The organism is Serratia sp. JKS296 (genome assembly GCF_900215445.1).
Taxonomy (GTDB): domain Bacteria; phylum Pseudomonadota; class Gammaproteobacteria; order Enterobacterales; family Enterobacteriaceae; genus Serratia; species Serratia marcescens.
The window spans coordinates 1,363,266-1,591,656 of record NZ_OCMX01000001.1; the positions used below are offsets into that span (position 1 = coordinate 1,363,266).

Here is a 228,391-nt window from a genome sequence, read left to right on the forward strand (position 1 = left end):
CGCCTGCATCGCGATCGCCTGCCCGGTGACGGAAGACTGGGTCGCGATGACCAACCACAGCTGGGCGTTCTCGATCAAAGAAATGAAGGCCAACCTGGGGTTGAGTCATCTGGAAGTGATCAACGATTTCACCGCCGTCTCGATGGCGATCCCGATGCTCTCGCCGGACGACGTGCTGCAGTTTGGCGGCGGCGATGCGCAGCCGGGCAAACCGATCGCGGTGTACGGCGCCGGCACCGGGCTGGGTGTTGCCCACCTGGTGCAGGTCGATCGCCGCTGGGTCAGCCTGCCGGGCGAGGGCGGCCATGTCGATTTCGCGCCGAACAGCGAAGAAGAAGACATTATTCTGGAGGTGCTGCGCGGTGAAGTGGGGCACGTTTCCGCCGAGCGCGTGCTGTCCGGGCCGGGCCTGGTCAACCTGTATCGCGCCATCGTCAAGGCGGACAACCGCCTGCCGGAGAAACTGGCGCCGAAGGACATTACCGAGCGGGCGCTGGCCGACAGCTGCATCGACTGCCGCCGTGCGCTGTCGCTGTTTTGCGTGATCATGGGGCGCTTCGGCGGCAACCTGGCGCTGAATCTGGGCACCTTTGGCGGCGTGTACATCGCCGGCGGCATCGTGCCGCGCTTTATGGAATTCTTCAAGGCCTCGGGCTTCCGCGCCGCCTTCGAAGACAAAGGGCGTTTCCGTGACTATGTGCGCGACATTCCGGTGTTCATGATAACCCATGGTCAACCGGGCCTGTTGGGGGCCGGCGCGCATCTGCGCCAGACGCTGGGCATGCGGCTGTAAGCCGCGCGGCTGGGCAATAAAAAAGGGGCGCACCCGCAGGTTGCGCCCCTTGTCGTTTTCGCGGGGTATCAGGCTTTGGCCAGCTCCGCCGCCTGTGCGGTTTCTTCGCTTTCCATTTCCACCGCCTTCGGCGCTTTGATGAACAGCGTAATCAGCAAAGAAGCGGCGGACAGGACGCCAATCACCATGAAGGTGGCGTGGAAGCCGCCGAAGTATTTGGCGACGAACGAACCGGCCAGCGCGCCCAGGCCGAAGCCCTGGTAGATGATGCCGTAGTTTTTGCTGTGGTTTTTCAGGCCGAAGAAGTCGCCGACAATCGCCGGGAACACGGTGATGTTGCCGCCGAAGCAGAAGGCCACCGCGCCGACGCAGATGAAGAACAGCGTGTGGTTCAGGGTCATGAAGCTCAGGGCGACAATCGCCAGCACGGTAACCAGCATGGTGAAGCTGATGACGCGCATGCGGCCCACTTTATCGGACAGCGTACCCAGGATGATGCGGCCGGCGGTGTTGAAGATGGCGACGGCGGACACGGTGTTGGCGGCGGTAGCCAAGTCCATCCCGGCCAGCTGAACGCCCATGTCTTTCACGATGCCAATCAGGTACAGACCGCTCATGCAGGCAGCGAAGAAGATGGTGAACAGCAGGTAGGCTTCTTTGGTGGCCAGCATCTGGCGCACGCTGAAGTCGTTGCCCAGACCATTGGCGCCTTGCTGTGCGGCGTTGGCCGCCAGCACCGGCTCTTTCAGCAACAGGGAACCGACGACGATCAGGCCCATCACGATGGCACCCCAGTAGAAGAAGGCGCCGGAAACGCCGACGTCAGCGATCAGGGCGGCGTTGACGTATTTGAACAGCAGGCTGCCGCTGCCGAAGGCGCCGACGGAGATGCCGGAAATCAGGCCTTTGTTGGCGGGGAACCACTTAATCAGGTTGGACAGGGTGGAGATGTAGGCGATACCGACCGCAAAGCCCACCACCACGCCGGCCAGCAGGTAAATCATGTCGAGCGAGCTGACGTGGGCGCTGGCGATGAGACCCAGGCCGACCAGAATGCCGGAACACAGCGTCAGATTGCGGATGCCGAAGCGTTCTTGCAGCTTGCCGGCGAACAGCGTGGCGAAGGCCAGGAAGAAGCTGGTGATGGAGAAGGTGGTGGCGACGTCCGCCAGCCCCCAGTGGAACTTGTCGACCAGCGGCTGGTTGAACAGGCTCCAGGTGTAGATGGTGCCCAGACCCATCTGACAGATGATGGTGCCGAGAACGATTAAGCTGCGATTTGCCGGTTTGGTGTTCATGGCCGGTCTCCTTCCTGTGTGTGCGTTGCCGGGCGTGAGCCGTTGGCTGAAATTTGCGGGGTGAATCTGTGTTCCCGCGGTATGGGCTTATTATATGGCCGGCGCCCCCGGCGGGCGGCGGATAGGGAATGAGTTGCACGATGGAAGGAATGAAATGCATTTTATACGGCGTGAGTTGCCGTTTTTGCGCCGAAAAGCGCGTGAAATGCCGGGGGTGACACGTGATCTACATCAAAGATATCAACGATTTATTGTTAATCACCGGTGAACGATTGTGGTGAAATTGTGAAGGATGCGTCTGCAAGGCGTAAATCGGCATTGCGCCTATAGAGCGGCGGCGAGCGCGGGACTATGTTATCTGCGATCGGACGAGGTCCGCTCTGCAGGAGTCCATGAAATGAAAAAAACGCTGTTGTTACTGGCCGCGCTGCTGGCGCTGCCGCTGGCGAGCCAGGCCGACGTGTCCATCGGCGTGAACGTGCCGGGCCTGTCGTTGCATATCGGCGATCGCGATCATCGCGGCCACTACTGGGACGGCTATCGCTGGCGCGATCCGCGTTGGTGGGCCGATCATCACCGGTATGAACGCCCGCGCGGGTACTATTACGGCCCGCCGCCACGGGTGATTTACTACGGGCCGCCGCGGCGCGACTGGCGAGATCGGCCGCATTACCGCATGCCGCCACCGCCGCCGCCCGGCTATTACTACCGTCCGGGCCCGCGCTGGTAAGCGCTTACAGGCGCATCAGCTTGCGAAACTCTTTCACCTTGCTGCGGCTGACCGGCACTTCAAACTCAAGATCGCTCAGCCGCAGAATGTAGGTATTGTTGAACCAGGGCACGATCTCGCGGATCTTGGCCAGGTTAACGCAGTAAGAGCGGTGGCAGCGGAAGAAATGTTCTTCCGGCAGCCGGCCGTAAAACTCGGTGAGGTTCATCGGCATCACGAACTCCTCCCGGCGAGTGTAGACCCGCGTCACCTTTTCATCGGCGGCGGCGTAATAGATGTCGTTGATGTCGGTAACGATGATCCGCTCGTCTTTGATCAGGTTGATGCTATGGCTGCCGCGGCTCGGCGCGCTGGTCGGTTCCGCCGCGCCGGCGGGGCGATGATGCAGCGCCTCCAGCTTTTGCAGCATGGTGACGATGCGCGCCTCGTGATAGGGCTTGAGGATATAGTCGAACGCTTCGATCTCGAACGCTTCCACCGCGTGCTCTTTATAGGCGGTGATGAACACGATAGACGGGCGATGCGCGAATTTGCTGATGTTTTGCGCCAGCAACACGCCGTCCAGCGACGGGATGTTGATGTCGAGGAAAATGGCGTCGACCTGGTGGGTCTGCAGGTATTTGAGGACGTCGAGGCCATCCTCGAAGGTGGCGACGATATCGATATTGCTGTGTTTCTTGATCAGGTAGCTGAGTTCTTCCTGCGCGAGGAATTCGTCTTCCACGATGATGGCTTTCATGAGGCCTCCCCGATCGGCGGCGCGCTCGATTCCTGATGCAGCTTGCCGCCGTTTTTGCTGATGTAGAACGCGATTTCGGTGCCCGGCTCCAGGCGGCGGATATGCAGCCCTTCACCGTACAGCAGCGACACGCGGTGGTGTACGTTGAGCAGGCCGATATTGTGGCCCGGCATCTCGTTGCGCGCCACCCGATCGATGGTTTCCTGATTGATGCCGTGGCCGGTATCCTTCACCGATATTTTCACCCGGTCGCCCTGATCTTTCACCGCGATCACGACTACCCCTTTGCCCTTGCAGGGCTGGATGCCGTGCACGATGGCGTTCTCCACCAGCGGCTGGATCAGCAGGCTCGGAATGCGCACCGAGACGTCGTCGTCGATGTCGTAAATCACCGTCAGCTTGGCGCCGAAGCGCGCCTGTTCGATGGCGATGTAATCCTGGATCTGATGCAGTTCCTTGCGGATATCGATCAGTTCGTCGTTCAGCTCCAGGTTGTAGCGCAGGTAGCGCGACAGGTTGATGATCAGCTGGCGCGCGGTGTCCGGATTCAGGCGGATGGAGGAAGAGATGGCGTTCAGCGCGTTGAACAGGAAGTGCGGGTTAATCTTGCTCTGCAGCGCGCGCATTTCGGCTTTATCCGCCATCTGGCGCAGATGCTCGATGCGCGAAACCTCCATCTGCGTGGAGATGATCTGCGACAGCCCGACCGCCATCACCTTCAGCGTGTTGGTGATCTGGTGAGCGTGGCAGTAGTAAATTTTCAGCGCGCCGGTCACTTCGCCCTTTTCCCACAACGGCACCACCAGCTGCGAATGGATCTGCGGCGCGGCCGGGTTTTCCAGGTTGTTTTTGATGATGATTTTGCCGTGGCGAATGCTTTCGCGGGTAACGCGGCTCAGCCCTTCGCGGCCGATCGGGTAGGCTTCGCGCCCCACGCCGACGTAAGCCAGCACCTGATGGGTATCAGTGATCGCCACCGCGTCGGCGCGGATGTCCTGGCGGATGATATCGCAAATGGTGGCCAGCGATTCGCTGTTGATGTTGCGAAAATAGGGCAGCGTCTTGTGGGCGATATCCAGCGCCAGCTTGGCCTGGCGCGCGGCGATCACCTCTTTTTCATCTTCGACGCTCTGCACCAGCAGCACGATCAGGCCGATGCACACCGTGCCGAGGATCATCGGCAGCGCGATCTGCGACACGATGTCGAGCCCAAGCTCGGTCGGCTTGGCCCACAGCACGATCAGCAGCATGGTGAGGGATTCGCACAGCATGCCGCCGACGATGCCGGCGCGCCAGCGCTGCTCTTTTCTCACCTTGAGGTTGATGTAGCCGGCGCTGATGCCGGCGATGATGCTGGTGATGAGGCAGGGCACCGAGGTGATGCCGCCGATGTCGATCAGATAGCGGTGCACCCCGGCGATGATGCCGGTGACGATCCCCACCCAGGGGCCGAACAGGATGCCGCCGGCCATGATGGCGATGACGCGCACGTTGACCAGCGATCCCTCAACGTTGATGCCGGAGTAGGTGCTGAACAGCGCGAACAGCGCGAAGATCGCCGTGACGATGCCGAGCTCAAGCGGCGTATGGTCTTCTTTTTGCAGCAGTTGGCGGAACAGCCGGGTGCGGGTCAGGAAAAACAGACAGATCAACATCAGCGCGGCGCGATCAAACACCGCCAACAGCATTTCAAAAAAAGGGTGCACGACGGGTTCTCGCTGCGGCCTACGGATGACGGCAGTATACCACAGCGAGAGAGGCCCGTGGCTGGGGCGGCGGTCAGCGCATGCCGAGCTGCGCTTTGCCCAGCGGCGTCAGCAGCTCGACGGTGGCGCGGCCCTCGAAATCCACTTCGAAATCGTCGGGGGCGAAGTCCGGCGGCGTTCTGCCGTCGATAAAGCTCGGCAGTTGGCGCTGCAGATAGGCGTCGTTTTTCTCGCAGCCCGGCGCGGCGGCGATGTACATCACGTTGCTGTCGAACTCGCCGTTATGTTCGTTCTCCACCGCGTGGATCACGTCGCAATGCCAAAATACCGTGTCGCCCGGCTCCAGATCGGGAATAGGGGAAATCCCGCTTAATAAAAGGGGATGCCATTTTTCCGAGATCGACAGCGCGCGGCCCGGTGCCGCATCGCACAGATCGTCGTCGGCGACGTCGTCCTGCAGCGCGCGCAGCAGCACATAGGCCATGGCGTTGGCGATCGGCACCAGGTTCAGCGTGCCGGCGTTGGTGCGTTGCGGCGTCAGCGCCGTCCAGCCCTGGAAGGTGCGGAACATCGAGCAGACCGCCGGGGAGGCTATTTCGCGCACTTCGGTGCGGCCGTCGGCGGCGAAGGGATCGTACTGCTGCCAGTCGCCGGAGAAGACGTGGCGATACACATAGCGGAAGTTCTCGTCCAGCCAGCGCTCGATGGTGCCGCTGTCGACGTGCGGCGACAGGCCCAGCGACGAGGAGTTCGGCGGGCGGCGGCGGGTGCGATCGGCGTAGGTGGCGACGCGAGTCGGATCGAAATGCTGCTTGCCGTTGCTTTCGGTGGCCCACAGGCTGTTGAGGAACACCTGCACCGCATGCATGCGCGCGTCCTGCCGCGCTTCAACCTGCGGTTTTGACCAATAGATGCCGTAGATCTGCGGCTTGCTGGCGGCCAGCTTGCCGAAATAGTTGTCTTCGGCGGCGTTTTTCAACCGCTCGACGAAGTTGTTGCGATCGAGGTAATCGCCGATTTCGCGGTTCCAGCCCTCGGCTTTGGCGCGCGGAAACACCCCGCGAATAGCGCAGGCGCCGCGCTGTTTGATCAGCGCTTTTTGTTGTTCAGTGACGCGCTGCTGCAGGATATCTTCCGCGTCAATTTGCGGCACCGGGTTGTGGCCGGCGGCCAGTTCGCGGCGAATCTGTTCGACCTGGGCGCGGATGTTCTCTTCCAGCGCCTGGAATACGTCGCGATAGTTGGGCAATGCCTGGCGCAGCTGACGCTTGACGTTAACGATCGCCTGCGGAATATCGTCGATGACTAAAGAGGCCATGGTGTTCTCCTGATGCCGCGTGGGTAACGGCGGCGGGCAGTTGTAGGGAATCGGGCAAGACGTTATGGTTTTGTGGTTTTAACGTAAATGATTATCGGCAACCAATCGGGGAAAATAAAGAGATATCTTTCATTCGTAAGTTCCTCTTTTTCGTTTTTCGGAGATTTTATGAAGCTGGTCACTGAACGTCTGCAATTACAGTCGATAACCGCCGAGGATTGGCCGCTGTTTCTGCGCCTGTACCAAGATCCCGAGGTGATCCGTTACATCTCCGATCCGCGCAGCGAAGCGGAGATCCGCGCACGATTCGAGGAGCGCCTGCCGGTCTGGGACAAACACGGCGACCAGTGGCTGTGCCTGGTGATGCGTGAGAAGCACAGCGGAGAGGCGGTGGGCATTACCGGCTTTCGCCCGCACTGGGTGCCGTATCGGCAGGCGGAAGTGGGATACGGGAGTTTGCCTTCCGGGCAGGGCAAGGGCTATGGCAAGGAGTCGCTGCGGGCGGTGCTGGATTTTGCGGTGAACGCCTGCGGTTTTCACAAGCTGACCGCCACCGTGACCGCCGGCAACCTCGCCTCGCGCGGCCTGCTGGAGTCGTGCGGTTTCCAGCTGGAGGGCACGTTGCGCGACAACTACCGTCTGGCGGATCAGTGGTGCGACGACTGGCTGTTCGGGCTGCTGGCGGCGGAGTTTCAGAGCGCTAAATAAAAATATCGCGCCGGGTATCGACAAGCTCGTCGGCGCTGCGCTATGTTCGATATTCGGTCAGTTCGCTGGCCAGCGTCGCTCGGACGGTCCGGGCGCTAACGTCTATCGAGGAATCCCCTATGGCTGATAACAGTCCACAGCGCCGTTTCACACGCATTGAACGCCTTCCCCCTTACGTATTCAACATCACCGCCGAACTGAAGATGGCCGCACGCCGTCGCGGCGAGGATATTATCGACTTCAGCATGGGTAACCCCGACGGCCCGACGCCGCCGCACATCGTGGAAAAACTGTGCGCCGTCGCCCAGCGCGACGACACCCACGGTTATTCCACCTCGCGCGGCATTCCGCGCCTGCGCCGCGCCATTTCGCGCTGGTATGCCGATCGTTATCAGGTGGATATCGATCCGGAAAGCGAAGCCATCGTCACTATCGGTTCGAAAGAGGGGCTGGCGCACCTGATGCTGGCGACCCTCGATCACGGCGATACCGTGCTGGTGCCGAACCCCAGTTACCCGATCCACATTTACGGCGCGGTGATCGCCGGTGCTCAGGTGCGCTCGGTGCCGCTGGTGGACGGCGTGGATTTCTTCGGCGAGCTGGAGCGTGCCATTCGGGAAACCATTCCGCGCCCGAAAATGATGATCCTCGGCTTCCCGTCCAACCCGACCGCGCAGTGCGTGGAGCTGGATTTCTTCGAGCGGGTGGTGGCGCTGGCCAAACAGTACAACGTGCTGGTGATCCACGATCTGGCCTATGCCGATATCGTCTATGACGGCTGGAAAGCGCCGTCGATCATGCAGGTGCCGGGGGCGAAAGACATTGCGGTGGAGTTCTTCACCCTGTCGAAAAGCTACAACATGGCCGGCTGGCGCATCGGTTTCATGGTCGGCAACCCTGAGCTGGTCAGTGCGCTGGCGCGCATCAAGAGTTATCACGACTACGGCACCTTTACGCCGCTGCAGGTGGCGGCCATCGCCGCGCTGGAAGGCGATCAGCAGTGCGTGCGCGATATCGCCGAGCAGTATCGGCAGCGCCGCAACGTGTTGGTGAAGGGGCTGCATGAGGCCGGCTGGATGGTGGAAAATCCGAAGGCGTCGATGTACGTGTGGGCGAAAATTCCCGAGCCTTATGCCCACCTCGGTTCGCTGGAGTTTGCCAAACGCCTGCTGGCGGAAGCCAAGGTCTGCGTCTCGCCGGGCATTGGCTTTGGCGACTACGGCGACACCCACGTGCGCTTCGCGCTGATCGAGAATCAGGATCGTATCCGCCAGGCGGTGCGCGGCATCAAGGCGATGTTCCGCGCGGACGGGCTGCTGAAGCCGGGCAAAGCCGGCAGCGCCAAATAATCCTGTCAGGCCGGGCGTTCGCCCGGCCTTATTTTTTTCCGTCCCAAGGTTTTCTTCATTATTTCCCCATTATGCTCAACTACGCTGAATTTTATTTTTTGGACAGAGTGAATGAGCAACCGCTACGCGCGATCGCAAATCGTTTTACATTGGCTGACGTTGCTGATGGTGATCCTCACCTATGCGGCGATGTTGCTGAAAGATTCGGTGCCGGAGGCGTGGGCGCCGATGGTCAAAAATCTGCATTTCAACTTTGGGGTATCGGTCTTTGTCCTGATGCTGATTCGGTTGGCGGTGCGTTCTTTCCACGCTGCGCCGCCGACCACGCCCCCGCTGGAAGAATGGCAGGAGGTAGGCGCGAAGATTTTCCATTGGCTGCTGTACGTGGTCTTCCTGATGTTGCCGTTGCTGGGCATGTTAACCCTGGCCTACGGCGGGAAATCGTGGTCTTTGCTGGGCTGGCCGGTGCCGCACTGGGTGACGCCGGAGCCGGTGATGCGCAAGCTGGTTAAAACGGTGCATGAGACGCTGGCAAACGTTGGCTACTTTATCATTGGCGCGCATGCGCTGGCGGCGCTGTATCACCACTACCTGCGCAAGGACGACACCCTGCGCCGCATGATGCCGGGCAAATGATCGCTCGCCGAAACGACAAAGGGACGCTTGCGCGTCCCTTTGTCTGTGTTCCTGGTGTGGCTGCTGTCAGGCAACCATCAACATGAAGGTGCCAACCCAGGCAACCAGCATGAATGACACGCCCATCAAAAAATATTTCACTGAACAACTCCTGTCTGGAGTCCTCGCCAGCAATGATCCCGATTGTTGTGCTGAGTATTTTATGGACAACCGGCTTGTCGGGCGGATTCTTCCAAGCGAAAGAACAACGTCCTCGAGCGCGGGGTGTCCGGTTGTCGCGCCTCATGCTCCGTGAGGTAAAATCCGAACCGCGACAGGATCGGCGCTAATGTACTCTCAATACTGGTCTGATTTCAATACTGTGTTTTTGATCACAATTTTAGGCTGTTTTTTAAACAGCACGGGCTGTTTTATAACGCTTTTTATAAGCAAGCGACAGAAAGTAGCCCGCTGTGGCGGGCTTTAAAATCGGGTATTGCAATACGGCGGCAGGCGCTCAAGCGACGGCGTTGATGCCGGTCGCCAAAATGACCCAAAAAACGAGACAAGACAGCAGAATAACGGCCCAAATATGACGGCGACTCCACTCCATTTTTAGCCTTCGTTGTTGCGACAAGTGATTAGGTAGCCATCATATCGGCGCAAAACGGGGAAAATTTAGCCCCCTTGGATAATATTTCGCTTACATATCGCTAACTTATTGACAAACTTCGCTTATTGTCACGCGCACTTCGTAGCCCAGCAGATACAACGCCTGCTCCAACGCTTCAATCTTCGAGGCGTAGCCGATATCCAGCAACCGCTCCATTTGCCCGCCGTTGAATCCCAGCTTGCGCGCCAGCGCCGCTTTGCCGGTGTTTTTGCGCAGCATCGCGTTGTGCAGTTCGATCTTCAGCGTCACCAGAGCCGGCAGATGTACCCTCAAGTCATCGGTTTGCAGAGGAGAAGGGGCGGGCAGGGGCTGCCCTTCATCCATCGCGGCGGCGATGGCGGCCAGCAGGCTTTCCTGTGCTTCCAGCTCGATGTCTTCGCGTTTATAGCAGGCAGATTGCCACTCGGGGAAGTCGTGGAAACCGATCTGCCAGGCATCGCTGTCGCTATCGAAGGTGTAATGGGCGGGGTAGTGGCTGTACATGGCAATCCCTGATTGAAACCAGAATGAGGCGCTATTGTGACGGCATGCCCGGGAGATAGCCAGCATGAATGTATACGTGGGGAATTTAAATTGAACTGAATAATTATTAGCAGGCAAATTTAATTTTCGTGTTAACAATAGTCTTATTATTTTTCCAAGAAGGTAGATTATTTAATTGGGTGTTTGGATTAATATTCCTGTTAGCCGGTGATAATGAGAATTAAAATCAAATATCACACTGGTTTTTATATAATTTCACACGAAAGAGTGAAAATAAGAATATTGGTCATAAATAAATCCCATCTTATTGATTTGTATTGTTTTAATTTTTATTATTTCACTTATTGATAATTGTGAAATTCCAGTTTCAGGCAGATATCACCTGGCTGCGGTATTCATTGGCGGATTTATAAAATACTCTTTTTAGGCAAAGGCGCATTCGATTCTATTTAAGCGTGCGCCAGACAGAAATATTCATTACTCCATGCTTATTACCCGACGGCTCTAGCCGACTTTTCGGGTGCCTGCTCGCATTTCTACTTTGCCAGGACAGCAGCTCACGGATTAAAGGAATACCTCGTGCCTAAAGTTAACTCGCGTTCATTACGTTTTACCGAACGCCACGCTACCAAATATGCGGCGTCATTGCTGTTTATCGGTTTATCCCTGCCGGCCACCGCGCTGGCGGATGAACGCTATGACGCGCTGATCCGTCAGGCCAGATCGGGCGATACTGCGCCGGTGCTGGCGTATTTATCGCAGCGGCGCGCTCAGGAGGGGTTGAGCCTGCAGCAGCGAGCCGATTATATCCAGGTGGCCGGGTGGGCCGGCCACGATGAAGAGGTCGTCGCGCTTTGGCGTGCCGACGGCGCCGCGCTGCAGCGGGATAGCGCCAGTCTGGCGACGGCGGCCCGCGCCTATCGCAACCTGAAGCAGTGGCAACCATCGCTGCGACTGTGGCGTACGGCGTTGCAGCTCGCTCCCGCCGACGGCGGCTTACAGCGTGGCTATGTGATGACGCTGGCGGATGCCGGGCAGGATGCGCAGGCGCAAACGGAGGCGTCCAAAGCGGAGAAACTGCTGGAGCCGGCGACGTGGTATCTGACGCGCGCCTATGTGGACCAGGCCGCCGGCCGCAGCTGGGCGGCGCTGGAAAACGCCACTCATGCCCGCGCGCTGGCGCCGTCCGACACCGGTATTCAGGCTTATTACGTGACGCTGCTGGCGGCGAATCGGGTCGCGGATCCGGCGCTGCGTGAAAGCCAGGGGCTGGCATTGCCGCCCGCGCAGCAGCGGCGCCTGCAGGCGGATGAAGCCGCCGAGCTGGTGCGGCTGTCGTTTATCGATGCTCGCGGTGAACAAGAACGTTTCGTCATCGCCGACCGCGCGCTGGCGCGCTATGACCAACTGCTGGCGCAGTGGCGGCCGCTGCCGGAGGCGCAGGACAGCTACCAACAGGCGCGCGTCGATCGCCTGGGCGCGCTGTTGGCGCGTTATCGAATGGCCGAAGTGGTGAGCGAATATCAAACCTTGCAGGCGGAAGGGCGCACGGTGCCGGATTATGCCCAGCGCTGGGCGGCGTCCGCCTACCTCTATCTGCAGCAGCCGGACAAGGCGCAGGCCATTTTCGGCCGTCTGAACGCCGCCGCGCCGCAGGCGGTGACAGCCGAAGACGAAACCGATCTGTTTTACGCGCAGGCGGAGAACGAACGCATCGATCAGGCGGTGTTGCTGGCGCAGCGCGTCAGCCAGCGCTATCCCTACGCGACCCGCCTGTACCAACTGCCGACGCTGGCCTACAACGATGACTGGCTGGTCGGCCAATCGCTGCTGGCGCAGTCGCGGGTTTATCAACGCGATCTGGCCGAGGCCGAACGGCAGTTGACCCATCTGGCGCGAACGGCGCCGGGCAATCAGGGTTTGCGCATCTCCTTGGCCAGCGTTTATTTGGCGCGCGGCTGGCCGCGTCGCGCCGAGGAGGAGTTGAAGCAGGTGGAAGGGCTGGAGCCGCGCAGCCTGCCGTTGGAGATCCAGCAGGGCTATGTCGCGCAGGCGTTGCAGGAGTGGCGCCAACTGGATTTGCTGGCCGACGACGTCATCCAGCGCGCGCCGGAAAGCGTTGCCGCTCAGCAGCTTGAACGTTCGCGCCGCATTCACCATATGTCTGAACTGCGCATCAGCGGCAATCAGGGCATTGATTCCGACGGGCCGGTCAGCGGCAGCCACGATTTCGGCATTCACGCCGCGCTCTATTCACCGCCGATCGACGACAACTGGCGGTTGTTCACCGGCTGGGGATTCAACACCGGCCAATTCGACGAGGGCAAGGGCATCAACCGCGATCTCAGCGCCGGCGCCGAGTGGCGCTCGCGCGATCTGTGGCTGGAGGCCGAGGTGGCCAACCGCAACTACGGCCACGGCAATGAGCTCGGCCTGCGCCTCTCATCCTGGTATGACCTGAATGATCAATGGCGCCTCGGCGGTTCGGTGGCGCGCCTGTCGGCCGAGACGCCGCTGCGCGCGTTGACCAACGGCATCAGCGCCAACGGCGGCAACCTGTGGCTGCGTTGGCAGCAGAACGAAAGCCGCGAGCTGCGCGCCAGCGTGGCGCCTTCGCACTTCTCGGACGGCAACAATCGACTGGAGTACGGCCTGGAAGGGCGGCAACGGCTGCTCGCCGGCGCCCGCTATCGGCTGGACGTGAACCTGACGCTGTCCGGCAGCCGCAACAGCCAGGAGAACGTGCCGTATTACAACCCGAAGCGCGACTTCACGCTGCTGCCGTCGTTAACGCTCGATCACACCCTGTATCGCCATTATCAGACCGAGTGGAGTCAGCAGTTCCAGGCCGGCGCCGGCAGCTATTGGCAGCGGGACTATGCGCGCAAGCCGATCACCCAGCTGGGTTACGGCCAGCGCGTCAGCTGGAACGGAGTGTTGGACGCCGGCGCGATGCTGCAGTTTGAGAAGCATCCGTACGACGGCAAACGCGAGCGGAACATCGGCGTGACGTTTGATCTGAATTATCGTTTTTAAAGGAATCATCATGCTTATTCGATCTTCACTTCTCGTGTTGGCCGCCTTGCTGACTACCGCCTGCAGTCAGGCGGACGTGCCGCGCTTCACGCCGCCGGCGGAGCGCCCCGTGGGGCCGATGGAACGGCCGTGGCCGGCCAACCGTTACGCGGTGCTGGCGTATCACGACGTAGAAGACGGCGCGGCGGACCAGCGCTACATGTCGGTGCGCACCAGCGCGCTCAACGAACAGTTCGCCTGGCTGAAGCAAAACGGCTACCAGCCGGTGTCGGTCGAGCAGATCCTGCAGGCGCAAAACGGCGGCCCGGCGTTGCCGAACAAGGCGGTGCTGCTGACCTTCGACGACGGCTACCGCAGCTTCTACAGCCGGGTATTCCCGCTGCTGAAGGCCTACAACTGGCCGGCGGTGCTGGCGCCGGTCGGCGTTTGGCTGGATGCGCCGGCCGGCAAGCCGGTCGATTTCGGCGGCCTGATGACGCCGCGCGATCGTTTCCTCACCTGGCAGCAGGTGCGGGAAGTGTCGGATTCCGGGCTGGTGGAGATTGGCGCGCATACCTACGCTTCGCATTACGGCGGCATCGCCAACCCGCAGGGCAATACCGAACCGGCGGTCGCCAATCGGCTGTACGACGCCAAACAGGGCCGTTACGAAAGCGAGACGGAATACCGCCAACGCATCGAGAAGGACGTGGCGTTGATCACCCAGCGCATCACCGCCGCCACCGGTAAGGCGCCGCGCGTGTGGGTCTGGCCGTACGGTGCGGCCGGCGGCGTGGCGCTGGACATCGCGCGCAAGCACGGTTACCGCATGGCGCTGACGCTGGAGAACGGGCTGGGAGACGTCAACGCGCCTGAGAACGTGCCGCGCATGCTGGTGGCCGGCAACCCGTCGCTGACGAGCTTCGCCCAGCAACTGACGCAGATACAGAACCGACAGATCATGCGGGTGGCGCACGTCGATCTCGACTACCTCTACGATCCCGATCCGCAGCAGCAGGCCAAAAACCTCGACAAGCTGATCCAGCGCATCTACGACCTGCGCATCAATACCGTTTTCCTGCAGGCGTTTGCCGATCCAAAAGGCGACGGCAACGTGCGCGAGCTCTATTTTCCCAACCGCTGGCTGCCGATGAAGGCCGACCTGTTCAACCGAGTCTCCTGGCAGCTCTCTTCGCGCACCGGCGTGGCCGTGTATGCCTGGATGCCGGTGCTGGCATTCGAGCTGGGGCCTGACGTGCCGCGCGTGCAGCGCCTCGATCCGCAAAGCGGGCAGCTGTCGGTAGACGACAAGCAGTATCGTCGCCTGTCGCCGTTCAGCCCGGTGGCGCGTCAGCGCATCGGTGAGATCTACGAGGATCTGGCGGCCCACGCCACCTTCAAAGGGATCCTGTTCCACGACGATGCCCTGCTGTCGGACTTCGAAGATGCCGGCCCCGACGCCGTTGCGGCCTACCGTCAGGCCGGCTTCGCCGATTCGGTGGCGGCGATACGCCAGGATCCGAAGGCGATGGCGCGCTGGACGCGCTTCAAGAGCCGGGCGCTGATCGGGTTTACCCAGTCGCTGACCGAGCGGGTGCGGGCGATCCGCGGCCCGCAGGTGCAAACCGCGCGCAACATCTATGCGATGCCGGTGCTCGATCCCGCCAGTGAAGCCTGGTTCGGCCAGAATCTGGCGGATTTCCTGCAGGCCTACGACTGGGTGGCGCCGATGGCGATGCCGCTGATGGAAAACGTGCCGCGCGCCGACAGCGGCCGCTGGCTGGATCAACTGGTGGGCAAAGTGGCCGCTTACCCCGGCGCGCTCGATAAAACGGTGTTTGAGTTGCAGGCTGTCGACTGGCGCAAGGAGCGCCGGGTCAGCCTGGATGACGGTCAACTGCTGGCCGAATGGATGCGTCGCCTGCAGCGCAATGGCGCTCAGAGCTTTGGTTATTACCCTGACAACTTCCTCGACGATCGGCCTAAGCTGGATGCCGTTCGCCCGGTGTTGTCCTCAGCCTGGTTCCCACTGCCATGACCGATCGTTTAATTGCCTTATTTATCCTGTGTCTGGTGTTGAGCGTGCCTTTCGGCATCGTCCTGCTGTTTACCGGCGAAATGCTGCTCAACTTCGTGTTCTTCTGGCCGTTGTTCATGTCCGGCATCTGGATCGCCGGCGGCATCTATTTCTGGCTGCATCGTGAGCGGCATTGGCGCTGGAGCCCGGACATGCCCGCGCCGGCGCTGCCGGGCAACCCGTCGATCAGCGTGCTGATCCCCTGTTTCAACGAAGGGTTGAACGCGCGTGAAACCATTTCGGCGGCGATGGCGCAGCGCTATGACAATATCGAAGTGATCGCCATCAACGACGGCTCCAGCGATGACACTGCCGAGGTGTTGGACCAGTTGACGCTGGAGTTCCCCCGGCTGCGAGTGATCCATCTGGCGCAAAATCAGGGCAAGGCGATCGCGCTGCAGGCGGGCGCAGCGGCGGCGCGCAGCGAGTATCTGGTGTGCATCGACGGCGATGCGCTGCTGGATCGCGATGCGGCAGCCTATTTGGTGGCGCCGCTGTTGGCCAATCCGCATGTCGGCGCGGTGACCGGCAACCCGCGCATCCGCACGCGCTCCACGCTGATCGGCCGCATCCAGGTCGGTGAGTTTTCGTCGATCATCGGCCTTATCAAGCGCACGCAGCGCGTTTATGGCCGCCTGTTCACCATTTCCGGCGTGGTCGCGGCGTTTCGTAAGCAAGCGCTCACCGATGTCGGTTACTGGAGTCAGGACATGATCACCGAAGACATCGACATCAGCTGGAAGCTGCAGCTGAAGCACTGGGCTATCTTCTTCGAACCGCGAGCGCTGTGCTGGATCCTGATGCCGGAGACCTTGCGCGGGCTATGGAAGCAGCGCCTGCGCTGGGCGCAGGGCGGCGCGGAGGTGTTTTTAAAGAATCTGCGCAACCTGTGGGCCTGGGAGCACCGGCATATGTGGCTGCTGTTCGCCGAATATTGCCTCTCCACGCTGTGGGCGTTCACTTACCTGGTCAGCGTGCTGATTTTTCTGGTCGGACTGGCGGTGCCGCTGCCGGAGGGCATCCGCATTCACTCGCTGCTGACGCCGGCGTTTACCGGCCTGGTGCTGGGCGTGGTGTGCTTGCTGCAGTTCACCGTCAGTCTGCTGCTGGAGAAGCGTTATGAGAAGGGCTTCGGCCGCTCGCTGTTCTGGATCATCTGGTATCCGCTGGTGTATTGGCTGCTCAGCTTGCTGACCACGCTGGTGGCGTTTTCCAAAGTGATGTTGAAAGCTCGGCGCGGGCGTGCGCGCTGGATAAGCCCCGACCGGGGCATTGGGAGGATCAAAGAATGACGGACGTCCTGATTTATTCCGAGCGCGGCCTGCTGCCGCGTATGGTAGACAGCCTGCTGACGCTTTTCGCCTGGTGCGGTTTCCTTTATCTGTTCAGTCGTGGCCTGATGTCGGTAATGGATCAGCACGGGGTGGGCTCCGCTCTGTCGCTGCTGGAAGTGATCTCGCTGTATATCATTGTGGCGTTGTTCAATGCCGTCACTCTGATCGCCTGGGCCAAATACAACCAGTATTTCTCCCGTCGCAGGGCGGCCGACCGCTGGCGGAAACAGCAACAGAACACCCACATCGGCTATATCACGCCGGAGCTGACCCGGCAGTTGCGGCGTTTGCCGATCGCCGTGGTGTCCCACAACAGCGGCGGCGGCATCAGCCAGGTTAGCGGCAGGCTGACGGCGGCCGAACCGGCAGCGAACAAGGTGGTGCCGCTGCGTTAATCGTCAGCGTTGCCGTCCGGCTTGCGGCGCAGCCCATCGGGCGGCAACAGCAGGGCGCAGATCATGACGGCCAGACTGAACAGCGGCAGCCAGCGCGCCACCGGACCGGGGGCGTAGTTGTTGAGCACCGAGCAAACGTAGCATGTTACGGCCAGCATCCAGCCGGGCAGGCCGATATCGTTGAGCCGAAACGCGGTTTTGGCCATAAACCATGCCACCAGGCCAAAACAGAACAGCGCCCACACCATGATGCACAGCAGATACAGCAGCACCGAGACGAATTCCTCGGTGTCGCCGTGCGCATGGGCGCGAAAATGGTTTTTATCCAGGTAGGTCGACAGAAACGACAACAGCACGATGCCAACGGCGAAGATCGCCAGCGAGAAAACAAAGGGTTTGCGCGAGATGCGCCCGCGGTAAAGGTCTTTGGCGAGTTGTCCGAGAGATTCCATCACAGTCCGTTGTCGTAATCATTGACCGCCCGGCGGCGGCCGGATGGCAAGCAGCCGGGCATTTTAACGGGGCAAACGGGGGCGTCAAGGTGATAACTTTTCTCATTTAGTCGCGGTTGAGATTCCACGCGGTCGCACCGGGCGTCCTTTCACCGTGCAAAACGTCACAATTTGGCACGTTTGGCTACCTGGCGCGGTAATTGGCGGCATAATCCTGTTTGTTCGCGTTGAACAATGCATTAACATAACTCCCACTTATCTCTTGCATGGCTATATGGATATCCGATGCGTCACCTGGTTGCGCTTTTACCGCTGATTACCTTGCTTGCTGCCTGTAGCAGCACGCCGAAACCCAGTACCACCGCTACGCCGCAGAGCACCCCGGTAAAGGGCGGCTTTTTGCTGAGCCCGGCGCACAGCGGCGCGCCGCTGGGAGGGGATTTCGCCAATAACCCGAATACCGCGCGCTTTATCGATAAGATGGTGCAGGAACACGGGTTTGACCGGCAGCAGCTGCACGACGTGTTGGCGCAGGCTCGGCGATTGGACTCGGTGCTGCGGCTGATGGACAGGCAGGCGCCGACGCCGTCTACCCAGGGCCCAACCGGGCCGAACGGTTCCTGGCTGCGCTACCGCAACAAGTTCATCACTCCGGATAACGTGCAAAACGGCGTAGTGTTCTGGAATCAATATCAGGATGCGCTGCAGCGCGCCTGGCAGGTATACGGCGTGCCGCCGGAGATCATCGTGGGGATTATCGGCGTGGAGACCCGCTGGGGCCGCGTAATGGGTAAAACCCGCATTATCGATGCGCTGGCGACGCTGGCCTTCAACTACCCGCGCCGCGCCGATTACTTCGCCGGTGAGCTGGAAACCTTCCTGCTGATGTCGCGCACTGAAGGCGACGATCCGCTCGAACTGCGCGGCTCCTTTGCCGGCGCGATGGGCTATGGGCAGTTCATGCCTTCTTCCTTCAAAAGCTACGCGGTCGACTTCAACGGCGATGGGCATATCAACCTGTGGGATCCGGTCGATGCCATCGGCAGCGTGGCCAATTACTTCAAGGCGCACGGCTGGTCCAAAGGCGAGCCGGTCGCCATTCAGGCCAACGGCCAGGCGCCGGGGCTGGAAAACGGCTTCAAGACGCGCTACTCGGTCGCCGCGCTGGCGGAAGCCGGCCTAAGCCCGCAGGGCTCGCTCGGCGATAATCAGGAAGCCAGCCTGCTGCGGCTGGACATCGGCACCGGCTACCAGTATTGGTACGGCCTGCCGAACTTCTACGTCATCACCCGCTATAACCACAGCACCCATTACGCCATGGCGGTATGGCAACTGGGCGAAGCGGTCGGGCGCTCGGCGCGCGGCGGCTTCTGACGCTGCGTCAATAAACGAAAAGGCCGCTTGCGCGGCCTTTTTTGCGTTCTGAGCAATCAGAAATCGTAGCGCAGGCGCATCACGGTCATATCGCCGAGGTTGTCGGTGCTCGATGTCAGCACATGCTCCACGTCAACGCGGAAACCGTAGTCAAACTGCACGGTAACCCCGAGGCCGTTGTCGATGCGCTGGTAGTTGCGGCCGGTGATGTATTCCAGGCGGTCGCCCATGAAGTACGGCATCACCGATTTCACCGCGTACTGGCCAACCGGCACGGTATAACCGGCCAGGTATTCGATACCCCATGCGTCGCCGGCGAAGTAATTATTGATGTCGGCTTTCTTGGTGGTCAGGAAGTCGTTGTAGTAACCGCCGCCGAAGGTGAGGGTCCAGTTGTCCGGTTTCCAGCTGATGGCGGTACCGAAAATGTTCTGGTCATAGCTCTTGCTGCCGCTGGTGGACGGATTGCGCATTTCGGCGCGGGTGTAGTTCCAGGCGGTGCCCCAGGTCAGGTCCTGCGTAATGTGGTAATCCACGCCCAGTGAGCCGCCGCCTTTGCGCTTGTAGCGCAGGCCGTTGCCCGGCAGATAGTCGCTGTCGCTGAATAGGTACGAAGCGTAAACGTCCGCATCGCCGAAGCGGTTCTTGTACTTCAGCATTTTGCGTGAGCGATAAGAGCCGTCGTAGTCGCCGTTGATGCCGTTGCCCGGTGCCTGGGCCAGCATGTCGTAGTCCCAGATATCGGTTTTGGCGCCAACCACATCGTAGTAAACGCTGTTCTGCTGACCGAAGGTCATCTGGCCCCAGGTGTTGCTTTTCAGGCCGGTGTACAGCATGCGGCGGCTGGTGTTTCTCGCGCCGTCGGCATAGTGGTGATCCCAGTCGAACAGCGCCGGAATGTTCACGCCCAGCTCGTAGTAGCTGATCCAGCTGATATCGTCGAACAGGTAATAGTCCGCCGCGAAACGGAAGCGGGTGCCGCCGTCGAAGCCGTTACGCTTGTAGGAGCCCTTGTCACCGTCACCCGTCATGTTGTTGAACTGCGGACGGATACTGCCGCCAACGGTGAAGTTCAGGCGGCTGAGCGGATCGCCAGCCTGCGGATCCTGCTTCAGCAGGGTGATTTCCGCCTGAGCGGCGAACGACGCGCTGCCGATCGCCAGACCCAGCGCCACCGCTTGAGTCAATACGCGCAATTTCATTGCCATGTGTTATCCCTGTTTTATGTATGACCGCCCCCATCAGCGCCGCCATGCCGATGTTTTGCGCAGAACGCTGCGTTTTCACGCATTTTGACGGTTTTTTTGGTGTTTTAGCGGCGGGCGGCATTTGTAACATAAACGGTGACATAAATAATTACTTTTCTTGCTAATTGTTGGCCGGTTTTTGACCATTTCGTGCGGTGAAAAGAGCCGTTTTTCATGCCTTTCGATTCGGATGAATTCATCTAACGCCAAGGTTTATATTTTTCATTTGTCAGTCATCGGCGTCAGCCTGTAATTTTATCCGTGCAAGAGATAATTAATTTCAGCCTGTCACCGCCGTATTAACGTTAGCCTTTTTCTGCGTAATCGGTCGGCAGGAATAAGCGATTGGGAGGTCGCCATGAGAAATCTGTTCATGTTGTTGGTGGGGGTGTTTTCATTACCGGCGATGGCGGCGGAATCGCACGTTTGTCATTCTCAAGCTTATGATTATGCAGAGGTTAGTAAGGTCAGGTTGTCTGACGATACCCAGTTTTCCTGCCGTGGCATAGGGCGCCTGACGATCCCGGAACTGGCGCGCAAAGGATGGAAGGTGATTCATTTGGCGCAGCAAACCGAATATACCGACTCCGTCGACAGCGATGGTGAGGTTATTAAAATTTATCAGGAAATCGTGGTGTATAAAGAATAACGCGACGGCAGCCTGTGATTATTTCAACGGCGGCGAGAATCCTATTATGAATGCAAGAATCGGTATTGACGGCAGGGCTGCGGCCGCCATGGTGGTGCTTTGCGCCATCTGGGGAATGCAGCAGGTGGCGATCAAGGCTGCCGAGGCGGATGTGTCGGCGGTACTGCAAATTGCCATTCGCTCGGGTCTCGCCGCGTTGGGGGTATACCTGCTGGCGCGTTGCCGCGGCGAGTGTTTCACCTGGGATCGCGCCACGCTGAGCGCCGGTTTGAGCGTAGGGGCATTGTTCGCGCTGGAGTTCTTTTTTGTCTCCGAAGGGTTGCGCTATACCAGCGCCTCGCATATGGCGGTGTTTTTGTACACCGCGCCGCTGTTTTCCGCCCTTGGCTTGCATTTCCTGATCCGTCAGGAGCGCCTGTCGCCGGTGCAGTGGCTGGGCATGCTCATCGCCTTTGGCGGCGTGGTGCTGGCCATATCGGGCATGGCCGAGGGAAGCGGCGGGGCCGATCGGCTGAAAGGCGATTTCTATGGCCTGCTGGCGGGGATCGCCTGGGGCGGTTCTACCCTGGTGATCCGTACCACGCGCCTGGCGGAGTGCCCGGCCAAACAGACGCTGCTGTTCCAGTTGACGGGCGCCTGTGTACTGCTGTCGCTGCTGGCGCTGGCGACGGACAATTTGCACGTTGTCCTGAGCCCCGTGGCCTGGAGCAGCCTGTTGTTCCAAACGGTGATCGTGTCGTTTTTCAGCTACCTGATCTGGTTTTCACTGTTGCGCCGTTATCAGGCTTCCTCGCTGGGCATTCTCACCTTTATGACGCCGGTATTCGGCATCCTGGCGGGGGCCGTCATTCTCGGCGAACCATTGCAAATTGAATTTGTATTGGGTGCCGTGCTGATCGTACTGGGGTTAATCGTAGTGAGTTGTTCATATCTTATTTATGTTGACCGAAGGGTGGCACCAAAAATATAAATTATGGATGTTGATGTACAGAACTACCAAATAAGCTGCGAAAGCCAATTCATTATTCAGCTGCAAATATCCCGCTATGCCTGGGGCGTGCCGCTGATTACGCTCAGCGATAACGGTGACTTTACCGTAATAAGAAGCCGGGGTTGGGCGAGGTTGGCTAATGGGATGCAATTGGAGGTTTATTATTTTGCCAATAATACCCTGCTGGCCTGGGATAAAAACCGCAAATATATCTCTTATTCAAAGGCCGGCCGGCTCTACGCCTGCGCGCTGCATTTTTCTTATTCTCCCAAAATAGAGCGCTAACCCTGCGGCCATCAGACCAGAGGGGAGATTTTCATGATCCACTGCTTAAACGCGAGGATCTTCGGCCACTGCCGCTCGGAGATGGTCGAGGTAAAATAGCAGTGTTCGCAGGGCACGGTCATATCGGCGAATGGAATGATCAGCTCGCCGCTTTTGATCCAGTCCTGCACCAGATTAAGCCGCCCCATGGCGACGCCAAGGTGCCGCGTAGCGGCCAGCACCGCGAGATCGGAACGGTCGAACTCCATGCTTTTACTGTCGGTATCCAGTCCCAGCGCAAAGTGTTGTGACCAGGTTTGCCACTCATCTTCGCCGGAGTTGTAGCGATCGTGCAGCAGCGTACAGTGAGCCAGGTTTTCCGGCGCACCATACAGATTGTGTGCGGCGGCGTACTGCGGCGTGCAGATCGGCACCATCGATTCCTGCATAAAGGCCTCTTCCAGATGCCGCCCCGAGCGCAGTTTGCCGAAGTACATCGCCAGATCCACGCCGCGGTTGGCCAGGTTGATGATTTCCTGCCCGGTCAGAATGTTGAGGTGAATGGTGGGGTGTTGGGCGATAAAGTCGCCGATGCGCGGCAGCAGCAGACATTGCACCAGGGACGGGTGCGAGTAGAGGGTCAAGGTCCCCGTCAACTCGCGATTTTTAATGTCCAGGATTTCCTGATTCAAGGTGTTGAAGGAACTGTCCAGCGCCCATTGCATGCGCTCGCCCTCCGGCGTCAGCGTAATTCGGCGATGAAAGCGTTGGAATAGCAGAAAACCCAATTCCTTTTCGAGCAAATTAATGCGGTGGCTCACGGCGCTGGGGGTGATCGACAATTCTTGCGCCGCCAGCGCAAAAGATAAATGACGGGCGACGCATTCGAAAGTATGCAGCCGGGAAAATTGATAGCTGGTCAGCGGGGTTGCCCGCTGCGAATGTTTTTTACTGGGGAACATGCTATTTCTCCATGCGCATAATACGGCAATGTTAACATTTAATGGCGCGGAGGATAAACCCAGACTGATTGATATATTCAGTTTTTACGCTGAGAGATATCGTTATGTTGAAGGGAAATTCACTTGCTTGCATAACAACCGGAAATAACAGGCAGTGGGCGCACTGAGTGAGAGGGTTATGATAATCAGCAATAGGACGAATATAATAAAAAGACGTGCCGTTAAGCAGCGAGTAAAGACGGTGTGCGCAGCCTGAACGATAAAGGCTCATGTTCCCTGCGGGATATAACGTTTTCGCCGCAATAATTTGTCGCATGGCGACACAGAATACGCGTTAATCCCAGCGGCAAACGAGCGGAGGCATCAATCGATAATACTGCGCCCGGTGGTTACCCTCCGGGCGCGACATTCAGGGAAAAGCGGTTTGCTCGCCGGCGCGTATCAACGGCGGCGCAGCAGCAGGCCGGCCAACAAACCTGCGCCGGCAACGAGTGCCAACGCGGCGAGGGGGTTTTTCTTCATCATACCGCCGGCGCAGCTCAGGGCGTCGCCGTATTTTTCTTGCAGCGCGCCCACTGCCTGGCGCGTGACGCCTTCGGCCTGCCAACGTTCGTTACCGCTGACGTCACCTGCGATTTCCTGCGCTTTGCCCGCCACTTTGTCCATCATGCCATTGGCTTTTTCGCTGTTCATTATGATGTGCTCCTAAGGTTCGATCCGTTTGGCGTTCGCACAGAGCGAAAGCCTGCATTTGCACCGCCATGTTATGCACTTCACTTTTGGCCTATAAGGGGCGTTTGCATCTGTTTGGGTAGTGCATTTGCAGGCTACTTGCCGTTCCTGGAGGCCGCTCCGCCGGTAAACAGCCCGCGCTCTCTGGCCCAGACGATGGCTTCGCTGCGGCTGTGCACGCCGAGTTTGGAATAGACCGTCGCGACATGATTGCGGATGGTGTTGAGCGCCAGATTGAGACGCGCCGCGATTTTCTTGTCCGGCAGCCCCTCGCAAATCAATTCCAGCACATCGCGCTCGCGTGGCGTGAGATCGCTGGCGGTGAGTCCAGCCTGGTCGGGCCGGTTGATGCTTTTCACGTTGGCCAGTTTTTCGATCAGGGTTTGGCTGAACCAGGAGGCGTCCTGCATCACTTCTTCGATGGCGCTTACCAGCTCCAGCTCCGAGCGTTTGCGTTCGGTAATGTCCATGAGCACCAGCAGATAACAGGGCGCATTGTGGATGCTGACGGCATCCGCCGAGGCCACACAGTCAATCGACTCGCTCCCCTTCTTGCGCACCCGGATGTCCAGCCCTTCGACGTTGCCGCTTTTTTCCAGGGCGGCAAACAAACGGCGGTTCGCCTCCGGATCGTCAATAAACGGGATCTCTCCGACCGTCTTGCCGATCAAGTCTTCGGCGGCGTACTCGGTGGCGCGGGTGAAGGCTTCGTTGACATCCAGCACGCGCCGTTCGTGCGCGGTACATAACAACGTCGGCACCGGGCTCAGGCGAAATGCCTTGGCGAACCGCTCTTCACTTTCTCGCAGCGCCGATTCCGCCTGGCGTCGGGGTTCGAGATCGGTGAACGTGAACAGCATGCAGTCGTCTTCATTGATATCCAGCGGTTGGCCGGCAACCACCACCAGCTTGCTTCCTCCGCCGGGCAGTTTCAGCTCGGCCTCCATCTGCGGGATGGTGGCGCCTTCCCCCAGGCGCTGCACCGCCAGCTCTTTGTGCTCCGCCTGTTCCAAAACGTCGAGTTCATAAACCGAACGCCCCATGACCTGTTCACGCTGATAACCCGTCATATCAAGGAAGCCCTGGTTGACCTTGACGTAGCGCAGGTCGCTGAGCCGACAAATGACCGCCGGCGCCGGATTGGCGTTGAAGGTTTTTTCAAAACGCTGTTCGGCGCTGGCCCACTCCGTCGCGTCGCTCAGGATCAGCGCCAGCAGCTCCGGCTGCCCCTGCGCATCGGTGATAATCAGGCTCCGCAGGCGGTGCACCCAGAAGCTGTCCGGATCGTCGACCTGCCGAACCTCCACCACCACATCGGTGAAGGTTTCGCCTTCGGCAACCCGGTTCAGCGGGTACTGTTCCAAAACCAGCGGATGATTGTTGCGATAGCGCAGGGCAAAACGCGCCGCGTACTCGCCGGCATCGGCCCCCAGAGCTTTCTGATGACTCACGCCATGCATGGCCAACGCGGCCTCGTTGGCCCATAGCAAGGTTTGATCGGTATCCGTCAGGATCACGCCGTCGGACAAGCCGGAGATGATTTGCTGCAGGTGGCCGCGGTGGGTTTCGCTGGCCAAAACGGATTGGCTCATGTGTTCTCCGCTAGACAGAAGGGGGACGGCCGCTTAAGGGGGCCGCGGGTTACGCTACTCGCTGAGCAGCTTAGTGCATAACGTGCGTATTCGCAGGGTGTGAATGCACTAGGCATTCTGATGCAAATGAACCGGGACGGCCGACAACGCCGCGCGGCAGACTGAATTTGTCTGCGCGGTTATCCGCCGTGCGTGCAATCACTTGTCCAGAAAATATAAGGAACAACGATGACCACTGTCTATGAATCAAATCGCTTAGCGTTTCAGGTGTCATGGGGCTCGATATTGGCCGGGAGTGCCGTGGCGCTGGTGACTTATCTGACCTTCAGCGTGCTGGGCACGGCTATTGGCGCTCAGGCCGTGGATATGATGCAACAGGGCAACCCGTTGAGCGGCTTTGGCACCGGCACCGGGATCTGGCTGCTGGTTTCAACGTTGGCATCGCTGGCCGCAGGCGCGTTCGTCGCCGGCCGCGCCGCACCGAATCGCGGCGGCTTGCATGGTTTGCTGAGCTGGGCGATCACCACCTTGCTGACCACCTGGCTGATGGTTTCATTGGCGAGCGGCGTGGTGGGGCTGGCGGGCAGCGCGGTGGGCAAAGGGCTTTCGCTGGCGGGCAGCGGCCTGGCGGCGGCGGCGCCAAACGTGGGCGAAGGCCTCAAGCAGCAGCTGGATAAAAAGGGCATCAGCCTTGACTGGGGAAGCCTGGAAAATCAGTTGAACGCCACGCTCAAGCAGACCGGCAAACCGGAACTGGATCCGTCTCGGTTAGAACAGAAGGCCGATAGAGCGACCGCCGATGGCAAACAATCGGCCATGGACGCGGCTGCCGATCCGGCGCAGGCCGCCTCTGAGCTTAAGCAGTGGTTCGACCGCGTCAAGCAGTCCGGTGAGCCGACGTTGAGCGCGGCCGACAAGGATGCGTTGGTGAATATCGTTGCGGCGCGCACCGGCAAGAGCCGCGATGAAGCGAGCCAAATCGTCGATAACTACGCTCAGGCTTACCAGCAGGCGGTGCAGAAAGTGGAAAAACTCAAGGCCGAGGCCGAACAGAAAGCGCGTGAAGCGGCCGATGAAGCGGCCAAACAACTGTCTCGCGCCGCGTGGGGGTCGTTGTTGGTGCTGCTGTTGGGCGCTGCGTTGAGCGCCGGCGTGGGGCGGATTGCCGAATCAACCCGCCGCACTGTCGCGCGGTAAGTTGAGATGAAAAAAAACCTGTCGTGCATCTCGCTGAATTATCGAAAAGTAGCGGGGGCCTCAGCTCCCGTGCTCGTCATCGATTTCTGCAACGAGAACAACGAGCGTTATACCCTGCGCTACAACCTGCCGCCGGATACTCCGGAGCGCACCGAGCGGCGGGTGTCTTTGCTGCTGTACCTGTTGCGCAAGCACAGATCCGCAGAGATCGACAACCTGGCTGATTAATCAGGCCGTTAATGAAAAGCCCTGCCTCGCGAGCCGGGCTTTTTGTTTGCGGCCGCCGGCCGTTCTGACAACAAGGCGCGGGCGAGTCGGCTCGGTATTTTGCCGGGGGAGAGATGGGCGATTCATGGGCGTAGACAGGGTTCCCAATGGGCGCGGTTTGTAAAATAGGGCATCGAGCAAGGTTTGTTAAGATATCCGTTTTCTCTGCGCAGGAACGATAAAAAAGAAACGCGCTATTGCGACGCGAGATTATAGAGACCGATGTTCAGCCTTGAGCTTATCCCTCCCGTCTTCTTTGACTGCCGGCCATACTTTTATATCTCTTCCGCAGTACGTTTTATCGGCGGGCCAAGCATATAAAATGCGTTTTCATTTGTGATGATGAAATTCCTATTCGGCCATGAAATCTGGCTGTAAAAAACACTTTAAGGTAAAACAATTAGCAAAAAGTGTGATTCTACCTGGCGTGGCAAGTGCATCTTTGATGAGTGCACTTTACGCGAGTTGATTTTGTTTTATGGGTTTCTTGCGGAGAGATTTATATAACATGATCATTTTCAGTTATTTATGCGATAGTTTTTCCTATGCCGAAAAAAATGAATTGACAGGCTGGTTTTTTTTAGGATTAATCTTAATGACTTGGTTTGGTTGGTTAACGATTTTAATAAAAAGGACGCGAATCTTATAAAAGCAAGGAGCACATATGGATTACAGAAAAGATATTCTTTTGCAGGTATTGGAATATATGGAAAAGAATATTGTTGAGGGGCTGTCAGTTGAAAAGGTTTCCATTATCTCAGGTTACTCTAAATGGCATTTGCAACGGCTGTTTAAGCATTATTTTGGTATAACGCTAGGGACTTATATAAGAAATAGAAAACTGAGTCGCTCTGCTATTCTGCTCAAACAGCACCAAGGGAACATATTGGATGTCGCCCTGGCATCCGGGTTTGCCTCACAACAATGTTACACGCGGGCATTCAAACGTTTCTTTGGCGAAACGCCCAACAGCTTTAGAAACAGCCGGGGGTGGGATTTTTCCACGCAGATCCCCCCGTATGGCAACGATAAGAAACCCTATTTCTACCACACGGTCATGCCGGATGACATTGAGATGTTAAAGCATTACAAATCGCTGATTTTTCATTCTATAAGAAAATTCAGAGATGCCGGCGACATTGCCCAGACCAATGAAAAATGGTTAAGCAAGCAGCGGGGGGCATGTAATGTGGAAAAGAAAAGGAGTAATAAATGGCATTCCAACAGCAAGGGGCAAGAGGTTTTCCATTCCATTTTTAACTTCTATATCCCTATGGGTAAATATATTGTCATTCCCTTTACGGGGGAGTTGTCAGAATATATTGACTTTTTCGATGTAATGTATGACGCTTATCTGCCAGCTATCAATGTCAAAATGCGGGAGAGCTTTTTTATAGAGTTATACAGGCAAGAGGATCTAAATGGGAAGGTTGTCAATGTCGATATACTTATTCCTGTGACATAGTGATGAGGCAAGAAAACATCATGAATAGAGAAAAACCTCTCGACTCGATTAATAAGCGGCCTCAAGCTCGCTTTATGCTATCTTCTATATTGTCTGCACCTGGCCGAACAATCGTTGCCGGCTTAGGTCGGCCGGGCATTCAATTAACTGCGGTGTTAATTTTTCTCATGTTTTCAGGAAATGCGATGGCCAATAATCGGGAACATCAGCAAATAGCGTTAGTCGGTACCTGGACCCATATTCCGGATGCGCCTGCGGTGCAGAAACCGGCAAGACCCAGTGAAGGGCTCTATCGCCTGACGGTTAATGGCGACGGCACGTTAACGCTGCTCGACGTGGTTAAAATGAAAAGCCCATCGTGGATCGTAAAATCTCGCGATGGCCGTTTCGCCTATGCCACCAATGAGGAGAACGCGGGAACGGTGACCGCCTTGGCAATAGACGACGCTGGCAGCGTGCGGGTGCTGAATACGGTGAACAGTGCGGGCCAGCAGCCGACGCACGCCACCCTCAGTCCGGATGGCAAGTTTCTGTTTGTCGCCAACTACTCCGTCGCCAAAGGCGGTGCGGGGATGACGGTATTGCCAATTGGCAGTGACGGCAAACTGGGTGAACGGGTGCAGCATTATCCGTTTATATCAGGTTCTGGCGTCGTGCAGGGGCGCCAGGAAGGGGGCCATGCGCACTCAACCACCTTCAGCCGCGATGGTAAATATCTGTATGCGGCGGATCTCGGCGGGGACAAGCTGCACGCCTATCGCTATCGCTCGGATAGCGCACAGCCGTTACAGGCGGATGCATCGCGCGATGTCAGCTTTGCGCCAGGCGCCGGCCCAAGGCACATGGTGTTCTCGCCGAAAGGCGAGTATGCCTATGTCATCACCGAAATGGCGGGTGAAATCGAGGCGTTTACCGTCAGTGACCATCGATTGACGCTACAAGGAAAAGTGAAACTGAACGGCGGGCAGGATTCCGCGGAGGCGAAAAGCGGCGGAGCCATTATCCTCAGCCCGAGCGGGAGATATCTTATTGCCACCAATCGCGGTGCCGATAACCATTTGCTGGTATTAAAAATTGGTGGGGATGGGCTGCCAGGGGAGACGACGCGCTATGAGGCCGGCGGCATTGAGCCGCGTGCGCTCGCTTTCGATGCCACCGGCAACCATCTTTATGTCACGAACGTGTTCACCAATACCGTTACGCTGTTCGATTTCGATGATGAGACGGGCGAGTTGAAGGCCAAAGGTGAGGCGGCGACGATTTCTACGCCGACGGATATCAAGTTTTTCAATTAATGCCAATCATAACGCGCGGAGGAAATCGGGTCTGAGGCGTGGAGAAGGGGGATTGCGGGTGCGGATGATGGGGAATGGCTTGATAATAAATAATGGTGTCCCCGACTGGAATCGAACCAGTAACTAGCCCTTAGGAGGGGCTTGTTATATCCGTTTAACTACGGGGACGCTGCGGGCTGGCAACCGAAGCTGCCGAGGCATTATACCTTTTTTTACCCGCAGAATAAGCGCTTAGCGGCGCGTTTGCTCAATACCTCGCCAGTTAGCGCCGAAATTTCCTCGCCTAACCGACGGCGATCACGGTTTTTCCCCGCCGTGGCGCCGTTTTTCCTGTTGCTGACGCGCCGCCCGTTTTTGGGCGCTCAAATCGTTGCGGATCTGCGCATGGCTTATCAACGCAAAGATAAAGGTGCCGCCGATGATGTTGCCCGCCAGCGTCGGCAGGGCGAACGGATAGACGAATTCCTGCCACCCAATCGCGCCGTTGAACACCAGATAGAGGATCTCTACCGAACCGACCACGATATGGGTCAGATCGCAAATCGCCACCAGGTAGGTCATCAGCACGATCACCCAGATTTTCGCTCCGCCGGCGGCCGGGATCATCCATACCATGGTGGCGATGATCCAGCCGGCCAGGATGCCGTTGGCGAACATTTCTCCCGGCGTATGGCGCATCACCTCTTCGCCCAGGCTGATGAAGGCGCCGCGCGTTTCGGCGTCGAACAGCGGCATATGGGTAAACGCCAGCGCCGCCAGCCCGGTGCCGATCAGGTTGCCGAGCAGCACCACGCCCCACAGGCGCAGCAGGATCAGCAGGTTGCGCGGCGTGGGTTTGTGCATGATGGGCAATACCGCCGTGACGGTGTTTTCGGTAAACAGCTGCTGGCGCGCCATAATGACAATGATAAAACCGAAGGTGTAGCCGAGGTTCTCGATGAAAAAGCGGCTGGGATCGTCCGGCAAGCGGGCGTGGAAAATGCCTTTCGCCGCCAGCGAGGCGCCCATCGACAGCCCGGCGGCGATCGCCGACCACAGCAATGCCAGCCCGTCGCGCTCCAGCTCTTTTTCGCCTTCCATCCGGATCTGTTCATGCACCGCCGCCGCGCGCGACGGCAGATTCTCTTCCCTGACTTCGATTTCGCGCTTGCCCTGTTCCTGTTCTTCGCTCTCTACCCGCATCGTCTCATCCTGCTCGTGCTCCTGGCGTTGCTGTTCGTTCATGCTGTCGCTCCTGCTCAATAAGGGTGAGGTCACGTCATTAAGCGTAGTTGCCCGGCCTAAATGCGGCGAAATACAGAAAAAGGTAACAAGAGTTAAAATCCGCCGGTTTTTTCCACGCATTCTTGATCCTGCTCGCCATATTGGCCCCTCGGCGCGCCCGCCGCAGGCTGCGTGTGGGGAAAGGCTTATGCTATGATTCGCTATCCCAAAGAAAAATATGAGTTCCCCGATGCTGGAAGCCAAAAGTCTGAGTTGCGTGCGCGATGAGCGCATCCTGTTTAGCGAGCTAAGCTTTTCAGTTCAGCCGGGCGATATCATTCAGGTAGAGGGGCCGAACGGCGCGGGCAAGACCAGTTTGCTGCGCATCCTCGCCGGTCTGGCGCGGCCGGACGGCGGTGAGGTGTGCTGGCGCGGGCGTGACACGCTGCGCGCTCGCGCGGATTACCAGCAAGATTTGCTGTTTATCGGCCATCAACCGGGCATCAAAGCCGTATTGACACCCTTTGAAAATCTGCAGTTTTATCAGGCGGTGCGCGGCGCGGCCGAGCATCAGGCCATCTGGCGCGCGCTGGAGCAGGTGGGGTTGGTGGGCTACGAAGATCTGCCGGTGGCGCAGCTTTCCGCCGGGCAGCAGCGGCGCGTGGCGTTGGCGCGCCTGTGGCTCAGCGCGGCGCCGCTGTGGATCCTCGATGAGCCGCTAACGGCGATCGATAAACAGGGCGTGGCCGAGTTGATTAGCCTTTTTGAGCAACATGCGCAGCGGGGCGGCATGGTATTGTTGACCACCCATCAGGATTTGGCCGGCGTCAGCCAAACGGTGGGCAAAATTCGTTTGGCGGAACACGACGCGGGGAGTTTGTGATGTTTTTGACCCTGGTGCGTCGCGAACTGAAAATCGCCTGCCGTAAAGGTTCGGAGATCGTCAACCCGCTGTGGTTTTTCCTGATTGTGATCACGCTGTTCCCGTTGGGGATTGGCCCGGAGCCGCAGCTGCTGGCGCGCATTGCGCCGGGCATCGTATGGGTGGCGGCGCTGTTGGCCTCGCTGCTGTCGCTGGAGCGGCTGTTTCGCGACGATTTTCTCGATGGCTCGCTGGAGCAGCTGTTGCTGCTGCCGACGCCGCTGCCGATGACGGTGCTGGGCAAAGTGTGTGCTCACTGGGTCGTGACGGGATTGCCGCTGCTGATCCTGTCGCCGCTGGTGGCGCTGCTGTTGTCGCTTGATATGCAAACCTGGCTGGCGGTGGCGGGTACGCTGCTGCTCGGTACGCCGACGCTGAGCCTGATCGGCGCTATCGGCGTGGGGCTGACCGTCGGCCTGCGCAAAGGGGGCGTGCTGCTCAGCCTGCTGGTGCTGCCGCTGTATATCCCGGTGCTGATCTTCGCCACCGGCGCGATCGACGCCGCCGCGATGGGCATGCCGATCGACGGTTACCTGGCGATACTCGGCGCGATGCTGGCGGGCAGCGTGACATTGGCGCCGTTTGCCGCCGCAGCGGCGCTGCGAGTGAGCGTGCACTAGCTAACAAATTGAATGAACAGACGGGGCAAGGCCGGCAAGAGCGTACCCCGCAGAAGATTTTCGCCGTTTCGATCGCTCGGGGCGGCCGACGCATAAAAATTACCGTGAGCACTGACGACAATGTGGAAATGGTTACATCAACTGGCGCGGCCTGAACGGCTGTATCACGTCTGCGGCCGCTTTATCCCCTGGCTGGGGCTGGCGGCGGCGGCCTGCCTGCTGCTTGGCTGGGCCTGGGGCTTTGGTTTCGCGCCGAAGGATTATCAGCAGGGCGACAGCTTCCGCATCATTTATATTCACGTGCCGGCGGCCATGTGGTCGATGGGCATCTATGCCTCGATGGCGGTGGCGGCGTTTATCGGCCTGGTGTGGCAGATGAAAATGTCCGATACCGTGGTGGCGGCGATGGCACCGATCGGCGCGGTGTTCACCTTTATCGCGCTGGTGACCGGCTCCGCCTGGGGCAAGCCGATGTGGGGCACCTGGTGGGTATGGGATGCGCGGCTGACCTCCGAGCTGGTGCTGCTGTTCCTTTATATGGGCGTCATCGCGCTGTATAACGCTTTCGAAGACCGCCGCCTGGCGGGCCGGGCCGCCGGCATTCTGGTGCTGGTGGGCGTGGTGAACATTCCGATCATCCATTTCTCCGTCGAATGGTGGAACACGCTGCATCAGGGCTCGACCAACATGCAGCAATCCATCGCGCCCAGCATGCGTACCCCGCTGCGCTGGGCGATCCTCGGCTACCTGCTGTTGTTCGTCACGCTGACGCTGATGCGCCTGCGCAATCTGATTCTGTTCCAGGAGCGCCAGCGCCCGTGGGTCGCCGGGCTGGTGAACAAGGAGCGTCAGTCATGAATGCCGCATTCGATTCCTGGCCGGCGTTTTTCGCCATGGGCGGTTATGCCTTCTATGTCTGGCTGGCGGTCGCCGCCACGCTGATTTCGCTGTTGGGGCTGGTGGCGCACACCGTCTGGCAGCGGCGGCAGTTGCTCGCCGAGATCGGCCGCCGTCAGGCGCGCGAGCGGCGCATTCGCCATGCGCAACAATCAAAACAAAAATCCGCCGCACCGCGGGAGAAATCATTGTGAATCCACGTCGTAAAAGCCGCCTTTATCTGGCGATCGTTGTGCTGATCGGTATTGCACTGACCGCGACCCTGATGCTGTACGCGCTGCGCTCCAACATCGATCTGTTCTATACCCCGGGTGAGATCCTGCAGGGCAAGGGCGAAAATCATGAGAAGCCCGAGGTCGGCCAACGGCTGCGCATCGGCGGCATGGTGATGCCGGGCTCGGTGAAACGCGATCCCAATACGCTGCAGGTCAGCTTCAAGATTTACGACGCGCGCGGCGCGATCGGCGTGACCTACACCGGCATTCTGCCGGATCTGTTCCGCGAAGGGCAGGGCGTGGTGGCGCAGGGCGTGCTGGGCGAGGGCAACGTGGTCAACGCGCGTGAAGTGCTGGCCAAGCACGACGAGAAATATACGCCGCCGGAAGTGGCCGACGCGATGAAAGAGAATCACAAAGGGCCGGCGGAAGCGTATAACGCGCCGCAGGCGGAGGGCGCCAAGTCATGATGCCGGAACTGGGCAGTTTTCTGCTGTGCCTGGCGCTGGCGATCGCGCTGCTGCTGAGCATTTACCCGCAGTGGGGCGCGGCGCGGCAGGACAGCCGCATGATGGCGGTGGCCCGCCCGCTGACCTACGGCATGTTCGCGGCGATTGCGCTGGCGTTCCTGTGCCTGGTGCATGCCTTCGTGGTCAACGATTTTACCGTCGCCTACGTGGCCACCAACTCCAATACCCAATTGCCGGTGTATTACCGCATCGCCGCCACCTGGGGGGCGCACGAAGGTTCGCTGCTGCTGTGGGTGCTGCTGCTGAGCTGCTGGTCGCTGGCGGTGGCGTTGTGCAGCCGGGCGATGCCGCAGGACGCGGTGGCGCGGGTGCTGTCGGTGATGGGCATGATCACCGCCGGCTTCCTGCTGTTCATCATCATGACCTCCAACCCGTTCACCCGCACGTTGCCTAACTTCCCGATCGACGGCAGCGATCTCAACCCGCTGCTGCAGGATATCGGCCTGATCTTCCACCCGCCGCTGCTGTACATGGGCTATGTCGGCTTCTCGGTCGCCTTCGCGTTCGCCATCGCCTCGCTGATGGCCGGCCGGCTCGACACCGCCTGGGCGCGCTGGTCGCGCCCGTGGACCACCGCCGCCTGGGTGTTCCTCACGCTGGGCATCGTGCTCGGATCGGCCTGGGCCTACTATGAGTTGGGCTGGGGCGGTTGGTGGTTCTGGGATCCGGTAGAGAACGCCTCCTTTATGCCGTGGCTGGCCGGCACCGCGCTGATGCATTCGCTGGCGGTGACCGAAAAACGCGGCACGTTCAAAGCCTGGACGGTGCTGCTGGCGATCACCGCCTTCTCGCTGTGCCTGCTGGGCACCTTCCTGGTGCGCTCCGGCGTGCTGGTCTCGGTGCACTCCTTCGCCTCCGATCCGGCGCGCGGCATGTTTATTCTCGCCTATCTGGTGATCGTCATCGGCGGTTCGCTGCTGCTGTACGCGGTCAAGGGCGGCCAGGTGCGCAGCCGGGTGCAGCACGAGACTTTCTCGCGCGAGACCTTCCTGCTGGGCAATAACGTGTTGCTGATCGCCGCCATGCTGGTGGTGCTGTTGGGCACGCTGCTGCCGCTGGTGCACAAACAGTTGGGGCTGGGCAGCATTTCGATCGGCGAGCCGTTCTTCAACACCATGTTCACCTGGCTGATGGCGCCGTTGGCGCTGCTGTTGGGTATCGGGCCGCTGGTGCGCTGGCGCCGCGATGAGCCGCGCAAGCTGTGGCGCCGCCTCGGCGTGGCGCTGCTGGTGACGCTGGTGCTGTCGATTCTGCTGCCGTGGCTGCTGCAGGACAGCATCGCCGGCATGACGGTGGTGGGTCTGATCATGGCGCTGTGGGTGATCATCCTGACGCTGATGGAGCTGCATGAGCGCGCCACCCACCGCCACGGTTTCTGGCGCGGTCTGCGGCAGCTGTCTCGCAGCCATTGGGGCATGGTGCTCGGCCACCTCGGCGTGGCGGTGACGGTGATCGGCATCGCCTTCAGCCAGAACTACAGCGTGGAGCGCGACGTGCGGATGAAGGCCGGCGACAGCGTGGATATCCACAATTATCACTTCGTGTTCCGCGACGTGCACGACATTCGCGGCCCCAACTACAGCGGCGGCGTCGGCATCATCGACGTGACGCGCAACGGCAAGCCGGAGGCGACGCTGCATGCGGAGAAACGCTACTACAGCGTGGCGCGCAGCATGATGACCGAGGCGGCGATCGACGGCGGGTTCAGCCGCGATCTGTACGCGGCGCTGGGCGAGGAGCTGGAAGACGGATCTTGGGCGGTGCGTCTGTATTACAAACCCTTCGTGCGCTGGATCTGGTTCGGCGGCGTCTTTATGGCGATCGGCGGCCTGCTGTGCATTCTCGACCCGCGTTATCGCATGAGCAAAAAGCTCAAGCGCGAAGGCAAGCTGGAGGCGCAATCATGAAGCGTAAGCTGCTGTTTATCCCATTGATACTTTTCCTGCTGTTGGTGGCGGCCCTGATGGTGCAGCTGACGCGCAACGCGGGCGGCGAAGATCCGACCATGCTGGAGTCGGCGCTGATCGGCAAACCGGTGCCGACCTTCAAGCTGGAATCGCTGGATCAGCCCGGCAAAACCTACGATCAGGCGGTGCTGCGCGACGGCAAGCCGATCTTGCTCAATGTCTGGGCCACCTGGTGCCCGACCTGCCGCGCGGAACATCAGTATCTCAATACGCTGGCGGCGCGCGGCGTACGGGTGGTCGGCCTGAACTATAAAGACGATCGCGCCAAGGCGGTGGCCTGGCTGAATTCCCTGGGCAATCCCTATGCGCTCAGCCTGTACGACGGCGACGGCATGCTGGGGTTGGATCTCGGGGTGTACGGCGCGCCTGAGACCTTTCTTATCGACGGCCAGGGGATCATTCGCTATCGCCACGCCGGCGACATGAATGAGCGCGTCTGGCAGCAGGAAGTGCTGCCGCTGTATAAAAAGTACGGGGGTGAGGCATGAGGTTGATTGTTCTGCTGTGCGCCGCGCTGCTGAGCTGGAGCGCCGCCGCGGCGATCGATACCTATCGCTTCAACTCCGTCGAGCAGGAGCAGCAGTATCGCGAGTTGACCGAACAGCTGCGCTGCCCGAAATGCCAGAACAACAGCATTGCCGATTCCAACGCCATTATCGCCGCCGACATGCGCACCAAAGTGTACGAGCTGATGATGCAGGGGCAAAGCAAGCAGCAGATCATCGATTACATGGTGGCGCGTTATGGCAACTTCGTCACCTACGAGCCGCCGGTAACGCCGGCGACGCTGATCTTGTGGATCGGCCCGCTGCTGTTCGTAGTGATCGGCGGGGCGGTGGTGATCCTGCGCACCCGTCGCAAGCCCGAGGCGGTGGTGGACGATGCATTCTCCGAACGGGAACGGCAGCGCCTGGCGGCGCTGTTGCAAGAGACTGACAGGAAGAAACCCTAATGGCTTTTTGGCTGATTATTTGCGTGTTGCTGGCCGGCGCCGCCGCGTTGCTGGTGGTGCCGGCGATGCGCCACGGCAAGCAGAGCGCCGCCACGCGCGATGCGTTGAACAAGGCGTTTTATCAGGATCGCCTCAGCGAGTTGGAGCAGGATGAGCAGCAGGGCGTGGTAGCCGAGCGTCCGGAACTGGTCAAAGAGCTGCAACAGAACCTGTTGAACGATATCCCGGCCGAGCAGATGGCGCAGGCGAAACCGATCAACCGCTGGGCGCTGGTGCCGGGCGTGCTGTTATTGCTGGTGGTGACCGTTGGCTTTTATCTGAAAACCGGCGGGCTGGCGCAGGTGCTGGACTGGCGCTTGGTGCAGGCGCAAATGCCGGAATTGCGCGAGCGCGTCGCCAATGAGCGCGCCAAACCGCTGAGCATGGAAGAGATTGCTCGTCTCGGGCTGGGGCTGCGCACCGCGCTGCAGCAGGACGATCGCAATATCAACGACTGGATGATGCTGGGGCGCGTCGGCATGGCGTTGAACAATGCCACTACCGCCACGCAGGCCTTTGCTCATGCTTATCAATTGGATCCGAATAGTCTGGAAGTGCGGCTCGGCTATGCCGAGGTCTTGACGCGATCCAACGATCCGGAGGATAACAAGCAGGCGACGCAGCTATTGCGGCGCATGATCGCGGAAAACCACAGCGATCCGCGGGTGCTGAGCCTGCTGGCGTTCAATGCCTTCGAACAGGGCGATTTCAAACAGGCGATCGGCGCCTGGCAAGTGATGCTGCAGCTGCTGCCGGCTAACGATCCGCGCGCGGAAGTGATAAAGCGCAGTATTGCACAAGCAAAAGCCCAGGCCGGCGGAGAAACTGTTAAACTGAATGTGACTGTTTCACTGTCACCGCAGGCGGCGAAAGCCATGCCGCCGCAGGGGACGCTGGTTATCTCGGTGACCGACGGCGTCAGCCCGGTGCCGGTCGCGGTAAAACAATTGCCGTTGAGCCGTTTTCCGCTGTCTTTCTCTCTGGACGACAGCAACGCCATGATGCCCGAGCGTCTACTCTCGGCACAGCATCAGGTGCAGGTGCGTGTGCGCCTCTCACAGGACGGATTGGCCACGCCGCAGCCGGGGGACTGGTTCGGCGAAAGCTCGCTGCAGACATTCAGCGGTAAAGAGCAGGTTAGCGTTCAGATAAACAAGCAGGTCCCTGAAAAATAAGACCGAACGTGTTTTTATGGAGAAAAATATGAACTTTCGCCTGACTGGGGTGGCATTCGCAGCGGCATTACTGGTGGGCTGTGCCAGCACGCCAGACAATGAGCCGCAAGGGCGTTCCGATCCTCTGGAAGGATTTAACCGGACGATGTTCGACTTCAACTACAACGTCCTGGATCCTTATATTCTGCGTCCGGTCGCGGTGGCCTGGCGCGACTACGTGCCGATGCCGGCGCGTAACGGCATCAGCAACTTCACCTCCAACCTGGAAGAGCCGGCCAGCATGGTCAACGCCTTCCTCAAGGGCGATCCCTACCGCGGGATGATCCACTTCAACCGTTTCTTCCTGAACACCCTGCTTGGGATGGGCGGTCTGATCGACGTGGCCGGCATGGCCAACCCGAAACTGGCGCGCGAAGAACCGAACCGCTTCGGCAGTACGCTGGGCCATTACGATGTGGGTTACGGCCCGTACGTGATGTTGCCGGGCTACGGCAGCTTCACGCTGCGTGACGAAGGCGGCGACTTTGCGGATACGCTGTATCCGATGCTGAGCTACCTGACCTTCTGGATGTCGGCGGGCAAATGGGTGGTCGAGGGTATCGAAACCCGCGCTCAACTGCTGGATTCCGACGGCCTGCTGCGCAACTCTTCCGATCCTTATGTCATGGTGCGCGAGGCTTACTTCCAGCGCCACGATTTCATCGCCAACGGCGGCTCGCTCAAGCCGGAAGAGAACCCGAACGCCAAGGCGATTCAGGGCGAACTGGACGAGATCGACTCGCAGTAATCCCGGGCATTATGCCAATGAAAACCCGCCGTCAGGCGGGTTTTTTTTATGCCGGCGGCAAGCGGCAGGCAAAGAAAAAGCGCCCCAGGGGGCGCTTTGGCATCCATCTCAGGCGAGATTAGAAGCGGTAGTTGAAGTTGGCGCCGTACAGCCAGGCTTTACCCACCGAGTTGAAGGTGTAAGGGCCTTCGTTGATGGTGACTTTCTGGCCGTGCATGTAGGACACGCCGACATCAACCGAGGCGTCTTTGTTGAACGCATAGGTAGTACCGGCACTCAGCCAGAAACGGTCCTGATCGGGAATGGAGATCGAACGGTTTTGGGCGGGCACCGGGCTGTCATCGAAGGCGATACCGGTCCGGAAGGTCCAGTTGTCGTCATAGAAGTAGGTGGTGCCCAGCGCGATACGGTAGGCATCGCGGAAGCCTTCATGCTTCTCGAACAGGGTCTGGCCGTTGTTGCCGGTGGCTCTCAGCTCCTGGAACTGGCTCCAGCTGGTGTAAGCCAGGCTGTAGTGGATAGCCCACTGCGGCGCCACTTTGTTGTAACCGGACAGCTCCCACATTTCCGGCAGGTTCAGATCCAGAGAGCCCGGAATGGTGCTGCCGTTGGTGCCCAAAGGCAGGCCGAGGGAACCCAGAATTGGGTTATAGGCCGATGGCAGGCTGCTCTTGTAATCGCCGTCAAACTTGATTTTCACTTCGGAGCGATAGGTGAAGCCGTAACGGTTGTTTTCGTCCACTTCGTACAGAATGCCGGCGTTCCAGCCGTAACCCCATTTATCGCCTTTCAGATGCGAAATCTGGGTATCAGCCGGGATCTGTGATACCGGACCGGCCAGCTGCGGCGGTAATTGGCCGGAACCTGCGATCAGTTTCGGCAATTCACCGGCGTAGCGTTCCAGTTTGGCTTTGGCGTACACCGCATCGAAGCCCAGACCGAAGCTGAAGTGTTGATTCAGACGGTAGGCGCCGCTCAGGTTGAGGTTAACGGTAGTCAGATCGGTCTTACCGCCGTAAGCGCCGGCGGTATAACCGTCGTTGAATTCGGTCGCCAAACCGAAGTTGCTGGTGACCGAGCCGCCTACGGCGAACTGATCGTTAATCGGGTGAACATAATGCAGGTTCGGCACCCAGGCGACAGGGGCGATATTTTTGGAGTCCAGGCTGGCGCCGGAAGGCGATTTGCCGGTGATGTCAACGTCCGGGTCGATGAAGACTGCGCCGATGGACAGCTCGGGACGGGTATACATCATCAACAACGCCGGGTTGCGGCTTGCGGAAGCCGCCGTATCCGCCATGGCGCCTTCGCCAGAATACGAACGTCCTAAACCAGCTGATGAGAACTCATTCAGCTGGAATCCTGCGGCAGACACGTTTGAAGAAATAATTGCCACTGCAGCTGCGAGAGCTGATTTAGTCAATAGGTTTTTCTGGCTCATGACCAAAACCTCATTATGTGTTTATTATTTAAACTATTGTTACACGAAGTAACAAGGAGCGCGGGATTGTAGGGTCCGTTATCGTTCAGACAAATCAGACCAGTGGCTGAAGTATAGGTCTGACCTGTGAAATTGTTGCAAGTTTGTTTTTGAAATATTTCCAACCTGATATCAAAAAAGAGATCTGCTTAACAAAAAGACAGCGGTAAATAACAAAATTCTTACCGTTCCTTAGCAGACGCTCATTTTTATTTGTGATTTCCATCACTTAAAACACCCAGTAAAAGTAAGTGCTAGTGATTGCCGGCGTGGAAGCGTAAAATACCCGCAGAATTTTGTGGCTTTGTGCCGGTGAGTGAAACGGCAATTTGGGCTGATAACAGAGGCCCTTGAGGAGAACCAATCATGTCAGATGCAATTAATAAATGCAGCGCCCAGGAAACAGCCGCGTGTTGCTGCGTGGATGTCGGCACCGTGATGGATAACACCGATTGCACCGCGTCCTACAGCCAGGTGTTCGGTAATCAACAAGATGCGGAGGCGATGCTGGCGGCCCTGAGCGAAAAGGCGCGCGCTGTCGAGTCCGATCCTTGTGACATCAGCAGTAGCATTAAACCGGTTGACGGCGGCGTGCAGTTGGAGGCCGATTTCACCTTCGCCTGCCAGGCGGAAACCCTGATCTTCCAGCTCGGCCTGCGTTAATCCCCGCTTTACCCCCGGCGCAGCCTGCTGCGCGCCGGGGATTTCCTTCTTCGCCTCGTTCCCCATAGAAAGTGCGCCTGCTCGCAGTTTTGATCTCTGCCGGTTTGCCAAATGTAACCGTTTGGTTAACAATGACCTCATCAGGTCAGACCTCTTTCTGCCCATTGCGCTGACGTTATTTTCTTCAGGAGCATTTATGAGTAAGGCACTGCCGTTGGTGACCCGTCATGGTGACCGCATTGCGATTGTGAATGGACTGCGTACCCCCTTTGCCAAACAGGCGACTGCCTATCACGGCATTCCGGCGGTGGATTTAGGGAAAACGGCGGTGAGCGAGCTATTGGCGCGCAGCGGCATCGATCCAAAACTGATCGAACAGCTGGTGTTCGGCCAGGTGGTGCAAATGCCCGAGGCGCCGAACATCGCGCGTGAAATCGTGCTTGGCACCGGTATGAGCGTTCATACCGACGCTTACAGCGTGTCGCGCGCCTGCGCCACCAGCTTCCAGGCGATCGCCAACGTGGCGGAGAGCATCATGGCCGGCAGCATCAGCGTCGGCATCGCCGGCGGGGCGGACTCTTCTTCCGTCTTGCCGATCGGGGTCAGCAAGGCGTTGGCGCGCACGCTGGTGGACGTCAACAAGGCGCGCACGCTGTCGCAGCGTCTCAAACTGTTCAGCCGGCTGAAATTCCGCGATCTGATGCCGGTGCCGCCGGCGGTGGCGGAGTATTCCACCGGTCTGCGCATGGGCGATACCGCTGAGCAGATGGCGAAAAGCCACGGCATCACCCGCGAAGCGCAGGATGCGCTGGCGCACCGTTCCCACGAACTGGCGGCCAGAGCCTGGCGTGAGGGGTGGCTGCGCGATGAGGTGATGACGGCCTACGTGCCGCCTTACCGCGCGCAGCTTTCCGAAGACAACAATATCCGCAAAGACTCCAGCCTGGCTTCCTACGCCAAGCTGAAACCGGCGTTCGATCGCAAGCATGGCAGCGTCACCGCGGCCAACAGCACGCCGTTGACCGACGGCGCGGCGGCGGTACTGATGATGAGCGAATCGCGCGCCAAAGCGCTGGGGCTGCAGCCGCTCGGCTATCTGCGCAGTTTCGCCTTCGCCGCCATCGACGTGTGGGAAGACATGCTGCTGGGGCCTTCTTACGCTACGCCGCTGGCGCTGGATCGCGCCGGCATCGGTCTGGCCGATCTGACGCTCATCGACATGCATGAAGCTTTCGCCGCGCAAACGCTGGCTAACCTGAAGATGTTCGCCAGCGAAGCGTTCGCCCGCGAGAAGCTTGGCCGCAGCCAGGCGATCGGCGAGGTGGACATGGACAAATTCAACGTCTTGGGCGGTTCCATCGCCTATGGCCACCCGTTCGCCGCCACCGGCGCGCGCATGATCACCCAGACACTGCGCGAGCTGAAACGCCGCGGCGGCGGGTTGGGCCTGACCACCGCCTGCGCCGCCGGCGGGTTAGGCGCCGCGATGATCGTGGAGGTGGAATAATGAGTGCCGAAAACGCATTGCACGAACAGCGGGCCAAACCATCGGCCTTTCAGCTGACGATTCGCCCCGACAATATCGGCGTGATCACCATCGACGTGCCGGGCGACAAGGTCAATACGCTCAAGGCCGAGTTCGTCGAACAGGTGAATGACGTGCTGATCCGGGCGCAGCAGCACACCGCGTTGGAAGGGCTGGTGATCGTTTCCGGCAAGCCGGACTCGTTTATCGCCGGCGCCGATATCACCATGATCGCCGCCTGCACCAGCGCCAAAGAGGCGGAAACGCTGGCCAAGAAAGGGCAGAGCACGCTGGCGCAGATCGCCGCGTTCCCGGTGCCGGTGGTGGCCGCCATCCACGGCGCCTGCCTTGGCGGCGGCCTGGAGTTGGCGCTGGCCTGCCACGGCCGCGTCTGTTCGCTGGATGACAAAACCGCGCTCGGTCTGCCGGAAGTGCAGCTGGGCCTGCTGCCGGGCTCTGGCGGCACTCAGCGCCTGCCGTGCCTGATCGGCGCCGCCAAGGCGCTGGACATGATCCTGACCGGCAAGCACATTCGCGCCCGCCAGGCGCTGCGCATGGGGCTGGTGGACGACGCCGTGCCGCAGTCGATCCTGTTGCAGACCGCCATCGAGCGGGTGAAACAGGGCTGGAAGCATCAGCGCGAGCTGCCGTGGCAGGATCGCCTGCTCAATGGCCCGCTGGGCAGAAATCTGTTGTTCAGCATCGTGCGCAAAAAAACGCTGGCGAAAACCCACGGCAACTACCCGGCGGCGGAGCGCATTATTCAGGTGGTGCGCACCGGGCTGGATCACGGCAGCGCCAGCGGTTATGAGGCCGAAGCGCGCGCCTTTGGCGAGCTGGCGATGACGCCTCAGTCGGCGGCGTTGCGCAGCCTGTTCTTCGCCTCCACCGCGCTGAAAAAAGAGCGGGGCGGCAATGCCAAGCCGCATGCCCTGCATCGCGTCGGCATTCTCGGCGGCGGCCTGATGGGCGGCGGCATCGCCTGTGTCACCGCCACGCGCGGCGGTTTGCCGGTTCGCATCAAAGACATCAATGAAACCGGCATCAATCACGCGCTGAAATACAGCTGGGATGTGCTCGGCAAACGGGTACGCAGCAAGCGCATGCGCCCGGCGGAGCGGCAAAAACAGATGATGCTGATCTCCGGCTCTACCGATTACACCGGCTTTGAGCAGGCGGATATCGTGGTCGAGGCGGTGTTTGAGGATCTGGCGCTGAAACAGCAGATGGTGGCCGAGGTCGAAGCAAACTGCGCGCCGCATACCGTGTTCGCCTCCAACACCTCTTCGCTGCCTATCGGCCACATCGCCGAAAAGGCGCAGCGGCCGCAGCAGGTGATTGGTCTGCACTACTTCAGCCCGGTGGATAAAATGCCGCTGGTGGAAGTGATACCGCACGCCGGCACCAGCGAAGAGACCATCGCCACCACCGTGGCGCTGGCGCACAAGCAGGGCAAGACCGCCATCGTGGTGGGCGACAGCGCCGGTTTTTACGTCAACCGCATCCTGGCGCCGTACATCAACGAAGCGGCGCGCTGCCTGCTGGAAGGCGAGCCGATGGAGTCGCTGGACAAGGCGTTGGTGGACTTCGGTTTCCCGGTCGGCCCGATTACCCTGCTGGATGAAGTGGGCATCGACGTTGGCACCAAAATCATTCCCGTGCTGGTCGAGGCGCTGGGGCCGCGTTTCGCCGCGCCGGCTGCGTTCGATGCGGTGCTGAAGGACGGGCGTAAAGGGCGCAAGAACGGCCGCGGCTTCTATCTCTACCCGAGCGAAGGGCAGCAGCGGCAGCGGCGTAAACGTGCGGATACCTCATTGTATACGTTGCTCGGCGTCACGCCGAAGTCGCACATGCTGCCGGCGACCGTCGCCCAGCGCTGCGTGATGATGATGCTGAACGAAGCGGCGCGCTGCCTGGATGAAGGCGTGATCCGCAGCGCGCGCGACGGCGATATCGGTGCGGTGTTCGGCATCGGCTTCCCGCCGTTCCTCGGCGGCCCGTTCCGCTATATGGACGAGCTCGGCGCCGAAAAAGTGGTGAAAACGTTGGAATACCTGCGCCAGCAGCACGGCGAGCACTTTGCGCCGTGCGAACGCTTGCAGCGCATGGCGCAGCAGGGCGAGCGTTTTTACCCGCAGGGGAGCTGAACGCAGGACGGCCCGATTTGCACTATAGTTGCAACAGGGTCGCGTTGTGATCGCCATCACTCCTTGCAACAGCGTCAGCCGGTGAGGCTGTACAGCAAGGCGCAGGCAGCGGTAAGTTAGCTTGACCGTCATCAATAAATTTCATGGCGGCAAGGTTAAAATTTAACCCGTTGAATTGATTGTTCTGTGAGCAATCGAGGTTTGCCAGGGGAGGGTTGCTGTAAAAAACAGCATTTTCTTTAGGCAAACTTTCAGGCAAAATGCCCGGCCGCCATAAAGAGACGGCGCGTTATCGTTTTAAAGCTTTGGCTTTGGGTTGGAAAACTCGGCGGTACAGCACGCACGGCGTTTCTGTATAGCGTTACTTTGTCAACAACAGCGGTGCAATATGCAAGTTTTGATTATGCGTCACGGAGAGGCGGCGCTCGAGGCAGCCAGCGATGCGGTAAGGCCCCTTACCCTGTGTGGCCGCGACGAGTCCCGTCAGATGGCGGCCTGGTTGAACACCAAGTCTGTGGATATTGAACGCGTGCTGGTCAGCCCCTATCTGCGGGCCGAACAGACGCTGGCGACGGTGCGTGAAGCCTTGACGCTGCCGGAGGGCGAAGAGGTGCTGCCCGAGCTGACGCCGGGCGGCAACGCCGAACAGGTCGGCAGCTATCTTCAGGCGCTGGCGATGCAAGGGGTGAGCTCGGTGCTGATCGTGTCGCACCTGCCGCTGGTGGGGTATCTGGTGGCTGAACTGTGCCCGGGCGAGTGCCCGCCGATGTTCGCGACCTCGGCGATTGCCAACGTCGATCTGCCGGCCGACGGCAGCTACGGCAAGTTTGAATGGCAGGTCAGCCCGTCGCAGGTGATGGCCAAAGTGTGAACCGCGGATGCGGTGCGGAATAAACTCAGGGCGATGTCTGACATCGCCCTGAGTCGTTTTTGCAGGAACTACTCGGCCAGTTCCACCAACAGCAGGATGGCGGCGTTGCCGCCCCATTCCTTCGGCGCCTGGTGGAACGCCAGCACGTCGGGATGCTGCGCCAGCCACAGCGGCGTTTGCTGTTTGAGGATGTGCTTGCCGTGCCCGTGCATCACGCAGGCGCAGTGCACGTGCTCGCGTTTGCAGGCGGCGATCAGCGCCCCCAGCTCCTGCTTGGCCTGCAGCTGGGTCAGGCCGTGCAAATCAAGAAACAGTTCCGGCGAATAATCGCCGCGTCGCAGCTTCTTCAGCTCATACGGGCTGCTGCCGGGGCGCACGTAGCGCGTCGGGCCTTCCTCTTCCAACTGCGGCTGGTATTCATCTGAAAAATAATAGCTGGCATCGACCTGCTCCTGCAGCAATCGCTGCGGCGCAATCTGTTTGACCTTGGGCTTCGGCGGGCGGTGGACGATGGTGTCCTGGCGTAGCTTTTTCGCGCCCGCCACCGACTCTCTGAAGAGCTGTTGTTCGTCTTTGCTCAGAGGGGGCTTGTTCTTCATGCTTCATTCACCGGAAATCGTTTATTTCGCTAGTTTACCTTGTGAATGAGCGCTGTCGACGCAAAACTCGGGCCAGAGTGAAAAGCGCGAGGGGCAAGCGTGATTTGTCGCGGGCTTCATGGCAAACTATGCGGCTAAATCATGAAACACAGCGCCTGCCGGAGGGCAAATTGGACAAAATTTTCGTCGACGAAGCAGTGAACGAACTGCACACCATTCAAGATATGCTGCGCTGGACGGTAAGCCGCTTCAACGCCGCCAATATCTATTATGGTCACGGAACCGATAATCCGTGGGACGAAGCGGTGCAATTGGTGCTGCCAAGCCTGTTCCTGCCGTTGGACATTCCGGAGGACATGCACACCGCCCGTCTGACTTCCAGCGAGCGCCATCGCATCGTTGAGCGCGTGATTCGCCGCGTCAACGAACGCATCCCGGTCGCTTACCTGACCAACAAGGCCTGGTTCTGCGGCATGGAATTCTACGTCGACGAGCGCGTGCTGGTGCCGCGTTCGCCGATCGGCGAGCTGATCAACGATCGTTTCAGCGCGCTGATCCCGCACCCGCCGCGCCATATCCTCGACATGTGCACCGGCAGCGGCTGCATCGCCATCGCCTGCGGCTACGCTTTCCCGGAAGCGGAAGTGGACGCGGTGGACATCTCCAGCGAAGTGCTGGCGGTAACCGAGCGCAATATTCAGGCGCACGGCGTCGAACATCAGGTGATCCCGATCCGTTCCGATCTGTTCCGCGACGTTCCCGCGATCCAGTACGATCTGATCGTCACCAACCCGCCGTACGTCGATGCGGAAGACATGTCGGATCTGCCGCAGGAGTTCCGCTTTGAGCCGGAACTGGGTCTGGCGGCGGGCAGCGATGGCCTGAAGCTGGTGCGCCGCATCCTGGCCTGCGCGCCGGACTACCTGACCGACGACGGCGTGCTGATTTGTGAAGTGGGCAACAGCATGGTACATCTGATGGAACAATATCCGGACATTCCGTTCACCTGGCTGGAGTTCGAAAACGGCGGCGACGGCGTGTTCATGCTGACCAAACAGCAGTTGGTGGATTGCAAGGAACACTTCAGCCTCTATCGCAGCTAAGCCGCATTTCCAAGGCCCGTATGGCGGGCCTCATAACGATAAAAGACTAACGGTAAGGAGCCGTGATGGCAGGAAACAGTATTGGGCAGATTTTCCGCGTCACCACCTTCGGTGAATCTCACGGGGTGGCGCTGGGTTGTATCGTCGACGGCGTGCCGCCAGGCATCCCGCTTACCGAAGCCGATTTGCAACACGATCTGGACCGCCGTCGTCCGGGCACCTCGCGTTACACCACCCAGCGTCGCGAACCGGATCAGGTGCGTATTCTCTCCGGCGTATTCGAAGGCGTGACCACCGGCACCAGCATCGGTCTGATCATTGAAAACACCGATCAGCGTTCGCAAGACTACAGCGCCATCAAAGACGTGTTCCGTCCGGGGCATGCCGACTACACCTACGAACAGAAATACGGTCTGCGCGACTATCGCGGCGGCGGCCGCTCTTCGGCGCGTGAAACCGCCATGCGCGTCGCGGCGGGCGCTATCGCCAAGAAATACCTGCAGCAGAAGTTCGGCGTGCAGGTGCGCGGCTATCTGGCGCAGATCGGCGACGTGACCTGTGAGCTGAAAGACTGGGATCAGGTCGAGCAGAACCCGTTCTTCTGCCCGGATCCGGACAAGCTGGAAGCGCTGGACGAACTGATGCGCGCGCTGAAAAAAGAGGGCGACTCCATCGGCGCCAAGGTCAGCGTGATCGCTGAAAACGTGCCGGTTGGCCTGGGTGAGCCGGTGTTTGACCGCCTCGACGCCGATCTGGCGCACGCGCTGATGAGCATCAACGCGGTGAAAGGCGTGGAGATCGGCGACGGGTTCGCCGTGGTGACCAAACGCGGCAGCGAAAACCGCGATGAAATCACCCCGGAAGGCTTCCAGAGCAACCATGCCGGCGGCATTCTCGGCGGCATCAGCAGCGGCCAACCGGTGATCGCGCATCTGGCGCTGAAACCGACCTCCAGCATCATGGTGCCGGGGCGCACCATCAATCGCCAGGGCGAAGCGGTGGAAATGGTGACCCGCGGTCGCCACGATCCGTGCGTGGGCATCCGCGCCGTGCCGATCGCCGAAGCGATGATGGCGATCGTGTTGATGGATCACCTGCTGCGCCAGCGTGCGCAAAACGGTGATGTGGTTTCCGACGTGCCGCGCTGGTAATCGCCATGAAAAACTGGATGTTGGGCCTACTGGCCCTGACGGCCTCCGCTTCCGCCATGGCGCTGACGCCGTGGCAGAAAATCGACCATCCGGTGGCCGGCGCGCCGCAGGCGGTGGGCGGTTTCGCCAACGGTTGCGTCATCGGCGCGCAGCCGCTGCCGCTGAACTCACCGAACTACCAGGTGATGCGTACCGACCAGCGCCGCTATTTCGGCCACCCGGATCTGCTGGCGTTCATTCAGCGTCTCAGCAGCCAGGCGAATCAGAAAGCGCTGGGCACGGTGCTGATCGGCGACATGGCGATGCCGGCCGGCGGGCGCTTCAGCAGCGGCCACGCCAGCCACCAGTCGGGGCTCGATGTCGACATCTGGCTGCAGTTGCCGCGCCAACGCTGGAGCGCGCAGCAATTGCTGAAGCCGCAGCCGATCGACCTGGTGTCGGGCGACGGCAAGCAGGTGGTGGCGCGCCAATGGCAACCGCAAATTGAGTCGCTGATTAAGCTGGCGGCACAGGATGCGGAGGTGACGCGCATCTTCGTCAATCCGGCGATCAAGCAGCGCCTGTGCCTGGATGCCGGCGCCGATCGGGCCTGGTTGCACAAGGTGCGGCCGTGGTTCGGCCACCGTGCGCACATGCACGTGCGTCTGCGTTGTCCGGCCGGCAGCCTGGAGTGCCAGGAGCAGGATACGCCGCCGCCGGGCGACGGCTGCGGCGCCGAACTGGCGAGCTGGTTCGTACCGCATCAGCCGAACGCGAAGCCGGGCAAACCCGTGCCGCCGCCGTTACCGCCGACCTGTCAGGCATTGCTGGATCACCATTTCTCAGCGGAATAACACATGGACTGGTTCGTCATTGGCCCCGAGATGCTCGGGGTGTTGTTTGCGGTAGCGCTGCTGGCGGGGTTTATCGACTCCATCGCCGGCGGCGGCGGGTTGCTGACGGTGCCGGCCCTGCTGGCGGTGGGGGTTCCTCCGGCGCAGGCGCTGGCGACCAATAAGTTGCAGTCGGTCGGCGGCTCCTTCTCCGCCAGTCTGTACTTCATTCGTCGGCGAGCGGTGAATCTCAACGACCAGAAGCTGACGATTTTTCTGACGCTGATCGGCTCGATCGCCGGCGCCATTTTGGTGCAGCATATGCGCGCCGATTTGCTGCGGCAGATGTTGCCGCTGCTGGTGATCGGCATCGGTCTCTATTTCTTGTTGATGCCGCGACTGGGGGAGGAAGATCGTCAACGCCGCCTTGGCGCCTTGCCGTTCGGGCTGGTGGCCGGTGGTTGCGTCGGGTTTTACGACGGCTTTTTCGGCCCCGGCGCCGGTTCATTCTACGCGTTGGCCTACGTGACGTTGTGCGGTTTCAACCTTGCCAAGTCCACGGCGCACGCCAAAGTGCTGAACTTTACCTCCAACGTCGGCGGGTTGGCGCTGTTCATCATCGGCGGCAAGGTGGTGTGGAGCATCGGTCTGGTGATGTTGGTGGGGCAGGTGCTGGGGGCGCGTCTGGGCGCGCACATGGTGCTGACCCGCGGCCAGAAATTGATTCGGCCGATGATCGTGATCGTTTCGCTGGTGATGAGCCTCAAGCTGCTGTACGACAATCACGGCGCGGAAATTCAGCAGTGGTTGACCGCCTTGATGCACGGTTAAAGATGAAAAGGGGGCGCTGCTTACGCGCCCTGTCTTATCGGGTATAATGGCCTCTTTATTTTTGTGGTTATAGAGTTTTTATGTCAGACACGCAGACCCGTCATCGCTATGAACAGCTGATCGAGATCTTCAATCGCTGCTTCAGCGATGACTACAATACTCGCCTGGTGAAGGGCGACGACGAACCCATTTACCTGCCGGCCGACGATGAACTGCCGTATCACCGCATCGTGTTCGCCCACGGTTTCTACGCCAGCGGCCTGCACGAAATCTCGCACTGGTGCATCGCCGGTGAAGCGCGCCGTCAATTGGTGGACTTCGGTTATTGGTATTGCCCGGACGGGCGCGACGCGCAGACCCAGAGCGAATTCGAAGCCGTGGAGATAAAACCGCAGGCGCTGGAATGGATGTTCTGTGTGGCGGCCGGTTTCCCGTTTAACGTCAGCTGCGACAACCTGAATGGCGACTGCGAGCCGGATCGCATTGCGTTCCAACGCAAGGTGCGCGACCGGGTATTGACGCTGCTGGAGCAGGGAATACCCACAAGGCCTGCGCGCTTTATTCAGGCGCTGCAATCGTTCTACAATACGCCACCGTTGGCGGCCGAGCATTTTCCGTATCCGGAAGATCTCAACTGACGCCACAGTCCGTTATTTAATGAGGAAATTTGATGATCGCAGAATTTGAAGCGCGCATTTTGGCGCTGATTGATGACATGGTAGAGCACGCCAGCGATGATGAACTGTTTGCCGGTGGCTACCTGCGCGGTCATCTGACGCTGGCGGTGGCCGAAGCGGAAGAGCAGGGCGAACACACCGCTGAAGCGCTGAAAGCGCGGGTGGAGGAGAGCCTGCACAAGGCGATCGCCGCCGGTGAACTTTCGCCGCCGGATCAGATCCTGGTGCGCGGCATGTGGGAAAACCTCTATCAGGCTGCCACCCCTGCCGCCTGACCGCCATGCCGGGGCGCGATCGCCGCGCCCCTCCGGGTTGATTAAACCGCACGTCCCTTCAGTAATTTCCGCACCCACATCCGATTCGGATTCAACGCCGCCAGCAGGCGCGCATCGCCCGGCAACGGCTCGCCGAACAGCTGCGCCGCCAAAATTTCCGCCGCCAGCGGCGCCGAGCTCAACCCGCGCGAGCCTAATCCGCCGATAGCGAACAGGCCGGGATAGACCGGCGCATCGGCGACGGTTTCGCCGCGCTGATTTTGCCGCTGCAAATCCTGATACTGCGTCAGCGTGGCCTGATAGTCCGGCAGCGCGCCGACCATCGGCAGATGATCGCGGGTGGCGCTGCGCACGCCGCAGCGCGCCTGGCGTGCGCTGACGTCCACCTGCTGCGGCCAGGCCTGCTCCGGCAGGCAGCGCAGCAGGCGCTCGCGGTTTTCCTGTTGCTCCTGCTCGCGGTAGTCGGTGGCGATGTCGCCGCGCTGATAGCTGGCGCCAATGCAGTGCTGGCCGTTGTTGGCATTAATCGGCGTCAGGTAGCCGTCGTAGCACAAGACTTGCTTCAGTTGACCGAGGGCCGGCGAGGTCGGGATATGCGACACCTGCCCGCGTACCGAATACAGCGGCAGGGCTTCTGTCGGCGCCAGCTCGGCCAACCGATGGCCGTTGGCCAGGATCACCGTCGCATGGCGCCGGCTGTCGCCGTTGGCGAAATCGATGCGCCAGCCGTTTTCTTCCTGCGTCAGCATCTTTGCATCGTGCCGATAGCGGCAGACCAAGCCCTGGCGCTGCGCCAGCGCGATAGCGCCGCGCGTCAGCTCGGCCGGGCACAGCCAGCCGCCTAGCGGGTAGGTGATGCCGCCAAAGCCGGTATCGACGCCGCAGCGTTCGCTGAGCGTCTCGCGGTCGGCCGCCATCGCCAAGGCCTGCGGCCAGTCGGTTTTCAGCATATTGGCGATCTTGGCGCTGCTCTTTTCGTCATAGGCCAACTGACTGACGCCGCACCACTGGTGATCGAAGGCGACGCCTTGTTGCAACAGGGCGTCGTATTGGCGGCGGGCGAAGGGAAACGCGGCGCTGAAGAAACTCTCCAGCGCGTCGCCGCTGCCGTTCAGCAAAGGATAAATCGCGCCCTGGCGGTTGCCGGATGCGCCTTCGGCCGCCTGTTCATCGGCGCAGTACAGCGTGACGGTGGCGCCGCGCCGCAGCAAGGCCAGCGCAGTGAGCGCGCTGGCGACGCCGCCGCCGATCAGGGCGATGTCGGCGGTGTTGTCCGCCGCCGGGCGTCGATACCAGGGCGTTGGGTGTGCGGCGGGCTGCGCATCGGCCGGGAGCTCGCCGGCGAGCATTTCACGTTTTTGGCCGAAGCCTTTGCAGCGGTTGACCTGAAAACCGGCCTGTTGCAAGCCGCGGCGCACGAAGCCGGCGGCGGTAAAGGTGGCGAAGCTGCCTCCCGGCCGGGCGAAACGCGCCATGGCGGCGAACAGTTGATCGGTCCACATGTCGGGATTTTTTGCCGGCGCGAAGCCGTCGAGGAACCAGGCATCCACCTGGTTATTCATGCTGGCGTCAAACTGCGGCAGCAGATCGTTGACGTCGCCGAACCACAGATCGAGCGTAATGCGGCCTTCGGCTAACAGCAGGCGATGGCAACCCGGCAACGGCAGCGGCCATTGGGCGCGCAGTTCGTCGGCGTAAGGCGCCAGCTCCGGCCAGCGCGCATGCGCCGCCGCCAGGTCAGCCTGCTGCAGGGGAAATTTTTCGAAGCTGACAAAGTGCAGGCGCTGCAGCGTTGCGTCCGGCTCGGCCTGGCGAAAGCCGGCGAAGGCCTGCCATAGCGTGAGGAAATTGAGCCCGGTGCCAAACCCGGTTTCCGCCACGACAAACAGCGAGCGCGGGTGGACGGCGAAACGCTGCGGCAGCCGATTGCCGTGCAGGAAGACATAACGGGTTTCTTCCAGCCCATCCTGATTGGAAAAATAGACGTCATCAAACTGTTTCGAAACAGGTGTACCCTGTTCGTTCCAGGTTAGCGTTGCGGTTTGGATGGGGGCGTGGTTCACGGTCAATGGCTCGAAATTCAAGGGATGCCGCGAATTCTAACGGCGCTGGCGCCCTGGCGCAAACTGGACAACAATAAAGCTGAAAAACGCTGATCGGACTTGTTCGGCTTACATCTGTACGCTAAAGTGCGATGCAAAATCCCGTAGGTAAATAGTGGAAGAGGTATTGAATGAAACGTGCAGTGATTACTGGCCTGGGAGTTGTCTCCAGCATTGGTAATAACCAGCAGGAGGTCCTGGCGAGCCTGCAGGAAGGACGTTCTGGGATCACTTTCTCCCAGGAACTGAAAGATTCCGGCATGCGTAGTCACGTATGGGGGCAAGTTAAGCTCGACACGACCGGCCTGATCGACCGCAAGGCGGTGCGTTTCATGAGCGATGCTTCCATTTATGCCTTCCTGGCGATGCAAGAAGCGATCGCGTCTTCCGGTTTGAAGGAAGAAGAGTATCAAAACAACCCGCGCGTAGGCCTGATCGCCGGTTCCGGCGGCGGTTCTCCGCGTTTCCAGGTGTTCGGCGCCGATGCGATGCGCAGCCCGCGCGGCTTGAAAGCGGTTGGCCCGTACGTGGTCACCAAAGCCATGGCTTCCGGCGTTTCCGCCTGCCTGGCGACGCCATTCAAAATCCACGGCGTGAACTACTCCATCAGCTCCGCTTGCGCGACCTCCGCACACTGCATCGGCAACGCGGTTGAGCAAATCCAGCTGGGCAAACAGGACATCGTGTTCGCCGGCGGCGGCGAAGAGCTGTGCTGGGAAATGGCCTGCGAGTTCGATGCGATGGGCGCGCTGTCCACCAAGTACAACGACACGCCGGAAAAAGCCTCACGCACCTACGACGCCGATCGTGACGGTTTCGTCATCGCCGGCGGCGGCGGCATGGTGGTGGTTGAAGAACTGGAGCACGCGCTGGCGCGCGGCGCGCACATCTACGCAGAAATCGTCGGCTACGGCGCAACGTCTGACGGCGCCGACATGGTTGCACCTTCGGGCGAAGGCGCAGTGCGCTGCATGAAGATGGCGATGCAGGATCTGGACGCGCCGATCGACTACATCAACGTGCACGGCACCTCCACACCGGTGGGCGACGTGAAAGAACTGGGCGCCATTCGCGAAGTGTTCGGCGACAATACCCCGGCTATCTCCTCCACCAAGGCGATGACCGGTCACTCGCTGGGCGCCGCGGGCGTGCAGGAAGCGATCTACAGCCTGTTGATGCTGGAGCACGGCTTTATCGCACCGAGCATCAACATCGAAACGCTGGATGAGCAGGCGGCTGGCATGAACATCGTGACTCAGCCGACTCAGCGCGAGCTGACCACCGTGATGTCCAACAGCTTCGGCTTCGGCGGCACCAACGCCACCCTGGTGATGCGCAAACTGGCGAAATAATCCCGCCTGAGCCTCACCTCGCCATCAAGCCCGCGTTTTCGCGGGCTTTTTATTGCTCAAAGCCCACTTGCCGGGCGCTCGGAGTTTTCCCAAATCACATCCCCTGACACATCATTACCTCGCCATTACACGCGTTGGGCATACAATAGCCTGGTAGCGTGATTATCGCTCGGCGTAGCTTTATAAAGTGATCGAACATTGAGGCAAGAAGTATGAAAAAGTTAATTGCGGTTGGGTTACTGTCGGCCGTGTTGGCCGGATGCGCCACCGATTCTCCCTGCGTGCCGGTCTACGATGACCAGGGGCGTCTGGTGCATACCAACACCTGCATGAAGGGCACTACTCAGGATAACTGGGAAACCGCGGGCGCGATCGCCGGCGGCGCGGCGGCGGTTGCCGGTCTGACCCTCGGCATCATCGCGCTGACCAAGTGATCGGCGCGGAACAGGACTAAGCCCGGCCATGGCGTGCCGGGCTTTTTTTATCTCACTGCGCCAAAAACGCTTTGAACTGCGGCGTCATCACGGCGCTGAAACCGTCGTCGGTTTTACTGATCAGGTAGACCGCCAGCCCTTTCTCTTCCGCGAGCTGCAACGCTTTCTCCGTGCCCAGCACTATCAGACCGGTATCCCAGCCGTCGGCCTCGAGCGCGGTCGGGGCGATCACCGTGGCGGAAACCAGCCGGTGGTTGATCGGCCTGCCGGTGGTCGGATCGATGACATGGGAGTAGCGCTGGCCGTTTTGTTCAAAGTAGTTGCGGTAGCTGCCGGCGGTGCTGATGCCGTAACCGTGCAGATCAACCAGCGCCTGCACCGCATTTTCACGATCGGTCGGCTTTTGGATCGCCACCCGCCAGGGTTTGCCCTGGCCGTTGACGCCGCGCGAAGAGACCGCGCCACCGACCGATACCAGGTAGTTGGTAATGCCGTTGCGGTTCATCAGGCGCACCAACTCATCCGCGCCATAGCCTTCGCCCAGCGTTGAGAGATCGACATACATATCCGGCAGATCTTTTTGCAGCCACTCCCCGCGGTTGTCGCTGATCAGCTTCAGGTGCTGCAGGCCGGTGCGCTGCTTCGCCGCGTCGATCTGCGCCTGTTCCGGCACCTTGACCGGATGTTTGTCTGGGCCGAATCCCCACAGGTTCACCAGCGGGCCGACGGTGATATCCATGGCGCCGCCGGTATCGCGGCCGATGCGTTGAGCCATCAACACGATGTCCGCCATGCCGCGTGGGATCGGCTGCGCCCCGAGGCTGGCGCTGCGGTTAAACCGCGACAGCACCGAATCGGCGCGGTAGGTAGAGATATCGTCGTTGGCCCGTTCGAGCACCGTGTCGATCTGCCGCTGCAGCTCTTGTTTGCCGATCGCGACGTCACCGCTGACCTTAACGCTGTAGAAGGTGCCCATGGTCTTGCCGTCGATATCGATTTGCGGGCGGGAGGAGGAGGCATTGTCGCAGGCGGCGAGCAGGGCGCATAAGGCGCTCAGCAACGCCCCTTTGGCGAACAGGGAAGCCATAACATGTCCTTTGAAAACGAGAAAGCCGCTACAAATAAAGTAAAGCGCGGCAAATGAAAAGCGGATAAAGGTAAAATAGCATTTTGCTGGCGCTGAAGCCGCGTCTGAGCTAACGTCTGCCCATTCTTTTCGGTGAGGTTCACGCAGCCACCATGAGTTCAACCGCCATTTCTCGGCTTATCCACCCCTTTATCAAAGATCGCTTCTTGCATGCATTGCTGCTGGCCGGCGTGGCGATGTTCGCTTTTCATCCGCAACCGCTGACAGCGCTGGGTGGTTTTATCGACGGCCGTACCCTCATCACCCTGTTGGGGCTGATGCTGCTGACCAAAGGCGTGGAGGTCAGCGGTTACTTCGATTTTGTCGGCCGCAAGATTATCAACCGCTTGCTCAGCGAACGGCGGCTGGCGCTGTTCCTGGTGTTTTCCGCCGCGCTGCTGTCGTCGTTTCTTACCAACGATGTGGCGCTGTTTATCGTCATTCCGCTCACCATCACGCTGAAAAAGCTGTCGGCGCTGCCGGTTGGCCGCTTGATCATCTTCCAGGCGCTGGCGGTGAACGCCGGTTCGTTGCTGACGCCGATCGGCAACCCGCAAAATATCCTGCTGTGGAGCCGCTCCGGCCTCTCTTTCCTCGGTTTCATCGGCCAGATGGCGCCGTTTGGCGCCGCAATGATGTTGAGCTTGCTGGCGCTGACCTGGTTAAGCTTCCCGGCGCGCGACATTGTGAAAGCGCCGAATACCGAGGGGTATCCCTACCAGCGGCCGCTGTTGCTGAGCTGCGTAGGGCTGTATGCGGTTTTCCTGCTGAGTCTCGATTTCGATCTGCCGTTGTATGGGCTGTTGGCGGTGTTCGCCGGTTTCTTGCTGCTGGCGCGCCGGGTGCTGTTGCAGATCGATTGGAGCCTGATTTTCGTGTTCGCCGCCATGTTCATCGATGTCGGCCTGTTTACCCGTTTGCCGCCGCTTCAGCCGGCGTTCGCCGCCATCGCCGGGCTGAGCGAGGGCGGCGTGTATGCGTTGGGCGTTGGGCTGTCGCAGATCGTCAGCAACGTGCCGGCCACCATACTGTTGCTCAACTATGTGCCTTCCAGCGCTCAGCTGGCCTATGCGGTCAACGCCGGCGGCTTCGGGTTGGCGATCGGATCGCTCGCCAACCTGATTGCGCTGCGGATGGCGGGGGAGCGCATGATCTGGTTGCGCTTCCACTATTATTCGCTGCCGCTGTTGGTATGGGCCGCGTTGCTCGGTTGGGTGATGAGCTAAGCCGCTTGGCCGCTTTGCCGCGCGGCCAGCAGGCAAATGCTGCGGGTCACCTGATAGGATTTCACGAAGGCGCTGACGGGTAAAAACTCGAAGCGCGAGTGGAAGTTATGCGCGCCGGTGAAGTAATTGGGCGTCAGGATGCCGCGGCTGGAGAGCGCCGCGCCGTCGGTGCCGCCGCGCATCGGGATCACCTTCGGCGGGATGCCGTGGGCGGCGAGGGCGCCGAAGATCAGATCGATAGCGCGCCGGTCCTCGCCGATGGCGTTGCTGATGTTGCTGTAGATGTCGCTGACGCTGCAGCTGACGTTGGCGCGCGGATAGTTGGCCGCCACCTGGCGCACCGTCTCCTCAAGGCGGGCCTTGCGCGTCTCGAACGCCGCGCGATCGAAGTCGCGAATCGACACCTTCAGCGTCGCCTGATTGGCGTTGGCGGCCAGATCGGTGAACCAGAAATAACCCTCGCGCCCCTCGGTGTGCTCCGGGGTATCCTGCACGTCGAATCGGTTTATGATGTCGTTGGCGATGCGTATTGGGTTGATTAACACGTTTTTCGCCGACATCGGGTGGGCGGTCACTCCCTCGATGCGGATCTCCGCCGCCGCCGCGTTGAAATTCTCGTATACCACTTCACCCAGTTCGCAGCAGTCGATGGTGTAGGCGAAATCGACGGGGAAGCGCTGCAGATCCAGCGCCTTGGCGCCGCGCAGGCCGATTTCTTCGTCCGGCACGAACGCCACCACGATATCGCCGTGGCGATCGGCCGCGGTCAGGTTGGCCAGCAGCGTCATCACCACGGTGACCGCCGCCTTATTGTCGGCGCCCAGCACGCTGGTGCCGTCGCTGAACAGGATCTCTTCGTTCCGGTAGGGCAGGATCTCCGGATGCTCGGCGACCCGCAGCCAGATGTCTTGCTCGGCGTTCAGACATAAATCTTCGCCGGTGAAGCGCAGGTGCTGCGGGCGAATCTCGGGCGAGAGGCCAACGTCCACGGTGTCGATATGCGTGATGAAGCCGATGCGCGGCGCGCCGGGTTGGGTGCCGGGCTTGCGCGCGGTCACGGTGGCGTGCTCGTCGATTTGCACGTCGGCCAGGCCGAGCCGGCGCAGCTCGTCCGCCAACAGTTGCGCCATCTCATGCTGCCCCGGCGTGCTGGGCAGGGTGGCTGCGGCGGCGTTACTCTGGCTGGTCACCGCCAGATAGCGGAAGAAACGTTCGGTAAGCTGTTCGGCAATCGGGCTGGTCATCGGAACTCCTCGCGGTTGGCAATCTACCGGTTTTAAAACGAAATCAGCCGTTTGTCCAACGGTGCAATGCGTAAACCGCCAGAATGCGAAGTATCGCGCAGAAACGAAAAATAGCGGTGCAACTAGGAAATAGTCGCAGGTTTCTGCGGCAAAATCGGTGTTAGCTGTGGGCCGGGATGCGCCCACATAACACTTATCTGTCCCTCAAGGAGAATTCATGCACACGGGTCACGCTCTGCTTATCACCTTACTGTCCCTGGGTATCTCTCACAGCGCCTGGTCGTCTGCCGATACCGGGCACGCCAACAGCAACGCCAACAGCCGCGAGGTGGCCAGCGCGTTGGGCGGCCTGAAGAACAAAACCTACGAACTGGAACAGGCGCCGAAGATCCGCGTCGCCAGCTTCAATATCGCCGCCGGCAAGGTCAGCGATATGACCGCCATCGCCAAGGCGATTCGCGCGATGAACGTCGACGTGGTGGCGCTGCAGGAGGTGGATAAACTCACCGCCCGCAGCGGGCGGGTCGATCAGGCGGCGGAACTGGCGAAGCTTACCGGCATGCAGGCGGTGTTCGGCCGGGCGATCGATTTCGACGGCGGTGAATACGGCCTGGCGTTTCTCTCGAAGTATCCGCTGCACGATGCCGTGATCTATCCGTTGCCGTCCGGCCAGCGCGAGCAGCGCATCGCCTTCAGCGCCAAGGTCGATGTGCCGGAGTTCCCGACGCCGATCACCCTGTTCAACACCCACCTCGATACCAAGGAAGATCCGACGATGCGTCTGGATCAGGTACGGGAGCTGAACGATCGCACCATCGAAGTGCGCGGCATCAAACTGCTGTTCGGCGACATGAACGACGTGCCGGGCAGCGTCACCTGGCTGGAGCTGAGCCGCTATTGGAACGATATCATGCCCAACGGGCAGGACGGCCGCAGCTGGCCGGCGGAAAACGCCGAAATCAAGGTGGATTACATCTTTAGCGGCAATGCGCAGCGTTGGCATCTGGACAGCCTGACGGTGCCGAACGCCAGCGGCGATTGGAACGGCGTGCACTGGCCGGCGGTGAGCGATCACCTGCCGCTGGTGGCGGAGATGCGCCTGACCGAGCAATAAGCCGGCCGGCGTCTCTCCGGGGCAGGGCTAAGCCGCGGCGATCCGCGCTAGCCGCTCGACGGCGCTGCGGATCTCGCCCGGCGTCAGGGCCGAAAAGCCCAGCAGCCATCCGTCGCGCTGGGCCTGAACCGTTTGGTATTGCGCAGTTAACCCGGGCGTAAGGACGCCGAGCCGCCGCGCCTGCCGGCTGAGCGCCGCCTCCTGGCCGGGCGGCAGCCAGACGCTGAGCTGCAGGCCGCCGGCGGCGGGAGCGGGTGTGGCGAAGTGGCCGAGTTTTTCGCGCACTGCCGCCAGCAACACATCGCGCCGGCTATGGTAGAGTTGGCGCATGTAGCGGATATGCGCGGCGAAGTGCCCCTGGCGGATGAATTCGGCGGTGACCGCCTGCATCAGCTGCGCGCTGTGGCCGTCATACACCGTGCGCGCGGTGACGAACGCTTCAACCAGCGTGGGCGGTACGATCAGGTACGCCAACCGCAACGAAGGGAACAGCGATTTGGAGAAGGTGCCGAGGTACAGTACCCGGCCACGGCGATCCAGGCCCTGCATCGCCGGTATCGGCAGGCCGTCGTAATGAAACTCGCTGTCGTAATCGTCCTCAATGATCCAGGCCTGCTGCCTTTCCGCCAGCGTCAGCAATGCCAATCGGCGCGCCAGGCTGAGCGCTGCGCCGGTTGGGTATTGGTGCGAGGGCGTCAGATAAATCAAACGCGGCTCGGGCAAGGGGGGCTCAGCGTGCAGGCCGTCGCCGTCTACCGCCACCGGCGTCAGGGCGGCGCCGGCGCTGATAAAGGCGTTTCTCGCCCCGGCGTAACCCGGTTCTTCCATCCAGACGCTGTCGCCGCTGTCCAGCAGCAACGTGGCGATCAGCTGCAGCGCCTGCTGCGAACTGGTCAGCACGATAACCTGGTTTGCGTCGCAGATTACGCCGCGCGTTTGGTTGACGTGGGCGGCAATCGCTTCACGCAGCGGCAAATAGCCCTGCGGGTCGCCGTAGCGCAGCAGGCTTTCCCCCTGTAGCCGCAGGCGCTGCGCGGTCAGCTGCTTCCACAAGGCCAGCGGAAACGCGCGCAGATCCGGCGAGCCGGCGGCAAACGCCTGTGGCTGCTGCGGATCGCGGCAGCCGCCGGTTTGCACGATCTGTTGGCCGCGCTGCGAAAGGCGCGGCAAGCCGGAGCCGGCTGCCGGCGGCGGTGATTTGGCGATGGTAATCGCCACAAAGGTGCCCTGGCCGACGCGGCGCTGCAAATATCCTTCCGCCTCCAACTGGCCGTAGGCTGCTTCGACGGTCACCCTTGAGAGGCTCAGATCCCCAGCCAGCACTCGGCTGGAGGGCAGGCGTTGCCCAATGCTCAATGCGCCGTGGTGGATGGCTTGCCGCAATGCCGCGCACAAACGATCGCGCAGTGTGCCGACGGCCTGGGGCGATTGCTGAAACAGCGTGATCAGCGTGTGCCGCATAATGGGTCTTATCATCTGTGGATAATGGGTATCAATCATAAGACCAAAATGGGGCACTATTGTCATCTGTCTTGATGCACGGGAGTAAGTGATATGTCGAAAGAATCATTGGTGCTGGCTTTTCCGCCGGCGGCGCCGGAAGAGAGTTTGGCCTACCTGGCGGCCAAACTGAGCCGCTATGCGGATGCCTGGGATGTGGCGGAAGATCTGCGCAAAGGCGTGGACGGGATAGTGGTGATCGATACCCGCGCGGAGGCGCTGTACGCCGCCGGGCATATTCCCGGCGCGTTCAGCTTGCCGCATCGCCTGATGGATGAAGCCGGCACGGCGCATCTGGATCGTCAAAAGGTGTATGTGACCTACTGCGACGGCATTGGCTGCAACGGATCCACCAAAGGCGCTTACAAGCTGGCGAAACTGGGATTCAGGGTGAAGGAGCTGATCGGCGGGCTGGACTTCTGGCTGCGCGATGGCCATCCATTGGCCATCGGAGAACAGCCGGGATCGCTGCGCGATCGGGCGGCTGCTGAGGACTGCGGCTGCGCCTGAGGCGTTAAAACACCAGCGCCAGCACGACCGCCAACGCCAACAGCAACAGGATCAGCGCCACGGCCGGCTTGCTGAGCGCTTTCTGCAGCGGCAGAGGCAGAGCGGCGATCAGCGGGTTGAGCAGCGGCTGCGGTTCGACAGGGTGGCTGGCGATCGGCTGCGCCTGGCCGGCTTTATCCAGACGGCGGGCAAACAGCTGATGAATGGCGTCGCTCATTTGCGGGTGCGTCAGCGGTGCATTGGCGCCGCAGTTGAAGCGCGCCTGGCAATAGTCGTTCATCTGCTGCAGTTCTTGCTCATCCGCCGGCTGTTTTAGCGCCGCCAGCAGGTTGTTCAGCGTCGGCGCGTTCTGCGGGCTGAGCGCCACCTTCACCTGTAAAAACTGGTTCAGCAGCTGGAAGTGGCGCGCCGGCAGCGGATCGTTGGTTTTCACGCCCGCCAGATCGAACAGCGTTTGCCAGATTTTAGCCGGCGCTTCGCCGGTCGCGGCGCTGAGTTTGGTGATCTGCTGCTGCAGGCTTTGATGCTCTGCGGGCAGCAGCGGGCGATCGCTGGTGGCGGTTTGCTGCGGCTGGGGAATGGTCAGGCCGCCGGTCTGCAACAGATTCAGCACCTGCTGCAATTGCGGTGGGCTCAGCTGGCTCAACACCGTATGGCCGAACTGCTGGCGAATAAAGTCGCTGACCGCCTGGCGGTTATTGCCCTGCGGCAGCAATTCGGCCAGCTGTTGCAGCAGTTGGCGCCCGGCATGGTTTTGTTGCGCCTGCGTCAGGCGCGTTTGCAGCAGCTGTTCCGCCGGTTGAAAATGGCGCGCCAGCAGTTCGCCGCCTTTGTCGGCGCCGAGATCGTGACGCAGAGACGCCCAGATCTCCGCCGATTTGGCCGGGCTGAGCGTCATGATTTTCACGATCAGTTTTTCCAGCGTCGTGCGCTGCGCCGGAGAGAGGGGTTGATCGTCAGTGGCCGCCGTTTTGCCCGGGGAGGGGGGGCGTTCGCCGGCGATTGGGGTGCCCGGCCCACTCAAAGGTTGCATATCACCAGTCCTTCGCTGTGTATCCCCGCAGTGTGCCTGGAGGAGAGAATCGTCATCGTACCCGGCGAAAAGCGCAGGCTTACCGTCTATGATACCTGTAAATCGCCGCCATCAATACCGCCGCTCAGACATTTCTTTACCGACAAAACGTTGCTAAACGCGTCTGCGTCGCTAAGATAACCCCAGATCTGAACATGAGGATGGCATGGTTAAACGGCAGCGGATTGCAAAATGGTTTTTATGCCTGGCTTGCCTGGTGGTGCTGACGTGCATGACCCAGCGCATGGCGGGCCTGCATGCGCTGCAGCAAACGCTGGGGATCCCGGCCGCCACTGCCGTGCAATCCAGCGACGCCGCCGCCGAAGCGCAGCCGACGCCTTGTGAACTGAGCGCCAAATCATTGCTGGCCGCGCCGCCGGTAATGTTCGAAACCGTGCTGTTCGGGCTGGGTCTGCTGCTGGCGCTGTTGGCGCCGACCATTGCCGCGCGTCTGCGCATTCCTCCTCCTCGCGCCATTTCTCCGCCCACCCTCAGGGTGCACCTTCGATTATGCGTCTTCCGTGAATGAGTTAATCGCCCGTTTTTCGCGGTGAATTAATCATTTATGGAGAATTAACATGTTGAAAATTATCAGGCTGGCCTGCGCTTGCCTGTTTATGCTGTGGCTGCCCGCCTTGCAGGCGGCGGACAGCGGCTGGCTGCAAAATCCGGCCAACGATCATGCCAAGGTGCGGCTGCGCGCCGACACGTCACTGCCGGGAGAGATCCGCCTGCTGCTGTCGGTCGAGCTGCAAAAAGGCTGGAAAACCTACTGGCGCTCTCCAGGCGAAGGCGGCATCGCGCCGGCTATCGTCTGGCAGGGTAACCCGCCGCCGGCGACCTGGCACTGGCCGACGCCGCAGCGTTTCGAGGTGGCCGGCATTTCCACCCAGGGCTATCACGATCGGGTCACGCTGCCGATCGTGATGCCAGGCCAGGTGTCCGGCCCGCTGGCGGGTACGCTGACGCTGTCCACCTGCAGCAACGTCTGCATTCTGACCGACTACCCGTTCAGTCTGGATCTGACCACGCCGAACGATCCGCAGTTTAACCATGACTTCGCGCAGGCAATGGGGCAGGTGCCGATCGCCGCCGGGTTGGCGGAAAGCGTCAAGGCCGGGTATCGCAGCGGCGAGCTGCAGATTTCCGCCGAACGCGCCGCCGGCTGGCAACAGCCTGCGCTGTTCTTCGATACCCTGGCGGATGCCGATCTCGGCAAGCCGCAGGTCGAGACCGACGGCGCTCAGCTGTTGGCGCGAGTGCCGGTCAGCGATGGCTGGGGCGATGCGGCGCCGGATCTGCGCGGCAAAACGCTGACGTTGGTGATCGACGACGGCGGCATGGCGCAGCAGATAACGCTGCCGATCGGCGAGCCGCTGGCCGCGCCGGCCGGTGCGGCGTTCCCGCTATGGCAGGCGGTATTGATGGCGCTGGCGGGCGGGTTGATCCTCAATCTGATGCCGTGCGTCCTGCCGGTGTTGGGCATCAAACTCGGCTCCATCCTGCAGGTGGAGCGGCGCGATCGGCGCAGCGTTCGTCTGCAGTTTCTGGCGTCGTCGCTGGGCATCGTCGCCTCGTTTATGGCGTTGGCCCTGCTGATGACGCTGCTGCGGCTCGGCAACCACGCGCTCGGCTGGGGCATTCAGTTCCAGAATCCGTGGTTTATCGGCTTTATGGTGCTGGTGACGCTGCTGTTCAGCGCCAACCTGTTCGGCCTGTTCCATCTGCGACTCTCATCCGATCTGAATACCTCGCTGGCGACCCATAACGGGCACGGTCTGAGCGGCCATTTCTGGCAGGGCGCGTTCGCCACGCTGCTGGCGACGCCGTGCTCGGCGCCGTTTCTCGGCACGGCGGTGGCCTTCGCGCTGGCGGCGTCGCTGCCGGTGCTGTGGGGCATGTTCATCGCGCTCGGCATCGGCATGAGTCTGCCGTGGCTGCTGATCGCCGCCTGGCCGTCGCTGGCGCTGCGGTTGCCGCGCCCCGGCCGCTGGATGAATACCGTCAAGCTGGCGATGGGATTGCTGATGCTGGCGTCGTCGCTGTGGTTGCTGAGCCTGCTGAGCAATCATATCGGCGCGCAGGCCACGCTGTGGCTGGGGGCGCTGGCGTTGCTGGCATTACTGCTGGCGGTGTGGCGCCAGCAAGGGGCACGGTTGGCGGCCAAGCTGGCGGCGGGCACGTTGGTGCTGGCGGGCGCGGCCTTGCTGGCCGGCTCGCTGACCGCCGGTCTGTGGCGTCAACCCTTGCAGGATCGGGTGCAGTGGCAACCGCTGAGCGAACAGGCGATCGCCGAGGCGCTGGCGCAGCATAAGCGGGTGTTCGTCGACGTGACCGCCGACTGGTGCGTGACCTGCAAAGCCAACAAATTCAATGTGCTGCTGCGCGATGACATACAGCGGGCGTTGAGCGCCGATGATGTGGTCGCGCTGCGCGGCGACTGGAGCCGCCCGTCGGCCGACATCAGCGCCTTCCTGCAAAGGCGCGGCAGCGTCGCCGTGCCTTTCAACCAAATCTATGGCCCCGGCAGCCCGGACGGCGAGGTGTTATCCCCGCTGTTGACCCGTGACGCCGTGCTGCAAACGCTTTCCCATGCCAAAGGAACCGAACAATGAAAAAACTACTGATTTTACTGATGATCATCGCCGCCCCGGTGTGGGCCGCCGAGCCTTTCACCCCGGCGCAAGAGGCGCGTATCAAAGAGATGATCCGCGAAACGCTGGTGTCCAACCCGGACATTCTGGCGCAGGCGGTGGACGCCTGGCAGCAGCAAACCGCCAGCCAGCAAATCAGCCAGGCTATCAAGCAGAACGCCAAAACGCTGTATCAGGATCCGGCCAGCCCGCGGCTGGGCGCCGCCAACGCCAAACTGACGCTGGTGACCTTTACCGACTATAACTGCCCGTACTGCAAGCGGTTTGATCCGATGCTGGAGAAGATCGTCAAGCAATACCCGGATGTGGCGCTGGTGGTGAAGCTGCTGCCGTTCAAGGGCGAAAGTTCGGTCAGCTCGGCGCGCGTGGCGCTCACCACCTGGCAGCAGCACCCGGAGCAATTCTGGGCCTTGCATCAGCGGCTGATGGCGAAAAAGGGCTTCCACGACAATGCCAGCATCGCCGCCGCGCAGGAGAAAACCGGCGTCAAGGCGGTGGCGCCGAGCGAACAGAGCATGACCACGCTGCGCAGCAATATGGCGTTGGCGGAGCAACTGGGCGTACAAGGAACGCCGGCGACGCTGATCGGCGATCGGATGCTGCCGGGAGCGGTGTCGTATGAAGAGCTGGAAACGATGGTGAAGCAGCAGCTGGCGAAGGCCAACAATGGCTAAGCTCAAGCGCTGGGGGCGCGAGTTGCTGCTGCTGGCGCTGATCGCATTGGCGGTGGTCACGGTGATGGATTGGCTGAACGCGCCGCAGGCGCCGCCGGCCTTCGATGCCCAGACGCTGACCTCGCTGGACGGCGAGCGCGTGTCGTTGGCGCAGCTTAGCCATGAGCGGCCGCTGCTGGTTTACTTTTGGGCCAGCTGGTGCGGCGTTTGCCGTTTCACCACGCCGGACGTCGCCCGCTTGCAGGCGGAGGGCGGCAACGTGCTGACCGTCGCGCTGCGCTCGGGCGACGATACCCAGGTGAAACAGTGGCTGGCGCGTAAACGGCTGGCGCTGCCGGTGGTCAACGATCCGGCCGGCGCGCTGTCGGCACAGTGGCGGATTGGCGTGACGCCGACCTTCGTGGTGATCTCGCAGGGCAAGGTGGTGCAGAGCACCACCGGCTGGACCAGCTACTGGGGGATGAAGCTGCGGCTGTGGTGGGCCGCCGTCTAACCGGCGCTTTTCTCCGCTATCACTTCCTCAATCGCCCGGCACAGCCGGGCGATACCTTCTTCAATCTGCGGCGGCGAGTTGGCGGCGAAGTTTAGCCGCAGGCCGTGTGCGCCCAGCTGTTCCTGCGCATAGAAGCATTCACCGCGGGCAAAGGTGACACCGTGCCGCCAGGCCGCCGGCATCAGTTCGGCGGTGGTCACCGTCGCGGGCAGCGTCAGCCAGATAAACAAGCCGCCTTGCGGCGTTTCGAAACGGCACCCCGGCGGCAGCCGCCGTTGCAACGCGTCGATCATCACTTCCAGATGCAGGCGATAGACGCGCCCGGCGCGCCGCAGCTGCTTATCGTAACGGCCGACGGTGACGAACGCGTCCAGCGCCCGCTGGATCAGGCTGGAACTGGTGAAGCTGTCGACGTGCTTCAGCCTGGCGAAACGCTGATAGTGTTCGCTGTCCGCCACCAGATAGCCGATGCGCATGCTGGGCAGCAGCATTTTGGAGAAGGTGCTGACGTAGATCACCGCGCCCGGCTGCGCCAGCGCGCGCAGCGACGGCAGTTGTTTGCCTTGATAACGCAGATCGCCGACGAAGTCGTCTTCCAGGATCACCACGCCGGCCTGTTGGGCGATTGCCAGCAGACGTCGCCGGCGCGTCTCGCTCAGGCAACGGCCGGTCGGGTTGTGGAAGTTGGGGATGGTGTAGATCAGTTTGGGGCGGTGGCGTTCCAACAACTCCGGCAGCAAATCCACCCGCATGCCGTGGCGGTCGCCGGGCACGGTGACGATATTGATGCGGTGCTGGCGCAGCAGACCCAGCGCTTCGGCGTAGGTCGGCTCTTCGACGATCACCGTATCACCCGGCGCCAGCAGGCTTTGCACCACCAGACTGATGGCATGCTGCGAACCGTTGGTGATCAGCACCTGTTCCGCCTGCGTGGGGATGCCCTGGGCGCTGAGGATGCGGCTCAGTGTATCGCGCAGCGGATAGTAGCCGCAGTATTCGCCGTAGCTGAAGGCCTCTTCCGCGTGGCGGCTGAGCACCGACAGCAGCACTTTGCGAAACGCCTCCAGCGGAAATATTTTGGGGCTGCCGACGCCGGCGGCGAAGTTGATCAGCCCCTCCGGCAGCGGGGCGTCGGCGTAGCCGTCCAGACGCGAGGTGAGGGTGGTGAAGCTCTCCAGCGGGAAAGGGGCGTCGCTGGTCGGGCGGGCCGGGCGAGTTTGCGCCTGCGGGTGCGCGACATAGGCGCCGCTGCCGCGCCGCTGATGCAAAAAGCCCTTGGCCGCCAGCTCGGCGTAGGCGTTATCCACCGTTAAACGGCTGACTGCCAGCTCGGTCGCCAGCGTGCGCGTCGAGGGCAGCTTGTCGCCATCGACGAACACGCCGGTGAGGATGGCGCGCCGCAGCGCTTCTTCGATCTGTAAATAGAGCGGAACGTCCTGTTCGCGATCTAACGGGATGTGCATGCGAAATTGGCCCGGTTAGGGAGAGATATTTTCACTATACCCCATGTCAACAGGGCTTCAAGCGCAGAAAAGTGGCCTGCATGACAACGCCGCAAAGTGGCTATAGTGAGAAAAAATGGCCGCGTTACACTCTGTGCCTGAGTATTTATGTCGCCATTTCTCCGAGGATCTCATGTCATTACCGTCAGGCGTTTCCGCCCGGCCGGCGCTGCCCGGCGCGCGCCTCTTTCAGGGCAGCAGCCAGGGGTACGTCATCGCCATTATCAGCGCCATGCTGCTGGCCTTTACCGCCATCATCATCCGCGCGCTGACCGAGTATTACCACCTGCCGACCTTCGTGCTGGCGTTCTGGCGCGCGGCGCTGGTGGCGTTGGTGTTGTTGCCGCTGCTGTTGCTGGTGAAACCGCAGTGGGCGCGTCTGCGCCGTGAGCAGGTGGTGTTCTACGCGCTTTACGGGCTGCTGCTGGCGCTGTTCAACAGCCTGTGGACGCTGTCGGTGGCGCTGAACGGCGCGTCGGTGGCGACCATTCTGACCTACTGTTCGGTGGGCTTTACCGTATTCCTCGGCTGGGTGATGTATAGCGAACGCCTGACGCTGCGCCAATTGCTGGTGATCGCCATCAGCCTGGGCGGCTGCTTCCTGGTCAGCAACGGCGACAGCATGGGGAACAGCCACTTCGATCTGCTGGGGCTGCTGGTGGGGATGCTGTCGGGCATCGGTTATACCCTGTATACCCTCGGCGGGCGGGTGGCCAGCGAACGCGGCTATCCGGTGTGGAACACCATCCTGTACGTGTTCGGGTTTTCGGCGCTGTATCAGCTGGCGTTCAATGCGGCGCTGACGGCGTTCCCGTTGGCGGCGTTCCACGGCATGGCCGGCGATCTGTGGTTCCTGTCGCACAGCGCGCAGGGCATTCAGTGGAGCGGCTGGCTGTTGCTGCTGGCGTTGGCCGCCGGGCCGACGCTGCTGGGTTTCGGGTTGTATAACATCAGCCTGAAAACGCTGCCGCTGGCGGTAGCCAACCTGATCCTGTCGCTGGAGCTAGTGTTCACCGCGGTGATCGCCTATTTCCTGCTGGGGGAGAACATGAATCAGCTGCAGCTGCTGGGCAGCGCGTTGGTGATGGGCGGGGTGCTGCTGTTGAAAAGCAAGACCGCCGAGGCGTGATCGGTTAGCATTACGCCTCGCAAGAGAGGCGGTAATGATGAATAACCCGAGATTGAAACGAGCGCTTATCGCTTGAATGGCCGTGTTGAGTGAACGACAACACGGCCACAGACACTCCGTTCCGTGGCTTTTATTCCCGTAACAAGAGAATACGCCATGTCCGAAAAACACTGGTCCAACACTGAGCTTCTGCATCAGACGGTGACCAACCCGAATATTATCGTCAAAGGCACCCACAGCTACTACAGCGACTGCTGGGACAACGGCTTCGAACGCTCGGTGGTGCGCTATCTGCACGGTGACGCGGTCAGCCGGCAATGGCAGCCGCTGGGCGAAATAGACCGTTTGCTGATCGGCGATTACGTGTGCATCGCGGCCGAAGCGGTGATCCTGATGGGCGGTAATCACACCCACCGCATCGACTGGCTGAGCCTGTACCCGTTTATGGCAACCATCAAGCAGGCATACCGTCCCAAAGGCGATACCCGGCTGGGTGACGGTTGCTGGATCGGCATGCGGGCGATGTTGATGCCGGGGGTATCGATAGGCGAAGGGGCGATCGTCGCCGCCGGCAGCGTGGTGGCCGGCGATGTTGAACCTTATGCCATCGTCGGCGGTAACCCGGCGACGTTTATCCGTTGGCGATTCACGCCGGAAATCATCGCGCGGTTGCTTGCGTTGCGCCTCTATGACTTGTCCGAGGCGGACTTTGCGGTGATCCAGCCTCTGCTTGCCGATGACGATATCGGGGCGCTGGAAAAGGGAATTGCGGCCTTGCGCCGTTAAACATCACGGGCGGGGATCCCCGCCCGTTTCGCGTTATTCGGCCTTGGCCTCGGCCGCCGGTTGGCGGCGTTTGCGCATCAGGCGCAGCAGCGGCGGCAACGCCAGCACCGCGACCGCCAATACCAGCAGCGTTTGCGCGATGCTGCTGCTCCACAGAATGCCGAACTCGCCGTTGCTGATCGACAGCGCGCGGCGCAGGTTTTGTTCCAGCATCTCACCCAGCACAAAGCCCAGAATCAGCGGCGACATCGGGAAATGCATTTTCCGCAGAATGTAGCCGAACACGCCCAACCCGACCATCAACAGCAGGTCGAAGGTGGTGCTGTGCACCGCATAAACCCCTACCGCCGACACCGCGGCGATCGCCGGCACCAGGAACCACAGCGGGATGGTCAGCATGCGGGTGAACAGGCCGACCAGCGGCAGGTTCATGATCAGCAAAATGACGTTAGCGATCAGCAGCGCGGCGATCAGCCCCCAGACGATATCCGGCTGTTCGGTGAACATCGCCGGGCCGGGGGTGATGTTGTACAGCGTCAGCGCGCCCATCATCACCGCCGTGGTGCCGGAACCCGGCACCCCCAGCGTCAGCATCGGAATGAACGAGCCGCAGGCCGAGGCGTTGTTGGCCGCTTCCGGCGCCGCTACGCCGCGAATGTCGCCCTTGCCGAAGGTGTCGCTGTTGCCGCTGATTTTCTTCTCGGTCATGTAGGTCAACGCGCTGGCGATGGTGGCGCCGGCGCCCGGCAGAATGCCGACGAAGAAACCGATCACCGACGAGCGCAGGGTCGGGCCTGCGCACTGCGCCGCCTCTTTACGGTTGAACAGCAGGCGGCCGGTTTTACGCACCAGCTTTTGCCCGGCGCTGGTGCTTTCCAGCATCAGCAGGATTTCGCTGACCGAGAACAGGCCGATCACCACCACGATAAACTGCACGCCGTCGGAGAGATGCACGCTGTCGAAGGTAAAGCGGTAAACGCCGGTGTTGGCGTCGACGCCCACCGTCGCCAATCCCAGGCCGATCAGCGCCGCCAGCAGCGATTTTAGCGGGTTCTGGCTCATCATGCTGCCGAGGCAGGCGATGGCGAACACCATCAGGGCGAAATACTCGGCCGGGCCGAAGGCCAGCGACCAGCGGGCCAGCAGTGGCGCGAACAGAATGATGCCGCCGATGGCGATCATCGAGCCGACAAACGAGCTGACCGCCGAGATGGACAGCGCCACGCCGGCGCGCCCCTGCTGCGCCATCGGGTAGCCGTCCAGCGCGGTCATGATCGCCGCCGCGTCGCCCGGCACGTTGAGCAGAATCGACGAGATGCGCCCGCCGTATTCGCAGCCGATATACACCGTCGCCAGCAGGATCAGCGCCGATTCGGCCGGCAGTTTGAGGGCGAACGCCAGCGGCAGCAGGATCGCCACGCCGTTGATCGGCCCCAGCCCCGGCAACAGGCCGACGATGGTGCCGACGAAGCAGCCGATCAGGGCGATAATCAGGTTCTGCGGCACCAGCGCCACTTCAAACCCTTGGGTCAAATACATCCAGGTATCCATCATCGCTCCCGTTAGCTCAGCCAGATGCCGAGCGGCAGTGTGACATCGAGAAGTTGGTCAAAGGCGTAGTACAGCGCTGCGCCCATGACGACGCCGGAGATGGCCGCCGCCGGCAGGCTGGCCTGAAACAACAGGCCGATGCTGAACGTCAGCAGCGCGGTCGCCAGCGGAAAGCCCAGCCATTCAAAGCCCCAGGCATACAGCACCAGGGTGATCACCAGCACCAGCAGCCGCTGCAGCACCTTGTGGTGCGGCCATTCCACCGCCTGTGGGCGGCGCAGCAGCAACAGGGCCGCGCACAGCGCCATCAGGCTGAGGATCGCCAGCGGGAACGGGCGCGGCCCCAGCGGTTCATAGCTGTATTCGCTTTGAATGCCCCAGCCGATGAACAGCCCGCCGATACACAGCAGCAGCCAAAAGCCGGCAAAAATACGATCGCTCATGGTTTTCCCCTGCGGTTATTTGGCCAGGCCGAACACTTTCGCCTGCTCACGGTATTGGGCAACCTGATTCTTCACGTAGGCGTCCAGCTCTTTGCCGGTCATATTGAATTCGAACAGGCCACGCAGATCGCGCTGCTGCTTGAATTCGTCTGTTGCCATCATTTTCTGGAAGGTGTCGATCCACCACTGATACTCTTCATCGCTGACTTTCGGCCCGACGTAGAAGCCGCGAATGATCGGCCACACCAGGCTGTACCCCTGTTCTTTGGCGGTCGGAATGTCGGCCAGCTGGCCCGGCAAACGTTGCTCGGCATACACCGCCAGCACGCGGATTTTGTCGCCCTGCAGGTAAGGCACCATCTCGCTCAGGTCACCGGAAACCGCCTGAATATGGTTGCCCAACAGCGCGGTGACCGGCTCGCCGCCGCCTTCGAACGCCACGTAGCGCATCTTGCGCGGGTCCACGCCGACTTCGCGCGCCAGCAGCGCGGTTTTCATCCAGTCCTGGCTGCCGATGGAGGCGCCGGCGCCGAACACCACGCTGTTGGGATCTTTTTGGAAGGCGTCCATCAGGTCTTTCAGGGTTTTGTAAGGCGAGTCGGCGCGCACCGCGATCATGCCGTAGTCGGTTCCGACCGCCGCCAGCCATTTCACGTCGTCCACGTTATAGCGGCCGAACTTGCCCTGAGCCAGATTGAGCAGCGAACCGCCGGAGAAGGCCACCACGGTGCCGAACTCCGCCGGGCGCTGCGCGACGATGGCGTTGTAGGCCACCGCGCCGACGCCGCCGGGCATATAGGTGACGCGCATCGGTTTATCGATGGCCTTGGTGTCCTGCAACGACACCTGAATCAGCTTGCAGGTCAGATCGAAACCGCCGCCGGGCTTGGCCGGCGCAATGCATTCGGTGCGTTTGGGCGCTTCCCCGGCAAAGGCCTGAGAGGCCGCCAGCAACAGTGCGGCGGCGGTCAAGGTACGGGTCATTATTTTTTTCATTGTGGCTTGCCCTCGGTATTGTTCTGGTTGTGAATCCCGCTGAGCGCGGTTGCAGGATTGTTAAAACAACAACCTTTCATTTACCTTTCAGTGGCCGGAAAAGTTTCCAGTCTGTGATTAGGGTCTCTTGTCGCTAGCGAATCACGGGTGCGCTACCATAGAAATGCTGGCAGGAACAGGGCGCAAAACCGGCCAAAATCCTGCGTAATATCAGGTTTGCCGTTTTGCTTTCGCGATAAAATCATGATCAGTGAAATGAATAGAGACGCAGTGATATGTTTTCGTTAGGGAAATTGTTTAGCGGCAGGGACAGCGCCAAAGTATGCGCGATTAAACGGTTGCCTGAGGTCTACGCGGAGATGGTCGGTGGAACCGGGCAGTGCCGTTTGAAGCGACTGCGCGCCGAGGTTGGCGTGTTTGAGCTGCATTTCGTCAACGCCGCCGGTGAAAGATATGCCTGCCAGATGACCGCCTGTGTGACCGGCATCGATCTGGTATTTGCCGTCAACAATCGCTCCGTGCTGGTTTCTGCACCGTTTACCGCCGACAAGCTGCGCTCGGTGCTGGACATTGCCGTGGCCGATAGCCCCATTCCGCTGATCTGACGCCGCCCTGCGATCGCGCTCCATACGCATAATTGTGTGCCAGCTCCCAAAACTGGCGGCGCGGCGCTCTTTTATCCCCTTATTTTCCATGCCATTCTCTGTTATCAGCCTGTTAACGGACGCCGTGTCGGAGCCAGGTTGTTCAGATAAATCAATGGAATGGGAACATGCGACTGTTATTGGTTGAAGATCACCCCGAGCTGTCTCACTGGTTGCAAAAGGCGCTGACCGGCGCCGGGTTTGCCGTCGACGTCGCCCCGGACGGCGTGGCGGCCGATCATCTGTTGCTCAACGAGCGTTATGCGCTGGCGGTGTTGGATGTGGCGCTGCCGCGTTTGAACGGCCTGGATTTGCTGGCGCGCCTGCGCAAGCGCGGGCAGGATCTGCCGGTGTTGCTGCTGACGGCGCGCACCGACGTGGCCGATCGGGTAAAGGGCCTGAATCTGGGGGCGGACGATTACCTCACCAAGCCGTTCGAACTGGACGAGCTGGAAGCGCGTATTCGGGCGCTGCTGCGCCGCAGCGTCGGCGCCCCGCAGCCGGCGTTGCAGTACGGCGCGTTGACCTACCATGACGAAGGCTATTTTCTGCTGGAGAGCAAGCCGCTGGCGCTGACGCCGCGCGAACTGGCGGTGTTGACCGCGCTGATGCATCGGCGCGGCCGCCCGGTGGCCAAACAACAGCTGTTCGAGCAGGTGTTTACGCTGTCCGACGAGGCCAATCCCGAGAGCATCGAGCTTTACGTACACCGCCTGCGGAAAAAGCTGCAGGGCAGCGACGTGGCGATCGTCACGCTGCGCGGTCTGGGCTACAGCCTGGAGCTCTGCAATGCGGTGGTTTAATGCGCCGCGTTCGCTGTTCTATCAACTGCTGCTGTTTTTTGGCCTGCCGCTGCTGGCGTTGGGCGGTATCTCTATCTACACCCACTATTTCAGCGCCATGAGCGCCGCCACATTGGCTTACGATCGCACGCTGCTGGCGTCGGCGCGCACCGTGGCGGAGCGACTGGTGGTGCGCGAAGGCAAGCTGGCGGTTGATGTGCCCTATGTAGTGCTCGACAGCTTCGAGCGCAACATGAACGATCAGCTGTATTACGAGGTGATTTCGCCGCAGGGAAAAAGCATCTCGGGCTATGACGATTTGCCGTCGCTGCCGCCCCATATCCCGCGCTCCACGCTCTACCCGGCGCTGGTGCATTTTTATGATGCGGAATACCTCGGCCGGCCGATCCGCGTGGCGGCGCTGTTTCAACCGGTCAACGAGTCGGGGGTGAGCGGCATGGCGACCATTTTGGTGGCGGAAACCCTGGAATCGCGCCGTTACCTGGCGCGGCAGATGATGATCGCGGCGCTGCTGAGCCAGGGCACGGTGGTGGTGTTGACCCTGATCCTGGCGTTCGCGCTGCTCAAGCGGGTGTTGAAGCCGATGCGTAAACTCTCCGGCATCATGCTGCGGCGCGATCCGGGCGAGCTGACGCCCTTGCCGCGGGTATTGCCGTGGTCGGAGATGCAGCCGCTGCTGGTGGCGTTCAATCGCTATATCGAACGGCTGCGGCTGATGGTGGCGCGTCAGGAACGCTTCAGCGCCGACGCTTCCCACCAGCTGCGCACGCCGCTGGCTGTGTTGAAGACGCAGGTCGGGGTGGCGCTGGCCAGCGATCGGCCGCAGCAGTGGCGTGAAAGCCTGCAGGCGATGAGCGCGACGTTGGACAATACCGTGGCACTGACCGACCGCCTGCTGTATCTCTCACGCCTGAAGGCCAGCGAGCACCAGGCCGAGCGCAAGCTGCAGCCGGTCAACCTGGCGCAGGTGCTGCGCGACGCCTGTTTTTCGCGCTTGCCGCAGGCGCGCAGCAAACAGATCGATCTCGGTTTCGAAGGTGAAGCGGCGTGTCAGGTGGCAGGGGAACCGCTGCTGTTGGCCGAACTGTGCGCCAACTTGTTGGACAATGCGTTGAAATACACACCGCGTCAGGGCGTGGTTACCGCTCGCCTCACGCAGGGAAAGGAGACGGGGGAAGGCGTGCTGGAGATTGAAGACAGCGGCCCCGGCATCGCCTTACAGGACAAGGCGCTGGCGCTGCAGCCGTTTCACCGGCTGGACAACGTGGGCGATCAGCCGGGCGCCGGCCTGGGGCTGGCGCTGGTGAAGGATATCACCGCGTATCACGGCACCCGCCCGGAGCTGTTGAGCTCCGCCGCGCTGGGCGGCCTGTTGGTGCGGGTGCGTTTCAGGCTGTTGTCTTAAGCCTGTTCTTTGCAGGACTCGACGTCAGCCGTCGGGACTTTGGCTTTACGCGTCAGCGGCGTGCGCAGCCGCTGCGACAGGATAACGCCCAGCAGGGTAATGCCGCCGCCAATCAGGTGGTAACCGTGCAACTGCTCATGCAGGAACAGCACGGCGATAGCGGCGGTAAACACCGGCGCCAGGTTCATGAAGATCGAGGCGGTGTTGGCGCCCAGGCGCATCACGCCCTGGATCCACAGGAACGGGGCGATGATCGAAGCCGGAATGCCGGCGAACAGCACCAGCGGCAGGTTATGGCCGTTCAAGCCGACATCCTGCGCCATCAGGAAATTAGGCAGCAGCAGCAGCACGCCGAACAGGATCTGCACGTACAGCGATTGCCAGTTCGGCAGCGCGATGGCCCAGCGTTTGGTCAACACGCCATACAGCGCGTAAGAGGCGGTGGCGAGCAGCATCATCAATTCCCCCTTGCCGATACCGTGCTGCAGCAGTACGCCGGGCTGGCCGCCGCTGACCAGCCAGATCAAACCGCCGAAGGAGAGAATACTGCCGAGCAGCACGCCGACGGTCGGCGCAATGCGCAGCAGGACGATGCTGATCAGGATGGTCAGCAGCGGGATCAGCGACACGATGATGCCCATAAACAGCGCGCTGACGCTGTGCGCCGCGTAATAGGCCAGGCTTTGATACAGCACCATGCCCAGCAGGCCGAGGATCATCAACTTCCACCAGTTGGCGCGCACCTGCGCCCAATTGCGCAGCACGCCCGGCAGCACGAACGGCGTCAGGGCAACCAGCGCCAGCAGCCAGCGGTAGAGCGAAATGGCCGCCGGATCGATGGCGGTGGCGGAGAGTTTGCTGACGACGGCGTTAATCGACCAAATCAGCACGGCCAACAGCGGGAAGAGCATATTCATGATAATTATTCTCAATAACGTCCAACATGCTGGCTAGTCTACGCGTGTCCGGTTTATCATATATAGCGATATCCAGACAAAAATCGGCGTAAACAAGACAAATCACGGGACGAAACCATGCCAGAAATCCGCCATTTCCCCGAGTCGCTGATCCCGGCGCCCAACCCGGTGCAGTTCCGCTGCGAAGAGTTTAACGCGCGCACCGAATTCCAGCCGCACAGCCACACCTGGGGCCAGTTGATGTGGGTCAAGGCCGGGGTGATGGTGCTGCGCATCGGCGGGCAGCGCTTTCTGGCGCCGCCGGAGTTCGTGTTGTGGGCGCCGGCGGGCATCGAACACTCCTGCTACAACCAGCGACTGGCGCAGTGCCGCATGGTGGACATCACGCCGGCGCTGTGCGCCGGTATGCCGGCCGACCCCTGTCTGGTGAGCGTCACGCCCATCTTCCGCGCCATCGCCGAGGATTTCTATGCGCGCAAGCAGTACATTCCGCAGGCGGAGGAGGATTTGCGCCTGTGCCAGGTGCTGATCGATCAGCTGCGCCTGTCGCCGCGTCAGCAAACCTATCTGCCGTCGTCGGACGACAAATTTTTGGCGCCGGTGCTGGAAGCGCTGGAGCATTGTCCGGCGGACAACACCTCGCTGGCGACGTGGGCGGCGCGGGTCTACACCACCGAGCGCACGCTGTCGCGCCGCTGCCAGCAGGATCTGGGCATGTCGTTCAGCGAGTGGCGCCAGCGCCTGCGTTTTCTGCATGCCGTGTCGTTGCTCGAGCAGGGCAAAACCGTGCAGGACGTGGCGTTGGACGTCGGCTACAGCTCCGCGTCGGCCTTTATCGTCATGTTCCAGCAGATCGCCGGCACCACCCCTGAACGCTTTCGCCGTGCCTGATTCAGTGGCACACTATTTCGCAGACAAATAGCCGTAAACCGTCGGAGAACGCAGTGAAAATTCTGGTTGATGAAAATATGCCCTACGCGGCCGAGCTGTTCAGCCGCTTGGGCGACGTGCAGGCGGTGCCGGGGCGTCCGATCCCGCGCGAGGCGCTGGCGGATGCCGATGCGCTGATGGTGCGTTCGGTCACCAAGGTCAATGAAGCCTTGTTGGCCGGCAGCCGCATTGGCTTTGTCGGCACCGCCACCGCCGGCACCGATCACGTTGATGACGCCTGGCTGCAACGGCAGGGCATCGGGTTTTCCGCCGCGCCGGGCTGCAACGCCATCGCGGTGGTCGAGTATGTGTTCTCCGCCTTGATGCTGCTGGCCGAACGCGACGGCTTCCAACTGCGGGATAAAACCGTCGGCATCGTCGGCGTGGGCAACGTCGGTTCCCGCCTGGACGCGCGCCTCAAAGCGCTGGGCGTGCGCACGCTGCTGTGCGATCCGCCGCGTGCCGATCGCGGCGACGCCGGGGAGTTTTGGCCGTTGGAGAAGCTGGTGGCCGAGGCCGATGTGCTGACCTTCCATACGCCGCTGAATAAATCCGGCCCTTACCATTCGCTGCATCTGGCGGATGCGGATCTGTTGGCGGCGCTGCCGGACAACCGCATTCTGATCAACGCCTGTCGCGGGCCGGTGGTGGATAACACCGCGCTGCTGCAGGCGTTGGAAAAGGGCAAAAAGTTGAGCACGGTGCTGGACGTGTGGGAACCCGAGCCGGATCTCGCCTTGCCGCTGCTGGCGCGGGTGGATATCGGCACCGCGCATATCGCCGGGTATACGCTGGAAGGCAAGGCGCGCGGCACCACCCAGGTGTTCGAAGCGTTCAGCCGCCATCTGGGGCAGCCGCAGCAGGTGGCGCTGGCCTCGCTGCTGCCGGTGCCGGAGTTCAGCCTGATCCGCCTCAACGGCCCGCTGGATGAAGCGCGGTTAAAACGATTGATGCACTTGGTGTATGATGTGCGCCGCGATGATGCGCCACTGCGCAAAGTCGCCGGGCAACCGGGCGAATTCGATCGCCTGCGCAAGCACTACCAGGAGCGCCGCGAGTGGTCTTCGCTGGCCGTGCAATGCGATGACAGCGCCAGCGCCGAGCTGCTCGGCAAGCTGGGCTTCAGCGTGGCGTAGCGTAAGGTTGTCTTAAGCCAACGCCGCTACAGTGAGCGGTAAAGATTATCGGGCGGTGATTGCACTGCCCGTGTGCTTTTATGAATGAAATACTCTGGAGAAAACCCGATGTCTGACGGCTGGAATATCGCGCTGCTCGGCGCCACTGGCGCGGTAGGTGAAGCGTTGCTGGAATTGTTGCAGGAACGCCAGTTCCCGGTGGGTGAACTCTATCCTCTGGCAAGCGAACGCAGCGCGGGCGCCAATGTGCGCTTCAACGGCAAGTCTCTTCTGGTGCAAAACGCCGAAGAGTTCGACTGGTCGCAGGCGCAGCTGGCCTTCTTCGTCGCCGGCAGCGACGCTTCCGCGCGCTATGCCGAAGAAGCCGGCAACATGGGCTGCCTGGTGATCGACACCAGCGGCCTGTTCGCCATGGAGCCGGATGTGCCGCTGGTGGTGCCGGGCGTGAACCCGCAGGTGCTGGCGGATTACCGTAACCGCAATATCGTGGCGGTGGCCGACAGCATGGTCAGCCAACTGCTGACGGCGATCAAACCGCTGACCGAACAGGCGGGGCTGTCGCGTCTGCACGTCACCACGCTGATGTCGGTATCGTCGCGCGGCAAGGTGGCGGTGGACGACTTGGCCGGCCAGAGCGCGCGCCTGCTGAATGGCATTCCGGCCGAGGAAGGCGTCTTCGGTAAACAGCTGGCGTTCAACCTGCTGCCGCTTGTCGCCGACGAGCAGGGCAGCGTGCGCGAAGAGCGCCTGATCGTCGATCAGGTGCGCAAGGTGCTGCAGGATGAAGGGCTGCCGATTTCGGTGAGCTGCGTTCAGTCGCCGGTGTTTTACGGCCACGCGCAGGTGGTGCACCTGGAAGCGCTGCGCCCGCTGTCCGCCGAAGAGGCGCGCAGCGAGCTCGAAGAGGTCGAAGACATTCAGCTGAGCGAAGAGGACGATTACCCGACCCAGGTCACCGACGCTTCCGGCAGCGATGCGCTCAGCATCGGTTGCCTGCGTAACGATTACGGCATCCCCGAGCTGCTGCAGTTCTGGACGGTAGCGGACAATGTGCGCTTCGGCGGCGCGTTGATGGCTATCGAAACCGCCGAGCGTCTGGTGCAGGAGCAGATGTACTGATGTCTGAGGTGGTCTCGCCCGCTCAGCCGACGCTGAAGGTAGCGCTGGGCATCGAATATGACGGCAGCCGGTACTACGGCTGGCAGCGGCAGCAAGAAGTGGCCAGCGTGCAGGAACGCCTGGAGCAGGCGTTGAGCAAGGTGGCGGATGCGCCGATTACCGTGCTGTGCGCCGGGCGCACCGACGCCGGGGTGCACGCCACCGGGCAGGTGGTGCATTTCGAAACCACTGCGCGCCGCAAGGACGCCGCCTGGACGATGGGGGTGAATACCCATTTGCCGCCGGACATCGCGGTGCGTTGGGTGAGCCCCGTCGCCGACGATTTTCACGCGCGTTTCAGCGCCACCGCGCGCCGCTACCGCTATATCATTTTCAACCATCGCTACCGGCCGGCGGTGCTGCAGCAGGGGGTGACGCATTTTTATCACCCGCTGGACGCCGATCGCATGCACCGGGCGGCGCAGGCGCTGCTGGGCGAGAACGACTTCACGTCGTTCCGCGCGGTGCAATGTCAGTCGCGCACCCCGTGGCGTTGCGTAAAACACGTTAAGGTTACGCGCTACGGCGAATATATTGTGGTAGATATCAAGGCGAATGCCTTTGTGCATCATATGGTTCGCAACATCGTCGGCAGCCTGATGGAGATCGGCTGCGGCAATCAGGGTGAGAACTGGATGGCCGAGTTGCTGGCGCTGAAGGATCGCAATCTGGCGGCGGCGACGGCGCGAGCCGAGGGGCTGTATCTGGTTGCCGTGGATTACCCTGACCACTTTGGTCTACCGCGGCCGCCGATGGGGCCGCTGTTTTTGCCCGACGATTAAACGCCGGCACGCCTGAAAGCGTTGCTCCCTTGTGCTTCTGCCGGGTGATTGAAACGCCCGGCATCAATGAGAGAATTTATGGACATCATCAAGTTTATTATTGATTTTATTCTGCATATTGATGTGCACTTGGCCGAACTGGTCGCACAATACGGCATGTGGGTCTACGCTATTCTGTTCCTGATCCTGTTTTGCGAAACCGGTCTGGTGGTGACGCCGTTCCTGCCGGGGGATTCTTTGCTGTTCGTCGCCGGCGCGCTGGCGGCGTTGCCGACCAACGATCTGAACGTGCATACCATGGTGGCGTTGATGGCCGTGGCGGCGATCATCGGCGATGCGGTGAACTACACTATCGGGCGGTTGTTCGGCGAGAAGCTGTTCAGCAACCCGAATTCGAAAATCTTCCGCCGCAGCTACCTGGACAAGACGCATCAGTTCTATGAGAAGCACGGTGGGAAAACGATTATTCTGGCGCGATTCGTGCCGATCGTGCGTACTTTTGCGCCGTTCGTCGCGGGCATGGGGCATATGTCCTATCGCCACTTCGCCGCCTACAACGTGATTGGCGCACTGGTTTGGGTGCTGCTCTTCACTTATGCTGGCTATCTGTTCGGCGATCTGCCAGTGGTGCAGGAGAACCTGAAGCTGTTGATCGTCGGGATCATCATCGTTTCGATTCTGCCGGGCGTGATTGAAATTTGGCGCCACAAGCGCGCGGCCGCCCGCCAGCAAAAACAGTAAAAACATCGCTTAACCTGTCGGTTCGACCAGTTTTTTGTCCACAGCGTCGGGCCGATATGGTTTAATGAGCGACATTATGGTCTGTTCCTGCGAACAACCCTGAAGCCGATGCCTCAGTCGCCGCGCTTGCCGCGCCGCGAACGGGCATTTTTTCATTGGGGTGTTTTCGGGGGGATTGTTAAAGCATGAACAGCGGACTGGCGTGTGCCAGGTTCAAACAGAAAGGTCATCGATGAGCTGGATTGAACGAATTCTTAACAAGAGCAATATCACACAAACCCGTAAGGCGAGCATTCCTGAAGGGGTCTGGACTAAATGCGACAGCTGCGGCCAGGTTCTCTACCGCGCCGAGCTGGAGCGGAATCTGGAAGTGTGCCCGAAGTGCGACCACCACATGCGTATGAGCGCGCGCGCGCGTCTGCATACCCTGCTGGACGAAGGCAGCGAAGTGGAGCTGGGCAGCGATCTGGAGCCGAAGGACGTTCTGAAATTCAAGGATTCCAAGCGCTATAAAGATCGTCTGGTCGCCGCACAGAAAGCGACCGGTGAGAAAGACGCGCTGGTGGTGATGAAGGGCACGCTGTACGGCATGCCGATCGTCGCCGCGTCCTTCGAATTCGCCTTCATCGGCGGCTCGATGTCTTCCGTGGTCGGCGCGCGTTTCGTGCGTGCGGTTGAGCAGGCGCTGGAGGACAACTGTCCGCTGGTGTGCTTCTCCGCCAGCGGCGGCGCGCGCATGCAGGAAGCGCTGATGTCGCTGATGCAGATGGCGAAAACCAGCGCGGCGTTGGCCAAAATGCAGGAGCGCGGCTTGCCGTATATCTCCGTGCTGACCGACCCGACCATGGGCGGTGTCTCCGCCAGCCTGGCGATGCTGGGCGACATCAATATCGCCGAGCCGAAAGCGCTGATCGGTTTTGCCGGCCCGCGCGTTATCGAGCAAACCGTGCGCGAGAAACTGCCACCAGGCTTCCAGCGCAGCGAGTTCCTGATCGAAAAAGGCGCGATCGACATGATCGTTCGCCGTCCGGAAATGCGCCAAACGTTGGCGAGCATTCTGTCCAAGCTGACAAACCAGCCGCAGCCGCATTTCGATGAGGCCGCGCCGGTCATTGAGCCGGAGCCGCAGGCCGACGCCTGAGGCAAAGACAGATCCCGCCCGGGTTCAGCCGCCACTTTGTGGCTAAGTGACGGCTGATGCCCGCTCCCTGCCGGCCGTAGCCTTTCCGCTGCGGTTTGCAGGCTGGCGGCAGTCACGAAGCGCATCGCCTTTACCGCGGTGAGGGTGGTGCCCTGATGGATTAATGAACCCAAGTTCAGTGATGGGACTCATGCAAAACCACCAAATTCCCCAAGCCACGTCGCCATTGAGCTCGTGGCTTTACTATCTGGAACGTCTGCACAGCCAGGCGATCGAACTCGGCCTTGAGCGCGTACAGCGCGTCGCGGCGCATCTGGATTTACTGACCCCCGCACCCACGGTGTTCACCGTTGCCGGCACCAACGGCAAAGGCACCACCTGTCGCACCCTTGAAGCTATTCTGCTGGCCGCCGGCCTGCGCGTCGGCGTCTACAGTTCACCGCATCTGGTGCGCTATACCGAACGCGTGCGCATTCAGGGCGAAGAGCTGAGCGAAGCGGAGCACAGCCGCTCGTTCGCCGCCATTGAAGCCGGCCGCGGCGAAACGTCGCTGACCTATTTCGAATTCGGCACCCTGTCGGCGCTGCAGCTGTTCAAACAGGCGCGACTCGACGTGGTGATCCTGGAAGTGGGGCTGGGCGGGCGTCTCGACGCCACTAACATCGTCGATCCGAGCGTGGCGGTGATCACCAGCATTGCGCTCGATCACACCGACTGGCTGGGCAACGATCGCGAAAGCATCGGCCGTGAAAAGGCCGGCATTTTCCGCAGCGGCAAACCGGCGGTGGTCGGTGAACCCGATATGCCGGACAGCATTCGTCAGGTTGCCGAAACGCTGGGCGCGCCGCTGTCTCGCCGTGGTGAAGCCTGGCGCTTCAGCGAGCAGGGCGATCGCTGGCAGTGGCAGGGCGGCGACACGTTGCTGACCGATCTGCCGACGCCGAACGTACCGCTGGCCAACGCCGCTACCGCGCTGGCGGCGCTCAACTGCAGCGCGCTGGAAATCGACGAACGCGCGATTTTCACCGGGCTGCAGCAGGCGACGTTGCCGGGGCGTTTCCAGATCGTGCGGCGGGAGCCGACGCTGATCCTCGATGTGGCGCACAACCCGCATGCCGCCGGCTATCTGGCCGGGCGTCTGGCCAAACTGCCGCGCAACGGCGGCAAGGTGCGCGCGGTGGTGGGCATGCTGTCGGACAAGGATATCGCCGGCACGCTGGCCTGCCTCAGCGAGCAGGTGGATGAATGGTACTGCGCGCCGCTCGACGGGCCGCGCGGCGCCAGCGTCGAACAGCTGGCGCAGCATCTGACGGAACCGCGCCGCTTTAATGATGTCGAAACTGCCTGGCGGCAGGCTATGCAGGATGCTGATAAACAGGATATTGTGATCGTCTGTGGATCGTTCCACACCGTGGCGCAGGTGATGGCGGCGTTAGACGAGATGCGGGGAGTGTGAGTGGCGAGTAAATTTCAGAACCGACTGGTCGGAACCGTGATTCTGGTGGCGCTGGGGGTGATCATCCTGCCAGGGTTGCTGGACGGCAAAAAGAAGCATTACGAGGATGAATTCGCGGCCATTCCGTTGGTGCCAAAGGCGGGCGACGTCGAAGAGAACGACGTGCTGCCACCGGTGACGCAACCGTTGCCGGCGCAGCCGCCGGAAGGGGCGGGCGCGCTGGTCGAACAGCAGGCGGCCAACGAAGCGGCGGCGCAACAGGCGGTGCGGCAAGGTGCTCAGCAGCCAGCGCAGGTGGCGCCGCCACCGGTCGAGACGCGTCCTCAGCCGGTGCCGCAGCCCAAGCCGAAACCGGTAGAAACCAAACCGGTAGAAACCAAACCGGTGGAAGTGAAACCGAAACCGGTGCCGCAACCGAAACCGGTGGAAGTGAAGCCGGTACCGAAGCCGGAGCCGACGCCGAAACCTGAACCGACGACGCAGCCGAAACCGGCGGAAGAAAAAGCGCCGGCCGGGCAAGCCTACGTCGTGCAGCTCGGGGCGTTGAAAAATGCCGCCAAGGCGAACGAGATTGTCGCCTCGCTGCGCCTCTCGGGCTATCGCGCCTTTACCGTGCCGTCAACGCCGGTGCAGGGGCAGATCACCCGTATCTACGTCGGCCCGGACGCTTCCAAGCAGAAGCTGCAGGCGGCGCTGCCGTCGCTGAACTCGATCAGCGGGCTGAGCGGGCAGGTGAAGCCGTACGGCCGTTAAACCCCGCAGGGGCGCAGCACGATGCGCCCCTGAATTAAGGAGTGGTGGAGATAAAGCGAGAAAAACCGCGCCTTTTACAGGCGAAATCACCTATGTAGGCGCGGCGATTGGGAATTTTTTGATCGCCGCTTTTTATTTGTAACGTGGTAGGAAATCCCCTACGCAAACGTTTTCTTTTTCTGTTAGAATTCGCCGCGAATTGGATGCAGGGGCGATTCATCATTGGAATAGTTCATGGTCTGGATTGATTACGTCATTATAGCGGTGATTGGATTTTCGGCTCTGGTGAGCCTGATCCGAGGGTTTGTTCGCGAAGCATTGTCACTTGTGACATGGGGATGTGCGTTTTTTGTTGCCAGCCATTTCTACTCTTACCTTGCGGTCTATTTCACTCGTTTTGAAGATGAACTGGTGCGAAACGGCATCGCGATCGCGATTTTGTTCATCGCGACCTTGATCGTAGGGGCTATTGTTAACTATGTGATTAGCTCACTGGTAGAGAAAACCGGGTTGTCGGGCACCGACCGGGTGTTGGGCATCTGCTTCGGCGCGCTGCGCGGAGTATTGATCGTCGCAGCGATCCTGTTCTTCCTGGATACCTTTACCGGCTTTTCACAGAGTGCCGACTGGAAACAGTCACAGCTCATTCCCCAGTTCAGTTACGTCATCAGGTGGTTCTTTGACTACCTGCAGAGCACGTCGAGTTTCTTGCCGACCCAATTGCCGGGGCGGTAGCGCTGATGAGGAAAAGACAACATGTGCGGTATTGTCGGTATCGCCGGTTTCATGCCGGTAAACCAGTCGATTTATGATGCGCTGACGGTGCTTCAGCACCGTGGCCAGGATGCCGCAGGCATCGTCACCATTGACGCCCACAACGGGTTCCGTTTGCGTAAAGCCAACGGCCTGGTGAAAGATGTGTTTGAGGCGCGCCATATGCAACGCTTGCAGGGCAACATGGGCATTGGCCATGTGCGTTACCCGACGGCCGGCAGCTCGAGCGCCTCTGAGGCCCAGCCTTTCTACGTCAACTCGCCGTTCGGCATTACGCTGGCCCACAACGGCAATCTGACCAACGCCCATGAGCTGCGCCAAAAGCTGTTCGAAAGCGGCCGCCGCCATGTCAACACCACCTCCGACTCGGAAATCCTGCTGAACGTGCTGGCCAGCGAGCTGGATCGCTTCCCGCATTATCCGCTGGAGGCCGACAACATTTTTACCGCGGTCGCCGCCATGCATCAGCAACTGCGCGGCGCTTACGCCTGCGTGGCGATGATCATCGGCCATGGCCTGCTGGCGTTCCGCGATCCGAACGGTATTCGTCCGCTGGTGATCGGCAAACGCACGCTGGAGGATGGCCGCAGCGAGTACATGGTGGCTTCCGAGAGCGTGGCGCTGGATACCCTGGGCTTTGAGTTCCTGCGCGACGTGGCGCCGGGCGAAGCGGTGTATATCACCACCAAGGGCCAGCTGTTCACCCGCCAGTGCGCAGAGAACCCGAAAACCAACCCGTGCCTGTTCGAATACGTCTATTTCGCGCGCCCGGACTCCTTTATGGACAAGATCTCGGTCTACAGCGCCCGCGTGCGCATGGGCCAGAAGCTGGGTGAGAAGATTGCCCGCGAATGGGAAGATCTGGACATCGACGTGGTGATCCCGATCCCGGAAACCTCCTGCGACATCGCGCTGGAGATCGCGCGCATTCTCGAGAAACCCTACCGCCAGGGCTTTGTGAAGAACCGCTACGTCGGCCGCACCTTTATCATGCCGGGCCAGCAGGCGCGTCGTCAGTCGGTGCGCCGCAAGCTGAACGCCAACCGCGCCGAGTTCCGCGACAAGAACGTGCTGCTGGTGGATGACTCCATTGTGCGCGGCACCACGTCGGAACAGATCGTCGAGATGGCGCGCGAAGCGGGCGCCAAGCGTGTGTACCTGGCTTCCGCCGCGCCGGAAGTGCGTTTCCCGAATGTCTACGGCATCGACATGCCGAGCGCCAACGAACTGATCGCCCACGGGCGTGAAGTGGATGAAATCCGCCAGATTATCGGCGCCGACGGGCTGATCTTCCAGGACCTGGACGATCTGATCGAAGCGGTGCGCGAAGAGAACCCGGACATCACCCAGTTCGAATGCTCGGTGTTCAACGGCATCTACGTGACCAAAGACGTCGATCAAAGCTATCTGGAATATCTGGAGTCGCTGCGCAGCGACGACGCCAAGGCGCTGCGAGGGCAAACCGAAGCGGAAAATCTGGAACTGCACAACGAAGGCTAACCGGCCGCGTTGATTACTCGGGGGGGCATCGCCGCGTCTGCAGCGGTGCGCCTTGCTCCTGTGAACTTGCTTATCCCTCGCCATTGCGGCAAAGTCTGCCTGATCTTACTTTTTACGGCAGAGGCCATTTTCCATGAAACGACTCATCATCGGCATTTCCGGCGCCAGCGGCGCGATCTACGGCGTGCGCCTGTTACAGGTTTTGCGCGACGTCGCAGAGGTGGAAACCCATCTGGTGATGAGCAACGCTGCACGGCAGACGCTGGCGCTGGAAACGCCGTACAGCCTGCGTGAAGTGCAGGCGTTGGCCGACGTGGTGCACGATGCGCGCGATATCGCCGCCGCCATCTCTTCCGGTTCCTTCAAAACCCTGGGCATGGCGATCCTGCCATGCTCGATCAAAACCCTGTCCGGCATCGTCAACAGCTACAGCGACGGGCTGCTGACCCGCGCCGCCGACGTGGTGCTCAAAGAGCGCCGCCGTTTGGTGCTGTGCGTGCGGGAAACGCCGCTGCATCTGGGACACCTGCGGTTGATGACGCAGGCGGCGGAGATGGGCGCGGCGATCATGCCGCCGGTGCCGGCGTTTTACCACCAGCCGAAAAGCGTGGAAGACATCATCGATCAGACCGTCAATCGGGTGATCGATCAGTTTGATATCGAACTGCCGGCCGATCTGTTCACCCGCTGGCAGGGTGCTGATTAACATTTTCATCCCCAAATTGGCACATTTGTGCAACACCGCACTGAATTAGGGCGGCGCATGCACCATAATGATCCCACTTCATCACGTTCACTGTTTCATGGCGCCGCCTTATCGCGGCTGCCAGTGGCGCGGCCCCGAGCGGCCGATTTAATTTTGCGGTTATCGTCCCAGGAAACAGTATTGTGAAGGCCGGAGCCGTTCCCTCCGCCCGTAGCACCTAATGTGGCACGATTACTGCAAATTGATTTGGTGGGGAAAAGTAATGCCCGTAGTGGCATCAAAAAATCAATTTGAGGGTAATTTATGAAAAAGCGGGTTTTGATTTTGCCGTTAGTTCTGGCTTTGAGCGCCGCCAGCAGCGCCTTTGCCGCCATTCCTTCCACGCTGAAGATTGGCACCGATCCGACTTACGCACCGTTTGAATCCAAAAACGCCAAAGGCGAATTGGTTGGCTTTGACATCGATTTGGCCAAAGAGCTGTGCAAACGCATCAATACCCAATGCACCTTCGTGGAGAGCGACTTCGACGCGCTCATCCCATCCCTCAAGGCGAAGAAAATCGACGCCATCATCTCTTCGCTGTCCATCACCGAAAAACGCCAGCAGGAAATCGCCTTTACCGACAAGCTGTATGCCGCCAACGCGCGTCTGATCGCGCCGAAAGGATCCAAGCTGTTGCCTACCGTGGACGCCCTGAAAGGCAAGAGTGTGGGCGTGTTGCAGGGCACCACCCAGGAAGCCTACGCCAACGCCATGTGGCAGCCGAAGGGCATCACCGTCGTGCCTTACCAGAACCAGGATCTGGTTTACGCCGATTTGGCTTCCGGGCGTATCGACGCCGCCTTCCAGGATGAAGTGGCGGGCAGCGACGGCTTCCTGAAACAGCCGCCGGGCAAAGACTATGCGTTCGCCGGCGAATCGGTGAAGGATGACAAGTTCTTCGGCGTCGGCACCGGCATGGGGCTGCGCAAGACCGATACCGAGCTGAAAGCGGCGCTGGACAAAGCCTTCGCCGAGATGCGCAAAGACGGCACCTACGACAAATACGCGAAAAAGTACTTCGACTTTGACGTCTACGGCGGGTAATCCGCTTACCGTTCCATGCTGTGACTGCGGGGCCGGCGTGCCGGCCCCGATGGTTCGGATCCTAGACCACAGGGTGAAGTAGATGCTGCAAGGCTATTCCCAACTGATTTTCGAGGGGGCTCTGGTGACGCTGGAGCTGGCCCTCAGTTCCGTGTTGCTGGCGGTGGTAATCGGCCTGATCGGCGCCGGTGGCAAACTGTCTCATAACCCCTTTATCTCCGGCCTGTTCGGCGCCTATACCACGCTGATCCGCGGCGTGCCCGATCTGGTGCTGATGCTGCTGATTTTTTACGGTCTGCAAATCGCGCTGAACAATATCACTACGCTGCTGGGCTTCGCGCAGATCGATATCGATCCGCTCGGCGCCGGCATCATTACCCTCGGCTTTATCTACGGCGCTTATTTTACCGAGACCTTCCGCGGCGCTTATCTGGCGGTGCCGAAAGGGCAGATCGAAGCGGCGACGGCCTATGGCTTCAGCGGCGCGCAGATCTTCCGGCGCATTCTGTTCCCGGCGATGATGCGTTTCGCCCTGCCGGGCATCGGCAATAACTGGCAGGTGATCCTGAAGGCGACGGCGCTGGTGTCGATTCTCGGCCTGAACGATGTGGTCAAAGCCACGCAGCTGGCGGGAAAAGGCACCTATCAGCCGTTCTTCTTCGCCATCGTGGCCGGCGTGGTGTATCTGATCTTCACTACCGTTTCCAACGGCGTGCTGTTGTGGCTTGAACGGCGTTACTCACTGGGCGTCAAGAGGGCCGAACTATGATCGAGATCCTGCAACAGTATTGGCAGTCGCTGCTGTGGAGTGACGGCTACCGCTTCACCGGCGTGGCGATCACGCTGTGGCTGCTGATTGCCTCGGTGGTGATGGGCGGGCTGCTGGCGATCCCGATGGCGGTGGCGCGCGTTTCTTCCCTTCGCTGGGTGCGTTTCCCGGTGTGGCTCTACACCTATGTGTTTCGCGGTACGCCGCTGTACGTGCAACTGCTGGTGTTCTACTCCGGCATGTATAGCCTCGAGATCGTGCGCGGCAGCGAGTTTCTCAATGCGTTTTTCCGCAGCGGGCTCAACTGCACCATCCTGGCGCTGACGCTCAACACCTGCGCTTATACCACCGAGATCTTCGCCGGGGCGATCCGCTCGGTGCCGCACGGTGAAATCGAGGCCGCCAACGCCTACGGTTTCTCGCGTTTCAAGATGTATCGCTGCATCATTTTGCCTTCGGCGCTGCGCACCGCGCTGCCGGCTTACAGCAACGAAGTGATCCTGATGCTGCACTCCACCGCGCTGGCGTTTACCGCCACCGTGCCGGATCTGTTGAAGATCGCGCGCGACATCAACGCCGCGACCTATCAGCCGTTTTACGCCTTCGGCATTGCGGCGGTGCTGTATCTGATCATCTCCTACGTGTTAATCAGCCTGTTCCGCAAAGCTGAGAAACGCTGGATGGCACACGTTAGTCACTGATAAATGACGGGAAGAAAACCATGTCTGAGAATAAATTAGCCGTCACGGAACTGCACAAACGCTATGGCGACCACGAAGTGCTGAAGGGCGTCTCGCTGGCGGCCAACGCCGGGGATGTGATCAGCATCATCGGCTCCTCCGGCTCCGGCAAAAGCACCTTTCTGCGCTGCATCAACTTCCTTGAGAAGCCGAGCGAAGGTTCGATCAGTCTGAACAACGAAGATATTCGCATGGTGCGCGACAAGGACGGCCAACTGAAGGTATTCGACAAGAAGCAGCTGCAGCTGTTGCGCACCCGCCTGACCATGGTATTTCAGCACTTTAACCTGTGGAGCCACATGACGGTGCTGGAGAACGTGATGGAAGCGCCGGTGCAGGTGCTGGGGCTGAGCAAGGCCGACGCGCACGAGCGCGCGGTGCGCTACCTGGACAAAGTGGGCATCGACGAGCGGGCGCGCGGCAAATACCCGGTGCACCTGTCGGGCGGCCAGCAGCAGCGCGTCTCTATCGCCCGCGCATTGGCGATGGAGCCGGAGGTGCTGCTGTTTGACGAACCGACGTCGGCACTGGATCCCGAACTGGTGGGCGAGGTGCTGCGCATCATGCAGAAGCTGGCGGAGGAGGGGAAGACCATGGTGGTGGTGACGCACGAAATGGAGTTTGCGCGCCACGTTTCCAACCACGTGATCTTCCTGCACAAAGGGTTGATTGAAGAACAGGGGCCGCCGGCCGAGCTGTTCGGCAACCCCAAAAGCCCGCGCCTGCAGCAGTTCCTGTCCGGCGCGTTGAAGTAACGTCAGATCAGCGGGCTTCGGCCCGCTGATTGACAACGTCATCCAACGCCTGTTCCAACTCCAGATAGCGGAAGTGGAAGCCGGCTTCTTCCAGCCGTTTCGGCACCGCCCGCTGGCCGCCGAGCACCAGCACCGCCGCTTCCCCCATCAACAAGCGCATGACGAACGCCGGCACCCGCAGAAACGCCGGGCGATCGAGCACGTTGGCCAGTTGGGCGGCGAACTGTTCGTCATGCACCGGGTAGGGGGCGACCATGTTGAACGGGCCGGTCAGCGTGGCGTGATCCAGCAGATAAATAATGCCGTTGACCATGTCGTCGAGATGGATCCACGGCAGATATTGGCGGCCGTCGCCGATCGGGCCGCCCAGCCCGAAGCGGAACGGCGGCAGCATTTTGGCCAGCGCGCCGCCTTGTGGCGCCAGCACCACGCCGGTGCGCAGCAGGCAGACGCGGGTGGCGTCGCTCTGCGCCTGCAGCGCCAGCGTTTCCCAGCGTTGGCACAGCTGGTGGGTGAATTCGTCGTGCGGCGGCTCCTCTTCGGTGACCACCGCCTGCCCCTGATCGCCGTAGTAGCCGACGGCGGAACCGGAAATCAGCACGCCGGGCGGCGTGCTGCCGGCCTTGATCAGCTGCGCCAACCGTTCGGTCAGATCCCAGCGGCTGCGGCACAGGCGCTCTTTCTGCTGCGCGCTCCAGCGCTTGTCGGCGATAGGTTCGCCGGCGAGGTTGATCACTGCGTCGAAGTCATCCAGCGACTGCCGGTCGTCCAGCGTTTGCCAATAGCTCGGCCGGTCGCCCAGCCTGGCTCGGGCGCGCCGCTCGTCGCGGGTCAGTACCGTAATGTGGTGAGAAAGCGCCAGCAGTCTTGCCGTCAGGCTGCTGCCTATCAATCCCGTTGCGCCGGTGATCAGGATCCGCATGGTCGACCTCCCTGAGTTAGCCCCGGCGGTAGCTCATGGTCATGGAGACCGAATCGGCGTAGCGCAGAGCCAGAAGTTTATCTATCTCCACTTCAGCATAGGTTACCCAAGCGTGTTCTTTTACGATGTCGAGCACATCCTGCGTTAATTTTTCCAGCAATGCGAAACGGTTATCTTCCACATGGCGGATGATCGCTTTGGTGATGGTGCGGTAGTTGAGTGCGTCGGCGATGTCTTCGCTGTTGCGCGCCTTATCCGCCGGGTAGTGGATCACCACGTTGATCAGAACGTCCTGTCGGTTGTTGATTTCCTCTTCCTTGATACCGATGAACGTGCGCAGCCGCAGATTTTTAATGCGAATAACGGCGTCGGGTTGACTGAAAGACATCAGAGATTCTCCATAGGTCTGATTATTAGCGTTCAGAATACACGGAAAGTAAGGAAATGATAACGTGAGGACGATGTGACTCCCCGGCCGACGGGGAGTCGGGGGAGGCGCTTAGGCTTGTTCGGCCAGTTTGTAGGCGCGCTCGGTCGCCGGGCGGTTGCTGATGCGCTCGAACCAGTTGCGCACCGCCGGGTAATCTGCCAGATCGATGCGCTGGCGCGGATGCGACACCACCCACGGGTAGGTGGCGATATCGGCGATGCTGTAGTTGTCGCCGCCCAGGTACGGGTGTTTTTGCAGTTCAGCTTCCAGCACGCCGTACAGCCGCTTGGTCTCCAGATGGTAACGCTCGATGGCGTAAGGCACCGGCTGCGGCGCGTAGTGATTAAAGTGATGATTCTGCCCGAGCATCGGCCCGAACCCGGCCACCTGCCAGAACAGCCACTGCAGGGTGGCGGCGCGTTCGCGCAGGCCCTTGCTCAGCAGCTTGCCGGTCTTCTCCGCCAGATACAGCAGGATTTCCCCGGACTCGAACAGGCTGATTGGCGCGCCGCCGTCCACCGGTTGCTGATCGACGATCGCCGGGATTTTGTTGTTGGGAGAAATGCTCAGAAAGTCCGGTTTGAACTGCTCGCCGGCGCTGATGTTTACGCGATGGATACGGTAGGGCAAGCCGACCTCTTCCAGAAACAAGGTGATCTTGTGACCATTGGGAGTAGGCGCGTAATACAGGTCAATCATGTTGCCTCCTGCGGTAAGGTGATCTGTAATTCATTACACGTTGCTGCGGTCTTCGCCGCGCACAAAGGTATATCAGAGATCCAACAATAGCAGCTAAGGATAGCAGGCTATGTGGGATTCGTCCGATGCTATCTGCGCAGTTGGATCACAATTCTCCACCGGGGCGGTCGGCGGTTTGCCGCACGGCGCCGGCGCGGTAAAATGGCGCTTATTTCCCTCTATAGGACAAGGTTATGAAGCTGATGTTCGCCTCGGATATCCACGGATCGCTGCCGGCTACCGAACGCGTGCTGGAATTGTTCGCACAACACGGCGCCGACTGGCTGATTCTTCTGGGTGATTTGCTGAATCACGGCCCGCGCAACGCGCTGCCCGCCGGGTATCAGCCCGCTCAGGTTGCCGAACGATTGAATCGCTATAGCGACAAGATCATCGCCGTTCGCGGCAATTGCGACAGCGAGGTCGATCAGATGCTGCTGACGTTTCCCATCGAGGCGCCCTGGCAACAGGTTTTACTGCAAAAAAGACGATTGTTTTTGACCCACGGTCACCTTTATCATCCCTCGGCACTGCCGCCGTTATCCCGCGGTGACGTCCTGGCCTACGGCCATACGCATCTGCCGCAGGCGGAGCGGCAGGGTGAGATCTATTGCTTCAATCCAGGCTCGGTCAGCATCCCGAAAGGGGGCTTTCCGGCCAGCTACGGCATGTTGGATCGGGGCACTTTGCGCGTGCTGGCGCTCGACGACGGCAAGGTCGTCGCGGAGGTGGCGTTAACACGCTAAACGCACTAATTTATACACACACAATAAAAATCTTTGAAAAACACTCATTGATTAACCAGCGCGCGGGATGCATCGCGCCAAAATAGAAGGTTTTAGAGGATGGCGGAACAGGGTCAGGCTGCAGATACCGAATGGGTTGATATCGTCGACGAGCAAAACGAGGTGATTGCGCAATCCAGTCGTCAACAGATGCGGGCGGAGCGGCTGCGTCATCGTGCTACCTATATTGTGGTGCATGATGGGATGGGAAAAATTCTGGTGCAGCGTCGCACCGAGATCAAGGACTTCTACCCGGGCTGGCTGGACGCGACGGCGGGTGGCGTAGTGCAAAGCGGTGAAAACGTACTGGATTCGGCGCGCCGCGAGGCTGAAGAAGAGCTGGGCATCGCCGGCGTGCCTTTCGCCGAACACGGTCTGTTCTACTTCGAAGAAGAGCAGTGCCGGGTGTGGGGGGCGCTGTTCAGCTGCGTATCGCACGGCCCGTTCGCGCTGCAGGAAGAAGAAGTGGCTGAAGTGTGCTGGCTGACGCCGGAAGAGATCACCGCGCGCTGCGACGAGTTTACCCCGGATTCGCTGAAGGCGCTGTCGCTGTGGCTGACGCGCAACAACGAACAGGATTACGGTAAGCCGCTCGACAACCACTGAGACGCCAACGCGTGAGAAAGCCGGTCATCGACCGGCTTTTTTTATGCTGTGGATTCAGCAACTGTCGCGGCGGCACAGCGTGGCGGGCAGGGAGCCCGCCGGTTGCCAGGGTTGCTCGTTCAGCCGCGCCAGCAGCGCCTGGCCGGCCTGAATGCCGATATCGCGATGCGGAATGGTCATGGTGGTCAGCGGCGGCTGGCACACCCGGCTGAACTCGCTGTTGCCGAACCCCACCACCGCCAGATTGTCCGGCACCTTGATGCGCCGCCGCTGGCATTCATACAGCGCGCCGCCCGCCAGTTCGTCCGAGGCGCACACCAGCGCGTCCAGCTCCGGCCAAGCCAGCAAGAATTCCGGCAGCTGCTGCGCGCCGGTGCTGAAGCTGGCGGGCTGCGCGGCGTTGATCACCCGATGCGGCGACATATGGTTGCGCAGCAGCGCCTTGTGCCAACCCTGCAGGTGTTGCTGGAAAATCCACTGTTCCTGATTGGCGCACAGCAGCCCGATATTCTGATAGCCGCCGGCGATCACCGTTTGCGTCAGCTGATACATGGCCGCCACGTAATCGATGCCGATGCTCATGTCGATCGGATCGGCGCGCACGGCGCCGATCTCCACCACCGGAATGTTGGCGGCGATCAACGCGTTGCGGGCATTTTGCGAATGCTCGACGCTGAGCAGCACCGCCGCCGCCAGGTTGTAAGAGAGCAGGGTCTCCAGCAGTCTCTCCTCGCGTTCCAGGTGGTGCTGCGACTCCGCCAGCATGATGTGATAGCCGGCGGGCTGCAGCACTTTCTGCAGACCGGCGAACATCTCGGCGCAGCCGGATTCGGACAGGCTGGGCACCACCATGGCGATGGTGTAGGAGGAGGCCGACGCCAGCGAACTGGCGGCCAGGTTGGGCAGATACCCCAACTCGCTCACCGCGGCTTCAATCTTCTCGCGCAGTTTGTCTGAAACCTGCTCCGGCGTGCGCAGCGCGCGCGACACCGTCATGGTGCCGACGCCCGCCAGCTGCGCTACGTCAGCCAACGTCACCCTGCCCGTGCTGCGGCGTTTTTTACCGATCGACATGCCAAATCCCGACTGAAATGCGCGCGCGGCGCATAAAAATGGTGAGGGTGGGAAGCCGACGGCGCGGCTTCGACGATCCCCGTATGTGGCACATTCTACCCCGTTACCCGAAAGAGCGAGAAAAAATTGTGGTTAACGTCATGCCGCGGCGCGGCGTTTTGATAGCGCTATCACAGATCTGCATGATAGCGCTTTGGTAGCGCTATCTTTGTGATATCCATCACTGTGTGGCCGGGAGGAGTTGATTAAAGTTTTACCGTCGTCGGTGAATTAATCACCGGCCGCAATCATCGATTCTCGGGAGGATAACGTGCTGAAAGAGTGGCTGACCGCCGATCATATACAGCTGTGCGAACGGGTGGAGGACTGGCGCCAGGCGGTAACGCTGAGCGCGCAGCCGCTGCTGCAAGACGGCGTGATTACGCCGAATTATCTGACGGCCATCTTTCATCAGCAGGAGAAGCTCGGCCCTTACTTCGTCCTGGCGCCGGGCATCGCCATGCCACACGCCCGGCCCGAGGAGGGTGCCAACGCGCTGGGGTTATCGCTGTTGAAGATCCATCAGGGGGTTAACTTTCATTCCGCGGATAACGATCCGGTTCAGGTGGTGGTGACGCTTTCCGCGCCTGACGGCAACAGCCACATCGAATTGATTTCGCAACTGGCTGAATTATTTTCAGACAATCAGGCAATGGAGGCGTTATTTCACGCCAAAGATAAACGACAAATCGAGGATATTATCGCCCGCTATTAACGTTTAATCACCAGGAGCACGATTAATGCTAACAACGCCGGGAATATGACCGGCGGCGCTACCCTACACGCTAAATTCAACAGGTGGATATCATGAAAATCATGGCGATTTGCGGTTCTGGTCTCGGCAGCAGTTTTATGGTGGAAATGAATATTAAAAAGGTGCTGAAAAAAATGGGCGTGGAGGCCGAGGTCGAACACTCCGATCTGTCGTCGGCCACCCCCGGCGCAGCCGACGTGTTCGTGATGGCGAAAGACATCGCCGACAGCGCCAGCGTGCCGGCCGAGCAGCTGGTGGTGATCAGCAACATCATCGACATCAATGAGCTGGAAGCCAAGCTGCGCGCTTACTTCGAAGCCCACTCAATCCTCTGAATAAAACGATTGGCGAGGTGGATATGTTTATCCAGGAAACGCTTAAGTTTGTGGTGGATATATTAAAGGTGCCTTCGGTGCTGGTCGGGCTTATTGCGCTGATCGGTTTGCTGGCGCAAAAGAAATCCTTTTCCGACGTGGTGAAAGGCACGGTAAAAACCATTCTCGGCTTTATCGTTTTGGGCGGCGGCGCCACGGTATTGGTCGGGTCGCTCAATCCGTTGGGCGGCATGTTCGAACACGCATTTAATATTCAGGGCATCATTCCGAACAACGAAGCGATCGTCTCTATCGCGCTGGAGAAATACGGCGCTTCCACCGCCTTGATCATGGCGTTCGGCATGGTGGCGAACATCGTGGTGGCGCGCTTCACCCGGCTGAAATACATCTTCCTCACCGGCCACCACACCTTCTACATGGCCTGCATGATCGGCATCATCCTGACGGTGGCGGGCTTCGAGGGCGTTCAACTGGTGTTTACCGGCGCGTTGACCCTGGGGCTGGTGATGGCGTTCTTCCCGGCGATCGCCCAGCGCTATATGCGCCGCATCACCGGCAACGACGATATCGCTTTCGGCCACTTCGGCACCCTGGGCTATGTGCTGTCCGGCTGGATCGGCTCGAAGGTGGGTAAGAACTCGCGCTCGACCGAGGAGATGAACCTGCCGAAAAACCTCAGCTTCCTGCGTGACAGCTCCATTTCGATCTCGATGACCATGATCGTCATCTACCTGATCCTGGCGATCTGCGCCGGGCGGGCCTATGTGGAAAGCGAGCTCAGTGGCGGCCAGAACTACCTGGTGTATTCGATTATCCAGGCCATCACCTTCGCCGCCGGGGTGTTCATCATTCTGCAGGGCGTGCGCTTGATTCTGGCGGAGATCGTGCCGGCGTTCACCGGCTTCTCGGAAAAACTGGTGCCTAACGCGCGGCCGGCGCTGGATTGCCCGGTGGTTTATCCCTATGCCCCCAACGCGGTGCTGATCGGCTTCCTGTTCAGCTTCCTTGGCGGGTTGGCCGGGCTGTTCCTGCTGGGGCAACTGAAGATGGTGCTGATCCTGCCCGGCGTGGTGCCGCATTTCTTCACCGGCGCTACCGCCGGGGTTTTCGGCAACGCGACCGGCGGGCGGCGCGGCGCGATGCTGGGCGCCTTCGCCAACGGACTGCTGATCACCTTCCTGCCGGTGCTGCTGTTGCCGGTGCTGGGGGCGCTTGGCTTTGCCAACACCACCTTCTCCGACGCCGACTTCGGCGTGATCGGCATCCTGCTGGGCAATATGGCGCGCTTTATGTCGAAGGAGATGATCATGCTGGCGATCGTCGCCGTGTTCGCGCTGCTGGTGGCGCATAACTTCTTGAGAAAACGCAAAGGCGCGCCGGCCGCTGACCGCGTCGAGAAATAACGAGGGCAGACTGATGAACGACACAATGAGCGAAACGGAAATTGAAGAGCTGCGCACTCTGGCGCGCGCGATCCGTCTGGAAACGCTGAAAGCGCTGACCGGGCTGGGCTTCGGCCACTACGGCGGCTGCATGTCGGTGGTGGAGACGCTGGCGGTGCTGTACGGCGGCGTGATGCGCATCGATCCGGCGGACCCGGACTGGCCGGAGCGCGATGACTTCGTGCTGTCGAAAGGGCACGCCGGCCCGGCGCTGTACAGCACGCTGGCGATCAAGGGCTACTTCCCGCTGGCGGAACTGAAGACCCTCAATCAGAACGGCACGCGCCTGCCGAGCCACCCGGACCGGCTGCGCACGCGCGGCGTGGACGCCACCACCGGCTCACTGGGGCAGGGCGTGTCGATCGCCGCCGGCATGGCGTTATCCCATCGGCTGGCGGGGCGGCGCAATCGGGTGTTCAGCATCCTCGGCGACGGAGAGCTGAATGAAGGGCAGTGCTGGGAGGCGTTCCAGTTTATCGCCCACCACAACCTGAACAACCTGACGCTGTTCATCGATTACAACAAGCAACAGCTGGACGGCGCGCTGGACGAGGTGATCCAACCGTTCGATCTGGCCGCCAAGTTCCGCGCCTTCGGCTTTGAGGTGCAAACCATCAAGGGCGACGACATCGCGGCGCTGCTGGCGGCGGTAGCGCCGGCGCGCGGCGGCGAACAGCGGCCGCTGGCGATCGTGCTCGACAGCATCAAGGGACAGGGCGTGACCTATCTGGAAAACCTGTCGAACTCACACCACCTGCGCCTGACGCCGGACGTGCAGCTGGAGATCGAAAAAGCCATCGCCGAACTGGAGGCCGCCCATGTTTAACGTAGTGACGCAGTTGGAAAACGACGCCGTCGAAATGCGCAAAGTCTACGCCGGCGCGGTGCGGCGGCAGATTGAGGCGGGCGCGCCGATCATCGCGCTGGAGGCGGATTTGATGAGCTCAATGGCGATGGACGGCGTGCACAAGGATCACCCGCAGCACGTGATCAACTGCGGCATCATGGAGGCCAACGTGATCGGCGTCGCCGCCGGGCTGTCGCTTACCGGCCGGGTGCCGTTCGTGCATACCTTCACCGCCTTCGCCAGCCGCCGCTGTTTCGATCAGCTGTTCATGTCGCTGGATTACCAGCGCAACAACGTCAAGGTGATCGCTTCCGACGCCGGGGTAAGCGCCTGCCACAACGGCGGCACCCACATGTCGTTCGAGGACATGGGCATTGTGCGCGGGCTGGCGCATTCGGTGGTGCTGGAAGTGACCGACGCCACCATGTTCGCCGACGTTCTGCGCCAACTGATGGATCTGCGCGGCTTCTACTGGGTGCGCACCATTCGCAAGCAGGCGACGCGCATCTACCAGGACGGCTCGCGCTTTACCATCGGCAAGGGCAACCTGCTGCGCGATGGCGACGACGTCACGCTGATCGCCAACGGCATCATGGTGGCGGAGGCGTTGAAAGCGGCGGAGATGCTGGCGCGGCAGGGCGTCAGCGCGGCGGTGATCGATATGTTCACCCTCAAGCCTATCGACCGTGAACTGATCAAAACCTACGCGGCCAAGACCGGACGCATCGTCACCTGTGAGAACCACAGCATTCATAACGGGCTGGGATCGGCGGTGGCGGAGGTGCTGGCGGAAGAGTGCCCGACGCCGATGCGGCGCGTGGGGGTGAAGGAGCGTTACGGCCAGGTGGGCACCCAGGCGTTTTTACAGCAGGAGTATGGCCTGACTGCCGAACATATTCTGGAGGCTGCCGGGCAGTTATTGTAAAGCAGAATAGGAATTACCGGCATTCTTAATCGGTAATCGAATTGGTTATTACCCGCGAGTTGTTCTGCCCTGAGACGTTTATCAACATGCTATCCATTACAAAGTCCCTTAGGGGACTTTTTTTTCCATTGATAATAACTGGTCAACACAGGGATAAAATATGATAATGAGAAAATAAATCAAATAAATACAATATGTTAAATTTATTTGGTGAATGATTTCCGTCATGCTGTCTTATTCATACGTGCAGTGAATAAGACAGTGTGTGAATTTTTTATAAACCCTATGATTAAATGACATCCGGCTCTCAAGGAGGAGATTATGGCCGTGGTTCCATTACTGCCGCCAGGCGGTTTTACTGTTCTTGCCAGAAACTTGCGCGAGGCGCGCAGGCAGGGGCAACCGCGCAACATGGCGTTGCCTGGTACTTACTATTGGTTCTACCATCAGGTAAAAAATCGGGGCCCCTGGGATTACAAACAGCAAAATCGCGCCTTGGCTAACTTTGGTAATTTCAATTATGGTGCAACCGGTACCGCGGCTGGAATTCCCGCAGATATTTTGTTGATGGGCGCTGGATTTGCTCAGTCACGTGCAGGAACATCGCGGTTAGAATGGAGTCATTGGTATCAACGCCCGCCGTATGGTGATGACCCTCGGGATCAATATTGGATCAAACAAGGAATTGATTATGCAACTCGGCATGGTTACTAAATGGGCTCATCGGCTATTGACGACGGTTTTGTTGGTTATTGTCGTTGGCTTTGCGGGGTATTGGTATGCCACCCGCGAGACTTATGACGATAAGCTCTACAGCAAAAAGCAGTTGACCGACGAGATTTGGCTCTATGTCACCGAGTACCAGAATGCGGGGGCCACCGACACGGATGTGTATCGTTACTATTTGAACGGAAGCTTGGATGGCGACCCTATCAACGTGCTGAGTCAAAGCGCGCCAATTTTGACGGCGGATCGGGCTGATGCAACTATCCGCGGTGAGGGCAACCGCGTCACCATCAATTTTTCCGGGAAGGTGTATTCCTTTACGAATTCGGCATTTTTCTATGCCACGAACAGCCAAACCCCCATCATGCCTACCATTGATTTTTCTGCACGGGGCGTCAGCGCTTGGCGATGATGGTGGGTGCTGCGGATTTGGCGGGTATTGTCTAAAACAGCATCATCACCAAGAATATCAGGCATAAAAAAGCCAGTCAGGATTACCTGACTGGCTTTTTTTAACGGTTTATTACGCCTTGGCGGCAGCGTCAGCCTGGGAAGACTGGATCGCCGTCAGCGCGACGGTGTAGACGATATCGTCAACCAGTGCGCCGCGCGACAGGTCGTTCACCGGCTTGCGCATGCCTTGCAGCATCGGGCCGATGGAGACCAGGTCAGCGGAGCGCTGTACCGCTTTGTAGGTGGTATTGCCGGTGTTCAGATCCGGGAAGATGAACACGGTCGCCTGGCCGGCCACCGGCGAGTTCGGCGCCTTGGACTTGGCAACGTCGGCCATGATGGCGGCGTCGTACTGCAGCGGGCCGTCGATGATCAGGTCCGGGCGTTTTTCCTGCGCCAGACGGGTCGCTTCGCGCACTTTCTCAACGTCGCTGCCCGCACCGGAGTTGCCGGTGGAGTAGGAGATCATCGCTACGCGCGGCTCGATGCCGAAGGCCGCGGCGGAATCCGCAGACTGGATGGCGATTTCAGACAGCTGCTCGGCGGTCGGATCCGGGTTGATCGCGCAGTCGCCGTAGACCAGTACCTGGTCAGGCAACAGCATGAAGAACACGGAGGACACCAGCGAGCTGCCCGGCGCGGTTTTGATCAGCTGCAACGGCGGACGAATGGTGTTGGCGGTGGTGTGAACCGCGCCGGAGACCAGACCGTCGACTTCGCCCTGTTCCAGCATCAGGGTGCCGAGCACCACGTTGTCTTCCAGCTGCTCGCGCGCGACCACTTCGGTCATGCCCTTGCTCTTGCGCAGCTCAACCAGACGCGGCACGTAGTTTTCACGCACGGCGACCGGATCGACGATTTCGATGCCTTTGCCCAGCTCAACGCCTTGCGCTGCCGCGACGCGCTGGATCTCGTCCGGGTTGCCGAGCAGCACGCATTCCGCGATGCCGCGTTCGGCGCAGATGGCCGCCGCTTTCACGGTGCGCGGCTCGTCGCCTTCCGGCAGCACGATGCGCTTGCCGGCTTTACGCGCCAGTTCGGTCAGTTCGTAACGGAACGCCGGTGGAGACAGACGGCGTGAACGCTCAGAGGTAGCGGTCAGCGAGTCGATCCACTCGGTGCTGATGTGGCTGGCCACGTAGTTCTGCACTTTCTCGATGCGCTGGTGGTCGTCCGCCGGCACTTCGAGGTTGAAGCTCTGCAGGCTCAGCGAGGTCTGCCAGGTGTTGGTGTCGACCATGAACACCGGCAGGCCGGTCTGGAAGGCGCGTTCGCACAGCTTCTTAATCGGCTCATCGATGGCGTAGCCGCCGGTCAGCAGGATGGCGCCGATTTCCACGCCGTTCATCGCCGCCAGGCAGGCGGAGACCAGCACGTCAGGACGGTCTGCGGAGGTCACCAGCAGGGAGCCTGGGCGGAAGTGTTCCAGCATGTGCGGGATGCTGCGAGCACAGAAGGTCACGGACTTCACGCGGCGGGTCATGATGTCGCCTTCGTTGACCACGCGGGCCTTCAGGTGGCGAGCCATGTCGATGGCGCGGGTGGCGATCAGATCGAAACTCCACGGCACGCAGCCCAGAACCGGCAGCGGGCTGTTGGCGAACAGCTGCGCAGGATCGACGTGGGCGATGCTGGCTTTGGTGGAGTCGTCGAAGATTTCGGACAGGTCAGGACGGGTGCGGCCCTGATCGTCGACCGGCGCGTTCAGCTTGTTGATGATAACGCCGGTGATGTTTTTGTTCTTGCTGCCGCCGAAGCTGGTGCGCGCCAGTTCGATGCGCTCTTTCAGCTGCGCCGGGGAGTCGTTGCCCAGCGCCAGTACGAAGACGATCTCGGCGTTAAGGGTTTTGGCGATCTCGTAGTTCAGCGCGTTGGCGAACTGGTGTTTGCGGGTCGGCACCAGGCCTTCGATCAGCACCACTTCCGCGTCTTTGGTGTTCTCGTGGTAGCGCGCCACGATCTCTTCCATCAGCACGTCTTGCTGGTTGGAGCTCAGTAGGCCTTCAACGTAATCCATGCGCAGCGGTTCGGCCGCCGGGATGGTGGAGTTGCTGCGGATGATGGTGGTGGTCTGGTCGAGCGCGTTGTCGCCGGTGCGCGGTTGAGCGATAGGCTTGAACACGCTCAGACGAACGCCTTTTTGCTCCATGGAGCGGATGACACCCAGGCTGACGCTGGTCAGGCCGACGCTGGTGCCGGTGGGGATCAACATAATAGTACGTGACACAGAATAGTCCTCTTCACGATTAACATGAGGCTAAAACAACACCGTCAGCCTGGGCTGACGGTGTTTTGAGAGCATTACGCGGTCAGGCGGGATGCGTCCTGCGCGATGACCAACTCTTCGTTGGTCGGGATCACCAGCGCCAGGCGGCTGCCGTCTTTGGTGATGGCGCCGGATTTGCCGAAGCGAGCGGCCATGTTGCGGTCGTGGTCGATTTCGAAGCCCAGCAGGCCCAGTTTGTTCAGGGTCAGCTCACGCACCATGCCGGCGTTCTCGCCGATGCCGCCGGTGAAGATCACCGCGTCCAGACGGCCTTCCATCAGCGCGCTGTAGGCGCCGACGTATTTGGCCAGACGGTGGCAGAACACGTCCATGGCGCGTTTGGCATCGGCTTTGCTGTCGTAGTTGTCTTCAACGTAACGGCAGTCGCTGGTGACTTCGGTCAGGCCCAGCAGGCCGGATTCTTTGGTCAGCATCTTGTTGATCTGGTCAACGCTCATGCCCAGAGAATCGTGCAGGTGGAAGATGATAGCCGGATCGATATCACCGCTGCGGGTGCCCATTACCAGGCCTTCCAGCGGGGTCAGACCCATGGAGGTGTCAACGCACTGGCCGTTGCGCACTGCGGTGACGGAACCGCCGTTGCCCAGGTGGCAAGTGATCACGTTCACTTCTTCCACCGGCTTGTTCAGCATCTTCGCGGCTTCCTGAGTCACGTAGAAGTGGCTGGTGCCGTGTGCGCCGTAGCGGCGAACGCCGTGGTCGCGGTACAGGCTGTACGGCAGGGCGTACAGGTAAGATTCTTCCGGCATGGTCTGGTGGAACGCGGTGTCGAACACGGCAACGTTCTTGTCAGCCAGGTGAGGGAAGGATTTCAGCGCTTCCGCGATGCCGATCAGGTGAGCTGGGTTGTGCAGTGGTGCGAACGGCACGGAATCTTTGATACCCTGCAGAACTTCGTCGTTGATCACGGCGGAGGCGGTGAACTTCTCGCCGCCGTGCACGATGCGGTGGCCGATAGCGGTCAACTGCGCGGAAAGCTCTGGTTTTTGTGCCAGAATAGTATTAACAATGAAGTTCAGCGCTTCGCTGTGTGCAGCGCCGGCCCCCAGGGCAGCTTCGTGTTTGGCGCCGTCCATTTTCCACTTGATGCGAGCTTCAGGCAGGTGGAAACACTCGGCCAAACCGGAGAGGAATTCGTCGCCGTTAACGGCATCGATGATGGCGAATTTCAGAGAAGAACTGCCGCAGTTAAGAACCAGTACTAGCTTACTCGACATGGAAGTACCTACTTAAATAGTCGTGTTGTTAAAAGAAAATCGAACACACGTGGTGAATTAATCGTCAATCAGACAACAAGCGTAGCGCATAGTGCCGATGACATTTATGATTAACATCATGTGAAGTGCACAAATCACAGGATGATGGAAAAACCGATGATTTCTCTGCGGTTTAAATAATCTTGATTTTTATAGGGCTAAAAGTTGACAAAATTTACGTCATCTTCTACCGGCCACAAGGCCGGCTTAGGATACCGATAGCCCGGTGCAAACACAAAATAAATTTAAAGCTTCAAATTTTTTAGTATGGTCTCTGGCAGCACGCTTTTAGTTTCTTTACGTGACGTTGAGGTACGCAATGACGAGCAAACCGTCCGGTTCCGTAAGCTGGTTTCAGGTCTTCCAGCGCGGGCAGCATTATATGAAAACCTGGCCGTCAGACAAACGTCTGGCACCGGTCTTTCCGGAGAACCGCGTTGCGCGTGCCACCCGTTTCGCTATCCGTTTCATGCCGCCGTTGGCGATTTTCACGCTGACCTGGCAGATCGCGCTCGGCGGCCAACTGGGCCCGGCGATCGCCACCGCGCTGTTCGCCTGCAGCCTGCCGATGCAGGGCTTGTGGTGGCTGGGGCGTCGTTCGGTCACGCCGCTGCCGCCGACGCTGCTGCAATGGTTCCATGAGGTGCGCAACAAGCTGACGGAAGCCGGACAGGCGGTGGCGCCGCTCGAAGGCACGCCGACCTATCAGACGTTGGCTGATTTGCTCAAGCGCGCCTTCAAGCAGCTGGACAAAACCTTCCTCGACGATCTGTAAATGAAAAAAGGCCGCGTTGTGCGGCCTTTTTCGTCTAAGCGCCAATAACCCCGGTTTAAATCAAAGAACGGTCGAGTTGTGATTTCCTGCGTTCTTGCGCTGTGCGATGCTCCCGCCATCACACAGAAATGAGGAAATCCTGATGGAAATGACCAACGCCCAGCGGCTGATCCTGTCGAATCAGTACAAGATGATGACCTTGCTCGATCCGGACAACGGCGATCGTTATCGCCGGTTGCAAACCATCGTCGAACGCGGCTTCGGTTTGCAAATGCGCGAGCTGGATCGCGATTTCGGCGAACTGAGCGAAGAGGTGTGCCGCACCATCATCAACGTGATGGAAATGCATCATGCGCTGCAGGTTTCCTGGGGCAACCTGAAAGAGAAGCAGGATCTGGACGAGCGCCGCCTGGCGTTCCTCGGCTTCGACGCCGCGACCGAGGCGCGCTACCTGAGTTACGTGCGTTTCCTGGTCAGCACCGAGGGGCGCTATACTCACTTTGATTCCGGCAGCCACGGTTTTAACGCCCAGACCAAAATGTGGGAAAAATACCAGCGTATGCTGGCGATCTGGTTGGCCTGTCCGCGCCAGTATCACTTGAGCGCCGTTGAGATAGCGCAAATCATCAATGCTTGATTAAGAAGAGGTTTTCTGTGGAGTGTAAGGGTTTTCTGTTCGATCTTGATGGCACCCTGGTGGATTCGCTGCCGGCGGTAGAGCGCGCCTGGACGCACTGGGCCGAGCGCCGCGGCGTCGACCCGCAAGCGGTGCTGGACTTCATTCACGGTAAACAGGCCATTACTTCTCTGCGCCATTTTATGCCGGGCGAAAGCGAAGCGGAAATTCAGCGCGAATTCCAATTGCTGGAGCAGGTGGAAGCGCAGGATACCGATGGCGTTCGCGCGCTGCCGGGCGCGATTGCGTTGCTGGAGCGCCTGAACGCGCTCGGCATCCCTTGGGCGATCGTCACCTCCGGTTCGGTGCCGGTGGCCGGCGCTCGCCGCCAGGCCGGCGGTTTGCCGCAGCCGGCGGTGTTCATCACCGCCGAGCAGGTTAAACATGGCAAGCCGCAGCCCGACGCCTATCTGCTGGGCGCCGAGCGCCTGGGGCTGGCGCCGCACGAGTGCGTAGTGGTCGAAGACGCGCCGGCCGGCATTCTCTCCGGCCTGGCGGCGGGTTGCCAGGTGATTGCGGTCAACGCCCCGGCCGATGCGCCGAAGCTGGAGCAGGTCGACCTGCGGCTGGATTCGCTGGCGCAGATCGCCGTCGATAAAACGGCGCAGGGCGCGATCGTTCGCCGGCTGGTTTAAGCGGCATGATCTTCACCCTAATTGATTAGACCCCGCTTCGGCGGGGTTTTTTTATGCTATTTTTTAGACCCTTGGACATTTGCCGGATGAGGCCGTTTTGAACAGCGAATTACTGTGGGTGCTGAGTTTACTGCTGATTGCCATCGTGCTGTTTACCACCAACAAGCTGCGGATGGACGTGGTGGCGCTGTTGGTGATCATCGCTTTCGTGCTGAGCGGCACGCTCAGCTTGCAGGAGGCGACGGTCGGTTTCAGCGATCCCAATGTGATTTTGATCGCCGCGCTGTTCGTGATCGGCGAAGGGCTGGTGCGCACCGGCGTGGCTTATCAGGTGGGCGACTGGCTGGTGAAAGTGGCCGGCAGCAGCGAAACCAAAATGTTGATGCTGCTGATGGTGACGGTCGCCGGATTGGGGGCATTTATGAGCTCGACCGGCGTGGTGGCGATCTTTATCCCGGTGGTGCTCAGCGTGACGGCGAGAATGAAGATCGCGCCGGGGCGGCTGATGATGCCGCTCAGCTTCGCCGGGCTGATCAGCGGCATGATGACGCTGGTGGCCACGCCGCCCAACATGGTGGTCAACAGCGAACTGGTGCGTGAAGGCATCCATGGTTTCGGTTTCTTCAGCGTGACGCCCATTGGCCTGGCGGTGCTGGCGCTGGGCGTCGGTTACATGCTGATCGCCCGGCGTTGGCTGGGCAGCGGCGACACGAGCAAAGCAGGCGACGACTGGCAGCGCCGCACCTTCCGTGACCTGATCCGCGATTACAAGCTGACCGGCCGCGCGCGGCGGTTGGCTGTCCGCAGCGCTTCGCCGCTGATCGGGCGTTCGCTGGACGAGCTGCACCTGCGCGCGCGCTATGGCGCCAACGTGGTGGGCATCGAGCGCTGGAAACGCTTCCGGCGGGTGATGGTCAGCGCCTCCGGCAGCACCGAACTGCGCGAGGGCGACGTCCTCTTGATCGACATGTCGGACAGCCAGGTCGATCTGCGCGAATTCTGCGGCGAGCAGCGGCTGGAGCCGATGGTGCTGCGCGGCGATTACTTCTCGGAACAGTCGCGCAACGTCGGCATGGCGGAGGTGTCGCTGATCCCGGACTCGGCGCTGCTGGGCAAAAGCCTGCGCGAAGCGGCGTTCCGCAGCCGTTACGATCTGAACGTGGTGGGCATCCGCCGCCACGGCGAGACGCTGGGCGGCAAGTTGGTGGACGAGCCGCTGGAACTGGGCGACATCTTACTGGTGATCGGCGATTGGAAGGCGATTCGTCAGCTGCAGGCCAAAACCCACGACTTTATCGTGCTCAATCTGCCGGCCGAGGTGGACGAAGTGGCGCCGGCCATCACGCAGGCGCCGCATGCGCTGTTTTGCCTGGCGCTGATGGTGGCGATGATGCTGACCGACGAAATCCCCAACCCGATCGCGGCGCTGATCGCCTGTTTGCTGATGGGCAAGTTCCGCTGCATCGATATGGAGAGCGCCTATAAATCGATCCATTGGCCGAGCATTATTTTGATCGTCGGCATGATGCCGTTCGCGCAGGCGCTGCAAAAGACCGGCGGGGTGGATCTGATCGTCAGCGGGCTGATGGACGTCGCCGGCGGCGCGGGGCCGCGCGTGATGCTGCTGTGCCTGTTCGTCTTGTGCGCCACCATCGGCCTGTTTATTTCCAATACCGCGACGGCGGTGCTGATGGCGCCGATCGCCATCGCCGCCGCGCGCGAAATGGGGGTATCGCCATACCCGTTCGCGATGATTATCGCCGTCGCCGCGTCCGCCGCCTTTATGACGCCGGTTTCTTCACCGGTCAATACGCTGGTGCTGGGGCCGGGCAATTACAAGTTCGGCGATTTCGTGCGGCTCGGCGTGCCGTTCACCCTGTTGGTGATGGCGGTCAGCGTGATTGTGGTGCCGTGGCTCTACGGTTTTTAACGGCGCAACGAGGCTGCGCCGGCGGGGTTACAGCGAGCTGTCGAGGCTGATTTCGTCCAATGACAGACTGAAACTGGGAATGAACACTTCCATGAAGTAGTCCATCTCCGGGCTGCGGCGCTGTTCCAGGGTTTTATCCAGCCGCGCCTTGGCCAGGGTAAATTCGTTGTTACCGGCAGACAGCTCCTCCAGGCATTTCAGGTAGGCGCATAATGCGTCCGCCTGCTTTACCACCTGCTTTTCATCTTCGCTGTAATAGTGCTCATCGAGAATGGTGCGGAAATCGTTGCGCAGTTCCGCGGGGATCATGTCCAGCAGCTTTTGCTGGGCGATCTTTTCGATCTTCTTGTACTCGTGGGCGATCTGCGGATTGTAGTACTTGATCGGCGTCGGCATGTCGCCGGTGATCACTTCGCTGGCGTCGTGATACATCGCCAGCAGCGCAACCCGGTCGGCGTTGAGATTGCCGTTGAACTTGCGGTTCTTGATCACCGCCAACGCGTGGGCGACAAAAGCCACCTGCAGACTGTGTTCGGAGACGTTCTCGGTGCGCACGTTGCGCATCAGTGGCCAGCGGTTGATCAGTTTCAGGCGGGACAGATGGGCGAAGAAATGGCTCTGGCTCATGGTGCTCTCTTTAACGGCAAGTGAGGCCCCCATTGTGAAGCAGTGACGGCGAATTTTGCAACCGGGCAATGAGAGAAGGGCGCAGCAAGGCGCTGCGCCCCAGGCGATTACTGATGGTAGCCTTCAAGGAAGCGGCCCAGCTTGCCGACCGCCATTTCCAGCTCGTCTACGCGCGGCAGGGTGACGATGCGCACATGATCCGGGTAGGGCCAGTTGAATGCGGTTCCCTGCACCAGCAGCACTTTTTCCTGCAGCAGCAGATCCAGCACCAGTTTCTGGTCGTCATGGATATTGAAGCGTTTGGCATCGATGCGCGGGAACATGTACAGCGCGCCCTGCGGCTTCACGCATGAGACGCCCGGAATGTCATTGAGCAGTTCCCAGGTGCGATTGCGCTGTTCGTACAGACGGCCGCCGGGCTGAATGAATTCGCTGATGCTTTGATAACCGCCCAGCGCGGTTTGAATCGCGTGCTGCATCGGCACGTTGGCGCACAGGCGCATCGAAGCCAGCATCTCCAGCCCTTCGATATAGCCTTTGGCGTGCTTTTTCGGCCCGTTCAGCACCATCCAGCCCTGGCGGAAGCCCGCCACGCGGTAGGTCTTCGACAGGCCGTTGAAGGTCACGGTCAGCAGATCCGGCGCCAGCGCGGCGATAGAGTGGTGCTCCGCTTCGTCGTACAGGATCTTGTCGTAGATCTCGTCGGCGAAGATGATCAGGTTGTGTTGACGGGCGATCTCGACGATCTGTTCCAGCAGCGCTTTGCTGTACACCGCGCCGGTTGGGTTGTTCGGGTTGATGATCACGATGCCGCGGGTGCGCGGGGTGATCTTGCTGATGATGTCGTCCAGATCCGGGAACCAGCCGGCCTGCTCATCGCACAGATAGTGCACGGCTTTGCCGCCGGACAGCGAGACCGCGGCGGTCCACAACGGGTAGTCCGGCGCCGGCACCAGCATTTCGTCGCCGCTGTTGAGCAGCGCCTGCATGGATTGAACGATCAGCTCCGAGACGCCGTTGCCAATGTAGATATCCTCAACGGTCACGTCACGCATGTTGCGCGCCTGATAGTGCTGCATGATCGCTTTACGCGCCGAGAAGAGGCCCTTGGAGTCGGAGTAGCCTTGCGCCGTGGGCAGATTGCGGATCACGTCGACCAGGATTTCGTCCGGGGCGTCGAAACCGAACGGGGCAGGGTTGCCGATGTTCAGTTTCAGGACTTTGTTGCCTTCTTCTTCAAGACGTTTAGCTTCTTTAAGCACCGGGCCGCGAATGTCATAGCAGACGTTGTCCAGTTTGCTGGATTTCTCAATGGGGGACATAAAAAGTTGAGCCTTTTGCTGGGATAGGGGCGCTCCTACCGTGGGACGCCGCAACCCGCCCAATGTACTCCTGGCGTAGTTGCTTTTGAAGGGTTTTGCACGCCTTTGGTGCAAATGCATGTCGTAACGGGGGATTTTAGTTATGATAAGCAAAGGTAAAGTTATTTTGTGGTTCATAATTTCATGAACTATAATTTTACTAGGGTTTTGTTCTGTAAAATCACGTGTCGATAAACGAGACGTGTCGGCGATCGCGGCCGGCAGCAGTGAACTGATAAGCCGAAAGTGAGAATAGGCTTCAATAAACTGTAAAGGAACGATAATACCGGAGTTGTCTGATAGCGGGTTGCCGGTTAGCGCACCACACTAAAAAAATGGCATATTTACATTAGCTTTACTTTATATTTCAGCTTAAGCATTGTTTATGTGGTTATAGGATTATTATTTAAAGTAAAAATCTTACTGATTGAATTTATTAAATTCATTGAGTGATAACACGACGTTGGTGCCGTTAATTATTTATTTTTCTTACTCTGTAATGCAGCCTGAACGCCGGTTGATAAGGATTCTCAGTAGCACGAATGGAGTGGAAATTAGGCAGTATCAATGAGTAAAATCTCAGGTTCGGTGGGGGTTTTCCCTTCCCACCGGTATTCAGTCCCCCGCGTTCTATAAGCACCATCGATAGATCGCATTTTAAAAAGCGATAGAGGTAACGAATCATAAGTAATTTTTTTGCCCTCCACTTATGAGTGGGGTACTGTCATAACAGGCTCCGTCCTTTTCAACGGCGTCTGAGAAACACACCAGGGTAGTAGTTCGTAAATTAGAATTTAAAAAAGTGAAGAATACACTATGACAACTGCAAATCGTCCGATACTTAATCTCGACCTCGATCTGCTAAGAACCTTTGTTGCGGTTGCTGATTTGAATACCTTCGCGGCGGCGGCTGTTGCCGTTTGCCGTACGCAATCAGCCGTCAGCCAACAAATGCAGCGATTAGAGCAACTGGTCGGCAAAGAACTGTTTGCCCGCCATGGGCGCAACAAACTCCTGACTGAGCATGGTATTCAGCTTCTCGGTTATGCCAGGAAGATCCTGCGCTTTAACGACGAAGCCTGTACCTCGCTGATGTACAACAATATTAAAGGTGTTCTGACCATCGGCGCTTCCGACGACACCGCCGATACCATTCTGCCTTTCTTGTTGAACCGCGTGACCGCCATTTATCCGAAGCTGGCCATTGACGTGCGCGTAAAGCGCAGCACGACGATGGTCGATCTGCTGGAAGAGGGGGAGATCGATCTGGCGGTGACCACGGCCGATCCGGCCGGGCACCCGCACATCGTGCTGCGCACGTCGCCGACGCTGTGGTACTGCGCTGCCGATTATCACTATCAGGCCGGCGAACCTATCCCGCTGGTGGTGATGGATGAACCAAGCCCGTTCCGCGCGCTGGCGATCAAACAGTTGGACGAAGCCGGTATCCCGTGGCGTATCGCCTACGTCGCCTCCACGCTGTCCGCGGTGCGGGCGGCCTGTAAGGCCGGCCTGGGCGTGACCGCGCGGCCGATCGAGATGATGAGCCCCGATCTGCGGGTGCTGGGCGCGGTGGAAGGTTTGCCGCCGCTGCCGGATACCCAGTATGTGCTGTGCAAAAACGCGCAGTGCAGCAACGAACTGGCCATGGCCATCTTCAGCGCGATGCAGGGCGGCGATGACGGCTATGGCTTCAACGGCGCGGAAGCCGGTCTCCAGAGCGATCAGGATGATGCCAGCCTGGTGGACGAAGAAGAATAACGCCGCGACGTGATATCTGATGAAAAACCTCTGCTTCGGCGGAGGTTTTTTTTGGCCGTTTTTTGATGATTTCTACTGTTATAGAGGTTTAAGTGTGATTTTGTTATGAGTCGTCTGTTTTATTAACTTTTAAGCGTTGCTGAAAAGAGAGTTTGACCGGATTTAAGATGCTGGGTTCGTTTTTTGCACAATAAGATTGAATGAGTTAAAGGCATGGTAATAGCAGGGTTATTTTGTTAGCTTATGGCGGTCGTTTTTGCGGCTTAATTTGAGGGAAATTGTTAAAGGGCCACACTTTTTTTGAGGATTTATGCTGAAAACGTGTCCTGGATCAAAAAAATACCCCTAGGTAGTGAGTGGAAGAACAGGGAATTCCTGAGACAATGGTATAGTAAAACTGAAATGTGCATGTTGGTTTATATCTATCTGTTTCTACACAAAAATTAACTGACACGATTTAGCCTGTCCCTGGCGCATCAAATGTTAATCAAATGATACGTATGTAAACTAGTGTGTAGATACTTTTGTCAAAGTTGACAAAAGGTTATAGAAAGGAGTAAAAAGCCCACAGAAAAACGCTGCCTAACTCGCTGTAAAAGCAGTTTGTTTGTGTGGTTATTTATCCTTCCCTTAAATCGATGTGGCGCACTAACTGCCGGTGACAAGAGCAGTGCGATCGACGCCACTTTTGATGAGTAAGCATAGAGTATGTCAACAACCACTGAAGTTATCGCTCATCACTGGGCGCTCGCCGTATTTCTCGTCGTGGCTATCGGGCTTTGCGGCTTAATGCTGCTGGGTGCGTTCTTCTTGGGCGGGAGAGCCCGGGCGCGCGCCAAACACACCCCGTTTGAATCAGGCATCGACTCGGTCGGCACGGCGCGCATGCGCTTGTCCGCCAAGTTCTACCTGGTGGCCATGTTCTTCGTTATTTTCGACGTTGAAGCCTTATACCTGTATGCCTGGTCGGTCTCGATTCGCGAGAGCGGCTGGGTGGGCTTTATCGAAGCCGCCATTTTCATTTTGGTGCTATTGGCCGGTCTGGTTTATCTGGTGCGCATCGGCGCGTTGGATTGGACTCCGGCGCGTTCCCAACGCCGCAGCAAACCGAGCACGATCACTAACACCAACAGTCATCCGCAGTAACAGCGAGGCATTAAGATGGACTATACGCTCACCCGCATAGACCCGAACGGTGAGAACGACCGTTATCCCCTGCAAAAACAGGAGATCGTCGCCGATCCCCTGGAACAACAGGTTCACCGCACGGTTTACATGGGTAAACTCGAACATGCGCTGCATGACATGGTGAACTGGGGGCGTAAAAACTCTATTTGGCCGTATAACTTCGGCCTTTCGTGCTGTTACGTGGAGATGGTGACGTCGTTTACCGCCGTTCACGACGTGGCGCGTTTCGGTGCGGAAGTGTTGCGCGCCTCCCCGCGTCAGGCTGACCTGATGGTGGTAGCCGGGACCTGCTTCACCAAAATGGCCCCGGTCATCCAGCGCCTGTACGAGCAGATGCTGGAGCCTAAGTGGGTGATCTCGATGGGCGCCTGCGCCAACTCCGGCGGCATGTACGACATCTATTCCGTGGTGCAGGGCGTGGACAAGTTCCTGCCGGTCGACGTGTACATTCCCGGCTGCCCACCGCGTCCGGAAGCCTACATGCAAGCGCTGATGCTGCTGCAGGAATCCATCGGCAAAGAACGTCGCCCGCTGTCGTGGGTTGTCGGCGATCAGGGCGTTTACCGCGCCAATATGCAGTCTGAAAGAGAGCGTAAACACGGCGAGCGCATCGCGGTGACCAACCTCCGGACGCCTGACGAGATTTAAGACGTTCATTTAACGTCCATCTTAGTGCGCTATTGGTTAACACAGCGAAAAGTGAAACTTGCGGCGAATAACCCTTTAGTGTGGTGAAAAAAAATTATGACAGATTTGACGACGCACGACGCCTTGCCTGCCTGGCAGACCCGAGATCACCTTGACGACCCGGTGATCGGCGAACTGCGCAACCGTTTTGGGCCGGAAGCCTTTACTGTTCAGGCCACTCGTACCGGCATGCCCGTGGTATGGGTTAAACCTGACCAGTTACTGGAAGTAATGACGTTCCTGAGAAAACAGCCGAAGCCGTATGTCATGCTGTTCGATCTGCATGGCGTGGATGAACGCCTTCGCACCCACCGCGACGGCCTGCCCGCTGCGGATTTCTCCGTTTTCTACCATCTGATCTCCATCGAGCGCAACCGCGACATCATGCTGAAGGTGGCGCTGTCTGAAAAAGACCTGCACGTGCCGACGGCGACCAAGGTGTTCCCGAACGCCAACTGGTACGAGCGCGAAACCTGGGAAATGTTCGGCATCACCTTCGACGGCCACCCGCACCTGTCGCGCATCATGATGCCGCAGACCTGGGAAGGGCACCCGCTGCGCAAGGACTACCCGGCGCGAGCCACTGAATTCGATCCTTTCGTGCTGACCAAGCAGAAAGAAGATCTGGAAATGGAAGCGCTGACCTTCAAGCCGGAAGACTGGGGCATGAAGCGCGGCACCGAGAACGAAGACTTCATGTTCCTCAACCTCGGCCCGAACCACCCGTCCGCGCACGGTGCGTTCCGCATCATTCTGCAGCTGGACGGCGAAGAGATCGTCGACTGCGTGCCGGATATCGGCTATCACCACCGCGGCGCCGAGAAGATGGGCGAGCGTCAATCCTGGCACAGCTACATCCCGTACACCGACCGCATCGAGTACCTCGGCGGCTGCGTGAACGAAATGCCTTATGTGTTGGCGGTCGAGAAGCTGGCCGGCATCAAGGTGCCCGAGCGCGTCGACACCATCCGCGTGATGCTGTCCGAGCTGTTCCGCATCAACAGCCACCTGCTGTACATCTCCACTTTCATTCAGGACGTCGGCGCGATGACCCCGGTGTTCTTCGCCTTTACCGATCGTCAGAAAATCTACGATCTGGTGGAAGCGATCACCGGTTTCCGTATGCACCCGGCCTGGTTCCGCATCGGCGGCGTCGCGCACGATCTGCCGCGCGGCTGGGATCGCCTGCTGCGTGAATTCCTCGACTGGATGCCGAAGCGTCTGGACTCCTACGTGAAAGCGGCGCTGAAGAACAGCATCCTGAAAGGCCGCTCCATCGGCGTCGCGTCTTACAACGCCAAAGAAGCGCTGGAGTGGGGCGTGACCGGCGCCGGCCTGCGCGCGACCGGCGTGGAGTTCGACGTGCGTAAATGGCGTCCGTACTCCGGCTACGAGAACTTCGACTTCGAAGTGCCGGTCGGCGACGGCACCAGCGACTGCTACACCCGCGTGATGCTGAAGGTGGAAGAGCTGCGCCAGAGCCTGCGCATCCTCGAACAGTGCCTGAACAACATGCCGGAAGGCCCGTTCAAGGCCGATCACCCGCTGACTACGCCGCCGCCGAAAGAGCGCACGCTGCAGCACATTGAAACGCTGATCACCCACTTCCTGCAGGTTTCCTGGGGCCCGGTGATGCCAGCCAACGAATCATTCCAGATGATTGAAGCCACCAAAGGGATCAACAGCTACTACCTGACCAGCGACGGCAGCACCATGAGCTATCGCACCCGGGTACGTACGCCGAGCTTTGCGCACCTGCAGCAGATCCCATCGGTCATCCGAGGCAGCCTGGTTTCCGACCTGATCGTCTATCTGGGTAGTATCGATTTTGTAATGTCAGATGTGGACCGCTAACTATGCATGATCAAAAAGACAATCACGCAGTCAACGATGCGCTCGAGCCCATCAACGCAGCCGCTCCTCAGAGCGGCGTTGATGCATTTGTACTGAGCGCGGAAGAACGTGATGCGATCGAGCACGAAAAGCACCATTACGAGAATCCGCGCGCCGCGTCCATCGAAGCACTGAAAATTGTGCAGAAGCAGCGCGGTTGGGTTCCGGACGGTGCGATTTACGCCATCGCGGAAGTGCTGGGCATCCCCGCCAGCGACGTAGAAGGCGTGGCCACGTTCTACAGCCAGATTTTCCGTCAGCCAGTAGGACGTCACGTGATCCGTTATTGTGACAGCGTTGTTTGTCACATCACCGGTTACCAGGGCATTCAGGCCGCTATCGAGAAGAAGCTGAACATCAAGCCGGGTCAAACCACCTTTGATGGCCGCTTCACGCTGTTGCCGACCTGCTGTCTGGGCAACTGCGATAAAGGGCCGACCATGATGATTGACGAGGACACTCACAGTCAGCTGAAGCCTGAAGATATCGAGACGCTACTGGAGCAGTATCAATGACCAAGCACATTGTACGCACTCCCGAAACGCATCCGCTGACCTGGCGTCTGCGCGATGACAAGCAGCCGCTGTGGCTGGACGAATACCGCAGCAAAAACGGCTATGCCGGCGCAGAGAAGGCCCTCAAAGGCCTGGCCCCGGACGAGATCGTCGGCCTGGTGAAAGATTCCGGGCTGAAGGGCCGCGGCGGCGCGGGCTTCTCCACCGGTTTGAAGTGGAGCCTGATGCCGAAGGACGAATCCATGAACATCCGTTACCTGCTGTGTAACGCCGATGAGATGGAGCCGGGCACTTACAAAGACCGCCTGCTGATGGAGCAGCTGCCGCACCTGCTGGTGGAAGGCATGCTGATCTCCGCGTTCGCGCTGAAAGCCTACCGCGGGTACATCTTCCTGCGCGGCGAGTACATCGAAGCGGCGGCGCACCTGCGTCGCGCTATCGCGGAAGCCACCGAAGCCGGCTATCTGGGCAAGAACATTCTCGGCACCGGATTTGATTTCGAGCTGATCGTGCACACCGGCGCCGGCCGTTACATCTGCGGCGAAGAAACCGCGCTGATCAACTCGCTGGAAGGCCGCCGCGCCAACCCGCGCTCCAAGCCGCCATTCCCGGCCAGCGCCGGCGTCTGGGGCAAGCCGACCTGCGTCAACAACGTCGAAACGCTGTGCAACGTGCCGGCCATTTTGGCGAACGGCGTGGAGTGGTACACCGGCATCTCCGGCAGTGAAGACAAAGGCACCAAGCTGATGGGCTTCTCCGGCCGGGTGAAAAATCCGGGCGTCTGGGAACTGCCGTTCGGCACCACCGCGCGCGAAATCCTGGAAGACTATGCCGGCGGCATGCGCGACGGTCTGCGTTTCAAAGCCTGGCAGCCGGGCGGCGCGGGCACCGACTTCCTGACCGCCGATCACCTCGATCTGCCGATGGAATACGGCGCGATCGGCAAAGCCGGCAGTCGTCTCGGCACCGCGTTGGCGATGGCGGTTGACCACGAGATCGGCATGGTGCCGCTGGTGCGCAACCTGGAAGAGTTCTTCGCCCGCGAGTCCTGCGGCTGGTGTACGCCTTGCCGCGATGGCCTGCCGTGGAGCGTGAAGATTCTGCGCGCGTTGGAAAACGGCGAAGGGCAGCCGGGGGATATCGAAACCCTCGAACAGCTGTGCCGTTCCCTCGGCCCGGGCAAAACCTTCTGCGCCCACGCGCCAGGTGCCGTAGAGCCACTGCAAAGCGCGATTAAATATTTCCGTGAAGAGTTCGAGGCGGGTATCGCCGTGCAGCACTTCGGCAACGCGCATGCGATTGGCGGCATTCAGCCGAACAATCTGCTGAAGCAACGCTGGTAAGCCGACTCGCCCGAACACGGCCAGAATTTTTGATTAACGCCTGCCGCAAGGCAGGCCACTTGGAAGCATGCTGACTATGGCTACGATTCATGTAGACGGCAAAGAGTATGAGGTAGACGGGGCGGACAACCTGCTGCAGGCTTGTCTCTCCCTCGGCCTTGATATTCCTTACTTTTGCTGGCATCCGGCGCTGGGAAGCGTCGGCGCTTGCCGCCAATGTGCGGTAAAGCAATACCAAAACGCGGAAGATACGCGCGGCCGTTTGGTGATGTCCTGTATGACCCCGGCATCCGATGGCACCTTCATCTCCATCGATGACGGCGAAGCGAAGCAGTTCCGTGAAAGCGTGGTCGAGTGGTTGATGACCAACCACCCGCACGATTGCCCGGTCTGTGAGGAAGGCGGTAACTGTCACCTGCAGGATATGACGGTAATGACCGGCCACAGCTTCCGTCGCTACCGCTTTACCAAGCGCACCCACAACAACCAGGAGCTGGGGCCGTTTATCTCGCACGAGATGAACCGCTGCATCGCCTGCTATCGCTGCGTGCGTTACTACAAAGACTATGCGGACGGCACCGACTTCGGCGTGTACGGCGCGCACGACAACGTCTACTTTGGTCGCCCGGAAAGCGGCACGCTGGAAAGCGAGTTCTCCGGCAACCTGGTGGAAGTGTGCCCGACCGGCGTCTTCACCGACAAAACGCACTCCGAACGCTACAACCGTAAATGGGACATGCAGTTCGCGCCGAGCATTTGCCAGCAGTGCAGCATCGGCTGTAATACCAGCCCGGGCGAGCGCTATGGCGAGCTGCGCCGTATCGAAAACCGTTACAACGGCAGCGTGAACCACTACTTCCTGTGCGACCGCGGCCGTTTCGGTTACGGCTACGTCAACCAGAAAGATCGTCCGCGTCAACCGCAGCAGCTGCGCGGCGATGACTGGATCACCCTGAACGCCGAGCAGGCGATGCAGGGCGCGGCGGACATCCTGCGTCAGGCGAAGAAAACCATCGGCATCGGCTCCCCGCGCGCCAGCCTGGAAAGCAACTTCGCACTGCGCGAGCTGGTCGGCGCCGAGAACTACTACACCGGTATCGCTCAGGCTGAGCAATCACGCCTGGCGCTGATGCTGAACGTGCTGAAAAACGGCGGCGTTCATACGCCGGCGCTGCGCGAGATCGAGGATTACGACGCGGTGCTGGTGCTGGGCGAAGACCTGACGCAAACCGGCGCGCGCATCGCGCTGTCCGTGCGTCAGGCCGTCAAGGGGAAAGCCCGCGCGATGGCGGCGGCGCAGCGCGTTGCCGACTGGCAGATCGCGGCGGTGCAGAACATCGGCCAGCACGCCAAATACCCGCTGTTCACCACCAACGTCGACAACACCCGCCTGGACGACATCGCCGCCTGGAACTACCGCGCGCCGGTTGACGAGCAGGCGCGCTTCGGCTTCGCCATCGCTCACGCGCTGGATAGCGCAGCGCCGGCGGTGAACGATCTGGCTGAAGGCCTGAACAAGAAAGTCGATATCATCGTGCAGGCGCTGACCGGCGCACGCAAACCGCTGATCATTACCGGCAGCAACGCCGGCAGCGAAGCCATCATCGAAGCGGCGGCCAACATCGCCAAAGCGTTGAAGGGCCGCGGTGCCGACGTCGGCATCACCTTCGTGGCGGGCGCAGCCAACAGCATGGGCCTGGCGATGATCGGCGGCGGTTCGCTCGATCAGGCGCTGGAACAGCTGGCGAGCGGCGCAGCCGACACCGCCATCGTGATGGAAAACGATCTCTATCGTCATGCGCCGGCGGCGCAGGTGGACGCGGCGTTGGCCAAGGTCAACAACCTGATCGTCGCCGACCACCAGCGCACCGCGATCATGGACAAAGCCAACCTGATCCTCTCCTCGGCCAGCTTCGCCGAGAGCGACGGTACGCTGATCAACCAGGAAGGCCGCGCGCAGCGCTTCTTCCAGGTGTACGATCCGGCTTACTACGACGACGCCAAGAAGAATCAGTTCACCGTGATGCTGGAAAGCTGGCGCTGGATGCACTCGCTGCACTCCACCTACACCAGCCGCCATGTGGACTGGACTCAGCTCGATGACGTGATCGCCGCTTGCGTCGCCGCGTTGCCGCAGCTGCAGGGCATCGTCGATGCCGCGCCGGACGCGACGTTCCGCATTCGCGGTCAGAAGCTGGCGCGTTCGCCGCACCGCTCCAGCGGCCGTACCGCCATGCGCGCCAACATCAGCGTGCACGAGCCGCGTCAGCCGCAGGATAAAGACACCATGTTCGCCTTCTCGATGGAAGGGAACAACAGCCCGCTGGCCGATCGTCAGCAGATCCCGTTCGCCTGGGCGCCAGGCTGGAACTCACCGCAGGCATGGAACAAGTTCCAGGCCGAAGTGGGCGGCAAACTGCGCCACGGCGATCCGGGCGTGCGCCTGATTGAAGCGGGGGAGGGCAGCCTCGGTTACTTCGATCGCGTGCCTGCCGCCTTCAATCCGAACGACGGCTGGCGTGTCGCGCCTTACTACCACCTGTTCGGCAGCGATGAAATGTCGCAGCGCTCTCACGTGATCCAGCAGCGCATGCCGGAAGCCTACGTGATGGTCAACCCGGCCGATGCGGCGACGCTTGGCGTCAACGCGGGCAGCCTGGTGGAGTTCAACTGCGCGGGCCAGACCCTGCGTCTGCCGGTGCGTCTGAGTGAAACCCTGACCCAGGGCCAGGTTGGTTTGCCGCTCGGCTTGCCAGGGATCCCGCCGATCTTGGTGGGTGCTAAGGTAGACAATCTGCGGGAGGCGGCACGATGAGCTGGTTTACCCCTGAGGTGATCGACATCTTGATCGCCATTCTTAAAGCGGTCGTGATCCTGTTGGTGGTCGTGGCGTGCGGGGCGTTCATGAGCTTCGGCGAACGCCGTCTGCTCGGCCTGTTCCAGAACCGCTACGGACCGAACCGCGTAGGCTGGGGCGGCTCGCTGCAGCTGGTCGCCGACATGATCAAAATGTTCTTCAAGGAAGACTGGGTGCCGAGATTCTCCGACCGGGTGATCTTCACCCTGGCGCCGATGATCGCCTTTACTTCCCTGTTGCTGGCATTTGCCATCGTACCGGTCAGCCCGACCTGGGCGGTGTCCGATCTCAACATCGGTATTCTGTTCTTCCTGATGATGGCCGGCCTGGCGGTGTACGCCGTGCTGTTCGCCGGATGGTCGAGCAACAACAAATACTCGCTGTTGGGCGCGATGCGTGCCTCCGCGCAAACCCTGAGCTACGAAGTGTTCATCGGCCTGTCGCTGATGGGCGTGGTGATGCAGGCGGATTCATTCAACATGCAGGCCATCGTTGAATCTCAGGCGCACGTCTGGAACGTCATTCCGCAGTTCTTCGGCTTCGTGACCTTCGCGATCGCCGGCGTGGCGGTGTGTCACCGTCACCCGTTTGACCAGCCGGAAGCCGAGCAGGAACTGGCTGACGGTTACCACATCGAATATTCCGGCATGAAGTTCGGTCTGTTCTTCGTGGGGGAATACATCGGTATCGTCACCGTGTCCGCCCTGATTGTGACGTTGTTCTTCGGCGGCTGGCAGGGTCCGTTCCTGCCGCCATTCATCTGGTTCGCGTTGAAAACGGCCTTCTTCATGATGATGTTCATCCTGATCCGCGCCGCGCTGCCGCGTCCGCGTTATGACCAGGTGATGTCCTTCGGCTGGAAAGTGTGCCTGCCGCTGACGCTGCTGAACCTGCTGGCAACCGCCGCGGTCATTTTGTACAACGCTCAATAAGGGGTGAATAAACCATGACATTGAAAGAGTTAGTGGTTGGTTTCGGCACCCAGGTGCGCAGCATTTGGATGATTGGCATGCATGCCTTCGCCAAGCGCGAAACCCAGATGTATCCGGAAGAACCGGTTTACCTGCCGCCGCGCTACCGCGGCCGCATCGTGCTGACGCGCGATCCGGACGGCGAAGAGCGCTGCGTCGCCTGTAACCTGTGTGCGGTTGCCTGCCCGGTCGGCTGTATCTCGCTGCAAAAGGCAGAACAGAAAGACGGCCGTTGGTATCCGGAGTTCTTCCGCATCAACTTCTCGCGCTGCATCTTCTGCGGCCTGTGCGAAGAGGCTTGCCCAACTACCGCTATCCAGCTGACGCCGGATTTCGAACTGGGCGAGTACAAGCGTCAGGATCTGGTGTACGAAAAAGAGGATCTGTTGATCTCGGGGCCGGGTAAATATCCGGAATATAACTTCTACCGGATGGCCGGTATGGCGATTGACGGCAAAGCCAAAGGCGAAGCCGAAAACGAAGCCAAACCGATCGACGTCAAAGGTCTGTTGCCCTAAGGAGCCAGCAAGCATGGAAATTGCATTTTATCTGGCAGGTTTGATTGCGGTGGCCGCGACGATTCGCGTGATCACCCATACCAACCCTGTGCATGCGCTGCTGTATCTGATCGTCTCGTTATTGGCGATCTCGGCAGTCTTCTTCTCTCTCGGCGCCTACTTTGCCGCCGCGTTGGAAATCATCGTTTATGCGGGCGCCATCATGGTGCTGTTCGTGTTCGTGGTGATGATGCTTAACCTCGGCAACGTGCAGCAGCAAGAGCGCGACTGGATGAAGCCGACGGTGTGGATCGGGCCTGGCCTGCTGTCGCTGGCGCTGCTGGTGGTATTGATCGTTGCGATCCGCAGCGTATCCGATCAGGGCATCAGCGGTGAGATGGTTGACGCGAAGGCGGTGGGCATCAGCCTGTTCGGGCCTTACGTACTGGCGGTTGAGCTGGCTTCAATGCTGCTGTTGGCGGGTCTGGTTGTCGCCTTCCATATCGGCCGCGAGCACAAGCCTGGCGAGGTGCTGAGCAACGCGCCGGTGGGTGGCGAAATGGCGAGAAGAAAATCGGAGGAGCAAGCATGATCCCTCTTCAACACGGCCTGATCCTGGCGGCTATCCTGTTTGTGCTCGGTTTGACCGGGCTGCTGGTGCGCCGCAACCTGCTGTTTATGCTGATCAGCCTGGAAGTGATGATCAACGCTGCGGCGTTGGCGTTTATCGTGGCGGGAAGCTACTGGGGCCAGGCGGACGGGCAGGTGATGTACATCCTGGCGATCAGCCTGGCGGCAGCTGAGGCCAGTATCGGCCTGGCGCTGCTGCTGCAGCTCTACCGTCGTCGTCATACCCTGAATATTGATACTGTCAGTGAGATGCGCGGATGAACCTATTATATTTAACAATTCTGCTACCGCTGATCGGGTTCCTGCTGTTGGCATTTTCCCGCGGTCGTTGGTCTGAAAACACGGCGGCCACCGTCGGCGTGGGTTCTATCGGCCTGGCTGCGCTGGTCACGGTGTATGTGGCGATGGATTTCTTCGCCCAGAAAGCCGCCGGCGTGCAGCTGTTCGAGCAAAGCCTGTGGACCTGGATGGCCGTTGGCAACTTCAATATCGGCGTGACCCTGGTGCTGGACGGCCTGTCGCTGACCATGCTGTCGGTGGTCACCGGCGTCGGCTTCTTCATCCACATGTTCGCTTCCTGGTACATGCGCGGTGAAGAGGGCTATTCGCGCTTCTTCGCTTACACCAACCTGTTTATCGCCAGCATGGTGGTATTGGTGCTGGCGGACAACCTGCTGCTGATGTATCTGGGTTGGGAAGGCGTGGGCCTGTGCAGCTACCTGTTGATCGGTTTCTACTACAAAGATCCGGCCAACGGCGCGGCGGCGATGAAAGCCTTTATCGTCACCCGCGTGGGCGACGTGTTCCTGGCGTTTGCGCTGTTCATCCTCTACAACGAGCTGGGCACGCTGAACATCCGCGAGCTGATGATCCTGGCGCCGCAGAAACTGGCGGTGGGCGATACGGCCATCACCTGGGCGACCCTGATGCTGCTGGGCGGCGCGGTCGGTAAATCGGCGCAGCTGCCGTTGCAAACCTGGTTGGCGGACGCGATGGCGGGCCCAACCCCGGTTTCCGCACTGATCCACGCGGCGACCATGGTGACCGCGGGCGTCTATCTGATCGCCCGCACGCACGGCCTGTTCCTGATGGCGCCGGAAGTGCTGCACCTGGTGGGCATCGTCGGTGCGGTCACTCTGCTGCTGGCCGGCTTCGCCGCGCTGGTGCAGACCGACATCAAGCGCGTGCTCGCTTACTCCACCATGAGCCAGATCGGTTACATGTTCCTGGCGCTGGGCGTGCAGGCATGGGACGCGGCGATCTTCCACCTGATGACCCACGCGTTCTTCAAGGCGCTGCTGTTCCTGTCGTCCGGTTCGGTGATCCTGGCTTGCCACCACGAGCAAAACATCTTCAAGATGGGCGGTCTGCGCAAGAGCATCCCGCTGGTGTACGTCTGCTTCCTGGTGGGGGGCGCGGCGCTGTCCGCGTTGCCGCTGGTCACGGCCGGCTTCTTCAGTAAGGACGAGATCCTGGCGGGCGCGATGGCTAACGGCCACATCAACCTGATGGTTGCCGGCCTGGTCGGTGCGTTCATGACCTCGCTGTACACCTTCCGAATGATTTTCATCGTGTTCCATGGCGAAGAGAAAATCAAAGCGCATGCCGGTAAAGGCATCACTCACCACCTGCCGCTGCTGGTTCTGCTGGTGCTGTCCACCTTCGTCGGCGCGATGATCGTGCCGCCGTTGCAGGGCGTGCTGCCGGAGACGACCGAACTGGCGCACGGCAGCGTGCTGACGCTGGAAATCACCTCCGGCGTGGTGGCTATCGTCGGCATTCTGCTGGCGGCCGCGCTGTGGCTGGGCAAACGCAGCCTGGTCAACAGCATCGCCAACAGCGCGCCGGGTCGTTTCTTCTCGACCTGGTGGTTCCATGCCTGGGGCTTCGACTGGCTGTATGACAAAGTGTTCGTCAAGCCGTACCTGGGCATTGCGAAGCTGCTGCAGCGCGATCCGCTGAACTCGCTGATGAACCTGCCGGCCGTCTTCTCCCGCTGGGGGAACCGCGGTCTGACGGTGAGCGAGAACGGCCAGGTGCGTTGGTATATAGCGTCTATGGGTGTGGGTGCAGTGGTCGTATTGGCTCTGTTGATTTTGGTTTAATTGAATAATTTAAACAGACGCATTTTTCGGGCGTAGCGCCGGGCAGGCGCTACGTACAAAGTTTGAAATTATTCGTATAAGGGACACAAAACGCCATGCTATTACCTTGGCTAATTCTTATCCCCTTTATCGGCGGTCTGCTGTGCTGGCAGCTTGAGCGCTTCGGTACTAAGGTGCCGCGCTGGATAGCGCTGATCGCAATGGGGCTGACGTTGGCGCTCTCTCTGCAGCTGTGGATGCAGGGCGGCTATACATTGACCACGCCGAAAGGCATTCCGCAGTGGCAGAGCGAATTCCTGCTGCCGTGGATCCCGCGCTTCGGCATCTCCATCCACCTGGCGCTGGACGGTCTGTCGCTGCTGATGGTGGTGTTGACCGGTCTGCTGGGCGTGCTGGCGATCCTCTGTTCCTGGCGTGAAATCCAGAAATATCAGGGCTTCTTCCACCTCAACCTGCTGTGGATCCTGGGCGGCGTTATCGGCGTGTTCCTCGCCATCGACATGTTCCTGTTCTTCTTCTTCTGGGAAATGATGTTGGTGCCGATGTACTTCCTGATCGCGCTGTGGGGCCACAAGGCGTCGGACGGTAAAACCCGCATCACCGCGGCGACCAAGTTCTTCATCTACACCCAGGCCAGCGGTCTGGTGATGCTGATTGCGATCCTGGGCCTGGTGTTCGTGCACTACAACGCCACCGGCGTGTGGACCTTCGATTACGAAGACCTGCTGCAAACGCCGATGTCCCACAACGTGCAATATCTGCTGATGCTGGGCTTCTTCATCGCCTTCGCGGTGAAAATGCCGGTGGTGCCGCTGCACGGCTGGTTGCCGGACGCGCACAGCCAGGCGCCGACCGCAGGTTCCGTCGACCTGGCGGGCATCTTGCTGAAAACCGCGGCCTATGGCCTGTTGCGTTTCAGCCTGCCGCTGTTCCCTGAGGCTTCGCACGAGTTTGCGCCAATCGCCATGTGGCTGGGCGTGGTCGGCATCTTCTACGGCGCCTGGATGGCGTTCGCGCAGACCGACATCAAGCGTCTTATCGCCTACACCTCGGTATCGCACATGGGCTTCGTGCTGATCGCCATCTACACCGGCAGCCAGCTGGCTTACCAGGGCGCCGTGATCCAGATGATCGCGCACGGTCTGTCCGCCGCCGGTATGTTTATCATCTGCGGCCAGCTGTATGAGCGTCTGCACACCCGTGACATGCGTCAGATGGGCGGCCTGTGGGGGCGTATCAAGTTCATCCCTGCGCTGTCGCTGTTCTTCGCCGTGGCTACGCTGGGGATGCCGGGTACCGGTAACTTCGTCGGCGAATTCATGATTCTGTTCGGCAGCTACCAGGTGGTGCCGGTGATCACCGTGATCTCCACCTTCGGTCTGGTGTTCGCTTCGGTTTACTCGCTGATCATGATGCAGCGCGCTTACTACGGTGCGCCTAAGTCAGACCAGCCGCTGCAGGGCATGACCGCGCGCGAATTGTTCATCATTCTGCTGCTGGTGGTGTTGCTGGTTCTGCTGGGGGTTTACCCGCAGCCGATTCTGGATACTTCCAACGCGGCGATGAGCAACGTGCAACACTGGTTTGGTTCGTCAGTTTCAGCAATTTCAACAACAAGGCCGTAATTCGCCATGACAATAACTCCTCAACAACTGATCGCACTGCTGCCGCTGTTGATCGTCGGATTGACGGTGGTGGTTGTGATGCTAGGCATTGCGTGGCGACGCGACCACTTTATCAACGCCACCCTGACCGTGATCGGTCTCAACCTGGCGCTGCTTTCGCTGTACTTTGTCGGCCAGGCAGGCCCAATGGACGTCACCCCGCTGCTGCGGGTTGACGGCTACTCGATGTTCTACACCGGGCTGGTGCTGCTGGCGAGTCTGGCGACCTGCACCTTCGCCTATCCGTGGCTGGTCGGCTATCCGGATAACCGCGAAGAGTTCTACCTGCTGGTGCTGATCGCCGCCATGGGCGGCATCCTGCTGGCGAGCGCCAACCATCTGGCTTCGCTGTTCATCGGCATTGAGCTTATCTCGCTGCCGCTGTTCGGCCTGGTGGGCTACGCCTATCGCCAGAAGCGCCCGCTGGAAGCCGCCATCAAGTACATGCTGCTGTCCGCCGCCGCGTCGTCGTTCTTGCTGTTCGGCATGGCGCTGCTGTACGCCGAATCCGGCGATCTGTCGCTGGCCGGCCTCGGCAAGAGCCTGCAGGAAAACATGATGCACCAGCCGCTGATCCTGGCCGGCATGGGCATGATGATCGTCGGTCTGGGCTTCAAGCTGTCGCTGGTGCCGTTCCAACTGTGGACGCCGGACGTGTATCAGGGCGCGCCTGCGCCGGTTTCGACCTTCCTGGCGACCGCCAGCAAGATCGCGATCTTCGCGGTCGTGATGCGTCTGTTCCTGTATGCCCCGGCCGCCGACAACGAAGCGCTGCGCCTGGTGCTGTCGATCATCGCGTTCTGTTCTATCTTGTTCGGCAACCTGATGGCCATCAGCCAGACCAACATCAAGCGTCTGCTGGGTTACTCGTCGATCGCTCACCTGGGCTACCTGCTGGTGGCGCTGATTGCGGTGCAAACCCATCAGCTGTCGCTGGAAACCGCCGGCGTTTATCTGGCCGGTTACCTGTTCAGCAGCCTGGGCGCCTTCGGCGTGGTCAGCCTGATGTCCAGCCCATACCGCGGTCCGGATGCGGATTCGCTGTTCTCTTACCGCGGCCTGTTCTGGCATAAGCCAATCTTGTCCGCGGTGATGACGGTGATGATGCTGTCGCTGGCCGGTATTCCGATGACGCTGGGCTTTATCGGTAAGTTCTTCGTGATCGCGATGGGCGTCAGCGCACACCTGTGGTGGCTGACCGGCGCAGTCGTGGTAGGCAGCGCCATCGGCCTGTACTACTACCTGCGCGTGACCGTCAGCCTGTTCCTCAGCGCGCCGGAATCGCTGCAGCGCGACACCCCGAACAACTGGGCGTTGACCGCCGGTGGCGTCGTGGTGCTGATCTCCGCCGCGCTGGTGCTGCTGTTGGGTGTTTATCCGCAGCCGCTGATTTCGCTGGTGCAGATGGCGCAGCCGACGTTCTGATAACGCTTCAGACAGTAAAAAGGTCGCTTCGGCGGCCTTTTTTTATGGGTGAAACGGCACTCAGCCGTAATGGGCGCTAAACGACGTTTCCAGCGCCTGCACCACCGCCCGCACGCGGGCGGCGCGTTGCAAATCGGGGTGCAGCACCAGCCAGATATCCACCCAGTCTTTGTTCTCCGGGAACAGGCGCACCAGCTCCGGGTCTTTGTCCGCCAAAAAAGCGGAGAGCAGGCCGATGCCCAGCCCGCTGCGAGTGGCGGAACGCAGCAGCAGCTGCGAATTGCATTGCAGCACGACGTTGGGCTCGTGCAGAGCCTCGCCGCAGAAATTGTTCCAGTGGCGCGGCACCAGCTCGCGCGGGAACATCAGCAGATCGTGGCCGCGCAACTGCTCGCCTTTGACCGGCATGCCGCGCCGCGCCAAATAGTGCTGAGTGGCATACAGGCCCATTTCGATGGTGGCTAACCGTTTGATGATCAGCTCATCGTCATCGGGACGGGCGCCGCGGATCGCCAGATCTGCGCCGTGGTAAGAAATATCGGCGATGTTGACCGCCGTCAGCAGCGTGACGGTGATGGCCGGATAGCGTTCCCGCAGATCTTGCAGCGCCGGCATCACGAAGGCTTCGGCCAAGGTATCGGTAGTGGCGATGCGCACGTTGCCGCACAGGCTTTCGTCACCGCTGGCGGCTTTACGGTTGATCGCCTGCACCGCATTTTCCATCTTCATCACGTCCGCCAGCATTTCTTCCCCCAGCGGGCTGAGGGCGAAGGATTTCGGCGTGCGGATAAACAGCTTGGAGCCGAGCGCGTCTTCGAAAGCGGAGAGCCGTCGGCCGACGGTCGCCTGATCGACATGCAGCTGGCTGGCGGCTTTGCGTAGCGTGCCGCAGCGCGCAACGGCGAGAAAAAATCGGGCGTCGTCCCAGTTCATTGCGCACCTCCTCTGTACAGACTGGCGGGAGGGGGAAGGAAGCGGTGTGATGCGGTGTTTATTCTGGTGTGGGGACCGAAAAAAATGCTTCGTATCATCATTATTTATAATGTTTCAGGATATGTATAAATGCATCACCGTGAAGCGGTTTTGCACCTTTATTTTTGTCTGGTAATGCTTATTCTTATCGGCGCTTATGCTGCGACCCGACGCATATTTTACACCAAGGCTACCCTAATGCATAAGCAATACGAATAAGAGCCGGTTCCCGTTATTTCTGGGCGACCGCCAAGTGGGATCGACTCTGAATCAAGTTAGCTCACGATGATATGACTGGATATAAAAAAATGGAGTCTCACGCAGAGATGCTGTGCCCCCCCGTTGCGCTGGCGACGGAGGACGGAGTCAGAGTTACCGTGGCGCCAGGCGCCGAGAAGATGGAACGCAACAACGCCGATATCATTATTCAAGGCCTTGCAGCGCGCGGCATTCAACATATCTTTTTGGTCCCCGGCAAACTGGTTTACCCGTTAATCACTTCTATTGACCGTTCCGAGATTGTCGGCATCGTCGGTGCCCATGAAACCGCATGCGGATTTATGGCCGATGGCTATGCCCGCGCCAGCCGAAAGTTTGGCGTCTGCTTGGGCATTTCAGGCCCCGGCACCATGAATTTCCTGCCGGCGATGGCCGCCGCGCAAGCCGATAAGATCCCCGTGCTGTACCTGGCCGGCAGCATCGCCACCTATCACGAGGCGCAGGGCGCTTTTCAGGACGGCAGCAACAGCGGCATCGATGAGCTGACCATCGTCAAACCGTTGCTTTGCGCCGCGATAGAAACGAAAAACAACCTGACCTTGCAGCATGAGCTGCGCCGCAGCCTCTCCAGTCTGAACCCACAGCGGAAAGGGCGCGCCTATCTGAGCGTGCCGGTCGACATGCAGAAGAAAACCGCGTTCGGCGATCGTCGCGACCAGCCTGAGCGAGTGCCACAGCACCGTGAAGCGGCCGTGGATGTGCAAGCGGTGGAACAGCTGCTGCATGATTATCTGCTGCGCGGCCTCAACGTCGCCTGCCTGGTGGGCAACCGGATGAACAATCCGCAGGATGCCGCGCTGTTGTTGCGGGTAGCGGAAAAATACCGCTTGCCTGTCGCCACGACGTTGTCCGGCAAGGGCGCGTTTCCCGAAGGGCACGCCCTGGCATTAGGGGTCTACGGTTTTGCCGGGCATGCCCGCGCGGTAGAAACCCTCAACGGTGAAGGCGTCGACGTGCTGCTGGTGCTGGGCTGCGATCTCAGCCAGCGCGACAGTCTGAACTGGAACCCGAGACTGCACGGCAATAAAACGCTGGTGGCGATCGACGAAGACTTCGACAAAGTGAGCTCGCATTACCAGCCGGATCTGCAGATATTTTCCAGCCTGAGCGGTACGTTGCACTGTTTGTTGGCCGCGGTTGGCGATGAGGACGCGCGGCTTGGCGACGCGGCTCACTTGCGTGACGCCTGGTTGGAAGGGGTTCGCGCACTGCCGCTGGAACAGCCGCAGCCGACGTTGCAGGCGCGCATCGCCCAGGGCGAAAGCCGGCTGTATCCCGGCGATGCGATTAAACACATTCGCAGCCGCATGAATCCGGATACCAACGTCGTGGTCGATTCGGGCGCACACCGCATCTTCATGGCGCATCACTGGCTGGCGGCCGGGCGGGGAGATTATCACACCTCCAGCTCCCTGGCGCCGATGGGGTGGGCCATTTGCGCGGGCATCGGCATCAAGCTGGCGGCACCGCAGCGGGATTGCGTCGTGGTGACAGGCGACGGTTGCATGCTGATGCACGGCATCGAAATTCAGACCGCCGCGCGTTATGGCGTGAAGGTGGTGTTCGTGGTGATGAACAACAACGCGCACGGCGCCATGCACATCGACACGCTGCAAAATCGCGGCATTTCCGCTGACTATACCGCTTTGCCCAGCCATGACTGGAAAGCGTTTGCCAACAGCCTGGGGGTCGCCTCCGCGAAGGCGGAGACGCTGGAGGATCTGGACGAAGCCCTCGACGCCGCGGCGAAACATCCGGGGCCGTACCTCATCGAAGTGATGGTGGGCAACTTTGCGGCGCCTAACCGCTATTACGCCGAGAGCATCGCGGAATACGAGCAGCGCATCAAAGGACTGTAGCACAACGCTGTTTTTTCAACTCGCCAGGTTCACCGCGCGCGGCGCCTGGCATTTTTACTCGCGGCAGTCATGGAGCGATCAGATGGTTAAGTGGAGCATTTTGGCATTGTTGGCAGTATTTCAGGGGCCGGTTCAGGCTGCCGAGGGGCATGGCGAAGGCATCGTCAAAACGACGTTGCTCAAGACCGACAGCGCGTGGGAGGGCTCGGCATATCGTCAGTATCCCGCTGGCGCACCGCAGATCACCATGCTGAAGGTGACGGTAGAGCCGAACAAGGTACTGGCCTGGCATACGCATCCTTGCATCAGCGCAGTGTACATGAGCGGCGGCAGCGTTTCGCTCACCGTCAGGACAACCGGTGAACGCCGCACGTTCCGGCAGGGGGATTCGTTTACCGATACCGTGGATATCGTGCACCAAGGCGTTTCCGGCGAGCAAGGCGCCGAAATGCTGGTGTTCTTCGCTTGCGCGGACGATAAACCGTTGACGGTGAAAGCCGCCGGATAGTGTTGATACGGCCCAGACCAAAGGCCGTTAATAAGAGAAGATCATGGTAGCTTTGTGGATGGTCGTCGCCAGCGGGTTCTTTGCGCTGATGGGTGCTTGCATCAAGTTGGCGTCGACGACGGTCGGATTTTTCGACATCATTTTTTATCGTTCTCTCATCAATGTGCTGATCGTCGCGGCGCTGATCAAGATCCAGCGCCTCGGTTTTCGCACCCGTCATCTCGGATTGCATATGAAGCGGGCGGCGATAGGCAATGCGGCGATGTACTGCGGTTTTTATTCGCTGATACATCTGCCGATCGCCACCGCCACCACGTTGGGTTATACCAATCCCCTCTTTCAGTCGGCGATCGCGTTTATCACGACCCGAGGGCAACTGACCGGTCGGCTGTTGTTTTCCGTGCTGTTGGGCTTTGCCGGCATTTTGGTATTGCTGCGCCCCGACGCCCCCAACGGGGAGTACGTTGCCACGCTGGTCGGGCTGGCGGCCGGTCTGTTGACCGCGCTGGCTTACTTTAACGTCGGCAAGCTGGTGCGGCACGGAGAGCCGGAACTGCGCGTGGTGTTCTATTTCTCGCTGGTGGGAACGCTGGTTGGCGGCCTGATGACTGCGTTACTGGGCTTTTCCTTGCTGGACGGCGCAATGCTGCTGTGCGTCTGCGCCATCGGCGTCTTCGGCAGCCTGGGGCAGATCGCCATGACTCGCGCCTACGGGGGCGGCAATGCGGTGATTGTCAGCATTCTCTCTTACAGCACCATTATTTTCTCTACGCTGCTTGGCTATCTGATATTTGGCGAACAGCAGTCTTATATCGCCGCCGCCGGTATGGCGCTGATCGTGTTGTCCGGCGCGTTGGCGGTGCGCAAGCGTGCTTCGGCCAAGTCCGAGCAGGCGGCGGTGGCATAACGTGATAAGGAACGAAACAATGAACATGCGTCCGGTTGGCGGCATGGCGATGGCGGTCTTGTTTGGCATGGTGGCGACGTTGGTGATGGATGGGGTGAACAGTGTCGCCTCCAGCGTCGGTCTCATCGGCAAGCTCAACCTGGCCTTCATCGGCAAACTGATGAATCAATGGCTGCAGGGGCAATTTTGGTTTTTGCGGCCTGGCGACATTCCCGATGTGCCAGAGGCTCTGATGATGGGCTACGGCGCGCACTATTTTGCCGGCATTAGCCTGGCGATCCCGTTCTATCGCCTGATCTGCCCGCGCATTAAGTCCGGGGGCGGCCTGTTCGTCGGGGCGCTGACGTATGGCCTGGCCTGCTCGCTGATCTCGCTGTGCTTCATTTATCCCTCGGTGGGGTTGGGGCTTTGGGGAATGGCCGGTAAAAATCCGGCTTTGCTGATCGCCAGCCTGGCCAACCATGCAGTGTATGGCGTGGCATTGGGCGGTTGCGCCATCGCCTGGCGGCGTCGCATGCTGCAGAAATGCATGCCTGACGCTGCGATGCTGCATTAATGAATCACGATGATGCATTCTTGGCTATTTTGGGCGTGATAGCCCAACGCTATGATAAGCGCGCTTCCTGAAGCCGCGTGGCCTACGGGAAGGCGCATTTATTTAGGGCGAATGCCTGATCGATTCGGGAGTTGAACATGTCAGAAAGTATCGCCGTTGAAGAAACGGCTAAAGCGAAGGCGGGTACATCGCATTTCGCTATCTTGCTGTTTCTGGCGTTGGCATTGATGTCAGCGCTGTTGAACAGCAGCGCGCCGACGCCGCTTTATCCGCTTTATCAACATGAGCTGGCGTTGAGCTCGGTCAGCCTGACGATCATCTACGGCGCTTATGCCGCCGGCGTGCTGATTTCGCTATTCGGCGTAGGCAATATGGCGGGGAAAGTAAAAGACCTGCGCAGCATGATCGTGCCGGCGCTGTTGGTGGTGTTGCTTGGCGCGCTGCTGTTTTCGGTGGCGTCATCGTTCTTCATGATGTTTATGGCACGGCTGCTGGCCGGCGTCGGCACCGGCGCCCTGACCGGTGCGGCGAATATCGCGTTGGTGCGTTTCGGGCCGCAGGACGGCGGAAAAAATGCGGCGTTGATCGCGACGCTGTCCTTTACCACCGGATTGGCCCTGGGCCCGATCTTTAGCGGCGTCGCCCTGCAAACCGGTTTTCATACCACGTCATTGCCGTTCATCATCATCATGGCCATCGCCGCCGTCGCCGCACTGGGCGTGATGCTGCGTTGGCCGCGAGAGGCGGTGGCGGCGCAGGCCGATAGCGCAGCGGCGGATAACGCGCCGGTGGCGAAGAGCTCTCTGGCGGATGGCCTGCGCGCGACCGGCGGCAAATTCTTCCTGTGCGCCGGGGCATTGTTCATTTGTTGGGCGGTTGCCGCCAGCATTCTGGCGATAGGGCCGAGCGTCGCCGAAAAGCTGTTGGATATGCAGAGCCGTGGCGTCTTTGGCTATGTGGTCGCCGTCTATCTGGTGATTGCCGGCATCAGCCAGATTTTGAGTCGTCGCATCAACGCCCGCCATTCGCTGTTGTTCGGTTGCCTGGCTCAGGCTTTGTCGGTCGGGGTGTTCGCCGTGGCGATTCAGATCCATTCGCTGGCGCTGGCCGCCGCAGGCATGGTGATCGCCGGTTACGCCTATGGCGCGATCTTCGTCGGCAGCGCCACGCTGGTGAATCTGATTTCACCGAAAGCCAGCCATGCGCGTTTGATCTCCCTGTTCTACGTGATCGCTTATATTGCTAACTGGGTGCCGATCCTGTTGGGCGTTGTGATCGACCACGCCGATTTGCATTTGGCGACCCACTTGTTATTCCTGAGCAGCGCCGTGATTTGTTTGACGTTGAGCGTCATGGTAACGCGTGCGGGCTTCCCACGCTGAAACCGGCGTTCGGGAGGGAGGCGACAGGCGTCGCATGTAGGCATTTCATTTGAGATCGTGATTTCCCTGGTGTTGTGTTATTCCAGCGTGCTCGTCACGCTGGCTTTTTTTGTGATACACATTGATTTTTTGATATTTACATTTCCTTATTTGCATTTTTTTCGTGATTTTAGTCACGAAAAAATCACTCGCTTCGGTTAAACTGCGCGCTTTATTTTTGCCGCGGGTCACTTTATGAACGTTCTTTTCGCCATTGCCGTTACTACCGGGATCCTCTCCGGCGTTTGGGGCTGGGTTGCCGTCAGCCTGGGGCTGATCGGTTGGGCCGGTTTTCTGGGCTGCACGGCGTATTTCGCCTGCCCGCAGGGCGGGCTGAAAGGGCTGTTGATTAGCGCGTTGACCTGCTGCAGCGGCGTCTTCTGGGCAATGGCGATCATCCGCGGCAGCGAACTGGCCCCGCAGTGGAATCTGCTGGGGTATCTGCTGACCGGCGTCGTGGCGTTCCTGATGTGCATTCAGGCCAAACAGCAGTGGTTGGGGTTCGTGCCCGGCACCTTTATCGGTGCCTGCGCGACCTTCGCCGGCGGCGGCGATTGGCCGCTGGTGACGCTTTCCCTGCTGGTGGGGCTGCTATTCGGCTATGCGATGAAAAACAGCGGTCTGTGGTGGGCGGCGCGCAGCGAAAAAGCCCGCGCTACGCCGCCGGTTGGCCCGAATGTCGGCTCAAACGGTGCCGCCGAGTGAGAGACGGCAGTTCACCACCAGCGTTTGGTCACCCGGCGTTTGGGTTACGCCGGCCCATTGTGTGATGTCCTGTCGCGTAACGCGGAGGTGTTTCATTCGGTGGCCTTCACGGGCGGCGCGGCAAGGGGGATAGCGGTATTTTAATCCATCGATTTGGCGATAACAATGAATGCACTTCTATTGGAAATAGCCATTTTTCAATCGGATAGATGATCTTTCCCCTCTTGCTGCCTGCGTGAGATCACGTTAAAGGTAACAGGGTTTCGTAACATGATTTTCAGTGATTTCCATCACGTTTTTACCGGTAACAATCGGCTGAGATAGAGGCCTGTCCGATTGGAGGCCTGATGGCCGGGAATCACCATGAACAATCTGTTTTCACTGGATAACAAGACCGTCTTGATCACCGGCGCCTCGCGCGGCATCGGTTTTCTGCTGGCACGCGGCCTGGCGCAACAAGGCGCGCATATTCTGATCAACGCCACCACCGAAGAACATGCCCGGCACGCCGCCGATCGTTTGCGCGAAGAGGGGCTGCGCGCCGAGGCGGCGGCGTTCGACGTCACCGACTCTCAGGCGGTGCATGCCGCCATCGACCGTATCGAAGCGGACATCGGCGCGATAGACGTTTTGATCAACAACGCCGGCATCCAGCGCCGCCACCCGTTCACCGAGTTTCCGGAGCAAGACTGGGACGACATCATCGCCGTCAACCAGAAGGCGGTCTTCATCGTGTCACAGACCGTGGCGCGTTACATGGTGCCGCGCCGGCGCGGCAAGATAGTCAACATCGGCTCGATGCAAAGTGAGCTGGGCCGCGACACCATCACCCCTTATGCGGCGTCCAAAGGGGCGGTGAAAATGCTCACGCGCGGCATGTGCGTGGAGCTGGCGCGCTACAATATTCAGGTCAACGGCATCGCCCCCGGCTACTTCAAAACCGAGATGACGCAGGCGCTGGCCGACGATCCGGCCTTCACCGCCTGGCTGACCCAACGCACGCCCGCCGCGCGCTGGGGCGATCCGCAGGAGCTGATCGGTGCGGCGGTGTTCCTGGCCGCCGACGCCTCCGCCTTCGTCAACGGGCAACTGCTGTTTGTCGATGGCGGCATGTCGGCGGCGGTGTAACCTTTTTCCGTGGAGTCTGGAGATGAAAATTCAAACCCAGTCCTGCGTGGTCAACGGCAAGCGAGACGTGGCGGTGATCGCGCAAGAAGTGGATTATCGGGGGCAGGGAACGCTGGTGAAAATCAGCCGCGGCGGCATCTGCGGCTCGGATCTGCATTACTTCCAGGAAGGCAAGGTCGGCAATTTTCAGGTGCGTCAGCCGATGGTGCTGGGCCATGAGGTGATCGGTGAGGTGGTCGCCAGCGATTCGCCGCAGCTGCCGGTCGGGCAGAAGGTGGCGCTCAATCCCAGCAAACCCTGCGGGCAGTGTAAATACTGTCTGGCGCAGCAAAGCAATCAATGCGTCGAGATGCGCTTTTTCGGCAGCGCGATGTATTTTCCGCACGTCGACGGCGCTTTTACCCAATACAAAGTGGTGGATAGCGCGCAGTGCATTCCTTACGCCGCCGATCGCGACGACAGGGTGATGGTGTTCGCCGAACCGCTGGCGGTGGCTGTCCACGCGGCGAAGCAGCCCGGCGATGTGACGGGGAAAAAGATTTTCGTGTCCGGCGTTGGCCCGATCGGCTGTCTGCTGGTGGCAGCGCTGAAAGCGCTGGGCGCCGCCGAGATTGTCTGCGCCGATCTCAGTCCGCGCTGCCTGACGATCGCGAGGCAAATGGGGGCAAATCGGTGCCTGCATGCTGCGGACGACGATTTTAGCGACTATCAGCAGGACAAGGGCTATTTCGACGTCGCCTTCGAAGTGGCGGGACATCCGCTGTCGCTGCAGCGTTGCCTGGAGCTCACCCGCGCCAAAGGCACTGTGGTGCAGGTGGGCATGGGCGGCAGCTTCCCCGATTTTCCGCTGATGTTGTTGATTGCCAAGGAACTGAATCTGCTTGGATCGTTCCGCTTCGTGGCGGAGTTCGCGTTGGCGGTGGCCTGGCTGGCCGACGGCGTGATCGATCCGCTGCCGTTGCTGTCGGCGGAATTCGCCAGCGGGCAGTTGGCGCAGGCGCTGACGTTTGCCGGCGATAAACGCCAGGCCGCCAAGGTGCAATTGGTGTTTTAGGGTAAAAGTCCGATGGCCGCAGGCGGTGATCCTTGTCTATAGTGTAGGAACGCTTAATTTTTCAACCACGGAGATCTCACGATGGCAAGACATACGGATGCTGAGCAAACTACGCTGGATGACGATCTGAGAATGCTGACCGAGACGCTGGAAGAAGTACTGCAATACACCGGCGATCGCGCGGATCAGGCCTATATCGACATCAAGTCGCACGCCGAGCAGGCGCTGAGTGAGGTCAAGGCGCGCTGGGCGAACACGGGCGAATCCTACTATGCGCGCGCCAAAGAAGCGGTGCACCGCACCGACGACTACGTGCGGGACAAACCCTGGCACGGCGTGGGCATCGGCGCCACCGTCGGGCTGGTGCTGGGGCTGCTGCTGGCCCGCAAATAAATCATGTCATCGGGGCGGCGCAGGCCGCCTCGTGCTTTTCTGCAGACTGTGTCGTTCATCCCGCCGTTTCCCCGATCGCTTGCCCTTATCCCGCCTATACTTCCCGCTAGCCGCCGTTGGAGCGCCTCTATTTCCCTTGTTTTTGTATGGACGGATTGAGCCGGCGTCGCCGCAAGTGTAAAGTATTTGTGTTTTAATTGTTTATTTTTTGTTCTAAATCAAATAATTATCTGGTGTAAACACTCAGGGATATACGGCGTTTTTGCGCTGGCGCAAAAGCCGTGAAAATAACACCTCATATAATACAGAGCGTAACTACAGGCGCGGCGTCCGTCGGCTGCGCCGGAGACGATCTCTGCTAACTGACTTGTGAGCGAACTATGTCGACAAGTGTTTTTAATCGCCGGTGGGCGGCTGTGCTGCTCGAGGCGCTGGCCCGCCATGGGGTGAGGCATGTTTGTATCGCTCCGGGATCGCGCTCCACGCCGCTGACGCTGGCCGCTGCGGCCAACCGATCGTTTATCTGCCATACCCATTTTGATGAGCGCGGGCTCGGCCATTTGGCGCTCGGTCTGGCGAAGGCGGCGCATGAGCCGGTGGCGGTGATCGTCACGTCCGGCACCGCGGCGGCGAACCTTTATCCCGCGTTGATCGAAGCCGGCCTGACCGGTGAACGGCTGGTGTTTCTCACCGCCGATCGGCCGCCGGAACTGATCGACTGCGGCGCCAATCAGGCGATCCGTCAAAACGGTCTCTACAGCAGTCACCCGACGTTGGCGATCGATCTGCCGCGTCCGACGCCGGATATTCCGGCCGCGTGGCTGGCCTCCAGCGTCGACAGCGCGATGGCGCGCCTGCAGCATGGCGCTTTGCATATCAACTGCCCGTTCGCCGAACCGCTGTACGGCGGCGATGAGCGTCAGTATGCCGATTGGTCCGCCGCGCTGGGCGACTGGTGGCAGGGCGATCGTCCGTGGCTGCAGGAAAGCGAGACGCGTGCGGCGCCGTCGCCGCAGCCGGACTGGTTCTTCTGGCGGCAAAAACGCGGCGTGGTGCTGGCCGGCCGCATGAGCGCGGAAGAGGGCGCGCGGCTGGCCGACTGGGCCGAGACGCTGGGCTGGCCGCTGATCGGCGATGTGCTGTCGCAGACCGGGCAACCGCTGCCCTGCGCCGATTTATGGCTCGCGCATCCGCAGGCGCAGCGCCTGTTGCAAGACGCGCAGCTGGTGGTGCAGTTCGGCGGCAGCTTGACCGGCAAACGCCTGCTGCAGTGGCAGACGCAGTGCCGGCCGGAAGAGTATTGGGTTATCGACGAGCTGCCGGGGCGGCTCGATCCGGCCCAGCACCGGGGGCGGCGCTTGCGCGCCGGGGTGGCGCAGTGGTTGGCGCAGCATCCGGCGCAACCGCGCGCGCCGTGGGCCGCCGGGCTGGCGGCCTTGGCGGATAAGGCGCTGACGGCGGCGTCCACGCATCTGCACGATAACTTTGGCGAAGCGCAGCTGGCGCACCGCCTGCCGGAGCTGCTGCCGGAGAACGGCCAGCTGTTTCTCGGCAACAGCCTGGTGGTGCGACTGATCGACGCGTTAACGACGCTGCCTGCCGCTTACCCGGTATTCAGCAACCGCGGCGCCAGTGGCATCGACGGTCTGATTTCCACCGCCGCCGGCGTACAGCGCGCCACCGCGAGGCCGACGTTGGCGGTGGTGGGCGACCTTTCCGCGTTGTATGACCTCAATGCGCTGGCGTTGTTGCGCCACGGTTCGGCGCCGACGGTGCTGATCGTCGTCAATAACAACGGCGGCCAAATTTTCTCGCTGTTGCCGACGCCGGACGAGGAGCGCCAACGCTTTTACTGCATGCCGCAGAACGTCGAGTTCAGCCACGCGGCGGCGATGTTCCAGCTTGACTACGCGCGGCCGGAAAACTGGAGCCAGCTGCAACAGGCGGTTGAGCAAGGCTGGCGGCGCGGCGGCGCTACGCTGATAGAACTGCAGGTGCCACCGAGCGCAGGGGCCGAAAGCCTGCAATACCTGGTGCAACAGATGGCGGTGCAATGATGCTGGCGACGCGAATTTTGCAACAGGGCGAAGCGGGCCGCCCGTGGCTGGTGTGGCTGCATGGCCTGCTCGGCAACAACAACGAATGGCGGGTGATCGCCGCGCGCTGCCCGGAATGGCCGTCGCTGGCCATCGATCTGCCCGGCCACGGCGATTCCGTGGCGGTGACCTGCCGCGGCTTCGACGACATCAGCGCGCAAATCGCCGCTACGCTGCAGCTGCGCAATATTGAACGTTATTGGCTGGTGGGCTATTCGCTCGGCGGGCGCATCGCCATGTATCACGCTTGCCTCGGCCGCCATGCCGGCCTGCAAGGCGTGATCGTCGAGGGCGGCAATCCGGGGCTGGAGGACGAACAACAGCGCCGCCATCGCTGCGAGCAGGATGCACTGTGGGCGGCGCGTTTTCGCAGTGAACCGATCGCCGAGGTGCTGGCGGACTGGTATCAGCAGCCGGTGTTCAAAGAGCTTAGCCATGTGCACCGTCAGGCGTTGATCGCCGCGCGTTCGGTCAACAGCGGCCCGGCGATTGCCGACATGCTCGAAGCCACGTCGCTCGGGCGGCAGCCCTATCTGACGCCGCAGCTGCGCCAACTGACCGTGCCGCTGCGGGTGCTGTGCGGTGAGAACGACCCCAAATTTCAACGGCTGGCGCGCGACGCCGGGTTGCCGTTGCGCATCGTGCCGCAGGCCGGCCACAACGCGCATCTGGCCAATCCGCAGGATTTCGTCGCCGAGCTGCAGACCTTTCTCGTTAACCCTGGTTAAAGGAACCGAACATGCTTTATCCGAATGAAGAACACCTGTATGCCGCCATCGCCTGGCAGGATTGCACCGGCGATTTCGAAGACATTCTGTATCACAAGTCCGCCGACGGCATCGCTAAAATCACCATCAACCGGCCGCAGGTGCGCAACGCGTTTCGTCCGCAAACGGTCAAAGAGATGATCGACGCGCTGGCCAACGCCCGTTACGACGACGGCATCGGCGTCATTATTCTGACCGGCGCCGGCGATAGGGCCTTCTGCTCCGGCGGCGACCAGAAAGTGCGCGGCGACTACGGCGGCTATCGCGACGACAGCGGCGTACATCATCTCAACGTGCTGGACTTTCAGCGCCAGATCCGCACCTGCCCGAAACCGGTGGTGGCGATGGTGGCCGGCTATTCGATCGGCGGCGGCCACGTGCTGCACATGATGTGCGATCTGACCATCGCGGCGGATAACGCCATCTTCGGCCAGACCGGCCCGAAAGTGGGCTCGTTTGACGGCGGCTGGGGGGCGTCTTACATGGCGCGCATCGTCGGCCAGAAGAAGGCGCGCGAAATCTGGTTCCTGTGCCGTCAGTACGACGCCGCCGCCGCGCTGGACATGGGCCTGGTCAATACCGTGGTGCCGCTGGCCGATCTGGAAAAAGAGACGGTGCGCTGGTGCCGCGAAATGCTGCAGAACAGCCCGATGGCGCTGCGCTGCCTGAAGGCGGCGCTGAATGCCGACTGCGACGGCCAGGCCGGTTTGCAGGAGCTGGCGGGCAACGCCACCATGTTGTTCTACATGACCGACGAAGGGCAGGAAGGGCGCAACGCGTTCAACGAGAAGCGCCAACCGGACTTCAGCAAATTCAAGCGTAACCCGTAATGAGCGGAGCAAACCGCAGCGCGGCGCTATACCGTTACAGCCTGCCGATGGAGGCGGGCGTGGTGCTGCGCAATCAGCGGTTGAAAACGCGTGACGGATGGGTGGTGCAACTGTGCCAGGGCGAGCGTGAGGGGTGGGGCGAGATCGCGCCGCTGCCGGAATTCAGTCGGGAAACGTTGGCGCAGGCCGAACAGGCCGCGTTGGGCTGGCTGCAGGCCTGGTTGGCGGGCAACGAACCGGATGACAGCGCGCTGCCCTCGGTGGCCTTTGGGCTCAGCTGTGCACAGGCCGAGCTGGAGCAGCGCTTGCCGATGCAGGCGGATTTCCGCAAGGCGCCGCTGTGTACCGGCGATCCGGACGAGCTGTTCGAGACATTGAGCGCTTTGCCGGGCGAGAAAGTCGCCAAGGTGAAAGTAGGGCTGTATGAGGCGGTGCGCGACGGCATGATCGTCAACGTGCTGCTGGAGGCGCTGCCGGATCTGCGGCTGCGGCTGGATGCCAACCGCAGTTGGACCCGCGCCAAAGCCGACGGCTTCGCCAAATACGTCAACCCGGCGTGGCGCGATCGCATCGCCTTTTTGGAAGAGCCCTGCAAGACCCGTGATGAATCGCGCGATTTCGCCCGGGCGACCGGCATCGCCATCGCCTGGGATGAGAGCGTGCGCGAGGCGGACTTTGTGGTGCAGGCCGAGCCGGGCGTGGCGGCCATCGTGATCAAGCCGACGTTGGTCGGCAGTCTGACGCGCTGCCAGGCGCTGGTGGCGCAGGCGCACGCGGCGGGGCTGACGGCGGTGATCAGTTCCAGCATCGAGTCCAGCCTGGGGTTGACCCAGCTGGCGCGCATCGCCTATTGGCTGACGCCGGACACCGTGCCGGGCCTGGACACGCTGGGGTTGATGCAGGCGCAGGTGCTGCGCCCGTGGCCGGGCAGCGCGTTGCCGCTGCTGGATGTCTCGGCGCTGGAGTGTCTATGGCGCGGTTAAGCGATTGGCCGTGGCGGCACTGGGCGCGCCTTCAGCCGCAGGCGACGGCGCTGTTGCTCGGCGAACGGCCGCTGAGCTGGCTGGCGTTGCAAAGCCAGGTGGATGAACTGGCGGCGGACTTTCAGCACCAGGGCGTAGAACCGGGCTGCGGCGTGGCGCTGTGCGGCAAAAACAGCTATCCGTTGCTGTTGGCCTATCTGGCGCTGCTGCAATGCGGCGCGCGCCTGTTGCCGCTCAATCCCGCCTTGCCGACGCCGCTGTTGGCGCAGCTGTTGCCGGAATTGGATATAGCCTTCGCTTTCGGCCCGGACTCGTTGCCGGCGTTGCCGGAAGAGGTGATTCGGTTGACGCCGCCCTCGACCGAGCCGCGTTGGCCAGACCTGCCGACGTGGGATGCGCAGCGTCTGGCGACGCTGACGCTGACCTCGGGTTCCAGCGGCATGCCGAAAGCGGCGGCGCACAGCTACGCCAATCATCTGGCCAGCGCCGCCGGGGTGTTGCGGTTGATGGATTTTCAACGTGAGGATTGCTGGCTGTTGTCACTGCCGATGTTTCACGTCTCCGGCCAGGGCATCGTCTGGCGCTGGTTGGCGGCGGGCGCCCGATTGGCGGTGCGCGAGATGCACCCGCTGGCGGAGGCATTGGCGGGATGCACGCATGCTTCGCTGGTGCCGACGCAGCTCTGGCGGCTGCTGGCGCAACCCCTGACGGGCATGATGTTGAAAGCGGTGCTGCTCGGCGGCGCGATGATCCCGGTGGAGCTGACCGAACGGGCGGAGGCGGCGGGGATCCGCTGCTGGTGCGGCTACGGGCTGACCGAACTGGCCTCCACGGTGTGCGCCAAGCGCGCCGATGCGCGGCCGGGCGTCGGCCTGCCGCTCGGCGGCCGCGAAGTAAAACTGGTGGGCGAAGAGGTCTGGATCCGCGCCGACAGCCTGGCGCTCGGCTACTGGCGTCATGGCCATCTGCAGCCGTTGGCCGATGAACAGGGCTGGTTCGCGACCCGCGATCGCGGCGTGATGGCTGAGGGAGAACTGCGCATTCTCGGCCGGCTGGACAACCTGTTTTTCAGCGGCGGCGAAGGGGTGCAGCCCGAGGATATCGAACGCGTGCTGGCGGCGCACCCGCAGATCACGCAGGCGTTTGTGGTGCCGATGGCGGACGCCGAGTTCGGCCAGCGGCCGGTGGCGGTGATCGACGGCGATCCGTCGCTGTCGCTGGCGACGCTGCTCGCCTGGTCGCAGGACCAGCTGGCCAATTTCCAACGCCCGGCGGCGTTGCTCCCGTTGCCTGACGAGCTGAAAAACGGCGGCATCAAGATTTCGCGCCGCCAGTTGCAGCAGTGGGTGGCGGAGAGCCTGCGTCCGGCATAAAAAAAGCCGCCCGAAAGGGCGGCTGAGTAGATGGCAACAGAGGGTTATTTCAGCCCCAACGCCTTGGCGACGCCGGCGCCGTAGTCCGGATGCACCTTGGTGAACAGCTCGACCTGACGGCGCTGGATCTGTTCCGGCACCTGCGACAGTTCGCCGGCGATGCGGGTGAACATGCGCTGGTGCTCTTCGGCGCTCAGCAGGTTGAACAGCGCGCGCGGCTGGCTGTAGTAATCGTCGTCTTCACGATGGTTCCAGTGATCGGCCGCGCCCTCAATGCTCAGCGGCGGCTCGCTGAAGTCCGGCTGCTCCTGGAACAGGCCGAAGCTGTTCGGTTCGTAGGTGGCGCCGTTGCCGCTGTTGCCGTCCACGCGCATCGCACCGTCGCGATGATAGTTGTGGAACGGGCATTTGGCGCCGTTCACCGGGATCTGGTGATGGTTGACGCCCAGGCGGTAGCGGTGCGCATCGCCATAGGAGAACAGACGGCCCTGCAGCATTTTATCCGGCGAGAAACTGATGCCCGGCACCACGTTGGCGGGGTTCATCGCCACTTGTTCGACTTCGGAGAAGTAGTTGTCGGGATTGCGGTTCAACTCGAAATAACCGACGTCGATCAGCGGGTAGTCGCCGTGCGGCCATACCTTGGTCAGATCGAATGGGTTATATGGCGTCTGAGAGGCTTCGTGTTCCGGCATGATCTGAATTTGCAGCTTCCAGCGCGGGAAGTCGCCGCGTTTGATCGCCTCGAACAAATCGCGCTGTGAGCTTTCGCGATCCTTGGCGATGATCGCTTCCGCCTCTTCATCCATCAGGTTTTCAATGCCCTGTTCGCAGCGGAAGTGGAATTTCACCCAGAAACGTTCGTTGGCGGCATTGATAAAGCTGAAGGTGTGGCTGCCGAAGCCGTGCATGTGGCGGTAGGACTTGGGAATGCCGCGATCGCTGAAGTCGATGGTCAGCTGGTGCAGTGATTCCGGCAGGTGGGAGAAGAAGTCCCACTTGTAGACCGGATTGCGCAGGTTGGTATGCGGATCGCGTTTCACCACGTGGTTGAGATCGGGGAATTTCAGCGGATCGCGCAGATAGAACACCGGCGTATCGTTACCCACCAGATCCCAGTTGCCTTCTTCGGTATAGAACTTCATGGCGAAGCCGCGAATGTCGCGTTCGGCGTCGGCGGCGCCGCGTTCACCGGCGACGGTGGAGAAGCGGATAAACATGTCGGTCTGCTTACCGATTTCGGAGAAGATCTTGGCGCGGGTGTAGCGGGTGATGTCGTGGGTGACGGTAAAGGTGCCGTAGGCGCCGGATCCCTTGGCGTGCATGCGACGCTCGGGGATGACTTCACGGTCGAAGTGGGCCAGTTTTTCCAGGAACCACACGTCCTGCAACAGCATCGGGCCGCGTTTGCCCGCGGTGATCACGTTATTGTTATCGACAACCGGGGCGCCGGCTGCGGTGGTCAGTCCTTTCTTGCTCATCACTTGCTCCTTATCGTAGTGCAGTTAAGTAAAGACTCGGGCGGTTTAAGCGTTCATCAGCATAGTCCTTTGGCGGGGCTTCTTCCCCTGACCTTGGTCAAAGCCACTACTAGTTGTAGCCCTATTGCCGAGCGACGGCAAATAGGTCTCGGTTATCGTTGGCATCGCCTTGACGAATATGGATTTTTGTTTGCAAATTTTTACATTTATTTGATTATTGAAGAATTTTTTCGCTTTTATCCCTTAAATACTCATTGCGCTTTGGTATAGACTCGTGACGTTATTATTATGCGTTGATTCGATCATTCGGTACGGATGACAAACCAGAGGGAAAGATGATGAAAAAGACTTGGGTCGCGTGCGCGGCAGGATTGCTGTTGGTGACCGGCGCGGCGAACGCCATCAGCGTGTCGGGCGAAGCCGGGCAACACTACACCAACCTGGGCGTCGGCATGAGCACCGGCTCTTCAGGTCTTGGCCTGACCGGCAACTGGGCGCGCAGCGACCACGACGGCAACGTCGGCAGCCTGGGGTTGAACTTCGGCGTGCCGCTGGGGCCGTTGACGGCGACCGTGGGCGCCAAAGCGCTGTACCTCAGCCCGAAAGACGGGAAGAGCGGCGGGGCGGTGGCGCTGGGCGGCGGCCTGGAGTGGGAAATTAACCGTTACTTCAGCCTGCACGGCGAAGGGTACTTTGCCCCTGAGTCTTTCACCAGCGGCGTGAAGGCCTATAACGAAGCCAGCGGCGGCCTGCGCTGGAAGTTCCGTCCGCTGAGCGTGGACGTGGGCTACCGTTACATGCAAATGGAAGGCAAAGACGGGCGTCGCGACAATACGCTGGCCGATGGCCCTTATGTCGGCGTGGGCCTGAGCTTCTGACGCTCAGCAAAAAGGGGCCATTGCGGCCCCTTTCTCTTTATCATTTCTTGTCTTTCGTCGCTTACCCGACCGCCGGCAGCATGCCGCTGGCGATGCCCAGTTGGATGGCGATCACCGTCACCCCGCAGACAAACACCAACGCCAGCGCCGGCGTACCGCCCCAGACGCGATACTGCGCCTGATGCTTTTGGCGGGTTTTCCACACCAGCAGTGAAGGCAACAGCAGCGCCAACACCGACAAGGCGATGGCGGCGAATCCCAGCGCCAGCACGAAGCCGCGCGGGTAGAACAGCGCGAAGGCCAGCGGCGGCAGGAAGGTGATGGCGCCGGTTTGCAGGCGGCCGCGCACGTTATCTTGCCGCTTGAACAGGTCGGCCAGGAAATCGAACAGCCCGAGCGCCACGCCGAGGAACGAGGTCGCCAGCGCCAGATCGGCGAACAGGTGCACCGCCAGTTCAACGTGCGGCGAAGCCACCGCGTCGCGCACCGCCTGCAACAGGCCGTTCAGCCCGGCCTGCTGCGCCAGAATGCCGACGAAGGTGTCGGAGCTGATGCTGCCCAGCGTCGCCAGCTGCCAGAAGATATAGGCCATCAGCGGGATGGCGCTGCCGATGATAAATACCCAGCGCAGTTTGCGAATGTTGCCGCCCATGTAGTTGACAATGCTCGGCACGCTGCCGTGGAAACCGAAAGAAGTGAAGATCACCGGAATGGCCGACAGCGCCAGGCCTTGCTCCAGCGGCAATGTCATCAGATTGGTTTGGTGGATATTCGGCAACATCAGGCCGAGCATCACCACCAGAAATACCACTTTGGCGCTGAACAGGATGCGGTTGAACAAGTCGACCGAGTGGGTGCCGATGCACACCACGCCGCCGGCCACCAGGGTGAACAGCAGGACGCCGAGCGACACCGGGAAGTCCTGCGATGTCCATTGGCTGATGCTGGTGGCGAGCAGTTCGCCGGCGCCGCTGATATAGGCGGCGGTGAGGGCGTACATCAGGAACATCATGCTAAAGCTGGTCAGCCACTGGCCGCCGCCGCCGAGATAACGTTTGGCGAGCGTGCCCAGACCGGTATCCGCCTGCTCATGCTGGTAAACCTCCACCAGCAGCAGCGCGGTGTAACACATCAACAGCCACAGCCCGACCAGTAAGGCCAGCGTGACGCCGAAGCCGACGCCGGCCGCTGCCAGCGGCATCGCCAGCATCCCGGCGCCAATGGTGGTGCCCGCCACGATAAAAACACTGCCAAGAGTGCGATTCTTCACGTTTTTTCTCTACCAGCCGAAAGATTTTGAAAATTATAGGTAACGATTTATGAGGATGGCAGGATAGTGGAAGCCCTAATTTGTGTCAAACCGGCGTTACGCGTGATGTAAATAAATATTTACATTGCGGCGACCGGCATGGCACATGAGAAACGGACCCAAGGCTGAAATTATCCGAAGGCGGCTAGTGAAAAGTTATTTACGGGCTTCTATAGTGGAATGACCAAAAAATGTGGGAGAGATCAATGTTAAGGGTGGAGATGCTCAGCACCGGCGATGAGGTGCTGCACGGGCAAATTATTGATACCAACGCCGCCTGGCTGGCGGACTACCTGTTCCAGCAGGGGGTGCCGATGAGCGGGCGTGAAACGGTCGGGGACAGCCTCTCTGCGTTGATCGAGATCCTGCAGGAACGCAGCCATATCGCCGATGTGTTGATCGTCAACGGCGGCCTGGGGCCGACCAGCGACGATCTCAGCGCGCTGGCCGCCGCGAAAGCCAGCGGCGTAGAGCTGGTCGAACGGGCTGACTGGTTGGCGCGCATGGAAGCCTATTTCGCCGAGCGCGGGCGGCCGATGGCCCCTTCCAATCGCAAGCAGGCGCAGATCCCGGCCAACGCGGAAATGCTGGATAACCCTGTGGGCACCGCCTGCGGGTTCGCATTGCAGCTGAACCAATGCCTGATGTTCTTCACCCCCGGCGTGCCGTCGGAATTCAAAGTGATGGTCGAGCAGCAGATCGTACCGCGTCTGCGCCAGCGCTTCACCTTGCCAGCGCCGCCGCTGTGCCTGCGCCTGACGACCTTCGGCACCTCCGAGAGCGATCTGGCCGCCGAGCTGGACGGCATGCCGCTGCCGCCGGATGTGGTGTTGGGTTACCGTTCCTCCAGCCCGATCATCGAACTGAAGCTGACTGGGCCGGAAAGCCGGCGTGCGGAAATGGAGCTGGCCTGGCGACGCGTGCGCGAAGTGGCGGGGGACAACTGCATTTTTGAAGGCACCGACGGGTTGCCGGCGACGCTGACGCAGCGCCTGAATCAGCAAGGGCTGAAGCTGGCGTTGAGCGAGCAGTTCAGTGGCGGTTTGATCAATCTGCAGCTGCAGAGCGAAGGGGCGCCGCTGGCGGGTGGCGAGCTGCTGCCGGCACACTGCATCGAAACGCTGGAAACGACGCTGGCGCGCGCCCGCTCGCTGGCGGAATTGACCGGCGCGCCGTTGGCGTTGGCGGTCAGCGCCATGCGCGATGAGCAGGTGAGCATTGCGCTGCACACGCCGCGCGGCGGCATTGGCCAGACCGTGCGTTATCGCGCGTCGCGCCACGGTCTGCGGTTGCGTCAGGAGTCGGTGGCGATGCTGGCGTTGGATATGCTGCGCCGCTGGCTGAATGGGAGCCAGGCGTGCGGTAAAAACGCCTGGCTGGAAGTGGTGGAAATTATCGAGTGACGGGCATCGGCGTTGCTGAGTCTCCCGCGTCTTGTCGGCCTCATCGCGCTGCATCAGCCGTTCGGACGCCAGGCGTGAAAGACGTATTGCGGCCGCGCCTCGCGTTTGCAGTTCTGTACCGTAGTTCCTGAGTGCCTGCCCGGCGCTGTCTGAGTGCGCCAGATGCGCCGCCAGGCTGGCGGCGTCTACCAGCGCGGTGTTGGCGCCGAGCCCACCCGCCGGGCTCATGGCGTGCACGGCGTCGCCGAGAAAGGCGATGCGTTCGCTGTGCCATTCCGGCATCGCCGCCGTAACCTGCACCGTCCGCACGCTGAGCGACAGGGGATCCGCCAACGCTAACGCCGTTTGCAAGGCGGGCGCCCATCCCTGCGAGATATGCCGTACGCGCGCCCGCAACGCGGTGCTTTTTTACACATCGGCGGGAAAGGGGCACTAAGCGAAATACTTTGAGGATGGTTATATATCCCTGATTAATCATAATCTTATAGGGGATATTCGCGGTGAGGGAATGCTGTTACTCTCTTGACGGGTGCTTGAGACTGTTCGTCTTGGGCATTGTGTGACAAGGCGGATAGATGAAAGCCCCAGACTGACTCTCAAATCAGAATGGGGCTGCCCTAACGCCTAGACACCGTTATGGTAGCCCCTTCACAGCAAGGAGGCAAGCATGCGCTTAAGGCATGTGTTTCACTCGCTAACCGTTGTATGTATTACGGTTTTGTTATTTATCTGGATGATAAGAGACTCGCTGTGCGAGCTGAAAATCTACCAGGAAAATATCACTATCCTGATCAGGTTGGCGTGTGAGGTGAAGCGGTAATCCTAGGGCGGGGGCAACCCCGCCTTCTGGTCTTCAGGCGCGGTTTCCGGCACCCGACTTTACATTTCCAGCTCGATATCCGTCAGCGGCATGCAGCAGCAGGGCAGGATTTCGCCGGCGTTGATAAACGCCAGCGGCTGTTGGCGGTAGGCCACTTCGCCTTTCACCAGCTTCAGGCGGCAGGCGCCGCAATAGCCGGAGCGGCATTGGTACTCCACCTGCACGTCGTGCAGTTCCAGCACGTCGAGCAGGCAGTTTTCACTGTTAGGGCAAGAGAGCTGCGTGCCGGCGGCGCGCAGCGTCACGGTTGGCGTCGTCATCGCTTACAGTTCGAAGTCGCTCAGGTCGTCGGCGTTGATCTCCGAGTCGATCTGGCCAACCAGGTAGGAGCTCACTTCCACTTCCTGCGGCGCTACCTGCACGTTGTCGGACACCAGCCAGGCGTTGATCCACGGGATCGGGTTGGAGCGGGTTTCGAACGGCAGACCGAGGCCGACCGCCTGCATGCGGATATTGGTGATGTATTCCACATACTGGCACAGGATGTCTTTGTTCAGGCCAATCATCGAGCCGTCGCGGAACAGGTATTCCGCCCACTCTTTCTCCTGCTGGGCGGCCAGCACGAACAGATCGTAGCACTCTTGCTGGCACTCTTCGGCGATCTCCGCCATTTCAGGATCGTCGGCGCCGGAACGCATCAGGTTCAGCATGTGCTGGGTGCCGGTCAGGTGCAGCGCTTCGTCGCGAGCGATCAGCTTGATGATCTTGGCGTTGCCTTCCATCAATTCGCGCTCGGCGAACGCGAAGGAGCAGGCAAAGCTGACGTAGAAACGGATCGCTTCCAGCGCGTTCACGCTCATCAGGCACAGGTACAGCTGCTTCTTCAGCGCACGCAGATTGACGGTGACGGTTTTACCGTTCACCTGGTGGGTGCCTTCACCCAGCAGGTGATAGTAGCTGGTCATCTCGATCAGATCGTCGTAGTAGCCGGAAATGTCTTTCGCGCGCTTCTTGATCTCTTCGTTGGTGACGATGTCGTCGAACACCAGCGCCGGATCGTTGACGATGTTGCGGATGATGTGGGTGTAGGAACGGGAGTGGATGGTCTCGGAGAACGACCAGGTTTCCACCCAGGTTTCCAGCTCAGGGATCGAGATCAGCGGCAGCAGGGCGACGTTCGGGCTGCGGCCCTGGATGGAGTCCAGCAGCGTCTGATACTTCAGGTTGCTGATGAAGATGTGCTTCTCGTGCTCCGGCAGCGCCTGATAATCGATGCGATCGCGGGAAACGTCAACCTCTTCCGGGCGCCAGAAGAAGGAGAGCTGTTTTTCGATCAGCTTTTCGAAGATTTCATGCTTTTGCTGGTCGAAACGCGCAACGTTTACCGACTGGCCGAAGAACATCGGCTCTTGCAGCTGGTCGTTTTTGGTCTGAGAAAAAGTGGTGTAAGCCATAAGCCTGAATCCATCGTAACGTGGCTAAATGAAGGGGCCGGAAAACTCCGGCCCGCTAGGTCAAACTTTAGATCTTGCAGGCGCCGCTTTCGCAGTCGTCATCGCCGGCCTTGGCAGGCTGCAAATCTTCCTGGGCGTCTTCCGCGCCGTCGCGGGTGTTTTGGTAGTACAGCGTTTTCACGCCGAACTTGTAGGTGGTGAGCAGGTCTTTCAACAACTGCTTCATCGGCACCTTGCCGCCCGGGAAGCGGGTAGGATCGTAGTTGGTGTTGGCCGAAATCGACTGGTCGATGAATTTCTGCATCAGCCCCACCAGCTGCAGATAGCCGTCGTTGCTCGGCATTTCCCACAGCAGCTCGTAGTTGTCTTTCAGACGCTCATACTCCGGCACCACCTGGCGCAGGATGCCGTCTTTCGACGCCTTGATGCTGATGTGGCCGCGCGGCGGCTCGATGCCGTTGGTGGCGTTGGAAATCTGCGAAGAGGTTTCCGACGGCATCAGGGCGGACAGCGTCGAGTTGCGCAGACCGGTTTCCTGGATCTCTTTGCGCAGGGTTTCCCAGTCGTAGTGCAGCGGCTCGTTGCAGATCGCATCCAGGTCTTTCTTGTAGGTGTCGATCGGCAGGATGCCCTGCGAATAGGTGGTTTCGTTGAACCACGGGCAAGCGCCTTGTTCCTGAGCCAGGCGGTTGGAGGCTTTCAGCAGGTAGTACTGAATGGCCTCGAACGTTTTGTGGGTCAGGTTGTTGGCGCTGCCGTCGGAGTAGCGCACGCCGTTTTTCGCCAGGTAATAGGCGAAGTTGATCACGCCAATGCCCAGGGTGCGACGACCCATCGCGCCACGGTGCGCGGCCTTGATCGGATAATCCTGATAATCCAGCAGGGCGTCGAGTGAACGCACCGCCAGGGTCGCCAGCTCTTCCAGATCGTCCAGGCTGTCGATCGCGCCCAGGTTGAAGGCGGACAGGGTGCACAGCGCAATTTCGCCATTCTCGTCGTTGACGTCTTCCAGCGGCTTGGTCGGCAGGGCGATTTCCAGGCACAGGTTGGACTGACGCACCGGCGCGATCTGCGGATCGAACGGGCTGTGGGTGTTGCAGTGGTCGACGTTCTGGATGTAGATGCGGCCGGTAGAGGCGCGCTCTTGCATCATCAGCGAGAACAGCTCAACCGCTTTCACGCGCTTCTGGCGAATGCTGTCGTCTTTCTCGTACTGGGTGTACAGACGTTCGAATTCGTCCTGATCGGCGAAGAATGCGTCATACAGCCCCGGCACGTCGGACGGGCTGAACAGGGTGATGTCTTCGCCCTTGATCAGACGCTGGTACATCAGGCGGTTCAGCTGCACGCCGTAGTCCATGTGGCGCACGCGGTTGCCTTCAACGCCGCGGTTGTTTTTCAGCACCAGCAGGCTTTCCACTTCCAGGTGCCACATCGGGTAGAACAGCGTTGCCGCGCCACCGCGCACGCCGCCCTGCGAGCAGGATTTGACGGCGGTCTGGAAGTGTTTGTAGAACGGAATGCAACCGGTATGGAAAGCTTCCCCGCCACGGATCGGGCTGCCCAGCGCGCGAATGCGGCCGGCGTTGATGCCGATGCCGGCGCGTTGCGAAACGTATTTCACAATGGCGCTGGAGGTGGCGTTGATGGAGTCCAGGCTGTCGCCGCACTCGATCAGCACGCAGGAGCTGAACTGACGGGTTGGGGTGCGCACGCCGGACATGATCGGCGTTGGCAGCGAAATCTTGAAGGTGGAAATCGCGTCGTAGAAACGTTTGACGTAGTCCAGACGAGTTTCACGCGGGTAGTTGGAGAACAGGCAAGCGGACACCAGCATGTACAGGAACTGGGCGCTTTCGTAGATCTCGCCGCTGACGCGGTTCTGCACCAGATACTTGCCTTCCAGCTGCTTGACGGCGGCATAAGAGAAGTTCATGTCGCGCCAGTGATCGATAAAGGAGTCCATCTGCTCGAACTCTTCAGCGCTGTAGTCTTCCAGCAGATGTTTATCGTATTTGCCCATCTCGACCATGCGCGTCACGTGAGCGTGCAGCTTCGGCGGTTCGAACTGGCCGTAAGCCTTTTTGCGCAGGTGGAAGATCGCCAGGCGAGCGGCCAGGTACTGATAGTCCGGCGCATCGCGGGAGATCAGATCGGCAGCGGCTTTGATGATGGTTTCGTGAATATCGGCGGTTTTGATGCCGTCATAAAACTGAATGTGGGAACGCAACTCTACTTGAGAAACCGAGACGTTGTGTAATCCTTCTGCGGCCCAATCGATGACCCGGTGGATTTTGTCGAGGTTGATGCGCTCTTTACGGCCATCGCGTTTAGTTACAAGCAGACTTTGGTTCATGTGGTGTTTTACCTGTCCGTATGGTGCCCCTAAGCAGAAGTGTAGTCGCTCTGCTCAGTATGTAAACACTATATATAGGGGTTGTATGTCGGTGAGGTAACAAGATAGTGAGAAAAAACGGCGTTTGCAAGTGAACAAAACCCGCCTAATTTGTGGATAACTTGGGGGTGAAATGTCACTTGCCTTTCGCAGTGCGCGCCGTGACTGGCGCGACAAGCTTGTCAATAAGCGAGATCAGATTTTCCTTAAAAACTGAAAAAACCGATCGTTTGGCGCTTTATTAAACGTTAGAAAAAAACGGCATATTGATCTGATTTAATATTCTAAAAAACTGTTTACAACCGCTATTTTGATCGAAGTCGCGAAAATTAGGTATTTTTCCGAATACGTCAATGGCGCCGCCCCCCGGTAATGCAGGGCCGGCGCGGTTTACCGCGTTTAACCTTCGTGCTGGGTGTGCACCATGTAGTTCACGTCAACGTTGCGCCCAAGCTTGAAATGATCGGTGATCGGGTTGTAATGCAGGCCGATCATGTGTTTTTCGCGCAGCGGCGTGCCGTCGACCCAGCCGATCAGTTCGGAAGGGCGAATGAACTTCTTATGATCGTGGGTGCCCTGCGGCACCATCTTCAGCACGTACTCCGCGCCGATCACCGCCATCAGCCAGGCTTTGGTGTTGCGGTTGATGGTGGAGAAGAACACGTGGCCGCCCGGTTTCACCAGTTGGGCGCAGGCGCGTACCACCGAGGCCGGATCCGGCACGTGCTCCAGCATCTCCATGCAGGTGACCACGTCGTAGCGCTGCGGGTTGGCCTGAGCGTGGCTTTCCACTGTCTCCTGTACATAGGTGACGTCCATGCCGCTTTCCAGGGCGTGCAGCCGGGCGACCTGCAGCGGCTCCGCGCCCATGTCCAGCCCGGTTACCTTGGCGCCTTCGCGCGCCATGCTCTCCGCCAGAATGCCGCCGCCGCAGCCCACGTCGAGCACCTGCTTATCAAAAATGCCGCCGGCGCGCTGCATGATGTAGTTCAGGCGCAGCGGGTTGATGCGGTGCAGCGGTTTGAACTCGCCTTCCAGATCCCACCAGCGGGAGGCGACGGCCTCGAACTTGGCGATTTCCTGGTGGTCAACGTTTTGCACTCGGCTGGATGATTCTGCGTTCATGGGCTTGTCTGGCTCCTTGTTCTCGTTGCGCGGATTATACATGTTCCGGCGCGGCATCGTCTGTGCCGATGCGTTTTTAGCGCACTTATCTGCACAATTTCCGTGAAACAGCGGCGGTTATTTTCCCGTAAAGCGTGCTTTGTGATATAGTTTTACACCTTTGCCACTATGGCAGCGGGCAGATGAATCATTAGTAGAGGGATAGCAGCTCCATGAGCGACCTTGCCAGAGAAATCACACCGGTAAACATCGAAGACGAGTTGAAAAACTCGTATCTGGACTATGCGATGTCCGTTATTGTCGGACGTGCCCTGCCAGATGTTCGTGATGGACTGAAGCCGGTTCACCGCCGCGTTCTGTACGCGATGAGCGTATTGGGTAACGACTGGAATAAACCATACAAGAAATCGGCCCGTGTCGTCGGGGACGTGATCGGTAAATATCACCCGCACGGTGACAGCGCGGTTTACGACACTATCGTGCGTATGGCTCAGCCGTTTTCACTGCGCTACATGCTGGTGGACGGTCAGGGTAACTTCGGCTCCGTCGACGGCGACTCCGCGGCGGCGATGCGTTATACCGAAGTGCGCATGTCCAAGATTGCTCACGAACTGTTGGCGGATCTGGAAAAAGAAACCGTCGACTTCGTGCCTAACTATGATGGCACCGAGCAGATCCCGGCCGTCATGCCGACCAAGATCCCGAACCTGCTGGTCAACGGCTCGTCGGGCATCGCCGTGGGCATGGCTACCAATATTCCGCCGCACAACCTGGCGGAAGTCGTCAACGGCTGCCTGGCCTATATCGACGATGAAAACATCAGCATCGAAGGGCTGATGGAACACATCCCGGGGCCGGACTTCCCGACGGCGGCGATCATCAACGGTCGCCGCGGCATTGAAGAGGCCTACCGCACCGGGCGCGGCAAAGTCTACCTGCGCGCGCGCGCGGAAGTGGAAGCCGACGCCAAGACCGGGCGCGAAACCATCATCGTTCACGAGATCCCGTATCAGGTGAACAAGGCGCGTCTGATCGAAAAGATCGCCGAACTGGTGAAAGAAAAACGCGTGGAAGGCATCAGCGCACTACGCGACGAGTCCGATAAAGACGGCATGCGCATCGTGATCGAAGTCAAACGTGACGCGGTCGGCGAAGTGGTGCTGAACAACCTGTATGCGCTGACGCAACTGCAGGTCACCTTCGGCATCAACATGGTCGCGCTGCATCAGGGGCAGCCTAAACTGCTGAACCTGAAAGACATCCTCGAAGCCTTCGTGCGCCACCGCCGCGAAGTGGTCACCCGCCGCACCATCTTTGAACTGCGCAAGGCCCGCGACCGCGCCCATATTCTGGAAGCGCTGGCTATCGCGTTGGCCAACATCGACCCGATCATCGAGCTGATTCGCCGTGCGCCGACCCCGGCGGAAGCGAAAGTCGCGCTGGTGGCGCAGCCGTGGGATCTGGGCAACGTCAGCGCCATGCTGGAACGCGCCGGTGACGACGCCGCTCGCCCTGAGTGGCTGGAGCCGGAGTTCGGCATCCGCGACGGCAAATACTACCTGACCGAGCAGCAGGCTCAGGCGATTCTGGATCTGCGCCTGCAGAAACTGACCGGCCTGGAGCACGAGAAGCTGCTGGACGAATATAAAGAGCTGCTCAACTTTATCGCCGAGCTGATCTTTATTCTGGAAAGCCCAGAGCGCCTGATGGAAGTGATCCGCGAAGAGCTGGTGGCGGTCAAAGAGCTGTACAACGACGGCCGCCGCACCGAGATCACCGCCAATACTTCCGACATCAACATCGAAGACCTGATCAACCAGGAAGACGTGGTGGTGACCCTGTCTCACCAGGGCTATGTGAAGTATCAGCCGCTGTCCGACTATGAAGCGCAGCGCCGCGGCGGCAAAGGCAAGTCCGCCGCGCGTATTAAAGAAGAAGACTTTATCGATCGCCTGCTGGTGGCCAACACCCACGATACGATCCTGTGCTTCTCCAGCCGTGGCCGCCTGTACTGGATGAAGGTGTACCAACTGCCTGAAGCCAGCCGCGGCGCGCGCGGCCGCCCAATCGTCAACCTGCTGCCGCTGGAAGCCGACGAGCGTATCACCGCCATTCTGCCGGTGCGCGAGTATGAAGAAGGGCGCCACGTGTTCATGGCCACCGCCAGCGGTACCGTGAAGAAAACCGCGCTGACCGAGTTCAGCCGCCCACGCAGCGCCGGCATCATCGCCGTCAACCTCAACGAGGGCGATGAACTGATCGGCGTCGATCTGACCGACGGCAGCAACGAAGTGATGCTGTTCTCCGCTAACGGTAAAGTCGTGCGCTTCCCGGAAACGCAGGTGCGTTCGATGGGCCGTACCGCGACCGGCGTGCGCGGCATCAACCTCGGCGAAGGCGATAGCGTGATCTCACTGATCGTGCCGCGCGGCGAGGGCGACATCCTGACCGTCACGCAAAACGGCTTCGGTAAACGTACTGCAGTCACCGAGTACCCGACCAAGTCACGCGCCACCCAGGGGGTTATCTCCATCAAGGTGAGCGAGCGTAACGGCCAGGTGGTCGGCGCGGTGCAGGTGGAAACCAGCGACCAGATCATGATGATCACCGATGCCGGCACGCTGGTGCGTACCCGCGTTTCGGAAGTCAGCGTGGTCGGTCGTAACACCCAGGGCGTGACGCTGATCCGCACGGCGGAAGACGAAAATGTCGTCGGTCTGCAGCGGGTGGCCGAACCGGTGGAAGACGAAGAGCTGGACAGCCTGGAACCGGGCGCGGAAGCGGTGGAAGAAGACACCACGCCGCTGGACGATGGCGACGACGCGGCTGAGCCGGTGGACGACGACAACGTTTAAGCAAGGTGAGGGCGTCGGCATGCCGACGCCGTAATGCACTGAGACAAAAGGGCCTGGCAGCGATGCTAGGCCCTTTTTCAGTTATATGGTTTAATTGGCGCACCGAGCCGCCGGCCGCCGCGCCGGCGACAACGCGCGCCGTCACTGACTTTCGTATGGTATCCGATTGAAATACTTAGCCTCTTTTCGAACTACGCTGAAAATATCCCGCTACTTGTTCCGGGTGCTGGCGATTTTGCTGTGGTCGTTGGGGGCGCTGCTCACCACCTTTTATATTCTGAATATCCTGCATCAGAAAGAATCTGACATCCGGCAGGAGTACAACCTCAACTTCGATCAGGCGCAGGGCTACATCCGCCATTCCGCCGACATCATCCGCGACATCAAGTATATGGCGGAGAATCGCCTCAACGGTTCGGTCAGCAGCCTGGACATGTTCAGCGGCGTGTTTCCCGGCAAAGGCAGCCCGCCGCAATTCTTTCCGCTGTACCCGGAGTCCAACTGCACGCTGAGCACCACCTACCGCAGTTCGCTCGATTCGCTGAGCGGCCTGATCCAGTATTGGAAAGAAAACTTCGTGGCGGCCTACGATCTTAACCGGGTGTTCTTCATCGGCGGCGACAGCCTGTGTATGGCGGAATTCGGCGGCGGCAACGCGAGCGCCAATCGGGAAAACGTGCTGAAGTCCCTGCATGAGCGCATTCTGAAATACCGCAACGCCAAGAATCTGGACAAAGACAACAACCTGTATTGGATCAGCCCCAGCGCGCAGCGGCCCGACATCGGTTATCTGTATGTGCTGACCCCTCTCTATATCGGTAATAAGCTGGAGGCGCTGCTGGGCATCGAGCAAACCGTCCGGCTGGAAGATTTCGTCACCGCCGGCAGCCTGCCGATCGGCGTCACGCTGTTGGATGAGAACAACGAGCCGGTGCTGCGTCTGGCGGACGGCGATCGCTATGCCGCTGCGCTCAACAGCTACCCCGAAGAGCATGCTTACTTCGGTTATGTCGACAATTACCGCGACCTGATCCTGAAGAAAGCGTTGCCGCCTTCATCGCTGAGCATCGTTTATGCGCTGCCGGTGAAAAGCGTGGTGGAACGCTTCAAGATGCTGATCCTCAACGCGCTGTTGCTGAACCTGTTATCGGCTATCGTGCTGTTCACGCTGGCCTGGCTGTTTGAGCGCAAGATGTTCTTGCCGGCTGAGGAGAACGCCTTCCGTCTGGAAGAACACGAGCAGTTCAACCGCAAGATTGTCGCCTCGGCGCCGGTGGGCATCTGCATCCTGCGTATCAGCGACGGCACCAATATCCTGAGTAACGAACTGGCGCATAACTACATCAACCTGTTGACCCACGAAGATCGCGATCGTATTACGCGCATCATTTGCGAACAGCAGGCGAATTTCGTCGATGTGATGACCAGCAACAACAACAACCTGCAGATCAGCTTTGTCCACTCGCGCTACCGCAACGAAGAGGTGGCGATCTGCGTGCTGGTGGACGTCAGCGCGCGCGTGAAGATGGAAGAGTCGCTGCAGGAGATGGCGGCGGCAGCGGAGCAGGCCAGCCAGTCCAAATCGATGTTCCTGGCCACCGTCAGCCATGAGTTGCGCACGCCGCTGTACGGCATTATCGGCAACCTCGATTTGCTGCAGACCAAGGCGCTGCCGCAAGGGGTCGATCGGCTGGTCAACGCGATGAATAACTCTTCCGGCCTGCTGCTGAAAATCATCAGCGATATTCTCGATTTCTCCAAAATCGAGTCCGAACAGCTGAAGATCGAACCGCGCGAGTTCTCCTGCCTGGAGGTGATCACCCATATCGCCGGCAACTATTTGCCGCTGGTGGTGAAGAAACGTCTGGGGCTGTACTGCTTTATCGAACAGAACGTGCCGGAGCGCATTTTCGGCGATCCGGTGCGGCTGCAGCAGGTGCTCTCCAACCTGGTGAACAACGCCATCAAGTTCACCGATACCGGCTGTATCGTGCTGCAGGTCTGCACCCGCGGCAGCTACCTAGAGTTCAGCGTGCGCGATACCGGCGTCGGCATCCCGGAGAAGGAAATCTCGCGCCTGTTCGATCCGTTCTTCCAGGTGGGGACCGGCGTGCAGTGCCACTTCCAGGGAACCGGCTTGGGGCTGGCGATCTGCGAGAAGTTGGTCAACCTGATGGACGGCGACGTCTCCGTCGAGTCCGAACCGGGGCTGGGCAGCTTGTTCAGCATTCGCATTCCATTGTTTAACGCCCAGTTCCCGATCCCGCAGGCCAGCGATACCTGGCAGGGCCGGCGGCTGTGGCTGGATATCCGCAATCAGCGCCTGGAAAGTTACCTGATGGCGATTCTGGGCGGCTACGGCGCCGATATCCAGCGCTATGACGGGCAGGATACCGCCGCCGGCGAGGTGATGCTCAGCGATTACCCGCTGATGATGAACACGCCGCTGCTGGCTCAGATCCAATTCTCCACCGAACATATCGGTCCATCGCAGGAAACCCGGCCGGGCTATTGGATGCACAGCACCTCTACGCCGCGTGAAACGCTGACCTTAATCAACCGGTTGTTCGGCGTCGGCAACGGCGCGGCAGAGGCGCTGGTGCAACTGCCGGTGCCCGCCAAGGCCAGTGCGGCGGACAACGGCGATATTTATCTGCTGGTGGTTGACGATCATCCGATCAACCGTCGTCTGCTTTCCGATCAGCTGGGGTCGCTGGGGTATCAGGTGGTGACCGCCAATGATGGCGTCGACGCGCTCGGCGTGCTGAAACAGCACCACGTCGATATTGTGCTGACCGACGTCAATATGCCGAACATGGACGGCTATCGTCTGACGCAGACCCTGCGGCAGATGCAGTTCAGTGCGCCGGTGATTGGCGTGACGGCGAACGCGTTGGCGGAAGAGAAACAGCGCTGCCTCGAGGCGGGCATGGATAATTGCCTGTCGAAGCCGGTCACGCTGGAGACGCTGGAGCAGACGCTGGCATATTACAGCCAACGGGTACGCTACAACCGCAGCGAGGTCTGAAAAGCAAACAGGCACGGCGGATGCCGTGCCTGTTTGGCGTTAACCTGCCGTGAGGCGGGCTTTAGTCTTTGTCCAACGGCGTCATGCTGACGGACGAGAGGTAGTTGAGCAGGGCGATGTCGTTTTCGACGCCCAGCTTCATCATCGCCGATTTCTTCTGGCTGCTGATGGTTTTGATGCTGCGGTTGAGTTTCTTGGCGATTTCGGTCACCAGGAAACCTTCGGCGAACAGACGCAGCACTTCGCTCTCTTTCGGCGACAGGCGTTTGTCGCCATAGCCGCTGGCGCTGATCTTCTCCAGCAGTTTGGAGACGCTTTCCGGCGTGAACTTCTTGCCTTTTTGCAGGGCGGCCAGCGCCTTCGGCAGATCGGTCGGCGCGCCTTGTTTCAGCACGATGCCTTCGATATCCAGATCCAATACCGCGCTCAGGATCGCCGGGTTGTTGTTCATGGTCAGCACGATGATCGACAACTGCGGATAGTGGCGCTTGATGTATTTAATCAGCGTGATGCCGTCGCCATACTTGTCACCCGGCATCGACAGATCGGTGATCAGCACGTTGGCGTCCAGCTTGGACAGATTGTTGATCAGTGCGGTTGAGTCTTCGAACTCCCCAACGACATTCACCCATTCAATTTGCTCAAGTGACTTCCGGATGCCAAACAGTACGATAGGATGGTCATCAGCAATAATTACGTTCAGGTTATTCATGTTGTTGGCTACCTTGCTTCAGCAGTCTGCTGACGAAAAAATCAATCTGACTGATGTTATTCTCGATCTCGGGCGCATCACCTTCCGCGATGCGCTGTTCTAACGATTCGCACAGTTGCTTGCCGGGAAGCAGATTTAACATGGCAAACACGCCTTTCAGGCGGTGTGCGGTTTGTGACAGCGCATTGAAATCACTGCTGCCCGCCTCAGTATACAGTTTTTTGACATCGTCGGGTACTGTATCGACAAACAGCCCATAGTAATCACTTGATTTCAATTGTTTTTCATAGAGTTGGATATCTTCTGAGCTCAATGAAAGCGGGCTTTCTTCCTGTTCCAGCGCGGCCATTTGCTGTTCGATCAGCATCAGCACGGCGTCGATTAAAGCGCCGTTCAGATTATAGTTCACCCGAATGTAGCGTTTATCCAGCGCTTGCCAGCCCGGTTCATCGGTCGCCAGCAACAGGGTGTAATCATCGGCGCGCTGCGGGTTATCGGTCAGCAGCACGTCATAATCGCGGTTGACCGCGCGATCTTCGGCGACGAGGCAGTCGGCGCCGTAGGCCTGCAGCAGACGAGTCACGATGCCGCGCACTTCATCCGACGTAACGTCCAGCAAGGCGGTGACGCCGTCGAGCAGCTTTTCCTGCTCCTTCGATTCTTTTTTCTCCATCTCCATGGCGACGCGAATGGTGTAGCGAGTGCCGATATCCACCTTGCTGCGAATGTCCAACTGGCCGTTAAGCTTCTTGCACAGCTGATTGCACAGGAAGAACGTGAGGCCGGAACCGTGGTTGAAGCGATCCACCAGCGTCTGGCTGAGGAACGGATAGTTAAGGTTGCTGATCTCTTCGTTGGAGATGCCGGAGCCGGTGTCGTTGATTTGGAAAATCAGGCGGTCAGGGTGCTCGGGCTCATGGTCGATAACCAGAGAAACCTTGCCGCAGGCGGTGGTGATAATGGCGTAATGCACCAGCAGCGAGATCACCTTGCGCAGCGCGTTGGCGTCGCCGATATAGTTCTGCTCGACGTCCAGCTGGAAATGCTTGAACAGCGCCAGCCCCTTCTGATTAAGGGCAGGCAGGGCCTCCAGCAGCAACTCGTCGATCATCGCCGTCGGGTTGAACGGCTCGCGCGTGGGTTGCCAGTCCTGGGTTTCCAGCCGGGTCAGCAGGGTGATGTTATCGATCAACTCCAGCACCGAAGCCGACGCCGCCGTCAGCTGGCCCAGCAGAGCTTGCTGTTGTTCCTCATCCGGCCGGCTGTGCAGACGGTCGACCAGATCGTGCATCTTGCGTACCGGCTGATTCAGCTCGATGCCAAGATTGTGCAGCATCAGCTTGCGCGCCTGAACGTTTTTGTCGTATTCGCGCCGCGCCTGCTGCAGCCGCTTATTCACCATCACCTCTTTATCCTGATCGTGCATCAGGAACAGGTAGGTGTCCGGCGACAGCTGGCTGCGGAAAATGCGGATTTCATACACCTCGTTGTTGACCGTCGCCTGGATCACCCCGTGATGCTGTTCGGCCATATGGGCGATCTTTTGCAGGCTGAGGTGCGGCAGCAGGTGCTCGGCGATTTTGTTGCTGGCGATCACCGTATTGTTGGCGAAGCTGTAGACCAGCAGGCCGGAGGGCAGGCTGGAGATGATCTCCTGATTCAGCGCGCGCTCGGCCTCCAGCTCTACCGCCATGTTTTCGCTCGGGCGAATGTACTGGCGGCGGATAAAGTAGATGCTCAGCATCGACAGCGCCAGCAGCAGCAAGTTGACTGCGATCAGCCAGATGTTGTTGCGCAGCAGATCGATGGCCAGATTGATGGCCGAAACGCGATACACCACCTTCAGCGGCGCATTGGGCAGAGCGGCGCTGAACTCCACCCAGCCACCGCTCATCGTCGCATGGGTACCGAGGACGGTGTCCGCCGGGATGGCGCTATCGTCGAGATCGACATCGTCCGGCAGCAGCAGGAAATTGGCGCGGGCCAGATTGGCCGGAATGATGTCGTTGATTGGCAAATCGAAGGCGATCACCGTCGCCAGATGCCCCGGCTGATTGAACGTGGTGCGAATCGAGAACGAATAGGCGTTCTGGAAGCGCTGCTTGCGCAGGTCGGAAAAGCTCTCGCGTTCGTCGAGCATATTGGCCTGTTGCAGCATCTCGGCGCGGCGTTCGTCCGCCGAGGTGGTCAGGTAGCTTTCCCGAAAGCGCGAAGCCAGCTCTTTGAGCGGCTGGGTGGTGATCAGGCTGAGGCTATTGTCCTGACCATTGAGGTAATACATGGCGTAGTTCTCGGTCTTGGCGCCCCAGCGGGTGTCCAGGTAGTCCGAGATATTGGCGATCATCGCCAGCGTGTTTTCGTCATGGCTGCCGAAGATCACCGCGTCGGTTTTCTTGTGCGGTTTCTCGACATAATAGACATCGGGCCGCAGGCGGGTTTCCTGCAAACCGGGATCGACATTCTGCGCCGGCGCATTGCCGAATTTGTCATAGACCTGATAGGTCATATAGCGGTAGGCATCGATACGCTTTTGCAGCGAACCGGCGATGCTGTTCAGCGTGTACTTCTTTTCCGCCAGCCAGGCGTTGGTGTAGTTGTAGCCATACAGGCCGATGCCGATCGTCAGCAGCACGATAAACAGCAGGAAGCAGCGGGTAATGTTGCTGGAGCTTATGGTCAATTGTTTATTTTGCATAGTGGCTGCGCATTCCTGAATCAGCGAGTGACGGCCCTGGCGCTGGCGGCCACCGCCAACAGCAGAACGGCTACGCAAGCGAAGGCCGCCGTCAGGCTGGAAAACTGAGCGATGAAGCCGATCAACGCCGGGCCGGCCAGAATACCGGCATAGCCGACGGTAGTGACGGAGGCGATCGCCAAATTGGCCGGCATGTCGCGCTGGTTGCCTGCGGCGCTGAACAGGATCGGTACGACGTTCGAGGCGCCCAGCCCGACCAGCATGAAACCGACCAGCGAAACGGTCGCGTGATTGAAGGCGATGGCCAGGCTCAGGCCGAGAGCGGCGCACAGGCTGCCCAGCAGCAGCACCCGGTAGCGGCCCAGCGAGTTCACCACCCGATCGCCATTGAGCCGGCCGAGCGTCATGGTGATGGAAAACAGCGCATAGCCCAGACCGGCCTGGCTGTGTTCGACGCCGCGCAATGTGGTGAGAAACAGCGCGCTCCAGTCGAGCATCGATCCTTCCGCCAGAAACATGATAAAGCACAGAATGCCGATGAACATCACCCAGCCGCGCGGCAAGACGAACATCGGCCCGCCGTCATCGGCGCCGCTCTCACGCAGCAGATGGCGGCTGGCCAGCGTCAGCAGCGCGATCACCGCCAGCACGGTGAGCAGGGTGGATTGCAGCGGCGTCAGCCCCAGCCACAGCAGCGCGCTGACGCCGCCGGCGCCGGCAATGCCGCCGATGCTGAAGAAACCGTGAAAACCGGACATCATCGCCTTGCCGCTGGCGCGTTCGACGATCACCGCCTGCACGTTCATCGCTACGTCGATCATGCCGATCGCCGCACCGAACAGCAGCAGCGCCGCGGCCATGCCGCCGAGGGAATCCATTAGCGCCAATAGCGGCAGATCGATGCACAACCCGAGCCCGGCCATCAGGATCACCGCACGGCAACCCAGTTTGCCGGTCAGGAAACCGGTCAGCGGCATCGCCAGCATGGAGCCGGCGCCGATACAGAGCAGCAACAGGCCGAGCGAGCCATCATCGATACCGATGCGCGCTTTGGCGAAGGGGACCAGCGGCGCCCAGGCGGCCATGCCGAGACCGGCGACGAAAAAGGCCAGACGGGTGGCGATCTGTTGAGGAACGCCGGGCGTTTGCTGTTCATTGCACAAGGTGGCTGTCATGTAAGCGTCAGGATCTTGGGTCAAAAGAATGGTGAAAGTTACTGACAGTTTTTATCACAATCCGCGATCCGGGTCGAAAATATTCGTGCCCGACACATCCCCGGCGCCGCCTCTGCGCACCAGCCACAGCGCGATAACCTGGACAATATAGTCCTTTTGCTGCTCGTCCAGTGCGACGCCTTGCGCTATGCCGTGCCACTTTTCCAGACAGCCGCGGCAGCAGGTGGCAGTGGCATGCTGGGCGACGAACACCGGGTGGCCACGCATCGGGGTTTGCTTGCCGTCGTTTTTAGGATGGGCGGCGGCCAGGCGGCGGTCGATAAAATCGCGGGCATGGCTGAGGATCAGCGGCAATCCCTTGCCATCGAGATAAGTCTGGTCTTTGGCATTTAAACGGAAGCGAGCGCGGAAGGGGGAACTTTGCAGCCGCCGCCACAGCACGTCGGGTTGAAAGGGCATCATGAATTTTACTCGCTGAAGGTGCGCTTTTTTCAGATTACCAGAACTGAAACTCGGCGGCTAATGGTGCCTGCGGCGGGAAATAATTGATGCGATAAAGCACGAAATGAAAAGCAAGTTCAATTTGTAGACTAAAATAAGGAAAAAGATTAGCAATTAGTGCGAAAGTGAATTAATGAAACTATATCATTGGGTTATTTATTTGCGTGCTATTTGTACGGGCTGAAATTGTGAGGGGAGTATGGGGGGAAATAAAAAACCGGCCAGAAGCCGGTTAAAGGAATGCAGAAATTATCTTCGGATAATGAAGGTAATAATGAAAATAATGATGATAGCGAGGTGATTATAGCGGCTGCGTGTGGGCTGCGTTTTGGCACAATGTGCTTATTGTCTGGCTCAATTGTATGGTTGGCTTTTTTTTCTTAAAGATATGTATAACTACATGATTTTTTATCAATTAATCTATTCTTTGTCTTTAAGTGCTTTATTTTGTTTGTCTGTAATGTTTTGTGAAAGTTCGCGCGTATTTACATTTTGAAACCTTTATTAATTATAATGAAACACTATCGGATACTTGGTATCATTTTCTTTCTGGATTAATATAACCCTTGTTACCAGAATGGTAATGCACAGTCGTGCTAATAATGCTCGAAAAGGGCAGTGGCCGTAGCTCGACATAATTAACGAGGATAATAACGATGAAACTTCGAGTACTCTCTCTGATGGTACCCGCACTGCTGGTCGCAGGCACAGCAGGCGCGGCGGAAATCTACAACAAAGACGGTAATAAACTGGATTTGTACGGTAAAGTCGACGGTCTTCACTATTTCTCCAGCGACAACGGCGTGGACGGCGATCAGTCTTATATGCGTTTTGGCCTGCGCGGCGAAACGCAAATCAGCGATCAGCTGACCGGTTACGGCCAGTGGGAATATCAGGCGAACCTGAATCACGCTGAAAGCCAAGACAACAAGAACTTCACCCGTTACGGCTTCGCCGGTCTGAAATTCGGCGACTACGGCTCCTTCGACTACGGCCGTAACACCGGCGTGCTGTACGACGTCGCGGCGTATACCGACTTGCAGCCTGAGTTCGACGGTATGACCTACGGCGCCGACCAGTTCATGTTCCAGCGTTCCAGCGGCCTGGCGACCTACCGTAACAACGACTTCTTCGGTCTGGTTGACGGCCTGAACTTCGCCCTGCAGTACCAGGGTAAAAACGGCAACGGCGAAGAGACCAACAACGGTCGTGACGTTCTGGGCCAAAACGGCGAAGGCTACGGCATGTCCATGAGCTATGACATGGGCTACGGCATCAGCGCGGCGGGCGCCTTCTTTAACTCTCGCCGCACCAGCGAGCAGAACGGCGCCGGCGCGTACCGCAATATTATGGGCCGCGGCGACAAGGCCGAAGGCTACTCCGGCGGTCTGAAATATGACGCCAACGACGTCTACCTGGCGGTGATGTTCACCCAGTCCTACAACGCGGCGCGTTTCGGTAGCTCCGACAGCAGCGTTTACGGCTACGCCAACAAGGCGCAGAGCTTCGAAGCCTATGCGCACTACCAGTTCGACTTCGGTCTGCGTCCGTTCGTCGGCTATAACCAGACCAAAGGTAAAGACCTGGGCCGCGCCGGTAACGGCAAGGACTACGGCGATCAAGATCTGGTCAAATTCGTCGACCTGGGTGCGACCTACTTCTTCAACAAAAACATGTCCACCTATGTTGATTACAAAATCAACCTGGTGGACAACAACGATTTCACCGACGCTGCCGGTATCAACACCGACAACGTGGTTGCCGTGGGCCTGGTTTACCAGTTCTAAGCACCAACGTGTGAATGACACAGCGCGGCCTTTGGGCCGCGTTTTTTTTTGCTGGTAAAAAGCACGGATTGATCCGTTGTCGGCTCGAGAAGCGCTTCGGAGCGCCTCTGTTCGACCTACGCTGTCAGAACGGAAAACAGAGCGGAGGTGATATGGAACTCAAGATCGACAAGGTGATCGAAACGGTGCTGTATGTCAGCGATATTGAACGCGCGGACGCTTTTTACCGGGAGGTGCTGAAGCTGCCGACGATGGCCGCCAACGAACGGTTTCGCGCCTACAACGTCGGCGATCGGAGCGTACTGTTGCTGTTTATCGAAGGTGATTCGCTGCGCGGGGCGCACTATCCGACCGGGTTTATTCCTGCGCACGATGGCGTGGGGCCGGCGCATATCGGGCTGGCGGTGACGAAAGAGCAACTGCCGCATTGGGAACGGCATCTGGTGGACAACGGCGTGGAGATTGAGGGGCGGATGCGCTGGGAACACGGCGGGGAGAGCATTTATTTTCGCGATCCCGACGCCCACCTGTTGGAACTGGTGACGCCGGGCATTTGGGCCAATTACTGATCGAACCCGCCTTGCGCCAACATGTCCAACGCGGCATTCAGCACCTGCAGCGCGGCCTGCGGTTGCCGCTCTATCTGCACTCTGACGATGGCGCCGTCGATCAGCATCGCCAGCATTGCCGCCCGCTGTTCCCGCTGTGGGCCGGCGGGCAGGTGACGCGCCAGTTCATCCGCCATTTGCCGCTTATGCCGGCCGGCGATTTGCAGGCTTTCCGGCAGCAGGTCGGCGATTTCCACCGCCGTATTGATAAACGCGCAGCCGCGAAAGCGCGGATCGTCGAACCATTCCGCCAGGCAGGGCGCCAGCGCCGGCAGCAACCCACCGGTTTGTGCCACATGGCGATCCAGCGCTGTGCTGAACCAGGTGAGCCACTGCTGGTGGCGATAGGCCAAAAACGCCGTAATCAAATCGTTCTTGCTGGGAAAGTGGCGGTAAAACGTCACCTTAGTGACGCCTGATTCTTTGATGATGCGATCGATGCCGGTGGCGCGGATCCCTTCCTGATAAAACAGATCGTGAGCCGTCAGCAGGATGCGCTGGCGGGCGGGTAAGGTATTGCGATCGACGGTCATCATTTTCTCCAAGCTATTTTCGAGTGATTGTAGACAACTCTGTCTACATGCGCTAGCGTAATAATGTAGACAGAGTTGTCTACATGCCTTCACTCAGGAGATAAGCATGAGCATTAAACCCCCATTGCCGCCTTTTACCCGCGAATCCGCTATCGAGAAGGTGCGGCTGGCGGAGGATGCCTGGAACAGCCGCGATCCTGAGCGGGTGTCGCAGGTGTATTCCCTCGATACCCACTGGCGTAACCGCGCGGAATTTGTCGACGGCCGCGCGGCGGTGGTCACATTTTTGCAACGCAAGTGGGCGAAAGAGCTGGAGTATCGGCTGATTAAGGAACTGTGGGCGTTTGACGGCGCGCGCATCGCGGTGCGTTTCGCCTATGAGTGGCGCGACGATTCCGGCAACTGGTATCGCAGCTTCGGCAATGAAAACTGGGAGTTCAATCAGGAGGGGCTGATGATTAACCGCCATGCCTGCATCAACGACATGCCGATTCGCGAACAGGATCGGCGTTTTCATTGGCCACTCGGTCGGCGCCCGGACGATGTCCCGTCGCTGAGCGATTTCGGCTTTTGAATCCGATGTCGTGCCCGCGCCGGCCGATCGCGAGAAAAAGCGCACCGATCGACAAACGGGAATTTGTAGAAAAGCCTTTCCGCTTCTAGACTTAGGGGACAACAAACGTACTCCAAGAGGACAAGCTATGACGAAGAAGTTGGTTTTGGCCGTCGGTACTGCGGCGGTATTTTCCATTCTTGCCGGCTGCACCGCCTATGACCGTGCAACCAGTTATGTCAATGAGCCGGTGGTCAGCGATGTCAAAGTAGGGATGACCAAGCAGCAGGTGCGGGCGATTGCCGGTCCGCCGTCGACGTCCGCCACGCTGATTCATGCGCAAGGCACTTGCGATACCTATGCGGTCGCGCCGCGCGATGGCAAAGTGCAAACGTACTTTGTCAGCTACAACGACACGGGCCATGTCATGAACAAGGGCTATCAAACCTGTTCCGACTACGATTCGCAGCCGAAGTAAACGCGTTTAAGCCGAACATAAAAGCCTCGCTTTCGCGGGGCTTTTCATTTTTTAAGCGTTTAAGGCTTGAAGTTTAGGCAACCGCACCGTCCATGCCATTTTTTTGCATCAAAATGATAGACATTTCATAACGGTATCGCTAATATCAGCGCCCATTGGAAGGATGGCCGAGTGGTTTAAGGCAACGGTCTTGAAAACCGTCGAGTGTAACAGCTCCCAGAGTTCGAATCTCTGTCCTTCCGCCAAATTCAGCCGGCTTAGCTCAGTAGGTAGAGCAACTGACTTGTAATCAGTAGGTCACCAGTTCGATTCCGGTAGCCGGCACCATGAGTGCCAAAAAACCGCCAACCGCAAGGTTGGCGGTTTTTTGCTTTACGCGGTTCTCAACGCGGCGCGCAGGGACTAGGGCAGCCAGGCGCCAAGCACCACCCCGATAATCGCGTACTCATCGGCATTCTGCGCCGGGCAACCCGGCATGCTTCCCTTAAGCCATCGATGCCCGGCTTCCTCGACATACCTTCTAAAGATGAGCTCCGCGCTGTCACAGCGTTTCGCTATCACCTTATCGCCGGACACGAGCTCGGTTATGCCGGCAGTAACGGGTTCGACAAGTATCAAGGCGCCCTTTGGGTAATTGGCGCCGGCAGAGCCGTTCATCGTGTTATCCCGCACCGGCAACCAGTAGGCCTGAGCGCTGCATTGCACCATCGCCGGGTAGTGGACGGTCGTTCCTTTGCGCAGCTGTTCATGAGACAACGGCAATGTCCACGTCAGCAGCGGCAGCGTTTTACCCAAGGCCTGCGAAGTCTTCTGCCTGACGGGGCGTAGCCCGATTTGCTCCAGGCCATCCAGCCAGCCGATTTGCACGGCGAAGTACTGTTCAATCCTTCGCGCCATGTCGCCACTGATGCCCTTTTTGCCTTTCTTGCCCGGCGGGTAGAGCAGGCGAGAGACATAGTCAGCGGCAATACCGAGCGCCTCCGCAAGGCGCTTTTGCCCCCCGACGCCGAGGTTATCGATCAGGATGATCAGGCGCTCTCGCCGCATCTCCTGGAGGTGCATTTTTTGCTCGTTTTTCATGAGGCCATCGTACCTAAATTTACCTGCAGGTAAATGGATTTTCGCTATTGAAAAAAAGATACCTCTGGGTATACTTGATACTGGTTATTTATACAGTATTCGGTGTAATGCCCTCGGCGAGCACGCCGGGCGGAGCGGTTGTTGCGTGTTGGCGCACGCCGAGCAGAAGGGCGGCTCGACCGACGTCGGTCAACGACATGGAGCCCTGGCGATGTGGCAAACGCCCAAAGGAGGTAGAAGCATGAGAGATATGAATGAAGTGTTGGAGCGGTGGGGCGTATGGGCCAGGGATAATAGCGGCATCGATTATTCCCCCATTGCTGCCGGGTTCAGAGGACTGTTGTCCTATAAATCGAAAGGCGAGCGTTCCTGTTGCGATGATGATGGCCTGGTGATCGACGGTTGCGTGGGCAGATTGAAGAAATACAAACCCGAAGAGTTCGATCTCATCATTGCCCACCATGTTTATGGCATATCTCTGCGTAAGATCGCCCTGAAAAGGAAATGTTCAGACGGTACAATACGTAAAGAGATGCAAACGGCGGAAGGGTTCATCGGGGGATGCCTGGCGATGTTGGATATAAAGTTGACTATGGATCGCTGAAACTGCTGCCGTTGAAGTTGATGAGGGTTTATTTCTCGTTTCACTGTGACATCAGGAATAATAATGGCGTATGCGCGTTGCAATAATTTAAAAAAAGACTCACGCGTACGCAAATAAACGCGTAATCTGATAAAACTGAGTCGTTGCCGGCGCCGCCGCACGATAGCCAAACCTCGCTCCGGCGGGGTTTTGTTTTTTTATAATAAAAGACTCACGCGTACGCAAATAAGCGCGTAACCTGATAAAACTGAGTCGTTGCCGGCGCCGCCGCACGATAACTAAACCTCGCTCCAGCGGGGTTTTGTTTTTTTTATAATAAAAGACTCACGCGTACGCAAATAAACGCGTAATCTGATAAAACTGAGTCGTTGCCGGCGCCGCCGCACGATAGCCAAACCTCGCTCCGGCGGGGTTTTGTTTTTTATAATAAAAGACTCACGCGTACGCAAATAAACGCGTAATCTGATAAAACTGAGTCGTTGCCGGCGCCGCCGCACGATAACTAAGCCTCGCTCCGGCGGGGTTTTTCATTTTTAGCCTCCTTGTCAAAACGGTCAATCACTCACTGAATAATGACTGTCGTTGAATGATCACGGCGGAAGGCTAATCCTTCTCATTTATAAAACGGCGCAATCCTTATTTCTCTTCTCAGGTTGAGCAGAACGGATAAGCCATTTTCGACAGCGTAAATGGCCGCTTATTTAAATGGAACAGGAATGACGGAGAGGGGCGCCGCATTTAGCCGCTCTTTTCCATGACTCCCGACGATCGGGCTATGCCCCGGTAAGGGGAGGGTGATGATTATGCCTTGGAAAAATGAACCAAACATCCTTTCAATGCTGCTTGCTTTCGGCATGACGCTGCTGGGGGCGATCGCCAGCTATTCCTTCAAGGTTTTGAACGGCGAAACCTTTAGCTGGAGGACGCTGTTTTTGCAGTTGTTCGTCTCTATTTTCGCCGGTTTGACCATGGTGATGATTGCGCTGCATTACGACTGGCCTTCGGAGGTGATGGGCGGCGTATGCGGCATGGCGGGGTGGTCGGGAGCATCGCTGATCAAGGCATTGGAACGCCGATTTCTCAATAAAGCGTCAGGAGGAAACCAATGAAGATAAGTGATGATGGCATGGCGCTGATTAAGCGTTTCGAAGGCCTGCGTTTGCAGGCTTATCAGGACTCGGTCGGCGTTTGGACCATCGGCTACGGGTGGACTCAACCGGTAGCGGGACGAAAAGTTGGGGCCGGCATGGCGATCGATGTCGCAACGGCCGAGCGTTTGCTGGTGTGCGGTGTCGCCCAATTCGAACGGGGCGTCGAACGGCTGGTGGCGGTGACGATCACGCAGGGGCAGTTCGATGCTCTGGTGAGCTTCGCCTATAACCTGGGCCTGCGCGCGCTGGAGAACTCGACGCTGCTGCGCCGGCTGAACGCCGGCGATCGGCAGGGGGCGGCCGACCAGTTCGGCCGATGGGTGAATGCGGGCGGTGTGCGGCTCGATGGGCTGGTTGCCCGGCGCGCGGCGGAACGCGCGCTGTTCCTTACCTGATGCCTGAATGCGTCTGTAAAACGATTCCCCCTCAAAACGACGGAGACCTTGCCCAAATGATTGAAGATGAAATCCAACGCTCGCTGGCCGCGCTAACCCATCTGGCGGTTCATCCGCTGATCTTGCCGGATCCGCAGCAAGAAGGCGTGACCTATCAGAAGATCAGCGATCTGAAAGTGAACACCGGTCTGGTTGACAGCTCGCTGGTGCAGAGCCGTTTTCAGGTCGTGTTGTACGTAATCGACGATTACTCCCGGCTGATCGCTCTGGATAAAGCGGTTTTGAACGCCTGGGAAGGGGTTCGACATGGTCATATCGGCGAATGGCCGGTACAAGCGGTCACGCGCAGCACCCTTTTGCAGAGCGCCACGCCCCTGGCGGATAACCGCGTCCAGTATCGGATGGCCCGTGATTACCTCATCACCCATTCCGAGGTGGCGGCGTGATCGCCATAAACGTTACCGGCATGGCGGAATTGACTCGCCGCTTGGAAGCGATTCGGCGCGAGGTCGCCAGTCACATTCTGCCGGAGGCCGGCCACGCCGCGCTGGCGCCGCTACTTAGCACGATGCGGCAGTGTGCCGAGCGGGGGGCGTCAAACAGCGAACCCTCGCTGAGCGCCGGCATCGCGATACGCCCGGCCGTTACCGGATGGAACGCGGTGACGTTGCGTGTCGGCCCCAGTAAACAGCATTACCACAGAGCTCTGGCGCAGGAGTACGGCACGGCAACGCAAGCCGCCGCCCCGTTTATTCGCCCTGCGCTGGATCACCATAAGCACCAAGTGTTACGCATCCTGGCGGCTAACGTCCGCTATGGCATCGAAAACCGGTAGCGACCGCTACCATCCTTCATCAAAAAAGAGAGAGAAAAACTATGGCTGATAAAACCTCGCCAGAATACGCCATGCTGCCTGCCGGCACTATCGTCAAATGGGGCACCGTTGGGGCTGCACCGACGGCCATGAAGGCGCTGACCAACTGTAAAGCGGTAGGTGAAATGGGGCAAACCGGCGGTTTTGTCGATTGCACCACGCTGCTGGATACCGCCAAGCAGTTTATTTCCGACCTGCCGGAAGGCGCGGAGAAGTCCATCGGTTTCATCGACGATCCGTCCAACGCCGATTTCGCGGCGCTGCTGAATGCGGCGGACAAGCGCGAAACGGTGCAGTTCTACGTCGAGCTGCCAAATGGCCGCACCTCCACCTCCATCCTGTCGCTGTCCGGCTGGAAAATGAATGAGATCACCGCCCCGGCGAGCGAAGTCATTCAGATTACCGTCCAGGGCAAGCAAAACAGTAACACCTGGGGCTCGGTCACCCCGAAAGTGTGATCCATTGGCGGTTTGCCGCGGGTTAACGCCTGAAGGCGAACGCTTCCGCCGCGGGCCATGTGGCCTGCGGCAACCTGCTTATTACAGAGTAAACCGAATTGAACAAGGAAAAACCGATGAGTGAGAAATACGATCTGAAAGCGCTGAAAGCGGCGCTGCTGAAATCCGACGATCACGTGATTGAAACGCAGATCTTTGGCGCCAAAGCCTTTATTCGCCGCCTGAAAGCCGCGGAACTGCAGGAAAACGAAGACGGCATGAAGGCCGCTATCGACAGCGGTGACATGAACAAAGCCGCGCAGCTCAACGTGCAGCTGCTGCTGTCTTGCCTGATGACGCCGGACGGCAAACGCATCCCGGCCGGCGCCTTGCCGAGCGTAGACGATCTGCTGGCGGCGCACGACAACCCGACGCTGGTTGAAGCCATCGGCGCCGTCAAGCGGCATGCGGTCGGTAGCCTGGAGGAAGCGGAAAAAAACTGACTGACTCGCCCTGGCTGATGTTGGTGTTCCAACTGGCCGATCGCTGGGGTGAGTCGGATCCTCGCAAGATCGCCGCGATGCCGGCGCACATCCTGAATCACTGGCGGGCATACTTCAAACTGCAAGGCATGACGGCCGATGCGGCGGAGAGTGCCCCCGTTCATCAATCCGGTCAGCCCGCGCAAAGCAGTATTGATATGCAGTGTGCTGACGTTATGCGAGTGCTGGGAAATGGCTGATACCGCACAGTTGGTCGTCGGGTTGCAACTGAATGACACCAACTTTAAAAACAAACTGACGGCGGCTTACCGTACCGCCGGGGAACAATCCGCCAAATTTAACCGCCAGGCTCAGCAGGACGCGAAGAAGACCGACGAGTCGTATCAACGCATCGGTGGCACGCTTGGCGGCCTGGCGGGGAAACTGGCGGGGCTGGCCGGCATTGAGCTGTCGCTGCAGAGCCTCGCCGCCACCTCGCGCCAGTATGGGCAGGCGCTCACCGAACTCGCGTCCATCACCGTCGCCGCGACGGCGCAGATGAAACAGTTGGACGACGCGGCCCGCCAGGCGAGCAGCGCTTCCGGCGAAGGTGGCAGCCGGGCGGAGGAGATGCTGAAACTGGCCGGTGGCCTGAATGACAGCGCGGCGGCCTGGCGCGATCAGGCGGCGGCGGCGCGCGGGGCGGCTCAGGCGACATCGGGCGTCGGCGCGGCGTCTCGCGTCGCCAACGTCGCGCTGTGGGCGCTTGGCGGCCCGATCGGTGTCGCCATCCAGGCGGGATTGGGGATGGCATACTTTTATGAGCAAACAATGCAAGCCAAAGAGGCTGCGGTAAGTCTGAAAGATGCTGCGATTCTAACTACGTCAGAGCTTATCAAACTGTCTAGTAAGCAACTTGCCCTGAGAAAATTAGATCTCAGTGAGCAGCTCGAAGAACAGCTTAGTGAGCGAGATAAGCAGCAGAATTTGTTGAATTACGCAAACGAGAGAATAGAACGAATCCAGAGTAACCCTGGTTGGCTGGGCGACATATTTGGTGTTGAAAAGCAGATGCAAGCTACGCGGGTGCGTGCAGAAGCGGCTCTCGAGTCAATTGACATCGGGATTCAAAATACTCGCACTAGTATGCAAAATATTGACCAAGCTAACCTTCTTGTTTTGACAGGGGCTGCTCGTCAATTTAATCAGCCAGCCGGCAATATTTTGCCCGTTACTGCGCCAGCACAATTGATGGGCCCCCCACCCCCCGATTATCCATTGGATATGGTAAGTACAGATAATCGTGGTCGTGAGCGACAGCAGGCTCTTGATCAGTACCAACAGCTGCGTCAGGAAATCGAGCAGGCGCATCTGAGCAGCCTCGACAAAATCACCCAGGATGAACAAAGCGCACAGGCCAAACTGGCGTCAGCGGCCAAGGCGGCCGGTGCCGGGCAGGCCGATGTGCAGCGTGCGATGGCGCTGAACGCCGAGAAGTACCAGCGGCAGCGGCAACAGCTCGCTGAACAATACGCGCCAGGGCAGGCGGCGGTGCGTAAAGAGCAAGAGGTTGGCAAGGAGCTGAAGGCGTTGTATGACGGGCGGCTGTTGACCGAGCGCGAGTACCACACCGCCAGCCGGATGCAGCAGCAAGAAATGACGCGCCAGCGGCTGAAGGCCGAAACCGACGCGCTCGCCGCGCCGCGTATGAACATTGCCGGTGAGGTGGATCCTGTCGCTCGGCTTAACAACCAATTGGTGCAGCAGCAGGCGCAATACCAGGCCTACTACCAGCAAGGCTTGCTGGATAAACAGCGCTATGAACAGCTGATGCAGGCGTCGACGCAAGAATCGTCGGACGCTCAGTATCAGCAGGCGCTGAGTCTGTTCGGCGGGCAGAGCCGCGTGCACAAGATGGCGCTGGGGCTGGTGGACATGACGCGGGAACGGACCTCCGGCATGATGTTCGATCTGCTGACCGGGACGCAAAACTTTAAGCAAAGCATGCTCGGTTTGATGACCTCCATGACGCAGTCCATCATTCAGCAACTGATCGATCTGGCGATGCAGGCGCTGTTAACCAGAACCTTTCTCTCTACCTTTATGAACATCGGCGGCGGTTTGCTGGGCGGGGCTGCAAGCGCCGGCGCGGGCGCGGCCGGTTCAGGCGCGATGGGCATGCCGACCGGTTGGCAAGGCTATGTCCCCAACGCCAAGGGCGGTGTATATGCCTCGCCTTCGCTGAGCGCATTCAGCGGCCAGATCGTCAGCAATCCCACGTTGTTCGCGTTCGCCAGAGGCGCCGGCTTGATGGGCGAAGCCGGGCCGGAGGCCATCATGCCGCTCAAACGCGGCGCGGACGGTTCGCTCGGCGTGCGGGCTATCGGCGGCGGCCCGCAGTCTGCGGCGACGCCGAATGTCTACATCACTATCGAGAACGGCGGCAACGTCAGTTCGCAGGCCGATCCGGGATGGGGAGAGTTCGGTAAACGGATGGGCAATATCGCCGCGCAGGAAAGCCAGAAGGTGATCAACCGTAACCTGATGCCGGGCCAGCCGATTTGGAAAGCAATCAAGGGGATGTAATGGGCATTCAGACATTTGAATTTCCGGCGCGCGTCAATGCCGCCGGCGATACGCGCTTTCGCGTCAGAAAGGCGCAGTTCGGCGACGGCTATGCGCAGGTCTCCGGCGACGGCATCAACCCGATCGTGCGCTCCTGGGATCTGACCTTTGTCGGCAAGTATGACTACATCACGCCGATCATCGTCTTTCTGGAAAACCATCACGGGGTGAAGTCCTTTCAATGGACGCCACCGACGCAGGTTCCCGGCCTGTTCCGCTGCGAGGGCTATAAACCGGTCGCGATGGGCGGGGATAACTATTCATTGACGGCCACGTTTACCGAGGCCTTTCACGTTTAACCGGGGGAGATGATGCTGAATTCAGATTTGCAAAAGCTGGAGCCGGGCAACCGCATCCGCCTGATTGAGGTGGACGGCACCCGGTTTGGCGCCGATATTCTGCGCTTTCATTGCGATACCCTGCCGTTTACGCCGCAAGAGCTGGCCGCTGCGGGCGGTGATGAAAGCAAACTGCCGGCGAAATCGGTCTGGTGGCAGGGGCTGGAGTACGGCCCGTGGCCGTTTAGCGTCGAAGGGCTGGAGATCTCCGCCGACAGCCAGGGCAACGCGCCCAAGCTGTCGGTCGCCAATATCAACGGCCTGATCAGCGCGCTCTGCCTGCAGTTTGAGGACATGGCGCAGGCCAAGGTGCGGATCCACGACACGCTGGTGCACTACCTTGACGCCCGCAATTTCCCGCAGGGAAACTCTTCGGCCGATCCGCTGCAGGAAAAGCTGCAGGTGTTCTACATCGATCGCAAGGCGACGGAAAGCGACGAGGCGGTGGAGTTCGAACTCTCCAGCCCGGCGGATCTGCGGGGGTTGCGCATTCCGACCCGGCAAATCCACAGCCTGTGCACCTGGTGCTCGCGCGGCGACTATCGCACCGGCAAGGGCTGCGATTACGCCGGTAGCCGTTACTTTGACGACAAAGGCAACCCGGTGGAGGACCCGAGTCAAGATCGCTGCGGCGGGCTGCTTAGCGACTGCCAGAAACGCTTTGGCGAGCACGAACCGCTGCCGTTTGGCGGCTTCCCGGGCGCGGCGTTAATCCGGCAGTAGGGGGCGAGTATGAAAGAAAAAACCGCGGCGGCCATTATGGCGCACGCCAAGGCCGAGTACCCGCGCGAATGCTGCGGCGTGGTGGCGCAAAAATCCCGCGTGGAGCGCTATTTCCCGTGTCGCAACCTGGCGGATAACCCCACCGAGCAGTTTCATCTGGCGCCGGAAGACTACGTGGCCGCCGCCGAATGGGGCACCATCACCCTCATTGTGCACAGCCACCCGGACGCCACCACGCAGCCGAGTGAGCTGGACAAGGCGCAGTGCGACGCGATGGAGTTGCCCTGGGCGATAGCCAGCTGGCCGGAGGGGGATTTGCGCACCATTTTGCCGCGCGGCGAACTGCCGCTGGTGGGTCGCCAGTTCGTGCTGGGGCATACCGACTGTTGGGGGCTGGTCATGAGCTATTTCCGCCAGGAACACGGCATAACGCTCCAGGATTACCGCGTTGATTACCCGTGGTGGGAGCGGGGTGAAAACCGCTATCTGGATAACTGGCATGCCTGCGGCTTTCGCGAGTTCGATGGCCCGCCGCGCCCAGGCGACATGGCGATCATGCAGGTTTCGGCGCCGGTGGCCAACCACGCCGGCATTCTGCTGGCAGATGGCCTGTTGCTGCACCATATGTACGGCATGCTTAGCCAGCGGGTGCCTTATGGTGGTTATTGGAAGGAGCGAACGATGAAGGTGTTGCGGCATAGAAAAATGATGTAATTCTCTGTTAAGATGAAAAAAATAACAGAGGGATTACTGATGAAAAAACTCCTATTACCCATCACGTTGCTGATGCTGACAGGTTGCGCAAATCCAGAACTAACAAAAAAGGTTACTGCTGAGTTTACGTCTCAAAAAGATGCCAATAGTTTGGCTGTCTGCATTGCAGAAAAATCGGACAAGCGTACCTTCAATGGATTGCGAATTGAAACAGTAAGTAAGCCCACACGAGAGAGTGGGATTGCACTGGTTTTGATTAATGGTAATGGTTATATCGACATTTTAGATAAAGGGTCTCAACAGCAAGTAATATATAGAGGTGAGGCCGCAAATAGTAATTGGGGTAAACTGACCAATAGAAATGGTGAGGTTATTTCTGACATTAAATCATGCTTGTAAAAATTAAATTTCCAATTAGACCCACCTTTGGTGGGTTTTTTTATGAGGAAAAATACATGTCGTTAATTGAAGTTCCACTCAGAACGGTAAGATTTCACGGGCCGTTGATCAACGCTTTTGGGAGAGAGTTCAAATATCGGGCTACGACGGTACCCAAAGCCATTGATGCAATGAAGAACTTGTTACCTGGTTTCGAACGCTACATGCTGGAGGCGCACAAACGCGGCCTGACATTTTCTATTTTCGTCGGTAAACGCAATGTCGGACAGGATGAGCTGGAGTTCACCAAAGGGTCGGAAGATATTCACCTTGTTCCCGTCGTGATTGGCAGCAAGCGCGCAGGCTTATTCCAGACCGTGTTGGGCGTGGCGCTGGTTGCCGTGGCTATGTATGTTTCTGCGGGCGCAGGGACGGGGGCTCTGGGGGCATTTACGGCGGGTGGGGGAACTGGCATGGCGGCGATGGCCGGTGCTTCCCTTGCCCTCGGCGGCGTCGTCCAAATGCTTTCCCCGCAAATGGGCGGGCTGCGCATGCGGCAAGGCCCGGAAAATAAACCGAGCTATGCCTTTGGCGGGCCGGTCAACACCACGGCGCAGGGCAATCCCGTCGGCGTGCTGTACGGCACGCGTGAAATTGGCGGGGCGATTATCTCCGCAGGCATTTATACCGAAGACCAGCAATAACGACATCCGTTTGAACAGACAGCCGCAATAGCGGCTTTTTTTATGGGCGAAATATGGCACAGAACATGATCCGTGGGCGAAAAGGCGGCGGCGGTGGCGGCCACACGCCGGTAGAATCGCCGGACAGCATTCAGTCGATCGCCAGAGCGAAGATGTTGTTCGCATTGGGCGAAGGAGAATTTGCCGGCGGGCTGGATGGCACAAACATTTTTGTTGACGGTACGCCGGTGCTGAGCAGCGACGGAACGGAAAACTTTCCCGGTTTCCGCTGGGAGTTCCGCCCTGGCTCGCAGGCGCAGGAATATATCCAGGGCATTCCCGCCGTTGAAAATGAGATCTCGGTCGGCAGCGAACTGAAAAGCGGCGCGCCGTGGGTGCGCTCTGTCTCTAACCTGCAACTTTCCGCCGTCCGCCTGCGCCTGGGGTGGCCCATGCTGCAAAAGCAGGCGGACAACGGCGACGTCAACGGCTATCGCATCGAGTACGCCATCGACGTGGCGACCGACGGCGGCAGTTACCAGGAGGTGTTAACGGCGGCGATCGACGATAAAACCACCTCGCTGTATGAACGCTCGCATCGCATCAATTTGCCGAAGGCCACCACGGGATGGCAGCTGCGCGTGCGCCGGTTGACGCCTAACGCCAACAGCGCCCGGATCGCCGACCGCATGAACATCGAGGCGCTGACCGAAATCATCGACGCCAAGCTGCGCTATCCGAACACTGCGCTGCTTTACGTGGAGTTCGACTCAAAGCAGTTCCCCAACATCCCGAAGATCAGCTGCAAACCGCGCGGCCGCCTGATCCGCGTGCCGGACAACTACGATCCGCAAACGCGCAGCTATACCGGCATCTGGAGCGGCGGCTTTAAGTGGGCCTACAGCGACAACCCGGCGTGGGTGTTTTACGACATTATTTTGGCCGAGCGTTTCGGCCTGGGCGATCGCATCGACGCCTCCCAGGTCTCCGAGTCCGAACTGTACCGCATCGCGCAGTATTGCGATCAGCCGGTGCCGGACGGGCGCGGCGGCGAGGGTATGGAGCCGCGCTTCACCTGCAACGTTTATCTGCAGTCGCGGGAAGAGGCCTGGACGGTGCTGAGCGATTTGGCCGGCATCTTCCGCGGCATGACCTATTGGGGGCAAAACCAAATGGTCGCCCTGGCGGACATGCCGCGTGATATGGACTTCACCTACACCCGCGCCAACGTGATCGACGGCAAGTTTACCTACTCGTCCGCCAGCGAGCGCACCCGCTACAGCACCGCGATGGTCAGTTGGTCCGATCCGGGCAACCATTACGCCGATGCGATAGAGGCGGTATTCGACAGCGATCTGGTGCGCCGCTACGACGTGAACCAGACCGAACTGACGGCCATCGGCTGCACCACGCCGAGCGAAGCGAACCGCCGCGGCCGCTGGGCGCTGTTGACCAACAGCAAGGATCGTACGGTCAGCTTCTCCGTGGGGCTGGACGGTATGATCCCCATGCCGGGGCATATCGTCGGCGTGGCGGACCAGATGCTGGCCGGACGAGTGATTGGCGGGCGCCTCAGCGGCGTGGACGGACGTAAACTGACGTTGGACAGGAGGCCGGGCGCTAAAGCCGGCGATCGCCTGATCGTTAACCTGCCTTCAGGTAAAGCGCAGGCGCGCACCGTGCAGGCGGTGAATGATCGCGTAGTGACCGTCACCACCGCCTACAGCGAGACGCCGGCGCCGGAAGCGGCTTGGTCCATCGATGCGGACGATCTGGCGGTGCAGCTTTACCGCGTGGTGGGCATCGCCGACAACGGCGATAACACCTATACCGTCAACGCCGCGGAACACGATCCGAACAAGTACGCCCGCATCGATACCGGCGCGCGTATCGACGATCGTCCGATCTCCATCATTCCGCCCGGCGTGCAGGCGCCGCCGAAAAACATCACCATCGACAGCTACTCCTCGGTGAGTCAGGGTATCGCCATTACCACCCTGCGCGCCGCCTGGGGTGCGGTTGAAAATGCCATCGCCTATGAGGCGGAATGGCGCAAAGATAACGGCAACTGGGTGTCGGTGCCGCGCACCTCGGCGCTCGGCTTTGAAGTGCCGGGGATTTACGCCGGTCGTTATCGGGTGCGGGTGCGGGCCATCAACGCCAGTGACGTATCGTCTATCTGGGCGACGTCGATGGAAACCTACCTCAAGGGCAAAGAGGGTAAACCGCCGATGCCGGTCGGCTTCAAGGCATCGCCTTTGCTGTGGGGCATCCAGCTCGACTGGGCGTTCCCTACCGGCGCTGAAGATACGCTCAAGACCGAAATTCAGTATGCGGACAACGCGGCCGGAAATAACGCGATGCTGCTGGCTGATATCCCGTATCCGCTGCACACCCACGCTATGGCCGGGCTGAAGGCGGGACAGGGCTTCTGGTTCCGCGCGCGGCTGCAAGACCGCACGGGCAATCAGGGCGACTGGACTGGCTGGAGCGCCGGGCAGGCGAACGCGGACGCCGGCGATTATCTCGAGAACATCGGCGACGATCTTCTGACCGCGAAAGACGGCGAGCGGCTGGTGGGCGATATCGACACCAACATCGACGCCATCTTGCAGAATGCGCTGGCAAACAATGCGACGGTGGATCACCAGTGGGCGCAGTATGGTGAAGTGCGTGCCGACATCATGGTGGTGAAAACCACCATCGCGGAGGTCGATCGCGGGCTGGCCGAGATGAAAACCCAAGTGCAGGCGCAGATTGACGACGTGGCGGCGGTGCTGGAAGACAAACTGACGGCGACGGTAGACGCCGACGGCGCCACGGCCATCCATACGCTGAAAGCGGGCGTGCGGGTGAACGGCACCTTCTATAACGCCGGCATGTCGATCGCGGTATTGGCGGAAAACGGCAGGCCTGTCACGACTCGCGTCGGCTTTAACGCCAATCAGTTCGTGCTGATGAGCGGCAACAACAGCAATCAGTATTCGCCGTTTGCCGTGGTGGATGGGCAGGTGTTTATTAGCGACGCGTTTATTCGCAATGGCACTATCGATAGCGCAAAGATCGCACAGCATATCCAGTCTTCTAATTGGATAAGTGGGCAGCGTGGCTGGGCGATAAATAAAGATGGTGGGGCACAATTCAATAACATTAGCGCCCGTGGAGCAATATATGCCGACACCGGTGAGTTTAAAAATGGTGTGATTGGCAATTGTCGAATTCTTGAAAACTGTTCCATTGAGGGAAAACTTTCCGCCGCAAATATCGAGGGCGCGATCATGGATGGCTCGATGTTAAGCTGGACGGGTTATCATACTAATGAGAGTCGGTTATTACGTTTTGGCGGTAATAATGTTATTCCCGTTCGTGTTTTTGGACAGATTCAAATTAGAAGAAGCGGACGCGGCTATCCTCACGGTTATGGCGGGGTTAGGCAAAATGCAACCGGTGGAGGCTATATGCCAGAGGTTCCCGTTAGTTCCAGTTCAGGTAGCGGGCAACCTTCGGTATCCATCGTTTATGTCGATGCATTAATTGGGAAATCTTCGACTGCCTTTTGGCAGCTTGCTTCAGGAGAACTCGATCAAGGACAAGGACATTCAACGACCTTCATTGTGAACATTTTTGCCACGCCACAATATACGGCCTTTGCGCTGGAGTAATCATCACCTCCGTAACGAGGTTTTATCAGGCTAATTCAGGAGGATACTTATGCCAGCAGGCACTCTCACCCTAACGAGTAATTCCATAATAGTAAAAGGTACCGGAACGGCCTTTAATACCGAATTAAAATCCGGTGATTTCATCGTGAGCGTGGTCGGCGGCGTCACCTATACGCTGCCGGTGAAAACCGTTGATAACGCCACGCAGGCCACGCTGATTAAAGCCTATGATGGCCCAACGCAGGCGGGCGCAGCATGGTATGCCGTTCCGCGCGACGCGATGAACGTCATCACCGCCCAACTGGCCGCTGAGACGGCCAAAGCCCTGCGTGGGCTGAACCTCGATAAAGAGAACTGGCAGCAGGTCTTCAGCAATACCGGAAATATTACCGTTAAGTTGCCGGATGGCAGCACCTATAGCGGCCCGGCCTGGAATAATATTTCAGCTTCACTCAATAATAAGTTAGACAAGACGATTAGCGCTGCCCAGGAAATTAAAGGTTCACTGTCTTTACAGGGTTCTTTGGTGACAGGGCAAACGGCAAACCTTGACGTTGGGGGATATTCACGCTTCCGTAAGTCAACGACATTTGATGATACAATTTTTTCTCCTAAAGGACTCATTGCTGATGGGGGAAATAATGAATCTCCCTCAGTCATCTGTCATCGCACATCGACCGCCATGGCTGGGCAAGTAACAGGAGGGACTTTTTTATCAACGCTGAAGCAAAACGGTTTGAAAACCGCGATGGTCATGGCGTTACGTCGCGAGATTGGCATTGAAGACTATGGGTATATTTCATATCAGGACTATGTCGGGAATTGGCATGAGGCTCGCTGGTTGGCTAGCGGGAACATTAATAACATGACAGGAAGTTGGGTGACCGGGTCCGATCTTCGAATAAAAACTGACATTGAAGTTATTAATGATCCTATTTCCCTTGTTCGAGGCTTGAAGCTTTATTCTTTCAATCGTGATGGCAAGCCACAGATAGGTGGAATTGCTCAGGAAATTGAAAAGACGATGCCGTTATTAATCAGTGATGGCGGATCTATCACATTAAAAGATGGTAGAAATATCGAAAAAGTAAAATCCGTCGATTATTCAACGCTGGGATATGTGGCCCTGGCCGCATTGAATCAGGCTCTGGATAGAATCGATCGCCAGGATGAATTAATCAAAGAACTTATGGAGAAAGTACAATGACATTAATCAGCGGCGTATTAAAAGGCCCTTACGGCGATCCTCGCTCCGGCGTAACCATTACCCTGCGCGCAGTCAGAACCTCGTCAACGGTCCTGAGCTTGGCTAAATCACAATCAGTGACGGATGATAGCGGTAAATATTCCCTACCCGTGGAGCCGGGCGCTTACGAGGTCATCATCTCGGTGTATGGCGCGCAGCCGGAGCGAGTGGGGGCTATCGAGGTTTATAACGATTCGCTGCCCGGCACGCTCAATGATTTCCTGCGTCGGCCAGGGGAAAGCGATATCACGCCGGAGATTGTGCAGACCGTCGATCGTCTGCGTGCTGAAGCGGCAGCGTCCGCCGACAAGGCTTCTTCCTCTGCTGCTGCGGCAAAAGTGAGCGAGCAAAATGCGGCGAAGAGCGCCGCTCAGGTGGTGACCGCCTTTGATAATGTGCGCTTTAAGCTGCCGGAGAACAATACCAGTACCTCTGCCTGGTTCCTGCTGGGGCAGTTTAAAAATGCGGGGCAAAATGGCGTAGGCGTCGCCCTCAATTTTTATGGTTCAAATGGTTTTAACGGTTTTACTTATAACGCGGGCATGTCACGTCTGATGTTGAGAACGGGCAATCAGAGCGCCAGCGATTCGACCAACAAGGTCAACCGTATCGGTGGCACCTTTATTAACGATACCGGAACGGCGATCTTGGATATTCAGGTTATTGAATCTAGCCGAGATGATTATGATATCTATTTGAAAATTAATGCATTTTCACTCAACTGCTGGTATACGGTTGAGCAAATCACCTACGCGAACGCTGCCGGCCTGCGCTGGGAGCATAAGGCGGTAAAACAATCGGTGGAACCGGTCGGGGTGATGAAAGTTGATATGCGTACGGGCGTTTCGTTCTCGCAATCCCAGGCGTTGCCCGAATATGCCACGGTCGCCCAATCTGCTATCGCCGGTTTTGGGATCGGGCCGGTTCATACTGAGGATGCATTCGCGAAGGATAATAAATCTTCCATTCAGCGCTACACGGTGGCGACGGCCAATCGGCCGGGCAATGTGTCTGGGGGGCTATTAACGCTGCCGGTGGATGGCGGACCGTCGTGTGCGTATTTTGCCACATCGGTTTCGCGGCAGGCCTGGGTGGGGAGTTCCTCTACCGCATTGCCTTCGACCATCACGTGGTCGCGGTTATTCAGCTCGTCCGATCAACCCACTGTCGCAGACATTCCAAACCTGAAGGACTGGGGGTTGAGTAAAGGCGTGACGGCGGCGAGTAAAGGCAACTTCAATGCGCAAATGCAAAGCCGGCGCGGTTATGTGAGCACGGATCCCATTGGCAACCCCTTCAAAGACGTTGGCACATATTTCCTCGATACGCGCTCATGGGCGGTGACGCAGGCGGGAACCGACGACAGCTATCGAACGGTGCAAACCTGTTACGGCTATGGCGTGAGTGCTGCACAGACGGGAAAAATTGCCGTGCGCAGCTGGAATGGCACCGCGTTTACCCCCTGGGTTTGGATGTGGTCGGAAGCCAACACCACGGTTGACGGCAACGGTTTTATCAAGAAAGCCTCGCCGATCGCGAGATTGTCCGCGGTGCCCGAGCATATGCAGGCTGACTATCTGGACGGCGGCTTTGCGCTGGCCGGCTGTGTCGCCGTTAACGGTGAGGCGACAGGGGTGAGCGCAGAGCGAATCTCCACCGGCGTTTATCAGTTGAGTGGTTCGCTGGGGTTGGCAAAGGAGGGCTGGACCATCGAAGTACCGCAGGACGTGAACGGCAACCGCCTGTGCTTTGTAGAAACCGCCACCGACAGCGACGGCGTTATTACGGTGAAAATCAGCAAACGCCGTTTTGACATCGATACCGCGACGGTCGTGGCCGGCGAAGCGATGGATATTCCTGAAGGGCGCTGGATCGATCTGCGCCTCGCCATGCCGGCGCGTGAAGAGGTGGAGGTGTTGCCGCCGGACGCGCTGGTATCAAACGATGACGTGTCATCGGAAACCAACGCGGTTTCATAAATAAAGTGGATGCCAGGTAAATGCCGGTGCAGTAGGTTATTGGCCGCCTATTGCATCGGCGCCGGCATTATCACCGAGAGGCTCGGGCAAACACGCTGCCCGTTCTGCCCGGCAAGGTTCCCGCTGAGTGGGAGTCAATAGCGTTGCTGCCCGTCAAATATCAGTGACCAGCCACTGATCCGCTTCTTCGAACATCTCTTCCAACATTCGGTTCAGCTTCTCACGATCGCTTTTGCTGGCGTCGGAGTTCAGGCCGTTGGCCTGCATCGGTTTTACGCGCACGTCAGCTTCCGGAAACAGCGCATGCACGCGTTTTTCCAGCTCGTTGCGAATAATCTCGGCGGCGTTGGGCAGCCCAGCGACGTTGCGTTTGTCGTACACCAATTCTACAAACATGACTCACCTGTAAACACTGATTTAATGTACAGTATTCTGGCCTGAGGAAGACCGGTTGGCAAGAGGGCGCGCGGAATTTTGCCTGATGCGATCATTCTTGCGCGGCGTGCGCTAAAACCTGCAGCTGAATCACCAATTCCGCCAGGCTGGCGGCCTGCATTTTCTCCATCACTTTTGCCCGGTGAACCTCTACGGTGCGCAGGGCGATATTCAACCGTTCCGCCATTTCTCTGTTCATCATGCCTCGCACCACCAACTGCGCGATGTCGCGTTCTTTCGGCGTGAGCGTGCGGTAACGGCCGAAAGTTTCATGGCGTCGCCAGGCTTTGGCCGAGACTTGCTGCGCCCGTTCGAGGGCGGCGATCAGCGGTTCAGCGGCGATCGGTTTTTGCAGGAAATCCACCGCGCCGTACTTCATCTGCTCCACCGCCATCGGCACGTCGCCATGGCCGGACAGGAACACCACCGCCAGCGTGCTGCCACGGCGGCGCAGCTCAGCGTAGGCCTGATGCCCATCGAGTATCGGCATCCGCATGTCCAGCAAGACGATCCCGGTCTGAAACAGATCGGCCTGCGCCAAAAAGCCGGCGCTGTCATTCCAGCATTGCACGTCGTGGCCGAGGCTGGTCAGCAAAAAATGGCAGGCGTCGGTGACGGCGACGTCATCATCCACCAGATGAATTAGCGACATGGTTTTCCTCATCGTTCAATATGAAATGCAGGGTTACGCACAGCCCCTTGCGGCTGTCGGGGGCGAGGCGGTTAGCCAGCAGGATCTCGCCGCCGCCATAGCGGGCCAGGCGCCGGCAAATGGCCAACCCCAGCCCCATGCCGCCGGCTTTGGTGGTGTTGAAGGGGCGAAAAGCCTGTTCCAGCCCGGCCGCACTCATCCCACCCGCGTTGTCCTGCAGATGCAACTCGATCGCCCGTTCGCTCTGGACGGCGGAAAGCCAGACGGCGTTGGCCCCGACCTGCGCCGCATTCAGCAGCAGGTTCGCCAGCAGCTGTTCCAGCAGCGCCGGCGGCAGGATTAGCGTCAGCGAAGGTGCCACATTGTTGAACAACGTCAGGTCGGGATAGCGCTGCGTCAGGCGCAACAGTGTCCACACCCGCTCGGCGGTTTCGCTCACCGCGATGGGGCGCCAGCTCGCTCTGTCTCCCTTCTCGCTGGGGGACTGGACCCACTGGCGCAGGTTATGAATCGTCTCGCCGCCGCGCTGCGCCTGCCGGTCGATATTTTCCAGCGGCGTCAGCAGCGGGTGCCCGGCGTCCGTTTTGCGCAGTTGGATCAGGCACCCCTGCGCATAGTGGCGAATAGCCGCCAGCGGTTGATTGAGCTCGTGTGCGAAGCCGGAGGCCATTTCCCCCAATACGTTCAGCTGTCTGGCATTCTCCAGCGCCTGCTCCTGTCGCCGCAGTTGCTCTCCGGCATGATGCAACTGCCGCCCGCGCCGGCGTACCAGCAGCGCGATCCAGATATGGTTGACGATTAACAGCGCCAGCACCGCCAGCGACAGGCCGACGGCCGTCTGATGCTGGATCAGCCAGCTCTTGATATCCAGCCACAGCCGCCGCTGTTCCGGGTGTTGGTTGACGGCGCGCAGCAAGGCTTCCACCTCGCTGGTCGAGGCCGGGGCGCCCCACAGGAAGGGAGATTGCGGTGGGGCGGTCAGCAAGGCTCTTGCCACCGCATCCACCAGTGAGTTATCCAGACCGGGCAGGGCGGCGAACGACCAGTTGGGGTAAAGCGGCGTGCTGGTGACGCAGGGAACCGATGTGGGCCGTTGCAACAGCGGGCGAAAATCCGCCGGGTTGATCAGGCCTTCCCGATCCATTTTCTCCAGCAGACAGACGGGAACGATGGCGGCCTGAATGGCGCGCTCGCGCAGCAGATAGAGCAGGGCATCGGCAGGGAAACCGGTAAAGCGCAGGTGAAAATCGCGCTCGGGCCGTATGCCGGCGTCGCTGAGCGCCTTATAACCGGTCAGATAGCCGCCGAAGGCCTGCGGATCGATGGCGCCCACCGTTTTGCCCATCAGCGCCTGCGGCGTCGTAATGCCGCTGTCGCGCCGCACCAAAATCACGCTGCCGATGATGTTACCCGTTGCCCGATCGCCGTTGGCGGCGCGCAACGACGCCAGCCAGCGCAGATGATAGTGGTTGTTCAACTGCACGAACTGCGCCGGATTAGTGACCACGAACTGCACGCTGCCCCGATTGACCGCTTCGCGCATCTGCGCCAGATCGAGCGGCTGCAGGCGGAAGCGTTCACCGCCGACGCTGCCGTTGAGACTGTCGATCAGCGGCTGCCAGTCACGCGCGGTCGCCGCATCGCCGCGCATCGCCAGCACGCCGACCGACCACTCTCCCGCCTGTGCCGCCATACCCCAGCCGAGACTGAACAGCAGTAATAACACGACCCTCACAGCCCCTCCTGATGGGCAATCTGCCTGCCGTCACTTGTTTTAGATCAACGTTAGGTTCGGTATGTGGTTAACCACAATAGAGCTGAGCCCAATGTCATTTTTACACTGTAAATCATCGACATTGTTTATTCATCTAACGGGCATCAATAGCGTGATCGGGGTGATGCCCAGGGCGTGGGAGAGGCGCATGGATTTCGGTAAACGGCAGTTTTTACAGCGGCTGGGCGTGTTGACGGCGGGGGCTTCGCTGATCCCCGTGGCGGAGGCCGGGCTGACGTTAGCGCCGACGCGGCGCGAGGGGGATGCGAGCCGCCGTTACGCGATGCTGATCGATCTGCGGCGCTGCGTAGGGTGCCAGGCTTGTACCGTGAGCTGCGCCATTGAAAACCAGACGCCGCACGGTGAGTTCCGCACCACGGTAAACCAGTACCAGGTCAGCCTCGAAGGCGAATCCGTCGCGACCAACGTGCTGCTGCCCAGGCTGTGCAACCACTGCGACAACCCGCCCTGCGTGCCGGTATGCCCGGTACAGGCCACCTTCCAGCGCGAGGACGGGATCGTGGTGGTCGACAACAAACGCTGCGTGGGTTGCGCCTATTGCGTGCAGGCCTGCCCGTACGATGCCCGTTTTATCAATCACGCCACCCAAACGGCGGACAAATGCACCTTCTGCGCGCACCGGCTGGAAGCGGGATTGCTGCCGGCGTGCGTGGAGTCGTGCGTGGGTGGGGCGCGGATCATCGGCGATATGCGCGATCCGCACAGCACGCTGAGCAAGCTGCTGCGGCGCCACGAGGCCGAGATCAAGGTCCTCAAGCCGGAGAACCAAACCGCGCCCCACGTGTTTTATCTGGGGCTGGATGACGCCTTTGTCACGCCGCTGCCGGGGCGGGCGCAGGTCGCCTTATGGGGGGAGGGACGATGAGCCGCCAACTGATGATCGCAGAAGTGCTGAGCCAGCCGCAGGCGGTGAGCTGGCTGCCGTGGGCCGTGCAATATTTCTTCTTTATCGGCATCGCTGCCTGCGCCGCGCTGCTGGCCTGCGTGTGGCGCTGGCGCGGAGGGGACAACGCCGCACGCCTGGAGCGCGCGGCGCTGTTTATCGGGCTGACGTGCGCCATCACCGCGCCGCTGGCGTTGACCGCCGACCTGCATCAAACCGCCCGCTTTTGGCATTTCTACGCCTACCCGACGCCCTGGTCGTGGATGCCGTGGGGCGCGCTGTTCTTGCCGCTGTTTACCCTGCTGATCGGCCTGTGGTTTATCGCGATTGAATTTACGCGGCTGACGGGCAGACCGGTTGCGCTGCTGCGTGGGATCGCGACCGCCTGCGCGCTGGTGGCTATTGGCCTGCTGTTGTACACCGGGCGAGAGGTTTCCATCGTGCGCGCCCGCCCAATCTGGTTCAGCTACGGATTTCCGATCGTGATGTTCCTCAGCGCGCTGCAGGCGCTCTTGGCTTTGCTGCTGCTGACATTGCGCGAACGGCCCGATCTGCAAGCGCCGCTGGCGCGTGCGATGTTGCTGACGTTGCTGCTGCTTGGCGGGGCGATCCTGCTGTGGGGATGCGGCGATACGTTATCCGGCGCGGCGGTACGCCACTGGCTGCAGACGCAGGCGATGGCGCGCCGGTACGCCGCGGGATGGATTGCGCTGTGGGGGCTGACGCTGGCCTGCGCCGCCTGGACCGGCTATCGGCGCTTGCCGCGCGGCGGCGCGCCGCTGCTGGTGGCCGGCGCACTGGGGCTGAGCTGGCTGATGCGCTGGACGCTGTTGATCGAGGTACAAACCATTCCGAAATACAACGCGTCTAACTCCCCTTATAGCCTGCCGCTCGGCACCGACGGTTTGCTGGCGATCGTCGGCACCTTCGGGTTGTGGCTGGCGTTAATGATCATGGTGCGTGAAGCACAGGCGTTTTTACTGCGGAGAAAACAACATGGCTAAATTCACCCGGCGTCAGTGGTTGAAAGTGGGCCTGGCCTTCGGCGGATTGTCCGCTTTCGGCCTGAGCTATCGCGAAGTCGCCAAACGGGCGATTGACGGCTTGATTCACGGCACTTCAGGGCGGGTGACTCTGGATCGTATCAACGGCAACTCCCTGCCGCCCGAAGGACGGGCAATGCCGGAGTGGCAAGGCAATCCGCAGCAGGCCATCTCGATGACCCAATGTTTCGGTTGCTGGACGCAATGCGGCGTGCGGGTACGGGTGGACAGGCAGACCGACCGGGTATTGCGCATTGCCGGCAACCCGTATCATCCGCTGTCTCAGGAACGGCACGTCGACTCTGCGTTGCCGCTGCAGGACGCGTTGGCGCAGCTGGGCGGCGAAAGCGGCCTCGACGCCCGCTCCACCGCCTGCGCGCGCGGCGCCACGTTGCTGGAGGGGCTTTACAGCCCGCTGCGCGTGCTGGAGCCGATGAAGCGCGTCGGCAAACGCGGCGAGGGCAAGTGGCAACGCATCAGCTTTGAGCAGTTGATCGCCGACGTGGTGGAAGGCGGCGATCTGTTCGGCGAGGGGCATGTGGACGGCCTGCGGGCGATCCGCGATCTGGAGACGCCGATCGATGCCCGACGGCCGGGGCTGGGGCCGAAAGCCAACCAGCTATTGGTGACCAACGCCGGTGACGACGGGCGCGATAGCTTCCTGCGGCGCTTTGCCCAGAACAGTTTCGGCAGCAAAAACTTCGGCGCGCACGGCGCTTACTGCGGGCTGGCCTACCGTGCCGGTTCCGGCGCGTTGATGAACGATCTGGACAAGAACCCGCATGTGAAACCCGACTGGGAACAGGTCGAATTCGCACTGTTTATGGGGACTTCGCCGGCGCAGTCCGGCAACCCGTTCAAGCGCCAGGCTCGGCAACTGGCCAGCGCCAGATTGCGCAGCGAGTTCCGTTATGCGGTGGTGGCGCCGGCGCTGCCGCTGACCACCACGTTGGCGGACGATCATGGCCATTGGATCCCGATATTGCCGGGTACCGACTCGGCGCTGGCGATGGCGATGATCCGTTGGATCCTCGACAACCGGCGTTATCAGGCCGCTTATCTCGCCATCCCGTCGGAGGCCGCCATGCAACGCGCCGGCGAGAAGAGCTGGACCAACGCCACGCATCTGGTGATCGCCGAGAGCGAGCATCCGCGCGCGGGGCAGCATTTGACGTTGGCCGATCTGAACGGCGCCGGGTCGGCGTCGCCGCTGGTGGTCAACGGCGCGGGTGAGCTGGTGGCGGCCGAGACGTGCGACAGCGCAGAGCTGTGGGTAAGCCGTACGGTGACGCTGCACGATGGCGCGCAGGTGGGGGTGAAAAGCGGCTTCCAGTGTTTGAAAGAGGCCGCCGATAAGCTGTCGCCGGAGGCGTACAGCCGGCAATGCGGCGTGCCGGTGGCACGCATCGCGGCACTGGCCGAGGCTTTTACCGCCCACGGGCGCAAGGCGGCGGTGATCGCCCATGGCGGGATGATGGCGGCGAACGGGTTTTACAATACCTGGTCGGTGATGATGCTTAACGTGCTGATCGGCAACCTGAGCCTGGCGGGGGGCGTGTTTGTTGGCGGCGGTAAATTCAATGGCTTCGCCGAGGGGCCGCGCTATAACCTGGTCGAGTTTCCCGGTCTGGTAAAACCGAAGGGGCTGAATATCGCGCGCAGCAAGGCCGCCTATGAAACCTCCGACGAATACCGCGAAAAAGTGGCGGCGGGCGTTTCCCCCTGGCCGGCCAGGGCGCCCTGGTATCCGTTCGTCGCCGGGCAACTGACCGAACTGCTGACATCGGCGTTGGCGGGGTATCCGTACGGGCTGAAAGCCTGGATCTCGAACATGACCAACCCCTTGTACGGTATCGCCGGGTTGCGCGGCGTGGCGGAGGAACGATTGAAAGATCCGGCGCGTTTGCCGCTGTTTATCGCCATCGATGCGTTTATCAACGAAACGACGGCGCTGGCCGACTATATCGTCCCGGACACCCATAATTTTGAGAGCTGGGGGTTCAGCGCCCCCTGGGGCGGCGTCGCCAGCAAGGCCACTACCGCGCGCTGGCCGATAGTGACGCCGGCGACCGCGAAAACGGCGCAAGGGCAACCGATTTCCATGGAGGCGTTTTGCATCGCCGTCGCTAAACGCCTGGCGCTGCCGGGGTTCGGCGATCGCGCTATCGGCGACGGTCAGGGCGGGCAGCTGCCGCTCAACCGCGCCGAGGATTATTATCTGCGCGCCGCCGCCAACGTGGCGTTTGCCGGCAAGGCGCCGGTGCCGGCCGCGAGGGCGGACGAACTGACGCTGAGCGGCGTCGATCGCTTGTTGCCGCAGCTTGCGCAGACGCTGCGCGCCGATGAAATCGACCGCGTGGCGTTTATTTACAGCCGCGGCGGCCGATTCGCGGATCATGACAGCGGCCGCCGCGACGGCAGCGTGGGCAACCGCTGGGAGAAACCGCTGCAGATCTGGAATGCGGAAGTGGCGAAACACCGGCATGCGATCACCGGCGAGCGTTTCAGCGGCTGCCCCACCTGCTATCCGGCGCGTTTGTCGGACGGCCGCGCGGTGGAAGCGCTCTACCCTGAACGGCAGTGGCCACTGCGCCTGATGTCCTTCAAATCCAACGTGATGAGCAGCTCCACCGCGGTGATCCGGCGCCTGCACGACGTGAAGTCGGTGAACCTGGTGGCGCTGAATCCGGCAGACGGGGCGCGTTTCGGCATTCAACACGGCGACCGGGTGCGCATCAGCACGCCGGGCGGCAGCCGCGAGGCGCAGATCAGTTTACTGGCGGGCGTGATGCCCGGCGTGATCGCGGTGGAACACGGCTACGGCCACCGGGAGATGGGGGCCAGTCAGCACTACCTGGACGGCGAACCGCTGGCGATGGATGAGCGCATCGCCGCCGGCATCAACCTCAACGATTTGGGCTTTGCCGATCCGACGCGCGAAGTGCCGAATACCTGGCTGGATTGGGTGACCGGTGCGGCGGTGCGTCAGGGGATCCCTGCGACCATCGTCAAGCTTTCCGCGTAGGCGCAGCCGTAAATCTGCTGTGGCTGCAGGTGGGGGTGTTAAGCCTGCGTCAGCAGCTGCAAAAAGCGACTCAGCGCGGCAAAAGGCGGTTCGCTGTTGCGCCAGAAGACGCCCACGCTGCCTTTCTGCTCTATCTTCGGCAGATTCAGGATCGCCAACTGCCCCTGGCTGGCATAACGCTGCGCCAGCCGTAGGGAAAGAATGGAGATCATATCGCTGCTTTGCAGCAGGTTGGTACTGACGTTCATGGATGCCGATTCAACCGTGTTTTCGGGCAGCATCACGCCGTTATCCGCCAGCGCATTATCAATGCTGAGGCGGATGGGCGTGCCGGTCGGCCAGACAATCCAGCGCCAGTGGGTGAGATCGTGCCAGGTGAGGGAGGCGGATTTTGCCAGCGGATGGTGAGGGCGGGCAACAAAGCATACCGGTTCGGTGTAGAGCACTTGATAGTTGAGCGGCAGTTGCAGCGCCCGCCCGCCAACGCGGCCCACGACGACGTCCACCACGCCCGCGAGCAGATCGTGCAGCAGCGGGGTCATCACCTTTTCCTCAATATTGAGATGCAGCGTTGGCATTTCTTGCAGCAGGCTCAATATGGCCTGCGAAACGCAGTCGGTGGCGACCGGCGAACAGCCGATTTTCAGGCTTCCCACCAGCCCGCCTTGCTTAAAGCGGGCGATTTCAGACTGCGAACGCTCCAGATCATTGATCAAACGCTGCGCATGCTGAAGCAGCAATTTCCCCCCCTCGGAGGGGCGCAGCCCTTTGCTATGCCGCTCAAACAGCGTGATCCCAATCTCATCTTCGAGCTGTGACAACCATTTTGACAGAGCGGGTTGGGAGATGTTCATCATCCGGGCAACGTGGGTCAGATTTCCCTGCTCGCCCAACGCCACCAACATTTGCAGATGGTGAAGTTTCATTTTCTGCGCCCAGTTCGCCATTTGCTATAACCCTCCGGTTATGTCTCCGCCTGAAAAGCCATTGTACATTTTATCGCTAAGGATACAAATTCGTAACATACCTAAAACAAGACAGACATCTCCCTACCCGCACCGAGGCGCTCACTATGACTCAATGGCGTGATTTACAAGCTCTGATCGATGCTGCTCCCATCGGTAAGACGCAGTGGCGCGTTATCATCTGCTGCTTTTTGGTGGTGATGCTGGATGGTTTTGACACCGCCGCCATTGGTTTCATCGCACCCGACATCCGCGCCCAGTGGCAACTGACCGCCGGTGAACTGGCGCCGCTGTTTGGCGCGGGGCTGCTGGGGTTGACAGCGGGTGCACTGCTTTGCGGCCCGCTTGCTGATCGCTTTGGCCGCAAGCGTGTCATCGAGCTTTGCGTGGCGCTGTTTGGCGCGCTGAGCCTGATTTCGGCCTTCTCCCCCGATCTGTCAACGCTGGTCGTTTTGCGTTTTCTCACCGGCCTGGGGTTGGGGGGCGCGATGCCGAACACCATCACGATGACCTCTGAATATCTGCCCGCTCGCCGCCGTGGCGCGCTGGTCACGCTGATGTTCTGCGGTTTCACGCTCGGTTCAGCCCTGGGCGGGATCGTCAGCGCCCAACTGGTGCCGGTGATGGGGTGGCACGGCATTTTGGTGCTCGGTGGCGTTTTGCCGCTGATGCTCTTTGTGGTGCTGCTGTTTGCCCTGCCGGAATCCCCGCGCTGGCAGGTTCGCCGCCAACTGCCGCACAAGGTGGTTGCCAAAACGGTCAGCGCCATCACCCGAGAGTGCGATGAAGAAACCCATTTTTATCTGAGCGAAGCCGCCACGGCGGCCAAAGGCAGCATCAGCCCGCTGTTTGCCGGCCGCCAGTTGCGTATCACCCTCATGCTCTGGGCGGTTTTTTTTATGAGCATGCTGATCATCTACCTGCTCTCCAGTTGGTTGCCGACGCTGCTTAACCACCGCGGTATTGATCTGCAGCATGCCTCCTGGGTGACCGCCGCTTTCCAGATGGGGGGCACGGTGGGGGCGCTGGGGCTGGGCGCGTTGATGGACAAATACAATCCCTTCCGGGTCTTGGCGGTGAGCTACGCCTTAGGCGCCGTCTGTATCGCCATGATTGGCCTGAGCGAGAACGGCCTATGGCCGATGGCGCTGGCGATCTTCGGCACCGGCATCGGCATCAGCGGTTCGCAGGTTGGGCTGAATGCCTTGACCGCCACGCTCTATCCGACGCAAAGCCGGGCGACCGGCGTCAGCTGGTCCAATGCCATTGGCCGCTGCGGCGCGATTGTCGGCTCGCTTGCCGGCGGCGTGATGATGGCGATGAATTTCTCATTCGATACGCTATTTTTCATTATTGCCGTGCCGGCGGCGATCAGTACGGTGATGTTAATGCTGCTGACGGCTGTCGTTCGCCAGTCTGCCCCAGCCCCTGATACGTTGCCTCGCGCAGCGTCGTGAATGAAAAGGAGAATCCCTATGCCTGAACGCAATCAGGATGTTAATCCCAGCCGCCAGCAGTTCTACCGGCATATTTCAGGGCAGAACCTGACCCCATTGTGGGAGTCGCTGCACCATTTGGTGCCGCCGACGCCGAGTGCAAACTGCGCCCCGGCTTACTGGAACTATCAGGCGATTCGCCCGCATCTGCTGGCCAGCGGCGAGTTGATTGGCGCCAAAGAGGCGGTTCGCCGCGTGCTGGTGCTGGAAAACCCGATGCTGCGCGGACAGTCCTCCATTACCCCGACGCTGTATGCCGGATTGCAGTTGATCATGCCGGGCGAAGTCGCGCCGAGCCATCGCCATAATCAGTCGGCATTGCGGTTTATCGTCGAAGGGAAAGGGGCATTTACCGCCGTTGACGGTGAACGTACGCAAATGCATGAAGGCGACTTCATTTTGACGCCGCAGTGGCGCTGGCACGATCACGGTAATCCCGGCGAGGAGCCGGTGGTATGGCTGGACGGGCTGGATTTGCCGCTGGTGAACCTGCTGGGTTGCGGTTTCGCGGAAGACTATCCGCAAGAGCAGCAGCCCGTGACGCGCCAGGAGGGGGATTATTTACCGCGCTATGCGGCCAATATGCTGCCGCTGCGCCACCAGAAAGGCAACTCATCGCCCATTTTCAACTACCGCTACGATCGCAGCCGGGAAGCGCTGCATGACCTCACCCGCATGGGGGACGCCGACGAATGGGAAGGGTACAAGATGCGCTACGCCAACCCGGTGACCGGCGGCTACCCCATGCCCTCGATGGGCGCCTTCCTGCAGCTGCTGCCGAAAGGCTTTTCCTCACGGAAAGCGCGAACCACGGACAGCACCATTTATCACGTGGTGGAAGGGCGCGGTCAGGTCAGCATCGGCAGCGAAACCCTTCACTTTTCGGCAAAAGATATCTTCGTGGCGCCGACCTGGTTCGACGTGTCGTTCCAGGTGGACGAAGACACCGTGTTATTCAGTTTTTCGGACCGGCCGGTTCAGGAAGCCCTGGGACTGTTCCGTGAAGCACGTTATTAATTTGGGAGAGACAAAATGACGCAATACGTATTTGCACCGCAAGCCCCCGTGACGGTTCCTGTCGTGGGGAGTGATAAACAGTTTCCCGTGCGCCGTGTCTACTGCGTCGGGCGCAACTATGCCGCGCATGCCCGCGAAATGGGCTTTGACCCGGATCGTGAGCCGCCGTTTTTCTTCTGCAAGCCTGCCGATGCGGTGGTGCCGGTGGCGGCCGGCGAAACGCTGGCGTTGCCGTATCCGTCGCAAACCGACAACTACCACTACGAAATCGAACTGGTGGTGGCGATTGGTAAACGGGGGAGCGATATTCCGCTGGAAAAGGCGCATGAATACATTTGGGGATATGCCACAGGCCTGGACATGACCCGCCGCGATCGGCAGATGGACATGCGTCAGATGGGGCGCCCATGGGAAATCGGCAAGTCGTTCGATCTTTCTGCGCCCATCGCGCCATTGCATAAAGCCGGCGACAGCGCAGACGTGAACAACGCGCCTATCTGGCTGCAGGTCAACGGCAGCGATCGCCAGCGCAGCGATATCCGCCATCTGATCTGGTCGGTGAATGAAACCATCAGCTATCTGTCCGGCTTTTTTGAGCTGCAGCCCGGCGATCTGATTTTTACCGGCACGCCGGAAGGGGTAGGCGCGGTGGTGAAAGGCGATGTGATTACCGGCAATGTAGAGGGGCTAACCCCTATCGCCGTGAAGATTGTCTGAGGCCGATTCAGAGGTGAATGATGAAGCTGTACAGTTTTTTTAATAGCTCAGCCTCCTATCGCGTGCGCATTGCGCTGGCGCTGAAAGGCCTCCATTACCAGACGGTGGGGGTCAATATTCGCATCGGGCAGCAGAATGAGCTGGCTTATCGGCGCATGAACCCGGTCGGGCTGGTGCCGACGCTGCTCACGGACGACGGCGAGTCTCTCAGCCAGTCGCTGGCGATTACCGACTGGCTGGATCGCCATTTCCCTCAGTCGCCGCTGTTGCCGGCGGCCGATCCGGCGCGCAGCCGGGTACTGGAAATCGTCTATGTCATTGCCTGTGATATTCACCCGGTCAATAACTTACGGGTGTTACGCTACCTGAGTGAAGAGCTGAAGGTGGGCGATGAAGAGAAAAAACGCTGGTATGCGCACTGGATCCGCCAAGGGCTGAGCGCCGTAGAACAGCTGTTGCTCCAGAGGCCGCCAGGACCCTTCTGCGTTGGCGATACCCCGACGTTGGCGGATTGCTGCCTGATCCCTCAGTGGGCGAATGCCCTGCGGATGGGGTGCGATCTGAGCGGGTATCCGCGCTGTAAGGCGGTTTACGACGCCTGTACTCAGCTCCCGGCGTTCATCGCCGCGGCGCCCGAAAACCAACAAGACAAAATTTCAGCCTGAGCTTGATAAGGCGAAAGGCCGTCGCGAAAGCGAGGCGCGCAATGATCGTTGGGGGAGACAGTGGCGCACCGGCTGCGCCCTCATCCTCTCGACGTGCAGACGAAAAAAAACCTGCTGTTACAGCAGGTTTTCTTAAATTTGGTCGGCATGAGAGGATTATGCGCATCTTCGATGCTTGCCCTGCGGGCCGTTGCTAAAGCAACGTGGTCTCACTACGTTCGGCTCAAACCTCCTTCGGAGATTCTCATCCTCTCGACGTGCAGACGAAAAAAAAACCTGCTGTTACAGCAGGTTTTCTTAAATTTGGTCGGCATGAGAGGATTATGCGCATCTTCGATGCTTGCCCTGCGGGCCGTTGCTAAAGCAACGTGGTCTCACTACGTTCGGCTCAAACCTCCTTCGGAGATTCTCATCCTCTCGACGTGCAGACGAAAAAAAACCTGCTGTTACAGCAGGTTTTCTTAAATTTGGTCGGCATGAGAGGATTCGAACCTCCGACCCCCGACACCCCATGACGGTGCGCTACCAGGCTGCGCTACATGCCGACGCTATGAAAAATCATACTACCGATTCCCGATGTTAATGCAAGCGCCTCGCCACTTGATTGCTTTAGTTTTAAGCAGTTAGTTGGCGATAAAGCGTTTTACATCGGTCAACACCTGCAACAGCAGAGCAAGCTGCGGTTTCTCGTCCTTTATCTCTTCGCCGTTCTGATCGTAGACGCGATAGTTACCGCTGTTGTCCAGCATCAGCGTTTGTGTCGGCGTGGTTATCACCAGCTGGTTGCCATCGCCGGTGGCGATCCAGTTGTTGCGGCGCTGGGCGGTGAACAGATCCTCGCCTTGCGAATAGTCTTTCGGCGCGGTTTTCACGTGCAACAGGCGTTGCATCAAGGTGCGCATGACGTCGTTATGGCCGGTCAGCTTGCTGATGGTCTGCGCCGGGGTGCCCGGCCAGTGGATCACCAACGGCACCTGTAGCTGCGCCTGGTTGAAGGCGGTGCCGGCGCCCCATTGGCCTTTGCCGCTGTCGTTGAACTCGACGCCGTGCTCGGCGGTGATTACCACCACGGTTTTATCCAGCAGGCCGCGCTGTTTCAGCGTGTCCAGCACCTGGGCTATCTGGGTATCCACATCTTGTGCGCCGGCGCGATAGCGCCGAATAAAGTCGGCCGGGACCGGTTTTTTGTCGCCTTCGGTCGGCTCGGCGCCGCTGAAGTTGATATAGGAGAACCACGGCTCTTTGCTACCCTGGTCTGCCAGCCAACGCTGCCATTGCTGGGTGGTCTGGGCGTCGCTTTGCGGCGCCGGCGTCGGCAGCGAGAAGTCGGTCAACAGGGCCTGGCGGTACAGGCTGGCATTGAAGCCATCGGAGGAGAACAGCCCCAGCTGGTAGCCCCGATCGCCGAGCGCATTGATCAGTGCTGACGGCTTGCGGCCGGCGAGCACGCTGTCCAGATAGGTCGGGGAAATGCCGTAGAACAGGCCGAACAGCCCGGTATCGGCATGGTTGCCCGAACTGTAATGATCGCTGAAACGCACGTTTTCCTGGGCGAAGCGGGTCAGGGTTGGCATGTCCTGCGCCACGTCTTTGGCGCGAATGCCGTCCACTACGATCATCAGCAGGTTATAGCCGCTGCCTTTATCGCCGTAGCTGAGATCGCTGAGCGGATACTCCACCGACACTGCTTCCGGGTTGCCCTGTTGCACCAGACGGCGCTCATACTCTTGCTGGTCGAGCAGGCCGTGTTTTTCGAGGAACTTGCGCGCGGTCATCGGGTACGAGAGCGGCAGGTTGGCCCGCTGCATGGTGATCGGGCGATAGAAGTTGGCGTCGGCCCAGATATAAATCAGGTGCGACGCGAAAAAGGCGCTGATAAACAGCGCCGCCAGCGGCTTGCCGAAGCGGCGGCGGTTCAGGCTGCGCAGCTTCTGCCAGCTCCAGGTGCCGAACAGCATCTCCACCAGGAAGATCACCGGCACGCAGATAAACATCAGCTGCCAGTCACGCGACAGTTCGCTTTGATCCGGGTTGACCACCAGATCCCATACCACCGGATTGAGGTGCAGGTGGAAATGGGAGAACACTTCGCTGTCGACCAGCAACAGCGTGAGCCCGATGGTGGCCAGCGCGGCGGAAATAAATCGCAGCAGCCGCTGCGACATCACCACGAAGGTGAGCGGGAAGATCACCAGCAAATAGCCGGCGAACACGATAAAGCTGAAATGCCCCAGCAGGCTGACAAAGGCATAGACCCGGCCCAGCAGGGATGCGGGCCAGTCGGTGACAAACAGGTAGCGGCTGCCCAGCCCAAGGGCGAGCAGGATGTTGAATAAGGCGAACCAGTGCCCCCAGCTGATCATCTGGGAGACTTTTTCACGATAACGCTGACGGTTTGTCACCATAAGTCAATATTAATGTGCTTTATCTTCACGGACAGAAGCCTGCAGGGCTTCCGCGAACGATCTTGCCAGGGTTTTCCGCTGCGCGGGGGCAACGCTGGTGTTGATCAAATTAGTGACCATGTTGCCCAGCACCATCAGGGAAAGATCGGTGGGGGTATGGTGTTTTTCCAGAACATTGACCAGCTCTGAGAGCAGTTGTTCAACGTGTTCGTCACTGTAACGGGATGATTGTGGCATAAAATTGCGCTTAGTAATCTGCAAAGTGCCCTATCTTACCGTATAGGGCAGTGATTTTCCGCTCTTTTATCACTTCCTGTCATTTGGGGAAGGGGGCGCCCGTGGCGGGGCTGCTCCTCGCAGCGCCTTTCCGGTTTGCCGCGGCTTTTTAGTATTGCAGGGCGGGGTCTTCAGTGTTTGAATACGCGCCTAAAGAACAGGAGGATTTATCATGAGTCTGGATATCGACCAGATCGCTCTGCACCAATTGGTGAAACGCGACGAGCAAACGCTGGACGTGGTGTTGCGCGATACCTTGCTTCCCACCAACGCGGCGGTGGAAGAAATGATGACGGAACTGCATCGCGTCTACAGCGCCAAGAGCAAGGCCTTGGGCCTGTTCAACGAAGGCAGCGAGCTGGCGGAAGCGCTGCGCACTTGCCGCAAGGACGATAAGGACTTTCTGGCCTTCAGCCGCGCGGCGACCGGCCGCCTGCGCGACGAACTGGCGAAGTATCCGTTTGCCGAAGGCGGCGTGGTGCTGTTCGGCCAATACCGTTATCTGGCGGTGGAGTACTTGCTGATCGCGGTGCTGAATAGCCGTAACAGCATGCGCGTCAACGAAGAGCTGGATATCAACACCACGCACTATCTGGACATCAACAACGCCGATATCGTCGCGCGCATCGATCTGACCGAATGGGAAACCAACCCGGAATCGACCCGCTATCTGACCTTCCTGCGCGGGCGCGTAGGCCGCAAGGTCGCCGACTTCTTCATGGATTTCCTGGCGGCGTCCGAAGGGTTGGACACCAAGGCGCAAAACCGTGGGCTGCTGCAGGCGGTGGACGACTACTGCGCCGATGCGCAGTTGGACAAGAACGAGCGCCAGTCGGTGCGCCAACAGGTGTACAGCTACTGCAACGAACAGCTGCAGGCGGGCGAAGAGATTGAACTGCAGGCCCTGTCGCAGGAGCTGTCGCCGGTCGGCGAGAAAGACTTCATGCAGTTCTCCAGCGAGCAAGGGTATGAGTTGGAGGAAAGCTTCCCGGCGGATCGCGGCACGCTGCGCCAGCTGACCAAATTTGCCGGCAGCGGCGGCGGCATCAGCCTGAATTTCGACGCCATGCTGCTGGGCGAGCGCATTTTCTGGGATGCGGCCACCGACACGCTGACCATCAGAGGCACGCCGCCGAACCTGCGCGATCAGCTGCAACGCCGGACCGGCAGCGGCAAGTAAGCGTGCCGAATCGCAGACAATAAAAAACGCCGCAATTGCGGCGTTCTTTATTTCGGCGTCCCGAAAGGTTCGAAAACGTAGCGATTAAACGCGAACGAAGTCGATGTGAGCCAGTTTTGGCTTGAACGGGTGACGCTGTACAGCCTGAACCTTAACTTTGGTTTCTTTACCGTCGATAACCAGAGTTACTGCTTCGCTGTAGAATTCTGGTTTAGCTTCCATGTTCTTAACAGAATCATGGTCCAATTCGATGGAAACTGCAGCTTCTTTGCCACCGTAAACGATAGCTGGGAATTTGTTTGCTGCACGCAGGCGGCGGCTCGCACCTTTACCCTGGTCTTTACGTACTTCTGCATTGATAGTGAACATTGTTTTTTCTCTTAAAAGAAAATTTACCCTGCTACAGGCGACCCAAGTAGCAAGTTCGGAATTCCGCTTTAACGCTGGGCAGGCCCAGGTAAAGCGCGCGGCATTTTAACGGAAAGCCGCCCGCAGGGCAACGAAAACCTGCCCAGATTGAGGGCCGTTCGCTCAGGCCAACTGATTGGCGCGGCGGAAACGGCCTTGATAATCGAACACTTTCTCGCGCACCTGCCAAAACTGGCCGCGTTTGCGCGCCACCACGAAATCCGGATGGCGCAGCGCCTGCTGTTGCGCCAGCACGTCGGCGGCGGTGTGCCAGGCGAACGGCACGCCCGGCGCGCGCTGGTGCGGGCGCAGGAACAGCATCTCGAACGCTTTGCGCTGCGCCGGCGTCTGCAGACGGAAACGCTCGCTGGTGCTGGTGCCGTCCTCGTCGTAATAGGTGGCCTTCAGCCATTCGCCCTTGTCATCGCGGCCGCTCTGCAGCTCCATGCCGCCGCAGCGCAGCACCAGCGCGTCTTTCAGCTTCAGCGCCGCCTTCAGCATGTCGTCGGGATCGACCAGCACCTCCTGACACTGATGGCAGCGGCGTGCGGCGATGTCGTTCTCCGCGCCGCAGTGCGGGCAGCTCTTGAACCGGAAGCGGTAATCGCACTGTTCGCGGTGGCCGTCGTCGTCTTCCAGCCACCCCTGGCAGCGGCGGCCGTAGTGCTCGATAATGTCGCCGTTCTCGGTGCACTTGCCCCAGAACAGATTGGCGAAGCCGCAGGCCGGGCAGAACACCTGCACCGGCTGGCTGTCGCCGTGCGGCTTGCTGACGCCGACCTCCGGCGTAAACAGATCGTGCGGGTTGCCGGCGTAGTCGAGGATCAGACAATCTTCCTTGCCGGGCGCCAGCCGCAGCCCGCGGCCGACGATCTGCTGATACAGACTGACGGACTCGGTCGGGCGCAGGATCGCGATCAGATCGACGTGCGGCGCGTCGAAACCGGTGGTCAATACCGCGACGTTGACCAGATAGCGCAGCCGCTGCTGTTTGAACGCCTCGATCAGCGCATCGCGCTCGGCGGGTGGCGTTTCGGCGCTGACCAGCGCGGCTTCGCCGTTCGGCAGCAGGCCGTGGATTTCGCGGGCGTGTTCGACGGTGGCGGCGAAGATCATCACGCCTTTGCGATCCTCTGCGTATTCCACAATCTGGCTGATGATGTGCGGCGTGACGCGGTTTTGCCGCTTCAGCTCGCGGTTCAGATCCGCTTCGCTGAACAGGCCGTTGCTTCTGGCCTCCAGCCGGCTGAAATCGTACTGCACAATCGGCATGTCCAGCCGCTCAGGCGGCACCAGGAAGCCGTTCTTAATCATATAGCGCAGCGGCAGCTCATAGATGCAGTCGCGAAACAGGCTGGCGCCGTCGCCACGGGTGAAACCGTGGTAGTGATACTGGTAAATCCAGCCCTTGCCCAGACGATAGGGCGTGGCGGTCAACCCCAGCAGCCGCAGCTGCGGGTTGGTTTTCTGCAAATGCTGGATGATTTGTTGGTACTGGCTGTCGTCGTCATCGCTGATGCGGTGGCATTCGTCGACGATCAGCAGCGAAAAGGCGCCGTTGAACAGCGGCAGGTTGCGCGCCACCGACTGCACGCTGCCGAACACCACTTTGCCGGCGCTTTCTTTTTGTTGCAGGCCGGCGGCGAAGATGTCCGCCTCCAGGCCGTAGGCGCAGTATTTGGCGTGGTTTTGCGCCACCAGTTCCTTGACGTGCGCCAACACCAGCACCCGCCCACGGGCGCGCTTCGCCAGTTCGGCGATCACCAGGCTTTTGCCGGCGCCGGTCGGCAGCACGATCAGCGCCGGTTCGGGACGCTGCCGGAAATGGTTGATGGTGGCTTCGACCGCTTCCAGTTGGTAGGGGCGTAGGGTAAAGGCCATAAAATGAACGCCGTAGAGTGGAATGGGCCGCCGGGTACAGATCTTGTCGCCTCCGTTCCCACAGAAACAGCGACATTTTACGCCCCGGGCGGCCGAAAAATTTCTACTATTATGCCTTCTGCGCACGCGCGGTGCGAGAAGCGTGAAAATTACCTCTGTCGGGCAACGCGTAGTGTCGCTATACTTGTGTGACAGCAATCGCTGTTCCCCCACGCGATTTCCCCCCTGAACCTGCTATTTGCACCTGGTGCAACGGCGGGCGTCATATTTTGGCAATACGATCAATGCGATCATAACAACGACAGGCAAAGCAGATCCCATGCGATTGGACAAGTTTTTATCTCAGCAGTTAGGCATCAGCCGTGCGCTGGTCGCGCGCGAACTTCGGGCTAAACGCGTCACCGTGGACGGTGAGGTGGTGAAGAGCGGGGCGATTAAACTGACCCCGGAGCAAGAAGTGGCGTTCGACGGCAATCCGCTGCAGCAGCAGAACGGCCCGCGCTATTTCATGCTCAACAAACCGCAGGGCTACGTCTGCTCTACCGACGATCCCGATCATCCGACGGTGCTGTATTTCCTCGATGAGCCGGTCGCGTACAAGCTGCACGCCGCCGGGCGGCTGGATATCGACACCACCGGGCTGGTGCTGATGACCGACGACGGTCAATGGTCGCACCGCGTCACGTCGCCGCGCCACCACTGCGAGAAAACCTATTTGGTCACGCTGGAGCACCCGTTGGCGGAAGACACTGCGCAGCGTTTCGCTGAAGGGGTGCAACTGCACAACGAGAAAGATCTGACGCGGCCGGCGACGCTGGAGCAGGTCGACGAGCACGTGGTGCGCCTGACCATCAGCGAAGGGCGCTACCACCAGGTGAAGCGGATGTTCGCCGCCGTCGGCAACCGGGTGATCGCGTTGCACCGTGAGCGCATCGGCGCCATCGCGCTGGATGACGATCTGGCGCCGGGCGAATACCGCCCATTGACGGAAGAAGAGATCGCCAGCGTGGGCGCGCCGCACCTGCAGGACTGATAACCGATCATTGATTGCGGCCGATTAAGGAGTCGTGGAACGTGCAACAGAACCGAACCTCTCATCTCGGTTTGATTTTCATTCTGGGCCTGTTGTCCATGTTGATGCCGTTGGCCATCGACATGTACCTGCCCAGCATGCCGGTGATCGCCGCCCAGTTTGGCGTCGAGTCCGGCAGCGTGCAGATGACGCTCAGCGCCTATATGCTCGGCTTCGCCTTCGGGCAGCTGTTCTATGGGCCGATGTCGGACAGCATCGGCCGCAAGCCGGTGATCCTGTGGGGAACGCTGATCTTCGCCATCGCCGGCTGCGCCTGTGCCATGGCGCAGTCTATCGATCAGTTGATCGGGCTGCGTTTCCTGCACGGTTTGGCGGCGGCCGCCGCCAGCGTGGTGATCAACGCCCTGATGCGCGATATGTTCACCAAGGATGAGTTCTCGCGCATGATGTCGTTCGTCATTCTGGTGATGACCATTGCGCCGCTGCTGGCGCCGATGATCGGCGGTGCGCTGTTGCTGTGGTTCAGCTGGCACGCCATCTTCTGGACCATGGGCGCCGCGGCGCTGATCGGTTCGCTGCTGGTAGCCTTGTTCATCAAGGAGACGTTGCCGAAAGAGCGGCGACAACGGTTCCACCTGCGCACCACGCTGGGCAACTTCGGTTCGCTGTTCCGCCATAAGCGGGTGCTGAGTTATATGTTGGCCAGCGCCTTCTCGTTTGCGGGCATGTTCTCGTTCCTCAGCGCCGGGCCGTTCGTCTACATCGAACTGAACCACGTTTCGCCGCAGCATTTCGGTTACTATTTTGCGCTGAACATCGTCTTCCTGTTCCTGACGACGCTGATCAACAGCCGCAACGTGCGGCGCTTCGGTGCGGTCAAGATGTTCAAGCTGGGGCTGCTGGTACAGCTGGCGATGGGGCTGTGGCTGATGGCGGTGAGCACCGTGGGCCTGGGATTCTGGGCGCTGGTGATCGGCGTTGCGGTCTATCTGGGGTGCATCGCGATGATCTCCTCCAACGCCATGGCGGTGATCCTGGATGATTTTCCGCATATGGCGGGCACCGCTTCTTCCCTGGCCGGCACGTTGCGCTTCAGCATCGGTGCGCTGGTGGGGGCGGTGCTGTCGATGGCGCCGGGCAAAAGCGCTTGGCCAATGGTCACCTCGATGGCGCTGTGCAGCATCGTGGCGGTGCTGTTCTATGTTTACGCCAGCCGGCCGCGCGATCGCGCAGCCTGATGTTCTCCCGATGCGGGGCGTGTCGCTCCGCATCGTCACGGGGTTGCGCCCTGCCATTTCAGGGAGCAACCGGCAATGAAAAATTTGTTGCTAAATATACGCAAGCTAATTAATTGGCCGTTTTCCCATCTGTGTGCTTTTTGTTAAAAAAATCCGCCAGCGTGCCGCCCAATATTCCCCGAGTAGCGCGGCGCGCTGTTGGCTGAGCAGCGCGGGGGGTTTGTATTAGGGTTGATGTAAATCAAGGTATTAGCAACAGTGCCTGCGCTAACGTGACGGGTAAGATGTTTCTTCATTGTAAAAATATGGCGACGAAAAAGTAGTCGCATTGCAAGAAAAAAGAGTTGAGATCGCTGCGGGAAAGGGTTACATATAACGCAAAAATGCGAGCTGAGTCGCAAAATGCCGTGAAATAACACCGCACGGCGCGCCAAAAAGTGGCACGGCATCGGCAAGCACGGGGTCAGGTTAATGGCTTGCGGCAAAATTTACATTTAAATAACATTTGTGCGCGGCAGAGTCGGGAGTCAACGGCTATAACTTAGTAACCCTGTCAGGTAAAAGTGTTTCACCTTTTCAAACTAGGGATTTCATGTGGAGAGTATCCAACTTTCGGTAGTGCATCGCTTGCCGCAAAGTTATCGTTGGCTATCCGGTTTCACCGGCGTGAAGGTCGAACCGATTCCGTTTAACGGAATAGACGAAGATAACAACCTGATTGGGCTGAAGTTGCTCAGCCATGAAGGGGCCGAGGCCTGGCAGGTCATGCAACAGCTCAATCTGTCGTTGCAGGAGATTCAGGTCGACTGTGCGATCGTCGAATGGGAAGGGGAACCTTGCCTGTTCGTGCAGCGCAGCGACGAGAGCGCCACCATGTGCCGCCTGAAAAACGTCGGTGCCGCGATCGCCGAACCGCTCAGCGCGCAATACCCCTTCTGAATTCGCCGCTAATCCGCCAACTTCAGCAGTTGACGGGTATAGTCGGCCGCGGGCGCCGCGAAAATCGCCCGGCAGTCTCCCTGTTCAACCACTTCCCCCTGTCGCAGTACGATGACCTGGTGACATAGCGAACGCACCACCTGCAGGTCATGGCTGATGAACAGATATGCCAACCGGTGGCGTTGCTGCAGCGATTTCAGCAGCGTCAGGATCTGCGCCTGCACCGATTTATCCAGTGAAGAGGTCGGCTCGTCGAGGATCAGCAGCTGCGGCTGCAGGATCAGCGCGCGCGCGATGGCGATGCGCTGGCGTTGGCCGCCGGAGAACTCGGTGGGATAGCGGTGGCGAAGCTGCGGATCCAGGCCGACTTCCCGCAACACCTCGATCACGCGTTGTTCCCGCTGCTCGGGGCTAAGTCGCTGGTGCACCTCCAGCCCCTCGGCGATGATCTGCTGCACGCTCAGGCGCGGATTCAGTGCGGAATAAGGATCCTGGAAGACGATTTGCATTCGGCTGCGGTAGGGCAGCATCTGTTTCATCGTGAGCGGGTGCAGCGGTTCGCCGTCGAACCAGATGGCGCCCTGCGAGGCCAGCAGACGCAATAGCGCAAGCCCGGTGGTGCTTTTACCCGAGCCGGATTCTCCCACCAGCCCGACGCTTTCCCCGGCGCGCAGCTCGAAACTCAATGATTTCAATGCATAATGATAGTCCACCGTGCGGCGCAGCAGGCCACGCCGAATGGGGAAGCGCACCTGCAGATCTTCCACCTTGAGCAGCGGCCGCTCGTCACCGGAGCGCGCGTTGGCCGCGGCAGGCAACGGCAGCGGCTCACCGACGTCTTCGGCGGCCAGCAGCTGCTGCGTGTAGGGATGCTGCGGCCGGCTGAACAGCTGCGCGCGGCCGTTTTGCTCTACGCAGCGCCCCTGGCGCATCACCGCCACGTTGTCCGCCAGGCGGCGCACGATATTCAGATTATGGGTGATGAACAGCAACCCCATGCCCATCTCTTGCTTCAGCTCTTGCAGCAGCGTCAGGATCTGCGCCTGGATAGTTACGTCGAGCGCGGTGGTGGGCTCGTCGGCGATCAGCAGTTTCGGGCGGGTCAACACCGCCATGGCGATCATCACCCGCTGGCGTTCGCCGCCGGACAGCTGATGCGGGTAATCCTGCAGCCGGCTCTTGGCCTGACGGATGCCGACGCGCTCCAGGCATTCGACGATCTCTGCGCGCGCGGCTTCGCGCCGCAGGCCGCGGTGCAGCATCAGCACTTCCGCCAGTTGCTTCTCGATGGTGTGCAGCGGATTGAGCGACACCATCGGTTCCTGAAAGATCATCGCGATCTGATTGCCGCGCACCTTGCGCAGTGCCGCTTCCGGCGCATGCAACAACGACTCGCCGTTGAACAGAATATCGCCGGCAGGGTAAACCACCGGCGGCGCAGGCAGCAGACGCAGTATCGACAGGGCGGTGACGCTTTTGCCGGAGCCGGATTCCCCTACCAGCGCCAGCGTTTCCGCCGGCGCTATTTGCAGCGAGAGTTCGTTGACCACCGGCGTGACGGTGTCGCCCTGGCGGAAGGCTATGCTGAGATCCTGAATAGCGAGCAAAGGAGTGGCCATATCAATGCGCCTTGCTGGGGTCAAAGGCGTCGCGCACCGCTTCGCCGATAAAGATTAATAACGACAGCAGCACTGCCAATACCAGGAAGGCGGTGATGCCGAGCCACGGCGCCTGCAGATTGTTTTTGCCTTGCAGCAGCAATTCGCCGAGCGACGGCGAGCCTATCGGCAGACCGAAACCGAGGAAATCGAGCGACGTCAGGGTGGTGATCGAGCCGCAGAGGATAAACGGCAGGAAGGTCAGCGTCGCCACCATGGCGTTGGGCAGCATATGGCGGGACATGATTACCCGATCCGGCACGCCCATGGCGCGCGCGGCGCGGATATAGTCAAAATTGCGGGTGCGCAGGAATTCGGCGCGCACCACGCCCACCAGGCTCATCCAGCCGAACAGGATGGTGATGCCGAGCAGCCACCAGAAATTGGGCTGGACGATGCTCGACAGCAGAATGATCAGAAACAGCGTCGGCATGCCCGACCACACTTCGATAAAGCGTTGCCCCCACAGATCGAAACGCCCGCCGTAATACCCCTGCGTCGCGCCGACGCACACGCCGATCAGGCTGGAAAACAGCGTCAGCGCCAGGCCGAAAAGCATCGAAATGCGAAAACCGTACAGCACCCGGGCCAGCACGTCGCCGCCGTTGCTGTCGGTGCCCAGCAGGTTGTGCCGCGAAGGCGGCGAAGGGAAGGGCACCTCGGTGGCGAAGTTGATGGTGTCGTAACTGAAGCGGATCGGTGCCCAGACCGCCCAGCCGTGCCGTTCGATCTGCCGCTGCACGAACGGATCCTGATAGTCGGCTTCGGTATTCAGTTCGCCGCCGAAGGCGGTTTCGCTGTAGCTAATCATAAACGGCAGGTACAACCGGCCTTCATAACGCACCAACAGCGGTTTGTCGTTGGCGATCAGATCGGCGGCCAGGCTCAGGGTGAATAGCACCAAAAAGATCCACAGCGACCAGTAGCCGCGGCGGTTGCGGCGAAAACGCGCCCAGCGCGCCTGGTTGATCGGGCTAAGGCGGCTCATTGGCGGGCCTCGAAGTCAATGCGCGGATCGACCAGGGTGTAGGTGATATCGCTGAGGATATTCAACAGCAGGCCGATCAGGGTGAAGATATACAGCGTGCCGAACATCACCGGGTAGTCGCGCTGCAGCGTGGCGTCGTAACCCAGCAGCCCCAGGCCGTTGAGCGAGAACATCACCTCAATCAGCAGTGAGCCGGTGAAGAACATGCTGATAAAGGTGGCTGGAAAACCGGCGATCACCAGCAGCATGGCGTTGCGGAACACGTGGCGGTACAAGATTTTTTTCTCGTCCAGCCCTTTGGCACGGGCGGTGGTGACGTACTGTTTGCGGATCTCGTCGAGGAACGCGTTTTTGGTCAGCATGGTCAGGGTGGCGAAGCCGCCGATCACCGTCGCCAGCACCGGCAGGGTGATATGCCACAGATAGTCGGCGATCTTCGCCGGCCATGAGAGGGTGTCGAAGTTGCTCGATACCAGGCCGCGCAGCGGGAACCAGTCCAGGTAGCTGCCGCCGGCGAACAGCACGATCATCAGAATGGCGAACAGAAAAGCCGGAATGGCGTAGCCGATGATAATCAGCGTGCTGCTCCAGGTATCGAACGCGCTGCCGTTGTGGACGGCCTTGCGGATGCCGAGCGGGATCGACACCAGATAGATGATCAGCGTGCTCCAGAGGCCCAACGTGATGGAGACCGGCAGGCTCTGGCCGATCAGTTGCATCACCGAAGCGCCGCGAAACAGGCTGTCGCCGAAGTCGAAGCGCATATAGTTCCACAGCATGGTGAAGTAGCGCTCGTGCAGCGGTTTGTCGAAACCGTAACGTTGGGTGATCTCGGCGATCACCTCCGGATCCAGGCCGCGCGAACCGCGATATTGGCCGTCGCCAGCCGCGATGCCCGTCCGGGCGTGGCCCAGGCCTTCGCCGACACCGCCGCTGCCAAACCCGCTGCCGTGCCCGAGCTCGATGGCGGCGATGGCCTGATCGACCGGACCGCCGGGGGCGATTTGCACGATAAAAAAGTTGATGGTGATGATCGCCCACAGCGTGGGGATCACCAATAACAGTCTGCGTATCAGATAGGCCGCCATTCCGACTCCTTATTGCCGCTGAGCCGGTAAGCGCGCCGCCTTGTTGACGTCGTACCACCAGTTGTCGAAGCCGATCGCATAGGCCGGGCGAATCGACGGCGTGGAGAATTTGTCCCAATAGGCGTAGCGGTCGTGGTTGGAGTACCACATCGGCAGCATGTAGTTGTTCCAGGTCAGCACCCGGTCCAGCGCGCGGCCGAGCGGCAAGAGGGCTTTTTCGTCGCCCTGATGGGCGGCGATTTGTCTGACCAGGCTGTCGACCGCCGGATCTTTGACGCCGGGGGTGTTATAGCTGGAATCAATGTACTGCGAATCCCACAGAATTTGCAGATCGGCGCTGGGGAACGGCATCGCCATATACACCGTCGACATCATGTCGAAATCGCGCTCGCGCATGCGGCGGGTGTACTGCGAGGCGTCAATCTCGCGGATTTGCATATCGATGCCCAACCGTTGCAGGTTGTGGCGGAACGGCAGCACGTACTGGAAGTTGCTGCCGCTCAGCAACATCAGTTCAAAGGTGAACGGCTGGCCGGTTTTGGCGTTGACCAGCTTTTGATTTTTGACCACCCAACCGGCTTCTTTCAGCAGTTGGGTCGCCTTCAGCAGGTTTTGTCGATCGTTGCCGCTACCGTCGGAGGAGGGCGGTTGGTAGATGCTGGTAAATACCTCCGGCGGTATCTGGCCCTTGAGCGGTGCCAGCAAGGCCAGTTCAGCGGCGTCCGGGTAGCCGCGGGCGGCGTAGGCGGTGTTTTGGAAATAGCTGTCGGCGCGCTGATAGGCGTTGTAATACAGCGCCTTGTTCATCCAGTTAAAATCGAAAGCCAGGCCGATCGCTTCCCGTACCCGACGATCGGCGAACAGCGGTTTTTGCAGATTGAACGCCAGCCAGCGGGTATTCTGCGCCGCCTGGTTGGTCTCGTCTTGCTTGATGATGTAGTTGCGCGCGAAGTTGCCGCCCTGATATTGGGTGGCCCAGCTTTTGGGCGACGGCTCGATGCGGAAATCGTAAGCGCCGGCCTTGAAGGCTTCCAGCGATACCTTATCGTCCAGATAATAATCGTAACGAATGCTGTCGAAGTTGTAGCGGCCGCGGTTCACCGGCAGATTGGCGGCCCAGTAGTCGCGCACCCGCTGATAGATGATGTACTGGCCGAGGCGGTAATCGCCGATTTTATACGGGCCGCTGGCGAGCGGCGGGGTGCTGAGCGGTTCGTTGAGCTTATGGTTTTTCCAGAAGCTTTCCGGCAATACGCGCAGGCTGAGCAGACTGAGGATTTGCTCACGGTTCGCCTTAGGCAGCTCGATGCGCACCGTCAGCCGGGAAATGGCTTTGACCGTGACGCCTTTGTAATAGGAGCGAAACTGCGGCACGCCTTCGGCCATGAATTTATTGAAGGTAAAGGCCACGTCGGCGGCGGTGATCGGGCTGCCGTCCTGGAAGCGGGCGCGGGCGTTGATATCCAATTCCATCCAGCGCATGTCGGCCGGGAAACGGGCCGATTCGGCAATCAGCGGGTAATAGCTGCCGGGTTCGTCGTCGGAGTTGGTGAACAGCGTATCGTACAGCTCCATCGTGCGCTCGCCGGGCACGCCGCGGGTAGCGAAGCGGTTGAAGTTGTCGTAGGTGCCGATGGCCGCCAGCCGTACGTCGCCGCCCTTGGGCGCCGCCGGGTTGACGTAGTCGAAATGGCTGAAGTCGGTGGCGTATTTCGGTTCACCGAGAAGGGCGAAAGCGTAGCTTTCGTTGAGGGCTTCGGCCCGCAGACCGAAGCTCAGTGCCGAGAGCACCAGAGCAGCGAAAATGCGCACGGACATCAGACGGTAAGCTCCTGCTGTGGAATAAAGTACAGCCTGCGCCCAGCATAACATTCTTCGGGCGGGCGCAGGGTAAAGATGCTTAAAGATTAACTATTTTTTTCCTGATAATCAAAGACCTGATGAGCATTGCAGTAAGCGACGAAATCATCGATGCTCAGCGGCTTGCTGAAGTAGTACCCCTGCATGAAGTTGACGCCGTGCTCTTGCAGGAACTGCATCTGCTCGGCGGTTTCCACGCCCTCGGCCACCGTCAGCATTTTCAGCTTTTTCGCCAGCGAGATCACCGCATCCAGCACCGGCGCGGTGACCGTATCCTGGCCGATGGTGTTGACGAAACCACGGTCAATCTTCAGATAATCCATGGTGAAGCGCTCAAGATAGATCAACGCGCTGTGCCCGGTGCCAAAATCGTCCACTGCGATCTCGATGCCCTGTTTGTGCAGCCAGTCAAACTCCGCCAGCGCGCTCTCTTCTTCCACCATGCCGCGTTCGGTGATTTCAAACACCAGCGTAAAGTAATCGCCCGGCAGCTGCGTCAACAGTTCATACACGTCCTGGTGGAACGACGGCGCGCTGAGGTGGGCGGGGGAAATGTTGAGGCCAACTTTACCTCCCCGTGGCAGCGCTTTGGCGAGCTGTGGCACATCTTCGGCGATCAGCCTGAACAGGTGGCGGGTAAGCGGCACGATTAGCCCGTTGCTTTCGGCGTAGGGGATAAAGACATCGGGCGGAATACGGCCCTCGATCGGATGCTGCCAGCGGATCAGCGCTTCCAGCCCGCCGATGCTGTTGCTGTCGGTGTGGAACACCGGCTGGTATTCGATAAAGAACTCGTTGCGCTTGATGCCACGCAGCAGCGCGCGTTCCGGGCTTTGCCGCAGCAGCAGCATGTAGTAGCAGAGTACGCCGGTCATCAATGACAGCACCAAGCTGCCCAGCAGCGTCAGGCGAATGTCGTTGGGGGTTAGTTTCTCGTTGTAGAACAGGATGGTCAGCGGCAGATTGGGCAGCGTCAGGTTATCCGCCTTGCCCTTCGGCAGCTGATTGACCGGCATCAGGTTCGGGCTGAAAGTGGTCAGCGCGCGGTTGCCCATCACGATGGCGATGCCCGGCGCCTGTTCGTCGTGCGAGGTGAACAGCAGGTAGGGCATCAGATCGATGTCCAGCGTAGCGAGGATGCCGGTGGCCTTTTCGCCGGGATGCCGCAGCCAAACCGCAACCGCCGGTTTGTTTGGCACCATCGGCGTACCCTGCTGCAGCTTGAGATCCAGAGGCAGATCCCAGTCGATATCCTGGTAGATATTTTTCATCGGCAACATCATGTCGCCCGTGGCGGAGGAGCAATAGGCGTAACCGTCCTTCACCAACAGGAAGGTGCGCACGCCGCTGGTAAAGGCCGCCTGGTAGGTAATGTCCGACTGGCTGGAGAGGCAAGGCTTGTCCAGCAGCGGCATCATTTGCCGCATCACCGCCGTCAGATGCGAGATATAACCCAGCGTGAACTTTTGCGTGCGCGCTTCGACCTTATGTTGATATTGCGTGCGCTGGTGATTGATCAAAGAAAGCGTGACCGCGGTGAATAGCGTAAAAAATACCAGGGCGGCGACACCGCTTTTGGCCAGGCTGCGTTGTCGGTGAGACACGCTGCGGGCGAAAGCTCTTTTCAAGCCCATAACCGAGCCCTCTGCAACAGGGCGTCAGGCGTGTCGCGCAGCCAGTTAATGGATTGTGCCAGCGGCTTTTTTTTCATTTTTGCCTTTTTATCCCGTACCAACCGGCGGCGCCGTTTAAATATGCGGCGTCGCCGACAGAAATATCATGCGCATAATATCAGCGGAAACGTTTTAAATAACGCCGGGGCGCCGTTGCCGTCATCTGACGATAATAGGCGAGTTTTTCCTCGACGGCGCGATTTCCTGCCAACAGTTTATCAAAATAACGACGTGCGGCAGTGTTAAGTGGGGAACGGTGACGATAAGGCAGGGATCAATCTTGATGATACCCGTTCGACAGCCCAAAAAAAACGCCGCCCGTGGGCGGCGCTTATCGCTCGTTTGGTATTCAGGATCTTCAGGGCGTTGCGCCGTCAGCCGTTGGTCAGCACCCGGCGCGCTTCTCGATAACGTTTATTCCAATAGTTATCGGTCAGCTTGGAAATCATGACCCCACTGCTGGTGGAGGCGTGAACGAACTGATCGTTGCCTAAATAGATGCCGACATGGCGCCCGGTAGAACCGGCGCGGAACAGCACCAAATCGCCGGCGCGCAGCTTGGTGCGCTGGATTTTCTTGCCGAGATCTTCCTGTTCATAGGTTGAACGCGGTAAATCCATGCCGAACTGTTCGCGGAAGGTGCGCTGCACAAACGCCGAGCAATCGATGCCGCGCTTGGTGTCACCGCCTAAGCGGTAGCGAACGCCTTTCCAGTCCGCGTACTGATCCATAATCTTTGACTTGACGTCAACGTTGCGGACCATCGCTTCGAATTCATCCTGAGAGGCTTGCAGTAAAAGACCGTCTTTGTCATTAACTGCACGCATCTCAGTTTGTGCGTTATTCAAGTTCGAAGTGTGAGTCGAGCTGCACGCTGACAGCATAACCGCAGCGGCAATTGCAGGGACTACCCGCAAAAAATATCTCAGAAACGGTTGAGATTTGACCATTGTTGTTGTTTTCCCTTGAAGTCCTTAACGACGAAAGTCGCTACCTGAAAAATGCCAAACGAAACGAGCCTAGTCCGCACCTGTTGCATCGACAACCAGTTACCGTTGAAAACGTGCGAGAACGCACATTTTTATCGGATTTCATACTGATTCGACTTAAACCAGGCACAAACGCATCTGAGATTACCGGAACCAATAGGGGATTGCGAGCCTTTTTCCCGTCTTTTTTATATGAATTTGTGATGTAACATAATGTAAATCTTCATATAAAAAACGCCAATTGTCCGATGTATGAATCTGGCGTGAAATCAGGTTGCAAAAGCGTTAACGAACGGCGGGGAAATTTTTGCGCGCGGCGAGGGGGAGAGGACGGGAGGCGGGCGCCTCCCGGAATGAGTCATAGACACAAATTATGGTTGGCCGGGGCGGTGCTTGCCGGGCAACAGGCGATTCAACCGATCGACGATCCAGTCGCTGCAAGGCGTCATCAGCACCCAGCTGGCGCCAACCAGCACTACGGACAATGAGCCGACGGCGATATCGGTAAACCAGTGGGCGCCAATCATCACGCGCGGCAATGAGAAGACCACCGTAATCAGCAGGGCGACGGCGAAGGCGCCGCGGCCGAAATAGCGCAGCATAAAGCAGGAAAAAATAATCAGCATCATGCCGTGGTCGCCGGGGAAGCTGTCACCAGAAGCGTCCTTGGTGGGGATGCCGGTCAGCTCGCTGACGCGATGGATATTGTCAAAGGTCAGGGTGGGGCTTGGATGTTTCACCGGCAGCAGGTGGCCAAGCTGGTTCAGCACCACGGCGGTCAGCAGCATCACCACGCCGGTGATCACCAGGCGGCGGCGGCCGGCGGCGTCCTGCTTCAGATAAAAGTACAGATACAGCAGCCCCATGGCGAGCAGCGAGATCGCGTCGAACGCGCGGTTGTTGGTGATGGCGACCAGATGCAAAAACGCCGGGTCGGTGGCCAGATGGCGGTTAAAGAAGAAGAAGATCGCCGAATCCAGGGTAAACCAGCCGCCGTGATTGGCCGGCAGGAACCAGGACAGAAACAGCGCAACGCCCAGTAAATTGAAGAAGAGAATGAAGGGTAAATTGCGGCGTGTCATGACATAACCTGTTGGAAAAATGAAAACGAAATAAAACCCGGCTACCCTGCGGCAACCGGGGGGCAACGGTACGGGGTCTAACTTAAACGAATCTTAAACAAGGCGGATTGCAGGGCATTCCAATCGGCATTTTCGCTGTGGATAAGCTCAATTCGGCTGTCGAGCGGCGCGACCGGGCGGGTTTCGATGTTGAGATCCTGCCCCTGACGATTGATCAGCAATGTGCCTTCGGGGATGCGCACCACGCCTTTGGCGCGTTCGACCGGCGCGAGTCGCACCCATTCCATGAAACCGACGGTGTCGAACCGGGTATCGCCGTCAAAAATCCAGCCGCAGCTGGTGAAGCCTTGCCCTTCATTCAACGCTCGCCGCCAGCGGGCGTGCTCCGGCAGCCGCAGCGCCGCCAGCCCCTGCTTTTTCGCCTGACCATGATGATGCTGCGCGTCCGGCAATTCTGTACGATTCGTGCGAGGAAGTGACAACAACGCGACATCCGTTTCGCCTTGCGCGATGGCGTAGCAGGGCCGCTGCAGCGGGTCTTGCGCCCTCCAGGCCTCCAGCGCCCGCCTGTCTTCCGGCTGATAGGTGTCGCTTTTGCTGGCCAAAATAACGTCGGCCGCGGCCAGCTGATCGCGGAAGTTTTCGTTGTCGCGGTAGCGGGGCTGGCTGAGCTGGCGGGCATCCAGCAGGCACAGGGTAGCCTGCAGATCGATCCAGCCGGCATAGCTCTCCTGGGTCAGCAGCGACAGGATTTGTTTCGGATGCCCGAGCCCGGTCGGCTCGATCAGCAGCCGGTCCGGTTTGGCCTGCTGCAACAGCATATTCAGGCCCACCTGCATCGGCAGGCCGTTGACGCAGCACATGCAGCCACCGGGGATCTCTTTGAGCACCGCGCCGCTGTCCGCCAGCAGCGCGCCGTCGATGCCAATCTCGCCGAATTCATTGACCAATACCGCCCAGCGTTCATGTTCGGGTTTATGAGCCAGCAAATGGCGGATAGTGGTGGTTTTACCGCTGCCGAGGAAACCGGTAATCAAATTGGTTTTGGTCATTAATCATTCCTGGCGCAAAAATTAACCTGCTTAATAAATGAGTTACGCAGCCGTATCGGTGAAACGACCGCGATTTAATTTGTGCTCTATCTCGCAAATTTTGCACGTCACCCTGCGCTTTTCAACCGATAAAATCCACCTTTCTTTGCAAGAAAATTCTTAGATAAAACCCTGTATTAGATACGGTTAACTTTTGTTAGTAGCTTGTTTTTACATTGTTAATGACGCGATTAACGATCAAATCCTGTCCCTTTCCTTGCGATTATTCCTAACAAGATCCTCTATGGTTAAATTGGCTTAACTAAAAATGAGGTTGCCATGAATACCTTTCGGTTATTTTTGATCGTAGGAATGTTGTTTTCATGGACGGCAGTGAGTCATGCAGGCGTGGCCGGCGGGGTAATTCGCTTCGTCGGTTCTATCGTTGAAAGTCCTTGCACGGTCAATATTGCAGATTCTAAGGCGAATACGCAATGTTACCGCAACGGCCAGCGTTATCAGGCCCAGCAAGCGTTGTCAGGTTTTGATACTACACGCAAAGAACTTCCGCTAAATCTAGGCACAACCGAAATGAAGTGGGTGGACCAACAGAAGAAACTTGCTGTTATGACGGTCGTTTATCGTTAAGTCGTTCCGCCATGCCGGCGTAACGTTACGCCGGCATGGTTATTCTCGGCCCTGCAGGCTCCTCACCGCATCACCCACTCCTTCACCGTTTCACGCGCGCCGCGATCGCGCAGCGATAAATAGGCTTGCGTCACCGCTTCGGTAAATGCCGCATGCGCCGCCAGCGCTTCGCCGAATACCGATTTCAACGCCAACAGCGCCGCTACGCGCCGCCGATCGTCCGGCGTTGCGGCGATCGTCTGCTTCAGCACGTCTGCCAGCGGATCGCGAATGTCGATCGGCTCACCGGCGTCATCGACGCCGCCGACGTAACGCATCCAGCCCGCCACGCCCAGCGCCAGCCCGCTATAGTCGCCACCGTGCCGCAGATGCCAGCGCACGGCGTCCAGCAGGCGCTGCGGCAGCTTTTGCGTGCCGTCCATGGCGATCTGCCAGGTGAGGTGTTGCAGCGCCGGATTGCTGAAGCGCGCGATGAGCTGCGCGGCGTAGTCGGGCAGGCTGATGCCGGTGACGCTCAGCGTCGGCGCCTGTTCGTCCAGCATCAACCGCAGGGCGGCGCGGCGGTAGTGCTCATCCGCCATGCACTCGTTGATATAGCGGTAGCCGCCCAGGTAGCCTAAGTAAGCCAGGAACGAGTGGCTGCCGTTCAGCATGCGCAGTTTCATGTGTTCAAACGGCAGCACATCGCTGACCAACTGGGCGCCGGCCAACTCCCACGCCGGGCGTCCGGCGGTGAAGTTGTCTTCCACTACCCATTGAATGAAGGGCTCGCAGGCGATGGCGCATTCGTCGCGCACGCCGCCCAGCGCGGCGGCGATCTCATCCAGCGTGGTCGGCGTGGCGGCCGGCACGATGCGATCCACCATGGTGCAGGGGAAGGTGGCGGCGGTGGCGATCCAGTCGGCGAGCGACGGATCCCGCGCCTGCGCCAGATCGAGCACCGCCCGGCGCAACACGTGGCCGTTCTCCGGAATATTGTCGCAGGAGAGCAGGGAGAAGGCGGGCAGGCCGCGTTCGCGCCGCAACCGCAGCGCTTCCACCAAAATGCCGGGCGCGGTCTGCGGCTGATGCGGCCACGCCAGATCGGCGACGATCCCCGAATGCTGTCGATCCAACCGTCCGCTGCCGGGTTCGATGCAGTAGCCTTTTTCGGTGATGGTCATCGAGACGATCGCCACCTGCGGTTCGGCCAGCTTCTCCAGCACCGCGGCGATGCCCTCCAGCTTGCGGTGCAGGCTCTCATGCACCGCGCCGACCACGATGGCCTGATGGCCGTCCGCGCCTTTCTCCAGCACGCTGTACAGATGATCCTGTTGCCGCAGCGCCTCAAACAGCGGCACGCCGCCGGAAAGACTGATCTCGCAAATGCCCCAGTCGCCGCCGTGGGCGTTCAGCACCCGATCGGTCAGCAGCGCTTGATGCGCGCGGTGGAACGCGCCGAAGCCAAGGTGCACGATGCGGCTGCGCAGGGCCCGGCGGTCATAGCCCGGCTGCCGGACGGCGCCGGGCAGCGGGGTGTTGGCGATCGTTTTCATCTCATCTCCAAAGCGTGTAAGACAGCTGGCGGGCCACTTGCGCCAAGTTAGCAGACCAGTTTTCTGCCACATAGACAGGGTGGCGCCGGCGATAAAAAACTGCGACCAGTGTAAGGATGTCGGCCGGTTAAAGGAATTGGTCAGTCCAAAATAAGCCAGAAGCGTGAAGTGGATCAACCAATGAGGGGTTCGGTTTTGACAGCGCGTGGCGAAAGAGTAAGTTAAAGATAACTGACATCTAAATTAAACTGGTATAACAGCATTGCGGTGCGAGACAGGCATAAGGACAATACATGGAACAAACATGGCGTTGGTATGGCCCGAACGATCCGGTTTCTTTGGACGACGTGCGTCAGGCCGGGGCGACCGGGGTGGTGACGGCGCTGCATCATATCGCGAACGGCGAAGTCTGGCCGATCGACGAGATCCGCGCGCGACAGGCGCTGTTGGCGGAAAAGGGGCTGGTGTGGTCGGTGGTGGAGAGCGTGCCGGTACATGAGGAAATCAAAACTCACAGCGGTGACTGGCAGCGGCATATCGCCCATTACCAGCAGACGCTGCGCAACCTGGCGGCCTGCGGCATCGATACCGTCTGCTACAACTTCATGCCGATCCTCGATTGGACGCGCACCGATCTGGCCTATTCGCTGCCGGACGGCGCCAAAGCGCTGCGTTTCGATCAGATCGCCTTCGCCGCGTTCGAGCTGCATATCCTGCAGCGCGCCGGCGCCGAGGCCGACTATACGCCGCAAGAGCGCAGTCAGGCGGCGGCCTATTTCGCCGCCATGAGCGAGGAGGAGAAAGCCACGCTGACGGGCAATATCATCGCCGGGCTGCCTGGGGCGGAAGAAGGTTATACGCTGGAGCAGTTCCGCCGCCGCCTGGCGGAATACGATGGCATCGACAAGGCGCGGCTGCGCGAAAACATGGCGGTCTTTCTGCGCGCCATCGTGCCGGTGGCGGAAGAGGCCGGCATCCGGCTGGCGGTGCATCCCGACGATCCGCCGCGGCCGATCCTCGGCCTGCCGCGCATCGTCTCCACGATTGAAGACATGCAGTGGCTGAAGCAGACCGTCGACAGCATTCATAACGGCTTCACTCTGTGCACCGGTTCCTACGGCGTGCGCGCCGACAACGATCTGGTGCGGATGATTGAAACCTTCGGCGATCGCATTCACTTTACCCACCTGCGCGCCACCTGCCGCGAGGAGAACCCGAAAAGCTTCCACGAGGGGGCGCATCTGCAGGGCGATGTGGACATGGTGGCGGTGATCGAAGCGATCCTGACCGAAGAGCTGCGTCGGCAGCGGGCAGGCGATCGGCGGCCGATCCCGATGCGCCCCGATCATGGGCATCAGATGCTGGACGACTTGAAAAAGAAAACCAATCCGGGCTATTCGGCCATCGGGCGGTTGAAAGGGCTGGCGGAGCTGCGCGGCGTCGAGCTGGCGCTCAAGCGGCGTTTTTTCCCGGAGTTGCCGTAGCGGAAAATGAAACGGGGCCGAGCATCGGCCCCGCTGGCGCGACTAGTCGGCGCGGCTCATGTAGCGGCGTTCGGCGATATGAATGCGAATTTTGTCGCCGGCGCTGAGGTATTCCGGCACGTGGATCACCAGACCGGTCGCCATGGTGGCCGGTTTGTTGCGGGCGCTGGCAGAGGCGCCTTTGATGCCCGGCGCGGTCTCGACGATTTCCATATCCACGGTCTGGGGCAGCTCCAGCGCCAGCACCTGGCCATCCAGCGTCAGCACCTGCATGCCCGGCAGGCCGCCTTCCGGAATGAACAGCAGCTCGTCTTCGATCTGGTCTTTCTTGAAGATGTACGGGGTGTAATCTTCGTCATCCATGAACACGTATTCTTCGCCGTCGATATAGGAGAAGTTCACCTTGCGGCGCGACAGGGAAATGGTGTCCAGGATATCGTCGCCCTTGAAGCGTTCTTCCACTTTCAGGCCGGTGCGCACGTCGGAGAAGCGCATTTTGTACAGGGTGCTGGCGCCGCGGGCGCTCGGGCTCTGCACGTCGATATCTTTTACCAGCAGCAGCTTGCCGTTGTAGCTGATCGCCATGCCGCGCTTAATTTCGTTAGCTCTTGCCATTTCAATTCATCCGCAATGAAGAGTATTAGAGAAGTTGCGACAAGGTACTCGCGCCGCCGATTTCAGGCAATAGCCCGGCGCAAAAACAGTGCGGGAAAGGGAGGGCGGCCGCCCTCCCGTCGGGGATTAGTGGAAGACCGGCAGCAGGCCGAACAGCGACAGAATATGCGCGGCGGCGTTGATCAAGCCGAACAGGATGACGAACAGGATCACGCCGTTGCCGCCCGGTGCGCGGTAACCGGCCTGCGGATAGCGGCGGCGGCTGGCGCGCGCCATCAGCGCCGGCACGATCACCGCCCAGATGGTGGCCGCCAGCCCGGCGAAGCCGATGGCGTACAGGAAACCGTTCGGGAACAGCAGCGCGGCCAGGGTCGGCGGCACAAAGGTCACCAGCGCGGTCTTGCTGCGCCCGACGGCGTCGTCCTTGAACTTGCAGAAGTCCGCCAGGTAGTCGAACAGGCCCAGCGACACGCCGAGGAACGAGCTGGCCAGCGCCATATAAGAGAAGGCGTTCAGCAGTTGGCTGACGGTCTGGCTGCTGGAGACGTTGCCCATTTGCTTGAGCAGGCTGCCGATATTGCCGCCCTCGGCGATCACCTGCTTAAAGGCGTCGCGTGCGATATTGCCCTGAATCACATACTGCCACAGGATGTAAATCGCCAATGCCAGCAGGGTGCCGTACACCAGGCTGCGCACCACGGAGCCGCTGTCCTTGTGGTAGTACTTCACCAGCCCGGGAATGTTGCCGTGGTAGCCGAACGAGGTCAGCAGGTAAGGCAACGCCGCCAGGGCGTAAGGCAGATAGCTGGCCTGGTTATCGCCGGTATTGAACAGCACCGCAGGCTGCACGTGGGTGAACATGTCGCCCACCGACATCACGAAGGTGATCACCATGCCGCCGATCAGAATGGTGCTCAGGCGGTCGACCGCGCGGGTGGAGAGCCAGACGATAAACGCCACCACCAGCGCGAACACCAAACCGGCGGTGGTCTGGCCGACGCCGACGATGCCCTCCAGCGTGTGCGCGATGATCGAACCACCGGCGGAGATATAGGCGTAGGTCAGGATGTACAGCACGAACGCCACCGACAGGCCGTTCACGGCGTTCCAGCCCTTACCCAGCAGATCCTTGACCATGGTGTTGAAGCTGGCGCCGCTCGGGTAGTGCAGCGTGGCTTCGAGGATCATCAGGCCGGAAAGCAGCATGCAGGCCCAGGTATACACCAGCAGCGCGACGGAGCCGCTGAACCAGACACCGGAAGTGACGATCGGAATGGAAAACATGCCGGCGCCAACGGCGGTTCCGGCAATGATCATCGCGCCGCCGAGGACGGAAGGGCGGGCCAGCTTCTGGATGGTGTCCGTAGACATGTGTGCTCCTGATGGAAGAGGTTCTTTTGTACTAGCTCAATGGTACATGGGTGCATGGCGCATGTAAAGCGGGGGAATTGCACGTTTCACGCACTTTCGAGTTTAAATAAAGGTTTGTTGAGCGTTTATTCGCTATGGGATGAGCCGGCCGGCGCAGGGCGATGAGTGTAAAGATCGCAGGGGCGCAGGGATTCTGCTGGCGGCCACCGCACGCGGCTGCTATTGTCGCGCTTCTTTTCCCCAGCCCGCCAGGAGTAGCGCTGATGGACTGTCGCAGCGACTGCGGCGCCTGCTGTATCGCGCCGTCAATATCCAGCCCGATCCCCGGCATGCCGAACGGCAAGCCCGCCAATACCCGCTGCATTCATCTGGATGAACGGCTGCGCTGCGGCCTGTTTCATTCGCCGTTGCGGCCGAAGGTGTGCGGCAGCCTGCAGCCGAGCCGCGACATGTGCCACGATCACCGCGATCAGGCGCTGATTTATCTCGCCAGGCTGGAAGCGGACACCGCGCCTTAAGCGTCTTTCAACCGCCACAGACACAGCGTCGCGCCTGCCGCCATCGCCAGCGCGGCGTAAAACACCGCATGGTAGCTCCAGATTTCCGCCACCGCGCCGGCGAGGGCGCCGGCGATGATCCAACCCACCCGAATGGTATTGGTGAACAGCGTGGTGGCCGTGCCGGCCTGACCGGGCATCAAATCCTGGAAATAGAGCATGCCTATCCCCGCCAGCACGCCGATAAACGCCGCATTCAGCAGCTGCAGAGCGATGAGTTGCCCACTGCCGGTGATAAGCAGCAGACCAGCGTAGAACAGCACGCCGGCGGCCGCCGCCACGCGCATCAGGAAACGCTTGCCGCAGCGTTTCGCCGCCAGCCCGGCGAGCAGCATGATCGGGATCTCCAGCCCGGCGGCGGCGCCCATCAATATCCCGGCCAGCCGCTCCGGCAGCCGCAGTTCGTGCACTACATACAGCGGCATAGTGATCAGGTACATGCTGTTGGCGGTCCACATCAGGGTGCAGGCGGCGAACAGCAGCAGCGCATCGCGGCGATGCTGCCGCGGCGCGGCCAGCGGGGCGCCCGTCGCCACGGCTTTCGGCATCGAAGGCAACCGCTGCCACACCAGCAGGCCGCACAACACAAAGGCCGCCGCGCCCGCCAGATACAGGGTCTTGAAGCCGAATCCCAGCGCCAGCGCGAAGGCGATCGGCGGGCCGATTACCCAGGCGAGCGAGACCTGGGCGCGCATGATAGAGGTGAACATCACCGCCTCGCGCCCGGTGCGATCGGCGTGTTCGCGTGCCAGCGCGAACATTTGCGGGTTAGCGGTGGAGCCGAAGCTGGTGAGCAGCACGCCGACGAGCAGCAGCAGGTAATAGTTGCGGCTCCAGGCGAACAGGGTGAACCCCAACGCGCCCAGCATGCAGCAGAGGAAGATCAGTGATTTGCGGTCGCCTTTTTTATCCGAACGGCCGGCGAGAAACTGGCTGACCAGAATGCCGATCACCGCGCTGCCGGTAAAGAATAGCCCGACCAGCGCCGGCCGCACCTTGACTTCGGTTTCCAGAAACAGGCTCAGCGTCGGGGTTTGCAACGCGCCGGCGATGCCGGTCAGGAAGGCCACCGCCAAAAAGGCCAGCGAAGTGAGATCGGGCGTGCGTCGCGTTACTGCGGATGAAGTCGGCATGGCGGTTGATAATTCGTCGAAAAAGGGAGCTCGCGCGCATCATACGCCCGTTGAAAAGAAACGCAAACCGCTATCCCTCGGCGCAGAGTCAGCGACTCTGTCGCGCGGCGACGAGGAAAACAGGGGCGCGCCGCGCCCCCTTGCTTGCCGGTAAATCAGGCGCCTTGCGGCACCGCGTGTGCGGTATTTTTCAGCGCCGGCCCCTGATATTTCTCGATCTGCAGCTGCGCCATCTGCCCGCAGTTGCCCTGCGCCAGGCTGGAAGAGCCGATGTCGAAGGTCAGGCAGTTGACGTTGCCGTTCTTGCACAGCGAGCCGGGCTGCGCCGGATCGGCCGGATCGAACCAGGCGCCTTCGCTGATGCGCACCACGCCGGGCCGCACGTCTTCGCTGACCACCGCCCCCACCAGGATCTGGCCGCGATCGTTAAACGCCCGCACCAGATCGCCGCCGGTGATGCCGCGCGGCTGCGCGTCCTGCGGGTGGATCAGGATCGCCTCACGATCCGCCACCGCGTATTTCTTGCGCAGCGGCGTATTGTCGAGCTGGGAATGCAGCCGATTGGTCGGGTGCGCGGTATTGAGCGACAGCGGATACTTGGCCGCTTCCGGCCCGCGATACCACTCGTGCGGCGGCATCCAGGTCGGGATGCCGGGGCAATCCGCATAATGCATTTTGGCGATGGCGTCGGAGTAGATTTCGATCTTGCCCGACGGCGTGCCCAGCGGGTTAAGCAGCGGGTTGTCGCGATAGTCGGCAAAGCGCACCCACTGCTTATTGGCCTCCGGCACCGGGAAACGCACGTAGTTGTTGGATTGCCAGAACATGTCGAACGGCGGCAGCGCCACCCGCGCGGCGCGCGCCTGGTTTTTCATGTCGTCGTACATGCCTTTCAGCCACTGGGTTTCGTCCTTGCCTTCGGTAAAGGCTTCCTGCACGCCCAGCCTGGCCGCCATCGCCGAGAAGATGTCGAAGTCGCTGCGCGATTCGTGCTGCGGCGGCACGCATTGATGCATCGGGAACACGTAGAGCTGCGAATAGTCGCCGCCCATTTCCAGATCGTTGCGCTCGTAGCTGGTGGTGGCCGGCAGCACGATATCGGCATGCTTGGCGGTGGCGGTCCAGTAAGGCTCGTTGACCACGATGGTGTCCGGCCGCTGCCAGGCTCTGACCAGGTTATTAGTGTCCTGATGCTGGTGGAAGGTGTTGC

At 59.8% G+C, this 228,391-nt stretch carries 213 protein-coding genes, 4 tRNA genes, 2 other RNA genes and 1 pseudogene (2 of these 220 only partly in view); 149 read left to right on the forward strand and 71 right to left on the reverse strand.

The features are described 5' to 3' along the window. A protein-coding gene (glk, locus tag CRO23_RS06450; protein WP_016926812.1) for a glucokinase crosses the window boundary here: on the forward strand, nt 1-793 show its 3' portion. It extends 170 nt beyond the left edge of the window; 793 of the gene's 963 nt are visible here — the last part of the coding sequence; the start codon falls outside the window, past its left edge; its stop codon occupies nt 791-793. 68 nt (nt 794-861) lie between these two features. Here the strand turns inward: glk and CRO23_RS06455 are convergent, their stop codons facing one another. Next, the gene (locus tag CRO23_RS06455; protein WP_016926813.1) at nt 862-2,091 is read right to left on the reverse strand and encodes an L-lactate MFS transporter; all 1,230 of its coding nucleotides are present in this window, start codon (nt 2,089-2,091) and stop codon (nt 862-864) included. A 397-nt stretch (nt 2,092-2,488) separates the two neighbouring features. Here CRO23_RS06455 and CRO23_RS06460 point away from each other — a divergent pair, with 397 nt between their 5' ends. Then, nucleotides 2,489-2,821 carry a DUF2502 domain-containing protein gene (locus CRO23_RS06460; RefSeq protein ID WP_016926814.1) on the forward strand — a complete coding sequence of 111 codons (333 nt, stop codon included), beginning with the start codon at nt 2,489-2,491 and terminating at the stop codon, nt 2,819-2,821. Between the two features lie 4 nt (nt 2,822-2,825). On the opposite strand, the gene CRO23_RS06465 is transcribed toward CRO23_RS06460, so the two are convergent. From CRO23_RS06465 to CRO23_RS06475, 3 genes are all read right to left on the reverse strand, one after another. Next, nucleotides 2,826-3,560 (reverse strand): LytR/AlgR family response regulator transcription factor, encoded by a 735-nt coding sequence (locus CRO23_RS06465; RefSeq protein ID WP_004936341.1) that lies wholly within the window; start codon nt 3,558-3,560, stop codon nt 2,826-2,828. Next, nucleotides 3,557-5,248, reverse strand: a complete 1,692-nt coding sequence (locus CRO23_RS06470) for a sensor histidine kinase (protein ID WP_097101584.1) — start codon at nt 5,246-5,248, stop codon at nt 3,557-3,559. Before CRO23_RS06470 ends, CRO23_RS06465 begins: the two co-directional genes overlap by 4 nt. Before the next feature lie 91 nt (nt 5,249-5,339). Beyond that, complete coding sequence (locus CRO23_RS06475; protein ID WP_097101585.1) at nt 5,340-6,584, reverse strand: DUF1479 domain-containing protein; 1,245 nt, start codon at nt 6,582-6,584, stop codon at nt 5,340-5,342. Nucleotides 6,585-6,752: 168 nt separating this feature from the next. Between CRO23_RS06475 and CRO23_RS06480 the strand changes: the two genes are divergently transcribed. The 3 genes from CRO23_RS06480 to CRO23_RS06490 all read left to right on the forward strand — a co-directional run bounded on the left by CRO23_RS06480 (nt 6,753) and on the right by CRO23_RS06490 (nt 9,277). Beyond that, on the forward strand, nt 6,753-7,292 hold the full coding sequence (locus CRO23_RS06480; RefSeq protein WP_097101587.1) for a GNAT family N-acetyltransferase: 540 nt from the start codon (nt 6,753-6,755) through the stop codon (nt 7,290-7,292). Nucleotides 7,293-7,411: 119 nt separating this feature from the next. Beyond that, nucleotides 7,412-8,641 (forward strand): alanine transaminase, encoded by a 1,230-nt coding sequence (alaC, locus tag CRO23_RS06485; protein ID WP_016926818.1) that lies wholly within the window; start codon nt 7,412-7,414, stop codon nt 8,639-8,641. Nucleotides 8,642-8,752: 111 nt separating this feature from the next. Continuing rightward, entirely contained in the window at nt 8,753-9,277 is a 525-nt protein-coding gene (locus CRO23_RS06490) for a cytochrome b (protein ID WP_016926819.1), read from the forward strand. Between the two features lie 66 nt (nt 9,278-9,343). Here CRO23_RS06490 and ypdK read toward each other — a convergent pair whose 3' ends face one another. Further along, entirely contained in the window at nt 9,344-9,418 is a 75-nt protein-coding gene (ypdK, locus tag CRO23_RS24720) for a membrane protein YpdK (RefSeq protein ID WP_099782600.1), read from the reverse strand. A 556-nt stretch (nt 9,419-9,974) separates the two neighbouring features. After that, complete coding sequence (locus CRO23_RS06495; RefSeq protein ID WP_016926820.1) at nt 9,975-10,412, reverse strand: transcriptional regulator; 438 nt, start codon at nt 10,410-10,412, stop codon at nt 9,975-9,977. 579 nt (nt 10,413-10,991) lie between these two features. Between CRO23_RS06495 and pgaA the strand changes: the two genes are divergently transcribed. From pgaA to pgaD, 4 genes are read left to right on the forward strand one after another with little or no spacing between them, the layout of a single operon-like run. Next, a complete protein-coding gene (pgaA, locus tag CRO23_RS06500; protein ID WP_097101589.1) occupies nt 10,992-13,448 on the forward strand; it encodes a poly-beta-1,6 N-acetyl-D-glucosamine export porin PgaA in 2,457 nt (818 codons plus the stop codon). A gap of 10 nt (nt 13,449-13,458) precedes the next feature. Then, the gene (pgaB, locus tag CRO23_RS06505; protein ID WP_097101591.1) at nt 13,459-15,465 is read left to right on the forward strand and encodes a poly-beta-1,6-N-acetyl-D-glucosamine N-deacetylase PgaB; all 2,007 of its coding nucleotides are present in this window, start codon (nt 13,459-13,461) and stop codon (nt 15,463-15,465) included. Further along, entirely contained in the window at nt 15,462-16,796 is a 1,335-nt protein-coding gene (pgaC, locus tag CRO23_RS06510) for a poly-beta-1,6-N-acetyl-D-glucosamine synthase (RefSeq protein ID WP_016926823.1), read from the forward strand. The genes pgaB and pgaC overlap by 4 nt, the downstream gene beginning before the upstream one ends. Next, nucleotides 16,793-17,233, forward strand: a complete 441-nt coding sequence (gene pgaD, locus CRO23_RS06515) for a poly-beta-1,6-N-acetyl-D-glucosamine biosynthesis protein PgaD (protein WP_097101593.1) — start codon at nt 16,793-16,795, stop codon at nt 17,231-17,233. Before pgaC ends, pgaD begins: the two co-directional genes overlap by 4 nt. Here the strand turns inward: pgaD and CRO23_RS06520 are convergent. After that, nucleotides 17,230-17,685 (reverse strand): DUF805 domain-containing protein, encoded by a 456-nt coding sequence (locus CRO23_RS06520; protein ID WP_016926825.1) that lies wholly within the window; start codon nt 17,683-17,685, stop codon nt 17,230-17,232. The two genes, pgaD and CRO23_RS06520, sit on opposite strands and share 4 nt — an antisense overlap. 285 nt (nt 17,686-17,970) lie before the next feature. Between CRO23_RS06520 and mltB the strand changes: the two genes are divergently transcribed. Continuing rightward, complete coding sequence (gene mltB, locus CRO23_RS06525; protein ID WP_015378637.1) at nt 17,971-19,059, forward strand: lytic murein transglycosylase B; 1,089 nt, start codon at nt 17,971-17,973, stop codon at nt 19,057-19,059. A gap of 56 nt (nt 19,060-19,115) precedes the next feature. Here the strand turns inward: mltB and CRO23_RS06530 are convergent, their stop codons facing one another. Then, on the reverse strand, nt 19,116-20,267 hold the full coding sequence (locus CRO23_RS06530; RefSeq protein WP_097101595.1) for a porin: 1,152 nt from the start codon (nt 20,265-20,267) through the stop codon (nt 19,116-19,118). A gap of 397 nt (nt 20,268-20,664) precedes the next feature. On the opposite strand from CRO23_RS06530, the gene CRO23_RS06535 reads away from it, so the two are divergent. From CRO23_RS06535 to CRO23_RS06545, 3 genes are read left to right on the forward strand one after another with little or no spacing between them, the layout of a single operon-like run. Beyond that, entirely contained in the window at nt 20,665-20,955 is a 291-nt protein-coding gene (locus tag CRO23_RS06535) for a hypothetical protein (protein WP_028127760.1), read from the forward strand. Nucleotides 20,956-21,001: 46 nt separating this feature from the next. Further along, a complete protein-coding gene (locus tag CRO23_RS06540) occupies nt 21,002-21,925 on the forward strand; it encodes a DMT family transporter (RefSeq protein WP_033639733.1) in 924 nt (307 codons plus the stop codon). A 3-nt stretch (nt 21,926-21,928) separates the two neighbouring features. Continuing rightward, a complete protein-coding gene (locus CRO23_RS06545) occupies nt 21,929-22,231 on the forward strand; it encodes a hypothetical protein (protein WP_033639734.1) in 303 nt (100 codons plus the stop codon). Nucleotides 22,232-22,242: 11 nt separating this feature from the next. Here the strand turns inward: CRO23_RS06545 and dsdC are convergent, their stop codons facing one another. From dsdC to CRO23_RS06560, 3 genes are all read right to left on the reverse strand, one after another. Next, nucleotides 22,243-23,172, reverse strand: coding sequence for a DNA-binding transcriptional regulator DsdC (dsdC, locus tag CRO23_RS06550; RefSeq protein WP_049300091.1), 930 nt, complete (start codon nt 23,170-23,172; stop codon nt 22,243-22,245). A 441-nt stretch (nt 23,173-23,613) separates the two neighbouring features. Continuing rightward, nucleotides 23,614-23,865 (reverse strand): CsbD family protein, encoded by a 252-nt coding sequence (locus CRO23_RS06555; RefSeq protein ID WP_016926832.1) that lies wholly within the window; start codon nt 23,863-23,865, stop codon nt 23,614-23,616. A 134-nt stretch (nt 23,866-23,999) separates the two neighbouring features. Further along, the gene (locus tag CRO23_RS06560; protein WP_016926833.1) at nt 24,000-25,496 is read right to left on the reverse strand and encodes a helix-turn-helix transcriptional regulator; all 1,497 of its coding nucleotides are present in this window, start codon (nt 25,494-25,496) and stop codon (nt 24,000-24,002) included. 228 nt (nt 25,497-25,724) lie between these two features. Here CRO23_RS06560 and CRO23_RS06565 point away from each other — a divergent pair, with 228 nt between their 5' ends. The 4 genes from CRO23_RS06565 (at nt 25,725) to CRO23_RS06580 (ending at nt 29,720) form a co-directional block, all read left to right on the forward strand. Next, complete coding sequence (locus CRO23_RS06565) at nt 25,725-26,693, forward strand: DUF4013 domain-containing protein (protein ID WP_028127757.1); 969 nt, start codon at nt 25,725-25,727, stop codon at nt 26,691-26,693. Nucleotides 26,694-26,699: 6 nt separating this feature from the next. After that, nucleotides 26,700-26,921 carry a hypothetical protein gene (locus tag CRO23_RS06570; protein ID WP_004936288.1) on the forward strand — a complete coding sequence of 74 codons (222 nt, stop codon included), beginning with the start codon at nt 26,700-26,702 and terminating at the stop codon, nt 26,919-26,921. 703 nt (nt 26,922-27,624) lie between these two features. Continuing rightward, entirely contained in the window at nt 27,625-28,425 is an 801-nt protein-coding gene (locus CRO23_RS06575) for a helix-turn-helix domain-containing protein (RefSeq protein ID WP_016926835.1), read from the forward strand. Nucleotides 28,426-28,445: 20 nt separating this feature from the next. Continuing rightward, nucleotides 28,446-29,720: a lactonase family protein gene (locus CRO23_RS06580; RefSeq protein ID WP_233504957.1), complete on the forward strand. Its 1,275-nt coding sequence runs from the start codon at nt 28,446-28,448 to the stop codon at nt 29,718-29,720. Nucleotides 29,721-29,813: 93 nt separating this feature from the next. Here CRO23_RS06580 and CRO23_RS06585 read toward each other — a convergent pair. Together CRO23_RS06585 and CRO23_RS06590 are read right to left on the reverse strand one after the other, a co-directional pair. After that, nucleotides 29,814-29,888: transfer RNA gene (locus CRO23_RS06585), tRNA-Arg, on the reverse strand. 129 nt (nt 29,889-30,017) lie between these two features. After that, entirely contained in the window at nt 30,018-30,944 is a 927-nt protein-coding gene (locus tag CRO23_RS06590) for a formate/nitrite transporter family protein (protein WP_049300086.1), read from the reverse strand. Between the two features lie 229 nt (nt 30,945-31,173). Here CRO23_RS06590 and ccmA point away from each other — a divergent pair, with 229 nt between their 5' ends. The 10 genes from ccmA to mlaA all read left to right on the forward strand — a co-directional run bounded on the left by ccmA (nt 31,174) and on the right by mlaA (nt 39,027). Next, on the forward strand, nt 31,174-31,806 hold the full coding sequence (gene ccmA, locus CRO23_RS06595) for a cytochrome c biogenesis heme-transporting ATPase CcmA (RefSeq protein ID WP_033639741.1): 633 nt from the start codon (nt 31,174-31,176) through the stop codon (nt 31,804-31,806). Beyond that, on the forward strand, nt 31,806-32,465 hold the full coding sequence (gene ccmB, locus CRO23_RS06600; protein ID WP_016926839.1) for a heme exporter protein CcmB: 660 nt from the start codon (nt 31,806-31,808) through the stop codon (nt 32,463-32,465). The genes ccmA and ccmB overlap by 1 nt, the downstream gene beginning before the upstream one ends. A gap of 120 nt (nt 32,466-32,585) precedes the next feature. Continuing rightward, nucleotides 32,586-33,323: a heme ABC transporter permease gene (locus CRO23_RS06605; RefSeq protein WP_004936270.1), complete on the forward strand. Its 738-nt coding sequence runs from the start codon at nt 32,586-32,588 to the stop codon at nt 33,321-33,323. After that, on the forward strand, nt 33,320-33,556 hold the full coding sequence (gene ccmD / locus CRO23_RS06610) for a heme exporter protein CcmD (RefSeq protein ID WP_016926840.1): 237 nt from the start codon (nt 33,320-33,322) through the stop codon (nt 33,554-33,556). The genes CRO23_RS06605 and ccmD overlap by 4 nt, the downstream gene beginning before the upstream one ends. Then, on the forward strand, nt 33,553-34,047 hold the full coding sequence (gene ccmE, locus CRO23_RS06615; RefSeq protein ID WP_004936264.1) for a cytochrome c maturation protein CcmE: 495 nt from the start codon (nt 33,553-33,555) through the stop codon (nt 34,045-34,047). Before ccmD ends, ccmE begins: the two co-directional genes overlap by 4 nt. After that, a complete protein-coding gene (locus tag CRO23_RS06620) occupies nt 34,044-36,014 on the forward strand; it encodes a heme lyase CcmF/NrfE family subunit (protein ID WP_016926841.1) in 1,971 nt (656 codons plus the stop codon). The genes ccmE and CRO23_RS06620 overlap by 4 nt, the downstream gene beginning before the upstream one ends. Continuing rightward, entirely contained in the window at nt 36,011-36,562 is a 552-nt protein-coding gene (locus tag CRO23_RS06625) for a DsbE family thiol:disulfide interchange protein (protein WP_016926842.1), read from the forward strand. Before CRO23_RS06620 ends, CRO23_RS06625 begins: the two co-directional genes overlap by 4 nt. Next, nucleotides 36,559-37,026 (forward strand): cytochrome c-type biogenesis protein, encoded by a 468-nt coding sequence (locus tag CRO23_RS06630; protein WP_079450316.1) that lies wholly within the window; start codon nt 36,559-36,561, stop codon nt 37,024-37,026. Before CRO23_RS06625 ends, CRO23_RS06630 begins: the two co-directional genes overlap by 4 nt. Then, nucleotides 37,026-38,240, forward strand: coding sequence for a c-type cytochrome biogenesis protein CcmI (gene ccmI, locus CRO23_RS06635; protein WP_079450315.1), 1,215 nt, complete (start codon nt 37,026-37,028; stop codon nt 38,238-38,240). Before CRO23_RS06630 ends, ccmI begins: the two co-directional genes overlap by 1 nt. 28 nt (nt 38,241-38,268) lie before the next feature. After that, nucleotides 38,269-39,027 carry a phospholipid-binding lipoprotein MlaA gene (gene mlaA, locus CRO23_RS06640; RefSeq protein ID WP_016926845.1) on the forward strand — a complete coding sequence of 253 codons (759 nt, stop codon included), beginning with the start codon at nt 38,269-38,271 and terminating at the stop codon, nt 39,025-39,027. Nucleotides 39,028-39,145: 118 nt separating this feature from the next. Here mlaA and fadL read toward each other — a convergent pair whose 3' ends face one another. Then, nucleotides 39,146-40,468, reverse strand: coding sequence for a long-chain fatty acid transporter FadL (gene fadL, locus CRO23_RS06645; RefSeq protein WP_033634181.1), 1,323 nt, complete (start codon nt 40,466-40,468; stop codon nt 39,146-39,148). 405 nt (nt 40,469-40,873) lie between these two features. Between fadL and CRO23_RS06650 the strand changes: the two genes are divergently transcribed. From CRO23_RS06650 to sixA, 4 genes are all read left to right on the forward strand, one after another. Further along, nucleotides 40,874-41,170 (forward strand): YfcZ/YiiS family protein, encoded by a 297-nt coding sequence (locus CRO23_RS06650; protein WP_072270911.1) that lies wholly within the window; start codon nt 40,874-40,876, stop codon nt 41,168-41,170. 196 nt (nt 41,171-41,366) lie between these two features. After that, nucleotides 41,367-42,677, forward strand: coding sequence for an acetyl-CoA C-acyltransferase FadI (gene fadI, locus CRO23_RS06655; RefSeq protein WP_016926848.1), 1,311 nt, complete (start codon nt 41,367-41,369; stop codon nt 42,675-42,677). Further along, nucleotides 42,677-44,842 carry a fatty acid oxidation complex subunit alpha FadJ gene (gene fadJ / locus CRO23_RS06660; protein WP_097101597.1) on the forward strand — a complete coding sequence of 722 codons (2,166 nt, stop codon included), beginning with the start codon at nt 42,677-42,679 and terminating at the stop codon, nt 44,840-44,842. Before fadI ends, fadJ begins: the two co-directional genes overlap by 1 nt. A 388-nt stretch (nt 44,843-45,230) precedes the next feature. Then, nucleotides 45,231-45,713, forward strand: coding sequence for a phosphohistidine phosphatase SixA (sixA, locus tag CRO23_RS06665; protein WP_004936230.1), 483 nt, complete (start codon nt 45,231-45,233; stop codon nt 45,711-45,713). A 68-nt stretch (nt 45,714-45,781) separates the two neighbouring features. Here the strand turns inward: sixA and smrB are convergent, their stop codons facing one another. Further along, a complete protein-coding gene (gene smrB / locus CRO23_RS06670; RefSeq protein WP_004936226.1) occupies nt 45,782-46,312 on the reverse strand; it encodes an endonuclease SmrB in 531 nt (176 codons plus the stop codon). 170 nt (nt 46,313-46,482) lie between these two features. Here smrB and prmB point away from each other — a divergent pair, with 170 nt between their 5' ends. The 6 genes from prmB to CRO23_RS06700 all read left to right on the forward strand — a co-directional run bounded on the left by prmB (nt 46,483) and on the right by CRO23_RS06700 (nt 51,161). Beyond that, nucleotides 46,483-47,415, forward strand: coding sequence for a 50S ribosomal protein L3 N(5)-glutamine methyltransferase (gene prmB, locus CRO23_RS06675; protein ID WP_028127753.1), 933 nt, complete (start codon nt 46,483-46,485; stop codon nt 47,413-47,415). 65 nt (nt 47,416-47,480) lie between these two features. Then, nucleotides 47,481-48,566, forward strand: coding sequence for a chorismate synthase (gene aroC / locus CRO23_RS06680; protein WP_004936219.1), 1,086 nt, complete (start codon nt 47,481-47,483; stop codon nt 48,564-48,566). 5 nt (nt 48,567-48,571) lie between these two features. Further along, nucleotides 48,572-49,399 carry a penicillin-insensitive murein endopeptidase gene (mepA, locus tag CRO23_RS06685; protein WP_033639752.1) on the forward strand — a complete coding sequence of 276 codons (828 nt, stop codon included), beginning with the start codon at nt 48,572-48,574 and terminating at the stop codon, nt 49,397-49,399. A gap of 3 nt (nt 49,400-49,402) precedes the next feature. Next, the gene (locus CRO23_RS06690) at nt 49,403-50,209 is read left to right on the forward strand and encodes a sulfite exporter TauE/SafE family protein (protein WP_016926853.1); all 807 of its coding nucleotides are present in this window, start codon (nt 49,403-49,405) and stop codon (nt 50,207-50,209) included. 80 nt (nt 50,210-50,289) lie between these two features. Beyond that, nucleotides 50,290-50,847 (forward strand): elongation factor P hydroxylase, encoded by a 558-nt coding sequence (locus CRO23_RS06695; RefSeq protein ID WP_016926854.1) that lies wholly within the window; start codon nt 50,290-50,292, stop codon nt 50,845-50,847. A 32-nt stretch (nt 50,848-50,879) separates the two neighbouring features. Next, nucleotides 50,880-51,161, forward strand: coding sequence for a YfcL family protein (locus CRO23_RS06700; protein ID WP_016926855.1), 282 nt, complete (start codon nt 50,880-50,882; stop codon nt 51,159-51,161). A gap of 41 nt (nt 51,162-51,202) precedes the next feature. Here CRO23_RS06700 and mnmC read toward each other — a convergent pair whose 3' ends face one another. Further along, nucleotides 51,203-53,224 carry a bifunctional tRNA (5-methylaminomethyl-2-thiouridine)(34)-methyltransferase MnmD/FAD-dependent 5-carboxymethylaminomethyl-2-thiouridine(34) oxidoreductase MnmC gene (gene mnmC, locus CRO23_RS06705; RefSeq protein WP_097103074.1) on the reverse strand — a complete coding sequence of 674 codons (2,022 nt, stop codon included), beginning with the start codon at nt 53,222-53,224 and terminating at the stop codon, nt 51,203-51,205. Nucleotides 53,225-53,394: 170 nt separating this feature from the next. Here mnmC and fabB point away from each other — a divergent pair, with 170 nt between their 5' ends. Continuing rightward, entirely contained in the window at nt 53,395-54,615 is a 1,221-nt protein-coding gene (fabB, locus tag CRO23_RS06710) for a beta-ketoacyl-ACP synthase I (RefSeq protein ID WP_016926857.1), read from the forward strand. Between the two features lie 212 nt (nt 54,616-54,827). Continuing rightward, nucleotides 54,828-55,049 (forward strand): hypothetical protein, encoded by a 222-nt coding sequence (locus CRO23_RS06715; RefSeq protein ID WP_004936201.1) that lies wholly within the window; start codon nt 54,828-54,830, stop codon nt 55,047-55,049. Between the two features lie 52 nt (nt 55,050-55,101). On the opposite strand, the gene apbE is transcribed toward CRO23_RS06715, so the two are convergent. Next, nucleotides 55,102-56,136 (reverse strand): FAD:protein FMN transferase ApbE, encoded by a 1,035-nt coding sequence (gene apbE, locus CRO23_RS06720; RefSeq protein WP_097101599.1) that lies wholly within the window; start codon nt 56,134-56,136, stop codon nt 55,102-55,104. 152 nt (nt 56,137-56,288) lie between these two features. Between apbE and CRO23_RS06725 the strand changes: the two genes are divergently transcribed. Continuing rightward, nucleotides 56,289-57,401, forward strand: coding sequence for an SLC13 family permease (locus CRO23_RS06725; RefSeq protein WP_016926859.1), 1,113 nt, complete (start codon nt 56,289-56,291; stop codon nt 57,399-57,401). Here the strand turns inward: CRO23_RS06725 and pepT are convergent. After that, a complete protein-coding gene (gene pepT / locus CRO23_RS06730) occupies nt 57,398-58,645 on the reverse strand; it encodes a peptidase T (protein ID WP_097101601.1) in 1,248 nt (415 codons plus the stop codon). The genes CRO23_RS06725 and pepT overlap by 4 nt on opposite strands. Nucleotides 58,646-58,862: 217 nt before the next feature. Between pepT and CRO23_RS06735 the strand changes: the two genes are divergently transcribed. After that, a complete protein-coding gene (locus CRO23_RS06735) occupies nt 58,863-59,759 on the forward strand; it encodes an endonuclease/exonuclease/phosphatase family protein (RefSeq protein ID WP_016926861.1) in 897 nt (298 codons plus the stop codon). A 27-nt stretch (nt 59,760-59,786) separates the two neighbouring features. Here the strand turns inward: CRO23_RS06735 and pdxR (CRO23_RS06740) are convergent, their stop codons facing one another. Next, a complete protein-coding gene (pdxR, locus tag CRO23_RS06740) occupies nt 59,787-61,220 on the reverse strand; it encodes a MocR-like pyridoxine biosynthesis transcription factor PdxR (RefSeq protein WP_176519316.1) in 1,434 nt (477 codons plus the stop codon). A gap of 93 nt (nt 61,221-61,313) precedes the next feature. Here pdxR (CRO23_RS06740) and CRO23_RS06745 point away from each other — a divergent pair, with 93 nt between their 5' ends. Further along, a complete protein-coding gene (locus CRO23_RS06745; protein ID WP_079450307.1) occupies nt 61,314-61,769 on the forward strand; it encodes a rhodanese-like domain-containing protein in 456 nt (151 codons plus the stop codon). 4 nt (nt 61,770-61,773) lie between these two features. Here CRO23_RS06745 and flk read toward each other — a convergent pair whose 3' ends face one another. Further along, nucleotides 61,774-62,802, reverse strand: a complete 1,029-nt coding sequence (gene flk, locus CRO23_RS06750) for a flagella biosynthesis regulator Flk (protein WP_049300076.1) — start codon at nt 62,800-62,802, stop codon at nt 61,774-61,776. 205 nt (nt 62,803-63,007) lie between these two features. Between flk and CRO23_RS06755 the strand changes: the two genes are divergently transcribed. The 4 genes from CRO23_RS06755 to CRO23_RS06770 are packed head-to-tail and all read left to right on the forward strand — an operon-like array spanning nt 63,008 to nt 66,662. Continuing rightward, nucleotides 63,008-63,370: a hypothetical protein gene (locus CRO23_RS06755; protein ID WP_033639760.1), complete on the forward strand. Its 363-nt coding sequence runs from the start codon at nt 63,008-63,010 to the stop codon at nt 63,368-63,370. Nucleotides 63,371-63,419: 49 nt separating this feature from the next. Beyond that, nucleotides 63,420-65,456, forward strand: coding sequence for a protein-disulfide reductase DsbD family protein (locus CRO23_RS06760; RefSeq protein WP_097101605.1), 2,037 nt, complete (start codon nt 63,420-63,422; stop codon nt 65,454-65,456). Continuing rightward, on the forward strand, nt 65,453-66,169 hold the full coding sequence (locus CRO23_RS06765; RefSeq protein WP_049300074.1) for a DsbA family protein: 717 nt from the start codon (nt 65,453-65,455) through the stop codon (nt 66,167-66,169). The genes CRO23_RS06760 and CRO23_RS06765 overlap by 4 nt, the downstream gene beginning before the upstream one ends. Continuing rightward, nucleotides 66,162-66,662, forward strand: a complete 501-nt coding sequence (locus CRO23_RS06770; RefSeq protein WP_016926868.1) for a protein disulfide oxidoreductase — start codon at nt 66,162-66,164, stop codon at nt 66,660-66,662. Before CRO23_RS06765 ends, CRO23_RS06770 begins: the two co-directional genes overlap by 8 nt. On the opposite strand, the gene pdxR (CRO23_RS06775) is transcribed toward CRO23_RS06770, so the two are convergent. Further along, nucleotides 66,659-68,125, reverse strand: a complete 1,467-nt coding sequence (gene pdxR, locus CRO23_RS06775) for a MocR-like pyridoxine biosynthesis transcription factor PdxR (protein WP_016926869.1) — start codon at nt 68,123-68,125, stop codon at nt 66,659-66,661. The genes CRO23_RS06770 and pdxR (CRO23_RS06775) overlap by 4 nt on opposite strands. 172 nt (nt 68,126-68,297) lie before the next feature. Here pdxR (CRO23_RS06775) and CRO23_RS06780 point away from each other — a divergent pair, with 172 nt between their 5' ends. Then, nucleotides 68,298-69,293 carry a DMT family transporter gene (locus CRO23_RS06780; RefSeq protein WP_079452187.1) on the forward strand — a complete coding sequence of 332 codons (996 nt, stop codon included), beginning with the start codon at nt 68,298-68,300 and terminating at the stop codon, nt 69,291-69,293. A gap of 156 nt (nt 69,294-69,449) precedes the next feature. After that, nucleotides 69,450-70,079: a CatB-related O-acetyltransferase gene (locus CRO23_RS06785; protein WP_079452188.1), complete on the forward strand. Its 630-nt coding sequence runs from the start codon at nt 69,450-69,452 to the stop codon at nt 70,077-70,079. Nucleotides 70,080-70,112: 33 nt separating this feature from the next. Here CRO23_RS06785 and CRO23_RS06790 read toward each other — a convergent pair whose 3' ends face one another. The 3 genes from CRO23_RS06790 to CRO23_RS06800 are packed head-to-tail and all read right to left on the reverse strand — an operon-like array spanning nt 70,113 to nt 73,069. Further along, on the reverse strand, nt 70,113-71,630 hold the full coding sequence (locus tag CRO23_RS06790; protein WP_016926872.1) for a tripartite tricarboxylate transporter permease: 1,518 nt from the start codon (nt 71,628-71,630) through the stop codon (nt 70,113-70,115). Between the two features lie 11 nt (nt 71,631-71,641). Continuing rightward, nucleotides 71,642-72,073: a tripartite tricarboxylate transporter TctB family protein gene (locus CRO23_RS06795; RefSeq protein WP_016926873.1), complete on the reverse strand. Its 432-nt coding sequence runs from the start codon at nt 72,071-72,073 to the stop codon at nt 71,642-71,644. A 15-nt stretch (nt 72,074-72,088) separates the two neighbouring features. Continuing rightward, entirely contained in the window at nt 72,089-73,069 is a 981-nt protein-coding gene (locus CRO23_RS06800; RefSeq protein WP_028127751.1) for a Bug family tripartite tricarboxylate transporter substrate binding protein, read from the reverse strand. Between the two features lie 386 nt (nt 73,070-73,455). Between CRO23_RS06800 and CRO23_RS06805 the strand changes: the two genes are divergently transcribed. From CRO23_RS06805 to CRO23_RS06815, 3 genes are all read left to right on the forward strand, one after another. After that, nucleotides 73,456-73,674 (forward strand): hypothetical protein, encoded by a 219-nt coding sequence (locus tag CRO23_RS06805; protein WP_228009735.1) that lies wholly within the window; start codon nt 73,456-73,458, stop codon nt 73,672-73,674. 167 nt (nt 73,675-73,841) lie between these two features. Then, nucleotides 73,842-74,516, forward strand: coding sequence for a transcriptional regulator TctD (gene tctD, locus CRO23_RS06810; protein ID WP_016926876.1), 675 nt, complete (start codon nt 73,842-73,844; stop codon nt 74,514-74,516). Beyond that, entirely contained in the window at nt 74,503-75,921 is a 1,419-nt protein-coding gene (locus CRO23_RS06815; protein ID WP_016926877.1) for a sensor histidine kinase, read from the forward strand. Before tctD ends, CRO23_RS06815 begins: the two co-directional genes overlap by 14 nt. On the opposite strand, the gene CRO23_RS06820 is transcribed toward CRO23_RS06815, so the two are convergent. Beyond that, nucleotides 75,918-76,838, reverse strand: coding sequence for a DMT family transporter (locus tag CRO23_RS06820; protein ID WP_097101607.1), 921 nt, complete (start codon nt 76,836-76,838; stop codon nt 75,918-75,920). The two genes, CRO23_RS06815 and CRO23_RS06820, sit on opposite strands and share 4 nt — an antisense overlap. 117 nt (nt 76,839-76,955) lie before the next feature. Here CRO23_RS06820 and CRO23_RS06825 point away from each other — a divergent pair, with 117 nt between their 5' ends. The 15 genes from CRO23_RS06825 (at nt 76,956) to hisP (ending at nt 91,265) form a co-directional block, all read left to right on the forward strand. Next, nucleotides 76,956-77,729, forward strand: coding sequence for an AraC family transcriptional regulator (locus tag CRO23_RS06825; RefSeq protein WP_015378596.1), 774 nt, complete (start codon nt 76,956-76,958; stop codon nt 77,727-77,729). A 53-nt stretch (nt 77,730-77,782) separates the two neighbouring features. Continuing rightward, on the forward strand, nt 77,783-78,904 hold the full coding sequence (gene pdxB, locus CRO23_RS06830; protein ID WP_016926879.1) for a 4-phosphoerythronate dehydrogenase PdxB: 1,122 nt from the start codon (nt 77,783-77,785) through the stop codon (nt 78,902-78,904). A gap of 108 nt (nt 78,905-79,012) precedes the next feature. Then, nucleotides 79,013-80,023 (forward strand): aspartate-semialdehyde dehydrogenase, encoded by a 1,011-nt coding sequence (locus CRO23_RS06835; protein ID WP_004936134.1) that lies wholly within the window; start codon nt 79,013-79,015, stop codon nt 80,021-80,023. Next, a complete protein-coding gene (gene truA / locus CRO23_RS06840; protein ID WP_004936132.1) occupies nt 80,023-80,844 on the forward strand; it encodes a tRNA pseudouridine(38-40) synthase TruA in 822 nt (273 codons plus the stop codon). Before CRO23_RS06835 ends, truA begins: the two co-directional genes overlap by 1 nt. A 78-nt stretch (nt 80,845-80,922) precedes the next feature. After that, nucleotides 80,923-81,585 (forward strand): DedA family protein, encoded by a 663-nt coding sequence (locus CRO23_RS06845; RefSeq protein ID WP_004936130.1) that lies wholly within the window; start codon nt 80,923-80,925, stop codon nt 81,583-81,585. A gap of 232 nt (nt 81,586-81,817) precedes the next feature. Continuing rightward, nucleotides 81,818-82,726 carry an acetyl-CoA carboxylase, carboxyltransferase subunit beta gene (accD, locus tag CRO23_RS06850; RefSeq protein ID WP_028127750.1) on the forward strand — a complete coding sequence of 303 codons (909 nt, stop codon included), beginning with the start codon at nt 81,818-81,820 and terminating at the stop codon, nt 82,724-82,726. A 190-nt stretch (nt 82,727-82,916) separates the two neighbouring features. Beyond that, a complete protein-coding gene (gene folC / locus CRO23_RS06855) occupies nt 82,917-84,182 on the forward strand; it encodes a bifunctional tetrahydrofolate synthase/dihydrofolate synthase (protein ID WP_079450298.1) in 1,266 nt (421 codons plus the stop codon). After that, nucleotides 84,183-84,935, forward strand: a complete 753-nt coding sequence (gene dedD, locus CRO23_RS06860) for a cell division protein DedD (protein WP_079452192.1) — start codon at nt 84,183-84,185, stop codon at nt 84,933-84,935. A 234-nt stretch (nt 84,936-85,169) separates the two neighbouring features. Continuing rightward, nucleotides 85,170-85,670 carry a colicin V production protein gene (cvpA, locus tag CRO23_RS06865; RefSeq protein WP_004936119.1) on the forward strand — a complete coding sequence of 167 codons (501 nt, stop codon included), beginning with the start codon at nt 85,170-85,172 and terminating at the stop codon, nt 85,668-85,670. A gap of 21 nt (nt 85,671-85,691) precedes the next feature. Then, nucleotides 85,692-87,209 (forward strand): amidophosphoribosyltransferase, encoded by a 1,518-nt coding sequence (gene purF / locus CRO23_RS06870; RefSeq protein WP_004936117.1) that lies wholly within the window; start codon nt 85,692-85,694, stop codon nt 87,207-87,209. Nucleotides 87,210-87,342: 133 nt separating this feature from the next. Beyond that, on the forward strand, nt 87,343-87,915 hold the full coding sequence (locus CRO23_RS06875) for a UbiX family flavin prenyltransferase (RefSeq protein WP_016926883.1): 573 nt from the start codon (nt 87,343-87,345) through the stop codon (nt 87,913-87,915). 303 nt (nt 87,916-88,218) lie between these two features. After that, nucleotides 88,219-89,001 (forward strand): histidine ABC transporter substrate-binding protein HisJ, encoded by a 783-nt coding sequence (gene hisJ / locus CRO23_RS06880; RefSeq protein WP_004936109.1) that lies wholly within the window; start codon nt 88,219-88,221, stop codon nt 88,999-89,001. Nucleotides 89,002-89,083: 82 nt separating this feature from the next. Next, nucleotides 89,084-89,770: a histidine ABC transporter permease HisQ gene (locus CRO23_RS06885; protein WP_016926884.1), complete on the forward strand. Its 687-nt coding sequence runs from the start codon at nt 89,084-89,086 to the stop codon at nt 89,768-89,770. Further along, nucleotides 89,767-90,471: an ABC transporter permease gene (locus tag CRO23_RS06890; RefSeq protein ID WP_004936100.1), complete on the forward strand. Its 705-nt coding sequence runs from the start codon at nt 89,767-89,769 to the stop codon at nt 90,469-90,471. The genes CRO23_RS06885 and CRO23_RS06890 overlap by 4 nt, the downstream gene beginning before the upstream one ends. Before the next feature lie 20 nt (nt 90,472-90,491). Further along, complete coding sequence (hisP, locus tag CRO23_RS06895; protein ID WP_004936098.1) at nt 90,492-91,265, forward strand: histidine ABC transporter ATP-binding protein HisP; 774 nt, start codon at nt 90,492-90,494, stop codon at nt 91,263-91,265. A gap of 7 nt (nt 91,266-91,272) precedes the next feature. Here hisP and CRO23_RS06900 read toward each other — a convergent pair whose 3' ends face one another. From CRO23_RS06900 to yfcG, 3 genes are all read right to left on the reverse strand, one after another. Continuing rightward, on the reverse strand, nt 91,273-92,187 hold the full coding sequence (locus CRO23_RS06900) for a TIGR01777 family oxidoreductase (RefSeq protein WP_097101609.1): 915 nt from the start codon (nt 92,185-92,187) through the stop codon (nt 91,273-91,275). Between the two features lie 16 nt (nt 92,188-92,203). Further along, nucleotides 92,204-92,575 carry a dihydroneopterin triphosphate 2'-epimerase gene (folX, locus tag CRO23_RS06905; protein WP_004936094.1) on the reverse strand — a complete coding sequence of 124 codons (372 nt, stop codon included), beginning with the start codon at nt 92,573-92,575 and terminating at the stop codon, nt 92,204-92,206. A gap of 111 nt (nt 92,576-92,686) precedes the next feature. Continuing rightward, nucleotides 92,687-93,316 (reverse strand): GSH-dependent disulfide bond oxidoreductase, encoded by a 630-nt coding sequence (gene yfcG / locus CRO23_RS06910; RefSeq protein ID WP_016926886.1) that lies wholly within the window; start codon nt 93,314-93,316, stop codon nt 92,687-92,689. Nucleotides 93,317-93,549: 233 nt separating this feature from the next. Between yfcG and yfcE the strand changes: the two genes are divergently transcribed. Beyond that, nucleotides 93,550-94,101: a phosphodiesterase gene (gene yfcE, locus CRO23_RS06915; RefSeq protein WP_016926887.1), complete on the forward strand. Its 552-nt coding sequence runs from the start codon at nt 93,550-93,552 to the stop codon at nt 94,099-94,101. Between the two features lie 99 nt (nt 94,102-94,200). After that, nucleotides 94,201-94,746 (forward strand): NUDIX hydrolase YfcD, encoded by a 546-nt coding sequence (gene yfcD, locus CRO23_RS06920; protein WP_004936086.1) that lies wholly within the window; start codon nt 94,201-94,203, stop codon nt 94,744-94,746. Nucleotides 94,747-94,800: 54 nt separating this feature from the next. On the opposite strand, the gene CRO23_RS06925 is transcribed toward yfcD, so the two are convergent. Next, nucleotides 94,801-95,820, reverse strand: coding sequence for a LacI family DNA-binding transcriptional regulator (locus CRO23_RS06925; RefSeq protein WP_016926888.1), 1,020 nt, complete (start codon nt 95,818-95,820; stop codon nt 94,801-94,803). A 310-nt stretch (nt 95,821-96,130) separates the two neighbouring features. Between CRO23_RS06925 and CRO23_RS06930 the strand changes: the two genes are divergently transcribed. The 7 genes from CRO23_RS06930 to CRO23_RS06960 all read left to right on the forward strand — a co-directional run bounded on the left by CRO23_RS06930 (nt 96,131) and on the right by CRO23_RS06960 (nt 101,300). Further along, entirely contained in the window at nt 96,131-96,574 is a 444-nt protein-coding gene (locus tag CRO23_RS06930) for a PTS sugar transporter subunit IIA (RefSeq protein ID WP_016926889.1), read from the forward strand. A gap of 92 nt (nt 96,575-96,666) precedes the next feature. Continuing rightward, nucleotides 96,667-96,948 carry a PTS sugar transporter subunit IIB gene (locus CRO23_RS06935; protein WP_015378585.1) on the forward strand — a complete coding sequence of 94 codons (282 nt, stop codon included), beginning with the start codon at nt 96,667-96,669 and terminating at the stop codon, nt 96,946-96,948. A 23-nt stretch (nt 96,949-96,971) separates the two neighbouring features. Continuing rightward, entirely contained in the window at nt 96,972-98,351 is a 1,380-nt protein-coding gene (locus CRO23_RS06940; RefSeq protein ID WP_016926891.1) for a PTS ascorbate transporter subunit IIC, read from the forward strand. 13 nt (nt 98,352-98,364) lie between these two features. Beyond that, on the forward strand, nt 98,365-99,216 hold the full coding sequence (locus CRO23_RS06945; protein WP_228988449.1) for a transketolase: 852 nt from the start codon (nt 98,365-98,367) through the stop codon (nt 99,214-99,216). Then, nucleotides 99,209-100,162: a transketolase family protein gene (locus CRO23_RS06950; RefSeq protein WP_097101611.1), complete on the forward strand. Its 954-nt coding sequence runs from the start codon at nt 99,209-99,211 to the stop codon at nt 100,160-100,162. Before CRO23_RS06945 ends, CRO23_RS06950 begins: the two co-directional genes overlap by 8 nt. Before the next feature lie 321 nt (nt 100,163-100,483). After that, the gene (locus CRO23_RS06955) at nt 100,484-100,876 is read left to right on the forward strand and encodes a polymorphic toxin type 44 domain-containing protein (protein ID WP_071997811.1); all 393 of its coding nucleotides are present in this window, start codon (nt 100,484-100,486) and stop codon (nt 100,874-100,876) included. Beyond that, nucleotides 100,854-101,300 (forward strand): hypothetical protein, encoded by a 447-nt coding sequence (locus CRO23_RS06960; protein ID WP_033652000.1) that lies wholly within the window; start codon nt 100,854-100,856, stop codon nt 101,298-101,300. Before CRO23_RS06955 ends, CRO23_RS06960 begins: the two co-directional genes overlap by 23 nt. A gap of 111 nt (nt 101,301-101,411) precedes the next feature. Here the strand turns inward: CRO23_RS06960 and pta are convergent, their stop codons facing one another. Together pta and ackA are read right to left on the reverse strand one after the other, a co-directional pair. Continuing rightward, nucleotides 101,412-103,568 carry a phosphate acetyltransferase gene (pta, locus tag CRO23_RS06965; RefSeq protein WP_028127748.1) on the reverse strand — a complete coding sequence of 719 codons (2,157 nt, stop codon included), beginning with the start codon at nt 103,566-103,568 and terminating at the stop codon, nt 101,412-101,414. A 74-nt stretch (nt 103,569-103,642) separates the two neighbouring features. After that, on the reverse strand, nt 103,643-104,845 hold the full coding sequence (gene ackA, locus CRO23_RS06970; protein ID WP_004936063.1) for an acetate kinase: 1,203 nt from the start codon (nt 104,843-104,845) through the stop codon (nt 103,643-103,645). 358 nt (nt 104,846-105,203) lie between these two features. Here ackA and yfbV point away from each other — a divergent pair, with 358 nt between their 5' ends. From yfbV to CRO23_RS06990, 4 genes are all read left to right on the forward strand, one after another. After that, nucleotides 105,204-105,659, forward strand: a complete 456-nt coding sequence (yfbV, locus tag CRO23_RS06975; protein WP_004936061.1) for a terminus macrodomain insulation protein YfbV — start codon at nt 105,204-105,206, stop codon at nt 105,657-105,659. 142 nt (nt 105,660-105,801) lie between these two features. Next, nucleotides 105,802-106,296, forward strand: coding sequence for a YfbU family protein (locus tag CRO23_RS06980; protein WP_016926898.1), 495 nt, complete (start codon nt 105,802-105,804; stop codon nt 106,294-106,296). A 17-nt stretch (nt 106,297-106,313) separates the two neighbouring features. Further along, complete coding sequence (locus CRO23_RS06985) at nt 106,314-106,970, forward strand: sugar phosphatase (RefSeq protein ID WP_016926899.1); 657 nt, start codon at nt 106,314-106,316, stop codon at nt 106,968-106,970. A 79-nt stretch (nt 106,971-107,049) separates the two neighbouring features. Beyond that, nucleotides 107,050-108,900 carry an SLC13 family permease gene (locus CRO23_RS06990; protein ID WP_141398612.1) on the forward strand — a complete coding sequence of 617 codons (1,851 nt, stop codon included), beginning with the start codon at nt 107,050-107,052 and terminating at the stop codon, nt 108,898-108,900. A gap of 27 nt (nt 108,901-108,927) precedes the next feature. Here CRO23_RS06990 and yfbR read toward each other — a convergent pair whose 3' ends face one another. Next, the gene (yfbR, locus tag CRO23_RS06995; protein ID WP_015378582.1) at nt 108,928-109,527 is read right to left on the reverse strand and encodes a 5'-deoxynucleotidase; all 600 of its coding nucleotides are present in this window, start codon (nt 109,525-109,527) and stop codon (nt 108,928-108,930) included. 107 nt (nt 109,528-109,634) lie between these two features. After that, nucleotides 109,635-110,849, reverse strand: coding sequence for a pyridoxal phosphate-dependent aminotransferase (locus CRO23_RS07000; RefSeq protein ID WP_004936047.1), 1,215 nt, complete (start codon nt 110,847-110,849; stop codon nt 109,635-109,637). Nucleotides 110,850-111,704: 855 nt separating this feature from the next. Here CRO23_RS07000 and lrhA point away from each other — a divergent pair. The 14 genes from lrhA to nuoN all read left to right on the forward strand — a co-directional run bounded on the left by lrhA (nt 111,705) and on the right by nuoN (nt 128,424). Further along, nucleotides 111,705-112,649, forward strand: a complete 945-nt coding sequence (gene lrhA, locus CRO23_RS07005) for a transcriptional regulator LrhA (RefSeq protein WP_079450293.1) — start codon at nt 111,705-111,707, stop codon at nt 112,647-112,649. Between the two features lie 708 nt (nt 112,650-113,357). Beyond that, complete coding sequence (gene nuoA / locus CRO23_RS07010; protein WP_004936040.1) at nt 113,358-113,795, forward strand: NADH-quinone oxidoreductase subunit NuoA; 438 nt, start codon at nt 113,358-113,360, stop codon at nt 113,793-113,795. A gap of 15 nt (nt 113,796-113,810) precedes the next feature. Beyond that, a complete protein-coding gene (locus CRO23_RS07015) occupies nt 113,811-114,485 on the forward strand; it encodes a NuoB/complex I 20 kDa subunit family protein (protein WP_004936039.1) in 675 nt (224 codons plus the stop codon). 96 nt (nt 114,486-114,581) lie between these two features. Continuing rightward, nucleotides 114,582-116,378: an NADH-quinone oxidoreductase subunit C/D gene (gene nuoC / locus CRO23_RS07020; RefSeq protein WP_004936036.1), complete on the forward strand. Its 1,797-nt coding sequence runs from the start codon at nt 114,582-114,584 to the stop codon at nt 116,376-116,378. Nucleotides 116,379-116,380: 2 nt separating this feature from the next. Further along, on the forward strand, nt 116,381-116,932 hold the full coding sequence (gene nuoE / locus CRO23_RS07025) for an NADH-quinone oxidoreductase subunit NuoE (RefSeq protein WP_097101615.1): 552 nt from the start codon (nt 116,381-116,383) through the stop codon (nt 116,930-116,932). Next, nucleotides 116,929-118,275, forward strand: a complete 1,347-nt coding sequence (gene nuoF, locus CRO23_RS07030) for an NADH-quinone oxidoreductase subunit NuoF (RefSeq protein ID WP_015378579.1) — start codon at nt 116,929-116,931, stop codon at nt 118,273-118,275. The genes nuoE and nuoF overlap by 4 nt, the downstream gene beginning before the upstream one ends. A gap of 76 nt (nt 118,276-118,351) precedes the next feature. Further along, the gene (gene nuoG, locus CRO23_RS07035; RefSeq protein ID WP_089185341.1) at nt 118,352-121,090 is read left to right on the forward strand and encodes an NADH-quinone oxidoreductase subunit NuoG; all 2,739 of its coding nucleotides are present in this window, start codon (nt 118,352-118,354) and stop codon (nt 121,088-121,090) included. After that, nucleotides 121,087-122,064, forward strand: a complete 978-nt coding sequence (nuoH, locus tag CRO23_RS07040) for an NADH-quinone oxidoreductase subunit NuoH (RefSeq protein WP_004936022.1) — start codon at nt 121,087-121,089, stop codon at nt 122,062-122,064. Before nuoG ends, nuoH begins: the two co-directional genes overlap by 4 nt. A 14-nt stretch (nt 122,065-122,078) precedes the next feature. Next, a complete protein-coding gene (nuoI, locus tag CRO23_RS07045; RefSeq protein WP_025160170.1) occupies nt 122,079-122,621 on the forward strand; it encodes an NADH-quinone oxidoreductase subunit NuoI in 543 nt (180 codons plus the stop codon). Nucleotides 122,622-122,634: 13 nt separating this feature from the next. Beyond that, nucleotides 122,635-123,192, forward strand: coding sequence for an NADH-quinone oxidoreductase subunit J (nuoJ, locus tag CRO23_RS07050; protein ID WP_004936018.1), 558 nt, complete (start codon nt 122,635-122,637; stop codon nt 123,190-123,192). Next, the gene (nuoK, locus tag CRO23_RS07055) at nt 123,189-123,491 is read left to right on the forward strand and encodes an NADH-quinone oxidoreductase subunit NuoK (protein ID WP_004936014.1); all 303 of its coding nucleotides are present in this window, start codon (nt 123,189-123,191) and stop codon (nt 123,489-123,491) included. The genes nuoJ and nuoK overlap by 4 nt, the downstream gene beginning before the upstream one ends. Then, the gene (gene nuoL / locus CRO23_RS07060; RefSeq protein WP_015378577.1) at nt 123,488-125,335 is read left to right on the forward strand and encodes an NADH-quinone oxidoreductase subunit L; all 1,848 of its coding nucleotides are present in this window, start codon (nt 123,488-123,490) and stop codon (nt 125,333-125,335) included. The genes nuoK and nuoL overlap by 4 nt, the downstream gene beginning before the upstream one ends. Nucleotides 125,336-125,430: 95 nt before the next feature. Further along, the gene (nuoM, locus tag CRO23_RS07065) at nt 125,431-126,960 is read left to right on the forward strand and encodes an NADH-quinone oxidoreductase subunit M (RefSeq protein ID WP_004936002.1); all 1,530 of its coding nucleotides are present in this window, start codon (nt 125,431-125,433) and stop codon (nt 126,958-126,960) included. 6 nt (nt 126,961-126,966) lie between these two features. After that, on the forward strand, nt 126,967-128,424 hold the full coding sequence (gene nuoN, locus CRO23_RS07070) for an NADH-quinone oxidoreductase subunit NuoN (RefSeq protein ID WP_025303659.1): 1,458 nt from the start codon (nt 126,967-126,969) through the stop codon (nt 128,422-128,424). Nucleotides 128,425-128,484: 60 nt separating this feature from the next. Here nuoN and CRO23_RS07075 read toward each other — a convergent pair whose 3' ends face one another. After that, on the reverse strand, nt 128,485-129,357 hold the full coding sequence (locus CRO23_RS07075; RefSeq protein WP_004935995.1) for a LysR family transcriptional regulator: 873 nt from the start codon (nt 129,355-129,357) through the stop codon (nt 128,485-128,487). Nucleotides 129,358-129,704: 347 nt separating this feature from the next. On the opposite strand from CRO23_RS07075, the gene CRO23_RS07080 reads away from it, so the two are divergent. The 14 genes from CRO23_RS07080 to menE all read left to right on the forward strand — a co-directional run bounded on the left by CRO23_RS07080 (nt 129,705) and on the right by menE (nt 144,255). Next, entirely contained in the window at nt 129,705-131,534 is a 1,830-nt protein-coding gene (locus CRO23_RS07080; RefSeq protein ID WP_028127746.1) for a thiamine pyrophosphate-binding protein, read from the forward strand. A gap of 82 nt (nt 131,535-131,616) precedes the next feature. Next, a complete protein-coding gene (locus CRO23_RS07085; RefSeq protein WP_016926910.1) occupies nt 131,617-132,042 on the forward strand; it encodes a cupin domain-containing protein in 426 nt (141 codons plus the stop codon). 43 nt (nt 132,043-132,085) lie between these two features. Next, entirely contained in the window at nt 132,086-132,949 is an 864-nt protein-coding gene (locus CRO23_RS07090) for a DMT family transporter (RefSeq protein ID WP_079450291.1), read from the forward strand. Nucleotides 132,950-132,968: 19 nt separating this feature from the next. Next, nucleotides 132,969-133,505, forward strand: a complete 537-nt coding sequence (locus CRO23_RS07095) for a DUF2938 family protein (protein WP_079450290.1) — start codon at nt 132,969-132,971, stop codon at nt 133,503-133,505. 137 nt (nt 133,506-133,642) lie between these two features. Further along, the gene (locus tag CRO23_RS07100) at nt 133,643-134,887 is read left to right on the forward strand and encodes an MFS transporter (RefSeq protein WP_016926913.1); all 1,245 of its coding nucleotides are present in this window, start codon (nt 133,643-133,645) and stop codon (nt 134,885-134,887) included. 234 nt (nt 134,888-135,121) lie between these two features. Beyond that, on the forward strand, nt 135,122-135,631 hold the full coding sequence (locus CRO23_RS07105) for a DUF1097 domain-containing protein (RefSeq protein ID WP_016926914.1): 510 nt from the start codon (nt 135,122-135,124) through the stop codon (nt 135,629-135,631). A gap of 363 nt (nt 135,632-135,994) precedes the next feature. Then, nucleotides 135,995-136,759, forward strand: a complete 765-nt coding sequence (gene idnO, locus CRO23_RS07110) for a gluconate 5-dehydrogenase (RefSeq protein ID WP_016926915.1) — start codon at nt 135,995-135,997, stop codon at nt 136,757-136,759. Between the two features lie 22 nt (nt 136,760-136,781). After that, the gene (idnD, locus tag CRO23_RS07115; protein WP_097101617.1) at nt 136,782-137,813 is read left to right on the forward strand and encodes an L-idonate 5-dehydrogenase; all 1,032 of its coding nucleotides are present in this window, start codon (nt 136,782-136,784) and stop codon (nt 137,811-137,813) included. An 81-nt stretch (nt 137,814-137,894) separates the two neighbouring features. Then, nucleotides 137,895-138,206, forward strand: coding sequence for a stress response protein ElaB (gene elaB / locus CRO23_RS07120; protein ID WP_028127745.1), 312 nt, complete (start codon nt 137,895-137,897; stop codon nt 138,204-138,206). A gap of 380 nt (nt 138,207-138,586) precedes the next feature. Continuing rightward, a complete protein-coding gene (menD, locus tag CRO23_RS07125) occupies nt 138,587-140,263 on the forward strand; it encodes a 2-succinyl-5-enolpyruvyl-6-hydroxy-3-cyclohexene-1-carboxylic-acid synthase (protein WP_049300060.1) in 1,677 nt (558 codons plus the stop codon). Next, on the forward strand, nt 140,260-141,030 hold the full coding sequence (gene menH, locus CRO23_RS07130) for a 2-succinyl-6-hydroxy-2,4-cyclohexadiene-1-carboxylate synthase (protein ID WP_097101619.1): 771 nt from the start codon (nt 140,260-140,262) through the stop codon (nt 141,028-141,030). Before menD ends, menH begins: the two co-directional genes overlap by 4 nt. 11 nt (nt 141,031-141,041) lie before the next feature. Next, on the forward strand, nt 141,042-141,899 hold the full coding sequence (menB, locus tag CRO23_RS07135; protein WP_016926920.1) for a 1,4-dihydroxy-2-naphthoyl-CoA synthase: 858 nt from the start codon (nt 141,042-141,044) through the stop codon (nt 141,897-141,899). Continuing rightward, nucleotides 141,899-142,882: an o-succinylbenzoate synthase gene (menC, locus tag CRO23_RS07140; protein ID WP_097101621.1), complete on the forward strand. Its 984-nt coding sequence runs from the start codon at nt 141,899-141,901 to the stop codon at nt 142,880-142,882. Before menB ends, menC begins: the two co-directional genes overlap by 1 nt. Continuing rightward, nucleotides 142,870-144,255 (forward strand): o-succinylbenzoate--CoA ligase, encoded by a 1,386-nt coding sequence (gene menE / locus CRO23_RS07145; RefSeq protein WP_097101623.1) that lies wholly within the window; start codon nt 142,870-142,872, stop codon nt 144,253-144,255. Before menC ends, menE begins: the two co-directional genes overlap by 13 nt. 44 nt (nt 144,256-144,299) lie before the next feature. Here menE and katA read toward each other — a convergent pair whose 3' ends face one another. Next, the gene (katA, locus tag CRO23_RS07150) at nt 144,300-145,736 is read right to left on the reverse strand and encodes a catalase KatA (protein WP_015378563.1); all 1,437 of its coding nucleotides are present in this window, start codon (nt 145,734-145,736) and stop codon (nt 144,300-144,302) included. Between the two features lie 338 nt (nt 145,737-146,074). On the opposite strand from katA, the gene CRO23_RS07155 reads away from it, so the two are divergent. Continuing rightward, a complete protein-coding gene (locus tag CRO23_RS07155; protein ID WP_016926923.1) occupies nt 146,075-146,614 on the forward strand; it encodes a YfaZ family outer membrane protein in 540 nt (179 codons plus the stop codon). A 61-nt stretch (nt 146,615-146,675) separates the two neighbouring features. Here CRO23_RS07155 and tyrP read toward each other — a convergent pair whose 3' ends face one another. Further along, nucleotides 146,676-147,884: a tyrosine transporter TyrP gene (gene tyrP, locus CRO23_RS07160; RefSeq protein ID WP_015378562.1), complete on the reverse strand. Its 1,209-nt coding sequence runs from the start codon at nt 147,882-147,884 to the stop codon at nt 146,676-146,678. 245 nt (nt 147,885-148,129) lie between these two features. Between tyrP and CRO23_RS07165 the strand changes: the two genes are divergently transcribed. Beyond that, on the forward strand, nt 148,130-149,326 hold the full coding sequence (locus tag CRO23_RS07165; RefSeq protein WP_089184844.1) for a nicotinamide mononucleotide deamidase-related protein YfaY: 1,197 nt from the start codon (nt 148,130-148,132) through the stop codon (nt 149,324-149,326). Between the two features lie 141 nt (nt 149,327-149,467). Here the strand turns inward: CRO23_RS07165 and CRO23_RS25220 are convergent. Next, a pseudogene (locus CRO23_RS25220) lies at nt 149,468-149,722 on the reverse strand (FAD-dependent oxidoreductase); the annotation flags it as partial. A 271-nt stretch (nt 149,723-149,993) separates the two neighbouring features. On the opposite strand from CRO23_RS25220, the gene CRO23_RS07175 reads away from it, so the two are divergent. Next, complete coding sequence (locus CRO23_RS07175) at nt 149,994-150,146, forward strand: Hok/Gef family protein (RefSeq protein WP_004935921.1); 153 nt, start codon at nt 149,994-149,996, stop codon at nt 150,144-150,146. Nucleotides 150,147-150,205: 59 nt separating this feature from the next. Here CRO23_RS07175 and yfaE read toward each other — a convergent pair whose 3' ends face one another. From yfaE to ubiG, 4 genes are all read right to left on the reverse strand, one after another. Next, complete coding sequence (gene yfaE / locus CRO23_RS07180; RefSeq protein WP_016926927.1) at nt 150,206-150,466, reverse strand: class I ribonucleotide reductase maintenance protein YfaE; 261 nt, start codon at nt 150,464-150,466, stop codon at nt 150,206-150,208. A gap of 3 nt (nt 150,467-150,469) precedes the next feature. Next, complete coding sequence (nrdB, locus tag CRO23_RS07185; RefSeq protein WP_004935915.1) at nt 150,470-151,600, reverse strand: class Ia ribonucleoside-diphosphate reductase subunit beta; 1,131 nt, start codon at nt 151,598-151,600, stop codon at nt 150,470-150,472. A 67-nt stretch (nt 151,601-151,667) separates the two neighbouring features. Further along, the gene (gene nrdA, locus CRO23_RS07190; RefSeq protein ID WP_016926928.1) at nt 151,668-153,956 is read right to left on the reverse strand and encodes a class 1a ribonucleoside-diphosphate reductase subunit alpha; all 2,289 of its coding nucleotides are present in this window, start codon (nt 153,954-153,956) and stop codon (nt 151,668-151,670) included. Nucleotides 153,957-154,394: 438 nt separating this feature from the next. Continuing rightward, nucleotides 154,395-155,120, reverse strand: coding sequence for a bifunctional 2-polyprenyl-6-hydroxyphenol methylase/3-demethylubiquinol 3-O-methyltransferase UbiG (gene ubiG / locus CRO23_RS07195; protein WP_004935909.1), 726 nt, complete (start codon nt 155,118-155,120; stop codon nt 154,395-154,397). Between the two features lie 212 nt (nt 155,121-155,332). Here ubiG and gyrA point away from each other — a divergent pair, with 212 nt between their 5' ends. Next, nucleotides 155,333-157,975: a DNA topoisomerase (ATP-hydrolyzing) subunit A gene (gene gyrA / locus CRO23_RS07200; RefSeq protein WP_028127742.1), complete on the forward strand. Its 2,643-nt coding sequence runs from the start codon at nt 155,333-155,335 to the stop codon at nt 157,973-157,975. A 166-nt stretch (nt 157,976-158,141) separates the two neighbouring features. Continuing rightward, on the forward strand, nt 158,142-161,003 hold the full coding sequence (gene rcsC / locus CRO23_RS07205; RefSeq protein WP_097101625.1) for a two-component system sensor histidine kinase RcsC: 2,862 nt from the start codon (nt 158,142-158,144) through the stop codon (nt 161,001-161,003). 61 nt (nt 161,004-161,064) lie between these two features. Here rcsC and rcsB read toward each other — a convergent pair whose 3' ends face one another. Genes rcsB through CRO23_RS07225 form a run of 4 tightly spaced genes read right to left on the reverse strand, consistent with a single transcriptional unit; the run spans nt 161,065 to nt 166,047 of the window. Next, nucleotides 161,065-161,715, reverse strand: a complete 651-nt coding sequence (gene rcsB, locus CRO23_RS07210; RefSeq protein ID WP_004935900.1) for a response regulator transcription factor RcsB — start codon at nt 161,713-161,715, stop codon at nt 161,065-161,067. Further along, a complete protein-coding gene (gene rcsD, locus CRO23_RS07215) occupies nt 161,708-164,410 on the reverse strand; it encodes a phosphotransferase RcsD (protein WP_079450284.1) in 2,703 nt (900 codons plus the stop codon). The genes rcsB and rcsD overlap by 8 nt, the downstream gene beginning before the upstream one ends. Before the next feature lie 20 nt (nt 164,411-164,430). Further along, nucleotides 164,431-165,585: an MFS transporter gene (locus CRO23_RS07220; protein ID WP_048324445.1), complete on the reverse strand. Its 1,155-nt coding sequence runs from the start codon at nt 165,583-165,585 to the stop codon at nt 164,431-164,433. A gap of 54 nt (nt 165,586-165,639) precedes the next feature. Beyond that, nucleotides 165,640-166,047, reverse strand: coding sequence for a DUF4186 domain-containing protein (locus tag CRO23_RS07225; protein WP_028127740.1), 408 nt, complete (start codon nt 166,045-166,047; stop codon nt 165,640-165,642). Nucleotides 166,048-166,742: 695 nt separating this feature from the next. Here CRO23_RS07225 and ompC point away from each other — a divergent pair. Further along, nucleotides 166,743-167,873 carry a porin OmpC gene (gene ompC, locus CRO23_RS07230; RefSeq protein ID WP_028127739.1) on the forward strand — a complete coding sequence of 377 codons (1,131 nt, stop codon included), beginning with the start codon at nt 166,743-166,745 and terminating at the stop codon, nt 167,871-167,873. A gap of 152 nt (nt 167,874-168,025) precedes the next feature. After that, complete coding sequence (locus CRO23_RS07235) at nt 168,026-168,442, forward strand: VOC family protein (protein WP_079450283.1); 417 nt, start codon at nt 168,026-168,028, stop codon at nt 168,440-168,442. Here CRO23_RS07235 and CRO23_RS07240 read toward each other — a convergent pair. Next, nucleotides 168,436-169,014: a TetR/AcrR family transcriptional regulator gene (locus tag CRO23_RS07240; protein ID WP_097101627.1), complete on the reverse strand. Its 579-nt coding sequence runs from the start codon at nt 169,012-169,014 to the stop codon at nt 168,436-168,438. The two genes, CRO23_RS07235 and CRO23_RS07240, sit on opposite strands and share 7 nt — an antisense overlap. A 106-nt stretch (nt 169,015-169,120) precedes the next feature. On the opposite strand from CRO23_RS07240, the gene CRO23_RS07245 reads away from it, so the two are divergent. The 4 genes from CRO23_RS07245 (at nt 169,121) to CRO23_RS07260 (ending at nt 170,372) form a co-directional block, all read left to right on the forward strand. Then, nucleotides 169,121-169,588, forward strand: a complete 468-nt coding sequence (locus CRO23_RS07245; RefSeq protein WP_097101629.1) for a nuclear transport factor 2 family protein — start codon at nt 169,121-169,123, stop codon at nt 169,586-169,588. Between the two features lie 127 nt (nt 169,589-169,715). Continuing rightward, nucleotides 169,716-170,045 (forward strand): osmotically-inducible lipoprotein OsmE, encoded by a 330-nt coding sequence (osmE, locus tag CRO23_RS07250; protein WP_004935874.1) that lies wholly within the window; start codon nt 169,716-169,718, stop codon nt 170,043-170,045. 157 nt (nt 170,046-170,202) lie between these two features. Next, nucleotides 170,203-170,290: transfer RNA gene (locus CRO23_RS07255), tRNA-Ser, on the forward strand. Between the two features lie 6 nt (nt 170,291-170,296). Next, nucleotides 170,297-170,372: transfer RNA gene (locus CRO23_RS07260), tRNA-Thr, on the forward strand. A gap of 75 nt (nt 170,373-170,447) precedes the next feature. Here CRO23_RS07260 and CRO23_RS07265 read toward each other — a convergent pair. Beyond that, on the reverse strand, nt 170,448-171,125 hold the full coding sequence (locus tag CRO23_RS07265; protein ID WP_016926940.1) for a S24 family peptidase: 678 nt from the start codon (nt 171,123-171,125) through the stop codon (nt 170,448-170,450). A gap of 241 nt (nt 171,126-171,366) precedes the next feature. Here CRO23_RS07265 and CRO23_RS07270 point away from each other — a divergent pair, with 241 nt between their 5' ends. The 17 genes from CRO23_RS07270 to CRO23_RS07345 all read left to right on the forward strand — a co-directional run bounded on the left by CRO23_RS07270 (nt 171,367) and on the right by CRO23_RS07345 (nt 187,416). Then, nucleotides 171,367-171,729 (forward strand): antiterminator Q family protein, encoded by a 363-nt coding sequence (locus CRO23_RS07270; RefSeq protein WP_016926941.1) that lies wholly within the window; start codon nt 171,367-171,369, stop codon nt 171,727-171,729. Nucleotides 171,730-172,526: 797 nt separating this feature from the next. Further along, nucleotides 172,527-172,838, forward strand: a complete 312-nt coding sequence (locus tag CRO23_RS07275; RefSeq protein WP_028127738.1) for a phage holin family protein — start codon at nt 172,527-172,529, stop codon at nt 172,836-172,838. Continuing rightward, nucleotides 172,835-173,275, forward strand: a complete 441-nt coding sequence (locus CRO23_RS07280; RefSeq protein ID WP_016926943.1) for a lysozyme — start codon at nt 172,835-172,837, stop codon at nt 173,273-173,275. The genes CRO23_RS07275 and CRO23_RS07280 overlap by 4 nt, the downstream gene beginning before the upstream one ends. A gap of 56 nt (nt 173,276-173,331) precedes the next feature. Beyond that, nucleotides 173,332-173,721: a hypothetical protein gene (locus CRO23_RS07285; RefSeq protein WP_016926944.1), complete on the forward strand. Its 390-nt coding sequence runs from the start codon at nt 173,332-173,334 to the stop codon at nt 173,719-173,721. Beyond that, nucleotides 173,718-174,110: an HK97-gp10 family putative phage morphogenesis protein gene (locus CRO23_RS07290; protein WP_016926945.1), complete on the forward strand. Its 393-nt coding sequence runs from the start codon at nt 173,718-173,720 to the stop codon at nt 174,108-174,110. Before CRO23_RS07285 ends, CRO23_RS07290 begins: the two co-directional genes overlap by 4 nt. 41 nt (nt 174,111-174,151) lie before the next feature. After that, nucleotides 174,152-174,607 carry a major tail shaft subunit gene (locus tag CRO23_RS07295; protein ID WP_016926946.1) on the forward strand — a complete coding sequence of 152 codons (456 nt, stop codon included), beginning with the start codon at nt 174,152-174,154 and terminating at the stop codon, nt 174,605-174,607. 116 nt (nt 174,608-174,723) lie between these two features. Then, the gene (locus CRO23_RS07300; RefSeq protein ID WP_016926947.1) at nt 174,724-175,089 is read left to right on the forward strand and encodes a phage tail protein; all 366 of its coding nucleotides are present in this window, start codon (nt 174,724-174,726) and stop codon (nt 175,087-175,089) included. A 17-nt stretch (nt 175,090-175,106) separates the two neighbouring features. Then, complete coding sequence (locus CRO23_RS07305) at nt 175,107-175,328, forward strand: hypothetical protein (protein ID WP_004935830.1); 222 nt, start codon at nt 175,107-175,109, stop codon at nt 175,326-175,328. After that, a complete protein-coding gene (locus CRO23_RS07310) occupies nt 175,321-177,654 on the forward strand; it encodes a phage tail tape measure protein (protein ID WP_097101631.1) in 2,334 nt (777 codons plus the stop codon). The genes CRO23_RS07305 and CRO23_RS07310 overlap by 8 nt, the downstream gene beginning before the upstream one ends. Next, nucleotides 177,654-177,992: a phage tail protein gene (locus CRO23_RS07315; protein ID WP_048796968.1), complete on the forward strand. Its 339-nt coding sequence runs from the start codon at nt 177,654-177,656 to the stop codon at nt 177,990-177,992. Before CRO23_RS07310 ends, CRO23_RS07315 begins: the two co-directional genes overlap by 1 nt. Before the next feature lie 9 nt (nt 177,993-178,001). After that, nucleotides 178,002-178,754 carry a phage minor tail protein L gene (locus CRO23_RS07320; protein ID WP_176519317.1) on the forward strand — a complete coding sequence of 251 codons (753 nt, stop codon included), beginning with the start codon at nt 178,002-178,004 and terminating at the stop codon, nt 178,752-178,754. Nucleotides 178,755-178,763: 9 nt separating this feature from the next. Continuing rightward, nucleotides 178,764-179,468, forward strand: a complete 705-nt coding sequence (locus CRO23_RS07325) for a C40 family peptidase (protein WP_097101633.1) — start codon at nt 178,764-178,766, stop codon at nt 179,466-179,468. Nucleotides 179,469-179,507: 39 nt separating this feature from the next. Next, nucleotides 179,508-179,867 carry a hypothetical protein gene (locus CRO23_RS24870; protein ID WP_141398613.1) on the forward strand — a complete coding sequence of 120 codons (360 nt, stop codon included), beginning with the start codon at nt 179,508-179,510 and terminating at the stop codon, nt 179,865-179,867. Nucleotides 179,868-179,923: 56 nt separating this feature from the next. Next, nucleotides 179,924-180,550, forward strand: a complete 627-nt coding sequence (locus CRO23_RS07330; protein WP_016926952.1) for a tail assembly protein — start codon at nt 179,924-179,926, stop codon at nt 180,548-180,550. Nucleotides 180,551-180,603: 53 nt separating this feature from the next. After that, nucleotides 180,604-184,191 carry a TipJ family phage tail tip protein gene (gene gpJ, locus CRO23_RS07335; protein ID WP_079452208.1) on the forward strand — a complete coding sequence of 1,196 codons (3,588 nt, stop codon included), beginning with the start codon at nt 180,604-180,606 and terminating at the stop codon, nt 184,189-184,191. A 49-nt stretch (nt 184,192-184,240) separates the two neighbouring features. Next, complete coding sequence (locus tag CRO23_RS07340) at nt 184,241-185,398, forward strand: tail fiber domain-containing protein (RefSeq protein ID WP_049300463.1); 1,158 nt, start codon at nt 184,241-184,243, stop codon at nt 185,396-185,398. Beyond that, complete coding sequence (locus CRO23_RS07345; protein WP_097101635.1) at nt 185,395-187,416, forward strand: phage tail fiber protein; 2,022 nt, start codon at nt 185,395-185,397, stop codon at nt 187,414-187,416. The genes CRO23_RS07340 and CRO23_RS07345 overlap by 4 nt, the downstream gene beginning before the upstream one ends. Before the next feature lie 153 nt (nt 187,417-187,569). Here the strand turns inward: CRO23_RS07345 and CRO23_RS07350 are convergent, their stop codons facing one another. From CRO23_RS07350 to ttrS, 3 genes are all read right to left on the reverse strand, one after another. Next, nucleotides 187,570-187,812, reverse strand: coding sequence for a DinI family protein (locus CRO23_RS07350; RefSeq protein WP_004935803.1), 243 nt, complete (start codon nt 187,810-187,812; stop codon nt 187,570-187,572). Between the two features lie 91 nt (nt 187,813-187,903). Continuing rightward, a complete protein-coding gene (ttrR, locus tag CRO23_RS07355) occupies nt 187,904-188,503 on the reverse strand; it encodes a tetrathionate respiration response regulator TtrR (protein ID WP_097101637.1) in 600 nt (199 codons plus the stop codon). Then, nucleotides 188,478-190,196 (reverse strand): tetrathionate respiration histidine kinase TtrS, encoded by a 1,719-nt coding sequence (ttrS, locus tag CRO23_RS07360; RefSeq protein WP_255253520.1) that lies wholly within the window; start codon nt 190,194-190,196, stop codon nt 188,478-188,480. The genes ttrR and ttrS overlap by 26 nt, the downstream gene beginning before the upstream one ends. 229 nt (nt 190,197-190,425) lie before the next feature. Here ttrS and ttrB point away from each other — a divergent pair, with 229 nt between their 5' ends. The 3 genes from ttrB to ttrA are packed head-to-tail and all read left to right on the forward strand — an operon-like array spanning nt 190,426 to nt 195,249. Beyond that, a complete protein-coding gene (gene ttrB, locus CRO23_RS07365) occupies nt 190,426-191,163 on the forward strand; it encodes a tetrathionate reductase subunit TtrB (RefSeq protein ID WP_049300466.1) in 738 nt (245 codons plus the stop codon). Beyond that, a complete protein-coding gene (ttrC, locus tag CRO23_RS07370) occupies nt 191,160-192,185 on the forward strand; it encodes a tetrathionate reductase subunit TtrC (protein ID WP_097101641.1) in 1,026 nt (341 codons plus the stop codon). Before ttrB ends, ttrC begins: the two co-directional genes overlap by 4 nt. After that, a complete protein-coding gene (gene ttrA / locus CRO23_RS07375; RefSeq protein WP_079450271.1) occupies nt 192,178-195,249 on the forward strand; it encodes a tetrathionate reductase subunit TtrA in 3,072 nt (1,023 codons plus the stop codon). Before ttrC ends, ttrA begins: the two co-directional genes overlap by 8 nt. Nucleotides 195,250-195,287: 38 nt before the next feature. On the opposite strand, the gene CRO23_RS07380 is transcribed toward ttrA, so the two are convergent. After that, nucleotides 195,288-196,196, reverse strand: coding sequence for a LysR family transcriptional regulator (locus CRO23_RS07380; protein ID WP_079450270.1), 909 nt, complete (start codon nt 196,194-196,196; stop codon nt 195,288-195,290). A 125-nt stretch (nt 196,197-196,321) separates the two neighbouring features. On the opposite strand from CRO23_RS07380, the gene mhbT reads away from it, so the two are divergent. From mhbT to maiA, 4 genes are read left to right on the forward strand one after another with little or no spacing between them, the layout of a single operon-like run. Next, complete coding sequence (gene mhbT / locus CRO23_RS07385; RefSeq protein WP_097101643.1) at nt 196,322-197,671, forward strand: 3-hydroxybenzoate transporter MhbT; 1,350 nt, start codon at nt 196,322-196,324, stop codon at nt 197,669-197,671. Between the two features lie 18 nt (nt 197,672-197,689). Then, the gene (gene gtdA, locus CRO23_RS07390; protein WP_097101645.1) at nt 197,690-198,727 is read left to right on the forward strand and encodes a gentisate 1,2-dioxygenase; all 1,038 of its coding nucleotides are present in this window, start codon (nt 197,690-197,692) and stop codon (nt 198,725-198,727) included. Between the two features lie 15 nt (nt 198,728-198,742). Continuing rightward, on the forward strand, nt 198,743-199,444 hold the full coding sequence (locus CRO23_RS07395; RefSeq protein ID WP_025303616.1) for a fumarylacetoacetate hydrolase family protein: 702 nt from the start codon (nt 198,743-198,745) through the stop codon (nt 199,442-199,444). 20 nt (nt 199,445-199,464) lie between these two features. Next, nucleotides 199,465-200,109, forward strand: coding sequence for a maleylacetoacetate isomerase (gene maiA, locus CRO23_RS07400; RefSeq protein ID WP_028127735.1), 645 nt, complete (start codon nt 199,465-199,467; stop codon nt 200,107-200,109). Between the two features lie 139 nt (nt 200,110-200,248). On the opposite strand, the gene CRO23_RS07405 is transcribed toward maiA, so the two are convergent. From CRO23_RS07405 to CRO23_RS07425, 5 genes are all read right to left on the reverse strand, one after another. After that, nucleotides 200,249-200,378: non-coding RNA, RtT sRNA (locus CRO23_RS07405), on the reverse strand. A gap of 35 nt (nt 200,379-200,413) precedes the next feature. Beyond that, a non-coding RNA gene (locus CRO23_RS07410) (RtT sRNA) lies at nt 200,414-200,543 on the reverse strand. A 34-nt stretch (nt 200,544-200,577) separates the two neighbouring features. Beyond that, nucleotides 200,578-200,654: transfer RNA gene (locus CRO23_RS07415), tRNA-Pro, on the reverse strand. A 78-nt stretch (nt 200,655-200,732) separates the two neighbouring features. Further along, the gene (gene yejM / locus CRO23_RS07420) at nt 200,733-202,514 is read right to left on the reverse strand and encodes an LPS biosynthesis-modulating metalloenzyme YejM (RefSeq protein WP_016926966.1); all 1,782 of its coding nucleotides are present in this window, start codon (nt 202,512-202,514) and stop codon (nt 200,733-200,735) included. Between the two features lie 9 nt (nt 202,515-202,523). Further along, the gene (locus tag CRO23_RS07425) at nt 202,524-202,751 is read right to left on the reverse strand and encodes a YejL family protein (RefSeq protein ID WP_004935782.1); all 228 of its coding nucleotides are present in this window, start codon (nt 202,749-202,751) and stop codon (nt 202,524-202,526) included. A 211-nt stretch (nt 202,752-202,962) separates the two neighbouring features. Between CRO23_RS07425 and yejK the strand changes: the two genes are divergently transcribed. Then, nucleotides 202,963-203,970, forward strand: a complete 1,008-nt coding sequence (yejK, locus tag CRO23_RS07430) for a nucleoid-associated protein YejK (RefSeq protein WP_004935779.1) — start codon at nt 202,963-202,965, stop codon at nt 203,968-203,970. Nucleotides 203,971-204,054: 84 nt separating this feature from the next. Here the strand turns inward: yejK and rplY are convergent, their stop codons facing one another. Beyond that, complete coding sequence (rplY, locus tag CRO23_RS07435; RefSeq protein ID WP_004935776.1) at nt 204,055-204,339, reverse strand: 50S ribosomal protein L25; 285 nt, start codon at nt 204,337-204,339, stop codon at nt 204,055-204,057. Nucleotides 204,340-204,501: 162 nt separating this feature from the next. Further along, nucleotides 204,502-206,259 (reverse strand): DEAD/DEAH box helicase, encoded by a 1,758-nt coding sequence (locus tag CRO23_RS07440; RefSeq protein WP_049300470.1) that lies wholly within the window; start codon nt 206,257-206,259, stop codon nt 204,502-204,504. A gap of 319 nt (nt 206,260-206,578) precedes the next feature. Between CRO23_RS07440 and rsuA the strand changes: the two genes are divergently transcribed. From rsuA to CRO23_RS07455, 3 genes are all read left to right on the forward strand, one after another. Continuing rightward, nucleotides 206,579-207,292 (forward strand): 16S rRNA pseudouridine(516) synthase RsuA, encoded by a 714-nt coding sequence (gene rsuA, locus CRO23_RS07445; RefSeq protein WP_016926969.1) that lies wholly within the window; start codon nt 206,579-206,581, stop codon nt 207,290-207,292. A 41-nt stretch (nt 207,293-207,333) separates the two neighbouring features. Beyond that, nucleotides 207,334-208,530, forward strand: coding sequence for a Bcr/CflA family multidrug efflux MFS transporter (locus CRO23_RS07450; protein ID WP_015378537.1), 1,197 nt, complete (start codon nt 207,334-207,336; stop codon nt 208,528-208,530). Between the two features lie 594 nt (nt 208,531-209,124). Continuing rightward, on the forward strand, nt 209,125-209,469 hold the full coding sequence (locus CRO23_RS07455; protein WP_004935763.1) for a YejG family protein: 345 nt from the start codon (nt 209,125-209,127) through the stop codon (nt 209,467-209,469). 8 nt (nt 209,470-209,477) lie between these two features. Here CRO23_RS07455 and yejF read toward each other — a convergent pair whose 3' ends face one another. The 8 genes from yejF to CRO23_RS07500 all read right to left on the reverse strand — a co-directional run bounded on the left by yejF (nt 209,478) and on the right by CRO23_RS07500 (nt 219,859). Continuing rightward, nucleotides 209,478-211,088, reverse strand: coding sequence for a microcin C ABC transporter ATP-binding protein YejF (gene yejF, locus CRO23_RS07460; protein ID WP_097101647.1), 1,611 nt, complete (start codon nt 211,086-211,088; stop codon nt 209,478-209,480). Between the two features lies 1 nt (nt 211,089). Next, nucleotides 211,090-212,115, reverse strand: coding sequence for an ABC transporter permease (locus CRO23_RS07465; RefSeq protein WP_015378535.1), 1,026 nt, complete (start codon nt 212,113-212,115; stop codon nt 211,090-211,092). Then, nucleotides 212,112-213,203: a microcin C ABC transporter permease YejB gene (locus CRO23_RS07470; protein WP_016926973.1), complete on the reverse strand. Its 1,092-nt coding sequence runs from the start codon at nt 213,201-213,203 to the stop codon at nt 212,112-212,114. Before CRO23_RS07470 ends, CRO23_RS07465 begins: the two co-directional genes overlap by 4 nt. Before the next feature lie 9 nt (nt 213,204-213,212). Then, entirely contained in the window at nt 213,213-215,021 is a 1,809-nt protein-coding gene (locus tag CRO23_RS07475; protein ID WP_097101649.1) for an extracellular solute-binding protein, read from the reverse strand. 89 nt (nt 215,022-215,110) lie between these two features. Then, nucleotides 215,111-216,697 (reverse strand): cyclic di-GMP phosphodiesterase, encoded by a 1,587-nt coding sequence (locus CRO23_RS07480; protein ID WP_016926975.1) that lies wholly within the window; start codon nt 216,695-216,697, stop codon nt 215,111-215,113. A 413-nt stretch (nt 216,698-217,110) separates the two neighbouring features. After that, nucleotides 217,111-217,686: a bifunctional murein DD-endopeptidase/murein LD-carboxypeptidase gene (mepS, locus tag CRO23_RS07485; protein ID WP_025303553.1), complete on the reverse strand. Its 576-nt coding sequence runs from the start codon at nt 217,684-217,686 to the stop codon at nt 217,111-217,113. A 410-nt stretch (nt 217,687-218,096) separates the two neighbouring features. Continuing rightward, nucleotides 218,097-218,807 carry a phosphatase PAP2 family protein gene (locus tag CRO23_RS07495; protein ID WP_049300473.1) on the reverse strand — a complete coding sequence of 237 codons (711 nt, stop codon included), beginning with the start codon at nt 218,805-218,807 and terminating at the stop codon, nt 218,097-218,099. A 77-nt stretch (nt 218,808-218,884) separates the two neighbouring features. Then, nucleotides 218,885-219,859 (reverse strand): CobW family GTP-binding protein, encoded by a 975-nt coding sequence (locus CRO23_RS07500; RefSeq protein WP_049300474.1) that lies wholly within the window; start codon nt 219,857-219,859, stop codon nt 218,885-218,887. Between the two features lie 318 nt (nt 219,860-220,177). Between CRO23_RS07500 and CRO23_RS07505 the strand changes: the two genes are divergently transcribed. Next, nucleotides 220,178-220,486, forward strand: a complete 309-nt coding sequence (locus CRO23_RS07505; RefSeq protein ID WP_033635274.1) for a type 1 fimbrial protein — start codon at nt 220,178-220,180, stop codon at nt 220,484-220,486. 62 nt (nt 220,487-220,548) lie between these two features. Here the strand turns inward: CRO23_RS07505 and CRO23_RS07510 are convergent, their stop codons facing one another. Next, complete coding sequence (locus CRO23_RS07510; RefSeq protein ID WP_097101652.1) at nt 220,549-222,021, reverse strand: mannitol dehydrogenase family protein; 1,473 nt, start codon at nt 222,019-222,021, stop codon at nt 220,549-220,551. A 293-nt stretch (nt 222,022-222,314) separates the two neighbouring features. Between CRO23_RS07510 and uxuA the strand changes: the two genes are divergently transcribed. After that, nucleotides 222,315-223,505, forward strand: a complete 1,191-nt coding sequence (uxuA, locus tag CRO23_RS07515; protein WP_097101654.1) for a mannonate dehydratase — start codon at nt 222,315-222,317, stop codon at nt 223,503-223,505. A gap of 42 nt (nt 223,506-223,547) precedes the next feature. On the opposite strand, the gene yeiP is transcribed toward uxuA, so the two are convergent. Both yeiP and mtr read right to left on the reverse strand, forming a co-directional pair. Beyond that, entirely contained in the window at nt 223,548-224,120 is a 573-nt protein-coding gene (gene yeiP / locus CRO23_RS07520; protein ID WP_004935725.1) for an elongation factor P-like protein YeiP, read from the reverse strand. Nucleotides 224,121-224,246: 126 nt separating this feature from the next. Further along, nucleotides 224,247-225,491, reverse strand: coding sequence for a tryptophan permease (gene mtr / locus CRO23_RS07525; protein ID WP_097101656.1), 1,245 nt, complete (start codon nt 225,489-225,491; stop codon nt 224,247-224,249). Between the two features lie 263 nt (nt 225,492-225,754). Between mtr and CRO23_RS07530 the strand changes: the two genes are divergently transcribed. Next, nucleotides 225,755-226,009, forward strand: a complete 255-nt coding sequence (locus CRO23_RS07530) for a YkgJ family cysteine cluster protein (protein WP_015378527.1) — start codon at nt 225,755-225,757, stop codon at nt 226,007-226,009. Here the strand turns inward: CRO23_RS07530 and CRO23_RS07535 are convergent. Then, nucleotides 226,006-227,181: a sugar efflux transporter gene (locus CRO23_RS07535; RefSeq protein ID WP_016926982.1), complete on the reverse strand. Its 1,176-nt coding sequence runs from the start codon at nt 227,179-227,181 to the stop codon at nt 226,006-226,008. The two genes, CRO23_RS07530 and CRO23_RS07535, sit on opposite strands and share 4 nt — an antisense overlap. Nucleotides 227,182-227,336: 155 nt before the next feature. Then, nucleotides 227,337-228,391, reverse strand: the end of a protein-coding gene (gene torA / locus CRO23_RS07540; protein ID WP_097101657.1) for a trimethylamine-N-oxide reductase TorA. Its footprint extends 1,420 nt past the window's final position; 1,055 of the gene's 2,475 nt are visible here — the last part of the coding sequence; the start codon falls outside the window, past its right edge — the gene reads right to left on this strand; its stop codon occupies nt 227,337-227,339.

Bases quoted from the DNA above. Each gene is read 5' to 3' on its own strand.
- CRO23_RS06465 (WP_004936341.1), bottom strand. From the start codon at position 3,560: ATGAAAGCCATCATCGTGGAAGACGAATTCCTCGCGCAGGAAGAACTC.
- CRO23_RS06725 (WP_016926859.1), top strand. From the start codon at position 56,289: ATGAGTTCAACCGCCATTTCTCGGCTTATCCACCCCTTTATCAAAGAT.
- CRO23_RS06760 (WP_097101605.1), top strand. From the start codon at position 63,420: ATGTTGAAAATTATCAGGCTGGCCTGCGCTTGCCTGTTTATGCTGTGG.
- ttrB (WP_049300466.1), top strand. From the start codon at position 190,426: ATGGATTTCGGTAAACGGCAGTTTTTACAGCGGCTGGGCGTGTTGACG.
- CRO23_RS07295 (WP_016926946.1), top strand. From the start codon at position 174,152: ATGGCTGATAAAACCTCGCCAGAATACGCCATGCTGCCTGCCGGCACT.
- CRO23_RS07090 (WP_079450291.1), top strand. From the start codon at position 132,086: ATGGTAGCTTTGTGGATGGTCGTCGCCAGCGGGTTCTTTGCGCTGATG.
- tctD (WP_016926876.1), top strand. From the start codon at position 73,842: ATGCGACTGTTATTGGTTGAAGATCACCCCGAGCTGTCTCACTGGTTG.
- CRO23_RS06785 (WP_079452188.1), top strand. From the start codon at position 69,450: ATGTCCGAAAAACACTGGTCCAACACTGAGCTTCTGCATCAGACGGTG.
- pepT (WP_097101601.1), bottom strand. From the start codon at position 58,645: ATGACCAGCCCGATTGCCGAACAGCTTACCGAACGTTTCTTCCGCTAT.
- CRO23_RS06700 (WP_016926855.1), top strand. From the start codon at position 50,880: ATGATCGCAGAATTTGAAGCGCGCATTTTGGCGCTGATTGATGACATG.
- CRO23_RS06950 (WP_097101611.1), top strand. From the start codon at position 99,209: ATGTTTAACGTAGTGACGCAGTTGGAAAACGACGCCGTCGAAATGCGC.
- CRO23_RS07315 (WP_048796968.1), top strand. From the start codon at position 177,654: ATGGGCATTCAGACATTTGAATTTCCGGCGCGCGTCAATGCCGCCGGC.
- nuoL (WP_015378577.1), top strand. From the start codon at position 123,488: ATGAACCTATTATATTTAACAATTCTGCTACCGCTGATCGGGTTCCTG.
- mltB (WP_015378637.1), top strand. From the start codon at position 17,971: ATGCGTCACCTGGTTGCGCTTTTACCGCTGATTACCTTGCTTGCTGCC.
- yeiP (WP_004935725.1), bottom strand. From the start codon at position 224,120: ATGGCAAGAGCTAACGAAATTAAGCGCGGCATGGCGATCAGCTACAAC.
- CRO23_RS06780 (WP_079452187.1), top strand. From the start codon at position 68,298: ATGTCATTACCGTCAGGCGTTTCCGCCCGGCCGGCGCTGCCCGGCGCG.
- CRO23_RS06560 (WP_016926833.1), bottom strand. From the start codon at position 25,496: ATGAGCCAATCCGTTTTGGCCAGCGAAACCCACCGCGGCCACCTGCAG.
- CRO23_RS06770 (WP_016926868.1), top strand. From the start codon at position 66,162: ATGGCTAAGCTCAAGCGCTGGGGGCGCGAGTTGCTGCTGCTGGCGCTG.
- fadJ (WP_097101597.1), top strand. From the start codon at position 42,677: ATGAGTGCCGAAAACGCATTGCACGAACAGCGGGCCAAACCATCGGCC.
- CRO23_RS06575 (WP_016926835.1), top strand. From the start codon at position 27,625: ATGGATTACAGAAAAGATATTCTTTTGCAGGTATTGGAATATATGGAA.
- flk (WP_049300076.1), bottom strand. From the start codon at position 62,802: ATGCAACCTTTGAGTGGGCCGGGCACCCCAATCGCCGGCGAACGCCCC.
- CRO23_RS07165 (WP_089184844.1), top strand. From the start codon at position 148,130: ATGTTAAGGGTGGAGATGCTCAGCACCGGCGATGAGGTGCTGCACGGG.
- CRO23_RS06540 (WP_033639733.1), top strand. From the start codon at position 21,002: ATGAATGCAAGAATCGGTATTGACGGCAGGGCTGCGGCCGCCATGGTG.
- menE (WP_097101623.1), top strand. From the start codon at position 142,870: ATGGCGCGGTTAAGCGATTGGCCGTGGCGGCACTGGGCGCGCCTTCAG.
- ccmA (WP_033639741.1), top strand. From the start codon at position 31,174: ATGCTGGAAGCCAAAAGTCTGAGTTGCGTGCGCGATGAGCGCATCCTG.
- CRO23_RS06790 (WP_016926872.1), bottom strand. From the start codon at position 71,630: ATGGATACCTGGATGTATTTGACCCAAGGGTTTGAAGTGGCGCTGGTG.
- fadI (WP_016926848.1), top strand. From the start codon at position 41,367: ATGAGTAAGGCACTGCCGTTGGTGACCCGTCATGGTGACCGCATTGCG.
- CRO23_RS06625 (WP_016926842.1), top strand. From the start codon at position 36,011: ATGAAGCGTAAGCTGCTGTTTATCCCATTGATACTTTTCCTGCTGTTG.
- CRO23_RS07265 (WP_016926940.1), bottom strand. From the start codon at position 171,125: ATGAAAAACGAGCAAAAAATGCACCTCCAGGAGATGCGGCGAGAGCGC.
- ubiG (WP_004935909.1), bottom strand. From the start codon at position 155,120: ATGAACGCAGAATCATCCAGCCGAGTGCAAAACGTTGACCACCAGGAA.
- CRO23_RS06475 (WP_097101585.1), bottom strand. From the start codon at position 6,584: ATGGCCTCTTTAGTCATCGACGATATTCCGCAGGCGATCGTTAACGTC.
- yfbR (WP_015378582.1), bottom strand. From the start codon at position 109,527: ATGAGCCAGAGCCATTTCTTCGCCCATCTGTCCCGCCTGAAACTGATC.
- CRO23_RS07320 (WP_176519317.1), top strand. From the start codon at position 178,002: ATGATGCTGAATTCAGATTTGCAAAAGCTGGAGCCGGGCAACCGCATC.
- CRO23_RS07465 (WP_015378535.1), bottom strand. From the start codon at position 212,115: ATGAGCCGCCTTAGCCCGATCAACCAGGCGCGCTGGGCGCGTTTTCGC.
- idnD (WP_097101617.1), top strand. From the start codon at position 136,782: ATGAAAATTCAAACCCAGTCCTGCGTGGTCAACGGCAAGCGAGACGTG.
- CRO23_RS07470 (WP_016926973.1), bottom strand. From the start codon at position 213,203: ATGGCGGCCTATCTGATACGCAGACTGTTATTGGTGATCCCCACGCTG.
- CRO23_RS06460 (WP_016926814.1), top strand. From the start codon at position 2,489: ATGAAAAAAACGCTGTTGTTACTGGCCGCGCTGCTGGCGCTGCCGCTG.
- CRO23_RS06800 (WP_028127751.1), bottom strand. From the start codon at position 73,069: ATGAAAAAAATAATGACCCGTACCTTGACCGCCGCCGCACTGTTGCTG.
- CRO23_RS07155 (WP_016926923.1), top strand. From the start codon at position 146,075: ATGAAAAAGACTTGGGTCGCGTGCGCGGCAGGATTGCTGTTGGTGACC.
- CRO23_RS07280 (WP_016926943.1), top strand. From the start codon at position 172,835: ATGAAGATAAGTGATGATGGCATGGCGCTGATTAAGCGTTTCGAAGGC.
- gtdA (WP_097101645.1), top strand. From the start codon at position 197,690: ATGCCTGAACGCAATCAGGATGTTAATCCCAGCCGCCAGCAGTTCTAC.
- CRO23_RS07105 (WP_016926914.1), top strand. From the start codon at position 135,122: ATGAACGTTCTTTTCGCCATTGCCGTTACTACCGGGATCCTCTCCGGC.
- CRO23_RS07330 (WP_016926952.1), top strand. From the start codon at position 179,924: ATGTCGTTAATTGAAGTTCCACTCAGAACGGTAAGATTTCACGGGCCG.
- purF (WP_004936117.1), top strand. From the start codon at position 85,692: ATGTGCGGTATTGTCGGTATCGCCGGTTTCATGCCGGTAAACCAGTCG.
- CRO23_RS07325 (WP_097101633.1), top strand. From the start codon at position 178,764: ATGAAAGAAAAAACCGCGGCGGCCATTATGGCGCACGCCAAGGCCGAG.
- yfcD (WP_004936086.1), top strand. From the start codon at position 94,201: ATGGCGGAACAGGGTCAGGCTGCAGATACCGAATGGGTTGATATCGTC.
- truA (WP_004936132.1), top strand. From the start codon at position 80,023: ATGTCTGAGGTGGTCTCGCCCGCTCAGCCGACGCTGAAGGTAGCGCTG.
- smrB (WP_004936226.1), bottom strand. From the start codon at position 46,312: ATGAAGAACAAGCCCCCTCTGAGCAAAGACGAACAACAGCTCTTCAGA.
- CRO23_RS07380 (WP_079450270.1), bottom strand. From the start codon at position 196,196: ATGGCGAACTGGGCGCAGAAAATGAAACTTCACCATCTGCAAATGTTG.
- rsuA (WP_016926969.1), top strand. From the start codon at position 206,579: ATGCGATTGGACAAGTTTTTATCTCAGCAGTTAGGCATCAGCCGTGCG.
- CRO23_RS06765 (WP_049300074.1), top strand. From the start codon at position 65,453: ATGAAAAAACTACTGATTTTACTGATGATCATCGCCGCCCCGGTGTGG.
- yejK (WP_004935779.1), top strand. From the start codon at position 202,963: ATGAGTCTGGATATCGACCAGATCGCTCTGCACCAATTGGTGAAACGC.
- mtr (WP_097101656.1), bottom strand. From the start codon at position 225,491: ATGTCTACGGACACCATCCAGAAGCTGGCCCGCCCTTCCGTCCTCGGC.
- CRO23_RS07085 (WP_016926910.1), top strand. From the start codon at position 131,617: ATGGTTAAGTGGAGCATTTTGGCATTGTTGGCAGTATTTCAGGGGCCG.
- nuoH (WP_004936022.1), top strand. From the start codon at position 121,087: ATGAGCTGGTTTACCCCTGAGGTGATCGACATCTTGATCGCCATTCTT.
- nrdA (WP_016926928.1), bottom strand. From the start codon at position 153,956: ATGAACCAAAGTCTGCTTGTAACTAAACGCGATGGCCGTAAAGAGCGC.
- CRO23_RS06890 (WP_004936100.1), top strand. From the start codon at position 89,767: ATGATCGAGATCCTGCAACAGTATTGGCAGTCGCTGCTGTGGAGTGAC.
- cvpA (WP_004936119.1), top strand. From the start codon at position 85,170: ATGGTCTGGATTGATTACGTCATTATAGCGGTGATTGGATTTTCGGCT.
- menH (WP_097101619.1), top strand. From the start codon at position 140,260: ATGATGCTGGCGACGCGAATTTTGCAACAGGGCGAAGCGGGCCGCCCG.
- CRO23_RS06520 (WP_016926825.1), bottom strand. From the start codon at position 17,685: ATGGAATCTCTCGGACAACTCGCCAAAGACCTTTACCGCGGGCGCATC.
- nuoJ (WP_004936018.1), top strand. From the start codon at position 122,635: ATGGAAATTGCATTTTATCTGGCAGGTTTGATTGCGGTGGCCGCGACG.
- CRO23_RS06735 (WP_016926861.1), top strand. From the start codon at position 58,863: ATGCACACGGGTCACGCTCTGCTTATCACCTTACTGTCCCTGGGTATC.
- CRO23_RS07175 (WP_004935921.1), top strand. From the start codon at position 149,994: ATGCGCTTAAGGCATGTGTTTCACTCGCTAACCGTTGTATGTATTACG.
- yfaE (WP_016926927.1), bottom strand. From the start codon at position 150,466: ATGACGACGCCAACCGTGACGCTGCGCGCCGCCGGCACGCAGCTCTCT.
- menC (WP_097101621.1), top strand. From the start codon at position 141,899: ATGAGCGGAGCAAACCGCAGCGCGGCGCTATACCGTTACAGCCTGCCG.
- ackA (WP_004936063.1), bottom strand. From the start codon at position 104,845: ATGTCGAGTAAGCTAGTACTGGTTCTTAACTGCGGCAGTTCTTCTCTG.
- nuoK (WP_004936014.1), top strand. From the start codon at position 123,189: ATGATCCCTCTTCAACACGGCCTGATCCTGGCGGCTATCCTGTTTGTG.
- CRO23_RS06565 (WP_028127757.1), top strand. From the start codon at position 25,725: ATGACCACTGTCTATGAATCAAATCGCTTAGCGTTTCAGGTGTCATGG.
- CRO23_RS07345 (WP_097101635.1), top strand. From the start codon at position 185,395: ATGACATTAATCAGCGGCGTATTAAAAGGCCCTTACGGCGATCCTCGC.
- fadL (WP_033634181.1), bottom strand. From the start codon at position 40,468: ATGAGCCAGAAAAACCTATTGACTAAATCAGCTCTCGCAGCTGCAGTG.
- osmE (WP_004935874.1), top strand. From the start codon at position 169,716: ATGACGAAGAAGTTGGTTTTGGCCGTCGGTACTGCGGCGGTATTTTCC.
- CRO23_RS06825 (WP_015378596.1), top strand. From the start codon at position 76,956: ATGCCAGAAATCCGCCATTTCCCCGAGTCGCTGATCCCGGCGCCCAAC.
- CRO23_RS07495 (WP_049300473.1), bottom strand. From the start codon at position 218,807: ATGACACGCCGCAATTTACCCTTCATTCTCTTCTTCAATTTACTGGGC.
- hisP (WP_004936098.1), top strand. From the start codon at position 90,492: ATGTCTGAGAATAAATTAGCCGTCACGGAACTGCACAAACGCTATGGC.
- mhbT (WP_097101643.1), top strand. From the start codon at position 196,322: ATGACTCAATGGCGTGATTTACAAGCTCTGATCGATGCTGCTCCCATC.
- CRO23_RS07340 (WP_049300463.1), top strand. From the start codon at position 184,241: ATGCCAGCAGGCACTCTCACCCTAACGAGTAATTCCATAATAGTAAAA.
- yejM (WP_016926966.1), bottom strand. From the start codon at position 202,514: ATGGTGACAAACCGTCAGCGTTATCGTGAAAAAGTCTCCCAGATGATC.
- nuoF (WP_015378579.1), top strand. From the start codon at position 116,929: ATGACCAAGCACATTGTACGCACTCCCGAAACGCATCCGCTGACCTGG.
- CRO23_RS06580 (WP_233504957.1), top strand. From the start codon at position 28,446: ATGAATAGAGAAAAACCTCTCGACTCGATTAATAAGCGGCCTCAAGCT.
- sixA (WP_004936230.1), top strand. From the start codon at position 45,231: ATGCAAGTTTTGATTATGCGTCACGGAGAGGCGGCGCTCGAGGCAGCC.
- yfbV (WP_004936061.1), top strand. From the start codon at position 105,204: ATGACGAGCAAACCGTCCGGTTCCGTAAGCTGGTTTCAGGTCTTCCAG.
- mepA (WP_033639752.1), top strand. From the start codon at position 48,572: ATGAAAAACTGGATGTTGGGCCTACTGGCCCTGACGGCCTCCGCTTCC.
- CRO23_RS07350 (WP_004935803.1), bottom strand. From the start codon at position 187,812: ATGTTTGTAGAATTGGTGTACGACAAACGCAACGTCGCTGGGCTGCCC.
- CRO23_RS06650 (WP_072270911.1), top strand. From the start codon at position 40,874: ATGTCAGATGCAATTAATAAATGCAGCGCCCAGGAAACAGCCGCGTGT.
- accD (WP_028127750.1), top strand. From the start codon at position 81,818: ATGAGCTGGATTGAACGAATTCTTAACAAGAGCAATATCACACAAACC.
- CRO23_RS07080 (WP_028127746.1), top strand. From the start codon at position 129,705: ATGGAGTCTCACGCAGAGATGCTGTGCCCCCCCGTTGCGCTGGCGACG.
- CRO23_RS07535 (WP_016926982.1), bottom strand. From the start codon at position 227,181: ATGCCGACTTCATCCGCAGTAACGCGACGCACGCCCGATCTCACTTCG.
- CRO23_RS07220 (WP_048324445.1), bottom strand. From the start codon at position 165,585: ATGACAGCCACCTTGTGCAATGAACAGCAAACGCCCGGCGTTCCTCAA.
- hisJ (WP_004936109.1), top strand. From the start codon at position 88,219: ATGAAAAAGCGGGTTTTGATTTTGCCGTTAGTTCTGGCTTTGAGCGCC.
- CRO23_RS07305 (WP_004935830.1), top strand. From the start codon at position 175,107: ATGTTGGTGTTCCAACTGGCCGATCGCTGGGGTGAGTCGGATCCTCGC.
- CRO23_RS06570 (WP_004936288.1), top strand. From the start codon at position 26,700: ATGAAAAAAAACCTGTCGTGCATCTCGCTGAATTATCGAAAAGTAGCG.
- CRO23_RS06980 (WP_016926898.1), top strand. From the start codon at position 105,802: ATGGAAATGACCAACGCCCAGCGGCTGATCCTGTCGAATCAGTACAAG.
- CRO23_RS07000 (WP_004936047.1), bottom strand. From the start codon at position 110,849: ATGTCCCCCATTGAGAAATCCAGCAAACTGGACAACGTCTGCTATGAC.
- alaC (WP_016926818.1), top strand. From the start codon at position 7,412: ATGGCTGATAACAGTCCACAGCGCCGTTTCACACGCATTGAACGCCTT.
- gpJ (WP_079452208.1), top strand. From the start codon at position 180,604: ATGGCACAGAACATGATCCGTGGGCGAAAAGGCGGCGGCGGTGGCGGC.
- gyrA (WP_028127742.1), top strand. From the start codon at position 155,333: ATGAGCGACCTTGCCAGAGAAATCACACCGGTAAACATCGAAGACGAG.
- CRO23_RS06545 (WP_033639734.1), top strand. From the start codon at position 21,929: ATGGATGTTGATGTACAGAACTACCAAATAAGCTGCGAAAGCCAATTC.
- maiA (WP_028127735.1), top strand. From the start codon at position 199,465: ATGAAGCTGTACAGTTTTTTTAATAGCTCAGCCTCCTATCGCGTGCGC.
- CRO23_RS07505 (WP_033635274.1), top strand. From the start codon at position 220,178: ATGAATACCTTTCGGTTATTTTTGATCGTAGGAATGTTGTTTTCATGG.
- CRO23_RS07530 (WP_015378527.1), top strand. From the start codon at position 225,755: ATGGACTGTCGCAGCGACTGCGGCGCCTGCTGTATCGCGCCGTCAATA.
- CRO23_RS07440 (WP_049300470.1), bottom strand. From the start codon at position 206,259: ATGGCCTTTACCCTACGCCCCTACCAACTGGAAGCGGTCGAAGCCACC.
- CRO23_RS06935 (WP_015378585.1), top strand. From the start codon at position 96,667: ATGAAAATCATGGCGATTTGCGGTTCTGGTCTCGGCAGCAGTTTTATG.
- CRO23_RS06745 (WP_079450307.1), top strand. From the start codon at position 61,314: ATGTCGAAAGAATCATTGGTGCTGGCTTTTCCGCCGGCGGCGCCGGAA.
- ttrR (WP_097101637.1), bottom strand. From the start codon at position 188,503: ATGTCGCTAATTCATCTGGTGGATGATGACGTCGCCGTCACCGACGCC.
- CRO23_RS06690 (WP_016926853.1), top strand. From the start codon at position 49,403: ATGGACTGGTTCGTCATTGGCCCCGAGATGCTCGGGGTGTTGTTTGCG.
- CRO23_RS06795 (WP_016926873.1), bottom strand. From the start codon at position 72,073: ATGAGCGATCGTATTTTTGCCGGCTTTTGGCTGCTGCTGTGTATCGGC.
- CRO23_RS07225 (WP_028127740.1), bottom strand. From the start codon at position 166,047: ATGATGCCCTTTCAACCCGACGTGCTGTGGCGGCGGCTGCAAAGTTCC.
- CRO23_RS06955 (WP_071997811.1), top strand. From the start codon at position 100,484: ATGGCCGTGGTTCCATTACTGCCGCCAGGCGGTTTTACTGTTCTTGCC.
- yfcG (WP_016926886.1), bottom strand. From the start codon at position 93,316: ATGATTGACCTGTATTACGCGCCTACTCCCAATGGTCACAAGATCACC.
- CRO23_RS06535 (WP_028127760.1), top strand. From the start codon at position 20,665: ATGAGAAATCTGTTCATGTTGTTGGTGGGGGTGTTTTCATTACCGGCG.
- CRO23_RS07300 (WP_016926947.1), top strand. From the start codon at position 174,724: ATGAGTGAGAAATACGATCTGAAAGCGCTGAAAGCGGCGCTGCTGAAA.
- CRO23_RS07395 (WP_025303616.1), top strand. From the start codon at position 198,743: ATGACGCAATACGTATTTGCACCGCAAGCCCCCGTGACGGTTCCTGTC.
- CRO23_RS07095 (WP_079450290.1), top strand. From the start codon at position 132,969: ATGAACATGCGTCCGGTTGGCGGCATGGCGATGGCGGTCTTGTTTGGC.
- CRO23_RS06530 (WP_097101595.1), bottom strand. From the start codon at position 20,267: ATGGCAATGAAATTGCGCGTATTGACTCAAGCGGTGGCGCTGGGTCTG.
- CRO23_RS07235 (WP_079450283.1), top strand. From the start codon at position 168,026: ATGGAACTCAAGATCGACAAGGTGATCGAAACGGTGCTGTATGTCAGC.
- CRO23_RS07240 (WP_097101627.1), bottom strand. From the start codon at position 169,014: ATGACCGTCGATCGCAATACCTTACCCGCCCGCCAGCGCATCCTGCTG.
- CRO23_RS06605 (WP_004936270.1), top strand. From the start codon at position 32,586: ATGTGGAAATGGTTACATCAACTGGCGCGGCCTGAACGGCTGTATCAC.
- CRO23_RS06495 (WP_016926820.1), bottom strand. From the start codon at position 10,412: ATGTACAGCCACTACCCCGCCCATTACACCTTCGATAGCGACAGCGAT.
- CRO23_RS06885 (WP_016926884.1), top strand. From the start codon at position 89,084: ATGCTGCAAGGCTATTCCCAACTGATTTTCGAGGGGGCTCTGGTGACG.
- CRO23_RS06940 (WP_016926891.1), top strand. From the start codon at position 96,972: ATGTTTATCCAGGAAACGCTTAAGTTTGTGGTGGATATATTAAAGGTG.
- CRO23_RS07425 (WP_004935782.1), bottom strand. From the start codon at position 202,751: ATGCCACAATCATCCCGTTACAGTGACGAACACGTTGAACAACTGCTC.
- pgaB (WP_097101591.1), top strand. From the start codon at position 13,459: ATGCTTATTCGATCTTCACTTCTCGTGTTGGCCGCCTTGCTGACTACC.
- CRO23_RS06715 (WP_004936201.1), top strand. From the start codon at position 54,828: ATGAAAAAGTTAATTGCGGTTGGGTTACTGTCGGCCGTGTTGGCCGGA.
- CRO23_RS07245 (WP_097101629.1), top strand. From the start codon at position 169,121: ATGAGCATTAAACCCCCATTGCCGCCTTTTACCCGCGAATCCGCTATC.
- nuoA (WP_004936040.1), top strand. From the start codon at position 113,358: ATGTCAACAACCACTGAAGTTATCGCTCATCACTGGGCGCTCGCCGTA.
- CRO23_RS06455 (WP_016926813.1), bottom strand. From the start codon at position 2,091: ATGAACACCAAACCGGCAAATCGCAGCTTAATCGTTCTCGGCACCATC.
- CRO23_RS24870 (WP_141398613.1), top strand. From the start codon at position 179,508: ATGAAAAAACTCCTATTACCCATCACGTTGCTGATGCTGACAGGTTGC.
- nuoI (WP_025160170.1), top strand. From the start codon at position 122,079: ATGACATTGAAAGAGTTAGTGGTTGGTTTCGGCACCCAGGTGCGCAGC.
- fabB (WP_016926857.1), top strand. From the start codon at position 53,395: ATGAAACGTGCAGTGATTACTGGCCTGGGAGTTGTCTCCAGCATTGGT.
- rcsD (WP_079450284.1), bottom strand. From the start codon at position 164,410: ATGCAAAATAAACAATTGACCATAAGCTCCAGCAACATTACCCGCTGC.
- yejF (WP_097101647.1), bottom strand. From the start codon at position 211,088: ATGGCCACTCCTTTGCTCGCTATTCAGGATCTCAGCATAGCCTTCCGC.
- ccmI (WP_079450315.1), top strand. From the start codon at position 37,026: ATGGCTTTTTGGCTGATTATTTGCGTGTTGCTGGCCGGCGCCGCCGCG.
- ompC (WP_028127739.1), top strand. From the start codon at position 166,743: ATGAAACTTCGAGTACTCTCTCTGATGGTACCCGCACTGCTGGTCGCA.
- ccmB (WP_016926839.1), top strand. From the start codon at position 31,806: ATGTTTTTGACCCTGGTGCGTCGCGAACTGAAAATCGCCTGCCGTAAA.
- pgaC (WP_016926823.1), top strand. From the start codon at position 15,462: ATGACCGATCGTTTAATTGCCTTATTTATCCTGTGTCTGGTGTTGAGC.
- nuoN (WP_025303659.1), top strand. From the start codon at position 126,967: ATGACAATAACTCCTCAACAACTGATCGCACTGCTGCCGCTGTTGATC.
- CRO23_RS06820 (WP_097101607.1), bottom strand. From the start codon at position 76,838: ATGAATATGCTCTTCCCGCTGTTGGCCGTGCTGATTTGGTCGATTAAC.
- CRO23_RS06960 (WP_033652000.1), top strand. From the start codon at position 100,854: ATGCAACTCGGCATGGTTACTAAATGGGCTCATCGGCTATTGACGACG.
- ccmD (WP_016926840.1), top strand. From the start codon at position 33,320: ATGAATGCCGCATTCGATTCCTGGCCGGCGTTTTTCGCCATGGGCGGT.
- CRO23_RS07075 (WP_004935995.1), bottom strand. From the start codon at position 129,357: ATGAACTGGGACGACGCCCGATTTTTTCTCGCCGTTGCGCGCTGCGGC.
- CRO23_RS07310 (WP_097101631.1), top strand. From the start codon at position 175,321: ATGGCTGATACCGCACAGTTGGTCGTCGGGTTGCAACTGAATGACACC.
- CRO23_RS07015 (WP_004936039.1), top strand. From the start codon at position 113,811: ATGGACTATACGCTCACCCGCATAGACCCGAACGGTGAGAACGACCGT.
- CRO23_RS06630 (WP_079450316.1), top strand. From the start codon at position 36,559: ATGAGGTTGATTGTTCTGCTGTGCGCCGCGCTGCTGAGCTGGAGCGCC.
- yfcE (WP_016926887.1), top strand. From the start codon at position 93,550: ATGAAGCTGATGTTCGCCTCGGATATCCACGGATCGCTGCCGGCTACC.
- CRO23_RS07100 (WP_016926913.1), top strand. From the start codon at position 133,643: ATGTCAGAAAGTATCGCCGTTGAAGAAACGGCTAAAGCGAAGGCGGGT.
- CRO23_RS07475 (WP_097101649.1), bottom strand. From the start codon at position 215,021: ATGTCCGTGCGCATTTTCGCTGCTCTGGTGCTCTCGGCACTGAGCTTC.
- CRO23_RS06480 (WP_097101587.1), top strand. From the start codon at position 6,753: ATGAAGCTGGTCACTGAACGTCTGCAATTACAGTCGATAACCGCCGAG.
- CRO23_RS06490 (WP_016926819.1), top strand. From the start codon at position 8,753: ATGAGCAACCGCTACGCGCGATCGCAAATCGTTTTACATTGGCTGACG.
- ttrC (WP_097101641.1), top strand. From the start codon at position 191,160: ATGAGCCGCCAACTGATGATCGCAGAAGTGCTGAGCCAGCCGCAGGCG.
- dsdC (WP_049300091.1), bottom strand. From the start codon at position 23,172: ATGTTCCCCAGTAAAAAACATTCGCAGCGGGCAACCCCGCTGACCAGC.
- menD (WP_049300060.1), top strand. From the start codon at position 138,587: ATGTCGACAAGTGTTTTTAATCGCCGGTGGGCGGCTGTGCTGCTCGAG.
- idnO (WP_016926915.1), top strand. From the start codon at position 135,995: ATGAACAATCTGTTTTCACTGGATAACAAGACCGTCTTGATCACCGGC.
- lrhA (WP_079450293.1), top strand. From the start codon at position 111,705: ATGACAACTGCAAATCGTCCGATACTTAATCTCGACCTCGATCTGCTA.
- CRO23_RS06845 (WP_004936130.1), top strand. From the start codon at position 80,923: ATGGACATCATCAAGTTTATTATTGATTTTATTCTGCATATTGATGTG.
- CRO23_RS06555 (WP_016926832.1), bottom strand. From the start codon at position 23,865: ATGAACAGCGAAAAAGCCAATGGCATGATGGACAAAGTGGCGGGCAAA.
- CRO23_RS07480 (WP_016926975.1), bottom strand. From the start codon at position 216,697: ATGGGCTTGAAAAGAGCTTTCGCCCGCAGCGTGTCTCACCGACAACGC.
- menB (WP_016926920.1), top strand. From the start codon at position 141,042: ATGCTTTATCCGAATGAAGAACACCTGTATGCCGCCATCGCCTGGCAG.
- mepS (WP_025303553.1), bottom strand. From the start codon at position 217,686: ATGGTCAAATCTCAACCGTTTCTGAGATATTTTTTGCGGGTAGTCCCT.
- rcsB (WP_004935900.1), bottom strand. From the start codon at position 161,715: ATGAATAACCTGAACGTAATTATTGCTGATGACCATCCTATCGTACTG.
- rplY (WP_004935776.1), bottom strand. From the start codon at position 204,339: ATGTTCACTATCAATGCAGAAGTACGTAAAGACCAGGGTAAAGGTGCG.
- pdxR (WP_016926869.1), bottom strand. From the start codon at position 68,125: ATGCACATCCCGTTAGATCGCGAACAGGACGTTCCGCTCTATTTACAG.
- folX (WP_004936094.1), bottom strand. From the start codon at position 92,575: ATGTCTTTCAGTCAACCCGACGCCGTTATTCGCATTAAAAATCTGCGG.
- apbE (WP_097101599.1), bottom strand. From the start codon at position 56,136: ATGGCTTCCCTGTTCGCCAAAGGGGCGTTGCTGAGCGCCTTATGCGCC.
- pdxR (WP_176519316.1), bottom strand. From the start codon at position 61,220: ATGCGGCACACGCTGATCACGCTGTTTCAGCAATCGCCCCAGGCCGTC.
- elaB (WP_028127745.1), top strand. From the start codon at position 137,895: ATGGCAAGACATACGGATGCTGAGCAAACTACGCTGGATGACGATCTG.
- CRO23_RS06755 (WP_033639760.1), top strand. From the start codon at position 63,008: ATGGTTAAACGGCAGCGGATTGCAAAATGGTTTTTATGCCTGGCTTGC.
- CRO23_RS06815 (WP_016926877.1), top strand. From the start codon at position 74,503: ATGCGGTGGTTTAATGCGCCGCGTTCGCTGTTCTATCAACTGCTGCTG.
- CRO23_RS06835 (WP_004936134.1), top strand. From the start codon at position 79,013: ATGTCTGACGGCTGGAATATCGCGCTGCTCGGCGCCACTGGCGCGGTA.
- CRO23_RS07510 (WP_097101652.1), bottom strand. From the start codon at position 222,021: ATGAAAACGATCGCCAACACCCCGCTGCCCGGCGCCGTCCGGCAGCCG.
- CRO23_RS06590 (WP_049300086.1), bottom strand. From the start codon at position 30,944: ATGAACGAACAGCAACGCCAGGAGCACGAGCAGGATGAGACGATGCGG.
- nuoG (WP_089185341.1), top strand. From the start codon at position 118,352: ATGGCTACGATTCATGTAGACGGCAAAGAGTATGAGGTAGACGGGGCG.
- CRO23_RS06875 (WP_016926883.1), top strand. From the start codon at position 87,343: ATGAAACGACTCATCATCGGCATTTCCGGCGCCAGCGGCGCGATCTAC.
- CRO23_RS06945 (WP_228988449.1), top strand. From the start codon at position 98,365: ATGAACGACACAATGAGCGAAACGGAAATTGAAGAGCTGCGCACTCTG.
- CRO23_RS07275 (WP_028127738.1), top strand. From the start codon at position 172,527: ATGATTATGCCTTGGAAAAATGAACCAAACATCCTTTCAATGCTGCTT.
- nuoC (WP_004936036.1), top strand. From the start codon at position 114,582: ATGACAGATTTGACGACGCACGACGCCTTGCCTGCCTGGCAGACCCGA.
- pgaD (WP_097101593.1), top strand. From the start codon at position 16,793: ATGACGGACGTCCTGATTTATTCCGAGCGCGGCCTGCTGCCGCGTATG.
- nrdB (WP_004935915.1), bottom strand. From the start codon at position 151,600: ATGGCTTACACCACTTTTTCTCAGACCAAAAACGACCAGCTGCAAGAG.
- uxuA (WP_097101654.1), top strand. From the start codon at position 222,315: ATGGAACAAACATGGCGTTGGTATGGCCCGAACGATCCGGTTTCTTTG.
- CRO23_RS06900 (WP_097101609.1), bottom strand. From the start codon at position 92,187: ATGCGGATCCTGATCACCGGCGCAACGGGATTGATAGGCAGCAGCCTG.
- nuoE (WP_097101615.1), top strand. From the start codon at position 116,381: ATGCATGATCAAAAAGACAATCACGCAGTCAACGATGCGCTCGAGCCC.
- CRO23_RS07285 (WP_016926944.1), top strand. From the start codon at position 173,332: ATGATTGAAGATGAAATCCAACGCTCGCTGGCCGCGCTAACCCATCTG.
- aroC (WP_004936219.1), top strand. From the start codon at position 47,481: ATGGCAGGAAACAGTATTGGGCAGATTTTCCGCGTCACCACCTTCGGT.
- folC (WP_079450298.1), top strand. From the start codon at position 82,917: ATGCAAAACCACCAAATTCCCCAAGCCACGTCGCCATTGAGCTCGTGG.
- CRO23_RS06620 (WP_016926841.1), top strand. From the start codon at position 34,044: ATGATGCCGGAACTGGGCAGTTTTCTGCTGTGCCTGGCGCTGGCGATC.
- CRO23_RS06695 (WP_016926854.1), top strand. From the start codon at position 50,290: ATGTCAGACACGCAGACCCGTCATCGCTATGAACAGCTGATCGAGATC.
- ttrA (WP_079450271.1), top strand. From the start codon at position 192,178: ATGGCTAAATTCACCCGGCGTCAGTGGTTGAAAGTGGGCCTGGCCTTC.
- nuoM (WP_004936002.1), top strand. From the start codon at position 125,431: ATGCTATTACCTTGGCTAATTCTTATCCCCTTTATCGGCGGTCTGCTG.
- ttrS (WP_255253520.1), bottom strand. From the start codon at position 190,196: ATGGCGGCACAGGCGGGAGAGTGGTCGGTCGGCGTGCTGGCGATGCGC.
- CRO23_RS06470 (WP_097101584.1), bottom strand. From the start codon at position 5,248: ATGCTGTTGGCGGTGTTTGATCGCGCCGCGCTGATGTTGATCTGTCTG.
- CRO23_RS07500 (WP_049300474.1), bottom strand. From the start codon at position 219,859: ATGACCAAAACCAATTTGATTACCGGTTTCCTCGGCAGCGGTAAAACC.
- mlaA (WP_016926845.1), top strand. From the start codon at position 38,269: ATGAACTTTCGCCTGACTGGGGTGGCATTCGCAGCGGCATTACTGGTG.
- CRO23_RS07270 (WP_016926941.1), top strand. From the start codon at position 171,367: ATGAGAGATATGAATGAAGTGTTGGAGCGGTGGGGCGTATGGGCCAGG.
- CRO23_RS06925 (WP_016926888.1), bottom strand. From the start codon at position 95,820: ATGTCGATCGGTAAAAAACGCCGCAGCACGGGCAGGGTGACGTTGGCT.
- katA (WP_015378563.1), bottom strand. From the start codon at position 145,736: ATGAGCAAGAAAGGACTGACCACCGCAGCCGGCGCCCCGGTTGTCGAT.